Origin of the sequence: Mesorhizobium sp. M0189 (assembly GCF_040322135.1) — a bacterium.
Classification (GTDB): domain Bacteria; phylum Pseudomonadota; class Alphaproteobacteria; order Rhizobiales; family Rhizobiaceae; genus Mesorhizobium.
Genome location: NZ_JAMYSW010000004.1, coordinates 57,539 through 287,050 on the forward strand (window position 1 = coordinate 57,539; position 229,512 = coordinate 287,050).

Below are 229,512 nucleotides of genomic sequence, written 5' to 3' on the forward strand. Positions count from 1 at the left end.
GCTCCCACCCCGGTCAGGCGCGAGAGCCGGCTTTTGGGCAACGTGTATGGTTTTGGACGAAATGCATCAGGCGGCATGCTCCAGCGCGCCTTGCCTGGCGTTGTCGAGAACGCCGAGGAAGGTCGCGAACTGAATGTCTGGATTCATTTGCGGCCGCTCCGAAAACAGCTGCGCCGCCGCCGACAGCCTGTCGTACTCGGCCTTGTCGCTCCATAGCCGCCTGACCGCGGCGACCCAGTCGTCGAGCGGTGCGTCATAGTCAAGTACAACGCCGCCGGCGCCGATCGCTTCCGGCAGGCCGCCGCGGCGGGACCCGACGACCGGAATGCCGCTGCAATGGGCCTCGGATGCCACGCGCCCCCAGGCCTCTTCCCATTTGCTGGGCGCCAGCAGGATCTTGGTGCGGCCATAGACCGTCTTCATGTCGCTGGTACGGCTTTCCAGCCTGACGTTGCGCAGCGGCGCGATGGTCCGTTCGATCTGCGCCCGGTGGTCGTCGTCGAGCTTCCAGCTTTCGACGAACAGAAACGGGATTTCGGGGCATTGGCCGGCGATGCGCACGGCGAGTTCGAACCCTTTTTCATTGTAAGGGTTGATCAGCGTGACGAATTCGCCGGTCGTCGGGGTGCTGTAGAGCCCGGGATTGATGGTCGGCGGAATCACGGTCGAGTCGATGCCGAACCTTTCCTTATAGGTGCGCGCGGTGAATTCGGAGTTGGCGATATAAAGCGCCGAATGCAATTCGCGCAGGTCGCCGGCCAGCTCGTGGAATTCGACGTTCCGCAGATAGACCACCAGCGGCACGCCGAGCGCCTGCAGCGCCTTTCCGATCGGCACCGATTTGTGGCACTGCACGACGGCGACATCGGGATCGAGCCGTTCGACCGCGAAGCGCGCCGCCTCCCAGGGAAACCACGCCCGCACGACCGGATAGCCGGGATAGCTGTCGATGACCGCACGCTGGCGAAGCAGTTTCATCTTGGCGCGCGCCTTGAAGCCGAACATGCCATCACCGAACAGTGCCGCCAGGACCGAGGCGTCATGACCGTGCTCGCGCAGCTGCTCGACCAGATGGTGCGTGCTCGACTGAACGCCACCGCTGAACTGCGGCGTGTAGCCGTTGCCGCCTGCAAACAGAACTTTCATGGACCTGGCTCCTTGCTGGACCGCCCTATCGTCACGCCGCCATTCTGCCGATGCTGTGGTATTCGATGCCGTGGCGGGCGATGACCTTGGGGTCGTAGAGGTTGCGTCCGTCGAAGATGACGGGCGTGGTCAGCGCGTCCTTCAATGCATCGAAGGACGGCGCACTGAAGCTCTTCCACTCGGTCACGATCAAGAGCGCGTCGGCACCTCGCACAGCGGCCTCTTTGGTGCCGCACAGCTGCAGGTCGTCGCGCAACCCGTAGATCGCCTGGCATTCCTGCATCGCCTCGGGATCGTAGGCCTGCACATTGGCACCGGCGGCCCAGAGCGCCTCCATCAGCGTGCGGGCCGGGGCTTCGCGCATGTCGTCGGTATTGGGCTTGAAGGCCAGGCCCCACAGCGCAAAGGTCTTGCCCTTGAGATTGCCCTTGAAATAGCGGTCCACCTTCTCGAACAGGACCGACTTCTGCTGGTTGTTGCGCTCCTCGACGGCACGCAGCAGCTTGGCGTCGAACTTGATGGCTTCGGCGGTCTTGATCAGGGCGCGCACATCCTTCGGGAAGCACGAGCCGCCATAGCCGAGGCCCGGATAGATGAAGTGGTAGCCGATCCGCGGGTCGCTGCCGATGCCCTTGCGGACCTCCTCGATGTCGGCGCCCAGTTGCTCGGCCAAATTGGCCATTTCGTTCATGAAGCTGATCTTGGTCGCCAGCATGCAATTGGCCGCGTATTTGGTAAACTCGGCACTGCGCACGTCCATCACGATCATCTTTTCGTGGTTGCGGTTGAACGGCGCGTAGAGCTCGCGCATCACCGCCTCGGTGTCCTCGTTGCTGGTGCCGACGATGATGCGGTCGGGCTTCATGCAGTCGCTCACAGCGGACCCTTCCTTGAGGAATTCCGGATTGGAGGCGACGTCGAAAGCCAGATCCTCGCGCCCGCGCGCCCTCAGCGTCTCGGCAATCCTGGCCTTTATCCTTTCGCAGGTACCGACCGGCACGGTCGACTTGCCGACGACGATCTTGGGCGCGTCCATCTCACGACCGATGGCCTCGGCGACGGCCAGCACATATTTCAGGTCTGCCGAACCATCCTCGCCCGGAGGCGTGCCGACCGCGATCATCTGGATCTGGCCATGCTTGATCGCCGCGGCGGCGTCGGTGGTGAACTTGATGCGGCCGGCGGCATGGTTCTCCTTGACCATGTTTTCGAGCCCAGGCTCGAAGATCGGGACATGACCCTGGTTGAGCCGCTCGACCTTTTTTGCATCGATGTCGACGCAGACCACCTGATGGCCGACTTCGGCAAGCACCGCCGCCTGTACAAGACCGACATAGCCGATTCCAAAGACAGTCAAATTCATTCGGTTTCATTCCTGTTCAAGGCTTCGGGGCCTGTTCGAGCTTCGGGCTCGGACCACCTTCGGCCCGGCGGGTTCAGATGCGCTTCTAGTTCGTTTTGCATGCCAGCGATTCCGGGAATTGGCAGGGCTGGCCGAGTGCGGTGAATGCAACGCGGTCCACTTGCATGGCGAGCTTGCGGCCCGGATCCGAGAACGGCCCCATCCAGCCCTTCATCGTATCGCTGCCCCACAGGCTGAAATAGATTCTTTGCGAATGGGTGGGCAGCTTCGCCGGATCGGTGATCTCGTGGACAAGCTTGCCGTTGACGTACCAGCGCAGCCGGTCCTTTTCCCAGACGAAGGCGTAGTCGTTGAAGGCCTTGTCGGTGCCCCCGGCGACGTCGACCAGCTTCTCGTTCTTGCCCTTGCCGGCTATGTAGGCGTTGACCTGGACCTTGGACGTGTCCTTGGTCAGCACCTCGAAGTCGATTTCATCATGCGGCTGCTTGTCGGCATCGCCGACGAAGCTGAAGAATGCCGCGTTGACGCCGGAGCCCGTGTCGGTCTTCATCCGCGCCTCGTAGGTGCCGTAGCCGAAGCGCTGCTTGGTCTGGATCTCGGCGCAGGCGAATTCGCGATCCTTCAGCTTGCGCTTCTCGAAACCGAGCGTCAGCATGCCGTCGGAAAGGCCGATCAGGCTTTTGGACCAGGTGCAGTTCTGATGCTTGCCGTTCGTCCAGCCGTCGGAAATGTACCAGCGCGCGCGACTGAGGCTGGTGAAATCATCGACAAAGGACGGCGCGGTTGGGAGATCCTGGGCGCGGACGGGCACCAGGCCCGCAACCAGGCTGCCGAGAACGATCAGCAGAAACGCGCCGTCTGAACGGAGCCGCCGCAGCTTGCCTGGGATCGGGCGCGTGAACGGGGTGCCGCCGGTTGCCGGGGTGGACGTGCTTTTAGGATCTGCGTTCATATCAAACTCACCTTTGTGCTGTGCGCCCCCAAAGCGATCGTTCGAACCGTGACGAAACAAGCTAATCTTGACCTCTGTCGCTCCTAGGCTCCGTGTAGCGTGCCCAAAACCATTGCGCCGACTCCGGGATATTCGCTCAACCTGTGCCGGGACCGGCGGGTTTCACAAAATCGGTCCTTATGTCTGGGCCGTTCTGCCGATCCTCCTCGAAGATTTCATCCAGCGAATGACGGAGATCCTTCATCATCTGCTTCTGGCGCGAGAGCGCAGCGATGCGCCGCTCGCAATTCAGGATCGACCTGGTCAGTTCGCCAACTTCGGAAGACCTGCGGGAGGAGACCGCCCCGTTTTCCATGGCCTCGACCAGGAAGGCGGCATTGGTGGCCGTTGTCCTGTAGCGGTTCTCAAGTCCGTTCTTCTCCGCCTCGACCTCGGCCGCGATCTGGTCCAGCAGCTTCGCCAAGCGATCGAGTCGCGCGGTGTCGGTCTGCGTGTCGCGCGCCGGATCTCTCGATCGGAAGCGAAAGATCGAGGCCATGCAGTCAGCGCCCCATCATCGTCGAGATGATGACCGGCCTTGGCGCCCGTCCACGTTCAAAAGACATTTCTCGCATCGTCCAGCTCCTCTGACAGGGGATGTCTCGGGCCAGTTCGGTTGGCCGTCCAAAATTGCTGCACCGCAACATAGATTGCCATTCCCCGCGCGCATAGGCAACCACCTAGATCGTAAACTCATAAATCGCGTCGAAATGGTGCGAGCCGACCGAGGTAAGGCGATCGCCACGTTGACGAGCCTAGCTTTCGCCGGCTGTGCTGGTTCCGGCCATGAGGAAGCGCAGCGGCGGCACATGCTGACGCTTAGCGGCGAAGCCAGCGCGGCGAAACAGCGCATCCAGCTTGTCGGAGGCAACGCCGCGGACGACGGCCGTGAGGTTGGACGAGCCGGCCAAGGCATAGGCCACAGCCGGCGCCAGCCCGCGCTCAGTCTTCACGTCTAAGAACTTCCGCAACCGGTATTTGTCGCGAATGTGCCGCTCGTGCCTTCTCAGCGCAGCCTTCGATGCCTCCGGCAAACTGTCGATCGCAAGCAGTGCCAGGTCGGCATCGGCCAGATGCTTCAGATCCTGGGTGTTGTGCCGTCCGCTCAGCGAATCGGCGCGCACGATCGCGCCGTAGCCACAGGATTTGATGACCTTGAAGCGCGCGCCATGCGCAACCGCGCGCGCATAGAGTTCATAGTCTTCGCCAAGGCGCAGCTTCTCGTCGTAGCGCAGCTCATGCCGATCGAGGAAGGCGCGGCTGATCACGGGTTTGAGGAAGCCCAGTTCCCCTCGTTGCACACGGCGCCTGGAGATGTTGGCGTCGATGAAACCCTCGAAATCGAGGAATTCCGGCTCGGGCGAAAACGGTGGAGCGACGATTTTCGAGACGTCGGTTGCCGCGTCATCCCTGACAAGCATGATGTTGTCTGCCGCGAAATCCCAATCGGTGCTGGCGAACAGTCTGTGAAACCTGCCTTCGAAAAAGAAATCATCAGCGTCCAGGATGCTGATGAACGGCGACCTGGAACCGGCTATCGCGGCGTTGCGGGCAAAGGAGGGGCCGCGATTGACGTCGAAGCGGATGACGGAAAGGCGGCCCGTGCCGTCGTCGGCTGCATGGGCGACTTTCGCGGTATCGTCGGTGGACGCGTCGTCGACGACGACGACTTCCGCAACCTCCGGCTCGCGCAATGCCGATGCAATGGCAGCCGGGATTGTCCGCGCCGCGTTACGGGCAGCGATGATCACGCAGACTTGGGATGATGTCATGGACATGCCTCTCGATTGCAGAAATCGTTGCGGATTTCCTCGCCCTCCCCGCTCAATGCCTCACCGCCCGTCTGACATGCATCGGCCCAAATGCCTATGCTGCAAGTGCGAAGCAAGCATCGCCAAAATCATCGGCGCCGTCCAGTTTTTCATTTGGCTGGGTGTCATGACGCGGCTGGGCAGGCGGCGAGCCGCAATCGGGATAGCTCCCGAAAGGCGCCGCTTGGCAGAGCCGCTCCTGCACGGCCCGGATCAAGCCACTGGCGCGCTCAGTTGGCCAACCAGTCACTGCCGAGTAGGTCGTGGCGATGGAGAGCGGCCGCTTGGTGGAGGCCGGGAGCATCGAGGAATTGAAGAAACGGGATGCCGACTTGCGGCGTGTTGCTGGAGGCCAACGCCCGAAATCAGTGAAGGCCTCTCCTGGCGCTTAATTTCTCGCCTTCGGCCGCTTCGTTCGAACTCAGCTTTCGTTCTGCGTCGCGAATTTTGTCGGCCGAGGTCGGGGCATTTCTTGCGACCATGGCAAAGACCAGCAGAAAATAACCGAGTTGGATGACTATGGCGCAGCCGATGACGCGAAAAAGCGTCGTGCCGAGCGAGGCGCCGCCCAAATAGGACCAGACGACCACGATCGCCAGCGCAAAACACATTCCGATAATGAACTTTGGCAGTGACATACCCGATAGCCCATCAACCGGCTCGGGAAAAATGTCGACAAGCCCACCCCGAGCACCTCCCTTAAACTCTGCGAGCTTGTTTAGGTTGCCCGCTTCTGGCCGGTTGCTTCCGGCCTTGCCCAATCTGTCCATACTCCGACAGAAACAATTTGCAACTCTATTGAGGCGAGCAATAGGCGGCAAGGGCAGCTACGGAATAATTTTAAGCGAATCCTCAGGATCGCCTCTGCCATGGTGCAATGCACACGTCGGCATCACCACTGATTGACGGATATCGACTCGCTCCAGTAAGATTTATAATATTGACCAGTATCTTATCATAACATCAGTCGATATTTTGAACTTCTAAGTGACGGCAAAGCTCCACAACCGGGTATAAAGAGCGATTCGCCCAAAATCAGCCCCAAAATTGGACTAGATTTTCCAAAATTGCCCATAATCTGTCGCCTTTGCGACATAAAGGCAAAATTTTGTGCAGGACGAGTTCATTATTTAGTCAGTTCATGACGCGACTATTACAGCCGGCTGGGAAATTGTGTGTTGCGCTGCAGCATTTTTTTGGTATCGTGCGCTAAACCATCCGTTCAACGTATGGAGTTTACGCATGAGGGACGTAGCCAAGCCGGCCGACGCGGATTTTTCGCAGGCCGGCGTCGATTTTCCGCCGCCGATCGGCGGCCTGCTCAAACGCAGCTTCGATATTGCCGGTTCGCTGATCGGCCTGATCGCTCTCAGCCCGCTGTTCGTGATGATAGCGCTGCTTGTCAGGTTTTCCGATGGCGGGCCGATTTTCTATGGTCATAGCCGGATCGGCCGCGGAGGACGGATTTTTCCGTGCCTCAAGTTCCGCACTATGGTTCCAGACGGCGAGCGGGTGCTTGCTGCCTATCTCGCCGCGAATCCGGAGGCCAACGCCGAATGGATAGCGACCCGCAAGTTGAAGAACGACCCGCGGATCACGCGCGTCGGAGCGGTGCTGAGGAAGCTCAGCCTCGATGAGTTGCCGCAGATCATCAACATCCTGCAGGGGGATATGAGCCTGGTTGGGCCTCGTCCCGTGGTACGCGATGAGTTGGAGATCTATGGCAATTCGGCCGTCTATTACCTGAAATCGCGCCCCGGCCTGACCGGGCTCTGGCAGGTTAGCGGACGCAACGATGTTTCCTACGACAGCCGCGTCGCGTTCGATCGACACTATGTCGAGAACTGGTCGATGTTCGAAGACATTCGCATCATCATCAAGACCGTACCTGCGGTCTGGATGTCGCGAGGCTGCTACTGACGGCCGCTTGCTGGCCGTGCATCGAGGAGCGACTGTCCAGAATTCGAGCCCGGAACTCAGGCCCCGGGACTCAGGCATCGGGACTCAGGCATCGGGCGGGGCAAACCAGATCGGAAACGCTCAGTTGAAAGCAGATATAATCGATATCTTTTGCACCGGCATTCTCTCCAGACGCATGCGGCGAGTACGACTTTTGACGACTTGCCTCACGCTGGCGACCGGCCTGTCGCTGGCCCTGCCGCAGTTTGCCTTCGCCGATGACTATCGGCTTGGAGCACAAGACAAGCTAACCATCCGCGTAGCGGAATGGCAGACCGTCGAAGGCACGTTCCGTGACTGGTCGGCCATCAATGGAGAATACACGGTCGGGCCGGCAGGAACCTTGTCGGTGCCGTTCGTCGGCGAGATGCCCGCATCCGGCAAGACGACCTCGGAGATCGCGGCATCGCTCGGCGAGGCGCTACAGCGTAAGCTCGCCCTGGCTGACAAGCCCGAGGCCTCCGTCGAAATGGCGCAGTACCGGCCGTTCTATATTTCTGGCGAGGTGCAATCGCCCGGACAGTATCCTTGCGTGCCTGGGCTGACGGTGCTGAAAGCGATGAGCATTGCCGGCGGAACGCGGCGGAACTCGGAGAGCGGGCAGCGCTACGACCGCGACCTGATCAATGCCAAGGGCAATTTCGACGTACTTCAAGACCAACAGGTCAGGCTGATCGTCAAGCGCGCCCGCATCGAAGCGGAACTGGCGAACAAACCGTCATTCGAAGTGCCGAAAGAAGTGGCCGACGATCCGAAGCTGCCCAGCATCGTTGCCGATGAGACGGCGATCCTGGCGGCCGACCAGAAGAAACTCAACCTACGCTTGCAGGCGCTCGACGACTTGAAGGCGCTGCTGCAGAGCGAGATCGATTCGCTGCAGAAAAAGATCGTCAACCAGCAGAAGCAGGTCGATCTGGCGAAGGAGCAGCTCAACGGTATCGGCTCGCTGGCGCAAAAAGGCCTGGTCGTCAACACCCGGGTTTTGAATTCCCAGCAAACCATCGCCGACCTCGAAGGCCAGATACTGGATTACGAAACGGCGATTCTCACGGCCAAGCAGTCGATCAGCAAGGCCACTCAGGACGCTATCGATCTGGAGAACACCCAGAACTCCACCCTCGCGACCGACCGGCAACAGACGGAAGCCGACCTCAACGAAGCGACGCTGAAGCTGAATATGGAAAAAGGCTTGATGACCGAAGCCCTGTCGGGCAACCCCATGCCGCAATTCTATGGCAACAACGAACCAGCCGCCATGTCGTTTTCCCTGGTGCGGGTGGTCGACGGCAAGACCAGCGAAATCACCGCCGACGAAGACACGCCGGTACTGCCCGGGGACGTGATCAAGGTCAAACCGGCGCCCCTGGCCATCCAGTAGCTTCTTTCCACCGGAGCGAAGCACCCACCTCGCAGGCGGCGGCCTGCGGGGTTTTGGGCTTCGTATTTTATGGATCAGAAAACAAGGCGGCCTTTGGGCGACGAACAGCCCGGATCGGCCCGCTCTAGCCTCGCACGGCGTCCGGTTCCTCGAGATGGTTCGCGGCGCTCCACCGGGAACGGGCGACGGACGGCACCTTCACCAGCTTGAAGTAGCTGTAATACAGCAGGAACGATCCCATGATGTAGGGATTGAGGGTCTCGACCTCGACGAAGGAGCGGATGAACAAAAGCACCATGACGCCGGCGAGAATCACAGACTCGGCTTGCCATGTCCTGAATATCAGCGCCGAGACGTGCCCCCAGAGCGTGCGCAGGATGATCAGCGACAGCAGTGTCGCTCCGACGAAGCCGAGTTCCACCAAGGTCTCGATGTAGGTGTTGTGGAAGTGGAAGCCGCTTCGGGCGGCGATGTAGAATTCATTCCACAGCCGCTCGGCCTCGGAGAAGCCCTGCACCCAATACGCCGCGTAGCCGACGCCGAGGATGGGCGATTGCTGCGCGGCATTCCAGCCCTGCTGCCAGAGGTAGGTCCGTCCGGTGAGCGTCGAATCCTTGCCAAAGAGGCCAAGGACAAAGTCCATTAACCCGAGATTCAGCGCAACCACGGTGCAGGCGACCAGCCCGCCTGCACCGATCACGAAAATCACCCGGCGATGGCGGAGCGAAAGCAGCTTGCCCATGGAAAGCAGCGCGACCAGGGCGAGAACCGCCGGGGTCGATGCCATCGACGTGGCCGAATGCGACACGACCAGCAGATAGCCCGACAGCAGGACGATCGGTACAATCAACAAAAAACCTATGCGGCCGCGCCTGAGAAAGGCCAGGTAGACAACGCAGAAATAGATGCCAAGCGATGCGACAAAGCCGATCTGGTTCTTGGAGCTGAAGGCGCCGACGAAATTATATGTCCCGTCGAGAACGTCGTAGGAATAACTCGCGACCTTGAGCGAGTAGAGCAGGACGACGAAAATCCCTATTAGGGCGCCTATGGTCAAGGTCCGGACGCTGACCGTGCGCGCGGCAATGTAGGCGCATGCGATATGGGAACAATATTGCACGGCCGTCCTTGCCGTGGTGCCGGGAGCTGCCGACCAGAACACCGAGAAGCAGACATAGGCTGCAAACGCCAGCGGAAGCCAGGCGCTGGAAGCGTGCCTTAATATTTTCCGGTAGTCGACCAGGATGAGCGGCAGCCAGACTGCATAATAGGCCAGGATCATGGCCTGGCCGAAAATGGTCGAGTAGGAGAACGCCCAGATCGAGACTGCAACGGCAAAGCTGCCATAGACCGTGTTCTTGTCCGGATCGATCAACAGAGATTTTGGAATCTTCATCTCGGTATCGGTTTTCCGCCCTTGCAGCTCAATGCCGATTTCATGGGCCGCTCATGGGTCGATTCATTGGATCGATGGGAGCCTCGCCTGCAGGCGCTCGCATTGTGCAGTGCAATATAGCGCATCCGGCGCTGCATGTCACCCGGATGACAAACTGGGCGAAGTCGTTCCTGCAGTTCTCCCATGCCGGACGAGACGATTTGGCCAGGAGGCAGTGCCGTTCAATTGCCTGGTGCTGGCCCATCACGAAGCTGTTCGGAGGCTGCAAGTCCGCGCTTGAACTTGTCCGCCGTTGACTTCACATTCGCCGCCGATTGGGAGGAAGACCACATGCCGATGAGTTTCGCGGGACGATTTGCCGGACGATCTGCTGTTATCACCGGCGGCGCCTCAGGCATCGGCCTTGCCGTCGCGCAAAGGATCACTAAGGAAGGCGGGCGTGTTTCGGTCTGGGATCGCGATGCCGCCCAGATCGAGCAGGCCAAGGCCATTGTTCCAGGCCTGCACAGCGTCACCTTAGACGTCGCCGACCCCATAGCGGTCGAAGCCGCCGCCCGAGAGACGATCGAAGCGATTGGCGCAGTCGATGTCCTTGTCACCAGCGCTGCCATCACCGGACCGAACATGACGACCTGGGAGTATTCCGTAGAGGATTGGCGCCGGGTCATCGACATCAACATCAACGGCGTCTTCTTCTGCAACAAAGCGCTGGTCCCGCATATGCTCGAACGCAATTACGGCAGGATCGTCAACATCGCCTCGATTGCCGGCAAGGAAGGTAACCCGAACGCCTCGGCCTACAGCACCTCCAAGGCCGCGGTGATCGGCATGACCAAATCGCTTGGCAAGGAACTGGCCAAGACCAGGGTAACGGTGAACTGCGTCACGCCGGCGGCCGTGCGCACCGCGATCTTCCAGCAGATGAGCCAGCAGCACATCGACTTCATGCTGTCCAAAATACCAATGGCGCGGTTCGGCGAGGTCGAGGAGGTGGCGGCGCTGATTTGCTGGATCGCGTCCGAGGAATGCTCGTTCACGACGGCGGCCGTCTTCGACGTCTCCGGCGGCCGGGCGACCTACTGAGGCCGGCCGGACGCAAACCGCCCGACCGGATCGCGGCGCCTCAGTCGTGGAGCTGCCGCGAGATCGGCGGGCCGATCGAAAAGTCGCTGAATGTGACCTCGAAGCCCTCGCGCTGCGGCGAACAGCACATCATGCCGACATCGACCGTTTTCGAGGGTGGGAAATAGGCAAGCCGCACCGGCTTCCAATGCTTGTCGGACGCGTCCAGATACTGGACACGGATCGTCTCGGCATGACGCGTCAAGCGGATCCTGACGCCGTCCGGGTCGGCCGGAATATTGGCCAGCGACCAGTCGGAGGCATCGTTGGTGACGACGACGGAAAAATACATCAGCCCGTCGGTGTATTCGATGCCGGCCTTGATCCAATGGGTCTCGCTCAGGCGGACCATAAGCCCGGCTTGGTCGTAAAGCACCTCATAGTGCCCCTTGACCGTGACTTCGGCGCTGAAATCGCCCTCGACCTCACGATAGAGGAAATGGCCATTGTCACGCCAGAAGCCGTAGAACGTCTCTCGCCAGAAGTCGGTCTCCTTGCCGGTCCGCACATGCACCGTATTGTCGCCGAACTCGTGGTGCGGCGGCGGATTGAGCCAGGTCAGGTCCGTATTTTCAGATGCCATCGATTTGCTCGCCTGCCTGGCTGGTCCCGGATGAGTGCCGCCGTGATCAGCCAGCGAATGTATAGGCGGTCTTCACGGTCGTGTAGAACTCCGCGGCGTAGCGGCCCTGCTCGCGTGGGCCATAGCTCGACCCCTTGCGCCCGCCGAAGGGCACGTGGAAGTCGACGCCCGCCGTCGGCAGGTTGACCATGACCATGCCGGCTTCCGAATTGCGCTTGAAATGCGTGGCATGCTTGAGGCTCGAGGTGCAGATGCCGGACGTCAGCCCGAACGGCGTGTCGTTGGCCACCGCCAGCGCCTCATCATAATTCTTGACGCGGATGACGTTAGCGACAGGTCCGAAAATCTCCTCACGGGAAATGCGCATGGCGTTGGTGGTTTCGGTGAACAGCGCCGGTTGCAAATAGAAGCCGCGGGTTTCGCGATCGAGCCGCTCACCGCCGAAAGCGAGATCGGCACCTTCCCGACGTCCGATGGCGATATAGTCCTCGTCCTGTTTGAGCTGGCTCTGGTCGACCACCGGCCCGATCTGGGTCTTGGCATCGAGAGCGTCGCCGATGACCAGCTTGCCCAGGCGATCTTTCATCGCCTCGACGAAGCGGTCATGGATGCCGTCCGTCACCACCAGGCGGGACGACGCCGTGCAGCGCTGGCCGGTCGAGAAGTAGGCGCCGTTGACCGCGCAGTCGACGGCGACGGCAAGGTCGGCATCATCGAGCACGACAAGCGGGTTCTTGCCGCCCATTTCGAGCTGGAACTTGCGCATGTGCTCGACGCTGGCGGCGGCCACGCGCTTGCCGGTGCCGACCGAGCCGGTGAAGGTGATGGCGTTGAGATCAGGGCTGTCGAGCATGGCCTGGCCGACCACCGAACCTTTGCCCATCACCAGGTTGAGCACGCCGTTGGGCAGTCCGGCGCGGTGCAGGATGTCGACAATTGTCCAGGCGCTCTCCGGAACGAGTTCCGCCGGCTTGAAGACGATAGTGTTGCCGTAGGCCAGCGCCGGAGCGATTTTCCAGGCCGGAATGGCGATCGGGAAATTCCACGGCGTGATGATGCCGACGACGCCGACCGCTTCGCGGGTGATCTCGACGCCGACGCCGGGCCGCACGCTTGGCACCAGCTCGCCCGACAGGCGTAGCGTCTCGCCGGCGAAGAAGTCGAATATCTGGGCAGCCCGCACAGTCTCGCCAATGCCCTCGACCAGCGTCTTGCCTTCCTCGCGCGCCAAGGCCCGGCCGATTTCATCTTTCCGCGCGGTGATCTCGTCCGACGCCTTCCTCAGCACCGCGTGGCGTGCCAGCAGGCCCGATCGGGACCATGCCGGAAATGCCGCCTTCGCCGCCGCGATGGCCTGCCGGGCGTGCTCGGCGCCTCCCGATGCATATTCGCCGACCACGTCGTCGAGATTGGACGGGTTGATATTGCGGGAGCCGGCATCGCCCACCCACTCGCCATCGATGAGGTTCTTTCGAAACGGGATCATGTCGCTGTCTTCCTTGTCGTCCTTCGATCGCCGTCTATCTGGACCACCGACCGCCACACCGCAAGGCCGAAAGGCGGGCAAACTTCTCCTCCTCGACAGGCATGTGATAGGGGTCGGGCTGGAAAAGATGATTCCAGTATGGTGCGTCGTGGATCGCACGGGAGGAAAAGTATCATGTCCGACAACGCGTTGCCGCTGGTGATCAGCGCACCCCATCCACGCACGCTCGACCTGATCTTCACGCCGGCTGCGCTGACGAAATTTCGGTCGAAATACCGCATCGTCGAAACATCGCCCGAAGGTGTCGCGGCGCTGCCGGCCGATATCCTTGGCGAGGCGCGCTACATTGTCGGCCAGCCGCCGATCGCGCCAGAGACACTGGAAAAAATGAAGGCGCTGCGCTGCATCTTCAATGTCGAGAGCAACCTCATCAACAACATGCCATATGAGACGCTGTTTTCGCGCGGCATCCATGTCGTCACCACTGGGCTGGTCTTTGCCGAACCGGTGGCCGAGCTCGGCCTTGCCATGGCGCTCAACCTTGCCCGCGACATCGTCGATGCCGACCTCGCTTTTCGTCAAGGCAAGGAATTGTGGGGCGGCGACGGCAACCGGACGGCGCGGCTTCTTTCCGGCGCGGATGTCGGCATCATCGGCTTCGGCGATCTCGGCCGCGCGCTCAACCGGCTTTTGACGGGTTTTCGCACGCGGACAAAAGTCTTCGACCCGTGGCTGCCGCCGTCGATCCTGATCGAGAACGGCGTTGAGCCGGCCTCGCTCGATGAAGTCCTGTCGAGCAGCGATTTCGTCTTCGTCGTCACTTCGGTGACCAGCGAAAACCAGGGTTTCCTCGGCGCCGAAGCCTTTGCCAGGATGCGCGAGGGATCCGCTTTCATCCTACTCAGCCGGGCTGGCGTGGTCGATTTTCCGGCACTGATGGATGCTGTCCGCAGCGGCCACATCGTCGCCGCCAGTGATGTTTTTCCTGAGGAGCCGCTGGCCCAAGATCACCCGGTCCGCACATTGCCGGGGTTCCTGCGCTCCGCCCACCGGGCCGGCGCACTCGACATCGCTTTCAAGCGGATGGGCGACATGGTGCTGGAAGACATGGACCTGGTCGACCGCGGCCTGCCGCCGATGCGTTCGAAGCGGGCCGAGCGTGAGACCGTTTCGCGAATGCGCTCAAAGCCGGTCGACAAGAATTAAGCCGTCTGTCCCGACGGTCGCACATGCTCAGATCGTGAAGGACCAAAACAGGCAGGCCAGTGTCGCAGCGGCGAAGACGACGAAGAACAGGCTTCTCAACAGGATGTTGCGCCGCAGTTCGTTGATGAAGAGATGGCATCCGACGATGGCTGCGACAAACAGGAACCGCCAGTTCAGCAGTGCCGAGAGCACATCGTGCTGACCGAAAGCAAATCTGGCGGCGAGACATCCAACGATGACCGCGAACAACACGATGACCGTCCAGAAGATTGCATCGGCGGCATGCGTCAGGACGATGCCGGCGAGCCTGATCGGCAGAACCATCATCAGCAGTGCGCTGAGGAAGTAGACCGCCGCGAGCGGAATGAATGCCCCTGCATCGGCGACGTCACTCAAGCGCTTGGCGCCGATCGCGCCATAGGGATAGCCATGCCTGGCCACCGCCAGGCTGAGCGCCATCAGCAAAGCCGTCAGCACGGCCGCAAGCGCGAATGAGGTCAGGGCTTTACTCATGGGGCTCCCGTTCCGAACGAATCGAAGTCAGAACGGTGGTAGCCTATGGTTTGTAAATTGCTAGTAAGCATCATGCAGCGGCGCGGCAGAGTTCCTCGGCGCATTCACTCTGCAGCTTGCAGACGCCGCCCGTCGATAATGGTCTTGATCTCGGCGCGGCAGGAGCCGCAATTGGTGCCGGCGTGAAGGGCGGCGCCGATTGCCGCGACGCTGGTGCAGCCGCCGCGCACCGCTTCCGCGATCTGGTTGGCACCGACCCCGAAACAGGCGCAGACGGTGGCGCCGCGGTCGACGCTCTTGCCGCCAGGCCTGCCGGCGACGATCGCCAGCCGCGCCTGCCGATCGGCATGGTCGGCACCCAGTTGTTCGGCCGCCCAGCCGCGCGACACCGCTACCGGGGTAGGCGCAAGATAGAGCGCGCCGACCAGCCGACCGCCCGCGAAACGGGCGAAGCGATGGTGCCCGCCGGCGATGTCGTGATAGGCGAGCGCCTCGCCTTCCGGGCCGAACAGCGCGGCGGCAAACCCGGTCCAGTCGCGGCTGTCCTGCAGCGCAATTTCAAGGCGCCAGCCGGCGGGGCAGCGGGCGAGGCTCCAATAATCGGCGTCGATGGATGCGGGCCGTTCCGCAAGCACCGCGAAGCCGAAGGCCGTGGCGGCGAACCGCTCGATTCGGGCGGCAACGTTCTTTGAAGCCGGCTGGCCTGAAATCGCATCAGTCGTCGGCGCGACCAGGGCATCGACGCGCGCGCGCGCGGAAAACTGATCGGTCCAGTGCATCGGCACGAACACAGAGCCTTGGCGTTGGCGCCCTGTCACCAGCGCGCGGACCACGACCTCGCCATAAGCTGTCGAGACGCGCACAATATCGGCATCGCCGATGCCGTAGTGCTGCGCATCCGCCGGGTGGATTTCGACGAACGGTTCGGCCATGTGCTGCGACAGGCGCGGGCTCTTGCCGGTCCGCGTCATGGTGTGCCAATGGTCGCGGACGCGCCCGGTGTTGAGGACGAGCGGGTAGTCCGGGTTGGTGCGGGTTTGTGCGGCTGGGCGGATGGCAATGAAGCGCGCCTTGCCGTCGGGCGTGTAGAAATTGCCGTTGGCGAAGAAGCGGGTGCTGGCTGAGCTATGTCCAGCCTGAACACCCCCCTCTGGCCTGCCGGCCATCTCCCCCTCAAGGGGGGAGATTGGCGGCTTTGCCGGCACCGCCTTTTCAGCAATGGCAACGATTGGCGAAACCGGTGGCGACATCCAATCTCTCCCCTTGAGGGGGAGATGGCCGGCAGGCCAGAGGGGGGTGCCTTGGCTCGGCGCTGGCCATTGGAATGGCGCCAACTCCTCATACGTCCCTGCATCAATCCCGGCGTACGCGCCTATATCAAAATCGCGAACGCCATCATTCTCGAAGCCCGACAACGCGGCATGCTCGGCGAAGATGTCGGCCGGCGACACATGCGAAAAAGCCTCGCCGAAGCCCATCCGCTTGGCGACTTCAGCGATGATCCACCAATCTGGCCTTGCCTCGCCGGGCCTGGCCAAAAAAGCCCGCTGGCGCGAGATGCGGCGCTCCGAATTGGTGACGGTGCCATCCTTTTCGCCCCATGCGGTGGCCGGCAGCCGGACATGGGCGTGGCGGACCGTGTCGGTCTCGCCCAGCACGTCCGAGACCACAACAAACGGGCAGGCCTTGATCGCCGCTTCGACGGCATCGGCATCCGGCATCGAATCGACCGGGTTGGTGGCCATGATCCACAGCGCCTTGATGCGTCCGTCGGCCACCGCTTGGAACATCTCGACCGCTTTCAGGCCGGGTTTTTCGGCGACGGTTGGGGCATTCCAGAAGCGCTGCACGCGTTCGCGGTGCCCGGGGTTTTCGATCTCCATGTGGGCGGCCAGCATGTTGGCCATGCCGCCGACCTCACGGCCGCCCATGGCGTTGGGCTGGCCGGTCACCGAGAACGGCCCGGCGCCGGGCTTGCCTATGCGGCCGGTGCCTAGATGGCAGTTGATGATGGCGTTGACCTTGTCGGTGCCCGAAGACGACTGGTTCACGCCTTGGCTGTAGACGGTCACCGTCTTCGCCGTCGCGGCAAACAGGCTGTAGAAGCGGGCCAGTTCGTCCTCACTGAGACCCGTGGCAGCCGCGATGCCGGCAAGATCGAGCGCCGAGGCGGCGAAAAGCGCTTGCCCGAAGCCGGTCGTGTGCGCCGTGATATAGGTGCGGTCCAGCGCGTTGTGCTGGCCGAGATAGGCGAGCAGCCCGGTGAACAAAGCGACGTCGCCATCGGGCGCGATCGCCAGATGCATGTCGGCGATGTCTGAGGTCATGGTGCGGCGGGGGTCGATCAGCACCACCTTCATCTCGGGCCGCTTTTCCCGGGCGGCGGCAATGCGCTGGTAGAGTACCGGATGGCACCAGGCGAGATTGGAGCCGACCAGCACGATCAGGTCGGCAAGTTCCAGATCCTCGTAATTTCCCGGAACGGTGTCCGAGCCAAAGGCGCGGCGGTGGCCGGCGACCGACGAGGCCATGCACAGACGCGAATTGGTGTCGATATTGGCCGAGCCGATAAAGCCTTTCATCAGCTTGTTGGCGACGTAATAGTCCTCGGTCAGCAACTGGCCGGAAACATAAAAGGCGACCGAGCCGGGGCCGTGTTCGGCAATGGTTTGCGAGAAGGTCGAAGCGACAAGGTCGAGCGCTTCGTCCCAGTCGGTGCGGCGACCGTGGATCTCCGGGTGTAGCAACCTGCCGTCGAGGTCGATGGTCTCAGCTAGCGCCGAGCCTTTGGAGCAGAGCCGGCCGAAATTCGCCGGGTGGTCCGGGTCGCCGCGAACGGTTATTTCACCGTCCGCGGCGACCTTCGCCAGCACGCCGCAACCCACCCCGCAATAGGGGCAGGTGGTCCTCACCTCGCGCGCTTCATCAATCTGCATGGTTCACGCCGCGCGGCTGGCCAGCGCTTCCAGCGCAATGAACAGCCGCTCGCCGTCGATCCGCACGGCAATGGTGCGCACCGCGCCCTCGTCCGCGCCGAGCGCCTTGCCTGTCTCCAGCGAGATCACCCAATTGTGCAAGGGACAGGTCACCGCCGTGCCATGGACGATGCCCTGGCTGAGCGGCCCACCTTTGTGCGGGCAATGGTCGTCGATGGCGAAGACTTGATCGTCGGCCGTGCGGAAGACGGCGATCTTGCCTTCGGGCGTGGCGACGCAGCGCGCGCCGCGACGCGGAATGTCCGAGAGCGTGCCGATCGATACCCAATTCATGTGGCCATTCCTCTTTTGCGCGTGTTCTTGTCCGAAAACCGCATTCCACTTTTCGGGAACACGCGCCTACTCCGCCGCCTGGGCAAAGCCGACCGAAGCCATCGGCCGGAATTCATGCTTGTCCTTGCCGGAAGCACGTTCCGACCATGGGTCGACCTGGGCGAATTTCTGCGAAAAGACGAAGCGCTCGAAATAGGCTTTGCGCTTCTCGCCATCGTCCATGATCTGACGCTTGATCTCAGCTATGCCGACGCGCTTGGCCCATTTGTAGATACGCTCGAGATAGCGGCCCTGCTCGCGATACATCTGCGTCAACGCCACGATATGCTCCAGCGCCTCGTCCTCGGTCTTGACCAGGCCGAGCACTTCGGTGCCCTTGATGTCGAGACCGGCGGCGCCGGCGAAATGGATCTCGTAGCCGCTATCGACGCAGATCACGCCGACATCCTTGCAGGTCGCCTCAGCACAGTTTCGCGGACAGCCCGACACCGCCATCTTGACCTTGGCCGGGGTCCACGAGCCCCACATGAATTTTTCTATACGGATGCCCAAGCCGGTCGAATCCTGCGTGCCGAAGCGGCACCAGTCCGAGCCGACGCAGGTCTTCACCGTGCGCAGCCCTTTGGCATAGGCGTGGCCGGAGACGAAGCCGGCCTGGCCGAGATCGGCCCATACCGCCGGCAGGTCTTCCTTGCGGATGCCGAGCATGTCGATGCGCTGGCCGCCGGTGACCTTGACCATCGGAATCTCGAACTTGTCGACGACATCGGCGATGGCGCGCAATTCGGCGGCGTTGGTGACGCCGCCCCACATGCGCGGAACCACCGAATAGGTGCCGTCCTTCTGGATGTTGGCGTGGACGCGCTCGTTGATGAAGCGCGACTGGTAATCGTCGGCGTATTCGTCGGGCCAGTCGCAGACGAGATAATAGTTGAGCGCCGGCCGGCATTTGGCGCAGCCGCAGGAGGTCTTCCACTCCAGTTCCTGCATGACGGCGGGAATGGTCTTCAAGCCCTTGGCCTTGATCAGCCGGCGGACCTCGTCATGGCCAAGCGCGGTGCAGCTGCACATCGGCTGGACCGCCGCGGGGTTGTATTTGTCGCCGATGGTCAGCACCATCAGCTTTTCGACCAGCCCGGTGCAGGAGCCGCAGGAGGCCGACGCCTTGGTGTGGGCGCGCACGTCGTCGAGCGAGGTCAAGCCCCTGGCCGTGATCGCGCCGGTGATCTTTCCCTTGCATACGCCGTTGCAGCCGCAGATTTCCGCATCATCCGGCAAGGCTGCAACGGCCGCCATAGGGTCCAGGGGGGCGCCTCCCTGGTAGGACTGGCCGAAGATGAGCGTATCTCGCATCTCGGATATGTCGGTCTGCTTCTTCTTGAGGTCGTTGAACCATGCGCCGTCCGCCGTCTCGCCATAGAGCACGGTGCCGATGATGCGGTCGTCCTTGAGTACCAGGCGCTTGTAGACGCCGGCCGCGGCATCGCGCAGCACGATCTCCTGGCGGTCATCGCCCTCGGCGAAGTCGCCGAGCGAGAACAGCTCGATGCCGGTGACCTTGAGCTTGGTCGGCGTGTCCATGTGGACGAAAGCCGCCGCCTCATTGCCGGCCAGATGGCTGGCGGCGACGCGCGCCATCTCGTAGAGCGGCGCGACCAGCCCGTAGACCTGGCCGTTGACCTCGGCGCATTCGCCGATTGCGTAGATATCGGGATCGTTGCTGCGCATGCCGGCGTCGACGACGATGCCGCGATTGACCGCAATGCCGGCTTCCTTCGCCAGCGCCGCATTCGGCCTGATGCCCACCGCCATGACGACGAGCGTTGCGGGAATGACTGTGCCGTCGGCAAGCTCCACCCGCTCGACCTTGCCGTTGCCGGTGATCGCCTGGGTGTTGGCCTTGGTGATGACCTTGATGCCGCGCTGCTCGACGGCGCGCTGCAGGAGATATCCGGCGGCCGGATCGAGCTGACGCTCCATCAGCGTCGGCATGACGTGCAGCACGGTGACGTCCATCCCTTGCGCGTTCAGACCCGCAGCCGCTTCCAGGCCGAGCAGGCCGCCGCCGATGACCACCGCCTTGGCCCGCGACTGGGCGGCAAGCATCATCGCCCGGACGTCGTCGAGATCGCGATACGTGAGCACGCCGGGCAGATCATGGCCTGGCACCGGAATGATAAACGGCACCGAGCCGGTGGCGATGACGAGCTTGTCGTAGGGCTCGGTCACGCCATGATCGGAGGTGACGGTCTTTGCCTGCCGGTCGATGGCGACGATCTTGTGGCCCTTGTAGAGGGTGATGCCGTGCTTGATGTACCAGCCGTCGCCATGGATGATGATCTCCTCATAGGCCTTTTCGCCCGACAGAACCGGCGAGAGCATGATGCGGTCGTAGTTCACGCGCGGCTCGGCGTTGAAGATGGTGACCTGGTAGCGCCCAGGCGCCTTTTCCAGGAGGTGCTCCAGCATGCGCCCGGGGGCCATGCCGTTGCCAATGATAACGAGTTTCTCGGTCATGTCCTGATCCACTCCGGTCTCACTCAGCCGCGTAGGAAAGGCCTGAGGCTTCGTCAGACGCCGTGCGCTCCATCCGCCGGATGGAAAAATGCATCCAGGCAAAGCAGGTGGCGACGATGACGAAGAGCAGCATGAAGCAGCTCGACCAGACGCCGGTGAGGTCGTTGAGCGCTCCGAAGACGATTGGCAGGATGAAGCCGCCGAGCCCGCCAATCATGCCGACAACGCCGCCGACCGCGCCGACACTCTGCGGATAGTAAGCCGGGATGTGCTTGTAGACGGCAGCCTTGCCAAGGCTCATGAAGAAGCCGAGCACACAGGCAACGGCTATGAAGGCGAGCGGGCCGACCTCGAAATGGAAGGCGATCGGCCCGCTGAAACCGCGCACGACGTAGTCTGCCGAGGGGAGAGACAGAACGAGAGTCGCGGCGGCACTGACAGCGAAGGTCCAGTAGAGCACGGTGCGGGCGCCGATCCGGTCGGAAAGCACGCCGCCATAGGCGCGGAAAATACTTGCCGGAATTGAATAGGCCGCGCCGATCATACCGGCGGTCGCAAGCCCGAAGCCGTAGACGCCGATCAGGTAGCGGGGCAGCCATAGCGAGAGCGCCACGAATGCACCGAAGGCGAAGAAATAATAGAAGGCGAAGCGCCAGACCTGCAGGTTCTTGAGCGGCGCGAATTCCTGCCAGAAGCTTCTCGAGGGCGCGGCCTTGCCGGCGCGGCGCTCGCGGATGACCGGATCGTCGCCGGTCGTGAACCAGAAGACGGCGGCCATGACGACGAGTGCTGCCGCCCAGATCAGCGCGACCGACTGCCAGCCCCAGGAGAGAAGCACGAACGGTGCCAGGAACTTGGTGACCGCGGCGCCGACATTGCCGACACCGAAAATGCCAAGCGCCGTGCCCTGCTTGCCGGCCGGGAAGAAGCGCGAGACATAGGCGACACCGACGGCGAAGGAACCGCCAGCGAGCCCGACGCCCAGCGCAGCGACCAACATCTGCCCGTAGGTGTGCGCAAAAGCGAGCAGAAAGGTCGCGACCGCCGCCGCAAGCATGGTCGCGGTGTATACCAGCCGTCCGCCAAAACGGTCGGTCCAGACACCGAGCACCATACGCACGAGCGAGCCGGTGAGGATCGGCGTGCCGACGAGCAGGCCGAACTCCGTCTCGTTCAGCCCCAGCTCCTGCTTTATGCGCACGCCGATGATTGAAAAGATCGTCCACACCGCGAAGCAGACGGTGAAGGCGATGGTGGACATGACAAGCGCCTGCCGGGGAGCACTGTCCTGGCTGGGCGCGGCTGGGAGATTTACGGTCATTTTCTGGCTCCGGTTAGCGGCGTGGGAAGCACCGCCCTTGTGCTGTTCGTTCGCGACTGTCAGCGGCGCGGCATCGCCCGCAGCGCGCTGACGGCGAGAAAATCGCGGCGCGTGAAGTCCGCGAGGGACGCGCCAGTTCCGATCCGTTTCGTCATCGTCGTCTCCGGTTGGGCGCCGCTTGGGACCAGCGCCGTCGATTGCGTCAAAACAAAAAAGCCGCCGGCCAGGTCTTCGCGTCCGGAGTTCCGGGAGCGCGTGTGGACCTGAGCGGCAGCTTTGCCTGTAGCGCCCGCCATTGGACGCCGTGTCACTTGGCCCTTGCGGACCTACATTTTGAAAAGCAGGAAGCGTGCCAAGTCGACAGCGCTCTGAATTATCGAATGAAATCAATGTGAACTGCAGCCGCGCGACTCTTGACCAAGCTCGGCAGCGGATCAAAGATTAGTCAGAATGCCTTGCACAGCAGCATAATATTTGTGCAATGCGGCAGATTGCCCATTGCCGATGCAGATTGCCAATGATGATGACGAGTTTTCCGGTTATTGCCTTACTCCGCGGCTTCGACGAAGCGGTGGCGTTCGTAGAGGAATTTCAGCACCGCCTCGCGGCAGCGCAGGAAGGTGCGGTCAGAGGAAAGCTCGATCCGCCGACGCGGCCGGGCCAGCGGCACGGGAAGCACCTCGCCGATGGTGGCCGCCGGGCCGTTGGTCATCATGACGATGCGGTCGGACAACAGCACCGCCTCGTCGACATCGTGGGTGATCATGATCATCGTCGAGCCGAGCCTCGAATGGATATCCATCACCGCGTCCTGAAGATGGGCGCGCGTCAGCGCGTCGAGCGCGCCGAAGGGCTCGTCGAGCAGCAGGATCTTCGGCTCCATGGCCAGCGCCCGGGCGATGCCGACGCGCTGCTTCATGCCGCCCGATATCTCGGCCGGACGTTTATTCTTGGCATGCGCCATCTGCACGAGATCGAGATTGCGCATGATCCAGTCATGCCGTTCGGCCCGGCTCCTGCTCCGGCCAAAGACCTTTGATACTGCCAAATTGATGTTTTCGTAGACGGTCAGCCATGGCAGCAGGCTGTGGTTCTGGAACACCACGGCGCGTTCCGGGCCGGGACTATCGACCTCCTTGTCCTCGAGCAGAACGGCGCCGGCCGAGACCTTGGTCAGGCCGGCGATCAGGTTGAGCAAGGTCGACTTGCCGCAGCCTGAATGGCCGATGATCGAGACGAATTCACCTTTGTCGATGGTCAGCCGGATGTCCTTCAGCACGTCGCTGACCTGGCTGCCGCGGGCGAAGGATTTGTCGATGTGGTCGAGTTTCAGATAGGCCGTCATCGTCCCTCTCCTCACTTTGCCGTTGTGCCGCGGGTGACGAAGACGCCGACCGCCGCGACCAGGCGGTCGAGGCAGAAGCCGGTGACGCCGATATAGGCGAGCGCGACGATGATGTCGGGCAGCCGCGATGAGTTCCACGCGTCCCAGATGAAGAAGCCGATGCCGACGCCGCCGGTCAGCATTTCGGCGGCGACGATGGCGAGCCAGGACAGACCGATGCCGATGCGCAGGCCGGTGAAAATGTAAGGTGCAGCTGCCGGCACCATGATCTTCACGAAGAATTCGAACTGGTTGAGCCTGAGGATGCGGGAGACGTTGCGGTAGTCCTCAGGGATGTTGCGGACGCCGACCGCGGTGTTGATGATGATGGGCCAGATCGAGGTGATGAAGATGACGAAGATCGCCGACGGGCTGGAATCGCGGAACGCCGCCAGCGACAGCGGCAGCCAGGCGAGCGGCGGCACCGTGCGCAGGATCTGGAACACCGGATCGAGGCCGCGCATCGCCCAGATCGACTGACCGACAAGCGCGCCGAGCGCAACGCCGACGATCGCCGCAAGGCCGAAGCCGACGGCGACGCGCTGCAGCGAGATCAGCACCCGCCAGGCGAGCCCGATATCCTGCGGGCCGTTGTCGAAGAACGGATGGGCGATCAGGTCATAGGCCTCGTTCCACACCTGGCTTGGCGGTGGCAGGCTGGCTGTGGGCGACGAACAGGCGACCTGCCAGACGACGAGCATGATGGTGATGACAATGACCGGCGGTACCAGCGTGCTGGCCAGCTTGCCGGCGATCGCGGCCGGGTCGAAGCGGCGCCGCGCCCTGGCGGTGAAAGCGATGACCTCGGCGGGCTTGGCCGGCGCGGGGAACGGCTTCACCTTGCTGTCCTCGATGGCTTGGATAGACATTTCTCGAAAACTCCTTGGCAGCACATGCACAACGGGCGGCGTTGCCAACGCACTGTCGCGCATCTATGTCGGGCTCAGGCCGACGCCTTGATCTTCAGGCTGTCGAGATAGGCCGACGGTTTCTCCGGATCGAAGATCTTGCCGTCGAAGAAGGTTTCGGTGCCGCGCGACGAAGACGCCGGAATATCGGCCGCGGCGACACCAAGATCCTTGGCCGCCTCGCGCCACAGATCCTCACGGTTGACCTGGCCGACCAGTGCTTTGATGTCGGTGGTCGGCGCGAACTTGCCCCAGCGGATGTTCTCGGCGAGGAACCAGCTGTCGTGGCTCTTGAAGGGATAGGACACGCCGCCCTGCCAGAACTTCATGTAGAGATCGGTGCCGGTGGCCACGCGGCCATTGCCGTAGTTGATGTCGCCCTTGAGGCGGCCGATAATGTCGACTGCCGGCACGTTCATCCACTGCCGCTTGCCGATGATGGCGGCCATCTCGTCCTTGTTCTCCTTGGCCTCGCACCATTGCTGGGCTTCCATGACGGCCATCAGGATCGCCTTGGTGGCGTTCGGGTACTTGTCGATGAATTCGGCGCGCAGGCCGAGCGCCTTTTCCGGATGGCCCTTCCATAGCTCGCCAGTGGTGGCGGCGGTGAAGCCGACGCCCTGGTGCACGAGCTGCTCGTTCCACGGCTCGCCGACACAGAACACGTCCATGTTGCCGACCTTCATGTTGGCGACCATCTGCGGCGGCGGCACGACGATGGTGGATACATCCTTGTCGGGATCGATGCCGCCGGCAGCCAGCCAGTAGCGCAGCCAGAGGTCGTGCGTTCCGCCCGGGAAGGTCATGGCGGCCTTGACCTCCTTGCCCGCGGCCTTCTTGGCGGCGAAGGCTTCCTTCAGCTTTGAGGCATCGAGGCCGACGCCGGTGGCGGCATATTCCTGGGCGACGGAAATGCCCTGGCAGTCGTAGTTGAGCCGGGCCACGATCGCCATCGGCAGCGGCTGTTTGTTCTGCGTCACCTTGCCGGTGTGCATCAAATAGGGCATCGGCGTCAGGATATGGGCACCGTCAATGCCGTTGGCTTCGCCGCCGAGCACCAGATTGTCGCGCGTTGCGCCCCACGAGGCCTGCTTGAGCACCTCGACATCGGGCATGCCGAATTTCTCGAACAGGCCTTTTTCCTTGGCAATCATCAGCGGTGCCGCATCGGTCAGCGCAATGAAGCCGAGCTTGGCGCCGGTGACTTCCGGCGCGGCGGGTGCCGCATAGGCCCCGGAGGGCAGCAGCGCACGCGCCGCCGCCAGCGTTGCCGCGGTGGCCGCGCTGATCCTCAGGAAATCGCGGCGGCTGATCGCCGGTTGGGCGGAATGGCTATTGGTGCGTTTCGTCATCGTCATCTCCGGTTGGGCGCGGCTTGGGATCGGCGCCGTCGATTGCGTGTTCGACCAAAACAAAAAGCCGCCAGCCAGGCCGCGCGCGTCCGTCATCCGGGATCGCGTGTTGACCTGAGCGGCAGCTTTGCCTGTAGCGCCCGCCATTGGACGCGTATTCCGTGACCCCGAGAAGAGTCTGCCTATTGCAATGCAGGAACCGTGCCAGTTTCGGAATGGATGGCAAACATCAATTAGATCAATGACATACCACAATCGTCGGCGCGCCGGCCCGCTGGGCGCGCAAGCTAAGGATTGTTCATTAGCGCAGTTGCACGCACATTTTTTGTGCAGTGCACAAGAATGGCGCGGAAATGATCAGGCTTCGGCGCGCGCCAATTTCTGGCCGGCAATGTAGGCGTCGATCTCGTCGGGATCGAAGATCTGGCCATCGAAGAACCCGTCGGGACCGAGCACCAGGCTTGCCCCCGCCGAACCAACTGGAGTCGCGGCCTTCAGCGCGCCCTCGACCTTGGCATTAGCACCGGGAAGCGCCACGCCAAGCGGCTTCAACGCCGAGCGGTAGAGATCGGGGCGGTAGCAGTCGCGGGCAACAGCGAGGTTTTCCGGCGTGTGCGCGACATGCCCCCAGCGCACCATCTGCGTGTAGAACCACAGCGCATGGCTCTTCCACGGGAAGTTTGCCGCCTTGTCGAAGGGCAGAAAGAAGTCGCCGACGCTCAGTTCGGCGCCGCCGCCGAGCGCAAGATGACCGCTGAGGATTGGCATCTGCAGCGCTGGCGCCAGGCCGAGGAGGGCCGGCTGCGCCATCAGGGCCGTGAGTTCGCCGCGGTTTGCCGGATCCTGGCACCAGCGCGCCGCATGATGCAGCGCGCGCAGCAGGGCCGAAAGCGCGTCCGGCTGTCTTTCCGCCCATGCCTTGCGCACGCCGATGACTTTCTCCGGGCTGGTCTTCCAGATGGCCGCCTTGACCGTGGCGATATGGCCGGTGCCGGCGACGACAGAGGCGCTGTTCCAGGGTTCGCCGACGCAGTAGCCGTCGATCCTGCCGGCGGCGAGCGCGTCCGCCATGAAGGGGGGCGGCACGATGACGATTTCGATCTCATGCGACGGGTCGATGCCGCAGGCGGCGAGCCAGTAGCGCAGTTCGTAATTGTGCCCGGAGTGCGGATGGACGACGGCGAAGCGAAGCGGATCGCCGCCGGCATTCGCCCGTTTGCGGATCAGCGCCCCCAACGCCCTGCCGGCCCGCGCCGGATCGAGGTCGGGTCGGGCGCCGTGCGCGGCCATGCCCGCCCAGACCGCGTTCGAAACCGTGACGCAATTCCCGCCAAGGCCGAGCGAGAACGGCACGACCGTGTCGGAGGCGAGCGGCGTCAGCCCCAGATTGCAGGCGATCGGCATCGGCCCCAGCATATGCGCGAGATCGAAATGGCCGATGGCGATGCGGTCACGGATGTTGGCCCAGGATGTTTCCCGGTTGAGCGTCAGATCGATGCCTTCGCGCAGCGCGAAGCCGATTTCCTTTGCCGCAACGAGGACAGCGCTGTCGAAGAGCGGCATGAAGCCAGCATTGATCCGGTGCTCGGCCGCCATCGTCAACTCTCCTCGGGATCCAGAAGGCCTGCCGCCGTCACCAGGCTCTGGGCGATTTCGCCGATCTTGCGGTTCTGGTTCATGGCGGTCTTGCGCAGCAGCGTATAGGCCGCGTCCTCCGACAAGCCGCGCGACTTCATCAATATGCCCTTGGCGCGATCGATCACCTTGCGGCTTTCCAATTCGCTGCGGGCCTCCTCCAGTTCGCGCGCCATGCGCGAAAACGCGTTAAAGCGGCTGATCGCCATGTCGAGGATCGGCTTGACCCGCTCCTGGCGCAGGCCGTCGACGACATAGGCTGAGACCCCCGCCTCCACCGCTGCCTCGATCGAAGCCTGATCCGAGCGATCGACGAACATGGCGATCGGCCGCTTCACCACGCGCGACAGCTGGAACATGTTTTCGAGCATGTCGCGGTTGGGATTTTCGAGGTCGATGACGATCACGTCGGGTTCGATCTCGGCGATCCGCCGCGCTATGCCGGCGACATCATGGATGACCGTGACCTGCTGATGCCCGGCCTCCCGCAGTCCTGCCTCGATTATCGAAGCGCGGATGTGGTTTTCATCGATCACCAGGACAGTGAGGGATTTGCGGATCATGCCGCATTTTGCGCAGGCGAGGCGATTGTGCAATGCGGCATGGCGAGATTCACGCAAACAAAGCCAGCGTTCAGGCGCCGCCTGAGGCATTGGACGCGACGGCCGTGGCGACGAACTTGACGTCGCGGGCTCGGCACCGGCCTTCACCTTGAGCCGGACCGGCCTTGCCCTTCTGCTCGATGCCGTCGGCGACAACGAACGGGCAACGCGCCTGTCCGGCGTCCGCTATTGGCAGGCGATCACCGCTCTACGTCATCTCGGGCCTGCTCGCCGGCACTGCTCTACATCGGCCCGGTCAAGGCGCCGTCGCTTGCCGAACCGCTGGTGCTGCCTTCGGTGGCCGCCGCCGTGATCGGCGGAACCTCGATCTTCGGCGGCCGCGGCGGCTACATCGGCACAATCATCGGCGCGCTGATCCTCACCGTACTGACGACGCTGCTGACCTGCAGATGCCCCGGAAGGCACGCGGCGGATTTTGTTGGGCTGATCGTGCTGTTTGTGGCGGCGGCTTGTTTGCGGCTTGTGGAGGAGAGATAGGGGGCGCGACACCACCAGCTGCTTTTGACCCTAAGCCGACCGTCGCAGACCAAATCCTGAATGGCTGCTTTTCACGCAAGCGGACTGGCCGCTTTTAGGCCCTTGGACCATCGATCCGGCCTCAGTTCGGATCTGCCGACGTCGGTCCTGTGACCACCGCGGCTTCTACCGGATCGCCAGGGAAGCGAGGCAAGGCAGCGTCAAGTTCGAGCCAGAGATTAAGAAGAACGGAGCCATCGCCGCACAGGCGTCTGCCTCCGTGGGTATGGACGGATTCACTCATGCGCAATATGGATGGGGAGGCCTGCCGTGGCGCTCACATTTTCGCCGCGTCGCTGAGGCAGGTGACGTTCGTTCAATGACGCTGCGCAGGGCGGGTTGCCGCCTGCAGAAGTGTCGATATCAGGGGATCTGGTCGATGACCGACAACAAGCCAGACGTTACCAAGGATTGGCAAGCGACGCAGGGCCAGAAGTCCTCCGCCACGCGTCTTCGCCTTTTCGCCGCACTCTCGTGGATCGTCGCCATTGGCGGCGAGATCTACGGGATTATTCTGCTTCGCCAGAACAAGTTCGACCAGGGACACCTGCCGCTGATCATCGGCCTTCTGGTCGGCATCGCGATTTTCGCAATCGCCGGCAACTTGCTGTGGAAGGCGGCCAACAGGCACGATCCGGCCCGTGCATCCGACGCGGCCAGGTTCTTCTTCCAAAACCAGCTCGGCGCAATCATCACGCTGATTGCCTTCCTCCCGCTGGTTTTCCTGATCCTCACCGACAAAAACATGGATCCGCAGACCAAGAAGGTTGCCGGCGGCATCGGCGCTGCGCTGGCCGTGCTCGCGACGGTCATGGGGATCAGTTTCAAACCCCCATCGGTCGAACAGTACACCCAGGATATGAACGCATGCGCAGCTCAAATCAAGTCGGGGCAGCCCACCACCGCCTGTTCGCCCGACGTCGCCGCTCAGGCGCAGGCGATCGCGACGGACACCGCTGCGGTGGCGGCGGCGACGCGGGACGCGAGCCACCCCGCCGGTCAGGATGTCGTCTACTGGATCGCGCCCGAAAACGGAGCCGCGAAGTCCACCGAGCCGCATGTTTTCCACCTCTGCGCAGGCGTGAGTCCGCTGAAGGACAAGACCGTGAATAGTGGCTCCGTAACGGAGGCCTACGCACAGAACGCCGTCCGCATCACGAAGCAGATCGATATGGAACAGAAGCAGTGCGGGTTCACCGCCACAACCAGCACCAACTGAACCCGCCTGCGCTCGATCGCGTCCAGCCGTTGGTCTTGTCGAGAGGGATGACGCGTAAGCGCAGGCTCAGTATTGACTCGCCGAAGCAACGCTAAATACCGGGATCGCCCCGGCTGGCCATTATTGTCCAGCTGCAAACTTATCCGCGGCGGGCAACGACTGGGCGTCTTACGCACGGCAGCTTCCGGCCTGAGCGCTTCGAATGGAGAATGACGTTAATGCGGCGCAAAGCAGACTTCACCCCGGCCTGATCCAGCGGCGCTTTCTCAGTGCGCCTGCCCCGCCGCTTCACACCACCGCACTCCCCTGCTCCGCCTCCGCCGCATTCGGATCGCCCGGCGCGGTCGCCCAGGCGAGCTCCACCAGCGTCACCGTCCGCCGTCCAACCCCGTCGAGCTGACACACGATCAGCCCCTGCTCCTCGATGTAGGTCAGCAGGCGCGGCGTAGCGAGTGCGAGCCGTAGGCGCGGGCGATCGCGGCGTCGCTCGGGCAGGGCCAGCCCTCCTTAGCGGCGCGGGCGATCATCATGAACACGCCTTGCATGTCCTCGGGCAGCAGCGAGGCGCGCGCCGAGACGTCCTGCCAGGCGTCGTCGCCTGCCATGTCGGAGCCGAGGCCGGCGCGGGCGCGCGTCAGCATGCGGCGGAACTCCGGCACGTCCGGCACGACCGCGGCGAGGCCCTCGATGCGGCAGCGGACGACGAACTCCTGATAGAGCACGCCGATGACGCGGAAGCCGGCATCAGGCTGCGCCAAGAGGCGGCTGATGGTGTCGGGACTGCGAGCAGCGCGGCATTCGCGGTCGGCTACGAAAGCGGGATGCCGAAGAGGCGAGAGGCAGAACCTTGGCCGCAGCATGAGCAGGCCGTGAGCAGCGATGAAGCCGGCAAAGGTCATCCTCAGGAGGCTAAGCGGTCGGCCGGAAATAGCCGATGTCGCGCTTGCCTTGCCGGGAAATATGCCGTCCGTCAGGCCCCTCCATAGCGCCAATCATCACGCACGTCCTCCCGATCAGCGCGAAAATCAGCGTGGAGCGATCTCTGCGACGAGATCGTTCGTCGTCTTGACCCCAGCCATGAAGCCGGCGGCATTGAATTCGTTCATGACGAAGAAAGCGCCGACGCCGCGTGTCGGTGCAATCGCAACATAGAGAAACATCCCTTGCAGGCCGCCGCTCTTCTGGAGGATGAGCGGGCGATGCTCGTTAGGGAGCATGATGACCCATCCGAGACCCATGGCGTCCATCGGCCCACCGTCATCCAGCCCCATCACCGACGCGAGCCCGTCCCGGTACAAAAAAGCCGCGTGGTTCAAAAGGCGCAACTCGGCGTCGGCCGCGGAAGGCTTGTTGTCGACATGCCAGTTCATCCAGCGCAGCAGGTCGCCCGCGGTCGAGTACAATCCACCGGCGCACTCCATGGCTGTGCTCGTCGGCACGATTGGCATGGGGCTGCCGTCGAAGTTATGGCCCTGCATCAGGCGCGGCTCGTCCTCCGGTCTTGGGTTGAAAACCGTGTCTTTCATGCCGAGGGGATCGAGGACACGCTCTCGAAGGACCTCGGCATAAGGCTTTCCAGAGACATTCGCGAGCGCCGCTCCGAGGAGGTCGTATCCGAAGTTCGAATAGAGAACGGCGGTGCCCGGCGCGAACAGCAGCGGATTGTCCTTGAGGGCGGCAATCTGCGCCTCTTTGGTGTTCGTAGAGAAAGGGTCTGAGGGGGGCGCCTCGGCCACTGGCACCTCCCGCGGAAGGCCGGAAGCTTGCGCGACGAGATCGATCAGGCGGAGGGCGCGGCCGTCCTTCTCCGGGAGCGTGACGTCCCAGCCAAGGCGATCCTGCAGCCGGTCGGTGAGTTGTACCTTGCCGTCGATCGCCAGCGAGGAAAGCACACCGCCGCAGAACACTTTGCTCACGGACGCGATGCGGAACATTGTGTCGCCGTCGGGCACTTTTTCACTCCCGTCGGCAATCTTGCCGAAACCGGCCAAGGCCGTCTCGCCGTTGCGGACGGCGCCGAAGATCAGGCCAGGCACCTTGGTGGAGAGATACAGGATCGTACCGTTGAACTGCACCGCTTCCGTCAGCAGCTTGTCCTCGGCATGTCCATAAGAGGGAAGGGTGACGGCTGCGATTGCCGTCAAAGCGATGGCCATAAGTCGGCGCGATCGAGACAAACGCATTGCCAAAATCCTTTGATAAAGCTGCAGAATAAATCTTCGGAAAAAGGGCCGCCGCGTAGTATCTTACCATCTCTCCAGAAGCAGGAGTCAACAGAATGAACCGAAGGGGTAATCGGCGGAGGTAGCGTAGGTTCGGCGGATATTTGCGCTACAGTCCTGCCGTATTTCTTGTCTTCGTCAGTTGATCGCGGCTGATCTCTTCATTGACAAACCGACCCGCTGGTAATTTAGAAGATATGTAAAGCGCCGTCGGCAAGAGGGAGTGCTGTAGCGTCGAACAACTTACAATAGCGGATCTGCGTCGCGCCAATCGTCGTCGTATGATGAAGACCGCGCTCGGCCGCCGCCTCACCCCACCGCACTCCGCTGCTCCGCCTCCACCGCATTCGGATCGCCCGGCGCCGTCGCCCAGGCCAGCTCCACGAGCGTCACCGTCCGCCGTCCGCCCCCGTCAAGCTGACACACGATCAGCCTCTGCTCCTCGATATAGGTCAGCAGGCGCCGTGCGCGGCGTAGCGAGTGCGAGCCGTAGGCGCGGGCGATCGCGGCGTCGCTCGGGCAGGGCCAGCCTTCCTTCGCCGCGCGGGCGATCATCATGAAGACGCCTTGCATGTCCTCGGGCAGCAGCGAGGCGCGCGCCGAGACGTCCTGCCAGGCATCGTCGCCTATCATGTCGGAGCCGAGCCCGGCGCGGGCGCGCGTCAGCATGCGGCGGAACTCCGGCAGGTCCGGCACGACCGAGGCGAGGCCTTCTATGCGGCAGCGGACGACGAACTCCTGATAGAGCACGCCGATGACGCGGAAGCCGGCATCGGGCTGCGCCAGCACGGCGCGCAGCACCCGGTCGACGCGCTCGCGCCGCTCCGCCAGATCCTCGGCGCTGATCGGCGGCTCCACCGGTTCGGGGCGGATTTCCAGCGCCGCCGATTTCGCCGCCATCAGCTGATCGAGCAGGTCCGGCGAGGAGCGGCGCTGCGGCCGGACGGTTTCCGGCGGCGGGGCCGCCAGGATGATCGCGCGGGCATCCTCCAGCGCCGATTCCGGCAGCGGCATCAGGCGCGGGGTCGCGTTGCGCGGACTCGTATCGGTCGGGCCGATGCGCAGACCGAGCGGACGGCGCGACAGCGCCGGGCCGAGCGCCATGAACTGCCCGCGCTCGAGGTCGCGAAAAGCCTCCGCCTGGCGCCGCTCCATGCCGAGAAGATCGGCGGCGCGCGCCATGTCGATGTCCAGAAAAGTCCGGCCCATGAGGAAATTGGAAGCCTCGGCGGCGACGTTCTTGGCGAGCTTGGCCAGCCGCTGGGTGGCGATGATGCCGGCCAGCCCGCGCTTGCGGCCACGGCACATCAAATTGGTCATGGCGCCGAGCGAGAGTTTGCGCGCCTCGTCGGAAACCTCGCCGGCAACCGCCGGCGCGAACAGCTGCGCCTCGTCTACCACCACCAGCATCGGATACCAGTGGTCGCGGGCGACCTCGAACAGCCCGCCGAGAAAGGCGGCGGCGCGCCGCATCTGGTTCTCGGCGTCGAGCCCTTCGAGATTGAGCACCGTGGAGACGCGGTGGATGCGCGCCCGCTCGCCGGCGCTCTGCAGGCCGCGCTCGGTATGCTCCTCGGCATCGATCACCAGATGGCCGAAACGGTCGCCAAGCGTGACGAAGTCGCCTTCGGGATCGATGATGGTCTGCTGTACCCAGGGCGCACTCTGCTCCAAGAGCCGGCGCAGCAGATGGGATTTGCCGGAACCCGAATTGCCCTGCACCAGAAGCCGCGTCGCCAGCAGTTCCTCAAGATCCAGCGCCGCCGGGGCGCCCGCGCTCGTCTGGCCCATCTCGATCGCAACGGTCATGTCCGACTCTCCTTGGGGAGAGGGCTTATCAACCGCATCACAGCCCGTCGAGCGCGCCATGGCCGGCGCTCCGTGTTGCGCACAGGCTGGATGCTGCTAGGGTCAAAGATACGAAACGTACCGTTTCGATTCGAGACTGCCGCTAAGGGGTGGATTCCTGTCCTTGGCATCGGCAACCGGATCAAACCGATCGCCCAAAGCCTTCATTGACGCGATGGAGATCGAGCGGCCGAAGCCGGTTTTTTGCGGACATTTGCCCGCTCCTCCAGGTCTCGCCAGAAGCCAAGCACTGTCGCCACGATCGCTTCCGGCGCGTCCTCCTGCATAAGATGCTTCGCGTTCGGCACGACATGGAAGGAAGCACTCGAAATGCGGCGCGCGAGCTCGCGACCGTCATCGATGGGAATCCACTGGTCGTCCTCGCCCCACAGGATGGCAACGGGGCAACGAATCTCGCCGTAGCGCCACTCGACCTCTTGCGAGTATTTGTCATCCATCTGAGCGACCTGGCGCCAGAAAGCTTTTTGACCTTCGGCTCCCAGCCACGGCGCGAGGTAGAGCGCCATCTCTTCCTCGCGCAGCGCATTCGCTACGGCGGCGCCGATGTAGGCGCGCAGGATTGCTTCATGAATGTAGTGCGGAAGGCCGGAAAAGACCGCCTCGTGTTTCTTGGCGGCCTGAACAAGTGGTGAGCCTTGCGGGCTGATTGCGACCGGATCGATCAGCACCAGCGACCGATAGTCGAGCCCATTGAGCAAATGACCGCGTAACGCTGTTGAGCCGCCGAAATCATGCGCGACGACATCGGGGGCACGCAGGCCCCAATGATCGTAAAGGGCCGCGAAAAGCTCGTTCTGAATGCCACGAGACACGTCGCTATCGGGTTTATCAGATCGACCATAGCCGAGCATGTCAAAGCAATAGATTCGCCTCTGTTGGCCGAGCAAAGGCGCAATTCTACGCCATGCCGACGATGAGAAAGGCGTGCCATGCAGCAATACCGCGGGTGAGCCCTCGCCCATCGCGCCCCAGGCGATCGAGTTCCCTTGAAAGGTGAAGCGTTCAGGAAGAGGCCAGTCCGCTGTCGCCATCAGTCTCTCCTCCGATCCTAGCGCAGCCAGAGACCTACCCAACGGCAACCCATGGATCAGGTTCCAATGGTCCGCCTTTCGCCGGCTGGCCTGCTTGGCCCTCGGCGATCCGGCGCGCGCAGCCGCTGCAAGAATGCTCTCCATCAGGTCCTTTTCGCGCAGCGGTTTGCCGAGCAGCGGCACGTCGGGGGGCCGGTCGGCGATCGCGTCGGCGTCGGCATATCCGGTTATCATCACCGCCGGCCAATCGGACCGCAGATTGCGGGCGAACCGGATGACCTCGAGCCCCGAGACGAGCGGCATGGCAAAATCGGTGACGATGACATCGAAATCGTACGGCGCCCGCTCGATCATCGCCAGCGCTTCCGCACCGCCCCCGGCGCAGGTAACCGCAAAGCCATGTTGGCGAAGCGATTGCGCCGTCAGTTCCCGCAGTACATTGCTGTCGTCAATCAGCAGGACCGACGGATAGTCCTCGCCGGCATTCACGACGGTGTTGTCGGCATCGGACTTGTCGGCGATTTCCACCGGGCGCTCGATTGAACGCGGCAGCCAGAGCTGGACGGATGTTCCACTGCCGACGGTGCTCTCAATGCGGAGCGTGCCGCCCGATTGCTTGACGAAGCCATGCACCGTGCTCAGACCGAGGCCAGTGCCCTTGCCGACCGGTTTTGTGGTGAAGAACGGTTCGACGACCTTGGCGAGAATGTCGGCCGGTATGCCCGACCCCGTATCCTTGACGGTGACCACGACATAGTCGCCCGCCGAAATATCCTCGGCTGCACTGCCTAGCGTTCGATTTTGCGCCTCCACGATTATCGTGCCGCCGGACGGCATGGCATCGCGCGCGTTGAAAACCAGGTTCATCAGCGCCAGCTCCAGCTGGCCGGCATCGACATGCGCCGGCCACACCGTGTCGTCGACAAGCCAATCGAAACGGATCAGGCCGCCCAGAACCGGGGCCACCAACCCGTTCATGGTGCCGCCAAGCGCAGCGAGGCGCACGGCCTGCGGCCTCAGTGTCTGGCGGCGCGAGAACGCAAGCATGCGGTTGACGAGCTCGGCGCCTTGTTTTGCCGACCGGCGCGTCAGTTCCAGAACTTGCCTGGCCTGTCCATCGAACTCGGCGTGGCGCTCGAGCAATCCCAATCCGCTGAGAATTGCGGCAAGCAGATTGTTGAAATCATGCGCCAGGCCGCCGGTAAGCTTGCCAATCGCGTCGAGGCGCTGCGATTGCAGCAGCTGGTTCTCAAGCTCGCGCCGCTCGGTAACGTCCAGCAATGTGCCGAGGATCTCGGGCCTCTGGCCATCGGAACCGTTCGACAGGACGCCCTGGTCGAGGAAAATCCGGTAATTGCCGTCGGCGCATTGCCAGCGGAATTCGCAGGTGTAGGAGCCGATGGCCTTGGCTGCGAGCAGGGCTTGCCTCACTCTCGGCAGATCGTCGGGATGAACCCGGCTTAGGCCGAAGCCTGGATCGGAGGTCAGCCGTTCGGCAGGAAAGCCGGTCAAGCGTTCGACCCCTTCGGTCACAAAGCTGGCGCCGAACGGCGGCTCCGCCGCCCTTGCGTGGAAGCAGACCGGAAGAGAGCTCAAAATGGCATGCTGCCGCTCCTGGGCGCTACGCAGCGCCCGCTCGGCCTCGAGTTTTTCCTGCTGCGCCTGCAGTGCCTGGGCCAGCAGCCGTTGCTCGGCAGCCGCCTTTTGCTGGATTTCGAGCGTCTTCTCATGAAGTTCGACGAACACGGCTACCTTGGAACGCAGCATGGCCGGGTCGAAGGGCTTGAACACGTAATCCACCGCGCCGGCGTCATAGCCGCGCAGCATGTGGGCGTCTTCCTTGTTGATGGCGGTGAGAAAGATTATCGGCGTTCGCCTGGATTGCTCGCGCTGGCGAATCAATCCAGCGGTCTCGTAGCCGTCCAGCCGAGGCATCAGCACATCCAGCAGGATGACTGCGAAATCCTCTTTCAGCAGAGCGCGCAGCGCCTCTTCGCCCGACTGCACGCAGACGACTTCGCCGACAGGGGCCAGAACCTCGCCGATCGCCAGCAGATTGCGCTCGTCGTCATCCACGGCCAGGATGCGCGCCTTTGCCGGCCCTGTCGCCGGGGCCATAACCTCCAGCTTCCTCGCTCCGTTTCTCGACAGTTTCTGCATCGAGCGGCCGTCAGTTCACTGCCATGAGCGTCTTTTCCGGACGATGGACACGGGATCGCGAGCGGCCGATCCAGACACGCAGCAAGGCCAGCAGCAGGTCGAGGTCGACCGGCTTGGCGATATAGTCAGAGGCGCCGGCGTCGAGGCACTTCTGCCGGTCGCCCTTCATTGCCTTGGCGGTAACCGAGATCAACGGGATATGGGCGATTGCCGGCATGCCGCGGATCTGCCGCATCGTCTCGTAGCCGTCCATCTCCGGCATCATGATATCGATCAATGCGGCGTCGATATCCGGGCTCTGCTCCAGAAGCGCAATACCTTCCCTACCGCGCTCCGCGTGCAGCACCTGGATGTCATAGGTCTCAAGAACGCTGGTGAGCGAATAGATGTTGCGGATGTCGTCGTCGACGATGAGGACCTTTGCGCCGGCGAGGTCGAATTTATCCGGCTGTTCGGCTGCCGAACTGTCGTGGCCTCGCCCCGGGAGCGTTGCGGATATCAGGAGAGCCAGCTGCGCGAAATTCTCCGCCCGCGGAACGTCCGCCAATGCCGGATGCAAGGCGAGCGACTGTTGCAGCGCTTCCGGATGCGGCGCGAAGAACAACAGTCGCGACACGGACTGCCCGAACAGGACGGCAATCTCATCCAGCATCTGGGCGTTGTCCTTGGCCGAGCGGCCAAGGCCGAGCACAACGGCATCATAGCCGGCGATGCCGATGTCGTCGGCATTCGCCGCGACGCGGCCGATCGCGGTGACCGAGGTGACGCCGTCGCGGATCGCCTCGATCAACGAGAGACGGCGCTCGGGATCGGTATCGGCAATCAGAACGCGGCGCTGGACGCGGAGCTTTCTGGAGTGAATGTCCTGGAAGACCTTCATCAGTTCGTCCGCCGACACGGGCTTGGTTGAAATGGTGGATGCGCCCTTGCGGGCAAGCACCTCGATATCTTCGGCACCCGAGATGACATGGACGGGAATGTCCTTGGTTTTCGGGTCATGGCGAAGCAGATCGAACAACACCCAGCCGTCGATATCCGATAGTCCGAGATCCAGCGTGATCGCATCGGGAACCAGCTTGCGGGCCAAAGCCAGCGTGCCAGAGCCCGCGGTCGACAGGACGCCCTTCAGCCGGGCCGAACGCGCCAGGCCGAGCAGCAAACCGCCAAAGGTCGGGTCGTCCTCGACGATCAGCACGACCCTATCTTCCGGTGAGATCGTATCGCGGTCATCAAGCAATTCGGAGGATGGCGGGCTCGGCTGCGCCGTCGTCGCGACCACCTCCATCGCCGGCAGCAAGGCCGCTTGCGGGGCCAAGGCCATCCGAGGTCCGTCGAACGGGATGACCAGCGTGAACGTCGAACCCTTGCCCGGCGTGCTCTCGACCCGCAATTCGCCGCCGATCAGCCGGGCGATCTCCCGGCTGATCGAGAGCCCAAGCCCGGTGCCGCCATATTTGCGACTGGTGGTGCCGTCGGCCTGCTGGAAGGCCTCGAAAATCAGCTTCTGCTTGTCCTGCGGAATACCGATGCCCGTATCGGTGACCGCGATAGCGAGCGCTTCCATCGGTTGCACCGAGCCGTTGTGACGGCCAGTCTTTTCGGCCCGGAAATTCAAGCTGACTTCGCCCTCGGAGGTGAACTTGAACGCGTTCGACAAGAGGTTGAGCACAATCTGCTGCAAGCGCTTCTCGTCGGTGCGGACGGTCTCCGGAAGCTCGGGATCGACGTTGATGGCGAAGCCAAGCCCCTTGTCGGTCGCCAGCTGCCGGAAGGTTCGCTCCATATGCTGGCGAAGATGCACCACCGGCATGTCGTTGATATCGATCGAGACGGTACCCGATTCGATCTTCGACAGATCGAGGATATCGTTGATGAGGCTCAAAAGGTCGGTGCCGGCCGAGTTGATGGTGCGCGCGAACTCGACCTGCTTGTCGTTGAGATTGCCTTGCTGGTTGGTTGCGAGCAGGTTTGAAAGGATGAGCAGCGAGTTCAGCGGCGTACGCAGTTCGTGGCTCATATTGGCGAGGAATTCCGACTTGTATTTCGAGGTAAGCGCCAGCTGCTCGGCCTTCTCCTCCAGCGCACGGCGCGCCATCTCGATTTCGAGGTTCTTGTTCTCCACCTGCTTCTTTTCGTTCTCGAGCAGCTGCGCCTTTTCCTGCAGCTCCTCGTTGGTGGCGTGCAGCTCTTCCTGCTTTTTGGTCAGCTCGGTCTGACGCGCCTGCAGCTCCGAGGTCAGCAGCTGCGACTGCTTGAGCAGGCCTTCGGTGCGCATGGTGGCGGCGATGGTGTTGAGAACGATGCCGACGGATTCCATCAGCTGGTTGAGGAATGACTGGTGCGTGTCGCGGAATTCGCTGAACGAGGCGAGTTCGATGACGGCCTTCACCTCGTCCTCGAACAGAGCCGGAAGAATGATCACGTTGGCCGGCGCGGCATTGCCAAGGCCCGACGTGACGCGCAGGAAATTCGGCGCCACATTGTCCAGCATGATGGCGCGCTTGTCGGCGGCACTTTGCCCGACAAGGCCTTCGCGCAGATCGAGGCGTTGCTTGATCTCCGCCTTGCTTTCGGCGCCATAGGAGGCGGCGAGTTCCAGATAGAATTCATCCTCGTCGCGGTTGGTCACGTAGAACACGCCATATTGCGCATTCACCAGCGGCGCGAGTTCGGACATGATGAGACGCGAGACCGTGGCCAGGTCGCGCTCGCCCTGCAGCATGCGCGAGAACCGGGCGAGATTGGTCTTCAGCCAGTCCTGCTCGGCATTCTTCAGCGTCTGGTCCTTCAGATTGCGGATCATCTCGTTGATGTTGTCCTTCAGCGCCGCGACCTCGCCGGAGGCCTGGACGCTGATCGAGCGGGTCAAATCGCCCTTGGTCACCGCCGTCGACACCTCGGCAATCGCGCGCACCTGCGTGGTCAGATTGGCGGCGAGCTGATTGACGTTGTCGGTCAGGTCGCGCCAAAGGCCGGCAGCGCCGGGCACACGGGCTTGGCCGCCGAGCTTGCCTTCGATGCCCACTTCGCGGGCGACGTTGGTGACCTGGTCGGCGAAGGTCGCAAGCGTCTCGATCATGCCGTTGATGGTGTCGGCGAGCGAGGCGATCTCGCCCTTGGCATCGACCGTCAGCTTGCGCTTGAGATTGCCTTGCGCGACCGCGGTCACGACATCGGCGATGCCGCGCACCTGGTTGGTCAGGTTCGTCGCCATCAGATTGACGTTGTCGGTCAGGTCCTTCCAGGTGCCGGCGACGCCCTCCACCCGTGCCTGGCCGCCAAGTTTGCCCTCGGTGCCGACCTCGCGGGCGACACGCGTCACTTCGCCGGCAAAGGAGTTCAACTGGTCGACCATGGTGTTGATGGTCGATTTCAGCTCCAGGATCTCGCCCTTGACGTCGACGGTGATCTTCTTCGACAGGTCGCCGCGCGCCACTGCGGTGGTGACCTCGGCGATGTTGCGAACCTGGCCGGTCAGGTTCTCGGCCATCGAATTCACATTGTCGGTCAGATCTTTCCAGGTGCCGGCAACGCCGCGCACCTGCGCCTGGCCGCCGAGCTTGCCCTCGGTGCCGACCTCGCGCGCCACGCGCGTCACTTCCGAGGCAAAGGAATTCAGCTGGTCGACCATCGTATTGATGGTGTCCTTCAGCTCGAGGATCTCGCCGCGCACGTCGACCGTGATCTTCTTCGACAGATCGCCAAGCGCCACCGCAGTCGTCACCTCGGCGATGTTGCGCACCTGCCCGGTCAGGTTGGCGGCCATCGCATTGACGTTGTCGGTCAGGTCCTTCCAGGTGCCGGCAACGCCGCGCACCTGCGCCTGGCCGCCGAGCTTGCCGTCGGAACCGACTTCGCGCGCCACGCGCGTCACCTCGGAGGCGAAGGAATTCAGCTGGTCGACCATCGTGTTGATGACGTCCTTGATCTGCAGGATCTCGCCCAATGCATCGACCGTGATCTTCTGGGTGAGGTCGCCGGTCGCAATTGCCGTCGCCACCTTGGACACGTCGCGCAACTGCACGGTCAGATTGCCGGCCATGGCATTGACGTTGTCGGTCAAATCTTTCCAGGTGCCGCCGACACCCTCGACATGCGCCTGGCCGCCGAGCTTGCCTTCCGATCCCACTTCGCGCGCCACACGCGTCACTTCCGAGGCGAAGGAATTGAGCTGGTCGACCATCGTGTTGACGGTGTCCTTGAGCTCCAGGATTTCGCCCTTGACGTCGACGGTGATCTTCTTCGACAGGTCGCCGCGGGCCACGGCGGTCGTCACCTCGGCAATGTTGCGCACCTGGCCGGTCAGGTTGGCGGCCATCAGGTTGACGTTGTCGGTCAGATCCTTCCAGGTGCCGCCGACGCCCTTCACCTCGGCCTGGCCGCCGAGCTTGCCTTCGGTGCCGACCTCGCGCGCCACACGCGTCACTTCCGAGGCGAAGGAGTTCAATTGGTCGACCATCGTGTTGATGGTGTCCTTGAGCTCGAGGATTTCGCCCTGCACGGCGACAGTGATCTTCTTCGACAGGTCGCCTGAAGCGACGGCGGTCGTCACCTCGGCGATGTTGCGGACCTGGCCGGTCAGGTTCTCGGCCATCGAATTGACGTTGTCGGTCAAGTCCTTCCAGGTGCCGGCGACGCCACGCACCTGAGCCTGGCCGCCGAGCTTGCCCTCGGTGCCGACCTCGCGCGCCACGCGCGTCACTTCGCCGGCAAAGGAGTTCAGCTGGTCGACCATGGTGTTGATGGTCGATTTCAGCTCGAGGATCTCGCCCTTGACGTCGACTGTGATTTTTTTCGACAGGTCGCCAAGCGCCACAGCCGTGGTCACCTCGGCGATATTGCGCACCTGGCCTGTCAGGTTTTCGGCCATCAGGTTGACGTTGTCGGTCAGGTCCTTCCAGGTGCCGCCGACACCTTCGACGCGCGCCTGGCCGCCGAGCTTGCCTTCGGTACCGACCTCGCGCGCAACGCGCGTCACTTCCGAGGCGAAGGAATTGAGCTGGTCGACCATCGTGTTGATGGTGTTCTTGAGCTCGAGGATTTCGCCCTTCACATCGACGGTGATCTTCTTCGACAGGTCGCCGGAAGCGACGGCGGTCGTCACCTCGGCGATGTTGCGCACCTGCCCGGTCAGGTTCGTCGCCATGGCGTTGACGTTGTCGGTCAGGTCCTTCCAGGTCCCGGCCACACCTTTCACGCGGGCCTGGCCGCCGAGCTTGCCTTCGGTGCCGACCTCGCGCGCCACGCGCGTCACCTCCGAGGCGAAGGAGGCCAGTTGCCCGACCATGGTGTTGACGATCTTGCCGATGCGCAGGAATTCGCCGCGCAACTGCCGGCCGTCGATTTCGACCATCATCGTCTGCGACAGGTCGCCTTTGGCGACCGCGCCGATGACGCGCGCCACTTCGGCCGTCGGCTGAACCATGTCCTCGATCAGATCGTTGACGGAACGGACGCTCGATTCCCAACTGCCGGTAGCGTTGCGGACACGGCCGCGTTCGCCGATCCGGCCATCCTTGCCGACGACCTTGCTGAGGCGTTCGAACTCGCGCGTGACCTGATCGTTGAGTTCTACGATTTCGTTGAAGGTGTCGGCGATCTCGGAATCGAGGCCGGTGTAGACATTATCGATGCGAACGGAGAAATCACCGCTCCGAAAAGCCTTCAGCGCGTTCAGTATTTGACGGTGGTCCAATTGCCTTGTGGATGCAAGCACGCTCACAGCGCCCCTCCCAGCTCACGGATTTCTTGAATGTCTTGGTGAAACTGTCCCCTGCGGCCGACACAACTCCCCGCAAGCGCAATAACGCGGCATGCTCGATTTGGTTCCAGACGAAATTGCCGCTATGCGGCAGGAATTTCGCAGCCGCATTCACGAAACGACGAGCAACAAAGATCTATAATGGTTGTATCGATCACTATTTATGCCAAACGGAACATCTCGAAAAAACTCTCGTTGGGTATAGATCGCGATAGAGCGATGCAACTCGATGGAGACACTAAGATGATGAAAATTCTCTCTGCATTCCTACTTGCTATCGGCCTGGCCACATCTGCCATGGCACAATCGATGGGCTCCGGGACCGGTAGCGCCGATGGCAATACCGGCGTCAACACAGGCACTTCCGGCGGCAACATCGGGACCGGCAGCGCAACTACCCCGAACACGATCGATCCGAACGCAACGAACGCCACCACGCCGCAGACAAACGGTATGGAGGACCGCTGCAAGGATACGGCGGGCAGCGATACCGACAACAATACCCCCAGCGGCGCCATGACGTCGGATATGCAGAACTGCAACAAGTAACGGAGTTTTGCTCAGCGGTCATTTCAGCCCGCTGCCTGGTTCAGACCCGGCGCTCGCGGTTCAAACCACAGCCAGAAAAATGCACTGACCGGGCACGGGCTCACTACTTTTGGACCGGCGAGCCCAAGCCGGGCGGCCGACTACACTAGTCTCAGCTAGGTTCCGCGATAGGCGGCGGGCAGCCCGGTAGCGCAAAGAGTGGGGGAGTCATTTCCAAGCAGTTATATGCGACGATGGCTTAGTCCAATTTAATGGACGATTTCGGTTAAGCGCTGCAACTGATAAAACAGTTAGGAAACAGTTGGCACTCTCGCTGAAAACAGCGGCGGAACAGTGTCCGATGCGCACTGAAAACAGTGAAGGAACAGCGACCCGGGCAAGGGAATTTCATGCCTGAAAACAGACCGGAAACAGACGGGACGCGACCCTGGATTCTGGCGCACTATGTCCAGACTCCAATAGCGCGCGACGAATGGGATTCGCGACCAGTACGCGCGCCAGGGGGAGTTAGCTCAAAGAACCTGTATTAGGTGGCAGTTAGATAGTGTCTCAGTTTGAAATTTTGCCGCACGCCGCTCGCCTGTCGCACCGCGCACGGCGCACGACCGGCCGAACCAAAGAAGAGGCGCGCTCCCTTGTTTCGCGCCGTATCCCCATCTAGCCTGCACTACTTTCAGTTGTGGGGATCGGGTATGAAACAGAATCAGGTTGGCACTCGGCGATCATTCGCAGGCAACGCATTGGCCATCGGGCTTTTGATGTCGAGCATATCTCTGGCAGGGTGCACTACAGTTTCGACTAGCGGCGCGGATGGATGGCTTACGAAGCGAACTGCTTACGGGGTTTCCGACGCAATGGCTAAGAAGGGCATGATGCCCGTAGCCGTCGACTGCCGGTTCGATAGAACAGATCCGGACAATGCGGCCTTTGGATCCAAGGTTACGTGGAAACCTGCCCCACCAAACTTCCTCTGGCAGTGGCATGTCGGCTATCCCGATTACGTTGCGACGAAGGAAGCTAGATCACGCGCAATGGGCCTCCATCGCGTGTTTTCGAAAAGGGTTCGTGATCAGGCAACAGGTCAAGTGGTTCAGTGTTCGATCTGGACGAATTGAAGCCGCTCGGCCTCGGCCCAAAAGGGAATCGATTCCGGCTTGGGGGTGACTACCGATAAACGCGATTATCGCTGGCGTCCGTCACAGCTGAAGAGGGAACCGATGGCAGAAGCTCAGCACATCACGAAGATCGTCGACGGCGTGGCAGCCTACGACTCGGAGAAAGCGAAATGAGCCACCAAGCTGCAATAATGCGAGCACTTCTCGTTGGCATCCCTTTCCTGATTCTTATGGCGTTTCTGCTTTGGATGGCAAACCGCTCAAGGATCGTCATGGCAAACGCCGCGAAAGAGATCGCCAAAGAAATTCGGGAAAATACGGCAGCGGTGAAGGCTCTTAGCGAGCGTATCGACAAAATGAAGCGTTAGTCCAAAAGACCGATTTTCATGTGGCGATACCGGGCGCCGTCGAGCCACCGCATCCAATTGGCCGGTATAATTAGCGGTATCCCGGTCGACCGCTGCAGCTGAAAACAGTTGGGGAACAGTAGCTTCGGACCTCAGTCTTGGCTCGGCTTACCAGACATGCGGTTGTCGATATCAGTCAGCTTGGCCAAGATGCCTTCTTGCGCCTGCACCATCGCTTGCTGAACATGGATGAGTTTGAACGTGAGCCAGATAGAAACCCAAAGGCTTGCTGCGAGATAAATCAGCATCGGCATCCAGGAGATGAAGATCCCGAGCAGCGAGTTTTCCGATTCCATATTGCCCCCACATACGATGTTGCCGCGATATCCTTGCCGCCGGGCGTGCATGAACGCAAGCTACTGGCGCCAAGATCGATATCTTGTCCACCGCTGTCAGGCATTGCTGCTTCGGACCTGAAAAATGTTTTGTGCGGTGCGCTGGCGGTGCCCCGGACCTTTCCAAGGCAAGGGCCCCTGAGGGGGTGGAAACTAATTTTCTGAAAACGTGAAAGAACTTTTGGTGGAGCCAATCGGAATCGAACCGACGACCTCTTGAATGCCATTCAAGCGCTCTCCCAACTGAGCTATGGCCCCACTCCGGCAGTTCGCCGGCGCCGTTTCCGGCGAAGAGATCCGGCGCGGGTTGAGACCGCGTCGTTAGTGCAGGCGGCTTCTAACCCCGCCTTCAGTCAATATCAAGCCTTCAAGAACCGCTTTTTCTAGGCAGCGCCGCGAAAGCCGGCGAATGCGGTTCGCTCAGACTTCGTCGTCGTCTTCGCCGACGCCGATCATGTCGGCAACGTCGTCGTCTTCTTCCTCCTCGTCGGCAAGGAACGCGTCATCCTCGTCATCGCCAAGGTCAACGTCGTCCTCGTCATCGCCGAGATCGGGAAGCTCGTCGGCCTTCGCGTCCTCGTCCGCCTCTTCGAGAGAGACGACCTCGACGCCCTCTTCCTCCTCGGCGTCCACTTCCTTCTCGGCAACTTCCTCTTCCTCCTCGAGGGCGGCTATCTTGCCTTCCTCGAAATAGGAGCGCGGATAGCTCTTGCCCGTGTAAGGCGAGACGATCGGGTCCTTGTTCAAGTCATAGAATTTTCGACCCGTCTCCGGGTCGATGCGTTTGGTGCCAAGTTCGGGTTTTGCCACAGCAAGCCTCGTCGATGAAAGTTTGGTCCCCTTAACCAGAGTTTACGGCGCTGTCAAAGCGAAAAGCCGGCGTCCCAAAAAGCTTGAATTCGAAGGCCTTCGTACCAAGGGGATGACCATCTCGATCCGCCATGATAGGAGACCGCGCAAACCACAAGAAAATGGCCGGCCGCCGGCGTTTCCAGGAAAGAACCATGTCGCACACTGCCGCCCCGAAGCAGGCCACCGCCCGAAAATCATCTGGTCTTTCCGGCGCGGCACGGGTGCCGGGCGACAAGTCGATCTCGCACCGTTCCTTCATGTTTGGCGGGCTGGCCTCCGGCGAAACCCGCATCACCGGACTACTGGAAGGCGAGGACGTGATGCGTACGGGCGCTGCCATGAAGGCGATGGGCGCTCATATCGAGAAGCATGGCACTGAGTGGGTGATCCGCGGAACCGGCAATGGCGCGCTGCTGCAACCGGAGTGCCCGCTCGATTTCGGCAATGCCGGCACGGGCTCCCGCCTCACCATGGGCCTGGTCGGCACCTATGACATGGAAACCACCTTCATCGGCGACGCCTCGCTGTCCGGCCGGCCGATGGGCCGCGTGCTCGAACCGCTTCGCCAGATGGGCGTGCAGGTGCTGAAGGCGACACCCGGCGACCGCATGCCGATCACGCTGCGCGGGCCCAAGCACGCCGCGCCGATCACCTACCGCGTGCCGATGGCCTCGGCGCAGGTCAAGTCGGCGGTGCTGCTGGCCGGGCTGAACACGCCGGGCATCACCACGGTCATCGAGCCGGTGATGACGCGCGACCACACCGAAAAGATGCTCAAGGGATTCGGCGCCAATCTGTCGGTCGAGACCGACGAGCGCGGCGTGCGCCACATTTTCATCGAAGGCCAGGGCAAGCTCACCGGCCAGACCATCGCGGTGCCTGGCGACCCCTCCTCGGCCGGCTTTCCTCTGGTGGCCGCGCTGATCGTGCCGGGCTCGGACATCACCATCGAAAACGTGCTGATGAACCCGACGCGCACGGGCCTTCTTTTGACGCTGCAGGAAATGGGCGCCTGGATCGACATAATCGATCCGCGCAACGAAGGCGGCGAGGACGTCGCCGACCTGCGCGTACGCTATTCCGAACTGAAAGGCGTCACCGTGCCGCCCGAACGGGCGCCGACTATGATCGACGAGTATCCGGTGCTTGCCGTGGCGGCGAGCTTTGCCGAGGGCGAAACGCTCATGCTCGGGCTTGAAGAGCTGCGGGTGAAGGAATCCGACCGGCTGTCGGCGGTCGCCAACGGGCTGAAGCTCAACGGCGTCGATTGCAGCGAGGGCGAGGCCACGCTGGCCGTGCGCGGAAAACCTGGCGGCAAGGGCCTCGGCCAACACCCCAACGGACAGGGCACCATCGTCCAGACCCATCTCGACCACCGCATAGCCATGAGTTTTCTGGTTATGGGGCTGGCGACGGAAAAACCCGTGACCATCGATGATCAAGCGATGATCGCGACAAGTTTTCCGGAATTCATGGGCCTGATGAAGGGGCTCGGTGCGGCGATCGAGTGAGATACTTTTACGTTCATTGGAAACATAGCATACCGGAGGAGCCGTCCCATCTCTGGTATGAAGTTGCCGACGACAATTTCCAGAACCGGACTATAGAGTTCTATGCCGATGGCTCCGTGGGTTTTGCCATTCGCGGCGCTGCCCTCGACGGGTCGGAGGATATTGAGATCGGGGGCACCAGAAATTCCGTATAAGGCTTTCCCGATCTCACAGAAATCAACTCCGACAATCAGTTCGAGGCCTCGGAGGTCAACGCGGTTGACTTCGAGCGCCGATGGAGTGAGGCACTTGCATCGAGGTTTCGAATGACGACAGGCTTCACCATCGCCATCGACGGACCTGCAGGCGCTGGAAAGGGCACCCTTGCCCGACGGCTCGCCGATCACTACCGGCTGAACCTGCTCGACACCGGCCTTACCTATCGCGCGGTAGCGCATTCGCTGCTTCGGCTGGGCCTGCCGCTCGACAATGTCTCGGCCGCTGAAACCGCGGCTCGCCAGGTCGATCTGGCAAAACTCGACCGCGCCGTGCTTTCGGCACATGCCGTTGGCGAGGCGGCGTCGAAAGTGGCTGTCATCCCGTCAGTGCGGCGCATACTGGTCGACAAGCAGCGCGACTTTGCAAAAGCCCCGCCGGGCGCGGTGCTCGACGGTCGCGACATCGGCACTGTCGTCTGTCCCGATGCCGACGTAAAACTCTATGTCACGGCCAGTGCCGAGGTGCGGGCAAAGCGGCGGCTGGACGAAATCGAGAGCATCGGCGGCACTGCCAATTTCGATGAAATCCTTGCCGATATCGTGCGTCGCGACGAGCGCGACATGGGCCGCATGGACTCGCCCTTGAAACCGGCAGCCGATGCGCACTTGCTCGACACGTCGGAAATGGCTATAGAAGCCGCGTTTCTGGCAGCTCGGGCGATCATCGATGACGTCCTGGCCAAGAGAAACGAAGCCTGAGCCGGGTTTTCCTGCCGCCGCCGATTGCCGGCGACAAAAAGAATTCCCATATCGGGCATGAACCAGCCTGCCAGCATTCTTCATGCGCCGGAATTGCCGCCCAAAGGCGGCCAGGGCTTTTTGCCCGGAACGCCGGCAGGCCAACGCAACGCTAACCCACGGCGCCCGCCCCGCGATAGATTGCGGGGCATTCCAGGAGAAACTATGTCAGTTGCAAATCCCACTCGCGATGATTTCGCGAGCCTGCTCGAAGAATCATTTTCCGCCGGTCATTCCGGCGAAGGCCAGGTCGTCAAGGGCGTCATCACCGCCATTGAGAAGGACATGGCCATCATCGACGTCGGCCTTAAGGTCGAAGGCCGCGTCCCGCTGAAGGAATTCGGCGTCAAGGGCAAAGACACGACGCTCAAGGTCGGCGACACGGTCGAGGTCTATGTCGAGCGTATCGAGAACGCGCTGGGCGAAGCCATGCTGTCGCGTGAAAAGGCCCGCCGCGAAGAGAGCTGGGTCCGTCTCGAAGAGAAGTTCACCAAGGGCGAACGCGTCGAAGGCGTCATCTTCAACCAGGTCAAGGGCGGCTTCACCGTCGACCTCGACGGTGCCGTAGCCTTCCTGCCGCGCAGCCAGGTCGATATCCGCCCGATCCGCGACGTCTCGCCGCTGATGCATAACCCGCAGCCCTTCGAGATCCTCAAGATGGATCGCCGCCGCGGCAACATCGTGGTGTCGCGCCGCACCGTACTCGAGGAAAGCCGCGCCGAACAGCGTTCGGAAATCGTGCAGAACCTCGAAGAAGGCCAGGTGGTCGAAGGCGTCGTCAAGAACATCACCGACTATGGTGCGTTCGTCGACCTCGGCGGCATCGACGGCCTGCTGCACGTCACCGACATGGCATGGCGCCGCGTCAACCATCCGACCGAAATCCTCAATATCGGCCAGACGGTCAAGGTGCAGATCATCCGCATCAACCAGGAAACCCACCGCATCTCGCTCGGCATGAAGCAGCTCGAGAGCGATCCGTGGTCCGAGATCGGCACCAAGTTCCCGATCGGCAAGAAGATCAAGGGTACCGTTACCAACATCACCGACTACGGCGCATTCGTCGAGCTGGAGCCGGGCATCGAAGGCCTCATCCACGTTTCGGAAATGTCGTGGACCAAGAAGAACGTGCATCCCGGCAAGATCCTGTCGACGACGCAGGAAGTCGACGTGGTGGTGCTCGAAGTCGATCCGGCCAAGCGCCGCATCTCGCTCGGCCTCAAGCAAACGCTGGAGAACCCGTGGGAGGCCTTCGCGCGCAGCCATCCGGTCGGCAGCCAGGTTGAGGGCGAGGTCAAGAACAAGACCGAGTTCGGCCTGTTCATCGGCCTCGAAGGCGATGTCGACGGCATGGTCCACCTTTCCGACCTCGACTGGACCCGTCCGGGCGAGCAGGTGATCGAGGAGTACAATCGCGGCGACATGGTCAAGGCGCAGGTGCTCGACGTCGACATCGACAAGGAGCGCATCTCGCTCGGCATCAAGCAGCTGGCCAAGGACACGGTCGGCGAAGCGGCGACGTCAGGCGAACTGCGCAAGAACGCAGTCGTCACCTGCGAGGTTATCGGCGTGAAGGATGGCGGTCTGGAAGTGCGGCTGGTCGACAGCGGCATCGAGACCTTCATCAAGCGCTCCGACCTCAGCCGTGACCGCGACGAGCAGCGCCCCGAGCGCTTCACTGTCGGCCAGAAGGTCGACGCCCGCGTCATCGCCTTCGACAAGAAGACCCGCAAGCTGCAGGTCTCGATCAAGGCGCTGGAAATCGCCGAAGAGAAGGAAGCGGTCGCCCAGTACGGTTCGACTGACTCCGGCGCTTCGCTGGGCGACATCCTGGGTGCCGCGCTGAAGAAGCAGGGCAGCTAAGCCAACACTGCGCCTCGCGCAGGTTGTAAACGAAACAAAAAGCCCCGCCGGAGCGATCCGGCGGGGCCTTTTTTGCACCCGACCTGAATTTCAGGCCCTGCCGTAAAGCGGCACCAGCGTGCCGCTCATCGCCAGATTGGCCGGCGAAGCGAGGTAGGCAATGGCCTCCGCGGCTGCTTCCAAGCTGACCCATTTGCTGAAATCGGCGCCCGGCATGTCAGCCCGGGTGGCCGGCGTGTCTAGGGTCGAGGGCGCCACGGCGTTGACCAGTATGCCCTTGCCCTTCAGCTCTTCGGCCATCGCCACGGTCATCGCGGCGACCGCCGCCTTGGCGGCAGCGTAAGCCACCTTGCCGGAGCCGCGCCGCGGATCGAGCCCGGCTCGCGCGGTGACATTGACGATGCGGCCCGATACGGAAGATTCCAGCATCGAGCGTATCGCCGCGCGGCAGCACAGGAAGGTGGTGCGGGCGTTGGTGTCCATCATCTCGGCAAAGGAGGCGGGCTCGATCTTCTCGACCGGTGCGGCGGTGAAGCCGCCGGCCAGATGCACCGATGCCCACAAATCCGGAACGCTAGCATAGAAGGCATCGACCTTGGCAGCGTCGGCGAGGTCGACATTGTGCGCCAGCCTGACGCGGTCATGTGCCGGGAAGGGAAAATGGGCAGGCGCGGCAGCGTGGGCATTGGGCACATGGCAAATCGCGCCCTGCTCCAGCAGTTTCCCTACGACCGCGCCGCCAAGCGCCCCGGTGCCGCCGGTCACCACGATATGTCTGCCGTCCAGTGTTTCCGTCATATTCGACCGCTCCGTCGTTGCGCGCCGCCGATGCGGAAGGTCGCGCCTTTCGCGCAATCACTCAACCGAAATCTCGATGACGTAGGGTCGTCCAGCCGCCCGCGCGCGCCGTAGCGCGTCCGCCAAGCCGCCGGCGCCGGAAATCCGCTCGGCGGCAATGCCATAGGCTTCGGCCAATTTGCAGAAATCCGGCGGTGCCGGGGAGACGCCGACCGGCTCGACGCCGACATCGAGCATCGAGGTTTCGATCTCGCGGTAGCCGCGATTGTTCCAGACGGCGAAGATCACCGGCGCCGCCGCGTCGAGCGCGGCGCCCAGTTCCGGCAGGGTGAACTGGAAGCCGCCGTCGCCGGTGAGACAAACGACCGGCGCCTCAGGCCTGGCAAGGGCAGCACCGATCGCCGCCGGCGGGCCATAGCCGAGCGCGCCGAAGCCGGTAGCGGCGTTGAACCAGCCGCCCGGCCGGTCGTGATCGTAATAGAGGTTGGCGGCGTAGACCGGCTGGGTCGAATCGCCGACGATGATCGAGCCAGGCAGCGCATCACGGATCGTCTCGACGGCGCGCAATTGCGCCTGCATAGCTGGGCCAATCTCGGCAAAGGCCGCTTGCCGCGTCGCGGCCGCGAGAGCGGCGCCGTCGCCTGATTGCGCCTGGCCCATGCCGAGTTCGGCATGCAGCGCCTCGAGCGCTGCGCCACAATCGGCCTGGATCGAAATCCGGGCCGGCCGCCTGGTAAGTTGGTCGGCGCCGATGTCGATGCGGATCAGATTGGCGGGCAGGACAAAACCGCCGTCGCCATAGCCGTCATAATCGGTCGGACCGAATTCGGTACCGGCGGCGATGACCAGGTCGGCATCGGCCATCAGCGCACGCACCGCCTTCAGGCTGGGGCTGGCCGGCACGCCAAGCGGATGGCGATAGAGCAGGCCGCGCGCATTGGCGGTCTGGACGACCGGCGCTCCCAACCTCTCGGCCAGGCGCTGCAACGGCGCTTCGGCAGCTTTGGCGCCGCCGCCGGCCAGGATAAGCGGCCGGCGGGCGGCAGCGCAAAGCCTGGCTGCCTCAGCGATCACCGCGGCGCCCGGCTCGGGCGGGGCCGAATTCCGCAGCAGCGCCACGATGCCGGTGGCGGGCATGGTCATGACATCGGTCGGGATCTCGATATGCACTGGCCCCGGACGCGAGGATGAAAAAAGTGCAAAAGCGCGGGCGAGCACGCCGGGCAATTCGCCGGCCTCGGTGACACGGTGCGAAAACAGCGCCACCTTCTCCATCATGCCGCGCTGGTCCGGCAGTTCATGCAGATGGCCAAGGCCCTTGCCCAGCGTCGGCGTGGCGTTGACGCCCGAGATTACCAGCATCGGCACCGAATCGGCGCGCGCCTGGCCCATGGCGGTGATGGTGTTGGTCAGCCCCGGCCCGGTGATGACGAAGGCGACACCCGGCTTGCCGCTGGCGCGCGCATAGCCGTCAGCCATGAAGCCGGCGCCCTGCTCGTGGCGCGGCGTGACGTGACGGATCTTCGACCGCGCAAGCCCGCGGTAGAGCTCGACCGTGTGCACGCCGGGAATGCCGAAGACGGTGTCGACGCCGTGCGCTTCCAGCAAGGTGATGAGCGCTTCGCCGATCGTCGTCATTGTCTTAGCACCGGGCGCGTGAGGCAGGTTGGGCCGCCCTCGCAGGCAATGCACAGCGCATCGGCCTCGAATGTCGAGACCGTACAGCCGGCGGCCTGCATGGCAGCCGCCGTCTTCGGAAAACCGGCAACGGCGATAACCTGGCGCGGCGCGGTCGGCAGGACGTTCAGGCTGAGCCCGCTCGAGGCGAAGAATTCGTCGGCGTCGCCCTCGACCAGGCGAATGCCATGCGCACGCAGCATCTGGTGGAAGGCGACCGGCAGGAGCGGCCCATAGACCAGCGCCAGATCGTCGGCGAGCGGGCTGATCACCGACATCAGATGCAGGCAGGCGTCCTCGCCTTGCCAGAGCGGCAGGTCGAAGCCATAGACCTGGATGCCTTTGGGTGAAAGCAGGTTGGAGAGCTGCTGGATGCCGTGCTGATTGGTGCGTACGCCGCGGCCGACCGCCAGTGTGTTTGCATCCATCCACACGCAGTCGCCGCCCTCGACCTGGCCGGGAGTCTCGATACGGCCGAGGACAGGTATGCCCATGCGCCCATAAGCTGCCTCGTGCAGGCCGGGCTCGGGCCGGCGCAGCGCCTTGCCCATGGCAAGGATGACCGCGCCATGGTCGGTCATCAGCGAGGGATCGTGGGTAAAGACAGAATCGGCAAGCCCGTCATCGGCGTCGCTCAGCCATTCGATCTCGGCGCCTGAGCCGGAAATCAGCCCGGCCAGCGCTTCATGCTGGGCCGCCGCTTTTTGCGGATCGAAGCCGGGACCGTAGTGCCATTCCAGTGCTTCGGCCCGATGCATGGCGCTGGCGGCGGAGCGCATCAGCACGCGCTGCAGCGGCCCGGCCATCGACTGCGACCCGTATGCTTTGCCCACTAAATTCTCCTGAAACGCGCTCCCTCCTGCCAATAGCCACTCGGCAGGCCGTGATCAATGGTCCAAAAACTGCGGTTGACGGAGGCAAGCGGAACGGTCCATCTTGAGAATCGGAACGCTGTCCAGTGACGGGTAATGGGTAATAAATTCCAGCAAGGACTGCCTCGGCTGCTCCGCGGGGCACCGCGACGATGACAGCGCCGGCCACCGCCCTGAAGCATACGGTGCAGAACGGCGCCGCCGAAGCCATCCACGTCGAGAACCTGCACAAGAATTTCGGCAAGCTGCACGTATTGAAGGGCGTTTCGCTGTCGGCGCGCGATGGCGAGGTGATCGCCATCATCGGCGGCAGCGGCTCGGGCAAGTCGACGCTGCTGCGCTGCATCAATTGCCTGGAGAACCCGACCAGCGGCATCATCCGCGTCAATGGCGAAGAGATAAAGCTGAAGGCCGACAGCCACGGCCACACCGTGCCCGCCGACCGCAAGCAGATCGAACGCATCCGCTCCAAGCTCGGCATGGTCTTCCAGAACTTCAATCTTTGGAGCCACATGACGTTGATCGAGAACGTCATCGAGGTTCCCGTGCATGTGCTCGGCGTCAAGCGCGATGTAGCGATCGGCGAGGCGGAAAAGCTGCTCGCCCGCGTCGGCCTGGCCGAAAAACGCGACGTCTACCCCGCCTATCTGTCGGGTGGCCAACAGCAGCGCGCAGCGATAGCCAGGGCGCTGGCCATCAATCCGCGCGTCATGCTGTTCGATGAGCCGACCTCGGCGCTCGACCCGGAGTTGGTCGGCGAAGTGCTGAAGGTGATCGGCGACCTGGCGCGCGAAGGCCGCACCATGGTGCTGGTCACGCATGAGATGAAGTTTGCCCGCGAGGTGGCGACGCATGTCGTCTATCTCCATAACGGGCTGGTCGAGGAAGAAGGGCCGCCGGAACAGATCTTCGGCGCACCAAAATCCGAAAGGCTGAAGCAGTTTCTGCGCAATGTTGGATGACTTGCGAGAAAAGCAGACGGGAACGTCAAAACCAAAAAACGGGAGAACTGAAAAATGAAACCTTTTCTCAAAACGGCGCTCGCGGCCACGCTGATCGCATTGTCGGGCGCATTTTCGGCAAGCGCCGAACAGATCAAGGTGGGTTTTTCGCCGGAAGCCTATCCGCCGTTTTACTCGCAGGATGCTTCCGGCAAGTGGGGTGGCTGGGAAGTCGACATCGTCAACGCCATTTGCGGCGAAGCCAAGCTGGATTGCGCATTGACGCCAGTCCCGTGGGACGGCCTCATCCCGGCGCTTAAAACCAAGAAGATCGATGCGATCATGAATTCGATGTCCATTACCGACGAGCGCAAGAAGGAAATCGACTTCTCCGACAAATACTATAACACGCCGACTGCGGTGATCGGCGCCAAGGATCAGAAATTCGATGCGACGCCAGAGGGGCTGAAAGCCAAGATAGTCGGCGTTCAGGCGTCTACGGTGCACGCCGCCTACGCCAAGAAGCACTTCACCGACGCTGCGGAAATCAAGGAATACCAGACGCAGGACGAGGCAAATCAGGATCTCGCCGCCGGCCGGATCGATGCCACTCAGGCCGATTCGATCGCGCTCGACGCGTTTTTGAAGTCGGACCAAGGCAAGGCGTGCTGCGACCTCAAGGGTTATGTCGCGCCGGACCTTGAAGTGCTCGGGCCGGGCGTCGGCGCCGGCATGCGCCAAGGCGACACCGAGCTCAAGGACAAGATCAATGCTGCCATCAAGGCCATTCGGGCCAATGGCAAATATGCCGAAATCACCAAGAAGTACTTCGATTTCGACATCTACGGCGAAGCGTCGCAGTCCAACTGACGGCAACGGCGTCAAGCCGGGCATGCCTAGCCGCCGTCGTCGCGGTGGGCATGTCCGGCTTGACGCATCATTGGCGCCTCAACCCGCAAGTCCAGGGGGACATAAGCTGAGCGACGTTCTCGCCACCATGTTCGGAGCCAGTTCGCTGGAATTGCTGTCCTTCGAACCGCCGAACGGCAGGGGTCTCAGCCTTCTGCATGGGCTGGCAAACTCCGTCGGAATTGCTTTCGGTTCCTTTGGGGTTGGTCTTTTGATCGGCGTCGGCGGCGCCTATGGCAAGCTCTATGGCGGGCCGGTGGTCCGTGACCTGCTGGAAGTTTACACCACAGTGGTCCGCGCCGTGCCCGAGTTGGTGCTGATCCTGCTGCTTTATTTCGCTGGTACCGACCTCATCAACCAGTTGCTTACTGCGCTCGGCTATGCCGCGATCGACATCAACGGGGTTGTCGCCGGCATAGGCGTGCTCGGGGTCGTGCAGGGCGCCTACTCCACCGAAGTCTTGCGCGGCGCAATCCGCGCCGTTCCGCAAGGCCAGATCGAAGCCGCGCGGGCCTATGGAATGCCTCCCGGCCTGCTTCTCAGGCGTATAACGCTGCCGGCGATGCTGCCCTTCGCCATTCCGGGGCTGGCAAATTTGTGGCTGATCGCCACCAAGGACACCGCGCTTCTCGCGATCGTCGGCGTCAATGAACTGACCCAAACCACACGGACGGCAGCCGGCGCGACGAAGGCTTATTTCACCTTCTTCATGGCGGCGGGCGCGCTTTATCTCGTTCTGACCCTCGTCTCCAACGTCGTCATCGGGCGGGTTGAGCGCTGGGCGCGACGCGGCATGCCGTCGATCGCGGGATCGCACTGATGGCGACCGAAACCCCGGTCATTGACGCCGTCGCACGAGCCTCGCTCTGGATGCAGCCACACCGCATAGCTCTGATCCTGATCGCGCTGGTTGTCGTACTGGCATCGATTTTCCTCATGCGCTGGGATTGGCTTCCCACCTATCTGCCGCTGGCTTTGCAAGGCATATGGCGGACCATCTGGCTGCTTGTGGTAACGTCGGCTCTGGGCATCGCGCTCGCCATCCCCCTCGGCCTGGCGCAGGTGATCGGCCCGCCGATCTTGAGCGTGCCGGCCAAGGTGTTCTGCACGATTGTTCGCGGCACGCCGCTGCTGCTCCAGCTCTGGCTGCTCTACTACGGACTGGGTTCGCTGTTTCCGCAATTTCCGTGGATACGCGAGTCGTTCCTCTGGCCCATTCTAAGGCAGGCATGGCCCTACGCCGTTCTTTCTCTGACGATCGCGTATGCCGGCTATGAAGTTGAAGTGATGCGTGGCGCCTTCGCCGGTGTACCGCACGGCCAACTCGAGGCGGCCCGCGCTTTCGGCATGAGCCGTTGGAAAATCTTCGGGCGAATATGGCTCCCGCAGGCGATCAGCCGGGCGCTGCCGACGCTGGCGGGTGAAACCGTTCTCCAGCTGAAAGCAACACCGCTGGTGGCAACGATAACCATGGTCGACATCTATGCCGTAGCCTCGCGGGTGCGCCAGGATCTCTTCGTCACCTACGAACCCTTGCTGCTTCTGGCGTTGGTCTATATGTCCATCACCGGTATCCTGGTGTTCGGCTTCCGCCGGCTCGAGGCACGGATCCCGAGCAAGCTAGGCTAAAGCTGTTAAAGTCGCGAATTCAGGGCAGCTACCATGCAACTCAGTCTCGACCAGGCGACAGGGCTGTGCCGGATGGCCGCACTTGGCGCCGGCGCCAACGAAGAGGCGGCGCAGTCGCTGGCTGCCTCGATCGTCGCGGCCGAGGCTGAAGGACTATCGACCGTCGGGCTGTCGCATTTCATTGATTATCTCGAAGCGCTGGAAGCCGGCCGTATCGACGGCAATGCCGATCCTGTCATCACCAGGCCAGCGCTCGCGGTTTATCTCTCCGATGCCCGCGGCGGACTGGCGCATACCGGTTTCGACCGCACGATCGATGACCTCGCCAAGGCGGCGCGGCTGTTCGGCGTTGCCATCTTTTCGCAGAAGAATGCCTATACGTGCGGCGCGCTCGGCTATTTCACCGGACGGCTGGCCTCGCAGGGATTGGTATCGTTCGCCGCGACCAACGGCCCGGCCGTGCTTGCCGGCTCGGGCTCGGTCAAGCCGGTCTACTGCACCAACCCGATGTCCTTTGCCGCACCGGCCGCGGACGGGGCGCCGCTGGTCATCGACCAGTCGTCGAGCGCCACCGCCTTCGTCAACATCCGCAAGGCGGCCGAGGACGGCAAGAAGATCCCCGAAGGCTGGGCACTGGACGCCAGCGGCAATCCAACCACGGACCCGGCAGCCGCCATGAAAGGCGCCATGCTTGCCTTCGGCGGCCAGCGCGGCGCCAACATCGCGCTGATGGTCGAGGTGCTGGCTGCCGGCCTGTCGGGCGCCAACTGGTCGCTCGATGCGCCATGGTTCGACGGCGGGCAGGACAGTCCGGGGACCGGCCTGTTCGTGCTCGCCGTCGAGCCCAAGCTGCTCGATCCGGACTTCGACAAACGGATGAAGGACCAGCTCGACCGGTTGCGGCGGCGCTATGGCGTGCATGTGCCGGGGCGTGCCCGGGCCGAGGCCGCGGAGAAGTCGGCGGCGCGCGGCCTAAGCGCGCCGAAAGCTGTGGTGCAACGCATTTCCGAATTCGCCGCGCGCTATTCGTCCTGAAGAAATTCGTTTGTCCGATGAGCGGCTGAGGAGGCCGGCCGATCCGGCAGCGCGAGCCTACTTCCCGCAATAATGATCGTTGATGACGTTCGCCGCATTCGCGTCCGGTCCTACCCTGTTGTAGGAGCAGGGTTCGGCGGCTGTCGTGAACAGGTGGTTGTCATAGTAGCGCGGGCCACCGAACAGGAACTCGATGATGTCGCCGTTGGCGGGAACATAGCGTTCGGGTTGAGCTTGGGGTGATGCCGGTTTCCGGCGAATGCCGAGGCGCCAATGCTGCAGCCTGCTGCTAATGCCAGAGCGAAGATCGCAACGCGTTTTGTCATTGGCAATATCCTTCATTCGGAATCAAACCATACATCTAAAATCGCCGACCGAACAAAGGTTCCTGTTTCGAATGGAGTTACCGCAAAGCCGGGCCTCGGCGGAGTTTTCTGCCGTTTCGAGCGGATCCGGAAAATCATGCTTCAACAATGCCGGGCGACCTATGGTCGCCCTTTGCCTTTGGCGCGAAACGGACTATGAAACGGCTTCAACCAAGCCATCTGGATAGCCCGCCGGAGCCAGCCATGACCGAAATCCTGCAGACCCCAAAGCTCGTCGTCGTGTTCGGCGGCTCCGGCTTTGTCGGTCGTCATGTCGTGCGGGCGCTGGCCAGGCGCGGCTACCGCATCCGGGTCGCCTGCCGTCGGCCCGATCTCGCCGGCCACCTGCAGCCGCTCGGCAATGTCGGGCAGATCCAGCCGGTGCAGGCCAATGTCCGGGTGCGCTGGTCGGTCGACCGCGCCGTGCAAGGCGCGGACCATGTCGTCAATCTGGTGGCGATCGCGCATGAGGCCGGCCGGCAGAAATTCACTGCCGTCCACGAGTTCGGCGCGCGCGCTGTCGCTGAAGCGGCGCGCGCCGTCGGCGCCGGCCTCACCCACATCTCGGCTCTGGGCGCGGATCTCCACGCACAATCGGACTATGCGCGCACCAAGGCGCTTGGCGAAAAGGCCGTTCTTGAGACGGTCCAGGACGCTGTGATCCTGCGGCCATCGATCAATTTCGGGCCGGAGGACGGTTTCTTCAACCGCTTTGCCAACATGGCCCGCTTTTCCCCAGTCCTGCCGCTGATCGGCGGCGGTCAGGCGAAATTCCAGCCGGTCTATGTCGGCGACGTCGCCGAAGCGGTGGCGCACTCGGTCGACGGCAAGGTCCAGGGCGGCCATATCTATGAGCTCGGCGGGCCGCAGGTGCTCACTTTCAAGGAATGCATGCAAGAATTGCTTGTTATCATCGAACGCAAGCGGTTTTTGCTGCCTATGCCGTGGTGGCTGGCGAACCTCCAGGCATCAATTCTCGGGCTGATGCCCAATCCGTTGTTGACCAAGGACCAGGTCCTGCTGTTGCGCCAGCACAATGTCGTGTCGGATGCCGCCGTCAAGGACAACAGGACGCTCGCCGGCCTCGGAATCCAGCCACGGTCGATCGGAACCATCCTGCCCAGCTATCTCTGGCGCTACCGCGCCGCGGGCCAGTTCCAACGCAAGTCCGCCGCATAATACCGGCGCGAATGGACGTTCAGCCGCTTACGAGGCGCGCCGGGTGACTTGCATCGGCAGCCCGCCTTGCGGTTGCGTCGTCAGCTTCTGCACCGGCCAGGGGCGGGTCTCCGCGGTGGTGTCGAAACGGTAGCGCGACAGCATGATCGCCAACGCAATGATCGCCTCCTGCATGGCGAAGCTGGCACCGATGCAGACGCGGGGGCCGGCGCCGAACGGCAAATACTGGAAACGGTCGATCTTTTCGCGATTCCCCGGATGAAAGCGCTCCGGCATGAAAGCGTCCGGCCGGTCCCATAATTTCCTGTGGCGATGGACGACCCACGGCATCACCAGCACCGCGGCGCGTCGCGGTATATAGAGGCCGTTCCAGGTTTCGGGTTCGATCGGTTCGCGGTTGATCGAGGGCGCCGGCGGATAGAGCCTGAGCGCCTCGTCGAAGGCGGCACGGGTCAGCGGCATGGCGTCGAGCCATTTCGTCGGGTCGGGCTCACGCGCCAGCACAGCATCGATCTCGTGCTCGATCTTTTCGCGCTCCGATGGCGCTTCGGCGAGACAGTAGAGCGTCCAGCCGAGCGCCCTGGCTGTAGTCTCGTGGCCGGCGCCGATGAAGGTGATGATGTTGTCCTCGACCTCGGCCCGGGTCAGCCCGCCCGGTCCTTCCGCCTTCAACAGCAGCGTGAGAAAATCCTGCGGCACCGTGTCCGGAGCGCGCCTCAGCCGCGCCTCGCGCATCTGCACCGTGTCGGTGACGATCTTGCGGAAGTAGGCCATGGTCTTGCGGCCGCGGATGCGGGTCAGGCGCGGCAGCCAATCGGGCGCACGCAAAAGGTCGAGCGGATCGACCCGGCCCATCGTCTCGAACAGGCGGTCGATCTCCTTGGCGAAGCTGCCCGGCTCGCCCGATATCTCGCCCGAAAACAGCGTCTCAGCCAGGATGTCGAAGGTGAGCAGCGTCATGTCGTGGGCGATATCCGACGTGCCACCTTGCTCGTAACGGGTGACGAATTCGAGCGTGCGTTTCAGCATCGGCTCGGCGAAGCCGAAAATGTGACGCGGCGTGAATACCGGCGCCATCGCCTTGCGCGAACGCCGCCACACCTCGCCTTCGGCGGTCAGCAGCCCGTCGCGCAGGATCGGCCGCAGGATCTTCTGGCGCACCGTCGCCATCTTGTAGTTCTTGGCGTTGTCGACCAGCACATGGCGGATGAGGCCGGGATCGTTGGCGATGACCAGCGGCCCACCGACGCCGTTCACCGAAATCCAGGGCTCGTTGTAGGTCGCCTCGCCCCACAGTTCGAGCGGATTGCGATAGACGATGCGGATCATCTCCAGCGTCGAAGGCGGCGCGGTGCGCGGCTTCGGCGCCGGCGGGACGAAGGGGACGGGCTGACTGTCCATGGCTTGCTCCGCTGACCCCTCAATGTAGTGGCTGGCAAGGCAAGCGTCCATGTGGCCGGACGACAAGGCGAAGCATCCGCTCTCTGGAATGTGACCGGGGCACCGGAAAGTGCCTGCTTGCTGTGTCCGGCTGTGTGTCTTAGGTGGCAGCACCACAGATGCCACTAACCGGCGGGAGCCTGCCTTGAAGCACCAGTTGAACGTCATCATCGGCAGCACGCGGCCGGGCCGCGCCGGACCCGTTTTCGCAAGGTGGTTGGAAAGTTTTGCGCGCGAACACGGCAAATTCGAGCCATTGCTCACCGATATCGCCGCCTTCAACCTGCCGGTGCTGGACGAGCCGCATCATCCTAGACTCGGCAGATACGAAAACAGCCACACGAAAGCCTGGTCGAAAGCAATCGACGCCGCCGACGCGTTCGTCTTCGTAGCGCCGGAATACAATTATTTCGCAGCCCCCGCGATCGTCAACGCGGTCGACTACCTGCTCAGGGAATGGCGATACAAGCCGGCCGCCATCCTCAGCTACGGCGGTGTCTCCGGTGGCTTACGAGCGGCGCAGGCGGTCAAACCGTTGCTGACCGCGGTCGGCGTCATGCCGATTCCGGAAGGCGTGGCGCTCCCGATGTACCAGAAGCTGCTCGACGAGACCGGCGCCTTCCTGCCCAGCGAGCAGGTGCTCGGCGGAGCCAAGACCATGCTGGACGAGCTGTCCCGCTGGAGCGAAGCGCTGAGGCCGATGCGCGCCAGCTAACAACGCGAACGGCCGGGCTTGCCGATGCCATAACTTGCTCATGCCATAAAGAGATGGAATGCTCCGGGAAATGACCGGGCCGGGGCGGTTCGATTTGCGTCTTCTGTTTGCTTTGCTGCTGATCCTCTCGACGGCCTCCGGTGCCATGGCGGAGCGGCGCGTTGCGCTGGTCATCGCCGAGAACGACTACCGGCTGATCCGGCCGCTCGCCAATCCCGTCAATGACGGCGAGGTCATGGAAACGGTGCTGAGGAAGCTCGGTTTCGAGGTCTTCCTCGAAACCAACCGCGACCTGCGGCGCATGCGCCGGGCGCTCGACGATTTCCGCGAGGATGCTAAAGGCGCCGACGTGGCACTGGTGTTCTTCTCCGGCCACGGCGTCGAGATCGCCGGCGAGAATCGGCTCCTGCCGGTGGATGCAGACGCGTCGTCGCTCGCTACGCTGGAAGGGACCAGCCTGCCGCTGGAGGAGATCCGCGCGGCCGTCGCCGCCACCAGCAAGGTCGGACTGATCGTGCTCGATGCCTGCCGCAGCGATCTGTTTGCTGCCACGGGCGGCGAAGGCCGCGGCGCAACGGCGCTGGTAAAAGAGGTCAGCGACAAGGTCCGGCCGGGTCTTGGCCGCATCGGGCGGGCAGAAAACATCCTGTTTGCCTTCTCGGCGGCGCCCGGCGAGACCGCCTCGGATGGGACCGGCCAGAATTCGCCGTTCACCGCGGCGCTGACGAAATACCTCGGCACCGAGGGTCTTGAGATCCGCTCCGTGCTGACGCTCGTGCAGCAGGAGGTCTACGATCTCTCGCGCGGCAGGCAATTGCCCTATGTCGAGAGCGGCCTGCCGCAGTTGTTCTTTGCCACGACAGCCAAGGAGAAACTGCCGGAGCGCGAACGCTTGTTGCTGGCCATGGCCGAGGTGACGCCCGCGATGCGTGGCGAGGTGGAAAAGATCGCCAGCGACGCCGACATGCCGCTGGCACCGCTCTATGGCGCGTTGATCAGTTCCGATGCCGGCCGCCTCTCCGCGGACAGTCTGAACGCCAGGCTGCGTGAGGCAGCCGACGCCTTCGTCAAGGTGCGGAGCGAAATGCGGACGCTTTCCTCCGACGATCTCAGAGTGGCAGCGTTGCGCCGGCAGGCGGAAGAGCAGCTTTCGCTGGGAGCGTTCGATGCCGCGCGGAAAAAGCTTGCCGAAGCAGCCGAGATCGACAATATCTCGCGCAACGCGCTGAAGGCCAATTTCGTCAGTCGCACGCTTTCCGAAGCCGCGACGCGCTATTTGTCCGGCGGGGCAGCGCGCGCCGACCTCGACTACGCCACAGCCATCAAGGATTATGAATCCGTGCTCACGCTTTATGGCGAAGCCGGACAGGTGGTGCTGTCGCTCGACGACGCCGACCGCTTGATCCGCACGCTGGACGAGCTCGGCAAGCTCTATACCACGGTCGGCAACATCGATGCTGCTGGCCGCGCCTTCGAGGCGCTGCAAGCCGATCTCGAGCGGCGGTCGCGCCACGAAACCGATCCCAACGTGAAGCGCGACTTCGCCGTCAGCCACGTCAAGCTCGGCAACGTGCGGATGGCGCAAGGCAATCTGCCGGCAGCGCTGCAAAACTATGAAACGGCCAAGACCATTCTGCAGGACCTGACCGAGGCAGAGCCGGACAATCTGGAGTGGTTCGGCGACCTCGCTATGACCGACGACAAGATCGGTAACGTGCTGGCGACGCAAGGTGATCTGGCCGGCGCCGCACAGGTCTATCAGGAAAGCCTGTCGATCAAGAAACAGCTCGCTGCCGGCGAGCCCGACCGTGCCGAACTGCAGCGCGACCTGACCATCACCTATGATGAGATCGGCCACCTTGCCCATGTCGCAGGTCAACTGGACAACGCACAGGCGGCCTATCAAGAGAGCCTGAAGGTGCGGCTGGCGCTGGCGGCGGACAGACCGGGAGACGCCGATCGGCAGCGTGACGTCTCGGTCAGCCACGATACGATAGGCGACCTGCTGCGCGAACGCGGCGACGCCGCTGGGGCGCTGACGGCCTACAAGGAAGGCCTGGCGATCGTCAAGCAACTGGCGAAACGCGATCCGGACGACACCGAGCTGAAACGCGACCTGTCCGTCGGCAACGCCAAGGTCGGCAACGCGCTGAGCGACCAGCAGAATTGGCCGGCGGCACTTTCGGCTTATCGTCAGGCATTCTCGCAAGCCAGCGCGCTCGCCGCCGGCGACCCGAACAACACCGATTGGCAGCGCGACCTGTCCGTGTGCCTCGAGAAGGTCGCCGGCGTCCTGGCGATACAGGGCGACCACAAAGGCGCACTGAAAGCCTATCTGGACAGCTACGCGATTGCGGAGAGGCTGGCGAAGCTCGATTCCGCCAATTCCGACTGGCAGCGGGACTTGTCGATAACGCTGTCCGAAGTCGCCACGCTCCGCCTCAGGCAGCGCGACGTCAGGGGAGCCCGGCAAGCCCTTCAGGACAGCCTTGCCATTCGCGAGAAACTTGCCCAGTCAGATCCGGACAACGCCACCTGGCAGCGCGACCTGGTGGTTGCCTATATCGACTACGCCCAAGTCGCAAAGGACCCGAAAGCCGTCCTTTCCAAGGCACTCGACATGACGCTGGAGCTCGACCGGACCGGTCGGCTGGCGCCGCGATACAAGTTCATGATCAAGTTTTTGCGTGAGCGGCTGGCCAGGATCGAAGCCAGGCGCCGGTAGCGGGTTCACGCGACGGTCATTCCGTTCGGAAATGCCTGCAAACCTTGGAAAAACCGCCTTTTGCGCCTATATCTACGACATTAGGAATGCGCGATTCGACGCCGATTTTTCGCGCTCTGCACACGGCACCAATCAGACAGGTTTTCATGAGCGACCACACCGACATCGCCAACGGCGTTGAAGCCGAATACGGCGCCGATTCCATCAAGGTTTTGAAGGGCTTGGACGCCGTTCGCAAGCGGCCGGGCATGTATATCGGCGACACCGACGACGGCTCGGGCCTGCACCACATGGTTTATGAGGTGGTCGACAACGCCATCGACGAAGCACTGGCGGGCCATGCCGACCTGGTGACGGTGACGCTCAATCCGGACGGCTCGGTGACGGTCATCGACAATGGCCGCGGCATTCCGACCGATATCCACACCGGCGAAGGCATTTCGGCGGCCGAAGTGATCATGACGCAGCTGCATGCCGGCGGCAAGTTCGACCAGAACTCCTACAAGGTGTCGGGCGGCCTGCACGGCGTCGGCGTGTCGGTCGTCAACGCACTGTCGGCCTGGCTGAAACTGAAGATCCGTCGCAACGGCCAGATCTACGAGATGAGCTTCACGCATGGCGATGCCGACGCGCCGCTGCGCATCACCGGCAGTTATGAACAAGACAAGGTCCCCGGCACCTATGAAGGGCGCAGCGGCAGCGAAATCACGTTCTTGCCGTCGTCCGAGACCTTCACCATGGTCGAGTTCGACTATGGTACGCTGGAGCACCGGCTGCGCGAGCTCGCCTTCCTGAACTCCGGCGTGCGCATCGTTTTGACCGATGCCCGCCATGCCGACATCGTGCGCCATGAACTGCACTATGATGGCGGGCTGGAAGAGTTCGTCCGATATCTCGACCGAACGAAGAAGCCGTTGCTCGACAAGCCGATTTCGATCCGCGCCGAGCGCGACGGCATCACCGTCGAAGTCGCCATGTGGTGGAACGACAGCTACCACGAGAACGTGCTGGCCTTCACCAACAACATCCCGCAACGTGACGGCGGCACGCATCTCGCCGGTTTCCGGGGTGCGCTGACACGCCAGATAACCGGCTATGGCGACTCCTCGGGCCTGACCAAGAAGGAAAAAGTGGCGCTGATCGGCGACGATTGCCGCGAAGGCCTGACCGCGGTGCTGTCGGTCAAGGTTCCCGACCCGAAATTCTCCTCGCAGACCAAGGACAAGCTGGTGTCGTCCGAGGTTCGCCCGGTGGTCGAAGGGCTCGTCAACGAGGCGCTCGGCACCTGGCTCGAGGAGCACCCGACCGAGGGCAAGGCGGTCATCGAGAAGGTCATCCAGGCCGCTGCCGCGCGTGAAGCCGCGCGCAAGGCACGCGACATCACCCGCAAGAGCTCGCTCGGCGTCACCTCGCTGCCCGGCAAGCTGGCCGATTGCCAGGAGCGCGATCCGGCGAAATCCGAGATCTTCATCGTCGAGGGCGACAGCGCCGGCGGCTCGGCCAAGGGCGGCCGTTCGCGCCAGAACCAGGCCATTCTTCCGCTGCGCGGCAAGATCCTCAATGTCGAGCGCGCCCGCTTCGACCGCATGCTCGGCTCCGACATGATCGGCACGCTGATCACTGCGCTCGGCACCTCGATCGGCAAGGACGAGTTCAATGCCGACAAGCTGCGCTACCACAAGATTATCCTGATGACCGACGCCGATGTCGATGGCGCCCATATCCGCACCTTGCTGCTGACCTTCTTCTTCCGCCAGATGCCGGAACTGATCGAACGCGGTCATCTCTATATCGCGCAGCCGCCGCTCTATAAGGTGACACGAGGGAAGAGCTCGCAATATATCAAGGATGAAGCCGCCTTCGAGGAATTCCTGATCGGCTCGGGGCTGGAAGAAGCGTCGCTTGCGCTCAGCACGGGCGAGGTGCGGGCCGGACAGGATCTGCGCAGCGCCATCGACGATGCCCTGGCTGTCCGCCAACTCATCAACGGATTGCATACGCGCTATAACAGAGGCGTGGTGGAGCAGGCAGCGATTGCCGGCGCGCTCAACCCCGAAATCTTCACCGACCTCGGTCGCGCCAACGAGATGGCCGAGCGCGTTGCCCGCCGTCTCGACATTATCGCCGAGGACACCGAGCGCGGCTGGACAGGCCGCATGTCGACCTCCAACGAGGGCGTCGGCGGCTATGTATTCGAGCGCACGGTGCGCAGCGTCAAGGAGTTCGCGCATCTCGACCTGGCGCTGATCAATTCCGCCGACGCACGCCAGCTCGACCGCTATGCGCCGCGCCTGGCAGAAATCTATGGCGAGCCGCCGGTGCTGCGCCGCAAGGATGTCTCCGAAACAATTTCGGGGCCGCTGGCACTGCTCAATGCCGTGTTTGCCACCGGCCGCAAGGGTCTGACCATGCAGCGCTACAAGGGCCTTGGCGAAATGAACGCCGAGCAGCTCTGGGAAACGACGCTCGACCCGAATGTGCGCTCGCTCTTACAGGTCAAGGTCAATGACGCGTCTGACGCGGACTCACTGTTTTCGCGACTGATGGGCGACGAGGTTGAGCCAAGGCGCGAATTCATCCAGGAAAACGCGCTGTCGGTCGCCAATCTGGACATCTGAGCCGCCATCCAGAATACCCAGCCTGCAGGCATGAAGTGCATTGGTGCATCTTGGCGCACCGACGCCGACTGCTGCACCGCAACAAAGATCACCGAGGATCTCCCGGAACGGAAAGTCTTTCAAGGCATTGTAGTTGATCACAATCGCCGCAGGAGGCATTCATGGGACGTGGCATTTTGCTCTGGCTTCTCGGAGTCCCGATTCCGATCATTATTCTGATTCTGCTTTTTGCAAGGTAGGAGGCTTCCATGCCGTCCACCCTAACGACTACCGAGGTTTCCGCACCGACGGAATCCTCATCCCCCGCCGTCAGTTGGGGACCAATCGTCGCCGGCGCCTTTGCTGCGTCGACGCTTACCTTCATCTTGATGCTGCTCGGCTCCGGGCTTGGACTTAGCATGGTGTCGCCATGGTCCGGCTCGGGTGCGTCAGTCACAACTTTCGCCGTTTCCACCGCCGTCTGGCTGATCGTCGTGCAGTGGCTGTCGTCGGCCCTCGGCGGCTACCTCGCCGGACGCCTGCGCACCAAATGGGTCGGCATCCACACCGATGAAGTCTTCTTCCGCGATACCGCTCACGGCTTCCTGGCCTGGGCGCTGGCGACGCTGCTCGTCGCCGGCGTGCTCGGCACGGCGCTTTCGGCCGCGATAGGTACCGGTGTCCAGGCCGCTTCGACTGTGGCATCCGGCGCGGCAATGGGCGCTTCGGCAGGTGCTGCTGCAAACGCTGGTGGCGCCTCGACTGACAACGCCACATCGTATTTCGTCGATACGCTGTTCCGCCCGGCCGATCCGGCAAGGCTCGCTGCCGCCAATCCGGAGAGCGACGCCGCGGCAACGGCGCAGGCATCGCGCATTCTGATCGCGAGTGCCGCAGCAGGCGAAATATCGGCCGACGACAAGACCTATCTGTCGCGGCTGGTGGCCGCCCGCACAGGCCTGTCCGAAGCCGATGCCACCGCTCGCGTCGATGCGGTAATCGCCAAAGCGCAGGAGGCCAAGGTCAAGGCCCAGCAGGCGGCCGACACCGCCAGAAAGGCAGGCGCCACCTTCTCACTGATTGGCGCGCTGTCGCTGGTCGTCGGGGCTTTCATTGCCAGTGCGGCTGCAGCACTTGGCGGCAGGCAGCGCGACGACGAGGAAGCGATTTTCCTGACCAATCGTTGATCGGCGCCTAAGCGAACTCGGTCCGCTTCGAAGATTACCCCGAAGCGGACCTTGCTTTGAGCTGTCGGCGCAGCATTGTCGTGCGTTGCTCGCCACCGACAGCTCAGTCCCCCAGCTTGCGGCCGAGATCGACCGCATCGCGCAGCACGGCAAGGTGCGAGCGCGGCACGCCGGACGGTGCGTTGGCCTCGACGCCGCTCGCCGTCAACGACCAGTAGAGCGTGTGTGTGAAGACGCGGCCGAGCGAGCCGCGCAGCTCGACCTGGATGTTTTCCACGCCCGGACCAAAGTTCTCCGTCATCGGCCCGGAGATCGGGTCGCCGGTCAACCAGCCATTGCCTCTGTCGAAAATGTTGGTCCAGCGCATCGCGGCAAACATCGCGCCATGATGCACCGCCCGCTGTGGCTTGCCCGAATGGCTGCGGCCTTCCTGATAGAGCATAGTCCCGCCCGCCGCCCTGTCGGCGATCGGCGGGCATGCCGAGAACAGCCGCTCGGCGATGCCGCGCCTGAACTCGGCAAGATTGTAGGTCACCAGAAACTCGCTGTGGGTCAGCGGACTGCCGAGCGTGACGAAATCGCTGATCTTCCACGGCAGCGGATGATCGGCGTCACTGTCGCGAAGCTGCCGGTAGAGTTCCCATTGGCCGCGCCGGAATGTGGGGAGGTCATCGAGGCGGTCGGGCCAGGCGGAAGCATCGGTGGCCAGCATCGCCTTATCGACGGCGTGGATCGCCTTCAGCCTCGCTCTGTCGCGAATGGCTTCCAGCTTTCGAGGCCTGAAATCGGCCCATAATATCTGCAACAGATCATAGGCTATGATCGACCCCAGGCTGTGCGAGACCAGCACGATGCGGTCGTAGGCGTCGTCCACCATAAGGCGCTTCAGCAGCTTGAGGCCACGCTCGCGGACCAGCGCGCGCTTCTCGACCGTCGCCGCTTCGGCCCGCACATAGGCGGCGGCATCGCCGAAATAGGGCAGGCCAAACTGGTCCACCGACCAGATAACGAACGACGCCAGGACGGTGACAAGCACGCCGGTCGTCCAGGAGATATAGCCTTGCCAGGCCGACGTTGCGAGCGCCAGCGCCGCGCCAAGGACGACGATGGTGGCCAAAAGCGTGACGACATAGAGTTTGCGCACATCGCGCGGAATATCGGCGGGCTTGCGCCAGAGCAGGGTCGTCACCCAGGCAGCAAGGCGGCTCCGGGTCGTGCCCTGGGTGATGTCGGCCCAGTAAAGCTCGTAGAAATCGGTGCGGCGGCCATCGACATCATACGGTGTGGTGATCCGGCGAAGCTCGTGCGAATTGGTCCGGCTGTCGGGCGTGATCCAGCTCTGGTTGATCTTCGCACCCATTGGGTCGGCCGGATCAGCGACATGGGCATAGAACGGAGCACGGGCCGGATCGTGGCTCCAAACGGCCTGGACAAATCCCCTCAACGTGTCCATGGGCCGCTGTTCGCCCATACCGTGCACGACCACCACCGCCTGGCTGCGCTTGCGCGGCACCTTCTCTGCTGCGGTCAGATCGGCGGCCGGCGACGCGGCAGAACCAGGGTCGGGCACAGCACCTCCACCGATGACGCCGTTAGACAAGACGACGGGTCGCTATCGTAGCTTCAGAACCGGTAACAGCCAAGAAAAAGCCCGGCGCGGAGCCAGGGCTGTATTTCGACGACCGGCAGTGAGTTGGCAACGACGCCGTTTCAGTGATCAATCGCCTTGACGATCTCCTCGGTCATCTTCTTGGCGTCGCCGAGCAGCATCATGGTGCCGTCCTTGTAGAACAGCGTGTTGTCGATGCCGGCATAGCCGGACCCGAGCGAGCGCTTGACGAACAGGCAGGTGCGCGCCTTGTCGACGTCGAGGATCGGCATGCCATAGATCGGCGACGATTTGTCGTCGCGGGCGGACGGATTGGTGACGTCGTTGGCGCCGATGACATAGGCGACATCGGCCTGCGCGAACTCAGAGTTGATGTCCTCCAGCTCGAACACTTCGTCGTAAGGCACGTTGGCTTCCGCCAAGAGCACATTCATGTGGCCGGGCATGCGGCCGGCCACCGGATGGATGGCGTATTTGACGTCGACGCCGTTGGCCTTGAGCTTGTCGGCCATTTCGCGCAGCGCGTGCTGCGCCTGGGCGACGGCCATGCCGTAACCCGGCACGATGATGACCTTTTGCGCATTCATCATCAGATAGGCGGCATCCTCGGCAGAGCCCTGCTTGACGGTGCGCTCGATGCCGTCGTCGGCAGCGGCTGATGTCTCGCCGCCGAAGCCGCCGAGGATGACCGAGATGAAGCTTCGGTTCATGCCTTTGCACATGATGTAGGACAGGATGGCGCCCGATGAGCCGACCAGCGCGCCGGTGATGATCAGCGCCAGATTGCCGAGCGTGAAACCGAGTGCCGCCGCTGCCCAGCCCGAATAGGAATTGAGCATCGATACGACCACCGGCATGTCGGCGCCGCCGATCGGGATGATGAGAAGGACGCCGAGCACGAGCGAGGCGGCAACGATCAGCCAGAACACCAGCTTGGACTCGGTGGTGACGAGCAGCATGATCAGCACAATGAGCGCTATGCCCAGGGCTGCGTTGATGAAGTGACGGCCGCCGATCATGATCGGCTTGCCCGACATGCGGCCGTCGAGCTTCAAGAAGGCGATGACCGAGCCGGTGAAGGTGATGGCGCCGATGGCAACGCCGAGGCTCATCTCGATCAGCGCCTGGGCATGGATATCGGCGACGGTGCCGATGCCGAAACTTTCCGGCGCATAGATGGCGGCGGCCGCCACCATGACCGCGGCAAGACCGACCAGCGAGTGGAAGGCGGCGACCAGCTGCGGCATCGAGGTCATGGCAATGCGCCGTGCCGTGACCGCACCGACCGAGCCGCCGATGGCGAGGCCGAGCACGATCAGCGCAAAGCGGCCGGCGGAAGGGGTGGCCAGCGCCAGCGTCGTGACAATGGCGATGCCCATGCCGATCATGCCGTACATGTTGCCCTGGCGGCTGGTGGTCGGATGCGACAGGCCGCGCAATGCCAGGATGAACAGGATGCCGGAGACCAGATAGAGGAAGGAGGCGAAGTTGGCGTTCATAGCGGCCTACTTTTCCTTCTTCTTGTACATGGCCAGCATGCGCTGGGTGACGAGGAAGCCGCCGAAGATGTTGACCGATACCAGCATCAGCGCAACAAAGCCGAAGCCGGTGGCGATGCCCGAGGCCGAGATGCCGACGGCAAGCAACGCGCCGACGACGATGACGGAGGAAATGGCGTTGGTGACCGCCATTAATGGCGTGTGCAGCGCCGGCGTGACCGACCAGACGACGTAGTAGCCGACGAAGATCGCCAGCACGAAGATGGCGAAGCGGAAGACGAAGGGATCGATCGCGCCGCCGGACAGCGCGTGCGCGGCGTCACCAGCGGCCTCGGTGCCGGGCGCGGTGGCCAGGTTCTGTACCGCAAGGCGGACGGCAGCTGTGGCCTGGTCGAGCTGGTCGAGGGCTTTCTGCAGGGTCTGATCCATCACGCGATCCCTCCGGTGGTCTTGGGCTTCCTCGAAGCGGCCGGCCTCTTCGCAGCCGGCTTCGCCGAAGCCTCGGCAACCATCGTCTTGGCCGGAATGGCCGGCGGTTCGACATGTTGGCCCTTTGGCGGCTCCTGCTCAGCCCTGACGAAGGCGGGATGCACGACCTTGCCGGCATCGGTCAGCATGGTTGCCTTGACCAGCTCGTCGTCGCGGTTGATGGCAAGCGTCTTCGTCGCCTTGTCAACCAGCGTCTCGAGGAAGGCATAGAGGTTTCTCGCATAGAGCAGCGAGGCGGAGGCGGCGACGCGACCGGGAACGTTGAGATGGCCGACGATCTTTACCCCGTTGGCGGTGGTCACCACCTGCCCCGGAACGGCGCCCTCGACGTTGCCGCCACGCTCGACCGCAAGGTCGACGATCACCGAGCCGGGTTTCATCGAGGCGACCATCGCCGCCGAAACCAGCTTCGGCGCTGGCCGGCCGGGGATGAGCGCCGTGGTGATGACGATGTCCTGCTTGGCGATGTGCTCGGCGGTCAGCGCCGCCTGCTTGGCCTGATACTCCTTCGACATTTCCTTGGCGTAGCCGCCGGCCGTCTCGGCCGCCTTGAATTCCTCGTCCTCGACCGCCAGGAACTTTGCGCCGAGCGAAGCAACCTGCTCCTTGGCAGCCGGGCGCACATCGGTGGCGGTGACCACGGCGCCGAGGCGGCGCGCGGTGGCGATGGCCTGCAGACCGGCGACGCCGACGCCCATGATGAAGGCCTTCGCCGCCGGTACCGTGCCAGCCGCCGTCATCATCATCGGCAACGCCCGGTCATATTCGGCAGCCGCGTCGATCACCGCCTGATAGCCGGCGAGGTTCGCCTGGCTGGATAGAACGTCCATCGACTGGGCGCGGGTGATGCGCGGCATGAACTCCATGGAAAAAGCAGTAGCACCGGCCCTGGCCAACGCGGCGACGCCGGCATCGTTGCCATAGGGATCCATGATGGCGATCACGGCAGTGCCCGGCCGATAGACTTTCAGCTCGGCATCGCTCGGCCGGCGCACCTTCAGCACGACATCAGCCCTGGAAACATCGCCGGCCTTGCCGATCGCGGCGCCGGCCTTGGCAAACTCCTCGTCGGGAATGCGCGACGCCGCGCCGGCGCCAGCTTCGACGACCACGTCGAAACCCAGCGCCGCCAGCCGCTTCACCGTGTCGGGCGAGGCCGCGACGCGCGGCTCGTTCGCGTCGAGCTCACGAGGGATGAAAACCGTCTGTCCCACCGCATGATCCTTTCGGCCGCAACCCGTTACCGCAAGACGCCGGCCGGCCCCCGGCGGCGTCCTCGACAAAAATTGGAGGAGTTATCGGAGAATAAAGGCGCCGACGGCCAGGATCAGAACGAACAGGATGGTCCCCGAGAAGAAGCCGCCCACAAAGAAGCCGAACGCCATGGCCAGAAGCACTGCGGCGCAAAACAGCGACCCGTATTTGGCCAGCATCAGGAAGCCGGCATAGGTGCGGTCGTGCTCGGCATAGTCCATCTTCGCGCCCAGTTCGACAGGACCGGTCGGCGTGTGTTCAGCCATAGGAATACCCCTTCGAAGACATCTTTCAGGCACATAGCGAAAAGCCGCGTTAAGGGCAATGGCGCTATTGCCGCATCGCCGCAGCGTCGCAGCCAACAGTCTCAAGCGAAACTTGAAATCGCTGCGTCAATGATGTGCCGCAACGTGCGCAGCGGCTATGACTGACCCAACCCCTGAAACGAGGCGGGTCGGAGCGCGGCGATACCAATCACAATGGATGGCAGGTCCGCTATTGCCGATGTCGTTAGCTGGCGAGATGCGGGAACAGCCCGAGCAGGCCGACAACGATCAGATAAAGGGCGACGATATAATTGAGCAGCCGCGGCATCACCAGGATCAGCACGCCTGCAATCAGCGAGATAAGCGGGGTAAGGGCGAGTGTCGAAATGGTCATATCGGTTCCTTGGATCGGATCGCTATCGAAGCGATGCTTGGCGGATGCCAGCCTACCACCAGCACCTTGCCCAGAACGCCGAAGCTACCGGAAGGCTCCATGGGCTCGTTCAGGCGGCTTCGCGAAAATACTTGGCGGTAGGCAGGATGGTCAGCGGAGCGAGTTCGCCGGCACCGGGCGCATTGAATAACATACGCTGCTCCATTGGCGTCGAACGGAAGAATGGAAAGCGCGACAGCGACCGTTCGCGAATAGCGCCAACATCAGCACGGTAGAGCACGACCTTGTTATAGACGCCAGGATAGGCACGAGGCTCACTGATCTTCTCGGCGTAGTAGATCCGCTTGTAGAAGCCGGCGTGATCCTCGCGGATGGTCGAAAGGCAATAGGGCGCGTTGAAGTGAAAACATGCCATGCCGGCGAGCCGCAGCGTGAGATAGGGTATCTGCGGATAGACGCGCGACCATTCCGGGTCGGAGGCGAACCGACTGGGGCAGACGAAGCTCATGCCCTCCTCGAGCATCGGCATGACGATGTCACCGAAAGCTTTGGTGGAAGGCGATCTTGGCGTCGACAGCGTTACGTGATGAATACGCAGTGTGCTGACGAGTTCCTGGTCGATGTAGACACCGAACCGGAAGACGTTAGGCACCTCGTCGAGTTCGTCGTGAATGGTGTGGTTCTCGTTATCGGGAACCATATCGTTGGAACGGTACGACTTGTAGCGCAGGCGATAGATGTCCTCGAGATCCTCGCCCTTGTCGCAACGGCGGTATTCCGTCCGCTCCAGCATCGCCGAAACATTCCTGGCGAAACTAGACATAGTTTCGGACGAATTTTCACCGCCCGCGCTCGCCGCATGGCCGAGCGAACTCAACTGGGCACACATGAACTCTATTCCCCGCGATTACCGCCACCAGCCGACACTACGGACGGGTCATGAGATGTAAAGATGAAAATAAGTACGAGCTCGTTTACCGCTCGTTAAGGTTAACAATTAATAAAATTATACTAAAATACGCGGTTTTCAGCGCAAATCAGCGCCGCGGCGCCTTCCTTGCGGTCTGGATGTCTTTGGCGAATGGCCAGACGGTGCTTGACATCGTCTCGATGCCGGACGCGCTGAGTGCCGACCCGAACAGAAAGCCCTGGACCAGGTCCGGCTTGACCTGCAATGCTAGGATCTTGAGCTGTTCGAAGGTCTCGACACCTTCGACGGTAACCGAAAGTCCCAGCGGCCGTGACAGGTTGACGATGCCCTTGAGCAATTCGAGCGACCGGCTGTTCTGGGTAACGTCGATCAGGAACGAGCGATCGATCTTGATCTTGTCGAGCGGCAGTTTGTGGAGATAGCTGAGGCTCGAATAACCGGTACCGAAATCGTCGAGCGCGATGCGAACGCCGAGCCGCTTCAATTCCTCGATATATTGGCGTGTCAGCGACTTGTCATCGAGCAGCGCCGTCTCGGTGACCTCGATCTCGAGGCGGTCGGCCGGCAGACCGGAACCGGCCAGCGCATCGCGAACCTTCTGGATGACATCACGATTGCGGAAATCCTTGGCCGAGAGATTGACCGACACGCTGGTCTGGGCCGGCCATTTGGCGCATTCCGTGCAGGCCGCATGCAGGACGAAAGTGCTGATGTCGGAAATGATGCCCATTTCCTCCGCAAGAGGAATGAAGATACCGGGGGAGATCGGCCCGAGGTCGGGATGATCCCAGCGGCACAGCGCCTCGCAACTGGCGATCCGCATCGTGTTCATCGCGACGATCGGCTGGTAGACGACTCGCAGCTCCTTGTTTTCCACCGCACTGCGCAGATCCGCCTTCATCAGCTGGCGGCTGCGGAAGGCAGCGTCCATGGAGGCCTCGAACAGCCGCCAGCCGTTCTTGCCAAGCTCCTTTGCCTTGTAGAGTGCAAGGTCGGCCTTGACGATCATGGCATCGACGTCGGTATCCCTGACCCGCGAGAGCGCCGCACCTCCGCTGGCCTGGATGCGCAATCCGTGGCCGGCGACATCGACCTCGCCCTGTAGATTGACAAAGATCTCATCAACCTGGCCGGTCAGATGGCTTTCATCTTCGATGCGTTCGAAGAAGATCATGAACTCGTCGCCGCCGAAGCGGCTGACGGTGATACCTGGCCCGGCGATCGCGGCCAGCCGCTCAGCGACGGCGTAGATCAAACCGTCACCGACCGGATGGCCGAGCGTATCATTTACGCTCTTGAAATCGTCGAGGTCGAGCACGACCAGCCCGCAGAGACGGTCCGGATCGCCCGAGGCCATGGCCTCCACGACCAGCTCATGGAAATAGGCGCGATTGGGCAGACCGGTGAGACTGTCGTAGCGCGCCATGAAGCGGATCTTGTCCTCCGCCTCGACGCGGGCGGTCACATCCTCGAAAGTGATGACGCCCAGTTCCTGGCTGCCTTCCCGGGCAGAAAATTCATAGTGCTGGCCGTTGGCGAGCGAGACCAGAACCTTGCGGTCGCGGCCCTCGCGCAGGGCGCGCGTCAGTTGGGCTTCGATGTAGCGGCAATCCTTCGGCGCCAGCATGCCGCCGGCAACGCCGCGCATCAGCAGACCGTGGATCGACCGTCCGAGCAAGGCATCCGGCGATTTGAGCGACATCAGGTGCGCGGCTTCGGCATTGGCCACCGCTACCCGGCCGTCCGGACCGAGCATGACAAGACCATGCGACATGGTGTTGAGGGCGCGGTTGAAACGCTGTGCGATGCGGTTCGCCTTTTTTTCCTCCGAGACGGCGGCAAAAAGCACGTCGCGGACCGTGTCGGCGAATTTGCGAATAGCAAACAGGAATGGGGCGGACAGGAGCCCGAGAAGGATGTGGTAGATATCGCCACGTAAAAGGAACCCCAACGAGATCGGCCACGTCAAGGCAAGCGTCAGGATGGTGACCATGCGCGGGGAGCCATAGTTGCGCCCGGCAATGGAGGTGGCCGTGGCCAGCGTCAGGCAGACGGAGGCGATCTCAGCGAAATTGTCGCGCGCAAAATAGATGCCAAGCAGGCAGAAGGCGCCAAGCGTGAGCCCGTGCAAGGAGCCATAGAGGATGTAGTCGTTCTCGCGCTTGTGCGCCTCTTCCCAGGTCGCCGGCGGGGGCAAGCTGTTGTATTTGCGGAAGTTTCTCATACGGAAGATGCCGACGAGAACCATCGCGATCGCGACAAGCAGATAAAGCGGGTCGCCGCTTTTCCACCAGACAAGGCCGATCAGGAAGGTCTGCGCGACAATGCCGATCGAAAGCGTAACGCCGTCGCGAAACAGAGTTTCCACGAACGGAATGTAAACGTCGACCGGAATCTCGTTTTGTCTTTTCAGATTCACGCCTGGATCCCAACCCTTGGGAACCCAGCAGTGTCACATTGGCCTTAAGAAAGGTTTAGAGAGGCGGTTAGAGACCTGCCGGGATCCCCCGCTGACGCTGCGGAAACAGGGAAACTACCGTTCAGGTAAACAAGGCGTATCACGGTGCGGAATCATTCGGCGGCTTGAAGCTGCGGCCGCAGTGGCGCCGTCGAAAGGCGGTCGAGCAGACGCTGGCGTTCGCCGGCGGCTTTTTCGGCACTGGCCCGCTTGACGTGGCCATAGCCGCGGATGAGCGCCGGCACCGAGACAAGCGCGGCAGCGGCCTCGATCTTGCCCGGTGCCAGCGCGCCGGCGACAAGCTCCAGGTCGGCTTCATAGATGGCAAGAAGCTGCCGCTCCATACGCCTCTCGGCGCTGTAGCCGAACAGGTCGAAAGCGGTGCCGCGCAGGCCCTTCATCGCCGCCAGCAGGCGGAACCCGTTCATCATCCACGGACCAAAGCTCGATTTCTTCGGCTTGCCGTCACTGCCGCGCCTGCCCATGATCGGCGGTGCGAGATGGAATTCGAGCCTGTCGTAACTCTGGAACTGCTTTGCGAGACCTGCGGCAAAGGAGCCGTCGGTATAGAGCCGCGCCACCTCGTATTCGTCCTTGATAGCCATCAGCTTGAACAGGTTCTTTGCGGCAGCTTCGGTCACCACGGTCGAACCGGGCACGAGCTTGGTTTCGGCCTTACGCAGCGCTGCCAGTCTGTCGGCATAGCGCTTACCATAGGCGGCGTTCTGATAGGCGGTCAGGAAGGCGACGCGGCGGGCAATGATGTCGTCCAGCGTCTCGGCAATCGCGGCAGGCTGCGTGGCCTTGCCCGGCTGGGTGAGAAGGCCGCGCACGAAATCCGGCTGGTGGGCGGCGCGGCGACCCCAGCGAAATGCCGCGATATTCATCGCCACCGCCTCGCCGTTGAGCTCGATTGCCTTCTCGACCGCCTCGTCCGACAGCGGCAAGCCGCCGTGCTGGAAGGCGAAGCCGAGCATAAACATGTTGGCGCCGAGCGAACTGCCGAACAGCGCGGTGGCGGTGTGGGTCGCGTCGAAGAAATGCGCCTTGTCGTCGCCCGCGGCAGTTCTTATCGCTTTCTTCAGCCGCTCGATAGGCAGCGAGAAATCGGCCGAACGGGCGAACTCGCCCGGCATGATCTCGGCGGTGTTGGCGAGGAAGATGGTATGGCCTTCGCGCACCGCGGCCAGCACCTTCTTTGCACCCGAAACGACGAGATCGCAGCCAAGCACGAGATCGGCCTTGCCGGCCGATACGCGAATGGCGTGGATGTCGTCCGGCGTGCGGGCAATACGGACATGGGTGAACACGGAGCCGCCCTTCTGGGCGAGGCCGGCCATGTCGATCATGCCGCAGCCCTTGCCTTCGAGGTGGGCTGCCATGCCGAGCACCGCGCCTATGGTGACGACGCCGGTGCCGCCGACACCGTCTATGATCGCCGCCCAGCCTTGTTCACCGAGTGTAAATTGCGCCGGCGCCGGCACCCCAGCGAGCGGGTCGGCCGTGCCGGCTATGCCTTCGGCTTTCCTGATTTTGGCGCCGTGGACGGTGACGAAGGACGGGCAGAAACCATTGACGCAAGAGAAGTCCTTGTTGCAGCTCGACTGGTCGATCTTGCGCTTGCGGCCGAATTCGGTCTCGACCGGCTGGATCGAGACGCAATTCGACTGCACGCCGCAATCGCCGCAACCTTCGCAGACCAGCTCGTTGATGAAGATGCGCTTGTCGGGATCGGGGAAGGTGCCGCGTTTGCGGCGGCGGCGCTTCTCGGCGGCGCAGGTCTGGTCGTAGAGCAGCACCGAGACGCCCTTGACCGAACGCAACTCGCGCTGGACGAGATCGAGGTCGTCGCGGTGGTGGATGGTGGCGCCGGCGGGAAATTCCACCTTGCCGGTATATTTGTCCGGCTCGTCGGTGACGATGGCGATGCGCTCGACGCCCTCGGCGCGCACCTGCCTGGCGATCATGTCCACCGTCAGGCCGCCCTCGTGCGGCTGCCCGCCGGTCATCGCGACGGCGTCATTGTAGAGGATTTTGTAGGTGATGTTGGCGTCGGTCGACAGCGCGAAGCGGATCGCCAGCACACCCGAGTGGTTGTAGGTCCCATCGCCCAGATTCTGGAAGATGTGCTCGCGCTTCGAGAACGGCGCCTGGCCGACCCACTGCGCGCCCTCGCCGCCCATGGCAGTGAAGCCGACGGTGTTGCGGTCCATCCACAGCGCCATGAAATGACACCCGATTCCGGCGGCGGCGAGCGAGCCGTCCGGCACCTTGGTCGAGGAATTGTGTGGGCAGCCGGAGCAGAAGAAGGGCGTGCGCGAGGCGATGTCTGACGTGTCGGCCAGCATCGCCTGGAACTGGCGCAATTTCGCCACCCGCGCGGCAATTTCTTCCGACGGGCCGATCGTTAGCAAGATCCTCTCGCCGAGTGCGATGGCAATGTCGTTGGGGTCGAGCGCGCCCTTGGCCGGGAACAGCCAGTCGCCGCGTTCGTTTTTCTTGCCGACGATGACCGGCTGCGTGGCGGTGCCGTAAAGGTTCTCGCGCAGTTGCACCTCGATCAGCGAGCGTTTCTCCTCGACGACAACGATGGTGTCTAGGCCGCGAGCAAAGTCGGCGATGTGCTGCAGGTCGAGCGGCCACGGGCAGCCGACCTTGAACAGCCTGATACCGATACGATTGGCGGCCACTTCGTCGATGCCTATGTCTTCGAGCGCCTGCCGAACGTCGAGATAACTCTTGCCGATGGTGACGATGCCAAGCTTCGGGCTGCTGCCGCCTGAATAGACGATCCGGTTCAGCCCGTTGGCGTGGATGAAGGCCGAAGCAGCGGCGCGCTTGTATTCATGCAACCGCTCCTCCTGGCCGAGCATGTCGATCTCGTTACGGATGTTGAGGCCGCCGGGCGGCATGTCGAAGTCCGGGATGACGATATCTAGCCGGTCGAGCGCGGCATCGACCGAGGCCGTCGATTCGATGTTGTCCTTGACGCATTTGATCGCCGCCCAGGTGCCGGCAAAACGCGACATGGCAAAGCCGTAGAGGCCGTAGTCGATGATCTCCTGGACACCGGCCGGATTGAGGATCGGCACCATGGTGTCGACAAACAGGAACTCGGTGGCATGCGCGTTGGTCGAGGATTCGGCCATGTGGTCGTCACCCATCAGGGCCAGCACGCCGCCATGTTTCGACGAGCCGGCGAGATTGGCGTGACGGAACACGTCGCCGGAGCGGTCGACGCCCGGACCCTTGCCGTACCAGACCGAAAAAACGCCGTCACGAGTGCCCTCGCCCAGCAATTCGGCCTGCTGCGAGCCCCAGCAGGCGGTGGCGGCGAGCTCCTCGTTGAGACCGGGCTGGAAGACGATGTCCGACTGCGCGAGCTGGTCCCGGGCCTTCCACAGCTGCATGTCGAGGCCGCCGAGCGGCGAGCCGCGATAGCCGGAGACGAAACCGGCGGTGTTCAGGCCAGCCCGGCGGTCGCGCTCGCGTTGCATCAGAAGCATGCGGATGACTGCTTGGGCACCCGACAGGAAGATGCGCTCCTTTGCCAGGTCGAACTTGTCGTCGAGCGCGACATTGTGCAGCGTCATCAGGCATTTCCTGTGCGGAAGCCGCACCTGGAGGGTGCGCGGCCAACGTCGGAGTCAAGTACCTATAGTCTTTCTTCCCTTGCCGGGGAGGTCAAACAAAATCGAAGCCGCCAGGCGGTCCGCAACAAATCATCAACGCCGCGCCCGCCGGCGTAAGAAACCGCGCGTCGGCTGTTTTCGACAGCAATAAAATTCCGCGCCATCCGATGCCGTCGAAAAATGCGTCAGAGACCTTTCGAACAGTCGGGCTTAGGTTCGTTCGGCAACTTGCCGTCCGGGTGGCCGGCAAGGTCCGGATTGGGCGTATAAAGCTGATCGATGACCAGCGGCCGGTCGGGCAGGACGGACTGGTCCTCCGTCGACATCAGAGTGGTGTCGATCTTCTGGAGGATCGTGCCGTCAGCGTCCTTGATGCTGATCGCGATCGCGTAAGGCTTGTCCTTGACGACGCATTGAAGCGCCGGACTCTCCAGCGTCACCTTGTCGAGCTTCGGCCAGATTTTCTGCTCGACTGCCAGCGGCTCGCCGCCGGCCGGGTTTTGGAAGCTGGCGACCGCGACCTGCCCCTCCCCCATCGGCCGCAACGGCCGCAGCGTAACGAGGTAGGTCGCCCTGGCGAGGCGATAGTTGAACACGAATATCTTGCCTGAAATCTCGAACAATTTGCCATCGCCGTTGTCGTCCGTGCCCGTCTCGCGACAGGCGCCGAGCGCTGCAGCCACAATCAGCGCAACCCCGACAACGATCGAGCGCGAAAACAGCCTAGCCATTCTGGACCTCGCCATTGTGGACCTCGTTCGCCGCCGTCCGGCGGCGATAGTGACGGTTTGCCTTCTGGCGGTTGCCGCATACCGCCATGTCGCACCAAAGGCGGCTGGAATTGCGGCTTCGGTCGACAAACAGCCAGCTGCAGTTGGGACAAATCCTCAGCCTGGCGATGGTGTCGCCGCGCAGCAGCGACAGCGCCGAGACCGCCAATGCCGCCTCAAAGGCGATCGGCGTCGCCGGGTCGCCGAACGGTTTTCCAAGCGTCCCGATTTCGGTGCGGCCATGGGCGAGGCCGTCGGCGCAGGCTTCCAGGAATTCAGGCATGTCGGCGGTGGCGATCGCACCTTTCGACACCGCGCGGCGAAACAGCCGATCGGTGGTTTCGCGGATCGACAGTACCACCGGCGCGATCTTGTCCGGCGACGGGGCCTCCAGCCGCCTGCCGCCGCGCTCGGCGGCGCGAAAGCCGCTGGCGGCTTCGGCAAAGCGGGCAATCTCGGCGGGATCGTCGAAACGGTCGAAGGTCTTCTCCGGATGGTGCCGCAGCACAACGGTGTTCGCCGTGTCGAGCGCAAGCATGCCGCCGGTGAAGCGGTGCGGAGTCCAGGATACCGTCATGCGATGAAATCTAACCGATAAATCGCATTTGACAAGTTAGATTCCGAGTGCAACGCTCTTCACGGCTGCGAGCGCCGCGGCTTGTAGCACTTTGATTTTGTGCATGATCCCAGCGAAAGTCGATTTCCGATTATTCGGAGCCATGCACCGAGGATTTTGCATGCTCTATTTCTTCCAGCAGGTTCTGAACGGGCTGCATTCGGGCGCGCTCTACGCACTGCTTGCCTTCGGCTATGTGCTGACTAACGGCATCCTGCACCGCACCAATCTTGCCTATGGCGCGCTGTTCGCCTTTTGCGGGCAAACGATGATCCTCACCGCGGCATTCGGCTATCAGGCACTGTGGCTGACGCTGCTTGCATCGGTCGCGCTCGGCATAGTTGCGGCGTTTCTCTACGCGGCGCTGATCAGCCACGTTCTGTCACGAAGCATCTTCGAACCCTTGGCCGACCGCTCGCCCAATGCGATCGTGGTGACAACGCTCGGTATATTGCTGGTCTTGTCGGAAGCCAGCCGCATCGCCGCCAACACCCACGATCTGTGGTTGCCACCGATGCTGGCCCAGACCATCGTCTTCGCGCAGAGTGCCAGCTTCAAGGCGACGTTGACGCTGATCCAGTTGCTCGATTGCGCTGCCGTGCTGGCGGCCATTGCGCTGGCTGCGTGGGGCTTCACACATTCGAGCTTCGGCCGCAGTTGGCGCGCCGTTTCCGACGATCCCAAGGCTGCTGCGATGTGCGGTGTCGATGTCCGCGCGGTGTTTCGGCGTGCGGTGCTTTTCGGCGGCCTTTGCGCTGCGCTGGCCGGCGTGCTCGCCGGCTTCTACTACGGCAACATCAGCTTCGGCACCGGCCTGGTCTACGGGTTGAAGATCCTGTTCGTGACGGCAGTAGGCGGCTATCTTTCGCCGCTGCGGGCGGCACTGGGCGCCGCCGCTTTCGGCATGGCCGAATCGCTATGGGCCGGCTATTTCCCGCTCGAATGGCGCGATGGCTGGATGTACCTGTTCCTCGTCGCCATGCTTGTGCTGATCGGCGCCGGCCGCGACCAACAGAAGATCGCCTGAGCCGCACCCGACTTTGGTTGGTGAAAGAGCCGCATGTCCTTGGACATGCAAAGGACGCGGCAGCTTTTTTGCCGGTCGTCACCTCACAACTGTGTTTATGCGGGCAGGCCCGTGTTGACCCGCCGAACCACGCACTGCATACCGTTGGTCCACAGCGGCGCAACGGACAGGGAACCGCCGCGCTCTGACACAAGGGAGGAATGCATGGCAGGGCTTCTCGCTCTTTCCAGAACCATTGACCGTTTGAACGAATTCATCGGCAAATGGGTATCGTGGCTGATCCTGCTCGCAATTCTGGTAAGCGCCGCTAACGCCGTCATCCGCAAGCTGTTCGACATGTCCTCGAACGCCTGGCTGGAATTGCAGTGGTATCTGTTCGGCGCCGCCTTCATGCTGGCCGCCGCCTACACGCTGAAGCAGAACGACCATATCCGCATCGACATCGTCTACGGCATGTTCTCGCGCCGCGTGCAGCACTGGATCGACCTTTTCGGTCACGTCTTCTTCCTGATGCCGTTCGTGACATTGATGGTGGTCTATTTCGTTCCCTATGTGTCGCTGTCGTATCGCAGCGGCGAGATGTCGAACAATTCCGGCGGGCTGATCATCTGGCCGGCGAAGGCGATCCTGCTGGTCGGCTTTTTCCTGCTTGCGCTGCAGGGCATTTCCGAAATCATCAAGAAAATCGCCATCATGCGCGGTCATATGGACGATCCCACTCCATTCATATCGGTGCATGAACAGGCCGAGCTAGAAGCCAAGGCGCTCGTCGAAGAGGTGCGCTCGTGATCGAGTTCATCGCCCAGAACATGGCGCCGATCATGTTCGCCTCGCTGATCTTCTTCCTGCTGATCGGCTACCCCGTCGCCTTCTCGCTTGCCGCCAACGGCCTGATGTTCTTCTTCATCGGCGTGCTGCTGTCGCCATATTCGGGCGGCTCGATCAACCTCGCCTGGCCGTTGCTGCACGCGTTGCCGGACAATTTCTACGGCAGCCGGGTGATGTCGAACGACACGCTGCTGGCGATCCCGTTCTTCACCTTCATGGGCATCGTGCTCGAACGATCCGGCATGGCCGAAGACCTGCTCGACACGATCGGCCAGTTGTTCGGACCGGTTCGTGGTGGCCTGGCCTATGCCGTGATTTTCGTCGGCGCGCTGCTGGCCGCGACGACCGGCGTGGTGGCGGCTTCCGTCATTGCCATGGGGCTGATTTCGCTGCCGATCATGCTGCGCTACGGCTACGACCGGCGGCTGGCATCCGGCGTCATCGCAGCATCGGGCACGCTCGCCCAGATCATCCCGCCGTCACTGGTGCTGATCGTGCTGGCCGACCAGCTCGGCCGCTCGGTCGGCGATATGTACAAGGGGGCGCTGATCCCCGGGCTCATTTTGACCGGCATCTACATGCTCTACATCCTGCTCATGTCGATCGTCCGGCCGAAGTCGATGCCGGCACTGCCGCTGGAGGCCCGCACGCTCGGCCACGGTGTGCTGTCGCTGCTGGCGGCGCTCCTGGCGGCGGTGGTGGTTTCCTATGCCGCGTATCGCTACCTCGCGCCAAACCATGGCGGCAATGCCGATATCCTCGGCGCCACCATCGGCGTGATCTTCATCTATGTCGTGGCGATCATCGACCAGCGCCTGAAGATCAACCTGATGTCGAGGTTGGCACAGCAGGTGATCATCGTGCTGATCCCGCCACTGGCGCTGATCTTCCTGGTGCTGGGTACCATTTTCCTCGGCATCGCCACGCCGACGGAAGGCGGCGCCATGGGCGCCGTCGGCGCGCTGGCGATGGCGGCGATGAAGGGGCGGCTGTCGCTCGACGTGGTCAAGCAGGCGCTGGCCTCAACGACGCGGCTGTCGTCCTTCGTGCTGTTCATCCTGATCGGCGCGCGGGTGTTCTCGCTGACCTTCTACGGCGTCAATGGCCACATCTGGGTCGAGCACCTGTTGACGTCGCTGCCGGGCGGTGAAGTCGGTTTCCTGATTGGCGTCAACATCCTCGTCTTCGTGCTCGCCTTCTTCCTCGATTTCTTCGAGCTCGCCTTCATCATCGTGCCGCTTTTGGCGCCGGCGGCCGACAAGCTCGGCATCGACCTGATCTGGTTCGGCGTGCTGCTCGGGGTTAACATGCAGACCAGCTTCATGCATCCACCGTTCGGCTTCGCGCTGTTTTATCTGCGCTCGGTCGCCGCACGCGTGCCCTATCTCGACCGGCTCACCGGCAAACAGATCGCGCCCGTCACCACCGGGCAGATCTATTGGGGCGCAGTGCCGTTCGTCTGTATCCAGGTGATCATGATCGGCCTGACCATCGCCTTCCCGCAGATGGTGATGCACTACAAAGGCGCCGTCGTCGATCCAGCGACGATCGACATCAAGGTGCCGGAGATGCCCAGCCTGTCGCCGCTCGGCACGCCGCCGGCCGGTGGCAGCACGGCACCCGCTGCGCCCGGCGCGCAGGACCTGTCGCAGCCGCCAAGCTTCGACGAAAAGCCGCCCGCGAAACCGGCGGCACCGGCAACCGATCTGTCGCAACCACCGAGTTTCAATTGACGAAGGCCCGGCAGCCATGAAGGCGGTGCGACTGGAGCGAGTGGGCGGCCTCGCCGTGTGCGAGGTCGAGAAACCGACTGCCGGACCGGACGAGCTGCTGGTGCGGATCGAGGCGTGCGGCGTCTGCGGCACCGACCGGCATCTTTTCCATGGCGAATTCCCGTGCACGCCGCCGGTGACTCTCGGCCATGAATTCTCCGGCATCGTCGAGGCGATCGGACCTGCCGTATCCGGCTTTGCCGTCGGCGACCGCGTCACCGGCGATCCCAACATCGCCTGCGGCCGGTGCGCGCATTGCCAGGCCGGCCGGGTCAACCTCTGCGGCAATCTGCGTGCCATCGGCATCCATCGCGATGGCGGCTTTGCCGAATATCTTGCCCTGCCGCAGAAACAGGCTTTCGTCCTGCCAGGCGATCTGGCGCCGACGCATGGTGCGTTCTGCGAGCCGCTCGGCTGCTGCCTGCATGGCGTGGACCTTGCCGCGATCAGACCAGGTTCGTCGGTTGCCGTGCTCGGCGGCGGCGTGATCGGCCTGCTCACCGTTCAACTGGCAAAGCTCGCCGGTGCGACGACCATCATCCTGTCGACGCGCCAGGCCTCGCGGCGCGCCCTTGCCGAGGAACTTGGCGCAACGGCGACGGTCGATCCCAGCGCTTCCGACATCACCGACGCGATCGTCGGCCGGTCGGGTTTGATGCCGGGCGGCGTCGACGTGGTGTTCGAATGCGCCGGCGTGAAAGACACCGTCGAGCAGGCGATGCGGCTGGCCAAGGCGGGCGGCACAATTGTCGTCGTCGGCGTCATGCCGCAAGGCATGAAAGCGGCGTTCGAACCGTTCGACCTGCTGTTCCGCGAGTTGAAGGTCCTGGGCTCCTTCCTCAATCCCTTTACCCATCGCCGGGCCGCCGATCTCATCGCCTCGGGTGCGATCGAGGTAGACCGGCTGATATCGCGACAAGTCGACCTCGACGAGGCGGTGGCGATCATTGCCAACCCGTCGGCACCAGGTGAGGTCAAGGTCCTGGTAGTGCCTCAGGGCTGATCGATCGGGCCAGTTGCCACCGGCGGGGCGACCGGTTACAGAAACTACGCCGAAAAAGACATTGCCGGTTCGGTAGTCCGGCTCTTCCCGTCCTGAGCACGATGCTCGGGGAAGCCTGTTCGCCACATTACTTGTGGGAGAACCCGCGGCCGGCAAGCGAGGCGAAACTCGCGAGCCGGTCGGGTCACGTCCGGATTTTCGGATGTAGCGGTCCCGCCGGTTTGCGCTCTTCGGTCGAAGCCTGTCCGCATTCAACCCGTGGCAGGAGACGCATCATGAAACTGAACCACATAAATCTCGTCACCACCGAAGTTGCCGGCCTTGCCCGCTTCTTCACCAGCCATTTCGGCTTTGAATTTGTCGCCGTGCGCGGCAAGGACGCCTTCGCGGTTCTGCGTGGCATCGATGGCTTCATCCTCAATCTGATGAAGCCGGGGAAAGGCGAGCCCGCCAGCTATCCGGACGGCTTTCACGTTGGCTTCTTCGTCGGCAAGCCGGAGTTTGTGCATGCAAAGCGAGCCGGGCTTGCCGATGCCGGCCTGCAACCGGGCGAGGTCCAGCAGCTAATGCGCGGCCGCATCCAGTCGACGACGTTCTATTGCCATGCGCCGGGTGGAGTACTGGTCGAAGTCAGTGCGTCCGAAGGCTGACAGGGAAGGACCGCGGGGCGTGGCTCGCGGTCCTTTGACGAGATCCATCAAACGCCTGGAGCGGAATGCATTCAAACCAAACGGGACATCCGCTTTGTTTTAGCCCTTTTCTGCGACGCCGAGTGGAGCCACTCGGCGTCGCAGAATATTCTAGAGCTTGCCGTTGCGCTGCTGGACCATCATGAAGGTGTCGTAATTGTACTCGGCCACCTGCGCCCAGAGATAATGCTCCTTGCGGAACGCCTTGATCGAGTCCCAGATCTTCTTGAACGGCGCGTTCGAGGCTTCCATCTCGGCATAGACTTCGTTGGCCTTTTCGAAACAGGCGGCCATGATCTCCTGGCTGAACGGGCTCAACTTGGCGCCGCCGGCAACCAGCCGCTTCACCGCCGCCGGGTTGAGGTAGTCGTATTTCTGCAGCATGTTGGCGTCGGCCGCTTGGGCGGCAGTGTGCACCAGCGACTTGTAAGCCGGCGAAAGTTCGTCGTATTTCGCCTTGTTGAACATCAGATGGACGGTCGGTCCACCTTCCCACCAGCCGGGATAGTAGTAATAGGGCGCAACCTTGTAGAAGCCGAGCTTCTCGTCGTCGTAGGGGCCAACCCATTCGGCGGCGTCGATCGTGCCTTTTTCCAGCGCCGGATAAATGTCGCCACCGGCGATCTGCTGCGGAACTACGCCGAGCCTTTGCACCACTTTGCCGGCAAAACCACCGATACGCATCTTGAGGCCGGAAAGGTCGGCGACCGTTTTGATCTCCTTGCGGAACCAGCCGCCCATCTGCACGCCGGTATTGCCGCCCGGCAGCCCGAACAGACCCTGCGTCGCCAGGAACTCGTTGAACAGATCGATGCCGCCGCCATGATAGTGCCAGGCGTTTATGCCGCGCGCGTTGAGCGAAAACGGAACCGCCGCCCCCAGCGCCCAAGTCGGGTCCTTGCCCCAGTAATAGTATGCCACCGTATGGCAGGCCTCGACGGTGCCGGCAGTGGTGGCGTCGGCGGCCTGCAGGCCGGGAACGAGTTCGCCGGCGGCGAAGACCTGGACCTGGAAGTTGCCGTCGGTCGCCTCCGACAGCATCTTGGAAAACACTTCGGCGCCACCATAGATCGTATCGAGCGACTTCGGGAAGGACGACGCCAGCCGCCAGGTCACTTTCGGGTTGGACTGGGCGATGGCCGGCGCAGCAAGTGTCGCGGCAGCGGCCGCGGCGCCGAAACCGGTGGTGCCGGCCTTGCGGATGAACGAACGACGATCCATGAAGTTCCTCCCTTTTGGATCAACTGACCGACATTCAGGACGCTTCGGGGCCCGGATCGGCTTCGAGCCCGACAATACACAGGCAAGGAGTCGAGTCCAGCGTGGCAGCCCGGTTTGAGTGGCGCATTTCGGGGAAATTCACGGCGTTGGGGCAGATCTTGCAACTATAGTCTAAGGTCGATTAACTGGCCTACGCGACACGCCGAAACTTGCCATGGAAATGCGCCTTCGGATCGCCTATTTTGCAGGCAGATAATTCGTTGCACCCGATGGGATCCGGACCAAATGCACCAGCCGCTCGTCGCCATATCGACCGACGTCCGCCAGTTCGACAATTACATCTGGCATGCCGCGCCACAGCAATATCTTGAAGCGGCGCTTTCGGGTGCAGGCGTGTTCCCGCTGCTGGTACCGTCCTTCGGCGACCGGCTCGACTTCGATGAACTGCTTTCCGCCGTCGACGGCGTCATGGTCACCGGTTCGAAGTCCAACGTTCATCCCTCGCTCTATGGCGGTGACGCCAGCGAAGCCAATGGTCCTTACGACTCCGCCCGCGACGCGACGACGTTGCCACTGATCCGCCGGGCGGTGGAGCGCGGGGTACCGCTGCTCGCCATCTGCCGCGGAATCCAGGAGATGAATGTGGCACTGGGCGGCACGCTGGCGACCGAAATCCAGGAACGCGTCGGTTCGCTCGACCATCGTGCGCCGGCAAGCGACAATCAGGACGAACGCTTCGCCATCCGCCAGAGCGTGTCGATAAAACCCGGCAGCTGCCTGGCCGGGGTCTTCGGCGCCGGCGACATCCTGGTCAATTCGGTGCATCGCCAGGCCATCGATCGGCTTGGCCCGAAGCTGCAGGTCGAAGCGGTCGCCGCCGACGGCACTGTCGAGGCGGTTTCGGTCAAGGACGCCCGCGCCTTCGCTGTTGGCGTGCAGTGGCATCCAGAGTACTGGGTCGAATCTGACAACATCTCGGCAAAGATTTTCCGCGCCTTCGGCGACGCTGTACGTCTGCATCAGGCGGCGAAATCGGGCGCGCGCGCAGCGGCAGAATAGCGCTCGTCAGTTGCCGGCCGACGCCAGCGATAGCAGCGGCAGCGCCGGCGCGTAGGATTCGTAACCGTCGCCATCGGCGACTGAGAACATGACGATTGGATCGGTGCCGTTGGCGCTGAATGTGACCGTGCCGTCATTCTGCTCTCGCCAGAACTTCGCCTGCTCGACACCGGGCAACACCCGGCGGCAATTCGCGGCGACCGTCAACAGCGACAAGCCTTGCGAAATCTCGGCGCCACGGCTGACCGCACAAGACGCCTCGTCACCATGGGCTACCAGCCGGTAGTTGCCGGATGAAGGTGGTGACTCACTGGCTGCACGGCTTTCACCGCTACCGGCATAAAACAGCTGGACGCTGCCGAACAGCACAGCAACCGCCATCAATGCAGGAAGCGTTTTCATCCTGTTTCTCCGCGCATTTCAAGCGCGCCGCGTTCGAAGAGATCAGGAGGCGCGCTTCATCTTGCTGTCATGTGCTGTCAGGCGGACAGACACTAGGAAGGGACCAGAATGATTCCGAAGGGTTAAGCTGAAGTTAATAGATATGGCAGCCCGCTTACGGCCTTGCCTTGACATTTGCCGTCTCCGGCACCGGCGTCAGTGCCTTGCGCTGCGAAAACCACGAGACCAGATTGTCGACGCATAGGTCCGCCATGGCGCGGCGGGTGTGCTGCGAGGCGGAGCCGACATGTGGCAAAAGCGAGGTGTTGGGCGCGGCAAGCAACGCCGCTGGCACATTCGGCTCGTCGGCAAAGACGTCTAGCCCGGCAGCGGCGATGCTGCCGCTGGCAAGTGCGGCGGCAAGGGCTGGCTCGTCGACCGTGCTGCCCCGGCCGATATTGACGAAGACGCCGTTCGGCCCAAGAGCCGAGAGGATTTCGGCATTGACTGCCCTTTCCGTCGCGGCCCCGCCGGGCGCCACCGAGATCAGTGTGTCGACCGCCTCGGCGAGACCTTTCAGCGTCGGGTGATAGTCATAGGACAGGCCTTCGACGCGGCGCCGGTTGTGGTAGGCGATGGGCAGCCCGAAAGCGTCGAGCCGGCGGGCAATGGCGAGGCCGATGCGGCCCATGCCAAAGATACCGACATGGCGCCCGCGCAGGGTCAGCCGGCTCAGCGGATAGTTGCCTTTGCGCAGCCAACTTCCGTCGCGCAGCCAGGCCTCGGCGCGCGGCAGTTCGCGGATGGTGTTGATCAGCAAGCCGAGCGCCGTATCGGCGACCTCTTCGGTCAGCACATCCGGGGTGTTGGTGACCATGATGCCGCGCTGTACGGCGTGGCGGACATCGACAGAATCATAGCCGACGCCGAAATTGGCGATGATCTCGAGCTTTGGCAGCGCGTCCATCAACGCGGCGCTTATGCCGCCGAAGGCGGCTATGCCGCGCACCGTACGGCGCATGTCGTCGGTGACCAGCGACGGATCGGCGCCTTCGATCTGGACGCGGCTGAACGCCCCGTCGATGCGGCCGACCGCATGGTCGTTGAACTGGCCCGGCACCAGAATGGCGACAGCTTGCTGTTCGGTTTTTGTCATGCACGTTCCACCGGTTTGCCGGTCGACTGGCGCACATGCAGTTCCGGCTTGATCAGTTCCTGCGACGGCCGCACCGTCTGTCCGTTGAGTTTGTCGAGCAGCGCGCTGGCGGCGCGGCGGCCAACCTCGCGCTGGCCGTTCCAGACCGTGGTCAGTGCCGGCGTCGCGATCGCCGCTTCCTCGAGGTCGTCATAGCCGGTAACGGAGATGTCGATGCCCGGCACCAGCCCCGCGCGCGCAATGCCGTTCATCAGGCCGATGGCGACGAGGTCGTTCCAGCAGCAGGCCGCGGTAGGCCTGTCTTTCAGCGCCAAGAACTGCCCGGCAGCCTCGAAGCCGGCCTGCTTGGTGCGCGGGCCGGCGATACGCCATGACGGCCTGACCTCGAGCCCTGCCGCCTCCATGGCGTTGACATATCCCTGATAACGGTCGCGGCCGGTCGACGTCTGGTCGGTACCGCCGATCATGGCGATGCGCTTGTGGCCAAGCGAGATCAGATGATTGGTAGCAAGCCCGGTGCCATAGGCATCGTCGCCGCGAAACACCGGCACGTCGGCACCTTCGACGGTGCGTGCAATCAGCACTGCCGGGAGACCGTTCTCCTCGGCCATGATTATGTCTTCGGGCGGTGTGCCGATGGCCGGCGACATGATGACGCCGTCAGCGCCGAGCTGCAGAAGCGTGTCGATGAAGGTGCGCTGTTTCTCGAGTTGGTCGTAGTGGTTCGACAGGATGAAGGTCTGCCGGCTGCGGTCGAGTTCGCTCTCGATCGAACGCAGTATCTCGGCAAAGAACGGGTTCATGATGTCGTGGACGACGACGCCGACAATGCCCGAGCGTGAGGTGCGAAGGCTGGCGGCGCGGCGGTTGTAGATATAGCCGATGGCGCGTGCATGTTCCTTGATACGGTCGCGGGTGCCGCCGGCGACCAGCGGGCTGTCGCGCAAGGCCAGCGAGACCGTGGCCGTGGACACGCCGAGCGCATCCGCGATGGTCGAAAGCTTGATCTTCTGTGCCAGCGCCCTGCGCTCCCGAAGCAATTTAAACTGTTTAAAGGCCGGCTCTTATGCCATCGATCCCGAGCAAATCAAAGTTTTTTTGCCAGCGCTTCCGCCTCCGCGTCCAGCGTCGCGCGGTTGTGCAAGCGAAGCCGGTGCTCGCGGTGGACGATGTAGAGGCCGCTGGCGACGATGACGGTGGCACCGACCAGCGTCCAGCGGTCGGGAAACTGGTTGAAGACGATCAGGCCGGAGATGATCATCCAGATCATCTGCGAATAGGGATAGGGAGCCAGGGCCGTGGTGGTGGCAAGGCGATAGGCCTGCACAAGAAGCCAATGGCCGATGGCGCCGAAGACGCCAAGCATCAGCAATATGAACCAGTGCCAGCCATCCTGCGGCAGCGAAAGCGAAAACGGCAGTGTCGGCAGCAGCAGCACGGCCGGCGCCAGCGCCGAAAACAGGATGAGACTTTCCGAGGTTTCCGTCGCCGACATACGGCGCGTCATGATGACGTAGAAACTGTTCGATAGCATCGAGCCGAGCGCAAAGAGATGGCCGACGCCAAAAACCCCGATGCCCGGCCGGGTGATGATGAGGACGCCGACAAAGCCGCTCATGATCGCCAGCCAGCGCCGCCAGCCGGCCCATTCGCCGAGCAACGGACCGGCAAGCGCGGTGATCACCATCGGGCCGAAGAAGTAGATCGAGGTGGTTTCCGCCAGCTGCAGCGTCCGCAGCGCCAGAATGTTGAACATGGTCGATCCGAACAGGAGCAGACCGCGCGTGAGATGCGCCGGCAGGTTGGCGGGACGAAAACGCAACGGCTCACGCCATCCGCGCAGAAAGACGCCGACAAGCAGGACATGGACCGCGAAGCGGGTCCAGGCGACGATCAGCGCCGAGACGCCAGCCAGCACAAGGTACTTGCTGCTGGTGTCGAGGAAGGTGAAAAACACATAGACGGAAAGCATGCACAGGATCGCCGCCGGCGACGTCGCGCTTTCGTCTTGTCTTGGGGGAGCATTCAATTTCAGGCCGGACGGGAAGCAAGGCAGTCCCTCACCAATGCGGGAATTGTCGCCAGCGGGCAAGCCAAAAGAGGCTGGCACACCGACAGGCGACGACAGGCTCAGTTTTGTTCCTGGTGGCCGGAGAGTCAGGTGTGCATGCGGGCACCCTTGGTGATCTTGTCGACGAGCTTCTTTTCGGCGCGAAGCGCGATGCCGACCACCTTGGCATCCTCCGGCGCAAATTCGGCAAAGACGGCACGGTTGGCCAGATCGTACCCAGTCGAAAACATTTCCTCGACATAGAGCGAAACCGTCACACCACGCTCCAGCGCCCGCCGCTGGATCGTTCCGAGCGCCTGGCCGTCTGCCGAAAGCACGATGACCGGCTGGATCGATAGCGGGTTGTAGATATTGCCGGCGCGGTCACGGTAGGGCTCGCCGATGAGGTCGGGAAACTGCGCGACGATGCCGCTGGTCAGAAAGGCGGTGACGTTGAGCTTCTGCCAGACGGGAAGATCGTCCCTGAGCACGATTGCAAATTTCGTATCGAACATGCGACAGTTTCCAATCCGAAAGGGGGCCAATCCGAGGCTGCGAGTGAAGCGATGCCGCACGGTCTAGACGGGGAAGCCTTTCAGGGTCTTGGACGTTTGTGCGTGGATGCAGCCGAGAACTGCATCGTATCGGCACCCGGTACTGCCGGCATGGAACGCATCGAGGCCCGGTTCCACGGCAACGCCTTCGATCTCCATCGCCACGACACCTATGCAATCGGGGTGACGCTTTATGGCATACAGAGCTTCCGCTATCGCGGCGCGACGCATCAGAGCCTGCCTGGCCAGATCATTATCCTTCATCCCGACGAAATGCACGATGGCGGCGCCGGCACAGAAGACGGATTGCGTTACAGAATGCTGTATTTGGAGCCGTCCCTGATGCTCGATTGCCTCGGCGGCGGGTCACTGCCGTTTGTCGGGGATGCCGTGATGACAGACCGCGATTTCCGCGCGACGCTGCTTTCGGCGCTCGGGCCGCTGGATCAGGAACTGGACGAGCTGTTTGTGGTCGATTTCATGACGCAGCTGATGCAAAGCCTGGCCCGGCACGCCGGTCAGCCGGCGAAACCGATAGCGAAAACTGCGTGGCGTGCCGCCAGTCTGGCGCGCGACTATCTGGAGGAAAATGTCGCGCGGATTGTACGTTCGGATGAATTGGAGGCGATCACCGGATTGGACCGTTATGCCCTGTCGCGGCATTTCCGCGCCACCTTCTCCACCAGCCCGCACCGGTTCCTGTTGATGCGCCGGCTTCAACGAGCCCGTCGGATGATCGAATGCGACGAGCCGCTGGCGCAAATCGCCATCGCAGCCGGCTTCAGTGACCAAAGCCATTTCAATCGGCATTTCAAGAAGGCGTTCGGCGTCACACCCGGACGCTGGTCGGCACTGACGCGGCGGCCGTCAGCGGCGAACGCGTGACCTATTCAAGGATCTTGTCCTCGATATCCAGTTCGTCATCGGGGAGCACCATTTCGCCGTTCGAAAGATTCGCTTCGACACGGGCAAGCAGCTTGAACAGCGATTTCTGATCCTTCTTGTCGAGACCCTTCAATGCCTGCTTTTCGGTCTTCTTCACCGATTTCTCGATGGCGTGGATAATTTCGCGGCCGGTGTCGGTGAGGAAAATATGCGCCTGGCGGGCATCGGCGGAGGAGGCCCGCTTTTCCAGAAAACCCTGCGCCTGCAGCCGGTTGATGGTCTTGGTGATGGTCGGCGGACGCACGCCGAGGCGGCCGGCAAGATTGCCGGGCGTCTGCCCGTCCTCGCGGTCGAGCGCCAGCATGATCTGGTCCTGACCGGCATAGAAGCCATGCGCCAGAAGCCGGGCGGCGAGCGCCGTGCGCGCCAGCCGCGCCGCCGAATGCAGCCGGCTCATTGTTGCAGTCTTGTCCGCCTTGGCCATGCTCATCCCTCCTCGGCCGAACCGGTGCGGACAGCATAGAAGCAGGCCGCCGATTGGCAATGACGATCGAAAACATTCCGGCTCGGAAAATAGCTTTGCCGGCAAGCATCGCGGTGTTCGCCGTGGCTAATGCCAGATGTTTATTTCAGTTAGATGACAAACGACTTTCCGCGACGGCTGGATGGCGACGTGACGAGGTGTCCTCAACCGGCCCTCACCGCGACCACCATCAAGGCCTGATAGGCGTCCGCCATTTCCCGCAGCGCTGCCTGCGACGGCGGCCCGGCCTGCCGCGCAATGCCGTCCCGCATGTTCGATGTATCGCGTTTGCCGGGGCGATCGTTATAGGGCGCGACGGTGGCGAATATATGCTCGCTCAAGCTGTCGGGGAAGAACATCTGGCCGGTCATTGCCGAGCGGTCGTCGGGGAAGATCTTGAAATGGATGTGGGTGGTGCGGCCGCGATACCAGCCGGGATAGATGGTGGCGAAAGAAGCGATGCCGCTTCCATCGCTTCTCTGCCAGCCGCGCAGAAAGCTCTGGCCGGACGTGTCGATATCCTGCCCGTCGCCCTGTCCGGGATAGCCGGAATAGGCGCCCTGGGCGTCGCAATGCCAGATATCGACGCGTGCGCCGGGAAGCGGCCGGCAGGCGGCGTCGACGATTTGCAGCCGCACATTGAGGGCGACGCCCTTCTTGCCCTCGGTGATATCGGCGCGTTCGAGCTTCGGGTCGAAATAGAACGGTCCTTCGGTGACCTCGAGCGTCATGGTGCAGACGCCGGCACCGGCTTCGAACAAAGCAAGCCCGGCATAGGGCGAGACCTGCCCGGCCCTTGCGCCGGCGGGCAGGAATATGCCGCCCGTGGTGACCGCTACAAGACCGAGAGCCTGCCGCCGGCTTAATGGCAAGGACTTGTCGGACATCTGGCGCCTCCTCAGTGCGAACAACCACCGCGCCAATGAACGTTCGGCAATGTGAGGAAAGTTCGGCAATACCGGCCTCTTTGGCCCATCGGTTTGCCTCGTGCAAAAGCCGAGCACACATCCTATATGGAGCCGACAATCCCTATTCGAGGCACAATATGAGCGACGCACAGACGCAGATCCCCGTTACCGTCCTTACCGGCTATCTCGGCGCCGGCAAGACGACACTGCTCAACCGCATCCTTTCGGAAAACCATGGCAAGCGCTACGCCGTCATCGTCAATGAGTTCGGCGAGATCGGCATCGACAACGAGTTGATCGTGGAATCCGACGAGGAAATCTACGAGATGAACAATGGCTGCATCTGCTGCACCGTGCGCGGCGACCTGATCCGCGTCGTCGAAGGTCTGATGCGCAGGCCCGGCCGCTTCGACGCCATCGTCGTCGAGACCACAGGCCTCGCCGATCCCGTGCCGGTAGCGCAAACCTTCTTCATGGACGACGATGTGCGTTCCAAGACCAGGCTCGATGCGGTGGTGGCGCTGGTCGACGCCAAGCACCTGCCGCTGCGCCTCAAGGATTCCCGCGAGGCCGAGGACCAGATCGCCTTTGCCGATGTCGTCGTGCTCAACAAGACCGACCTGGTCACCCCCGAAGAGCTGAGCAAGGTGGAGGCGACGATCCGCGCCATCAACCCGGCGGCACGCATCCATCGCACCACACGCGCCGGCGTGGCGCTGTCCGAGGTGCTCGATCGCGGTGCGTTCGACCTGTCCCGGGCGCTGGAGAACGATCCGCACTTCCTCGAGGCGCATGACGATCACGACCATCATGATCATGATCACCATGATCACGAGGGCCATGATCATCACGATCATGACGGGCATGACCATCATCACGCGCACCCTTCCGACATCCATGATGTGACGGTGCAGTCGGTGTCGCTGCGCGGCGGCGAGATGGACCCGAAAAAGTTCTTCCCGTGGATCGAGAAGGTCACCCAAATGGAAGGCCCGAACATCCTGCGGCTGAAAGGTATCATCGCGCTGAAAGGCGATGACGAGCGCTATGTCATCCAGGGCGTGCACATGATCATCGAAGGCGACCACCAACGCGCCTGGAAGGACGGCGAGAAGCACGAGAGCCGGCTGGTGTTCATCGGCCGCGAACTCGACGCCGAGCGGCTGAAGACAAGCTTCCAGGCCTGCCACGCCGCTTGATTTAGCTGCCCTTTCCCCCTTCTCCCCTTGTGGGAGAAGGGGCGCCCGCAACGCTGGCGCTCTCTCCTCACGACGATCCGAAGCACGGGTTGAGACCCGCAGCTCAACCCCTTAAGGGTGGGGCAGCAGAAATCTCGAACGGAATGGTCTCTCATGCCGACAGTCGCCCCGCTCGATCTCGAAGGCCACTGCCTCGCCGCCGTGTTCCTTGGCGACGTGCCGCATTTCGCGCTGGCCGACGGCACAATCCATCGGCTCGACCATGGCCACAAGACGGTGCAGGCCAATGACGGGCTGCTCGCCGCCCTTCACGATGGCGCAAACGACCGGCTGATCACCGGCGGTGAGGACGGCAAGATCTTTGCCGTGACCGCAGGCGGCAATACTGCGGAATTGGCGACCGCAGGCAAAAAATGGATCACCAGCGTCGCCGCCGGGCCGCAAGGCGCTGTTGCGTATGCTTCGGGCAAAATTGCCTATGTGCGTTTTGCTGACGGCAAGACCAGGGAATTCTCGCATCCGCGCTCGGTCGAGGGGCTGGCCTTCTCGCCCAAGGGCATGCGCTTCGGCGTTGCCCGCTACAATGGCGCGACGCTGCATTTCCCGGCCGCCGACGGCAAGCCGGTCGAGCTCGAATGGGCCGGCGCCCACACCGGCATCACGTTTTCGCCGGACGGCGGCTTCGTCGTCACCACAATGCAGGAAAACGCGCTGCATGGCTGGAAACTCGCCGACGGCAAGCACATGCGGATGTCCGGCTATCCCGGCAAGGTCAAAAGCCTGTCGTGGAGCGCCAAGGGCAAATGGCTGGCGAGTTCGGGCGCTCCGGCGGCGATCGTCTGGCCGTTTTCGGGCAAGGATGGGCCGATGGGCAAGGCGCCGCTGGAACTCGGCACGCGCGGCAATGCGATGGTCACCTCCGTCGCCTGCCATCCGAGCCAAGATGTAGTGGCGATAGGGTATGATGACGGCATGGTGATGGCGGTGCGCTTCGCCGACGCCAGGGAAGTGCTGTTGCGCCGGCCAGGCAAGGGCGCCATCACATCGATGATGTGGGACAAGGAAGAGCGCCGCGTCGCGTTCGGCAGCGCCGCCGGCGATTGCGGCGTCATCGACATTTCCGCCTAGCCCGTTAGTCGGCTCCGCAAGATACTTTGCCGGTCAATTCAGCCGGCTTGCCATCCTTTTCGGCATCGTCCGTTACATCATAGATTGAGAGCAAATAGCGGCCGTCATAGACGCCTTCGTCGCTGGCCTTGGTCAGGATCGCCAGTTCGACATAGTCGTAGGCGTTTTCGACCTGCCGTTCGCGATAGACGAGCAGCCGCAATTCCTTGTTGTCGAGCCAATATTGCGTGAGGTTCTGATCCTCGAACACAGTCTTGCGCAGACTGTCGCCGACTGGCCTGCCCAGAATTTCGAGCTCGCCGCGAAAATTGAAGGTCGGCCCGCCCATGCCTCTGGTGACCCCGGCATCGACCTCAAATTTGACGGCTGCATCCTCGGCGGAACACCAGATGCCGCCGGATGCCAAAGCCGCACCAACCGACGACAGCAGCGTTGCCGCGCAGATGATCGCCCGCACCATCGTGTCCCCTCCAGCCGAAGTGCCATTGGCGCCCGAAGGCGGCTCGCGGTCAAGCGCCTGTTCCATTCAAATGACCGCTGACCCAACACAGGGCAGCCGCCCGCCAATTGCGGTGGCGGATGCCGATTGTCTAAAGTGCGGCGGAGAGGGCCGCCATGAACGTCATCGACCATTCAAAGACCTCCATCGGCGGCATCGGCCCGGCCCGGATTGCCGAGTTGCGCGAGACCGAGGCAGAAGCCTTCCGCCAGGCGCGGCCGAAATCGATGGCGAAAATCGGCAATGGCCTGCCCGGCTTCTTCGGCGGCGTGCCGATGCACTGGATGAACGACTGGCCGACGCCGTTCCCGATCCTCGTTGATAAGGCCAAAGGCACCGCCATCAGAGATATCGACGGCAACCGGCTCGACGATTTCTGCCTCGGCGACACCGGCTCGATGTTCGGTCATTCGCCGCCGCCGGTCGCCCGCGCCATCCGCCGGCAGGCCGGACGCGGTCTGACCTACATGCTGCCTGCCGAGGACGCGCTCGCCATCGGCCCGCTGCTGCAACAGCGCTTCGGTCTGCCGTTGTGGCAGATCGCGACGACGGCAACCGACGCCAACCGCTTCGCGCTGCGGGTTGCCCGTGCCGTTACCGGCCGGGAGAAGATCCTGGTCTTCAACGGCTGCTATCATGGCTCGGTCGACGAGACGATGGTCCGGCTGGTCGACGGCAAAGCGGTGAACCGACCGGGACTGGCCGGCGAATTCCGCGACCTGACGCGGGCAACTGATATCGTCGAGTTCAACGATCTGCCGGCGCTTGAGGCCGCACTTCAGGGCAACGATGTCGCCTGCGTCATCGCCGAGCCGGTGCTGACCAATTCCTGCATGGTGCTGCCCGAAGCCGGCTTTCATGACGGCTTGCGGCGTCTCACCCGTGCGACCGGCACGCTGCTTCTAATCGACGAGACGCATACGATCTCGACCGGTCCCGGCGGCTATACAAGCAAATACGGGCTGGAGCCGGACCTGTTCGTGCTCGGCAAGCCGATTGCCGGCGGCATACCGGCGAGTGTGTGGGGCATGAGCGAAGGCGTTGCGGCGCGCTATGCCGCTTATATCAGCCGGAAAGAGCCCGGCTATTCCGGCATGGGGACAACGCTGTCGGCCAATCCGCTGCAATTCGCGGCGATGCGTGCCACGCTCGAAGACGTCATGACCGACGAGAACTACAGCCATATGGACCATCTGGCGCGGCGGCTCGACGCCGGGCTGACTGCCGTTATCGATCGCTATCGCCTGCCCTGGCATGTTGCTCGGGTCGGCGCCCGCGTCGAGTTCATCTGCGCGCCAGGCCCGCTGAGGAATGGCGGCGAAGCCGAGAGGGCGCATGCGCCGGAGCTCGAAGCGGCGATGCATGTCGCGCTGGTCAATCGCGGCGTGCTGATCGCACCGTTCCACAATATGATGCTGATCTCGCCGGCAACTCGCGCCGCCCAGGTGAACCGGCTGATCACCGCCTTCGGCGCGGTTGCGGCAAAGCTTACGGCATGAGACAAGCTGGCAGCATGAAACAAGCGCCCAAGCAAAGTTTGAACCTGGTCACGGCATCCCCTTCGGGCTCGACGCCCGCCGAGGCGCAGGCCTTTCTCGACGCCCATCCGGAGATCGAAGCGTTCGACATCGTGCTGACCGACGCCAATGGCGTGGGGCGCGGCAAGATCGTGCGCCGACATGAGTTGATGAGCATCTTCGAGGGCGGCCGGCACATGCCGATCTCGATCCTCGGCCTCGACATCACCGGCGAGGATGTTCACGAGACCGGGCTGATCTGGACGACCGGCGACGGCGACCTGCGGGCGTGGCCGATCCCCGGCACGCTGGTGCCGCTGTTCGGCACCCAGCCGCCGCGCGGCCAGGTGTTGATGGCGATGTACCATCTCGATGGCCAGCCGATGTCGTCCGACCCGCGGCTGGCGCTCGCCCGCCAGGTAGATATCCTCGCGGCCAAGGGCCTGCATCCGGCCGGCGCCTTCGAGCTCGAGTTCTTCCTGCTCGCCAATGAGCGCGATGCCGAAGGCAAGGTGCAGCCGGCGCATGCGGTGCTCGACGGCCGCCGCTCGGCCAAGACAGAGGTCTATTCCGTCGACCATCTGCACGGCATGGAGCCGCTGTTTTCCGACATCTATGCCGCGGCCAAGGTGCAAGGCATCCCGGCCGAGACGGTCATCTCGGAATATGCGCCCGGCCAGTACGAACTGACGCTCAATTACCGCAGGGACGTGATGCGGGCGGCCGACGATCTCGTCATGCTCAAGCGGCTGGTGCGGGCGCAGGCACGCCGTCATGGTGTCACCGCTTGCTTCATGGCCAAGCCGATCGAGAAGTATGCCGGCTCTGGCATGCATTTTCATGTCTCGCTGCTGGATGATGCCGGCAAGAACGTCTTTGCCGAAGCCGGCGGCGAAAGCTGGTCGCTTCCGCTGCTGCGCGGTCTCGGCGGACTGATCCAGACGATGGCGGAATCGATGCTGGTGTTCGCGCCGCACGCCAATTCATGGCGGCGCTTCGTATCGCAATCCTATGCGCCGGTGGCGCCGACCTGGGGCGTCAACAACCGTTCGGTGGCGCTGCGTGTGCCGGCCGGCGATGCCAAGAACCGCCGCATCGAGCACCGGCCATCGGGCGTCGACGCCAACCCTTATCTAGTCGCGGCAACGGTGCTGGCCGGCATCACTAGGGGTCTCGACGAAGGTCTTGACCCCGGCCCTGAAACCACCGGCAATGGCTACGAATCCGCCGTCACGCGCACGACGATGCCGGTCGACTGGCGTGCCGCGATCGAGGCGGCAAGGGCGTCGACCTTCCTCAAGGGCGCATTGGGCGAAGACCTGCACCGGACATTCGTGGCGATCAAGCAGTCGGAATATCTGCGCGTGGCGCGCACGGTCAGCGAACTGGATTATCACCTCTATCTGCACGAGGTTTAGGGCTTCACATCGTCGGCCATCTGCCGGTGAAGGCCCATGCGAAATAATTTCAGCGGAACCTTCGGCGGGCTTTGCTCATTGCGTGTCTGATTGCAGGAGCGAACAAGGCCGCCTTAGTCATGATCGCCAGGATGCAGACAACCCCGACGCCGCACCATGCCAAGGTGCAGTCGAGAGGCTTGCCTGCAAGCAAGTCCCCGGACATGACAGAAATCGACGCCAGGACGATTCCTGAACTGCGCGAAACGGCCAAGATCTGCCGCCGCTGTCCGCTATGGCGCGATGCCACGCAGACCGTGTTCGGTGAGGGTCCTGATAAAGCCAAGGTGATCTTCGTCGGCGAACAGCCGGGCGACCAAGAGGACCTGGCGGGCAAGCCTTTCGTCGGTCCGGCCGGCAAGGTGTTCGACGCGATCCTGGATGATGCCGGCGTCGATCGGCTGAAAGTCTACGTCACCAACGCGGTTAAGCATTTCAAGTTCGAGCCGCGCGGCAAGCGGCGCATCCACTCCAAGCCGAATGCCGGCGAGGTGCAGGCTTGCCGCTGGTGGCTGGACAAAGAGATCGATCTGATCAAGCCCAACCTGGCGGTGGCACTCGGCGCCACTGCAGCGCAGGCGCTGCTCGGCAAGGTGGTGCCGATCATGAAGATGCGCGGGGCGGTAGTGGAGCGCGACGATGGCTTGCGTGTCTTCGTCACCATCCACCCGTCCTTCATTCTGCGCATTCGCGAGCCGGCGGACAAGCGGGCCGAACGCGAGCGGTTCCTGCAGGATATGAGAGCGGTGAAAAGGCTGATGGCGGCCTGAGCTATTTGATCAATATCGCCCGGAGATCGTTGATGTTTGTGCCGGTCGGACCGGGTACGAAAAGGTCATCTACGGCATTGAATGCCGTCCAGGCGTTGTTGCCGGCAAGCATGGCCTTGGCATCGACGCCCGCCGCGCGCATCCGCGAAACTGTCGAGCCGTCGGCGAAGGCGCCGGCATTGTCTTCCGAACCGTCAATGCCGTCGGTGTCGGCGGCCAGTGCGTGCACGCCCGCCATGCCGGTGATGCCGATGGCGAAGGCGAGCAGGAATTCCGAGTTACGGCCGCCTTTGCCTTTCGCGCGCAGGGTCACCGTCGTCTCGCCGCCCGACAGGATCAGCACCGGCTTTGCAAATGGCCGGCTGCGCGTCGCCACCTCGCGCGCGATTGCGGCGTGGATGCCACCGACCTCGCGTGCCTCGCCCTCGATGGAATCGGAGAGAATGACGGCCTGAATACCTCGGCGCTTCGCTTCGGCCGCTGCTGCTTCCAGCGAGACGCCGGCCGAAGCGATCAGATGCACCTCGTTGCGGATAAAACGCGGATCGTCCGGACGTGGCGCATCGGCCGCCGGCGACTTGATATGCGCCATGACCGAAGCCGGCAGCTTCATGCCATAGGCAGCGATCGACGCCAGTGCGTCCTCACGGCTGCCTATGTCCGGCACGGTCGGACCAGAAGCGACCAGAGCCGGATTGTCGCCCGGAATGTCTGATACCACCAGCGAGACCACCTTGGCCGGATATGCGGCGGCCGCCAGCCTGCCGCCCTTGATGGTGGAAAGGTGCTTACGGATCGTGTTCATCGCGGCGATCGGCGCGCCGGAGGCGAGCAGCGCCTCGTTGACGGCGATCTCATCGGCCAGCGTCAGACCTTCGGCGGGTGACGGCAGCAGCGCCGAGCCACCGCCGGAAATGAGCGCTACGACCAGGTCGTCCGCAGTCAGTCCCTGGACTTTTTCGAGCAGCCGTCGCGAAGCTTCCAGCCCGGCGGCATCCGGCACCGGATGCGCCGCCTCGATGATCTCGATGCGCCGGCAGGCCGCGCCATAGCCGTAGCGGGTGACGACCAAACCTTCGATCGGCCGGTCCCACACTTTCTCGAAAGCCGCCGCCATCTGCGCCGAGCCTTTTCCTGCACCGATGACGATCGTGCGGCCCTTCGGCCTTGCGGGCAAATGATTCTTGATCGTCCTCTGGGGATCGGCGGCGGCAACGGCGGCGTTGAAGATGGATATAAGGAAGGATTTCGGGTCGAGAATGGTCATACTGAGCTGCCACCGACGTTCTGCGAACTTCTGCGGCGTTTGCGCTGCCCCTCACCCTTACCCTCTCCCCGTCTAGAGACGGGGAGAGGGGGTAGCCAGCGTTGGAGCGCTTCCCTTCTCCCAGTCGCTAGACGGGGAGAAGGTGCCGGCAGGCGGATGAGGGGCGGCGCCAACGTCACGATGTTGCTTCCGGCGGCAGGACCAACTCCTGGTTATCCACGCCCAAATAGGCACAGAGCGCATCGACGACCACACCATGGTCCTCACGCTCCGGCAGGCCCGAGACGGCGATCACGCCGATGACACCGGCGCCCTTGACAGTGATGGGAAAGCCGCCGCCGGCCAGCACGTAGTCGACAATGTCCAGCCCCTCGCCAGGCTTGAAGCTGCGGTCGGGGCGCTGCTGCTCCAGCACCATGCGGTAGGTGCTTTTCAGGAATCGCCGCACGACGTTGATCTTGCGCCGCGCCCAGTCCGGATTGGAAGCGTTCGAGCCGGGCATTGCCGCATAGAACAGCGGCCGATCGAAGGTTCTGATATCGATGATGATCGGCAGGTTCTCGGTCAAAGCCCGGTCGCGGATCGCCGAGCCGATCTCGAAAGCGACAGCCTCGTCGAAGGCGGAGAAAACAAGCGCGGCTTCCTGTTTCTTGATCAGAGCGATGTCGTCCGCAACGGCCATGTCGTTCCCCTGTCAATCTCGCCGCACGCTTTGGCCGATGGCTGCCGTTCGGTCAAGCCGGGACGCCGGGACCAGCTAGGTCGCCATGTCCGCCTTAGGCTGCCCGACCGGCGACATAGACCTCGTGCACGGCGCGGTCGTCGCCGAGCGTCTGCAGCAGAAACAATTCCTCGGCGAGCGTGTCCGCCGTCTCCACCCGCAGCCGCATCGCCGGCGTGGCGCGGGCGTCGAGCACGACGATATCGGCGTCGCTGCCTTCCTCCAGAGTGCCGATCTTTTCCACAAGCGACAGCGCCTCAGCATTGCCGCGGGTCAGTTGCCAGAATGACTGAAACGGATTGAGCTTCTCGCCATTCAGCGCGATCACCTTGTAGCCCTCGTCCATGGTGCGCAGCATCGAATAGTTGGTGCCACCGCCGACATCGGTGGCGGCGGCGATGCGGAGCGGCTTCTCGCGGCGGCGATAGCGCTGATAATCGAACAGGCCCGAGCCGAGAAACAGGTTGGAGGTCGGGCAGAACACCGCCACCGAGCCGCTATCGGAAAGCGCATCCGCCTCGCGTTCCGACAGATGGATGCAATGGCCGAACAGGCTTCTGCGCCCGAGCAGCCCGTAATGCTCATAAACATCGGTATAGTCGCGCGCCTGCGGATGAAGCTGCTGCGTGAAGGCGATCTCGGCGTGGTTTTCCGACAGATGCGTCTGCATATGCAATTGCGGATATTCGCGGCAGAGCGCGCCCGCCGTTTCCAATTGCTCGGGTGACGAGGTGATGGCGAAGCGCGGGGTGATGGCATAGTGCTGGCGCCCCTTGCCGTGCCACTCCTCGATCAGCGCCTTGCTGTCGTCATAACCCGATTGCGGCGTGTCGAGCACGCCGTCCGGCGCGTTGCGGTCCATCATCACCTTGCCGGCGATGTTGAGCATGTTGCGGTCATGCGACTCGGCAAAGAACGCCTCGGCCGATTCCTTGTGTACCGAGCAATAGGCGGCGACAGTCGTCGTGCCATGACGCAATACTTCATCCAGGAACAGCCTGGCGATACGGCGGCCATGCTGAGCGTTCCCGAATTTTGTCTCTTCCGGAAAAGTGTAGGTGTTCAGCCAGTCGAGCAGCTCGGCGCCGAAGGAAGCGATGACCTGCATCTGCGGAAAATGCGCGTGCGCATCGATGAACCCGGGCAGCAGCAGATGCGGCCGATGGTCGACCTTTCTTGTTCCCTCGCCCGCCTTTTTCTCGACCTCGGCATAGGCGCCGGCGGCAATGATCCTACCATCGCGGAGCAGCAGGCCGCCATCTTGCTCGTAGCGCCAGGCGGAATGGTCGTCGACGGTTTCGGGCCAGCGCAAAAACGACAGCGTGCGGCCGCGCAGGAGCGTGCTGGTCATTTCCTTGCGCCTTCGAACCATGCCACCAGCAGCGCCCGTTCCTTGTCGGTGATCTGGGTGACGTTGGCGGGCGGCATGGCGTGGCTGCGGCCGGCCTGCAGGTAGATCTCGCCGGCGTGCTCGGCGATGCCGGCATCGGTGTCGAGCATCACGCCCTTCGGCGCGTGGTAGATGCCCTCGTAGGACGGCTCCGCGGCGTGGCACATCGAACAGCGGCCAAGCACCGTATCGCGCACGGCAGGGAAATGCGCCGAGGCAACGTAGACCTGGGCCGCCGCCGACGCCTTCGCCTCGCCGGTCAGCAACTTCGGCACCGTCGACAGCCAGATGATGACCAAGAACAGCACGGCCGCCGCCAGCCAGGTCCAGGTCGGATTGCCTTTGCGCGCATGCCTGGTGTTGAAATAGTGCCGGATCAGCACGCCGATGATGAACACAAGCGAGGCGATGACCCAGTTGAACTCTGTCCCGAACGCCAGCGGATAATGGTTCGACAGCATCAGGAACAAAACGGGCAGCGTCAGGTAGTTGTTGTGCAGCGAGCGCTGCTTGGCGATCTTGCCGTATTTCGGATCGGGCTTACGGCCGGCGATCAGGTCGGCGACGACGATCTTCTGGTTGGGGATGATGACCATGAAGACGTTGGCCGACATGATCGTCGCGGTGATGGCGCCAAGATGCAGGAACGCGGCGCGGCCGGTGAACAGGTGGGTCAGTCCCCAGGCCATGAATACCAGCACCCCATACAGCACCAGCATCAGGCCGGTGTCGCTGTTGCCGAGCGGCGAACGGCACAGGAGATCGTAGACCACCCAGCCGACGCCGATCGTCGCCAGCGACAGCAAGATGCCTGTAGGCACCGACATGGCAAGCACATTCGGATCGATCAGGAACAGGTCCGCCCCGGCATAATAGACCACGCACAGCATCGCGAAGCCTGACAGCCAGGTGGCGTAGGATTCCCACTTGAACCAGGTCAGGTGCTCGGGCATTTCGGCCGGTGCCACCAGATATTTCTGCACGTGGTAGAAGCCGCCGCCATGCACCTGCCATTCCTCGCCGAAAGCGCCTGCAGGCATGCCCGGGCGTTGGCGCAGGCCGAGGTCGAGCGCGACGAAATAAAAGGACGAGCCGATCCAGGCGATGCCGGTGACGACGTGCAGCCAGCGCACGGCGAAACTCAGCCAATCCCAGAATATCGCGAAATCCATCATGAAAAATCGTCCCTGCCGATCGACTGACTTTACGGACTGGAGCGCAAACGGAAAGGGCTGAGGTGCACGATGACTTTCAAAAAAAATTGGAAAATACTAGGCTGATCATACGCAGCCACATGAGAGCCCCGAAAGCCGCATGGCCTATCTCGATAACATCGCCGTTTTTGTTCGCGTCGTCGAACTCGGCAATTTGTCGGCGGCTGGGCGCGACATGCGCATTTCGCCGGCGGTCGCTTCCAACCGGATCAAGGAGCTCGAGAAGCATCTCGGTGTCAGGCTGTTCAACCGCACGACGCGGCAGTTGATGCCGACCGAGCACGGCACGGTGTTCTATTCCGGCGCCAAGCAGGTGCTCGAGGCGGTCACCGAGGCCGAAGCTGCGGTCAGCGCGTTATCCGGCCAGCCGCGCGGCACCATAAAGGTGACAGCGCCGCTCGGCCTCGGGCGGAGACTGGTGGCATCCGGCATCCCGGATTTCCACGACAGATACCCAGATATCGAGGTGCGGCTCCGGCTTTCCGACCACAATGTCGATATCATGAAGGAAGGCATCGACGTTGCGTTCCGGCTGGGCATCATCGAGGATTCCAGCCTCAGGATGCGCGGCATCATGGACTGCGAGCGAGTGCTGGTGGCGGCTCCGCAATATCTGGAGGCGCGCGGCGAGCCGAGCGAGCCGAGCGAGTTGATCGGCAAGAAGCACGATTGCCTGATGCTGCGCTATTCCGGCGCGCGCGAATATGTCTGGACCCTGCAGACGCGGAACGGGCCGCAAAAGTTCGAAGTGCACGGCCCCTACGATACCGATGACGGCGACGTGCTGACCGGCTGGGCGCTGTCCGGCCGCGGCATCATCAACAAGCCGCGCTTCGAGGTCGAGCCGTTTATCCGCGACCAGCGGCTGAAGGTGATCCTGAGCAAAACGCCGCCGACGCCGGTGCAATTCGCCGCCGTCTACCCGCATAAGAAGCTGCAGGATCCGAAGGTGCGGCTGCTGCTCGACTTCATGGCCGAGCGCTGCCAGCGGCTGATCAGGGATATTCTGGCCGGCAAATGATCGCCGGCTGGCCGGTTGCTTTCCGTCCAGCCGGCGAAGATATTTCTTATGGAATCTCACTCACCAGGGAAGACCGATGGCCAGCGGCGCCACAATGCATCTAGCCGTTTCACTAGCTCCGGAAACTGCTCCCTCCTCTCCGTCCGACGTCGTTCCGGATTTCAGTCTGCTGACGCGGTCCGTGCAAAAAGCCGAAGCGGCCGGCCTGGATATGGTGTTGCTCGCCGATTCCGCGCCGGTTGCAGGCGGACCGAACCGGCAAATGCGCTTCGAAGCAACGACCTTGCTGGCAGCGCTGGCGACGGTGACAAGCAGGATCGGTCTCATCGCCGCGGCGTCAATGGTCGCCCACCAGCCCTATAATCTCGCGCGCCGTTTCGCTTCGCTCGACATTATCAGCCATGGCCGCGCCGGCTGGAACGCCAGCATGATGCCCGACCCGCGCGAGGCGGCCAATTTCAGCCGACCGGAAGGGTTTTCCGGCGACGCATTCCGCCTGCGCGCCGAGGAATTCGTCGGCATCGTGCAAGGCTTGTGGAAAGGCTGGGACGCAGACGCGCTTCTGTTCGACAAAAGTGGCGGCCGCTTCTTCGATCCCGAGAAGATGCACCTTCTCGACCACAGGGGCGAATATTTTTCTGTGCGCGGGCCGCTCAACGTGGCGCGGTCGCCGCAGGACACGCCGGTGCTGGTCATGTCGGGCCTGTCCGAGCCCGACATGGATATCGCCGCCCGCACCGCCGATGTTGTCCTGCTAGACCAGCGATCGATCGACTGGGCTGACGATCTGAAGCGCCGTGCGCTTGCCTTCGGGCGCAGGCCGGAGGGGCTGAAGGTGCTGATGAATGTTGTCACGGATGGCGAGATGGCCGCCATGCCGGATATGTTTGCGGATAGGCTCGAAGAGTGCTTTCGCTCGAAAGCCTGCGACGGTTTCAACATCGCCGTGCCGCTCACGTCGGCGCTCGACGATTTCATCGGTCTCGTGCTGCCGGAGCTTCGCCGCCGCGGCCTTGTCCGGTCCGGCTACAGCGCGGCGACACTGCGGGCCCATCTCGGGCTTGCAGGGGAGAATCGGCAATGAGCGCCGGTCGAGGCCAGATGAAGCTCGGCGCCTTCCTATGGGCGACAGGCCACCACATCGCCGCCTGGCGCCATCCGCAGGCGCATGTCACGGCTGGCATCGACATCGATCATTACATCCAGCTGGCGCGGACGGCGGAAGCGGCGAAGTTCGACATGATCTTCTGCGAGGACGCCGCCGGTGTGCGCGAGGCCAATGTCGACATCGCCAGCCAAACGTCGCGCTCGATTGGCTTCGAGCCGATCAGCCTGCTTGCGGCGCTCGCGGTGCAGACGGAGCGCATCGGCCTCGTCTCCACGGCATCGACGAGTTACAACGAGCCTTACGGGCTGGCGCGGACCTTCCTGTCGCTCGACCATCTGAGCGGCGGGCGTGCCGGCTGGAACCTTGTCACTTCGGCCAGCCAGATCGAGGCCGCCAATTTCGGCTCGACCGGTCTGCGCCCGCATGCGGACCGTTACGAGCGCGCGCGAATTCGCTGCCGTGGTTGCCGGCCTTTGGCGAGGCCAGGGTGGACACGAAGGCAGAAGTTTTTCGGTGCGTGACCCGCTCGATCTGCCGCGCTCGCCACAAGGTGCACCGGTCATGGTGCAAGCGGGAGCGTCGGACGAGGGTCGTGACCTCGCCGCCCGGACCGCCGACGTGGTCTTTACGGCGGCGCAGACATTCGAGGAAGCGAAGGCCTTCTACGACGACCTCAAGGGACGGCTGGCTGCCTATGGGCGCAAGCCGGACGACCTCAAGATCATGCCTGGGGTGGCGCCGGTCGTCGCGGCAAGCGAAGCGGAAGCCCGGGCAAAACATGATGAACTGCAGGAGCTGATACCGGACGATGTCGGCGTTGCGCTGCTTTCCAGCTATCTCAGCATATCCGATCTCTCGCGCTATCCCATCGACGGACCGCTGCCGCAGCTGCCGGCCAGCGAAGGCATGCAGAGCCGGCAGGCGCTCGTCATCGAGCAATCGCGCCGCGACAACCTGTCCATTCGCCAGCTTGCCCGTCATTTCGCCGGCGCGCGCGGCCATTGGCGCGTCGTCGGAACTCCGGCCCAGATCGCCGACCAGCTCGCAGCACGCTTCGAGGGCGGCGCGGCAGACGGTTTCAACCTGATGCCATCCTATTTTCCCGGCGAACTCGATGCCTTTGCCACGCTTGTCGTGCCGGAGCTGCAGCGGCGCGGTCTGTTCCGTACGGATTATGACGGCAGCACGCTGCGCGACCATCTGGGCTTGAAAAGGCCAGCGTAAACGACGAGCGGAACGAAAGTCGGAGATCGCCGTTTTGGGATGCTGTGCCGCGGCGATGAGGGCGTCTGCGCGCATGTTCGATTGACCTTCCACAACCTTCGCCCTCTTCAAACCACGCGGACGCAACCGCCACAGGAGCCGATCATGGATGCCATCGCCACCCGCAACGACCTGCAATCCAATGCCAAGAAAGAGTGTATCGATCTTCTCAACGCCCGCCTCGCCGACGCCATAGATCTGGCCTTGATCACCAAGCAGGCGCACTGGAACGTCAAGGGGCCGCAATTCATCGCCATCCATGAGATGCTCGACACGTTCCGCGAGGAGATCGACGGACATGTCGACACCATTGCCGAGCGCGCCGTACAGCTCGGCGGCACGGCGCTCGGCACATCGCAGGAGGTGTCGAAGGCGACTATGCTCGAGGCCTATCCGACCGACATCCACAAGACCCGAGATCATCTGGCGGCGCTGATCGACCGCTATGCCGCGACCGCCAAGCGGGCACGCGCGGCGATCGACGAAGCGGCGGGAGCGGGCGACGCCGACACCGCCGACATCTTCACCGCCTATTCACGCTCGCTCGACAAATTGCTGTGGTTCCTCGAGGCACACACGCAGGAACAGGAATAGAAGGAAACGTCAGCCCGCCATCGCCTTGCCACGACGTGCTTTGGACGGAGCTGCCGGTTCTATCGCGTGGGCGGCCAACGCCGTCATGATCTCGGCTGCGGCGAGTGCGGCGATCACTTGCGGGCGCTTGTCCTTGACGGCATCGCCGCCGATCGGCGAGACGAGGCGGTCAAATTCCGCCTCGCTTCCGTCCGCCGACTTAAGGAACCAGTTCCGAAACGTCGCCTTCTTGGTTCTGGAGCCTATCATGCCGACATAGGCGGCATCCCGGCGTTTCAGCGCCTCGGCGACGATCAGGAAATCCAGCGCGTGGTCATGGGTAAGGACGACGAAGGCGGATCCAGCCGGGGCTTCGCGCACCATCGCCTCAGGCATCGGCGTCAAACAGGTTTCGACCGTGTCTGGCATGCCCTCCAGCGCTTCGGCTCGCGTCTCGGCAATGATGACATGCACCGGCAGCAAAGCCACCGCCGAGGCCAACGCATGGCCGACATGGCCGCCGCCGAAGATGTAGACATGCGGCAGCTGCGCCTCCTCGGCTTCCGCCGCCGCGACCAACTTGGCCTCAAGCGCGGCGTCAACCAGCCGGATCAGCACCTCGACCCTGCCGCCGCAGCACTGCCCGATCTCCGGGCCGAGCGCGACGTCGAGCGTCGCGACAGCGTTGCGGCCAGCCCCCTTCTCCCCGTAACTATACGGGGAGAAGGGGCCGGCAGGCGGATGAGGGGCGGCGCCAGCCTCGACAGATTCGCCAGAACCTGAGGCCGATCGACCAAGCATCTGCCGCGCTTTGTCGATCGCCATATATTCGAGCTGGCCGCCGCCGACCGTGCCGAAAGTGGCCGATCCTGAGACGAGCATGAAGGCACCCCTCTCGCGCGGCGTCGAGCCTTTTGTCCCGGCCACCTCAACCAAGGCGACCCGGCAGGCACCGGCAAGAAAGGCTTTCAGGCTCTGCATTTTCGCGTTCATCATTCGCGTTCCCTGTTGGGAAATATAGAGTTTTTCGGCCTGAATTGCACGTTTTCCGGGATTCAAGTGCCGGTCCTGGCTTCTCGCTTCAGCCGTTCGATCGCCATCAGCACCCGTTCCGGCGTGGCAGGCGGGTCAAGGCGCGGGCAGATCTTGTGGCCAGCAACGCTCGCCACCGCATCCGACAGCGCATGCAGCACCGACATTGCGAGCGGAAAGGGCGGCTCGCCGACCGCCTTGGAGCGGTGCACCGTCGGCTCGCCTGCTTCCGCCCAGTCGGCCAACGTGATGTTGAAAATCTTCGGCCGGTCCGAAGCGAGCGGGATCTTGTAGGTCGACGGCGCATGGGTGCGCAGCCGCCCCTTGTCGTCCCACCACAGTTCCTCCGTGGTCAGCCAGCCCATGCCCTGGATGAAGCCGCCCTCGATCTGGCCGAGGTCGATGGCGCGGTTCAGCGAACGCCCGGTTTCGTGCAGAATATCGGTGCGCTCGACGACATATTCGCCGGTCAGCGTGTCGACCGAAACTTCCGAGCAAGCCGCGCCATAGGCGAAATAATAGAAGGGGCGACCCTCGCCCTTGTCGCGGTCCCAATGGATTTTCGGCGTCTTGTAAAAGCCAGCCGCCGAAAGCTGGATGCGCGCCATATAGGCCTGCCTGACGAGATCGGCGAAGGCGATCTCCTGATTACCGATGCGCACCCGGTTTGGCAGGAATAGCACCTGGTCGCGCGGCACCTGGAATTTCTCGGCGGCGAAATTGGTCAGCCGGTCCTTGATCTGGCGGGCGGCGTTCTGCGCCGCCATGCCGTTGAGGTCGGAGCCGGAAGACGCGGCAGTGGCCGAGGTGTTCGGCACCTTGCCGGTCGTCGTCGCGGTGATCTTGACCTGATCGAGGTCGATCTGGAACTCTTCCGCCACAACCTGCGCCACCTTGACATAGAGGCCCTGCCCCATCTCGGTGCCGCCGTGGTTCAGGTGCACTGAACCATCGGTATAGACATGCACCAGCGCGCCGGCCTGGTTGTAATGGGTGGCGGTGAACGAGATGCCAAACTTGACCGGCGTCAGCGCCAGTCCCCGCTTGATGAAGCGGCTGTTGGCGTTGAAAGCATCGATGGTGCGGCGGCGCCTTGCATAGTCGGAACTCGCCTCCAGCTCGGCGACGATGCGGTGGATGATGTTGTCCTCGACCGTCTGGTGGTAGGGCGTGATGTTGCGGTCGCTGGTGCCGTAGAAATTCTTCTTGCGGATTTGGAGCGGGTCCTTGCCGACGGCAAACGCGACTTCGTCGATGACGCGCTCGGCGCCGACCATGCCTTGCGGGCCGCCGAAGCCGCGAAAGGCGGTGTTCGATACCGTATTGGTGTAGAGCGGCGCCGATTGCGCGTGCACCGCCGGCCAGAAATAGGTGTTGTCGCAATGGAACAGCGCGCGGTCGGTGACCGGGCCGGAGAGGTCGGCCGAGAAGCCGCAGCGCGCCGCGAACATGAAATCTACGCCGAGAATATTGCCCTCATCGTCGAAGCCGACCTCGTAGTCGACGAGGAAATCGTGGCGTTTGCCGGTGGCGATCATGTCGTCGTCGCGGTCGGGCCGGATTTTCACGGCCCGATGATGTTTCTTCGCGGCGATAGCGGCCAATGCCGCAAACTGATTGCCTTGCGTTTCCTTGCCGCCGAAAGCGCCCCCCATCCGGCGGATTTCCACCGTCACCGCGTGGCTCGGAACACCGAGCGCATGGCTGACCATGTGCTGGATTTCGCTCGGGTGCTGGGTCGAGGAATAGATGGTGACGTCGTGGTCCTCGCCAGGGATGGCCAAGGCGATATGACCCTCGAGATAGAAATGCTCCTGGCCGCCGATGCGCATCTGCCCTTTCAGCCGGCGTGGCGCTGCCTTGATCGCAGCCGCTGCATCACCGCGCTTCAGGGTCAGCGGCGGCGTGACCAGCTTGTCTTTCCGGGGATCGAGCTCGCCAATATCGGCGACGAACGGCAATTCCTTGTATTCGACCTTGGCCAGCCTCGTCGCCCGGCGCGCCTGCTCGCGGGTTTCGGCGATGACGCAGAAGATCGGCTGGCCGAAGAATTGCACCTTGCCGTCGGCAAGCACCGGCTCGTCGTGGCGGCCGGTCGGCGAAATATCGTTTTCGCCGGGCACGTCGCTCGCCGTCAGCACGTCGATGACGCCGGGTGCGGCGCGGACCCCCGACAGGTCCATGCTGGTGACGGTGGCATGCGTCGCCGCCGAAAGCCCAAGACAGCCGTGCAGCGTGCCGGCCGGTTCCGGCATGTCGTCGATATAGACGGCCGTGCCACTGACATGCTTGTGCGCGGAATCATGGCGCTGATCGGTGGCGACGCCGCCGGCGATTTTTTGCGCCTTCAAGTTCGGAGTGGCGTGCTTGTTCATCATGCCGCCTCGTGCCGTGATACCTGGATCGGCGCCCGGGTGCCCATGGTTTCGGCAAAGAAGCGCAGCAGCAGGTTGCGCGCCGCCAGCGCCCGGTATTCGGCGCTTGCCCGCATGTCGGTCAGCGGGGTGAAATCGCCGGCGTACGCGGCCATCGCCGCCTCGACCGTCGCTTCCGTCCAGGGCTTGCCAAGCAATGCCTTTTCTACGCCAAAGGCGCGCTTCGGCGTTGCCGCCATGCCGCCATAGGCGATGCGTATCTCCGCCACCGTGCCGTCCGCGGCCAGCGTCAGGAAAAACGCGCCTAGCGCTGCGGTGATGTCTTCGTCGCGGCGCTTGGTGATCTTGTAGACGGCAAATTTCGTCTCGCTGCCCGGCAGCGGAACATGCACGGCCTCGACGAATTCGCCGGGCTGCCGGTCCTGTCGGCCATAGGCGATGAAAAAATCTTCGAGTGGGATCGTCCGCCGCTTGTGGCCGCGACGCAGCGTCATGCGGGCACCGAGTGCGATCAGCGGCGGCGGCGTGTCGCCAATCGGCGAACCGTTAGCGATATTGCCGCCGATGGTGCCCATGTTGCGCACCTGATCGCCGCCGATGCGGTCGAACAGCGGGCCTAGCGCCGGGATGCATTTTGCCAGCGTCGAGAAGGCTTCGCTATAGGTGACACCGGCGCCGATCGAGATGACGCCCTTGTCCTCGGACATCCCGCACAGACCATCGAGATTGCCGATGAAAACCGCCGGCGAAATATCGCGCATGTGCTTGGTCACCCAAAGGCCGACATCGGTCGAACCGGCGACGATAGTGGCGCCCGGCTCCTCGACCAGCACGCTGGCGAGATCGTCGGCATTGGCCGGCACGATCAGCCGCTTGTTGCCGGAGCCGATCTCAATGCGCGAACCGTCCTTCATCGCGTCGAGCTTGGCCGTGACTGCCTTGCGCTCGGCCGCCAACGGATCCTTTGCCGCCTTGCCGTAGCTGGAGATGGCACGTGCGGCGCGCATGATCGCCTCGTAGCCGGTGCAGCGGCAGAGATTGCCTTGCAGTGCCTTTTCGATGGCGGCGTCCGACGGCTCCGGCGACCGCATCCACAGCGCATAAAGCGACATGACGAAACCCGGCGTGCAGAAGCCGCATTGCGAGCCGTGGAAATCGATCATCGCCTGCTGCACGGGGTGCAGTTTTCCTGCGTCGCCGCGCAGATGCTCGATGGTCACGACATGCGTGCCGTCTAGCGAGCCAAGGAAGCGGATACAGGCATTGACGCTTTCATAGACCAGTGTTCCACCGGAGAGCCTGCCGACCAGCACCGTGCAGGCGCCGCAGTCGCCCTCGGCGCAACCTTCCTTGGTGCCGCGCAGCGAGCGGTCGAGCCGCAGCCAGTCGAGCAGTGTCTGGTCGGGTGCAACCGTGCCGAGCGCGACGTCCTCGCCATTGAGGATGAACCGGATTTCGTTGCGTGTCTTGATCCCGGCCATCTCAGCTTCCCCGGTAGGTCGAATAGCCGTACGGCGACAGAAGCAGCGGCACATGATAGTGCATCGGCTCGGCCATACCGAAGCGGATGGGCACATGGTCGAGGAAGGCCGGTTCCGGCAGTTTTGTCCCCTGCCGGCGCAGATAATCGCCGGCCGCAAAGACCAATTCGTATTCGCCGGTACGGAACTCCGCGCCGGCAAGCAACGGAGCATCGCAACGGCCGTCATCATTGGTGACGACCGTTTTCAGATGCGTCCGGGCCTGGCCGTCAAGATGATAGAGCTCAATCGACAGACCGGCCGCCGGTTTGCCGGCCGCGGTGTCGAGGACATGGGTCGTCAGGCGCCCGCCTTCGGCTTTCGACGTTTCCGCCACTGGCTGCTCCATTCCCTGCACAGTCGAACACTATTCATGAATTGTGCGCCAATTAAAGGCGATGCATAAGTCCCGGTCGAGCGGAGCGCGACAAAAACACTTTCAAAAATTTCGGGGGAATGCGCAGGCACTCCTTTCGACTATCCTGATCACAATTTCCGGCAGGAGCGAGAATGCGTTACGAACGAGACATGCGCGGCTACGGAGCCAATCCGCCGGATCCAAAATGGCCCGGCGGGGCGCATGTCGCGGTCCAGTTCGTCGTCAATTACGAAGAGGGCGGCGAGAATTGCGTCCTGCACGGCGACAAGGCCTCGGAGGCTTTCCTGTCGGAGATCGTCGGCGCCGCGCCCTGGCCCGGCCAGCGCCACTGGAACATGGAATCGATCTACGAATACGGCGCCCGCGCCGGCTTCTGGCGATTGCTGCGCCTGTTCAGCGCGGCACAGGTGCCGGTCACCTGCTACGGCGTCGCCACGGCCCTGGCGCGCTCGCCCGACCAGGTCGCAGCGATGCAGGAGGCCGGCTGGGAGATCGCCTCGCACGGGCTGAAATGGATCGACTACCGCGACCACGCGCCAGAAGACGAGCGCCGCGACATGGAAGCGGCGATACGGCTGCATTATGAGGTGACAGGCGCGCGGCCGACCGGCTGGTACACCGGCCGCACGTCGATCAACACGGTGCGTCTGGCGGCGGAAGAAGGCGGCTTCGACTATGTGTCGGACACCTATGACGACGAACTGCCCTACTGGTTCGAGCATGTGACACCGAACGGGTCGGCGAAGCCGCAGCTGGTCATCCCCTATACGCTCGACGCCAACGACATGCGCTTTGCCACGCCGCAGGGCTTCAACTCCGGCGACCAGTTCTTTGCCTATCTCAGGGATAGTTTCGACACGCTCTATGCCGAGGGCAAGGCAGGGCGGCCGCGCATGATGAATATCGGCCTGCACTGCCGCCTGGTTGGGCGGCCGGGCCGGGTCGCGGCACTGAAGCGCTTCATCGACTACGTCAAATCACACGACAAGGTCTGGCTGGCACGGCGCATCGACATTGCAAAACATTGGCAGGAGACGCATCCGTTCCGGTTGCCGGCATTGCGCCCGTCGAAAATGGAATTCGAGGCCTTCGTCCACGCATTCGGCGGCGTCTTCGAACATTCGCCGTGGATTGCCGAGCGCGCCTACGAGTTGGAACTCGGCCCGGCGCATGACAGTGCCGGCGGCCTGCACAACGCGCTCTGCCGCGTCTTTCGCGCGGCCAGCGAGGCCGAGCGGCTTTCCGTGCTCAATGCCCACCCCGACCTTGCCGGAAAACTGGCGCAGGCCAAGCGGCTAACCGCGGAATCCTCCAGGGAACAGGCTTCGGCCGGGCTAGACGCGCTGACCGACAACGAGCGCGAGCTGTTCGCAAAGCTCAATGCCGCCTACGTCACCGGTTTCGGTTTCCCGTTCATCATTGCGGTGAAGGGCAAGACCAAGGAGGACATCCTGGCCGAGTTCGAAACGCGTATCGGCAACAGCCGCGATGTCGAATTCGAAACCGCCTGCAGACAGGTCGAGCGCATCGCGCTGCTTCGTCTCAAGGACATGCTTCCACAATAGGCTTTGGCTGCCGCGATGGGCCCTGGCTTCCGCAACAGGCTTGAATTTATGGATATGATGAAAATGGCCGAGCGAACCTATTATGCGCCGCAGGGCGGACATCCCGGCCAGAGTGAATTGCTGACCGGACGCGCCGTGTTCACACAGGCCTATGCCGTAATCCCCAAAGGCGTGATGCAGGACATCGTCACCAGCGCCTTGCCGTTCTGGGATGGGACACGGGTCTGGGTGCTGTCGCGGCCGCTGTCGGGTTTTGCCGAGACGTTTTCGCAATACATCGTCGAGCTCGCGCCCGGCGGCGGCAGCGACCGGCCAGAACCGGATGATGATGCCGAGGGCGCGATATTCGTGGTTGAAGGCGAGCTGAGCGTGTCGCTAGCCGGAAAGAAGCATGTGCTCAGGCCGGGCGGGTTCGCGTTTCTGCCGCCAGCGAGCGGGTGGACGGTGCGCAACGAAAGCGGCGCTGCCGTCCGCTTCCACTGGATCCGAAAGGCTTACGATGCGGTCGACGGCATCGAGCTGCCGCAAGCGTTCTTCGCCAACGAACAGGATATCGTACCGACGCCGATGCCAGGTACCGAAGGCCGCTGGGCAACAACGCGCTTCGTCGATCCTGAAGACATCCGCCACGACATGCATGTCACCATCGTGACGCTCGAGCCGGGCGCGGTCATTCCCTTCGCCGAGACGCATGTCATGGAGCACGGGCTTTATGTGCTGGAGGGCAAGGCGGTCTACCGTCTCAACCAGGACTGGGTCGAAGTCGAGGCCGGCGACTATATGTGGCTGCGCGCCTTCTGCCCGCAGGCTTGTTATGCCGGCGGGCCAGGCAAATTCCGCTACCTCCTCTACAAGGACGTGAACCGCCACGCCAAGCTCGGCGGTGTGGGCATCGAGGGTCGCGCGCGGTGATCCGCATCGTCGCGCGGCCGCTGACCCGCGAGAATTTCGCCGAATTCGGCGACGTCATCGATATGGGCGGCGACAACCATTATCCGATCAATGGCGGCAAGGCCGAGCGCTATCACGATCTCGCCACCGCTGAAGCACGAGGGCCGAATGCGCACGTGCTGATCTCGATGGTACGTGGCACGCCCTATGAGCTGCCGTTGAAGCTTACCATGGTCGAGCGCCATCCGTTTGGCAGCCAGGCCTTCATTCCGCTGTCACCACGGCCGTTCCTGGTCATCGTCTGCCATGACGGCGAGGAAGGCCCGGGCGAGCCGCATGCGTTCATCACCGCGCCCGGGCAAGGCGTCAACTATCCGCGCAATTTGTGGCACGGCGTGCTGACGCCGATCGGCGAGCCCCAGGACTTCCTGGTCGTCGACCGGGGCGGCGACGGCTCCAACCTCGAAGAGTGCCACTTCTCGCACGCTTATGAGATTCATCTTCCCGATGGGAGCCGGTGATGGCTGACATTTCGCTGATCGACCGCCTGCTCGACGTCATAGAGCACGACATCGTGCCGAAGACGGCGAAGGGTGTCGCGCATGGCAACAAGTTGTTCGGCGCGGCGATCCTGCGCAAGGACGACAGCTCGCTGGTGCTTGCCGAAACCAACAATGAGACGGAAAACCCGCTGTGGCACGGCGAGGTGCATTGCCTGAAGCGCTTCTACGAAATGCCGAAGGCCGAGCGCGTCGACACCGCGGATGCCATCTTTCTCGCCACGCACGAACCTTGCTCGCTCTGCCTGTCGGCGATCACCTGGACCGGCTTCGACAATTTCTACTATCTGTTCAGCCACGAGGATTCGCGCGACAGTTTCGCTATCCCGCACGATTTGAAGATCCTGAAAGAGGTCTTCACCCTCGATCCCGGCGGCTACAATGCCGAGAATGCCTATTGGAAGAGCTTTTCGATCCGCAGACTGGTACGATCGCTGTCGGGGCCTGAGCGCGAGCGGCTGGAGGCGCGGATCAGCGCCATCTCTGCAATCTACGACGAACTGTCCGGCGCTTACCAGGCGAGCAAGGCCGAAAACGACATCCCGTTGAATTGACGCGGATTGACCAGCCGAATTCGTTGGCTGGCCCACGACGACATCCTGCGGACTCCATCATCTGGCGCTCCTGGAGTCTGCCGGCATGAAAATCGTCACTGAATTCCCACGAAAGATCGTCGAATTTCCGGATATGGGGATCGTCATGCCGGACGGCTGCCGGCTGTCGGCGCGGGTGTGGATGCCGGCCGATGCCGCCGACGATCCGGTGCCGGCAATCCTCGAACATCTGCCCTATCGCAAGCGCGACGGCACGATCTATCGTGATCAGCTGACGCATCCCTATTTCGCAGGCCACGGCTACGCCTCGATCCGCGTCGACATGCGCGGCAACGGCGATTCCGAAGGGCTGATGGACGATGAATATTCCGAGCAGGAATTGCAGGACGCTTGCGACGTCATAGCCTGGGCGGCGGCGCAGCCCTGGTGCAACGGCAATGTCGGCATGATGGGCATTTCGTGGGGCGGCTTCAACTGCCTGCAGGTAGCAGCCAAGCAGCCGGCGGCGCTGAAGGCGGTTATCAGTCTCTGTTCGACAGTCGACCGCTACGCCGACGACATCCACTACAAGGGCGGCTGCCTGCTGATCGAGAATTTCGGCTGGGCTTCGACCATGCTGTCCTATTCGTCGCGGCCGCCGGATCCGTTGCTGGCCGGCGACAACAGATGGCGCGAGCTGTGGCTGACCCGGCTGGAGAACCAGCCCTTCCTGGCGCCGCTGTGGTTGAAGCACCAGCATCGCGACGCCTATTGGAAGCGCGGCTCGATCTGCGAGGACTATTCCGCCATTCATGCCGCGGTGCTGTCGATCGGCGGCTGGCATGACGGTTATCGCAATACGATTTCCCATCTCGCCGCCAATATCGAGGCGCCGGTCAAGGGCATCGTCGGCCCGTGGATCCACAAATACCCGCATTACGCCGCGCCCGAACCGCGCATCGGCTTCCTGCAGGAGGCGTTGCGCTGGTGGGACCGCTGGCTGAAGGACCTCGACACCGGCGTAGAGGCCGACCCGGCCTACCGCGCCTATGTGATGGACAGCGTGCGTCCGGCGCGCTGGCATCCCGAGCGGCCGGGCCGCTGGGTCGCTGAAACGGAATGGCCGTCACCCAACATCAAGACGCAAGAGGTTGAGCTTATCGCTGAAGGCAACCACGCTATCGTCACTTCGCCGCAAAGCTGCGGCCTTGCCGGTGGCGAATATTTCCCCTTCACCTTTGGACCGGAACTGCCGGGTGACCAGCGCCCCGACGATGCGCTGTCGGTGTGTTTCGGCCAGCCGGTGCTGAACGAAGCGATCGACATCGTCGGTGCTCCCGAAGTTGCGGTCAGGGGCTCGGCGGACCGGCGCCAGGCGAACATCGCGGTTCGGCTGTGCGACGTCCATCCGGACGGAGCGTCGGAGCTGATCTCCTACGGCGTGCTCAACCTGACGCATCGCAACTCGCACGAATTTCCCGAAGCGCTGGTGCCCGGCGAAATCGTCAACGCCCGGGTGGTGCTCGACCAATGCGCCTATCGCGTGCCGGCCGGTCACCGCTTGCGTGTGGCCATTTCCAACAGCTATTGGCCGATGATCTGGCCGTCGCCGGAGCCGGTCCGGCTGGAATTGTCGGCCGCGACATTGATGCTGCCGCTGCGCCCGCCGGCGACAGGCGACGAGGTCACCTTCCCCGCCCCCGAAGGCGCCACGCCCTGGGCAACCGAAACGGTCCGCGCCGCCAATTCCGAGCGTCATGTCGATCGCGACGAAAAGACCGGAATGATCACGCTTTCCATCGTCGACGATTTCGGTGAGGTGCGCGACCTGGAACACAGCCTTGCCAATGGCAGCATCGCGAGAGAGACGTGGGCGATCCATCCTGACGATCCGCTGTCAGCCTTGGGCAAGACGCATTGGACCCAGACGCTGTCGCGAAATGAATGGTCGGTGCGCACCGAAACCTTCGCCGAAATGCGCTCCGACGCGCAAAGCTTCATGGTTAGCGCCAGAATTGAAGCCTATGAAGGCGAGAAACTGGTCTTCGAGCGCGACTTCGAGGAGAATATCCCGCGGGTACTGCTTTGAGCACTTATAGCGATTGGTCCAATTGCGACGCACGATTTACGCCACGGCATGTCGCATTCGGTCTTGCTTACCCCTTTCCCTTACGGTCATTATTCTCCCGATTGAAATGAGAAAAAACGACCATAAGGTCGGACCAACAGAGTGAGGAACTCAACATGTCGAACGAACTGGAATATCTGAGCCGGCGCGTTGCGTCCGGCAAGCTGAGCCGTCGCGATTTTCTCGGCCGGGCGGCAGCGCTCGGCGTCACCGCAACCTTCGCCAATTCGCTGCTTTCCAGCGCTTCCCGCGCGGCGGGTCCGGTCAAGGGCGGCACGCTCAAGGCCGGCCTCGTCGGTGGCGAATCCACCAACAGCCTCGATCCGGCGCTGTTCATGACGCAGGTGCCGTTCGCCTTCGGCAAGATGTGGGGCGAACTGATCGTCGAGCTGTCTCCCGAAGGCAAGCTCGAGAACCGCATTGCCGAGGAGATCGGCTCGTCGGACGACGCCAAGACCTGGACGCTGAAGATCCGCGACGGCGTCGAGTTCCACAACGGCAAGAAAGTGACTGCAGAGGACGTGGCCGCCACCCTCGAACGCCATTCGGACGAGAAGTCGAAATCCGGCGCGCTCGGCTATATGAAAGGCATCGAGAGCATCAAGGCCAGCGGCAAGGAAGTGGTGTTGACGCTGAAGGAGCCGAATGCCGATCTTCCCTATCTGCTTAGCGACTATCACCTGATCATCCAGCCGAACGGCGGCAAGGACAAGGCCGATGCCGGCATCTCGGCGGGTCCTTACAAGGTCACCACCAACGAGCCCGGCGTGCGCCATGGCGGCGAGCGCTTCGCCAACTACTGGCAGGGCGACAAGATGGGCCATGCCGACCAGATCGAGATCATCGTCATCAACGACGCCACGGCGCGTACGGCGGCCCTGCAGGGCGGCCAGGTCCACATGATCAACCGCGTCGAGCCGAAGATCGTTGACCTGATCAAGCGTGTGCCCGGCGTCACCATCCGCAACCATTCGGGACCCGGCCACTACGTCTTCATCATGCACTGCAACACCGCGCCGTTCGACAACAACGATTTGCGCATGGCGCTGAAGCTGGCGATCGACCGCGAGGAGATGCTGAACAAGGTGCTGCGTGGCTATGGCTCGCTCGGCAACGACTTCCCGATCAATGCATCGTACCCGCTATTCACCGAGATCGAGCAGCGCAAATACGATCCCGACAAGGCCAAGTTCCACTACAAGAAGTCGGGCCATGACGGTGCCGTCCTGCTCCGGACGTCGGACGTCGCCTTCCCCGGTGCCGTCGATGCCGCACAGCTGTTCCAGCAAAGCGCGGCCAAGGCCGGCATCAAGCTGGAGATCAAGCGCGAACCGGGCGACGGCTACTGGTCGGAAGTCTGGAACAAGCAGCCCTTCTGCGCCTCCTACTGGGGCGGCCGGTCGACGCAGGACCAGATGTACTCGACTGCCTATCTGTCGACGGCCGACTGGAACGACACACGGTTCAAGCGTCCGGATTTCGACAAGATGGTGCTGGCGGCTCGCGCCGAGCTCGACGAGGCCAAGCGCAAGGCAATGTACCACGACATGGCTGTGATGGTGCGCGACGAGGGCGGCCTGATCCTGCCGATGTTCAATCAGTTCATCGACGCGACGGGCGCCAAGGTTACCGGCTGGGTGGATGATCCGCATCAGGAGTTGATGAACGGATATGCTCTCGCGAAGTGCTGGCTCGAAGCCTGAGCCCGGCCTTGCGGATATGTCCTCACCCATCGTGAAACTGGTGGCCCAGCGCATTGCGCTGGGCATCATCCTTCTATTGGCCGTTTCGGTCCTGATCTTCGCCGGCACCCAGATCCTGCCCGGCGATGTTGCGCAAGCCATTCTCGGGCAGTCGGCGACACCGGAGTCGCTCGCCAATCTGCGCGAACAGCTCGGGCTCAACGATCCGGCTTACATCCGTTATTTTCGCTGGCTCGGCGGCATTCTGACCGGTGATCTCGGCACGGCTATGTCGAGCGGTCAGGATATCGCAACCTCTATCAAGGGAAGGCTGTGGAACACACTGTTCCTCGCCTTCTGGGCGGCGGTCGTCGCGGTGCCGCTGGCGATCATCCTCGGGCTGATCGCGGTGCGCTACCGCAATGGCTGGGTCGACAAGCTGATCTCGGGACTGGCGCTGGCCTCGACGTCCTTCCCGGAATTCTTCGTCGGCTATGTGCTCGTCTTTTTCTTCGCGGTGCAACATCAATGGTTTCCCGCCATTTCCACCGTCTATGACGGAATGCCGTTCGGCGAGCGCATCCAGGCCATAGCACTGCCGGCGGCGGCGCTGACCTTGGTGGTGCTCGCCCATATGATGCGCATGACGCGCGCCGCGATCCTCAATGTCATGCAGTCGGCCTATGTCGAAACCGCCGAACTCAAGGGGCTTTCCGCCTTCGCGGTCATCCGCAGGCATGCCTTCCCCAATGCTATTGCGCCGATCATCAACGTCGTAATGCTCAACCTGGCCTATCTCATAGTCGGCGTCGTCGTTGTCGAGGTGATCTTCGTCTATCCGGGTATGGGCCAATATCTCGTCGACCACGTCACCAAGCGTGACGTGCCTGTGGTGCAGGCGGTCGGGCTGATCTTCGCCGCCGTCTACATCAGCCTGAACATCATCGCGGACATAGCGGCAATCGTCGCCAATCCGCGCCTTAGACATCCGAAATGAAGGGGTCGGGTATGCTCGTCATCAAACGCATCCCCATCCCGGCATTGATCGGCATCGTGCTGACGGCGCTGTTCGTTCTGGCGGCGATTTTTGCGCCGTGGATCGCGCCGCATGGCAATGCCGAGATCGTCAGCGACGTCCCTTGGGAACCGATGTCGGCGGCGCATTGGCTGGGCACCGACAATCTGGGCCGCGATCTGTTGTCGCGCATGATCTATGGCGCCCGCATCACCCTGTTCATCGCGGTGCTGGCGACCGCGCTATCGTTCTCGCTCGGCGCCATACTCGGCTTCTCGGCGGCGGTTTTCGGCGGCTGGTTCGACACGCTTCTGTCGCGTCTCGTCGATCTCCTGATGTCGATCCCGACGCTGATCATGGCCCTTGTCGTGCTTTCGGTGCTGCCATCCAATCTGGTGACGCTGATCCTGGTCATGGGCGTTCTGGATTCGACCCGCGTCTACCGCCTGTCGAGGGCGGTCGCCGTCGACATCAACGTCATGGATTACGTCGAGGCGGCCAAATTGCGCGGCGAAGGCAGCGGCTGGATCATCTTCCGCGAAATCCTGCCCAATGCGCTGTCGCCGCTGGTTTCGGAACTCGGCCTGCGCTTCATCTATGCCGTGCTGTTCCTGTCGACGCTGTCCTTCCTTGGGCTTGGCGTACAGCCGCCGGACGCCGATTGGGGCGGTATGGTCAAGGAAAACAAGGATGGTATCGTCTTCGGCATAGGCGCCGCCCTCATTCCGGCGGCGGCGATCGCAGCGCTGGCGATTTCCGTCAATCTCGTCGCCGACTGGGTGCTCAACCGCACGACAAGCCTGAAGGGAGGACGCGGGTAATGGCTGACAAGCAACCGAAGCCCGGGCAACCGAAGCCCGGGCAACCGAGGTCCGGCGTGCTGCTCGACATCCGCAATCTGCGCATCGAGGCCACGGTATATCCGCCGGGCGAGGCGCCGAAGAACATCGTGCTGGTGCACGATGTCTCGCTGACGCTCGAAAAGGGCAAGGTGCTCGGATTGATCGGCGAGTCCGGCGCCGGCAAATCGACCATCGGCCTGTCGTCGATGGGCTACGGCCGCGGCGGCGTGCGCATCACCGGCGGTGAGGTCATCCTCAATGGCCGCGACATCCTGAAGGGCGGCAACGAAGGGTTCCGCAAATTGCGCGGCCGCGAGGTCTGCTATGTCGCGCAATCGGCGGCAGCTGCCTTCAACCCGGCGCACAGGCTGATGGACCAGGTGGTCGAGGCAGCACTGCTGCACGGCACGGCGACGCGGGCCGAAGCCGAAAAGCGCGCCGTGGCGCTGTTCAAGAAGCTCAGCCTGCCGAACCCCGAAAGCATCGGCGAGCGCTTCCCCCACCAGGTGTCGGGCGGTCAGCTGCAGCGCGTGATGACGGCAATGGCGCTGTGCTCGGAGCCCGACCTGATCGTCTTCGACGAGCCGACCACGGCGCTCGACGTGACGACGCAGATCGACGTCTTGGCGGCGATCAAGGATGCCATCCGCGACACGCATGTCGCGGCGCTCTACATCACCCACGATCTTGCCGTCGTCGCCCAGGTATCGGACGAGATCATGGTGCTGCGCCACGGCCGGCTGGTCGAATGGGGCGGCACGCGCCAGATCATCAAGGAGCCGCGCCAGGAATACACCAACGCGCTGGTTTCAGTGCATGAGATCGAACATCAGGAGCAGAAGCCCGGCACGAGCCCGTTCCTGTCGGTCAAGAACATCACCGCCGCCTATGGCCGCAGCCACATCAAGGTGTTGAAGAACGTCTCGGTCGATATTTTCCCGGGCCAGACGCTGGCGGTGGTCGGCGAGTCCGGCTCCGGCAAATCGACGCTGGCGCGCGCCATCACCGGCCTCTTGCCGCCCGAACAAGGCACCGTCACCTTCGACGGGCGGCCGCTCGCCAACCGGCTTGCCGACCGGCCGAAAGAGGATCTGCGCCAATTGCAGATGATCTACCAGATGGCCGATGTGGCGATGAACCCGCGCCAGACGGTCGGCACCATCATCGGCCGGCCGCTGGAATTCTATTTTGGGATGCGCGGGCGCGAGCGCGACAAACGCGTCGCCGAACTGCTCGACAAGATTGAAATGGGCAAAGGCTATATCGACCGCTATCCGGCCGAGCTTTCGGGCGGCCAGAAGCAGCGCGTCTGCATCGCCCGCTCGCTCGCCGCCAAGCCGAAGCTGATCATCTGCGACGAGGTGACCTCGGCGCTCGACCCGCTGGTCGCCCATGGCATACTGGAGCTGCTGCTCGGGCTGCAGAAAGAGGAAAACGTCGCCTATCTGTTCATCACCCACGACCTGGCCACGGTCAAGTCGATCGCCGATTCAATCGCGGTGATGTATCGCGGCGAGGTGGTGCGCTACGGCGCCAAGAGCACCGTGCTGACGCCACCCTTCGATGCCTACACCGATCTTTTGCTGTCGTCGGTGCCCGAAATGGAGATCGGCTGGCTGGAAAAGGCGATCAAGGGACGGCGCATGGCCAGCGCGGGAAATTAGACACTCCCGTGGCGCTCAAGACAAAACTTTTGGTCATCATCCTCGACGGCGTGCCTTACCGGAACTGGCGGCGGCTGATGGGCAATCTCGAAGGCTGGGTGCAATCAGGCGAAGCCCGCGTATGGAAAATGCGCTCCGTCCTGCCGTCGACCTCGGCATCCTGCTACGCCTCGATCCACACCGGCGTGCCGCCCCAAGTGCACGGTATCCTGTCGAACGAGAACCGGTTTCGCGTCGAACAGCCTGATATTTTTTCCGAAGTCAGCAGGGCCGGCGGCAAGACGGGTGCGGTCACCCATTCCTACTGGTCCGAATTCTTCCGGGCCTATCCGTTCGACCTGGTCGAGGACATGGAGTTCGACGAGCCGGGCGGGCCGATCGGCCACGGCCGGTTCCACACCATGACCGGCTATAATGCCAGGAACCAGATGACGCCGAGCGACGTCGACCTGTTCGCTACCTTGACCATGCTGACCAGGCGCTACGGCATCGACTACGGCATCCTGCACAGCTGCACGCTGGACTCGATGGGCCACCGCTTCGGCCATGACTGCCATGAGATGGATCATGCCGTCTATGCAATGGACGCCATGCTCGCCGGCTTCCTGCCGCGCTGGCGGGAGGCCGGCTACGAGGTGATCGTCACCGCCGATCATGGCCAGACCGATCGCGGCCATCATGGCGGCCACGACGAGGAGATGCAGGATTTCGCACTTTACTACTTCGGATCCGGCGAGGGTCCGGAAGCCAAGACGCTGCTCGATCAGCTGCAGCTCGCGCCAACGGTGCTTGCGCGCCTCGGCGTGCCGGTGCCGGCGACGATGAAGGCAAAGCCATTTCTCGACTGATTGGTGCCTGGCCTGCTTTGCTTGCGGAGAACATAAAGCCGGTCGAAATGCGCGACGCCAAATGGAGGCCAGATACAGGAGTCAAAGTTCGAGACAGACCTTGCCAAAATGCTTTTGGGACTCGTAGTGCTTGAAGGCATTGGCGATCTCCTGCAGGGGAAAACCGCGGTCGATCGCAGGCTTCAAACGGTTGGCCTCTATGGCACGGATCATGTCGTTCTGGTCTGCCCTGCTGCCAATCGAGATTCCGCTGATCCTGATCTGATTGGAAAACAGGGCCGGGATCGAAACTTGCCCGGCAAAACCAGTCAAGACACCGATCAGTGCGATGTGGCCGCCCATCCTGCAAGCTGTTATCGACTGCGCCAATGTGCCGGGCCCGCCAACCTCGATCACATGATCGACGCCGCGTCCGTCCGTCAATACCCTTGCCTTCTGGCCCCAATCCGGCACCGCCTTGTAATTGACGACAATGTCGGCTCCAAATCGCTTTAACTTTTCCAGCTTCTCCTCCGATGAGGAGGTGGCAATAACCCGAGCGCCTGCAATTTTTGCGAATTGCAGCGCGAACAGCGATACACTTCCCGTGCCAAGGACCAGCACCGTATCACCAGGCTTCACCTGGCCGCACACCATCAGGGCTTTCCAGGCGGTGACGCCGGCACAAGTAAGCGTTGCCGCCTCCACATGCGTGAAGTCTGCCGGTGCCCTTGTGAAGGCATGCCAGGGCATGCACACATACTCGCGGGCATAGCCGTCAACATCATCTCCCAATTCGCCCTTCTTATTGGCTGGCGTCGGTTCGCCTGCCAGCCAATGGGGCCAATAGGTGCTGACGACGGCATCTCCGACCTTGAATTCTTGGACATCGTCTGAGACCGCAACCACCTCTCCGGCGCCATCGGACAGCGGGATACGGCCATCGGCGCACGGTTTCTTTCCCAGCGCCACCATACTGTCGTGGAAATTCAACGAACACGCTCGTATCCTGACAAGCAACTCACCCGGCCCTGGTTCTGGGCAATCTTCCTCGACCAGCTTGAGATTTTCCAAGCCTCCCGGCGCTTTCAGCCTAATCAATCTCATGGAAAGCTCCTTCCGACCGCGCAAGGCTTCATGCGCCCCACCACTCGCGTGGACGCTTGACCGCGGCGAACACCGCCATGGGCGACTGATCCACGAGAATCGCGGCCGCAAAGCTGTTGTTGGTCATAACATTTCGTTTCTTCAGGCTGGATTGCCATTTGCGATCGGGACCTTAGTCGCCCGGCAGCGGACTGTTGAGTTACAAAACTGTCGGGAATCCCTGCACGGCGATGGCGTCCAATTACGCCTCGCCCGAGGCTGAACGACTGCACCTTACCCGATGGTTATGAGCCGCCTTGTGGCCGCCGTCATTGCGAGCCTGACGGCCGAGACAGTATCGCTAAAAAGGGGGAGAACGGTACACTCTGGCAACCTCTCCGCTCTTCGGTTAGCCTCCGCAAATATCCGGCGGAGGCGGTGAACCCTTTTTGGGCCGATCAGCGACAGATGCCCGAAGTGGAGATCGGCGGGCTGGAGAAGGCGAATCAAGGGACGGCGGATGGCAAGCGCGGGAAATTGAGCACCTAGGGATTCCCTCGCGTCACGGGAAATGCCGAGGATCGGTGCGCGGATCACGTGCGAGAACGGGTACTTTCGGGAGGTCACGTCGCGGCGAGCTTTGCGAGCCGGCGATAATCGCAATCCACCAGATTGGGGAGGCGCTGAAGTTCCTCGACATCAAACCACCGGATCTCGGTGTGTTCCTCGCAAATGTTGCTTGGATCCCCGCCTTCCCAGCCGATGACCTTGAAAACGTGGTGCAACGCCTTCCCATAGAGCTCGGGATGGCGCTCTCCAATGCACCGCATCCAACCGAAATCTGTTGGCGTCACTCCAATTTCTTCCTGAATCTCGCGAACGAGTGCCTCTTCCAGCGTCTCTCCGGCTTCAACGCGGCCGCCGATCGTGTCCCAATGCCCAGGCCACGCGCTCTTCCAGGCAGCGCGAAGACCCATCAAGACCTTCCGGTCGTGGTTCACCAGCAATGCACCGACCGTAACTGTGGGATTCCTGATCATTTGCGGAGCGTATTCGCTGCAGCGATGTTTGCAAAGGCGGCGTCTTCCCTCCCCCGCAGGGAGAAGGAGAAAGCGCACCTCTGGCAACCTCTCCGCTCTTCGGTTAGCCTCCGCAAATATCCGGCGGAGGCGGTGAACCTTTTTGGGCCGATCAGCGACAGAGCAGGCAGGAGCCAGGCGGCTCGACCGGCGATGACAGCCGCGGAGACCGATCGCGCGCTCGTCGAGCGGGTCGCGAAGGGCGACCGTGCAGCCGTGCGGCTCCTGTTCATGCGCCACCACGCGCGGGTCTACCGCTTCGTGGCACGCCAGACGGGATCGGAACTGATGGCCGACGATATCGCGAACGAGGTGTTCCTCGAGCTCTGGCGGCAGGCGCCGGCCTTCGAGGGGCGCTCGGAGGTCTCGACATGGCTGCTCGGCATTGCCCGCTTCAAGGCGCTGTCCCTGCTACGCAGGAAGAAGGAAGACTGGATCGACGACGATGACGCGGCCCAGGTCGCCGACGGTGCCGACACGCCGGAAGTCGTGACGATGAAGGAAGACAAGGCCGCTGCCTTGCGACGCTTCATCGATGCCATGCCGGAAGAGCATCGCACGGTGATCGACCTTGCCTATTATCACGGGCAATCGGTGAGCGAGATCGGCGAGGTGCTCGGTATTCCGGTCGCCACGGTCAAGACCAGGATGTTCTACGCCCGCAAGAAACTCGGCGAAGCTCTCAAGGCCGCCGGTTACGACAGGGGGTGGCCATGAGCGCCGCTGAAAAAATGTCACGCCGCGACGAAATGGAAATGCTGCTGCCGTTTTATCTGAACGGCTCGCTGGAAGGCGCCGAGCTGGAAGCCATCGAGGAATGGCTGGAGAGCGATCCGGCGGCGATGGCCGCGCTTGGCGAGGCCGAGGCCGAATTCTCCGGCACTGCTGCCGCAAACGAGGCAATCCGCCCGCCGGCCGATGCGCTCAGCCGCTTTGCCAAGGCGCTCGACGCCGAGGCCGGCCCGGCCCGCGCGCCGGCGGCGTCGCCCTGGCTGGCGCAGGCCTGGAGCCGCTTCATGGCGGTGCCGGCCGGCGTCGCCTGGGCCGCGGCCGCGGTGCTGCTGGCCCTGGTCGTCGCGCAATCCTTTGTCCAGACCGGCAGCAGAGGTGGCGACTTCAAGATTGCCGGATCGGCAGACGATCTGGCCAAAATGCCGTTTGCACTGGTGAAGTTCAAACCGGATGCGAAGCTGTCCGATATCGTCGCTTTTCTCGACCAGAACCAGTTGAAGATCGCCGGCGGGCCGACCGCCGACGGTGTCTTCCGCCTCGGCGTTCCGGCCAAGACCGCCGCCGACTATCAGAAGCTGCTTGGCCTTATTGCCGCCCAGCCTTTCACCGAAGCTGCCCTGGAGGGAAGGAAACCGGCTGATGGCGGCTAAGGCGGTCATTCGATTGACGGCGGCGATGACAATCTTCGCCACGTCCGCGATGGCGCAGACCAACGACCCGAACCTCACCCAGGCGGAGATCGACTGCCTGAACCGGGCAAGTGCCGCCGGCACCGACTGCGCCAAGGACGGCGACGACGGGAAGGATAGCGGCGGCAAAACGCCGGCTAAGGCTTCAACGGTGAGTGCCGTGTTTCTTCCCGCGCTGATCGTCGACTTGTTCCCCAATCCTACCCTAGTCACCGAGGCGCCGATACCTCCCGGCAATACCGCGGCCCCGCCGACCGCTCCGCCTTCGGGCCTGCCGGCAATACCGGCGGCCGCGCCGGGCGGTCCGATCGTAGCACCCACCGATCTTGTCGCAACCGAGCCGCCGCGCGCCGTGATCGGCGATTTCGTGCCCGACGAGGTGCTGGTCACGGTCAATGGCGATGCCGGCGCGGTCCAGCAGATCGCCGCCTCGTTCGGCCTCGAAATACGCTCGCAGCGGCAGTCGCGGCTGCTCGGCAACACGCTGGTGCGCTTCGGCATTCCCGATGGCCGCCCAGTCGGCGTCGTGCTGGCGCAGCTTGCCGCCGACGGCCGCACTTTGCGGCGTGAGGCCAACCACGTCTATTCGCTGCAGCAGGCGGCCAGCATCGTCAATTATGCGTTCGAGCGCATCGCGCTCGACGCCAAGGAAGCCAGCGGCGAGAATGTCCGCGTCGGCGTCATCGACACCGGCATCGACGACAGCAATCCCGCGCTCTCCGGTGTCATCGCCGAGCAGTTCGATGCCATGCCCGACGTGCCGATCAAGGCACGCGACCACGGTACTTCGGTCGATGGACTGATCGCCGGCACCGGCGCGTTCAAAGGCATGGCGCCGGGCGCCAGGATCTATCACGCCCGCGCCTTCGAGGGCGGCAAGTCGACCATGGACGTCATCCTTTCGGCGCTCGACTGGGCGGCGGAGCAGGATGTCCGTATCATCAATATGAGCTTCGTCGGCCCGAAGAACGACCTGCTCGGCATCGCCTGCCGCAATGCGCGCGCGCTCGGCATCGTGCTGGTCGCCGCCGCCGGCAATAACGGGCCGAAGGCGCCCTATGGTTATCCGGCCGCCTTCGACGGCGTGATCGCGGTGACGGCCACCGATGCCAAGGACGGGCTGATGCCGCAGGCCAATCGCGGCGCCTACGTCTTCATCTCCGCTCCCGGCGTCGAGATGGTGGCGCCAAGCGGCGCCGGCTCGGATGTGGTGACCGGGACGTCCTTTGCAGCGGCGATCGTGACCGGCGCGGTCGCCAACCTGTTGCATGCCGCGCCCGACCGTTCGGCCGACTGGGTCGAGAAAGCACTGGCCGCCACGGCAAAGGATCTCGGCCCCAAGGGGCGGGACAATGATTTCGGCTTTGGGCTGCTGGACACCAAGGCGGCCGAGGCGGCCAAGGACTAAGTCTCGTGTTTGAACCGAGCCGTCTCATAACGCTGTCGCGAAACTTGTCTCACGCCGTGCTATAATGACCAAGCCAACCTGCACTACGCCGCCGTAGGGAAAATGCTTCACCGCTGCGGGCGCACAGAATGTAGACCTGTGGTCGCCAGTCCGGATCAGAAATAAAAACGACAGGGAGGATGACGTGTCCCTCGACGCCAGTGGCTTCGATCAAGCAGTTGAAGAATACCACCTGGCTCTGGATGAGTTCATGAAAGGAAACCCCGCGCCAGCGAAGAAGCTCTTTTCCCAACGAGACGATGTAACACTGGGCAATCCCTTTGGCCCTTTCGCTCATGGATGGAAGCAGGTCGTTGAGACGATGGAGCAGGCGGCATCGAACTACAGGGACGGCGACGCTAGCGGCTTCGAGAACATAGCGAAGTGTGTGACGTCTGAGCTGGCATACATCGTCGAAGTGGAGCGGCTCAGGTCCAAGGTTGGCGGTCGGAGCGATGTCACGCCTCTTGCGTTACGCGCGACGAGCGTCTTTCGCCCAGAAGATGGTCTGTGGAAGATTGTGCATCGTCATGCCGATCCGATAACGACGGCTCAGCCGGCCGATTCGGTACTCCGATAGCGGTTGTGGTATTGGGGAAGCGATCGATCTCCTTTGCTGCTGCAGCGCGGCTATTCTTCAGTCCGTTTTCTGCTAAGGGTTGGCCAGCGTCATCGGGCTCGCAGGGTCGGACGGCCGCTCTGGGTCGAACTCGGTCGCCGGGAGTGATCGAGTTTTGACCTTTACATCGGCGCGCCGGCCCTGGATGCCCTGACCACTGGTCGAACGGCCAGACCTCGCCGCGCGCGGCCTGCTCCGGCCGGAGATTCGCGACGCCAGCCGTTCGGCAATGCGCGCCGGCCAGGCGGATCGACTACGATGGCTTAAGTCGCGTTTTGCCGAGGACGCGCCAGAAAATAGAATGCGGCGATGTGCGTTATCATCAGCAGCGGTACGTAGATGATCGGGATCGCGTAGGTTGCGCCCAGTTCCCCCGCGCGTGCAGGAAGGCCGATCTGAATGGCGTGGTAATAGTCGACGATGAGGTCGACCGTCCCGACGACGTTGAAGGCGACGACCAACGGCCAGAAGAGCGGGCGTATCCTCACCGTGAGCAGCGCCAGCATGGCCAGCACGCCAGTCGCGAAATCGCCGTAGGCGGCAAACACGGCGAAATCGGCGGGCAGATTGGGGCTTACGACGCCCGGAACGATGAAGACGAGCCCGAAGAAGCGGAAGCTGTGCAGCGTAGCGATAGAACGTTGCGCTGCGACCCGGTCCATCGACCTGAGCCACGGCAAACCGTATGCGCCGAAGCAAAGCAGCCACGCGACATAGCCGAGAACAAGATGGGTTTGGAACACTATTTCCGTGGACATTTGGCCTTCTCTCAACAGTTGATTCACGCGGCTTTAAGCCCGCTACCGCAATTCGACTATCCGGTGTAATCACAACAACCTATGAAGCAGAACTACACAGTCCGACATGGTGCGCTGGAGGGCGTCGAGGCGTTCCTGGCCGTCGCCAGGCGCCGCAACTTCCGCCGTGCTGCCGCCGATCTCGGCGTGACGCCGTCCGCTGTGAGCCAAGCGGTGCGCGCGCTGGAAGCTCGCCTGGGTACGGCGCTGTTCGTCCGCACGACGCGGAGCGTCGGTTTAACCGAACCTGGCCAGCGGTTCCTCGACCGTGCCGGCCCTGCATTCGAAGAGCTCGTCGCGGCCGGCGAGGCTGCCCGCGATATCGGCCAACGGCCGACCGGTCTGCTGCGTCTGTCTGTGCCCCGCGCCATCGTGCCATTGATGTTGGAGCCGGTGCTCGCGTCGTTCTGCCAAGCCTATCCTGAGATCGAACTGGAGATCGCCGTGAGCGACCAGATGGTTGATCTGGCGACCGGCGGGTTCGATGCCGGCATCCGCCTCGGCCAGCTCATCGCCGCCGACATGGTCGCGGTGCGGCTGACTCCGCCGTTCTCGTTCGTGGTCGTCGGCAGCCCTGATTATCTCGAGCGCCACGGCCGTCCCGAGCGTGTCGAGGACTTGCGCCGCCACGCCTGCTTACGCTTGCGCCGCTCGAATGGCGCGATCGCGCCCTGGTCCTTCGTCGACGGCAATGGCGCGATCGAAGCGATCGTCTCAGGCCCGCTGATCGCGCACGACTATTCGACATTGGTCGGGGCTGCGACGCGGGGCGTTGGGCTGGCGCAGACACCACGACCACTCGCCGAAGGTCTGATAGAAGAAGGAAAACTCAAGTCGGTGCTGGACAGCATCGCCACGACGACGCCGGGTGTCTTCCTCTATCATCCAGGCAAGCGCCAAGTCCTGCCGAAGCTGCGCGCCTTCATCGATCACCTCAAATCTGCGGCCTGACACCAGGACGCACTCGCTGGTGCTGGCCAACAGCCGCCAAGAGTCGACCTCGGCCGTTCAGAGTGATTGCCTCTAGGCCGGTGCGCCGGCGACCGATCCCCTGACCACCAGGTCGACCGGCCAGACCTCGCCGCGAGCCCCCTCCTCCAGGCCGGAAATCCGCGCCGCCAGCCGTTCGGCGATGCGCGCGCCGGCCAGGCGGATCGACGAACGCGTCGTCGACAGCGGCACCGAAAAATTCTCCGGCTTCAGCCAGGGAAAGACGTCGTCATGGGCGATCAGCGACAGGTCGCCCGGAATGGTCAGGCCGAGATCGCGCACCGCGCGCACCACGCCGAGCGCCATGATCAGGCTGGAGCAGGCGATCGCCGTCGGCGCGTCGCTTTGTTCCAGCAAGCGCCGGGCAGCGCGGTAGCCATTCTCCTCGGTCATGGTGAGGGAACAGACATGCTGATCACCAAGCACCAGGCCGCTTGCCGCTAGCGCGCGCCGAACGCCGCGCTCGCGGTGGATGGCGAAGGTCTCGCGATCGTCGCCATTGATCAGCGCCAGACGCCTGTGACCGAGCTGGACGAGAAGCCGCGCCGCCTCGTGGAAGGCGCCCTCATTGTCGATGTCGGTGAAGGGATAGTCGAAATCGAAGCCTTCGCTGCGGCCATGGACGATGAAAGGAATGCCGAGCGTATTGACCAGCGCCACCCGGCGGTCGGCCGGCCTCGGCGACGAGATATAGACCGCGTCGACCTGCCGGTTGGCGACAATACGGCGGTAGGTCGTCTCCTGGTCGTCGGCATCGGCCGGTGACAGCACCAGGTCGAGCTCGTGCGAACGCGCATAGTCGCCGAGGCCGGACAGGAACTCGACGAAATGCGGGTCGATGTCGACGGTCGTCCCCGTCGGCAGCACATAGCCGATCATGCCGGTCTTGCCGGTCGCCAGCCGGCGCGCGCTCGGATTGGGGCGATAGCCGTGACGCTTGGCGGCATCGACCACCCGCCGGCGCGTTTCCTCGTTGACTTCCGGGTAGCCGTTCAATGCGCGGCTGACCGTGGTCTGCGAAAGCGCCAGCATGTGGGAGAGCTGCTTGAGGTTCACCGGAGGCCTCCAAAACCTCAAAGCGCTTTTAATCTGAATCGAGCTGGCCGCTACGAACCGCCTTGCCGAGCGCAATGACCATACGCACGGTTCAGACCGGTTTGAAGCCGAATTTGCTGCTGCACCGCCAGAAAACTGTGCTGCAGCGCACTTTCGCTGGCACTCGGCCGCAGAAATCAAATCGATTAGCGTGGCTTTCTCTTGACTCCGGATCAATTCAGTGGCGTGATCAAAATCACCAAAGCGCTTTGGAAGACTCTACGAAAGGTTGCAGTTCCTTTCCGACTGAGTCACAGTCCTGCAGCGCCGCCGGACGGAATGGAGGTTTCGTTCGGTGTTTGTCACCACTGGGAGGGAATACCGATGAAGAAAATGCTTCTGCTGGGCGCTGCGTTTGCCACGCTCGCCCTGGCCATGCCGGCGCAAGCCGAACTGAAGTTCAAGCCGGGCGAAGATCCCCGTTTCAACTGGGCCAACTACGAGGAGCTCAAGAAGGTCGACCTCAAGGGCGAGACGCTGACGATCTTCGGACCGTGGCGCGGCGAGGACGAAGGGCTTGTCCGCACCGTTCTCGATTATTTCTCCGAAGCCACCGGCGCCGAGATCAAGTACTCCTCGTCGGAGAATTACGAGCAGCAGATCGTCATCGACACGCAGGCCGGCAGCCCGCCCAACATCGCCGTGCTGCCGCAGCCGGGTCTGATCCAGGATCTGGCATCGAAGGGGCTTTTGACGCCGCTCGGCGACGACACCGCCACCTGGGTCAAGGACAATTACGGCGCCGGCCAATCCTGGGTCGACCTCGGCACCTTCAAGGACAAGGACGGCAAGCCCGGTTTCTTCGCGTTCCCCTACAAGGCCGACGTGAAATCGCTAGTCTGGTACTCGCCGGATAATTTCGAGGAAGCCGGCTACAAGGTGCCGAAGACGCAGGAAGAGCTTGCCGAGCTCGAAAAGAAGATCATCGCCGACGGCGGCACGCCATGGTGCATCGGGCTTGGTTCGGGCGGCGCCACCGGCTGGCCTGCGACCGACTGGGTCGAAGACATCATGCTGCGCACCCAGACGCCCGAGACCTACGACAAATGGGTGAAGAACGAAATTCCGTTCAACGATCCGGCCGTGGTCAACGCCATCGACATTTTCGGCAAGATCGCGACCGACGACAAAATGGTCGAGGGCGGTGCAAACGCGGTTGCGGCGACCGATTTCCGCGACAGCCCGAAGGGCCTCTTCTCGGTGCCGCCAAAATGCTATCTGCACCACCAGGCATCATTCATCCCGACCTTCTTCCCGCAAGGCACCAAGATCGGCGAGGATGCCGACTTCTTCTATTACCCGCCCTACGCCTCCAAGCCCGATCTCGGCACTCCGGTGCTGGGCGCCGGCACGCTCGCCATGATCACCAAGGATAGCAAGAGTGCCCGCGCGTTCATCGAATTCCTGAAGCTGCCGCTCGCTCATGAGATCTGGATGGCGCAGGGTGGCTTCGTGACGCCGTTCAAGTCGGTCAACAAGGACGCCTATGCCAGCGACGCGCTGAAGAAGCAGGGCGAAATCCTGGCCAACGCCTCGACCTTCCGCTTCGATGGGTCCGACCTGATGCCGGGCAAGATCGGCGCCGGCGCCTTCTGGACCGGCATGATCGACCTGGTCGGCGGCAAGTCCGCCCAGGACGTCGCCACCGATATCCAGAAAAGCTGGGACGCGATCAAGTAAGCGGCCGGCTTGCGTTCCCAATGTGATGCGGTCCGGGCCTCAAACGGCCCGGACCTTATCCGGTGCTTGGCGTCGCGTCGATTGTCGTGAGCACAACGCATTCCGGCATGATGCGCGCCCAGTGACCTGCTTTTCGGCTGGTCGCGCTCCAGACAACTGAATCGGCGCATGATCCCGTCGCCAAAGCCATTCTCGACTGGCGGATCCGTGCGCAGGGGGAGGGACCCATGGCGGCTCAGATTTTTTCGGCGATATTCGTCATCATCATTGGCGTGGGCGGCTGCGTCGCCTATTTCTGGGGCGCCAACAAGGCACTCGATACGATCTTTCCGGCACGCGGCGTTTCCGGCAAGGCGGCGATTAACAATCTGCGGCGGCAGGGGGTGATCCGGCCGTGGCTGTTCGTCGGGCCGGCGATGATCATCCTCACCATCTACCTGATCTACCCGGTGGTGGAGACGCTGAGGCTGTCGTTCCTCGATCGCGGCGGTGGCCATTTCGTCGGCTTGGCCAACTATCAATGGGCGTTCGGCGACCGCGAGTTCCGCAACTCGATCCTCAACAACATCATCTGGCTGGCAGTGGTGCCGGCCGCCTGCACCTTCCTCGGGCTGATCATCGCCGTGCTCACCGACAAGATCTGGTGGGGCACCATCGCCAAGAGCCTGATCTTCCTGCCGCTGGCCATCTCCTTCGTCGGCGCCAGCGTCATCTGGAAATTCATCTACGAGTACCGCGGCGACGGCCAGACGCAGATCGGCCTGCTCAACGCCATCATCCAGTATTTCGGCGGCCAGCCGCAGGTCTGGATATCGCTGCCGTTCTGGAACAACTTCTTCCTGATGATCATCCTGATCTGGATCCAGACCGGCTTTGCCATGGTCATCCTGTCGTCGGCCTTGCGCGGCATTCCGGAAGAGACGCTGGAAGCCGCCGTCATCGACGGCGCCAATCCTTTCCAGATCTTCTGGAAGATCATGGTGCCGCAGATCTGGGGCACCATCGCCGTCGTCTGGACCACCATCACCATCCTGGTGCTGAAGGTTTTCGACATCGTGCTGACCATGACCAACGGCCAGTGGAACAGCCAGGTGCTGGCCAATCTGATGTTCGACTGGATGTTCCGCGGCGGCGGCGATTTCGGCCGCGGCGCCACCATCGCCATCATCATCATGATCGCGGTCATTCCGATCATGGTCTGGAACATCCGCCAGGCGAACAAAGAGACGGAGGGACATTGAGATGGCCGTGGCGACCGGAAAGTCCTTTGTCAGCCGTTTCGGCGTCCATATCGCCGTCTTCATCTTCGTTGCGATCTGGACGATCCCGACGCTCGGCATCCTGGTCTCGTCGCTGCGCGACAAGGACCAGATCATCGCTTCGGGCTGGTGGAACTCGTTCACCAGTTCCAGCCAGACGGAAGCCGGACGGCTGCCGCCCGCTTCGGCGCAGGTCGAGAAGGACGGCAAGTTCGTCCTGCAAGGCAATATCTTCGGCGACGGTCCTGCCCGCAACATCAGCGCCTTCGGCGTCAAGTCGGCCGCACCGACGCAATATCCCGCCGGCACGACAGCCGATCTCGGCGACGGCGTGACCCTGCAGCTCAATGCCGACGGCAGTTTCGTCATGACCTCGCCGAAGGCTTTCGAAAGCGAACGCGGCCAGCGCGTCTATTACGCCTCGTCGGCGCCGCCGAAATTCACCACCGACAACTACGACACGGTGCTGTTTTCGGAAGGCATCGGCCGCTCCTTCATGAATTCGCTGACCGTCACCATTCCGGCGACCGTGATCCCGATCCTGATCGCCGCGTTCGCCGCCTACGCTTTGGCGTGGATGCGCTTTCCCGGCCGGGCGCTGCTCATCGCCGTCATCATCGGCCTCCTGGTCGTGCCGCTGCAGATGTCGCTGATCCCGCTGTTGAAGCTCTACAACGGCGTCGGCAGTTTCTTCGGCGTGCCGTCGAAAACCTATCTCGGCATCTGGCTGGCACATACCGGCTTCGGCCTGCCCTTCGCCATCTATCTGTTGAGGAGCTATATCGCCGGCCTGCCACGCGAGATCATGGAATCGGCGCGCATCGATGGCGCCAGCGATTTCGAGATCTTCGTCAAGATCGTGCTGCCATTGTCGTTCCCGGTGCTGGCCTCGTTCGCCATCTTCCAGTTTCTCTGGGTGTGGAACGATCTGCTGGTGGCGATGGTTTTCCTCGGTACCGAGGGCGACCAGATCGTGCTGACCGCCAAGCTCAATGCGTTGCTCGGTTCGCGCGGCGGCGACTGGGAGATCCTGACGACATCGGCCTTCGTCACCATCATCGTGCCGCTGATCGTGTTCTTCTCGCTGCAGCGTTATTTCGTCCGCGGGCTGCTTGCCGGCTCGGTGAAAGGAGGTTGAGATCATGCAATCCGCTTTGAAGGCGACCCCGAAGCCCGATCTCGCGATCGATCGCGACTGGTGGCGAGGTGCCGTGATCTACCAGATCTACCCGCGCAGCTACCAGGATTCGAACGGCGACGGCATCGGCGACCTCAGGGGCATCATCGGCCGGCTGCCCTATATCGCCTCGCTCGGTGTCGACGCCATCTGGATCTCGCCATTCTTCAAATCGCCGATGAAGGATTTTGGCTACGACGTGTCGGATTATTGCGACGTCGATCCGATGTTCGGGACGCTCGCCGACTTCGACGCGCTGACCGCCGAGGCGCATCGGCTTGGCCTCAAGGTGATGATCGACGAGGTGCTGTCGCACACCGCCGACATCCATCCATGGTTCAAGGAAAGCCGTTCGAGCCGCAGCAATCCAAAAGCCGACTGGTATGTCTGGGCGGATGCCAAACCGGACGGCACGCCGCCCAACAACTGGCTGTCGATCTTCGGCGGCTCGGCCTGGCAGTGGGACACCAGCCGCCAGCAATATTACCTGCATAATTTCCTGGCCGAGCAGCCCGACCTCAATTTCCACAACCGCGCGGTCCAGGACGCGCTGCTCGATGTCACCCGCTTCTGGCTGGAGCGCGGCGTCGATGGCTTTCGCCTCGATACCATCAATTTCTACTTCCACAGCCAAGGGCTGGAAGACAATCCGCCGCTGCCGCCCGAGCAGCGCAACGACCAGACGGCGCCGGCCGTCAACCCCTACAACTACCAGGACCATCTCTACGACAAGAGCCGGCCTGAAAACCTCGGCTTCCTCGAACGCTTCCGCGCCCTGCTCGACGAATATCCGGCGACGGCCGCGGTTGGCGAAGTCGGCGATTCGCAGCGTGGGCTGGAAGTAGTGGCGGCCTATACGGCCGGCGGCAAGCGCGTGCACATGTGCTACTCCTTCGACTTCCTGGCGCCGGAGAAGATCAGCGCGGCAAAGGTACGCTCGGTGCTGGAAACCTTCGGCAAGGTGGCCAGCGACGGCTGGTCGTGCTGGGCCTTCTCCAACCATGACGTGATGCGCCCTGCCTCGCGCTGGGCTGCCGGCGAGCCCGACCCGACCGCCTACCTCAAGGTCATCTCGGCGCTGCTGATGTCGTTGCGTGGCTCGGTCTGCATCTATCAGGGCGAGGAGCTCGGGCTTAGCGAGGCCGAGCTCAGCTTTGAATATCTGCAGGACCCATACGGCATCCGCTTCTGGCCGGAATTCAAGGGCCGCGATGGCTGCCGCACGCCGATGGTTTGGGACGGCGCTGCCCGCAATGGCGGCTTCTCGACGGCAAAGCCCTGGCTGCCGGTGCCCCGCAAGCATCTTGCGCAAGCGGTCAATGTGCAGCAGGGCGACGACGGCTCGCTGCTCGAGCACTACCGGCGCTTCCTGGCTTTCCGCCGCGCTCATCCGGCACTGGCCAAGGGTGATATCGAGTTCATCGAAAGCGACGACGACACCGTCGCCTTCACGCGCCGCGAAGGCAACGAGCAGATCGTCTGCGCCTTCAATCTCGGCGCAAAGCCGGCCGAGGTCGATCTTGGCGGCCGCTCACTGCAGCCCTTGCCGGGGCACGGGTTTTCGGGACAGACTGACGCCGGCACTATCCGCCTGGGCGGCTACGGCGCCTGGTTCGGGCGTATCGACTGAATTCAAGGAAGAACTGGAGGGTACCATGGCCGATGTCACGCTAAGGCAAGTGAAGAAATCATACGGCAATCTCAACATTCTGCACGGCGTCGACCTCGACATAAAGTCGGGCGAATTCATCGTCTTCGTCGGTCCGTCTGGTTGCGGCAAGTCGACCTTGCTGCGCTGCATCGCCGGGCTGGAGGAGATCACCTCGGGCGAGCTCAAGATAGACGGCGAAATCGTCAACGACGTGCCGCCGTCGAAGCGCGGCATCGCCATGGTGTTCCAGTCCTATGCGCTCTATCCGCACATGACCGTCTACGACAACATGGCGTTCTCGATGAAGATCGGCAAGGAAAGCAAGGCCGAGATCGACAAGCGGGTGCGCCAGGCGGCCGAGATCCTGCAGCTGACCAAATATCTCGACCGTCTGCCCAAGGCGATGTCGGGCGGCCAGCGCCAGCGCGTCGCTATCGGCCGCGCCATCGTGCGCAATCCCAAGGTCTTCCTGTTCGACGAGCCGCTGTCCAACCTCGACGCGGCGCTGCGCGTCGCTACCCGCATCGAGATCGCCAAGCTCAAGGAATCGATGCCGGCCACAACGATGATCTACGTCACCCACGACCAGGTCGAGGCGATGACGCTGGCCGACCGCATCGTGGTTCTGAAGGAAGGCCATATCGAACAGGTCGGCACGCCGATGGAGCTCTACAAGCGGCCCGGCAATCTGTTCGTCGCCCAGTTCATCGGCTCGCCGGCGATGAACATCTTGCCGGCAACGATCGACAAGACCGGCAACCCGACGCTCGTCAGCCATGTCGGCGGCCGCAAGGCAACGGTGCCGATCGCAACGCCTGCCTCGGCGAAAGGCGCTGCGGTGAGCTTCGGGGTGCGGCCGGAGGATCTGATGATTGCCACCGGCGCCGACTATTTGTTCGAAGGGACGGTCGATTATGTCGAGCAGCTCGGCGAGGTCCAACTCGTCTATGTCGACATCGGCCGCGCCGACCTGCCGCTGGTGACCAAGCTGCCGGGCAATGTCGAGGTCAAGCGCGGAGCGACGCTGCGGCTGACGGCGGACGCAGGCGACCTGCATATTTTCGACGCCGACGGGCGCTCTTTCGCGCTCCATGAAGCAGAAGCAAAGGCGGCTTGAAGCAGGCGTTTTTCCGCCATACAAAGACAAGAGCGGCGGGCATGGCCCGCCGCTCTTGTTTGGAATTCCAGTTCGGCTGTTAGTTGTTACCGAAGAGGTTGCGGTCGGCGCCCTGAGGCGCGGACTTGGGCACATCGCCAGACGAATTCAGCAGTTTGTAGATCGGCGAATTGGTGTCACGTACCGAAAACGTCTGCGTCTTGTCGACGTTGACGGTCGACTGCTTGTTGATGTCGGTCCCGCCAACATTGTCGTTGCGGGCATAGGCGCTGCCGGCGGCAATCAAGAGAGCGGCGGCAGTAAGAACAATCTTTTTCATTTGGGTACTCCTGGATTTTCGAATCAAGCGGCGGGCTCACCCGCCGCTTTGATGCTGGGATCGGCTATTAGTTGTTGCCGAAGAGGTTGCGGTCGGCGCCCTGGACGACCGGCTGCTTTTCAGCATGGTCCGACGTCTTGACGGAAGCCGTGTACGAGCTATCGACGAAAGGCGCAGGCTGGTTGGCACCGTTGGAACCATAATTGTCGCTAGCGGCGAAAGCGCTGCCGGTGATGGCCAGAACGGCGGCGGCAGCAAGAACGATCTTTTTCATTTTAATACTCCTGAATTTCTCGGGTCCCAGGCGGCGGATAATGCCCGCCGCCCTGATGCTGGGATCGGCTGTTAGTTGTTGCCGAAGAGGTTACGGTCGGCGCCCTGGACAGGCTGCTCGTCAGCATGAGCCGGCTTCTGAATGGAAGCCGTGTACGAGCTGTCGACCGAAGCGGCAGGCTGGTTCGCACCCTTGGAACCAAAGTTGTCGCTGCCAGCGAAGGCGCTGCCGGTGATGGCCAAAACGGCGACGGCGGCAAGAGCGATCTTTTTCATTTTAGTACTCCAGTATCTCAGTTTTTCCGTCCGGCGAGCGGCGTGTCTTGGGAGGAATTCGCGTCGTCCGGACAGCCCGATGTGGGAAAGCCAATGGCCAGTTTCCAATCACGAAGTTGTTTGGTGTGGACCAAGAATCTACACCTTGAAATTGTGCCAGAGATTCCCTCCGCCACAATTTTATTGCTAAATATCAAGTAGATAGCCCATAGCATCGGTCTGGCTGCAAGGTGGCTTGGAGAGGCAGCGTTCACAGCGTCCTGCACGCATTGTCAACAGAAACGAACCGTTCGGTTCGATTTTTTAAACCGATAAAAGTAGCAGCAGGGGTTGTTTGTCGAATCGTTAACCATTTCAGCCAAACGCGACCTTGCCGTTCTACCTGTTTTCGGCCTGTTTATGCCGGGCAGCGAAGACTGCAACGGGCAAGCAGAACCGGGTCAGACCCCGTAGCGTTCGGTGCGGATGAGTGCCGCCGGGACGCCGGCATCGATCAGTGCCTCGGCGGCGGCCGTCACGAATGCGTTCGAGCCGCAGACGAAGGCCAGCTTCGGCGGCGCGGGCAGCCTCGTCATGGCTTGCACCATCATCGCGGCGTCGATCCGCCGCGCATAATCCGCCGGACGGCGGGCCGGCTCGCGCGTCAGCGTCAGCACCAGGTCGAAGCCATCCCGGCGCTCGGCGAGGTCGATCAACTCGTCGCGAAAGATCACCTCGTCCCAGACCCGCGCGGAAAACACCAGCGCGGCGGCGACCAGCGACTCCCGCATCGCCCGGTGACGGACCATTGACATCAGCGGCACCACGCCCGACCCGCCGCCGACGAGCAAGAGCGGTCCGCCATCGCTGTCGGACCAGACGAAATGGCCGCCGAGCGGCCCGCGCAATTCGACGTCGTCGCCCACCGCCGCGATCTCGTGAAAGAACGGCGAGACCTCGCCGTCCTCGAGTTTTTCAATCGCCAGCTCGATGGTCTCGCCGGTCTCCGGTGCCGAGGCGATGGAATAGGAGCGGCGCGCCTGATAGCCGTCAGGCGCTGTCAGCCTGACGTCGACATGCTGTCCGGCACGGTAAGCGAAGGGCCGCGATGGCTGTAGGAAAAAGCTGGTGACGCGCGGCGTGCGCTTTTGGATGCGGGTGATGGTGACTGTCTGCCAGGGCGACTGCGCCGCCGGTGCGTCGCTCATAGATCGTTCGTGTAGCGCTGTTCGCGCCACGGGTCGCCATAGATATGATAGCCTCGCAGCTCCCAGAAACCCGGCTCGTCACGCTCGGTGAACTGCAGCCCGTTCAGCCATTTGGCCGATTTCCAGAAATAGAGATGTGGAACGAGCAGCCGCGCCGGCCCGCCATGATCGGGGGTGATCGGCTTGCCCTCGTAAAGCAGTGCCACCATCGCCTTGCCGCCGGTGAGATCCTTCGTCGGCACGTTGGTGGAATAGCCGTCGAAACCCAGCGCCAGCGTGAAGGCGGTGGGCGGCTCGATGCCGGCGTCGGCAAGGATGTCATCGACCAGCACGCCCTGCCACGCGGTGTCGAACTTGGTCCATGCGGTCACGCAATGGATGTCGCGCGTCATCTTGGTCAAGGACAGCGCATTGAACTCGGCCCAGTTCCACTTCTTGATCGGCCGCGGCCCGTGCTTAAGCGTGAACGACCAATCCTCGGTGCGCACATGCGGCGTCGGGCCGGCCGACAGGACCGGGAAACCTTGCTCGAGATACTGCCCCGGCGGGATACGTGCATTCGTATCCGTCGGGGGCTTTCGTCCGGAAGAGAAGCCTCGGGTAACCATCGAGAATATCCATTTGCGCAAGGTCCAATCGACCCTTGTCAGTTTTCTCGAAGACGCGCCCGCGGGCAACCGAAATCTTGGCTCGGCCTGGCGGCAGTGCTCTACGTCGATCTTGGCAGCGCGGCGCGTGCCTCAGCCACTGGCAAAGGGCACGGCGACAAACATCTGGGCGTCGCCGCGCTCGACAAGCAGCAGCACCGATTTCTTGCCGGATTTGGCAGCCTGAGAAATCGCCTGGTTAGCCTGCCTGGCGCTCCTCACCGGATGCTGGTCGACGGCGACGATGATGTCGCCGGGCTGAATGCCGGAAGCCGATGCCGCCTTGTTCGGGTCGACGCGCTCGACCAGTGCGCCGTGCTGGTTGCCTGCCAGGTTCATTGCCTGGCGCACATCCGGGGTGACGTCCATCAGGCCGAGACCGAGCGTCGGTGCGCGAAGGCCCTGCCCCGTCGACGGCTGACCCTGATCGCCGGCCACCGATCCCGTCGCCATATCGTCTTCGTTGCGCCCGATCTCGACGGAGATCTGCAGGCCCTTCCCCTTGCGCCAGACATTGAGCGCTTCCCTCGTGCCGGGCGCAATGTCGGCGACGGCGCGTGACAGGTCCCTTGGATCCTTTATGTCCTGGCCGGCGAAGCTGGTAATGACATCGCCGGTCTCGATGCCGGCCTTGGCGGCCGGCGATCCGTCGCTGACCTGCGCGACCAGCACGCCGGCGGGGTGATCGAGGCCGATGGCGCTCGCCATATCAGGCGTCACCGGCTGGATCTGGACGCCGAGATAGCCGTACTGGATGGAGCCGCCCTTCATCAGCTTGGCGACGACCTTTTGCGCCTGGTCCGAGGGGATGGCGAAGCCGACGCCGACGCTGCCGCCATTCGGCGAAAAGATCGCCGTGTTGATGCCGACGACATTGCCGTTCACATCCGTCAGCGGGCCGCCGGAATTGCCCCGGTTGATCGGTGCGTCGATCTGGATGAAATCGTCAAACGGCCCGCTGTGCAGGTCGCGGCCGCGCGCCGAGACGATGCCGGCCGTGACGGTGGTGCCAAGGCCGAAAGGATTGCCGAAGGCGAGCACCTGATCGCCCGGCATGAGCTTGTCGGAATCGCCCCATTTGACGGTCGGCAAGGGCTTGCCGGCTTTGACCTCGAGCACGGCAAGATCGTTCTTGGCGTCATGGCCGATCAATTTGGCGGGAAGCTCGGTGCCGTCGTCGAGCGTCACCTTGATCGACTGGGCGCCGTCGACGACGTGATTGTTGGTGACGATGGTGCCGTTGGCGCCGACGATGAAGCCTGAGCCGAGGGCCTCGGTGCGCGGCGCCTGTTCCGGCGGCGTCTTGGGGGCGGGCTGTCCCTGGTCATCGAAGAAATGGCGGAAATAATCGTCGAAAGGCGAGGTTCCGCCAAAGGGAGAGCCATCGCTCGTGGTGTCCGGCTGTTGGGCTTTCATGACCGTCGTGATGGTCACCACTGCCGGTTTGTCGGCCGCCACGACCGGAGCGAACGAACCGCTGGGAGCGGTCATGCCGGTGACAGGTGGCGTCACTGTTGCCGCCAGGACATCATTCAGCCTGGGAGCGAGAGGCAGGGCGAAGGGGCTGACGATCAGCGCGGCGCCCAGCAAAGCGGCGACGCGATGTCTGCGAAGGGTCTGGATTGGTGACATGGCCGTTGTCCGGGCGAGAGATTGATCGGGCGCCGCAGCGTTCCGTCACCGGAACGCTCCATCGGCGTGTCGGCCTTGCCTGTCTCGCCTGGCACGGCGGCCGACCGAATCGACAGCCCCGCATCTAGGGCGCCGATCGTGGTTTCCAGATAATATTACGAAGATTTAATTTCCGGCTGGCAGCCGCCTTGCCGGGCTGGCGCCGAAAGCCGAAAACAAAAACCCGCCTTGCGGCGGGTCGTTGGGGCAAATCAGCACCATACCCAAATTACTAGCATAGCTGCCGGCACAAAGCAAGAACAAAATAGCTACCCAAGAAAAATCGCCTCAGGTTGTGCCGCCCCTCACCGCCCCTGCCGAGGCTTCCTATGCCGCTGTCCCGTCCGTTCGCCTGAGATACGCCGAGGCGATCTCGCGCATCCGCCTGCCGTCGAAGCTCGGTCCATGACCGCCATGGCCGATGCGGATCGGCAGATCGAGCAGCCGCTGCATCGTGTGGCGGTAGGCGGCACGATCCGAATCCGGCAGGTCGTCGATCAGCGTGGCGTCGTAGATGGCGTCGCCGGCGAAGAACAGGCCGTCGGCCTCGTCGAACAGCGCGATCGAATCAGGAGAGTGGCCGGGCAGATGCAGGACGCGGAATTGGCGGTCGCCGAGGTCGACCCTATCGCCCTCGTCCAGGGTCCTAGTCAGCGGCGCCGGCGGAATCCTGTAATCGGCGGCTTTCCAGCCCTCCGCCGGCAGCCTGGAGACAGCCCCTTCCAGGTCATGGAACATGTAGGCGTAGGTAATCGCTTCATCCATGCTGCCGAACTGCGCGGCGCTGTGGCGCGGCCCTGCCCGCAACGGAAACTCGTGCAGCGAGCCGACATGATCGAGATGGATATGCGTGGCGACGACGAGCAGCGGCTTGCCGGCCGGCGTGTCGATCTGCGGCGCCAGTGGGCAGATCCCCATGCCGGTGTCGACCAGCAGGTCGACGTCGCGGCCGCGCAAATGCCAGATGTTGGCGCGCACGAATTCATGCACGAAGGGCTCGGTCAGCATGGTCGTCTCTGCGTCGACGATGGTTTTGCTGAACCAGTTGTCCATCAGATCAAGGCCGGCATCAGACGAACGGCTTGCCGACCTTGTATTTTTGCGGGACCAGCCGCTTCAGATAGGCCATCCCCGCATCGGACAGCCGGTTGACATCGGGCAGCATGAAATCATCCGGCATATGGCGCGTCTTGCCGGCGACGTTCTTCAGCGGCACCTTCTTCAGCACGGTTTTCTTGCCGTCATATTGCAGCGCCACCGAACCGCCGCCCTCGTCGGCGACCGTGACCGCGAAGGCGCCGGCGTCGAAGGCCTCCTGCGCGTCCACCGCGCTGATGGCGCCGACATAGCCGCGCGGCATGTAGCCGAGCGCATCGACGCGCGCCCGCTTGCCCGGCAATCCCTCGGCCAGCGCGCGCTCCAAGGCTGCCGGCAGGTCGCTGCCCGACAGCTTGACGTTGCCGTGCTGGTCGCGCTCCAGCCTTTCCGGCGGCACCAGGCTTTCGACCAGTGCCTTGCCGTCGGCGGTGCTGACGCCTTCGGAGACGGCAACGATGCAGCGCTTGTGGCGGTCGAGCGTGGCGCGCACGTCGTCGATGAAACCGGCCGCCGAGAACGGCCGCTCCGGCACGTAGACGAGATGCGGGCCGCTGTCCTGATCGAGCTGCCATGCCGCGGACGCGGCCGTCAGGAAACCGGCGTGCCGCCCCATGACGATGCCGACATAAATGCCCGGCAAAGCGCGGAAATCGAGATCGACCGAAAGAAACGCGCCGGCGACGAACTCGGCCGCCGACATGAAGCCGGGCGTATGGTCGTTCTCCTCGAGATCGTTGTCGATGGTTTTTGGCGCATGCACGAAGGCCATCTTGCCGCCGGCGGCGTCGGTCAGGATCTGCTGCGTGCCCGAGGTGTCGTTGCCGCCGATATAGATGAAGGCGTCGGCACCGGCTTTCTTCAAGCCGTTGAGGACGAGGTCGCAATAGGCGGCATCCGGCTTGTCGCGCGTCGAACCAAGCGCGGCGCTCGGCGTCGCTGCGATCAGCCGCAAACGGTCCTCGGGGATGGCGGAAAGATCGACGTAATTGCCGTCACGAATGCCGCGCACGCCGTGGATGGAACCAAGGACCTTGGCGCCGGGACGCCGCTTGCGGATTTCGAGCGCAGCGCCCACCACCGTTTGGTTGATGACGGCGGTCGGGCCGCCGCCTTGCGCGATCACAAAAGTTCCGGCCATTGTTCACGTCTCCCGGGCGATGAAAATCGCAGGCACATTCGCCTGTCTTGTGGCATCGCGCAACGGCAGAGGCAGTGGGTCAGTTTGAAATCGCGCCACTCTTCGCTTGCAGCGCGATAGGATCCGTTTCGATGAGCCGAAGTGACCTGACCATACTCGCCGTCTGCGCCTTGTATTTGAGAAAGTGCGGCGTGGTCAGGTGGGCCTCATAGGCCGCCCGATCGGCGTAGCATTCGATCACGCGCACCTTTTCAGGCGTGCCTTTTACTGCCACCGCATGAAGGAAAAGCACGCCCGGCTCGACGCGTACAGAAGCCTCAATCTCTTCAGCAAGCAGGGCCCTGTAGCTGCCGATCTGCTTAGGATCGATTTCCAGTTCAGCTATCCTGACAAGCGGCATCAATTGCTTTCTTGCTTCTTGCAAGGGACCACGCATGGTCGGCTTCTCCGCTTCGCTCGCCTCGATCAGCGCAACGATGTCGCGATCTCCCAAAACTTGTCAGTCACACGAGCGGACATGGCTGGGCAAGGCGAAGCGTCGCATGAATTCGCACAAAATTGTAGTACATGGGTGTGCAGTGCTAGCCGGCAGAGTAATCGCTCGAGCCTTGGCCGCCGGTCAGACGACGACCACCGGATTCTTCTTGGAGACGCGGCTGTAGAGATCGATGATGTCCTGGTTGATCAGGCGCACGCAGCCCGACGACATCGCCTGGCCGATGCTCCACCATTCGGGCGAGCCGTGGATGCGATAGCCGGTGTCGCTGCCGTTCTGATAGATGTAGAGGGCGCGCGCGCCGAGCGGATTGTCGAGGCCGCCCGGCTGTCCGCTCTGCCATTTCACCAGCTCCGGCTTGCGGGCGATCATCTCGGGCGGTGGGGTCCAGACCGGCCATTCCTTGCCGTACTGGATGTTGGCGCGGCCCGACCAGCGGAATCCGTCCTTGCCGATGCCGACGCCGTAACGGATCGCTTCGCCGCCGGGCTGCACCAGATAGAGCAGCCGCTCCTGCGAGTGAACGACGATCGTGCCGGGTTGCTCGCCGGTCGGATCGACGACAATCTGGCGGCGGAACTCCGGCTTGACCTTGAGGTAGGGCACCTCCGGTACATTGAAGCCACCGTCGGTGAGCGAAGCGTACATCACGTCGGGGCTGGTGATGTTCTTGTCGACGCTGATGCTCGGACGCACGGGCCGGATCGAGCCGGTGGTGACGTCGTCGAGCTGGAGCGACGGCAGATCCAGCGTCTGGCTGCAGCCGGCGACGCCGAGCAGCGCCAGCGCACCGGCGCCGGACAGCACCGTGCGGCGGGAAAGCTGTATTTCGGTTTCGATTGCGTCGCCATTATGCGGCAGCGACAGACCGTGCGGCAACTCACGCATTTACCCAAACCCTACACTATCGGCGGGAAACACGGTCCGGCCGGATAGCAGGCATTTTCACCAATCATGGTTGAAAAAGCGTGAAGGCCAGCCATCTGCCGTTAACGAGGGGCTTTTTCGGTTTTTGCCTCTTTACATCTTCGCGAGGCCAAGGATTTATCCTCTTCTTTGAGCTCAAGGAGAAGAAAATGTCCTTCGAAAACTGGGCCGCATTTGCCGCCGCCTCGGCAGTCCTTCTGGTCATTCCGGGCCCGACCATCCTGCTGGTGGTGTCCTATGCGCTCGGCCAGGGCTGGCGCACCGCGCTGCCGATGGCAGTCGGCGTGGCGCTCGGCGACTTCACCGCAATGACACTGTCGATGCTGGGCATCGGCGCGCTGCTGGCGGCGTCGGCGACCGTATTCACCGTGCTGAAGGTGATCGGCGCCGGCTATCTGATATATCTCGGCATAAAGCTGTTTCGCGCCGGCGGCGCGCTGCGGGCCGAACCGCGCACCGATGCGGTGTCATCGGCCAAGATGACGGCACATGCCTGGCTGGTTACCGCGCTCAATCCGAAAAGCATCACCTTTTTCGTCGCCTTCCTGCCGCAGTTCCTCGACCGGCATGCGGATTTCTGGACACAGATGCTGATCTTCGAGACGACCTTCCTGGCGCTCGCCTTCGCCAACGCCTTCGGTTATGCGCTGATCGCCGCAAGGGCGCGCAACGTCGTGCGCAATCCAAAGGCGATCCGCATCTTCAACCGCACCGGCGGCACGCTGCTGGTCGGCGCCGGCATCGCGACAGTGGCGATGCGATCGGGCAACTGAGGACAAGCCATGGCGGTCAGGGATGCATTTGGCCTAGCGCTGTCTGGCGCGACGGAGGCCGGGTTCTCGTCCTACAGCCGGGCTGTGCGCGAATTGCAGTGCTTCATCGGCGATCCTGTCGGTTCCGTTGACCGGGCAATCGCCGAAAATCCCGGCTTCGTCATGGCGCATGTATTCAAGGGTTATCTGTTTGGCCTCGCCACCGAGCGAGAGGCGACGGCGGTGGCCAAGGCATGTCACGAGGCAGCGCTGCCGCTTGCCGCGACGACGCGCGAGCAGGCGCATGTCGCCGCCCTTGGCCACCTTGCGGAGGGCCGCTGGCACGCCGCCGCCCGCATGCTGGAGGATATCGCCATCGAGTTTCCGCTCGATGCGCTGGCTCTGCAGACCGGCCACCAGATCGACTTCTTCACCGGCAATGCCCGCATGCTGCGCGACCGCATCGGCAGCGCGCTGCCATCCTGGCAGAGCGGCATGCCTGGCTACCACGCCATACTCGGCATGCAGGCCTTTGGACTGGAGGAAATGGGCGACTATGCGCGCGCCGAAAGGCTTGGCCGCATGGCTGTCGATCTCGAGCCGCGCGACGGCTGGGCCCAGCATGCCGTCGCCCATGTCATGGAGATGCAGAGCCGGCAGAAGGACGGCATTCTGTGGATGCGCGCCAATCCCGAAGCGTGGACGCGGGAGAGCTTCCTGCAGGTGCACAATTGGTGGCATCTGGCGCTGTTCCACTACGACCTCGGCGAGACCGACGAGGTGCTGACGCTCTACGACGGGCCGATCTATGGCGAACGCTCGACGCTGGCGCTCAACATGGTCGATGCCTCGGCGATCCTGTGGCGGCTGCATCTCGGCGGCGTCGATGTCGGCGACCGCTGGACGGCGCTGGCCGCCAACTGGTTGCCCAAGGCCAGCGCCGGCAACTATGCCTTCAACGACGCCCACGCGATGATGGCGTTTGTCGGCGCCGGCCTCGAAGCGCCGGCCCGCGGCTTGCTCGAGGCGCAGCGCGAGGCGATGCAGGGCAAAGACGACAACGCTGGTTTCACCAGGGATGTCGGCCATCCCCTGACGCTCGCCATCAAGGCATTCGGCGACGGTAATTATGCCGAGACGATACGCCTGATCCGGCCGATCCGGGCGATCGCCCATCGCTTCGGCGGCAGCCACGCCCAACGCGACGTCATCGACCTGACGCTGATCGAAGCGGCATTGCGTTCCGGTGATGGCGCGCTGGCGCGGGCGCTTGCGGCGGAACGTGCACTGGCACGGCCGGACAGCCCGTTGTCGGCACTGTTTTCACGGCGTGCAACCGCTCTCGCGGCGAATTGACCAAGGCCACATCTTGCCTTAAAAACTGCCCCGACCAGATTTTTTCGAGCGTCGAAAAAATCTTCGCGTGTTGACCGGGGTGCGTTTCCGGCGGCACGATTGCCGGGATATCTTCGCCGCCTCTGTCGCAGGCAGAGGCGGGGAGCAAGAAAGACCGTCGCCGCCAGGCCTGACGGACATGGGAGGAAACATGTATCTCGGCCTCGATCTCGGCACGTCGGGCGTCAAGGCGCTGCTGATCGATGCAAGGCAGAGCATCGTCGGTTCCGGCCATGCGCCGCTCGACGTGTCGCGCCCGCATCCCGGCTGGTCCGAGCAGAACCCGGCTGAGTGGATCCGCGCCTGCGAAGCGGCGATCGCCGAGCTGCGATCCGCGCATGCGAAGGAGCTCGCGGCGGTCAAAGGCATCGGCCTTTCCGGCCATATGCATGGCGCCACCCTGCTCGACGCCGCCGACCAGGTGCTGCGCCCCTGCATCCTGTGGAACGACACACGCAGCCACGCCGAGGCGGCCGCACTCGACGCCGACCCGCGCTTTCGCAAGCTGACCGGCAACATCGTCTTTCCCGGCTTCACCGCGCCAAAGCTCGCCTGGGTGAAAAACAACGAACCGGCTGTTTTCGCCAAGGTGGCAAAGGTCCTGCTGCCGAAGGACTTTTTGCGGCTCTGGCTCGCCGGCGAGCATATTTCGGAAATGTCGGATTCGGCTGGCACGTCGTGGCTCGACGTCGGCAGACGAGCCTGGTCCGCCGAACTGCTCGCCGCCACGTCGCTCGACGAAAGGCAGATGCCGTCATTGGTCGAAGGCACGGCAAAGGCCGGTGCCTTGCGCAGCGAACTGGCTGCGAAATGGGGCATGCAGGCGGGCATCCCGATCGCCGGCGGCGCCGGCGACAACGCGGCCTCGGCCTGCGGCATGGGCACGGTCGGTGCCGGCCAGGCTTTCGTCTCGCTCGGCACGTCAGGCGTGCTTTTTACCGCCAATGCGTCCTATCTGCCCAACCCGGAAAGCGCCGTGCATACATTCTGCCATGCCCTGCCCGGCACCTGGCATCAGATGGGCGTCATCCTGTCGGCAACCGATTCGCTCAACTGGCTATCGGCAATCGCGGGCAAAGGTGCTGGCGAGTTGACCGCCGAACTCGGCGATGCGCTGCAGGCGCCGACCGGTGTCTCCTTCCTGCCCTATCTCTCAGGCGAACGGACGCCGCACAATGATTCCGCCATTCGCGGCGCGTTTACGGGGCTTGCACACGAATCCGGCCGCGCGGCGCTGACCCAGGCCGTGCTCGAAGGCGTCGCTTTCGCTTTCCGCGACAGCCTGGAAGCTCTGGCCAAGGCCGGCACGACGCTGACCCGGGTGACGGCGATCGGCGGCGGCTCGCGTTCGCGCTACTGGTTGAAGGCCATCGCCACCGCGCTTGGCCTGCCCATCGATATTCCCGCCGAGGGCGATTTCGGCGCCGCGTTCGGTGCGGCCCGGCTTGGCCTGATCGCGGCGACCGCTGCCGATCCGCGCGCCGTGTGCACGGCGCCGGCGACGGACGCCACGGTCGAGCCGGTCGCCGCCCTCGGCGACGCCTATGCGCAGGCCTATCAGCGCTACCGCCAGCTTTACCCGGCGATCAGGGCTGTAACCGCGTGAGCTGGCGCTTACCCCCCTCTGGCCTGCCCTCTTTGCCACCACTTGGCATCTCCCCCTCAAGGGGGGAGATCGGCAGCGTCGACGGCTATGCCAGTCTTGCAAGATCGGTGATTGGCGAAGGCGGAAAGGCCAGCCAATCTCCCCCCTTGAGGGGGAGATGCCCGGTAGGGCAGAGGGGGGTGCTTGGCCCCCACTTTGCCGAGATTTCCTCACTGCGCCGGCACCTTGTCGAGAAAGCCGGTGACGCTTTTCAGCCGGCCATTTTCGATGATGCCGATATCGGTGCCTTCGATGACGGGCTCGGTGCCGTCCGGCCCAAGGTTCCACGAAAAGCGGATGGCGTCAGCGAAGCCGTCCGGCTCGCCTTTCAGCGAGAACCTGAAGCCGGCAAAGCGCTGCTGCACGCCTTCGATCAGCGCGGCGATGCCGTCATGGCCGTCGCCCTGCATGATCGGATCGCGGTAGCCGACATCCTCGGTGAAGGTCGTCTTGAGCAAGGCTTTCCTGCGCGCGGCGTCACTCTCGTTCCAGGCGGCGATGTAGTTTTCGGCAATGGTGTTGAGGTCGGTCATGGTCTGTCTCCTTCGTTGGATGCTCTTGACATGAGCCTTTTCGACCAACGCCAGCGCGAAACCAATTACGCTTGAGGTAATCAGGCCGAACCATGCGAGAGGAAAAGAACATGACCAGCGGTTTTTTCGGCGACATCCAACAGATCAAATATGAGGGACCGGATTCGACCAATCCGCTGGCCTACCGGTTCTACAATCCCGACGAGATCGTCGCCGGCAAGCGGCTGGAAGACCATCTGCGCTTTGCCGTCGCCTACTGGCATTCCTTTGCCTGGCCAGGCGGCGATCCGTTCGGCGGCCAGACGTTTGACCGGCCGTGGTTCCCCAAGGCCGGCGGTACCGACACGATGGAGCTGGCCAAGCTCAAGGCCGACGTCGCCTTCGAGATGTTTTCGCTGCTGGGCGCGCCTTATTTCTGCTTCCACGATGCCGATGTGCGGCCGGAGGGCCGGGACTTTTCCGAAAGTGCGGCGCGGCTCGACGAGATCGCCGATTATTTCTCGGGAAAGATGAAGCAGACTGGCGTCAAGCTGTTGTGGGGCACGGCCAACCTGTTCTCCAACCGCCGCTTCATGTCGGGCGCCGCCACCAATCCCGATCCGGACGTCTTTGCCTATTCGGCCGCGACGGTGAAACACTGCATCGACATCACCAAGCGGCTGAACGGCGAGAACTACGTGCTGTGGGGCGGCCGCGAGGGCTATGAGACGCTGCTCAACACCGACCTTGCCCGCGAGCAGGAACAGGCCGGCCGCTTTCTCAATCTGGTCGTCGACTACAAGCACAGGATCGGCTTCGAAGGCACCATCCTGATCGAGCCGAAGCCTCAGGAACCGACCAAGCACCAGTATGATTACGACGTCGCCACCGTCTATGGCTTCCTCAAGCGTTTCGGACTGGAGAACGAGGTCAAGCTCAACATCGAGCAAGGCCACGCCATCCTGGCCGGCCATTCGTTCGAGCATGAACTGGCGCTGGCCAATGCGCTCGGCATTTTCGGCTCGATCGACATGAACCGCAACGACTACCAATCGGGCTGGGACACCGACCAGTTCCCAAACAATGTACCGGAGATGGCGCTCGCCTATTATCACGTACTGCAGGCGGGCGGCTTCAAGACCGGCGGCACCAATTTCGACGCCAAGCTCAGGCGCCAGTCGCTCGATCCGCAGGATCTGCTGATCGGTCATATCGGCGGCATGGATTGCTGCGCTCGAGGCCTCAAGGCAGCGGCACGCATGGTCGAGGACAAGGCGCTGTCGGCGCCGCTCGCCGAGCGCTATGCCGGCTGGGATTCGGCCGAGGCCAAGGCGATGCTTGCCGGCAAGCGCACGCTGGAGGAAATTGCTGATCGCGTCGTCAAGGAGAAGATCGAGCCGCAGCCCCGATCCGGCCGCCAGGAACTGCTCGAGAACATCGTCAACCGGTACGTCTGAGGCGTACCGATTCGCGGCCGCATTGTTCAGCGGCCGCCGGCTGACGACTTTCCGCGGGGCCGAAACCGACAAGGTTTGCCCCCTTGCGAAACTTTCGGTCTGCTTGCTGACCGGGCCTGGCATTTGCCCTAGCCGTGATCGAGGCCTCTCAAATAGGCGCAGAACATGTCGGCCATGGCGTCGGCGTAGGCTTCAATCTCCGTGGCGGTTCGAGGCGCCTCCGAGAACTGCTTCCCCACCGTGCTCAGCGTCGTCATGACGAGGTCGCCGGCCAATTCGCGGGTCACTTGCGCGGCGTTGGGCAACGCCTCCTGCATGAAGAGCTGGATGGTGCGGTCTCCGGACGCCCTTGCCGCCCGCGCCTCAGGCGCGTCGCGGTAAAGCGGTGCGGCGTCGTCGAGCGCCACACGCACCGCGGCCTCGTCACACTCCGAGCGGAGGAAGGCGTGGACCAGGCCGCGCAGCCTTTCAAGCGGCGGTTTCCTGATATCCTCGAGGATGTCGCGCAGCAAATCGGTCGTCTGCCGCCATTCGTCACTCTGGAGCCGGAACAGGATCGCCGCCTTGTTCGGAAAATACTGATACAGCGATCCGACGCTGACACCGGCCTTCTCGGCCACCCGCGCCGTGGTGAAGCGCTGCGCGCCTTCCCTCGCCAAAACCTGAACAGCAGCCTCCAAAATCGCAGCAACGAGCTCCGCCGAGCGGGCCTGCTTGGGCTGTTTTCGCGAGGAAATCCGCGGACTTCGGTGATCGCTCATTGAGAGGCGCGCCAATGCGATTATTGAATGCGAATGATTAGTCGTATTTTGAATGCCGCACAAGAACGCATTCAATTTTGACTGGAGACCAATATGACCACACTGACGACAACGCCGCTGGCGCCCCTGCTGGACCGCCTGTTCGAGGAAGCCGCTGCGGCAACGAGCCCTGCCGTGGCGGAGCTCTCCGCCGAGGAGCGGAGCCGCTTCATTCGGAGCAAGACCGAATACCTCGATTTCTACGGGCGGCTAAAGGATCTCTGGCTTCCCGTTTCGCGAGAGACCGGCACGCTGCTCTACATGCTGGCACGGAGCAGCGGCGCCCGGACGATCGTCGAATTTGGAACCTCGTTCGGCATCTCGACCCTGCACCTTGCCGCAGCCTTGCGGGACAATGGCGGCGGCCGCCTGATCACCAGCGAGTTCGAGCCATCCAAGGTGGCGCGCGCCAGGAGCAACCTCACAGCAGGCGGTCTCATCGACATGGTGGAAATCCGAGAGGGAGACGCGCTGCAAACATTAAGCGTCGATCTTCCCGAAACGGTCGACCTGCTGCTGCTCGATGGCGCCAAAGCGCTCTATCCCGAGGTCTTGACCCTAGTTGAAAGTCGCCTCAGGCCGGGCGCCTTGGTCGTTGCCGACAATGCCGATCTTTGCCCCGAATACCTCTCGCGGGTGCGCTCGACCGGAAGCGGCTACATGTCCACGCCGTTCGGCGAGGATGTCGAACTGTCCATGCGGCTCGGCTGACGCACCGCCTGATCTGTCGGAAAGATCGTGCCCAAGATGGGCGGCGGCGGACAAAACTTTGCCCGGCATCGCCCATCAATCGCCTCGCTCTTGCCTTCAAACAGCCGTCACGGAGTTCCTATAGTGTGGTTCGTGGCGGGAATCAGAAAGAAGGAGGCGAAACGATATGCAGCACGAACGCGAAATCGACGCCCTGCTCTCATCTGGCGAGGCCGGATCGATCATCGACCGGCTGATGGCGCTGCCGCACCCCAAGCATGGTGCGCTGAGTGCAAACGAATGGGATCGCGCGGTCGCCAGCCGCTTCGAGACCCATCTGGCGAGACAGATGCGCTCGCAGATCGACGGCAACAGCGTCCGCCAAGACGCTGCCTGATCCACCTTTGTCTGTGCATGTCGTTATCCCAAAACCGCTACGCACTTTTGGGCGACATGCATTATCCTCGACGCAGCCTGACCGGCGCTTCGCCGAACGCTCTTGAAAACGCTCTGGAAAATGCCGCGGCGGACGAAAACCCCGTTCGCCCGGCAATGTCCGCCATGGCGATGCGCGTATCGACCACCAGCCGGCGCGCGGCGCCGAGGCGCAGCCTGAGATAATAGGCGCCCGGCGTTTCGCCGATCGACTTGCGAAAGATACTTTCCAGCGTCCGCGCCGTCACCCCGGCGCGCTTGGCCACGGCGGCGACAGTCAGGGGCTGGTCGACATGCGCTTCCATCAGCCGGATGGCTTGCGCCAGCCTGGGATCGTAGCCGTCAAGACGGCCGAGCGAGACCAGCGGCTGCGCGTCCGTCGCGGCGCGCGCCTGGTCGTAGATGAAGACGCTCGCGACATCGAGCGCCACGGCCATGCCGAGCCGCGTGCGGATCAGATGCAGCATCAGGTCGAAGGTCGGCGAGGCGCCGCCAGAGGTGAATACGGGACCGTCGATGACGTAGCGGTCGGGGCGCACGTCGACGCCGGGAAAGGCCGAAGAAAAATCCTCCATATCCTCCCAGTGGGTGGTGGCGCTGCGCCCCTCCAGCAAGCCCGCGCGCGCCACCAGCCAGGTGCCGGCCTCGACGCCGCCGCAGGCGCGTGCCGCGCGCGCCGCCCGGCGCAGTCCGGAAAGCAAGGCTGAAGTGGCGTAGTTCTGCGTGCCGAAGCCGGCGACGACGACCAGCATGTCGGTTGTGTCAGCCGCATCGAAGCGGCCGCTGACCGCCACCGGCAGGCCGCATGTGGTGACCGGCGCCTCGCCTGTGACCGAGACCAGCCTGAAATCGAACAGCGTCTCGCCGGCAATACGGTTGGCGGCGCGCAACGGGTCGACGGCCGACGCGACGCACATGATCGACGAGCCGGAGAATACCAGCAGCGTCACCTTGAGCGGCAGACGTTCGGCACGAAAGATCGTCGGTTTTTCGGTTTTGGTCACATGATCTTCGTAAAACGCAAAACAGTTTCCGGCAAGTCAGGCATTCTTGCCCTACGTTCTATTGGGAGAGAGTCCGATGCCGTTAGCGATGAACCGTGAGGTCTTCATTACCTGTGCCGTGACCGGGTCCGGCAGTTCGCAGGACCGCAGCCCGCACGTGCCGCGCTCGCCCAAGCAGATCGCCGATTCGGCCATTGAGGCGGCAAAGGCAGGGGCTGCGATCGTGCACTGCCATGTGCGCGATCCCGAGACCGGCAAGCCTAGGCGCGACGTGCACCTCTACCGCGAGGTGACCGAGCGCATCCGCGCGGCTGACGTCGACGTGGTTTTGAACCTGACCGCCGGCATGGGCGGCGACATGGTGTTCGGCCCACCGGAAAAGCCGCTGCCGCTGAACGAAAAAGGCACGGATATGGGCGGTGCGACCAACCGCGTGGAACATGTTCGCCAGTGCTTGCCGGAAATCTGTACGCTCGACTGCGGCACCATGAATTTCGCCGAAGCCGACTATGTCATGACCAACACGCCCGGCATGCTGCGCGCCATGGGCGGCATGATGACGACGCTCGGCGTCAAGCCGGAGATCGAGGCCTTCGACACCGGGCATCTGTGGTTTGCCAAGCAATTGGTCGAGGAACAAGTGCTGAAGCCGGACGCGCTGGTGCAATTGTGCATGGGTGTGCCGTGGGGGGCGCCGGACGACCTCAACACCTTCATGGCCATGGTCAACAATGTACCGTCGACCTGGAACTGGTCGGCGTTCGCCATTGGCCGAAACCAGATGGCCTATGTCGCTGCCGCGGCGCTGGCCGGCGGCAATGTCCGTGTCGGGCTGGAGGATAATCTCTGGCTCGATAAGGGGGTGCTGGCGACCAATGCGCAGCTGGTCGAGCGGGCGGTCAGTATCGTGTCGAATATGGGCGCCAGGGTCATCGGCCCGGATGAGGTGCGAAAGAAGCTGAACCTGACGAAGCGCGCACCGCTTTGAGCAAGGGCGGGAAGAACCCGGTTGGGAGGAGCCGCCGATGAAGACCGTGAAGTTCACCGCCATGAAGGACGGCGACCGCGAGGATTATGCCTTCCTCACCGAGCATGAGATCGACCATGCGGCAAAGACCGGCGAGCGTCTGCTCGACGCGCTTGTCCAGCTCGACGAAGGGCTGTCGGGCTACAAGATCACCCGGCTCGGCCATTCGCTGCAGGCGGCGACGCGGGCCTGGCGCGACGGCGCCGACACCGACTGGATTGCCTGCGCCTTGCTGCACGACATCGGCGACATCTACGCGCCCTATAATCACGACGAGTATGCGGCGTCGATCCTGAAGCCCTTTGTACGCGAGCAATGCACCTGGGTGGTGGAAAAGCACGGCGACTTCCAGCGCCTCTATTACGCACATCACCTCGGCGGCAACCCGCACGCCCGCGACCGTTTCGCCGGGCACATCTACTTCGACGATTGCGATGAGTTTTGCGAGCGCTGGGACCAGTCGAGCTTCGACCCGGATTACGAGACATTGCCGATCGATTTCTTCCGGCCCTTCGCGCTCGAAGTGTTCGCGCGCAAGGCCTATGACGCGTCCGTGATCCGTGCCGGCGAGCGTGTCGCCCTCACCGACCCCGCAACAGCCAGCACAAGAACCGGAGCCTCCGCATGAGCATCATCAACAAGGCGGCAGCCATCGGCGGCGGCGTCATCGGCGCCGGCTGGGTCGCGCGGCTGCTGCTCAACGGAATCGACGTGTCGATCTTCGATCCCGACCCCGAGGCGTCACGCAAGGTCGGCGAGGTGATGAAGGGAGCGCGACGCGCCTACAAGCAGATGCTGCCCGGCGGCCTGCCGAAAGCGGGCAAGCTCACTTTCGCCAAGACGATCGCCGAGGCGGTCGCCGATGCCGACTTCATCCAGGAAAGCGTGCCGGAGCGGCTCGACCTCAAGCACCGCGTGCTGGCCGAGATCGACCTTTATGCGCCGGCCAACGCCATTGTCGGCTCCTCCACCTCCGGCATCAAGCCGACCGACATGCAGGTGGCGATGAAGAAGCATCCGGAGCGGTTGGTGGTCGGCCATCCGTTCAACCCCGTCTATCTCTTGCCACTGGTCGAAATCGTCGGCGGCGAACAGACCTTTCCCGAGGCGATCGAAGTCGCCAAGGAGATGTATGCCTCGATCGGCATGAAGCCGGTGGTGATCCGCAAGGAGATCGAAGCCTTTGTCGGCGACCGCCTGCTCGAAGCGGCCTGGCGCGAGGCGCTGTGGCTGGTCAAGGACGGCATCTGCACGGTCGAGGAGCTTGACGACATCATGCGCTATGGCTTCGGCCTGCGCTGGGCGCAGATGGGCATGTTCCAGGTCTATCGTGTCGCCGGCGGCGAGGCCGGCATGCGCCACTTCATGGCGCAGTTCGGCCCGTGCCTGAAATGGCCATGGACCAAGCTGATGGATGTGCCGGAGTTCAACGACGAATTGGTCGAGCTGATCGCGACCCAGTCGGACGACCAGGCGCACGGTCTGTCGATCCGCGAACTCGAAAAGATCCGCGACGACAATCTGGTCGCGATCATGGAGGCACTGTCGAAGCAGAACAAAGGCAAAGGCTGGGGCGCCGGCGCCCTGCATAAGGACTATACCAGGCAGCTGGCCAAGCTTGCGGCGAAGAAGCCCACCGCCTCCAAGGCTGCCGAGAAGGCCAAGGCTGAAAAGCCGAAGAAAAAGAAGAAAGGCTGAGACCATGGATTTTGGTCTTTCGGAGGAACAGAAGCTCATCGTCGAGACGACGCGGGCCTTCGTCGAGAACGAGCTTTACCCGCATGAGCGCGAAGTGGAGCGCACCGGCGTGCTGCGCCGTGAGCTGATCGAGGAGATCAAGGCCAAGGCGATCGAAGCTGGTCTCTATGCCGCCAACATGCCGGCCGATGTCGGCGGCGCCGGGCTCGATACGGTGACCTGGCTGCTCTATGAAAAGGAGCTCGGCCGCGCCAATTACGCGCTGCACTGGACCTGCGTGGCGCGGCCTTCCAACATCCTCCTTGCCGGCACGCCGGAGCAGCGCGAGAAGTATCTGTTCCCGTGCATTCGCGGCGAAAAATGGGATTGCCTGGCAATGACCGAGCCGGGCGCCGGCTCCGATTTGCGCGGCATGAATGCAACCGCCGTGCAGGACGGCGACGACTGGGTGCTGAACGGCACCAAGCATTTCATAAGCCACGCCGACCTCGCCGATTTCGCCATCGTCTTCATGGCCTCGGGTGAAGAGGATTCTGCGCGCGGCAAGCGTAAGAAGATCACCGCCTTCTTCGTCGACAAGGGCACCAAGGGCTTTACCGTGCGCGACGGCTACCGCAACGTCTCGCATCGCGGCTACACCAATGCCATCCTCGAATTCGACGATTGCCGTCTGCCGGCCACTCAGGTTCTGGGCGAGGTGCACAAGGGCTTCGACGTCGCCAATTCATGGCTTGGCGCGACGCGCCTGCAGGTCGGCGCCACCTGCCTCGGCCGCGCCGAACGGGCGCTTGGCCACGCCATCGAATACGCCGCGCAGCGCCAGCAATTCGGCCAGCCGATCGGCAAGTTCCAGGGCGTGTCGTTCAAGCTCGCCGACATGGCGACCGAGCTGAAGGCCGCCGACCTGATGGTGTTCGAAGCCGGCTGGAAGTACGATCAGGGCACCGTTACCGACCAGGACATGGCCATGGCCAAGCTGAAGGCCACCGAGATGCTCGCCTTCGTCGCCGACGAGGCGATCCAGATCCATGGCGGCATGGGGCTGATGGACGATCTGCCGCTGGAACGCATCTGGCGCGACGCCCGCGTCGAGCGCATCTGGGAAGGCACCTCGGAAATCCAGCGCCACATCATCTCGCGGGCGCTGCTGCGCCCGTTCGGGGGCTAGAGCATGATCCCAAAAAGTGGAATCCGGTTTTTGGAAAAGATCATGCTCAAACGAAAAGATGACGATGCACAAACTTGAGCGGCTTTTGCGCCCACGAACGATCGCAGTCTTCGGTGGCGTGCAGGCTGCTGCCGTCGTCGCGCAGTCGATCAAGATGGGCTTTGCCGGCGAGATCTGGCCCGTGCATCCGAGCAAGGACGAGGTCGCCGGCCGCAAGGCGTATCGCTCGGTGGCCGAATTGCCCGGTGCGCCGGATGCCGCTTTCATCGGCGTCAACCGGCACTTGACCATCGAAGTGGTCAAGGCGCTGGCCGAGCGCGGCGCCGGCGGTGCGGTCTGCTTCGCCGCCGGCTTCCTCGAAACCGAGGCCTATGACGAGGACGGCGAGCGGCTGCAGGCCGAGCTGGTCGCGGCGGCGGGTCCCATGCCGATCATCGGGCCGAACTGCTATGGGCTGATCAATTACGCCGACGGCGCGCTTTTGTGGCCCGACCAGCATGGCGGCATCAGGCTGCCTGAAGGCGGTCGCGGCGTTGCCATCATCACCCAGTCGTCGAACATCGCCATCAACATGACGATGCAGAAGCGCGGCCTGCCGATCGCCTTTCTGATGACCGCCGGCAACCAGGCGCAGACCGGGCTTTCCGAAATGGCGCTCGGCCTGATCGAGGACGACCGCGTCACCGCGCTCGGCCTGCATATCGAGGCCTTCGACTCGGTAGCCGGCTTCGAAAGGCTGGCGGCACGGGCACGAGAGCTGAAGAAGCCTGTTATCGCCATGAAGGTCGGCCGCTCCGAGCAGGCGCGGCAGGCGACCGTCTCGCATACCGCGTCGCTGGCCGGCTCGGACGCAGCGTCCGGCGCGTTCCTGAAGCGGCTCGGCATCGCCCGCATCGATTCGATCCCGGCCTTCATCGAGGCGCTGAAGCTGCTGCACGTCACCGGTCCCCTGCCCGGCTACCGGCTGTCGTCGATGAGCTGTTCGGGCGGCGAGGCGTCCGTCATGGCCGACAGCGCCGAAGGCCGCTGGGTGACCTTTCCGCCTCTCACCGCCGAGCATCGCATTCAGGTCAAATCGACGCTCGGCCCGCTGGTCGCGGTGGCCAACCCGCTCGACTACCATACCTTCATCTGGAACAACGAGCCGGCGATGACCGCCACCTTCACCGCCATGGTGTCTGGCGGCTTCGACCTCAACATGCTGGTGCTCGACTTTCCGCGCCCCGACCGCTGCTCCGACACCGACTGGTGGGCGACGCTGCGCGCCTTCGAAGCGGCGCTGAAGACCAACAGCGCGCAAGGCGCGATCGTCTCCTCGCTGCCGGAGAACCTGCCCGAGGAATACACTGCAGGGCTGATGGCGCGGGGCATGGTGCCGCTGTTCGGCATTTCCGAGGCCATGGACGCCGCCCAGGCGGCAGCCTTCATCGGCTGGGCGTGGCGCGAGCCGCTGGCGCAGCCGATCGACACCTCGGCGTCTGGCGCGCCGGCCGGCGACCATGTCACCCCGGACGAGGCGGAGGCGAAAGCGCGGCTCATCGAGGCCGGGCTCCCGGTGCCGAAGGGCGAGCGCGCCGGCAACGCGGTCGAGGCTGTGATCTCCTCGATGGCGCTCGGCTTCCCGGTAGCGCTGAAGGCTCTTGGCGTCATCCACAAATCCGAGCTCGACGCGGTCCGGCTCAATTTGAGGGATGCCGAATCCGTCAGCACCGCCGCCCATGATCTCGGCCCGCTCGGCACCGGCCTTTATGTCGAGCGCATGGTGCGCGATGGCGTCGCCGAGCTGCTGGTCGGCTTCACCCGCGACCCGATGTTCGGCGCGGTGATGACGCTCGGCACCGGTGGCGTGCTGGTCGAGCTGTTGCGCGACAGCGTCACGCTGATGCTGCCGGCGACCCGTGACGACATCGAGGCCGCTTTGCGCGGGCTGAAACTGTTCCCGCTGCTCGACGGCTATCGCGGCCGGCCGAAGGCCGATGTCACGGCGGCAATAGAGGCGATATCGGGCATTGCCGGCTTCGTGCAGCAAAATGCCGGCGAGATCGAGGAACTCGACATCAATCCGCTGATCGTCTGCGCCGAGGGCAAGGGCGCCTGGATCGCCGATGCGCTGCTGGTGCTGGGAGGCAAGAAGAATGGCTGAAATCATCACCACCCGCCGCGAGGGCACGATCCTCGAAGTCACGCTCGACCGGCCCAAGGCCAACGCCATCGACCTGAAGACGTCGCGGCTGATGGGCGAGACGTTCAAGGCGTTCCGCGACGATCCCGAGCTGCGCGTCGCCATCGTCAAGACCGCCGGCGACAAGTTCTTCTGCGCCGGCTGGGACCTGAAGGCCGCGGCCGGCGGCGACGCGGTCGACGGCGACTATGGCGTCGGCGGCTTCGGCGGGCTGCAGGAACTGCGCGACCTCAACAAGCCGGTGATAGCCTGCGTCAACGGCATGGCGGTCGGCGGCGGCTTCGAGCTGGCGCTGTCCTGCGACCTCATCTATGCGTCGGACCACTCCTCCTTCGCGCTGCCCGAAATCCGCGCCGGCACGCTGGCCGATGCGGCGACGATCAAGCTGCCGAAGCGCATCCCTTATCATGTCGCAATGGACCTTCTGCTCACCGGCCGCTGGATGGATGTCGCCGAGGCGCATCGCTGGGGCCTGGTCAACGAGGTGCTGCCCAAGGAAAGACTGGAGGACCACGTCTGGGAGATCGCGCGGCTGCTCGCCAGCGGCCCGCCGCTGGTCTTCGCCGCGATCAAGGAGACGGCTCGGGTCGCTGAATCGCTGACGTTCCAGGACGCGATGAACCGGGTGACGCGCCGGCAGCTGCCAACGGTTGACGCACTCTACGGCTCGGAGGACAATCTCGAGGGTTTTCGCGCCTTCGCCGAGAAGCGCGACCCGGTGTGGAAGGGGAAGTGACGCTGCGGAGATGATGGCGATCCTTCACACCCCCCTCTGCCCTGCCGGGCATCTCCCCCGCAAGTGGGGAGATCGGATGTCGCATCGGATTTCGCCAATTTCCAGCGTTGCAGGACAAGCGGCAAGGCCAAAGCTGCCGATCTCCCCCCTTGCGGGGGAGATGGCCGGCAGGCCAGAGGGGGGTGTCCAAGCTCAACCTTGGCGGCCCATTCGGCGCCCATGACCAACTACAAAACCCTCATCGACGCCGAGACCTGGGCCTTCATCGAGCGGACCAATTCCTATTATCCACCCGATACGATCGACTACACCATCGCCGAGCAGCGCGAGATCTATAACCGGATGTGCCGCGAGTTCTTTGCCGGCTATCCCCAAGGCGTCACCGCGGAAACCACAGCCATTGCCACACCCTGGCACATCCCGACCCGCGTCTACCGCGCCCCGGCGCCGGAAACGGCGGCGATGGTGCTGTATTTCCATGGCGGCGGTTTTATCCTCGGCGGGCTCGACAGCCATGACGACCTATGCGCCGAGCTTTGCAGCCGCACCGGCTACGAAGTGGTTTCGGTCGACTACCGGCTGGCGCCGGAACACCTTCATCCGGCCGCCTTCGACGATGCCATCAGCGCCTTCGAATGGGCGTCGACCACCTACGAACGGCCTATCCTGCTCTGCGGCGACAGTGCCGGCGGCAATCTCGCCGCGTCCGTCAGCCACGCGACCCGCGGCCATGCGCGCAAGCCGATCGGCCAGATTCTGGTCTATCCCGGCCTTGGCGGCGACAGCTCCGCCGGTTCCTACGTCACCCACGCGGAAGCGCCGATGCTGACGGCGCGTGACCTCGTTTTCTACAGGGACATCAGGACCGGGGGCGAGGACCGCACCGGCGATCTCACCTTGTCGCCGCTCGCCGACGCCGACTTTGCCAATCTGCCGCCCACCGTCGTGATCACCGCCGAATGCGACCCGCTGTCGTCGGACGGCGAAGCCTATCGCGACCGCATCGTTGCCGCGGGCGGACGTGCCTGGTGGCTCGAGGAGCCGGGGCTGGTGCATGGCTATTTGCGCGCCAGGCACACGGTCGGCCGCGCCCGCTCGAGCTTTACCCGGATTGTCGATGCAGTGACGGTTCTGGGGAAGGGCGAATGGATCTGGTGAGGGATGTCCTCCTCACCCCGACGGGCTTTTATCCGCCGGGATAGCTCTACTTGCGGCTGCGTCGCCGCCCGGAAACCCGCCTCAGCCAAGGCCCCAAATGAAAGGCGCTCATCAGCAGGTACATCGGGACCATGCCGCCCAGCGGTGAGGTCTCTTGCCCGGTCGAGCACATCATATCCGGCGCGCCGCCGAGCAGTGTCAACAACGCCATGGTTGCGAAGGTCGGCGCGGCGGCGAAGGACAGCCAGTCGGCTGCGCCAAGGGCGGCCGGGCTCGCATCGCCGCCGGATCCGCCTGCATGAATCTCGCTCATGTCCGTTGTCCCTGGTAGTGAGCGGGATGCGTTCGAATGAACAGCGCATCCCGCTCCTCCATTTGTCTTAGCCGCATTTCTGCGACGCCAAAGATGTTCTATTCGGTGCGATTCCGGAACGCGGCCTCTCCGGCGTCCGATATCTCGACCCATTTTTTGTCGGGGACGGCTTCGGCGCCGTAATTGTCGTGCCAGTTCCACCACTTGTATGTCGGCGTCTGCGGATAGCCCTCGGGCGAATCCTCCCAAACCTCCTGGCGGCCGAGCGGCGTCAGGTCGAGGTAGCTCCATACGGTCCCCATCGCCTCGTCGCCGCGGTTGTTGATGAAGTAGGTGCGGAACACGCGATCGCCGTCGCGGATGAACACGTTGTGGCCGTGCCACTCGTCAACGCCGAAATCAGCATCGAAGCTGTCGGTGATGGTGTACCAGGGCATCTTCCAGTCCATCCGCGCCTTTAGCCGCGCAATGTCGGCCTGCGGTGCGCGCGAGGCGTAGGCAAGCGTGGTGTCGCGCGCGTTCAAATGGGCGAGATTGCCGACCTGATCCGCCCCCAGCGAACAGCCGCGGCAGGCGTGATCGGGCCAGCCAAATACGCCGGGCTCGAAGAAGGCACGGTAGACGACCAGCTGGCGGCGGCCCTCGAACAGGTCGAGCAGGCTCACCTTTCCGTCAGGCCCTTCGAACATATAGGACTTCTCCACCGCCACCCATGGCATCCGCCGGCGCTCGGCGGCCAGTGCGTCGCGAGCCCGGGTCATGGTCTTCTCCTTCACGAGCAGCTGCTGGCGCGCGGCCTCCCATGCGTCAGGCGAAACGACCGGTGGTGTCTTCATCGCGAGCCGCGTCGCCTGCTCGCCTGTGCCATTCTGATGTGCCGTCATTGTGCATCTCCCTTGCTGGTTTGTCGCCGCACCGGCGCGACGTGTTGGGTCGTGAGATAGGATAGGGGTGATAGCGGATTGGCGAGAGTGACAAGTGTGACGCGATTCCGACGGGTTCGCTGATCACGGCCAATTTCGCCGCCCGCGACGCCTCTGCGCTCATTCGCGCCCGGACTGCTGAATGGGCCGTGCGCCGGCCAGGTAGCGGTCATTGTCAAACGGCTCGGCCTGGTTGCTTTCCGGGCTCCACAGCTGCCGGTGGGTTCGTGTGAGATCGCCGAGGTAGACATGCAGCGCACCCGATCGCGCGCTGCCGGTATTCGCAACCGCATGCACGGTATTTGAGGCCATGTGCACCACGGCAGGCGCTGCGATGTCCTGCCTTTCCGGGACATCGAGTTCGCTGCCGGCAACAGGATAGATGAAGTTCGTCTCGCTGCCCTTGTAGATGCCGATCAAGGCATCCATCAGGTGGTTATGAGGCGGGTACTGCAGGCCGGGCGACAGCGTGATGTGATAGATCGTCAGGTTAGGGCTCGCATGCAGAAGCACCTCGTCGTCGTCTTCTTCGTGAGCGAGTGTTCCCGATGCGTGAAAACGGTTCGTGTAGTCGCCCAGGACCGTCCTTACCGCTTCGAGGGGATCTGGGCCTCTCGCGGCATTGACGATATCATCGGCAACGGCGTAGAGAGGTGAGTTGGCGGCTAAAGGCATATCAGTTATCCTCCCTGAGATGCTCAGATTATCAATCTGATGTGCTCACGCTAGCGAATGCTGAGGCCAGCGTCAACGGGACAGCCAGACGGACAGAATATGAAAACGACGAAGTTGACCGCCGAACCGGCAGGGCCGGCCACGGCCGAGGCGACAGCACTGTCAGCCGCCGACGTCCTTCGCAGGGAACAGGCATATGAGCAGCTGAGGAACGACATCATAGCCTGTGTGCTGCGCCCCGGCGAAGCGCTCACCGAGAAACAGATCGGCGATCGATACCTGATCAAAAAGGCTACCATCCGCGCGGCGTTGGCCCGCCTGATGCAGGAAGGGCTGGTCAGGAGCGAGCCGCGCCGCGGCTACGTCGTTGCGACGCTCAGCCTGCGCGACGTCAACGAGATCTTCGATGTCCGCAGCTTGATCGAACCGGAAGTGTTCAGGGTGGCGGCATCGAACATGACCGAGCGCGGGCTCGAGGATATCAGGCTGGCAGCGCAAAAAGTGCTGAAGCCGGAGACGCTACGCAGCCACATTGCCTTCCTTGCGGCCGATCGTGCTTTTCGCCTGGCCCTTGCGGAGCTCTCGGGAAATTTGCGGCTGGCGCATCTCCTGGACCAGATACTCGACCAGTCGGCGCGGGTTCTCCACCTCGGCTTCAAGTCGCGCGACTTCACCCAGTTGATCATCGCCCAGCAAAAGGAACTGGTTCTTGCCTGCGAGGCAGGCGACGTTTCCGCCATCGTGAAACTTGCCCGTGCGCAGTGCCTGTTCCTCAAGAAGCAGGTGCTCGAGGCTTTGCTTGCCGGTTCCAAGCTTCAAGACGTCAATTTGCAACCCTTCGCCTAAAGCGCCTTGTTTCACCCCACCGCTCGCGCCGCTGCCCGTCCGGCACTGCGGCCGGAAAAGATGCAGCCGCCGAGAAACGTACCTTCGAGCGCTGCATAGCCGTGCATGCCGCCGCCGCCGAAACCGGCTGCCTCGCCCACCGCGTACAGCCCTTCGACCGGTTGGCCGCCGGCGCCCAGCACGCGGCTGTCGAGGTCCGTCTCAAGCCCGCCGAGCGTCTTGCGGGTCAGGATGCCGAGCCTGACCGCGATCAGCGGGCCATTGGCGGGATCGAGCAGCTTGTGCGGCCTTGCGGTACGGATCAGCCGGTCGCCGAGATAGGCGCGCGCGCCGCGCAGCGCGGTAATCTGCATGTCCTTGGAGAACGGATTGTCGAGCTGCCGGTCGCGAGCGCGGATTTCGCGCTCGACCTGCGCCAGTTCGAGCAGCGGCTCGCCGCCGGCCAGTGCGTTCATGCGGGCGACCAGCGCCGGCAGTTCGGGCTCGACGATGAAATCCTCACCCTTCTCCATGAACGCCTTGACCGGCGCGGGCACGCCGCTGGTGGCACGGCCAAGCACCTGGCGCCAGCTTTTCCCCGTCAGATCGGGGTTCTGCTCGGAGCCGGACAGCGCGACCTCCTTCTGGATGATCTTTTTGGTCAGGATGAACCAGGAATAGTCGAAGCCCGTGCTCATGATGTGGCTGAGCGTGGCCAACGTGTCGAAGCCGGGATAGAGCGGCACCGGCAGGCGTTTGCCGCGCGCATCGAGCCACAGCGATGACGGGCCGGGCAGAATGCGGATCGCATGATCGGTCCAGATCGGTGCCCAGTTCCTGACGCCCTCAACATAGTGCCACATGCGGTCGCGGTTGATGAGCCTGCCGCCGGCAGCCTCGGCGATCGCCAGCATGCGGCCGTCGACATGGTCGGGAACGCCGGTGATCATGCGTTTCGGCGGCGCACCCAGCCGCTGCGGCCAATTCTCCCGGACCAGCTGGTGATTGGCGCCGATGCCGCCGGAGGCGACGATGACGGCCTGCGCCTTCAACTCGAAATCGGCTGTGATCTCGCGCGAGCTCTTGCGGCCGCGCTCGGCATCACTCGCCGCCAATATGTCGCCGCGCACGCCGTCGACGGCAGCACCCGTCCGGCTCAATTCGTTGACCCGGTGACGGAACCTGAAGCTGATCAGCCCGCGCTTCTCGGCCTCGCGCACGCGCTGCACGAACGGTTCGAGCACACCAGGCCCGGTGCCCCAGGTGACATGGAAGCGCGGCACCGAATTGCCGTGGCCGACGGCATTGCCGCCGCCGCGTTCGGCCCAGCCGACCACCGGAAAGAATTTCAGGCCGCGCTGCATGAGCCAGGAGCGCTTCTCGCCGGCGGCGAAGCCGAGATAGGCCTCGGCCCAGCGGCGCGGCCAGAGATCTTCCGTGCGGTCGAAGGCTGCAGTGCCCAGCCAATCCTCGAGCGCCAGCTCATACGAATCGCGGATGCGCATGCGCCGCTGTTCGGGCGAATCGACAAGGAAGATGCCGCCGAGCGACCAGAACGCCTGGCCGCCAAGCGACTGCTCCGGCTCCTGCTCGACGATGATGGTCTTCTTGCCGGCCTCAGTCAGTTCGGCCGCCGCGACAAGACCGGCAAGGCCGGCGCCGACAATGATCACATCCGCGTCGTTTGGCATCTATTTGGCCATGATCTCGTCCAAAAACCGGTCCCTCATTTTTTGGGATCATGGCCGGCCTAGACTGTCTCCCAGCCTTCCTTCTCGCCGGCGCGGAAGATGGCATCGATGACCTTCTGGTTGAGCACCGATTCTTCCAGGGTGAAAACGCGGTCCTTGCCGCCCTGTGCCGCCCGCGCGAAGGCCTCGACTTCCAGCCGGTATTGCTGCGTGCCGGGAAAGCGGAATACCTGCGCCTCGCTGTGGTTCTGGTTGTGCAGCTCGACGCGGTGATGGTCATAGAGCCCGGCGTTGAACGGTGAGAACACCTCGATGAATCCCTTCTCGCCGTGGAACACCATCACCTGGCGTGCCGCCATCTGCGTCGACAGGTAGAATGACAGCTCGAAATCGCCGAAATCGGCGCGGATCGAGGAATAGATGTCGGTGCCGAACGTCTTGTCGCGCTCGATCGTCGCCTGGACGCGCAGCGGCTCCTTGCCCGTCGAAAAGCGTGTCGACACCGTCGGGTAGACACCGATGTCGGGCAGCGCGCCGCCGCCGAGATCGAGCTTGTTGCGCATGTTGTTGGGGTCGACATTGTAATAGGAGAACGCGCCCTGGACATGGCGCAGCCGGCCGATGGCGCCGTTGGCGATCAGCTCGCGCACCTTGATCCATTGCGGATGGTAGACGACCATGAAGGCTTCGCAGACCAGCACCTTCTTGGCATCGCGCAGCTTGATCAGCGGCGGAATGTCCTTGGCATCGAGCGCCAGCGGCTTTTCGACCAGAACATGCTTGCCGGCCTCGATCGCCTTGGCCGTCCATTCGACATGCTGCGAGGTCGGCAGCGGAATGTAGACGCCGTCGATGTCGCTGGAGGCGAGCAGCTCCTCATAGGAGCCGAAAGCGTGGCGCGCGCCGAAGCGTTCGCCCAGTGCCCGGGCTTTCGACAGATCGCGGCTGGCGATCGCCGACAGCACGCCGTTCTCCGCCTCGACGATTGCCGGCAAAAGCTGCTCGCGGCCGATCTTGGCCGTCGACAAAACACCCCATCGGAACATCAGATTTCTCCTCTCGATTGCAGGCCTGGAGGTTTGCCCTAATTCAAGAGAAAAGCCAATTGGACACTTGGACTGGTCCTTCGAACCGGGCTTTCGTCATCCTCGGGCTTGACGATGCGAGACGTGTCTCTGCCAATCGCGAAGTCAAGCTATCCCCGCTTGCCGGTCAGCGTCATGTCGAAGTCGACGACGTTGGAATAGATCGGCGTGCCGACATCCATGCCGTAGCGCGACCGCAGCACCTTGCCGGTGACATGGAATTTTATCGTGCCCGCCCTGAGGCCGCGGAGCTCGGCCGTGAATTTTTCCTGAAAGGTCTTGCCGCGCGCCGTCAGCCGGCCGGTGACAAGGGCTGACGTGGCGCCGGTGCGTTTGACGCTGGTCGAACGGAACTGGATCTCCGGATTGTTGGCCGCGTCGAAAACCGCGTCCGAGCGGAGAAATGCGTCGATGCGGCTTTGGTCGGTACCGACGCTTTCGGGGAAGATGGTGAAATTGACCTGGGACCGGCCGATATCGCTGTTGTCGATGAGGATACTGCCCTTGAAGCGGGCAAAGGCACCGTCGAGCCCGCCGCCGCCGAGCTTGGCGATGGAGAAGTGGATGCTGGAACTCCCCGGGCTGATGGTGTAGCTGCCGGCCGCGTCGCCAAGGGCGACGGCGGCGAAAACAGGCATGGCAAAACAAGCGACGGCTGCCGCAAATCCGAAGATGCGCGCGTACATGGGACTGGTCCTCTTGGGAGGCAACGCTTTCTTGCGTCCTCGCCCCATGAACGAATGAGCCGCCCGCTCTATTCCGTGTCGCGATGTGACGAAGCCGTGATCATGCGCGTCAGCACGGTATCCCTCAGCCAGAAATGATGACGCAGCGCCGCGGCCAGATGCAAAGCGACAAGCCCGATGCCGGCATAGGCGAGATACCAGTGCGTCGCCGCCCAGAAGCTTTCTGCCATGTCCGATTCACCAAGCGGCAGATTGGGCATGACGAACAGATTGAACGGCACGCTCGGGATCTCCAGCACCGAGACCGAGACCAGCGCCCAGCCGGACAGCGGCAGAGCGAGCTGAAACGCATAAAGCGCAAGATGGACAAGCGGCGCGATGCGGCGCTCGAACGGGCCGACCGAGCGCGGCAGCGATGGGGCCGGTCTGGCAAGGCGCCAGGCGATGCGCAGGATGACCAGCCCAAGCAGCAGGAAGCCGAAGGATTTATGCAGCTGGATCAGCTCGAAGGCGGTGCGCTGGCTGGACAGTCTCACCATGACGAAGCCGAGCACGAACTGGCCGATAAAGAGCGCCGCGATCAGCCAGTGAAGGATGAGCGCCGTCCAGCCGTAGCCGGTGGCCTGGTTTTTGGGCAGTGCTGACATGGTCGGTGAACGAATGCCAGGTCGGCTTTCTTCCACCTCTCTCTTGTGGGGAGGGTTGGCTTACTCGCCGACCTTGAAGAAATCAACAAAGGCCCTGAGCGCCGGCCGCATCTGGCGGCGGCTTGGGTAATAGACGAAGAAGCCGTCGAAAGGCGGGCACCAGTCCTCCAGCACGCGAACAAGCTTGCCAGCGGCGAGCGCGTCGCGGACATAGTCCTCGAACACGAAGGCGAGCCCGGCGCCGTCGACTGCGGCGTTGGCAATCAAATGGTCCTCGTCGAGGATCAGCGGCCCTTGCACCGGGATTTCGATCTCCTCGCCGTTCTTCTCGAATTCCCAGCGATAGAGAATGCCGCTGGAGAAGCGGAAGCGGATGCAGCGGTGACCGGCAAGATCGCGCGGATGCTGCGGCTTGGGCATGGTCTCGAAATAGGATGGCGCGCCGACGACTGCGCCGCGAAGGTCCGGCCCGATGCGCACGGCGATCATGTCGCGCTGCAGGCTCTCGCCCAGCCGCACGCCGGCATCGAAGCCGCCCTCGACCACATCGGTGAAGCGGTCCTCGATGACGATCTCCAGCACGATGTCGGGATAGGCAGCGGCAAAGGCGCCGAGTCTTGGCGTCAGCGTCAGGTGGGCCGCGGTGCGCGGCACGGTCAGCCTGAGATTGCCGGCCGGCCGGTCGCGCGCCTCGATCGCCGATTCCAGCGCCAGATCGATCTCCGATAGCGCCGGCCTGAGGCGCTCGAGCAGCTGCGCGCCCTCCTCGGTCGGAGCGACGCTGCGCGTGCTGCGCGCCAGAAGGCGCACGCCGAGGCGCGCTTCGAGGCTGGAAACCGCGTGGCTGACCGCCGATGGCGCGATTGCCAGTTCCTTGGCCGCGCCGCGAAAACTGCCGCATTGGGCGACCGTTGCCAGTACAGCGAGCTGTGAAAGATGGGTTCGCTTCATTGATCTATTTTTTGGAACAGCCTGTGCAAATGAGAGCCGATTATCGAACGCAGCGCAAGACGCTATCTCTGCGGCATCACAACCATCACAACAAGGAGATACGTGATGCAAACCCGCAAGCTCGGCAATGAACTTGACGTCTACCCGGTCGGCCTCGGCTGCATGGGGATGAGCTTTGCCTATGGTGGCCAGCCGGAGGCGGACGCGATCGCCACGCTGCGCCACGCTGTCGACATCGGCGTCAATTTCTTCGACACGGCCGAAGTCTATGGCCCCTACGAGAACGAAATCCTGGTTGGCAAGGCGCTGAAGCCGGTGCGTGACAAGGTGACGATTGCGACGAAATTCGGCTTCAAAATCCTGGAAGAAGGCAGCGGCATGGAGCGCATGGCCGGCGTCGACAGCCGCCCGGAACACGTCAAGGCGGTTGCCGAAGCGTCGTTGAAGCGGCTGGATACGGAGGTCATCGACCTCTATTACCAGCACCGCGTCGATCCCAACGTGCCGATCGAGGATACGGTCGGCGCCATGGCCGAGCTGGTGCGCGAGGGCAAGGTGCGGGCGCTCGGCCTGTCGGAGGCGAGTGCGGCGACCATCCGCCGGGCGCATGCGGTGCATCCGATCGCCGCGGTGCAGAGCGAATATTCGCTGTGGAGCCGCGATCCGGAGGAGGAGGTGTTTGCCGTCTGTCGCGAGCTCGGCATCGGCTTTGTCCCCTATAGCCCGCTCGGCCGCGGCCTGCTCACCGGCACGATCGCCAAGCCCGATGTTCTCGGCGCCGACGACTGGCGCCGCGGGTTGCCGCGCTTCCAGGCCGACGCCATGGCGGCCAATGCGGCGGTCGTCGCCGTGCTGGAAAAGATGGCCGCCGAGAAGGGCGTGACGCGGGCGCAGCTGGCGCTCGCCTGGGTGCTGCATCAGGGCGACTTCATTGTCCCGATCCCCGGCGCGCGAAAAATCCGCCATCTGGAGCAGAATACGGCGGCAGCCGATATTGTGCTGAGCCAGGCCGAAGTGGCGTCCATCGGCGACGCGCTGTCGCCGGAAAAGGTGGTCGGCAAGCGCTATACCGAGGAGCTGCTGGCCCTGGTCAACGGTTGAACGGCGATCGACGGCGTAATCGAACGGGGCGTTTCGGCGCCCCGTTTTCGGTCGCACCGCAATGCAAATAATTGCGAGATATTGGCGCGAGGCACCCCCCTCTGTCCTGCCGGACATCTCCCCCTCAAGGGGGAGATTGGACGTCACCTCGGCTTTCGCCAATCACGGACGTTGCAGGAGCGAGCGGATCGCCGAAGCTGCCGATCTCCCCCCTTGAGGGGGAGATGTCCGGCAGGACAGAGGGGGGTGCTGTCCCGCCGACATTTCCTACCAAGGCACGACACTGATCTCCGGCCAGTTCTCCCTCGCACGCGCGCCCTTCATCTCGTGCGTCTGCTGATTATCTAGTGCACGGTTCGGGGTAACGCGAAACGAGAAGATGTCGTCGAGCCCGAACGGCGCCACGAGCGCGAGTTGCCCATCGGTGCCGAATCTAACGCCGACCGCATGGGTTTTCGAAGCGAAATAGGACAGCGCCTCGGCGGACGACGACAGTCTGGGATAGGAACCGCCAAAGCGCGCCTCAAACCACAGATGCACCCGCGCCTGGTTGCGCACTTCGACCGGCAGCGTCAGTCCTTCGAACTGCTTCGCCGCCCGGCGGATGACCGTGTCCTCGGCCTCGTAAGACAGATCGCTCTCATCGAAATAGAACAGATCGACATCACGAATGCCATATCCCGAAGGCTTCGCCGTCAGATGATTCCAGACGCTGTTGTAAAGCGCGCCGGACACGACCAGCCAGTCGGGGAGGTCGAGCGCCCGTACCCGCGACAGCGTCTCGCCGACCAGCGGATCGGCCGAGACGATATCGAGAAAGGCTGCACGCTGTTCCTCGAAGGGCAGCCCTGAATAGCGCAAATGGTTCATCGCCCTTTGGAGGGCGATTCGCCATGCGTCCGCAATCCCTCAGCCGCGCAGCACGCCGCCGGTCTGTTTGCCGACATTCTCGACGATGCGCTTGGCCAGCGCCTCGAAATCCTCGTCGGTCAGCGTCTTTTCGACCGGCTGGATCGAAACTTCGATGGCGATCGACTTCTTCGCCGCGCCGAGCGCTGCACCCTCGAAAACATCGAACACCGAGACGCCGGAAATCAGCTTCCGGTCTGCGGCAAGGGCGGCGCGAACGAGTGTGCCGGCTTCGACCGCCTTGTCGACGACGAAGGCGAAATCGCGCTTGACCGCCTGGAAGGCGGACAGATCGAGCCTCGGCTTTGTCCGCGTCGGCTTGGCCTTCGGCTCGGGCACGGCATCGATGAACACCTCAAACCCGCAAAGCGGACCGGAGACGTCAAGCCCCTCCAGCGTCTTCGGGTGGAACTCGCCGAACGTGCCAAGGATTACCTTCGGCCCGAGCTTGATCGTGCCGGAGCGGCCGGGGTGATACCAGGCCGGGCTGCCGGCCTCGATCTGCAGCCGCTCGACTGGCGCGCCGCAGGCTTCGAGTGCTGCGATCGCATCGGCTTTGGCGTCGAAGACGCCGACGGCGCCGGCGTTGCCGGCCCAATGACGGCCGGAGCCCTCGAGCTTGGCGGTGCCGCGCCGAACGCCGGCGGCAACACGCCGCTGCTGGTCGGCGCCGTCGCCCTCGTAAGTGCCCGACACTTCGAACAGCGCGACATCGCCGATGCCCTTGGCGGCGTTGCGCTGCGCGGCTGCGATCAGGCCCGGCAGCAGCGACGGCCGCATGTCCGACATATCGGCGGCGATCGGGTTGGCAAGCTTCAGCGCCTGCTGGCCGCCGCCGAACAAATCGGCGTGTTTTGCCGGAATGAACGACCAGGTGACGGCCTCCATCATGCCGCGCACGGCAAGTGCCCGCTTGGCGGCGCGGGTGCGGATCTGCAGCACAGTCAGGATCTTGGCGTTGACCGCGTCGTGGCTGCCGAGCGGCTGCGGCGCGATATTGTCGACGCCGTGGATGCGCATGACCTCCTCGACCAGGTCGGCCTTGCCGTCGACATCCGGCCGCCAGGACGGGACCGCCACATTGACGACATCGCCCGTGCCCTCCGGCTTGAAGCCGAGGCGGGCAAGAATGTCGAGGCTCGTCGAGCGCGGCACTTCGATGCCGGTCAGCCGCTTCACGTCCGACAATGGGAACGAGACGATCTTCGGCCGATGGCCGGCATAGCCGACGACTTCGGTTTGCGTCGGCGTACCGCCGCAGAAATCGAGCACCAGCCTCGTCGCCAGCTCCACACCGGGAATCATCATTTCCGGGTCGACGCCACGCTCGAAGCGGTAGCGTGCATCGGTGATGATGCCGAGCGTGCGGCCGGTGCGGGCGGTGGCGATCGGGTCCCAAAGTGCCGACTCGATCAGCACGTCGGTGGTGTTCTCGTCGCAGCCGGAATGCTCGCCACCCATGATGCCGGCGATCGACTCGATACCATCCTGGTCGGCGATGACGCACATCTCCGGCGTCAGCGTGTATTCGCGGCCGTCGAGCGCCAGCACCTTTTCGCCGTCGCGTGCCCGGCGCACGGTGAGATTGCCGGTGACCTTCGCAGCGTCGAAGACATGCAGCGGCCGGCCGCGATCGAAGGTGACATAATTGGTGATGTCGACCAGCGCACTGATCGGCCTCAAGCCGATGGCGAGAAGCCTTTGCTGCAACCATTTCGGCGACGGTCCGTTCTTGACGCCGCGCACCAGGCGCAGCGCAAAGCCGGGACAGAGCTCCGGCGCTTCGATCGTCACCTTGACCGGCGTCTCGCCCTTGCCGGGGATCGGCTCTATCGGCGCGCTCTTCAGCGTGCCGAGCCCGCTCGCCGCCAGATCGCGGGCGATGCCATAAACGCTGGTCGCATCCGGCCGGTTCGGCGTCAGATTGATTTCGATCAGCGGATCGTCGAGATGGGCATAGGCGGCGAAACTGGTGCCGACCGGCGCATCGGCCGGCAGGTCGATGATGCCGTCATGCTCCTCGGACAGTTCGAGCTCGCGCTCGGAGCACATCATGCCGTGGCTTTCGACGCCGCGGATCTTGCCGACGGTCAGCGTCACGTCGATGCCGGGAATATAGGTGCCGGGTGCTGCAAAGGCGCCGATCAGGCCCGCGCGGGCGTTCGGCGCGCCGCAGACAACCTGCACCGGCGCCCTGCCGTCGCCGGTGTCGACGGTCAGCACGCGCAGCCGGTCGGCGTCGGGATGCTGGACTGCCGTCAGCACCTTGGCGATGACGAAAGGTTTCAAGCTCGCCCGGTCGTCGACATGCTCGACCTCGAGGCCGATCGAGGTGAGACGTTCGACGATTTCCGCCAGCGAGGCATCGGTCTCGAGATGATCCTTGAGCCAGGAGAGGGTAAGTTTCATGACTGTGTTCCGTCTGGTCTGGGCACGCTGGGCTTGAAGCTATGCGGCCGCGCGTCGGACATGTGCAGGAAGGCTAGCTGCCCGCGGATTTGCGGCGGCCCGGTTGTCACGCGCTTAGCCCGCCAAACAGCGTCGGCATGTCGAGCGGCCTAAAACCGTAATGCGACAGCCAGCGCACATCGGCGTCGAAGAAGGCGCGCAGGTCGGGCATGCCGTATTTCAGCATGGCGATGCGGTCGATGCCCATGCCCCAGGCGAAGCCCTGGTATTCGTCGGGATCGAGGCCGCCGTAGCGGAGCACGTTGGGGTGGACCATGCCGCAGCCTAGGATCTCCAGCCAGTCTGAGCCTTCACCGAAGCGCACCTCGCCAGGCCGCGAACGGTCGCACTGGATATCGACCTCGAGGCTGGGCTCGGTGAACGGGAAGAAGGACGGCCGGAAGCGCATCTTGACGCTCGGCACCTCGAAGAAGGCCTTGCAGAACTCCTCCAGTACCCACTTCATGTTGGCGACGTTGGCCGATTTGTCGATCACCAATCCCTCGACCTGATGGAACATCGGTGAGTGGGTGGCATCGGAATCCTGCCGGTAGGTCTTGCCAGGAATGACGATGCGGATCGGCGGCTTCTGCATCTCCATGGTGCGGATCTGCACCGGCGAGGTGTGGGTGCGCAAAAGCTTGCGTTCGCCCTGCTCGTCCGGCTGGAAGAAGAAGGTGTCGTGCATCTCGCGCGCCGGGTGGCCTTCCGGGAAGTTCAGCGAGGTGAAATTGTAATAGTCGGTCTCGATGTCGGGACCTTCGGCGATGGCAAAGCCGAGATCGCCGAAGATCGCCGCGATCTCGTCGATAACCTGGCTGATCGGATGGATGCGGCCGCGCTCGGCCGGCGATTGTCGCACCGGCAAGGTGACGTCGACCTTCTCGGCGGCAAGCCGTGCCGTGATCGCCACATCTTTCAGCTCGGCGCGACGGGCCGAAAGTGCCTCGGTGACGCGGTTCTTGAGGCCGTTGATTGCCGGGCCTTTGACCTGGCGCTCCTCGGCGCTCATCGAGCCGAGTGTCTTCAGTATCTCGGAGACCGAACCCTTCTTGCCGAGGGCAGAGACACGCACCGCCTCGATTGCTTGCTCGTCGGCGGCAGAGGCGATCTCGGCCATCAGGGAATTTTCGAGAGTTTCCATGTCACTCATGTTCCAGACCCGATTGGAAGCAAAGAAAAACCCGCGCCAGCCCTGCCAGCGCGGGTTTCCCAAATCAAGTGTCGAATAGCTTGGGAAGCGCTGGTCTTAAGCGACAGCGCTTTCAAAAGCGTTCGGCGTGGTGTTCTTGAGGTATTCGAGCGCGACCTTGGCCTTGGCCACGAGTGCGGCAAAAGCCTGCGGCTCGTGGATGGCCATGTCCGACAGGATCTTGCGATCGATCTCGATGCCGGCCTTGTTGAGACCGTCGATGAAACGGCCATAGGTCAAGCCATGCTCATGCGTCGCCGCATTGATGCGCTGGATCCACAGCGCGCGGAACGAACGCTTGCGATTCTTGCGGTCGCGATAGGCGTACTGCAGCGACTTTTCCACCGCCTGCTTGGCGATGCGAATGGTGTTCTTGCGGCGGCCGTAAAAACCCTTGGCGGCTTTCAGGACCTTCTTGTGCTTGGCGTGCGAGGTGACGCCTCTCTTTACGCGTGCCATGTCATGATCTCCTTAAAAGCAATTCCAGGAAAAGTGCCTAGCGGTTTTCCGTTCGGAATTGCGTAAAACAAATGCGTGTCCAGACCGAATGCCCTTATTTGGCGCATGATGTTTTCCAAAAAGTTTGCAACTTTTTGGCATCATGCCCTAGAGGCCGTTCGGCAGAAAATTCTTGATGACCTTCTTGCCATCCGGTTCAGCCAGAACCATCGTGCCGCGGGCATTTCGAATGAACTTGTTGGAACGCTTGATCATGCCGTGACGCTTGCCGGCCGCAGCCGACAGAACTTTACCCGTACCTGTGATCTTGAACCGCTTCTTGGCGGCCGATTTGGTCTTCATCTTGGGCATTTTGCTACTCCGTTTATATGCGCACCAATGCGCTTTTTGTTCGCTTCAGGCCGACCAAAGCCCGAAAAGCAAATGAAACCGCCACGGCATGCCCTGCCGGGCGGTTTTTTTGGAACGCGGTCATATACGTCAAAGCGAGGGCGCGCGCAACACCCAGCGCTCAGCAACCTTGTAGTGCTCAGGGGAAACGGAACAGCACCGGTAATATGCCCGACTGCTGGGCGCCGTCGATCAGTTCGAAAGCCGGCAAGGCAAGGAGGAACACCAGCCCGTCCAGTAACGTGGTTCGCAGCAGGCGCGGCTTGAAGCTGCCGGTGTCGCCTTCCTGATACAGTGACAGTTTCGGGAAGAAGCGCGGCACTTTCGCCAGATAGGCCTGGTATGGCGCGCCGAGAACCTCCTTGAGGAATTTCTCCTCGCGCAGGATAACGATGTAAAAGGCACCCGCGCAGAGCGCTCCAAAGCCGATCGTGGCCGCGATGGAGCCGATCTGTGCGCCGACACCAGCGGCAGCTAAAGTGGAGAAAAGGTAGAGTGGGTTGCGCGTGATCGAATAGGGTCCGCCGGTCACCACTTCGGAGGATTTGCGTCCGCCGATGTAAAGCGTCGACCACAAGCGCCCGACGATGCCGAGAAAGATCAGCACGACGCCGACCATTTCGATCGTTTCATGCACTGGCGTATCGGGAGGGAAAACCGACTGGCCGAACAGCAGCGCCGCGAACATCACCATGATGAGAACGGCAAGTACCATCCTGCGCATATGCTGGTAGCTGCCAAGCCCGTGCTTAACTTGCGCGTATCTGACTTCATTGACCATGTCGGGAATCCGATCGTCGAGGGAACCAGAGCGTCGTTGCTCTCGCCGGCGATCGCAGCGTCTGGCCAAGAAAACAGGCGCCCCGCCGATCGCCGGGACGCCTTGCAACATGATTCAGGCGGATTTAATGCATGTCGCCCAAAAGTGCGCAGCGGTTTTGGGACAACGACATGCACAAAACAGAACTAAAGCGCAACGCGCTTTAGCGGGGCGCCAGCACCATCATCATCTGGCGGCCTTCGAGCTTCGGTTCGGCTTCGACCTTGGCGATGGGCGCCACTTCCTCGCGAACCTTATTCAGAAGCTGCATGCCGAGTTCCATGTGCGCCATCTCGCGACCGCGGAAGCGCAATGTCAGCTTGACCTTATCGCCTTCCTCGAAAAAGCGCCGGACGGCCTTCATCTTGGTCTCATAGTCGTGGCTGTCGATGTTCGGGCGCATCTTGATCTCCTTGATCTCGATGACCTTCTGGTTCTTGCGCGCCTCGGCCGCCTTCTTCTGGTTGGCGTATTTCAGCTTCCCGAGATCGAGGATCTTTACGACGGGCGGCACTGCATTGGGCGATATCTCGACCAGATCGAGCCCAGCCTCTTCGGCGAGCAGCAATGCGTCGTTGATGGAGACATCGCCCCGGTTCTGGCCTTCGGCGTCGATTAGCTGGACCCGGGGAACCCGGATATCACGGTTGGAGCGCGGGCCTTCCTTGGTGGGCGCCGCTGCTTTGAAAGGTCTGCGAATGGTCGTGGTCTCCTTGAGCCGTTTCGTTAAGGGGTTCTTCAGTTCAGAATTGCGAACGCGCAATGTGGTGAGCGCGCGGCCGGAGTCAATAGCACAGCATTCTCAGGAAATCACCTGCTCGATGAATGCTCCTCTGCACCAAGCGAAGAAAGTAACAGAGCACTTTTCGTTGAACCCCCGCTTGTGCCAAAAGACCGGCGCGAGGGAATACACCATGAGCACCACCACCCCGATCTTCCTAGACGTCGACGGGACGAGCATCGCCGTCAGGCATGCGGCAGGTGCCGAGCCCGGCATCGTCTGGCTTGGCGGCTACAAATCCGACATGCTGGGCACCAAGGCCGAAACCCTGTCGGAATGGACGCGCAAAGAAAGCCGGGCCTTCCTGCGCCACGATTATTCCGGCCATGGCGAATCGGGTGGCGCCTTTGCCGACGGCACCATCTCGAAATGGCTAGGCGAGAGCCTGGCGGTTTTCCGCCGCTTCACCCAGGGCAGGCAAATCCTGGTTGGTTCGTCGATGGGCGCGTGGATCGCGCTGCGCATGGTGCAGGAATTGCGTAAGGCGGGCGAGAACAGCGTCGCCGGCCTTGTGCTGCTGGCCCCGGCGCCCGATTTCACGTTCGAACTGGTGGAGCCGGTGCTGACCGGAGCGCAGAAGCGCGACCTCAGGAAAAAGGGTTTTTTCGAAGAGCCGTCGGATTATTCAGCCGAGCCTTACATCTACACGCGCGCTCTGATCGAGGACGGCCGCAGCAACCGGGTGATGACCGGGCCGGTCGACACGCACTGTCCGGTCCATATCCTGCAAGGCCTGGCCGATCCCGACGTGCCGTCGAGCCATGCGCTCAAGCTGGTCGGCCTGCTGCCGGCCGACGACGTCACGCTGTCGCTCATTCCGGACGGCGACCACCGCCTGTCGCGACCTCAGGATCTCGATATGCTGGTGCGGGCGGTGGACGCGATGGTGCGGCAGGCGGGATAGAGACATGCGCATTTCCATTCCGGTGTCCGCCTTTGTGGCGGCGATCGTCGGCTTCGGCGGTACGCTGGCCATCGTCATTGCCGCCGCCAAGGCGGTCGGCGCAACGCAGGTCGAGACCGCAAGCTGGGTGACGGCACTCTGCCTGGCGATGGCCATCGAGAGCCTGTGGCTGTCGTGGCGCACGAAAATGCCGGTCATCACCGCATGGTCGACGCCGGGCGTCGCGCTGATCGCCGCATCGACCGGCTTTTCGATGGGCGAGGCGGTTGGCGCCTTCATCGTCACCGGGGTCCTGCTGGTCGCCACCGGCCTGTTCGGGCCATTGACCAAGCTGATCGCCAGAATACCGGCTTCGGTCGCGTCCGGAATGCTGGCCGGCATCGTCGTAACCTTCGCCATCAATGCGGTGAAGACCGTGCCCGTCGACCCCTGGCTGATCCTGCCGCTGGTTGCGGTCTTCTTCGTCATCCGCCTGTTCAACCCGGCGCTGTCGGTGCTGTTGGTGCTGATCGGCGGCGGTCTCGCGGCCTTTCTTACCGACCGGGTCGGCGGTCTGCCGGCACCGGAACTCTCGAGCTTGACGCTGGTAATGCCGCAGTTCACCGCCGCTTCGATCATCGGCCTGGCATTGCCGCTCTATCTGGTCACCATGGCCTCGCAGAACCTATCCGGCCTCGCCGTGCTGAGGGCAGCCGGCTATCATCCCGAACCCGGGCCGCTGATCGGCGTCACCGGCCTGTTTTCGCTGCTGACGGCGCCGTTCGGCGCCTCGACGACCAATCTGGCGGCGATCTCGGCGGCGATCTGCACCGGACCCGACGTGCATCCTGATCCGGCCGAGCGCTGGAAGACCGGCCCGTTCTACGCGCTGGCCTATCTTGTCTTTGCCCTGTTCGGCGCCTCGCTGGTGGCGATCTTCGCCGTATTGCCGCAGAGCCTGATCGCGCTGGTCGCCGGCCTGGCGCTGATGGCACCGCTCGCCAATGCGCTGTCGATCGCCTTGAAAGACGAGGACGAGCGGATGGCCGCTACCGTCACCTTCGCCGTCACCGCATCAGGGCTGACGCTGTTCGGCGTCGGCGCGGCGTTCTGGGGCCTGATCGCCGGATTGGTCGTGCTTTTCCTTGAAATGCTCAAAAAGCGATAATCATTTCAGCCGCTTGTCCGGTTTTGGCGGTTGCTGTCTTGAATCGCCGTTTTCTCCATCCCATTTCGATTCCACGCAGCCGGATTTGGCTGTCTCCAACTGAAGGATTGGGAGAAATGAACACATCTGCATTGATCCGTCCGGCCTGGACGCCGGCGACCATCGCGCTGATGGTGATCGGGTTCATGGTGTTCTGGCCGCTCGGCTTCGCCATGCTCGCCTACATCATCTGGGGCGACCGGCTCGACGGCTTCAAGCGCGACGTCAACCGCGCCACCGACGGCATCTTCGCCGGCTGCCGCCGCGGTTCCGACAAGGCCGCGCGCTGGGGGCATGGCTCCGCCCGCACCGGCAACGTCGCTTTCGACGACTGGCGCGAAAAGGAACTCGAGCGGCTTGCCGAGGAACGCCGCAAGCTCGACGAGATGCTGAGCGAGTTCGACGAATATGCCCGCGAATTGCGCCGCGCCAAGGACCAGGAAGAGTTCGATCGTTTCATGGCCAACCGCAACAAGTCGACGTCTCCCACGACCGGGTCGACGACGAACAACAAAACCACCGGCAAGTCCACGCCAGGCCTGCTCGACGAGTAAGGGTCCCGTGCCCAGATAGATAATCCAACGGCGTCGCGTCAGCGGCGCCGTTTCTTTTTTGTTCTAGTCGTTTCCCTCGAATCACGTATCGTCCCGGAATGTCCTTCGGCTTCTTTCGCACCCCGACGAAACCCAAGCCCACGCCCGTCGTGGAGCGCGAGCATTGCGTTGCCGGCCGCACGCTGCCGCTCAAGATCGTCGAGAACGACAGGGCGCGGCGCCTGACGCTGCGCATCGATTCCGGCGGCCGCGGCCTGCGCATCACCGTGCCGCCGGGGCTGCGGCGCGGCGAGGTGGAAAGATTCCTCGACCGTCATCAGGACTGGCTGGAGCAAAGGCTGGCCAAGGTGCCCAACCGGCCGCAGGTGCGGCCCGGCATCAAGATACCGGTGCGCGGTGTGCCGCATCGCATCGTCCATGAACCGTCGAAACGCGGTACAGTCACGCTGTCGCGCGACGAGCGCGGTCCGCTGATGATCGTGCATGGTGAGCGCCTGCATCTGCCGCGCCGCATCGCCGATTTCCTCAAGCGCGAAGCCAAGCGCGAGATCGAGGCGCTGGTGACCAAGCACAGTGCTGCGGTCGGCAAGCGCGCCAAGGCGATCCGCTTCAAGGATACGTCGAGCCGCTGGGGGTCCTGCACGTCGGACGGCAATCTGTCGTTTTCCTGGCGCATCATGATGGCGCCGCGGCCGGTGATAAACTACCTCGTGGCGCACGAGGTGGCGCATCTCAAGGAGATGAACCACGGCCCGAAATTCTGGAAATTATGCGAGCAGCTGTGCCCGGACACCGAGCGCTGCAAGGATTGGCTCAAGCGCAATGGCGGCGCGCTGCAGGCGATCACGTTCGAGTAGTTGTCCGATTCAATCGTCGTTGGCGGCGTTCAACTCCTCCGGCCGCAATCCCTCGTCGACATGGCGCGGCCAGGGCAGGAAATTCTTCTCGAAGCCATCGTTGCTGAAATAAGCCAGCGCCCGATGCGCCTCCGCGCCGTTGAAGGCTGCCTTGTCCATCAAATGAGCGATGACCTCATGGGCCTGCGCCAGCTTTTGCCTGAGTTCCGCGACGGTCTTTTCCGGCATGGTCTTTGTTCTCCCGCCTTTGTGCCTGAGCAAGGTAGCGCGTTGCGCTCTTATATTAGCAAGGTGGCGCGTTCCGCTCTTACATTAGCAAGGTAGCGCGTTCCGCGCCGGCGGCAAACAGGATGCTTTTTCTCGACTCTTTGGTCGTTTCGTGCCAATCCCGCGCCATGGCGCTGGACATCAAGATATGCGGATTGAAGACTGACAAGGCACTGGCCGCGGCATTGGCCGGCGGCGCCAGCCATGTCGGCTTCAATTTCTTTGCCAAAAGCCCGCGCTATGTCGAGCCGGTGGAAGCCGGCCGCCTGCGCGAAGCGGCGCGCGGCAAGACCAAGGCGGTTGCGGTGACGGTCGACGCCAGCGACGCGTTCCTGGACGAGATCGTCGAAAAAATGCAGCCCGACATGCTGCAGCTTCACGGCGCCGAAACGCCCGACCGGGTGGCTGAGGTGAAGGCGCGCTACGGCTTGCCGGTGATGAAGGCACTGCCGGTCAGCGAGGCTGCCGATCTCGAGTGGGTTAAACCCTTCATCGGCATTGCCGACCGCTTTCTGTTCGATGCCAAGCCGCCTAAGGGTTCGGAACTGCCGGGCGGCAACGGTCTTGCCTTCGACTGGCGCATTCTGGCCGGCCTTGACGCCGGCGTCGATTACATGCTTTCCGGTGGGCTCAATGCCGGCAATATCGGCGACGCCCTTCGGCTGGCGAACCCGCGCGGAATAGATCTTTCCTCGGGCGTGGAAAGCGCGCCGGGCGTCAAGGAACCGGCGCTGATCGAACAATTTTTCCGGGCCGTCGGGGCAGCACGCGACAACCGCGCCGCCTGACCACGCTTCAAACCACAGACCAGGAGATCGGCGATGGATAAGCCGGCGATACCGAATTCCTTCCGCACCGGCCCCGACGAGCAGGGCATGTTCGGCATTTTTGGCGGTCGTTTCGTTGCCGAAACGCTGATGCCGCTGATCCTTGAGCTGGAGCGGCACTGGAACGAGGTCAAGAACGATCCGGACTTCAAGGCCGAACTGACCGATCTCTCGACGCATTACGCCGGGCGGCCGTCGAAGCTCTATTTCGCCGAAGGCTTGACCAGGCATCTTCGCGAGGTTTCCGCAGCGAAGGGCCTCGGCGGGGGCGCAAAGGTCTATTTCAAGCGCGAGGATCTGAACCACACCGGCTCGCACAAGATCAACAACTGCCTCGGCCAGATCCTGCTCGCCAAGCGCATGGGCAAGACGAGGATCATCGCCGAGACCGGAGCCGGCCAGCATGGCGTCGCTTCCGCTACAGTGGCGGCGCGCTTTGGGCTTCCCTGTATCGTCTATATGGGCGCGACCGATGTCGCCCGGCAAAGCCCCAACGTCTTTCGCATGAAGCTTCTGGGCGCGGAAGTGCGGCCGGTGACCGCCGGCCACGGCACGCTGAAGGACGCCATGAACGAGGCGTTGCGCGACTGGGTGACCAATGTCGAGGACACCTATTACCTGATCGGCACCGCCGCCGGCCCCCACCCCTATCCAGAGCTGGTGCGCGACTTCCAATCGGTGATCGGCACCGAGGCGCGCGCCCAGATCCTCGAGCAGGAAGGCCGGCTGCCGGACACCATCATCGCTTGTGTCGGCGGCGGTTCCAACGCCATCGGCCTGTTCCATCCCTTCCTCGACGACAAAGAGGTTCGCATCATCGGCGTCGAAGCCGGCGGCCGCGGCCTCGATGGCATCGAGCATTGCGCTTCGATGAGTGCCGGCGCGCCCGGCGTGCTGCATGGCAACCGTACCTACCTCCTGCAGAACGCCGACGGCCAGATCATGGACGGCCACTCGATCTCGGCCGGGCTCGACTATCCCGGCGTCGGGCCGGAGCACTCGTGGCTGCGCGATTCCGGCCGCGTCGACTATGTGCCGATCCTCGACGACGAGGCGCTCGAGGCGTTTCAGCTGACGACGCGCGTCGAGGGCATCATTCCGGCGCTGGAATCCGCCCACGCTATCGCGCAGGCGGTGAAGATCGTGCCTGATATGGACAAGGACCAGATCGTCATCGTCAATCTGTCCGGCCGCGGCGACAAGGACGTGCATACGGTGGCCAATATGCTGGGCATGGAGATCTGATCATGACCACCCGTATCGACCGCCGCATGGCGACGCTGAAGGCCGAAGGCCGACCGGCACTCGTCACCTATTTCATGGGCGGCGACCCCGACTACGACACGTCGCTGTCGATCATGAAGGCGCTGCCTGGCGCCGGCAGCGACATCATCGAGCTCGGCATGCCGTTTTCTGATCCAATGGCCGACGGCCCGGCGATCCAGGCGGCCGGCCTGCGGGCGCTGAAGGGCGGCCAGACACTGGTCAAGACGCTGAAGATGGCCTCGGAATTCCGCGCCGGCGACAATGAAACGCCGATTGTCTTGATGGGCTACTACAATCCGATCTACATCTACGGCGTCAAGCGCTTCCTGAGCGACGCGCTGGCCAGCGGCATAGACGGGCTGATCGTCGTCGACCTGCCACCGGAGATGGACGAGGAGCTTTGCATCCCGGCACTCAAGGCCGGCATCAACTTCATCCGGCTGGCGACCCCGACCACCGACGACAAGCGCCTGCGCAAGGTGCTGCAGAACACGTCGGGCTTCGTCTACTATGTCTCGATGACCGGCATTACCGGCTCGGCGCTGGCCGACACCGGCAAGGTGGCGGCAGCGGTCAAGCGCATCAAGAGCCATACCGACCTGCCCGTCTGCGTCGGCTTCGGCGTCAAGACCGCCGAGCAGGCGCGCACCATCGGTGCCTCGGCCGACGGCGTCGTCGTCGGCACGGCGATCGTCAATGCGGTCGCCAACGTGCTCGGGCCGAAGGGCGAAAAGACCGCCGATCCGGCAGAAGCTGTCGCCACGCTGGTCAGCGGGCTGTCGCAAGGGGTTCGCGCGGCTCGCCTTGCTGCCGCCGAATAGTCTTGATCATCTGGTTGACCATGATCTTTGCCGAAAACCGGTTTCCACTTTTCGGGATCATGGTCTAACTCTTCGTAAGGACAGGAGCCGAAGCGATGAACTGGATCACCAATTACGTCCGCCCGAAGATCAATTCGATGCTCGGCCGCCGCACCGACATGCCGGAAAACCTGTGGATCAAGGATCCCGAGACCGGCGAAATGGTGTTCCACAAGGATCTGGAGCAGAACCAGTTCGTCATCCCGTCCTCCGGCCACCATATGAAGATATCGGCCAAGGAACGGCTGAAGTTCTTCCTCGACGACGGCAAATACGAAACGCTGGAAAACCCCAAGGTGGTGCAGGATCCACTCAAGTTCCGCGACGAGAAGCGCTATGTAGACCGGCTGAAGGATGCCAAGGCCAAGACCGGCATGGAAGACGCCATCATCAATGCGCTGGGTACCGTCGAAGGCCTGCCGGTGGTGGTGACGGTGCAGGATTTTGCCTTCATGGGCGGCTCGCTCGGCATGGCGGCCGGTGACGCCATCGTGCATGGCTTTGAGGTCGCCCTGCAGCGCAAGCGGCCGCTGATCCTGTTTGCGGCCTCCGGCGGCGCCCGTATGCAGGAAGGCATCCTGTCGCTGATGCAGTTGCCGCGGACCACGGTCGGCGTCGACAGACTGAAGGAGGCCGGCCTTCCCTACATCGTCGTCCTGACCAACCCGACGACCGGCGGCGTCACCGCCTCCTACGCCATGCTGGGTGACGTGCACATTGCGGAGCCCGGCGCCCTGATCGGCTTTGCCGGCCCGCGCGTCATCGAGCAGACCATCAGGGAAAAGCTGCCCGACGGCTTCCAGCGCGCCGAATATCTGATGGAACACGGCATGGTCGACATGGTGGTGTCACGGCTGGAGATGCGCCAGACGATTGCGCGGCTGCTGAGAATGCTGCTCAAGCTGCCGGAAGAGCAAAAATCGCAGGAGCCGGAAATCCTGCCGCCGTCGGTGATCCCGGTCGAGGCCAGGCCGCAAGCCTGACACGACATCATGCGGCGCGGGCGGCTGTTGTGTGCCGTTGTGCGCACGCTTAGGATTCCTTCATGACCACGCTTGCCGCCGACCGCGAAATCGAAAGCCTGATGGCGCTTCACCCGAAGGGCTTCGACCTTTCGCTTGACCGCATTTCGCGGCTACTCGAGCGCCTCGGCAACCCGCAGGACCAGCTGCCGCCGGTCATCCACATCGCCGGCACCAACGGCAAGGGCTCCTGTGCCGCCTTTTCACGGGCGCTGCTCGAAGCCGCCGGCTACCGCGTCCATGTCCACACATCGCCACATCTGGTGAACTGGCATGAGCGCTACCGACTGGCCGCCGATGGCGGCGGCAGGCTGGTGGACGACAAGGTCTTCGCCGAAGCCATCGCCCGCGTCGCCAAGGCCAATCAAGGCCAGAAGATCACCGTGTTCGAAATCCTCACCGCAGTCACCTTCGTGCTGTTTTCCGAATATCCGGCCGATGCCGTCATCCTCGAGGTCGGCCTTGGCGGCCGATTCGACGCAACCAATGTCATCGCCGAGCCGGCCGTGTCGGTGATCATGCCGGTCTCGCTCGACCACGAAGCCTATCTCGGCGACCGCGTTGAACTGATCGCCGCCGAAAAGGCCGGCATCATCAAGCGTGGATGCCCGGTCGTCATCGGCGCGCAGGAAAGCGAGACGGCGCAGCAGGTGCTCATCGAAACCGCCGAACGGCTCGACTGCCCCGCCTTCGTCTATGGCCAGGATTTCCTTGCCTATGAGGAAAACGGGCGCATGGTCTATCAGGACGAAGACGGATTGATGGACCTGGCGCCGCCGCGCCTGCCGGGGCGCCACCAATTCGCCAATGCGGCAGCGGCGATCGCGGCGGTCAAAGCGGCGGGCTTCGAGATCAGCCACCGCGCTGCCGAGAAGGCGATGGCGAATGTCGCCTGGCCGGGCCGCATGCAAAAGCTGCCGCTGGGCCGGCTGACCGAACTGGCGCCGAAGGGCGCCGACATCTGGCTCGACGGCGGCCATAATCCCGGCGCCGGCGTGGTCGTCGCCGAGGCGCTGGCCGAGCAGGAGGAAAAGAACCCGCGGCCGCTGTTCCTGATCTCGGGCATGATCAACACCAAGGACCAGAGCGGCTATTTCCGCGCCTTCAAAGGGCTGGTGCGGCATGTCTACACCGTGCCGGTGAGCACGAGCGACGCCGGCGTGCCGAACGACGAACTGGCGACGCGCGCCATCGAGGCCGGCCTGTCGGCCGAACCCGTCAGTTCCGTCGCCAATGCACTGATGCTGCTGCGCGATACATGGGACGGACCGCCGCCGCGCATCCTGATCGGCGGATCGCTTTACCTGGCCGGTGCGGTATTGGCCGAAAACGGCACGCCGCCGGTTTGAGGCGTGCCTCCCCCATGCCACGATAACGCCAGACTCATCAGATCACCGCGAGGAGCCAGTCATGATCAAGGTAAAGCAGCTCGCTCACGTTTGCATTTTCGCGAATGACCTAGAGAAGACGCGAAGCTTCTATCGGGACGTCCTCGGCATGGATACGCAGTTCAATTTCCTGCGCGACGGCAAGATTTTCGGCTTCTATCTCAATTGCGGCAGCCGTAGCCATGTCGAGGTGTTCCAGAAAGACGGCGCGAGCTATAGCGACTTGAACCAGATCAACCACTTCTGCCTCGAAGTGGAAAACATCGACGCCGCGATCCCCCACCTGAGGTCAAAGGGGGTTGATGTCACCTCAAAGAAACGCGCGTGCGATGACACCTACCAGGCTTGGATCCGCGACCCCAACGGCGTGAAGATCGAACTGTTCGAATACACTGAGAAAAGCGCACAATTCGTCGGCGGCGATCGTATCGCGGATTGGTGATCGCGCGTCGCCGGACAATGTGGCGGCGCAGCCGATGCTTGGTGGATTACTTCAGCTCGACCTCGATAAAGGCGAATTCGCCGTCGTTCGCGCTGATGACGTCATGTTCGACGCCCTCGTTGCGGAAATAGGGCGCGCCCTTCTTCATTTCGGCGAAGGATTCGCCATCCTTGGTCAGGAGCTTCACCTTGCCGTCGGTCAACGGCACGATCACATAGTCGTGGCCATGGCGGTGCCAGCCGGTGTTGTCGCCCGGGGCGAAGCGGTATTCGGTGACGATGACGCGCTCATTGTCGATGAAGACGGTGGCCTTGGCGGATCCGGTCATATCGCTTCTCCTTTGTATTCAGAAGAGAAGAATACGGGGCGGCAAGCCGCGAGTGCCAGAGCGGCCCACCAATGACGCCAGCAAAAAGAAAGCCCGGCACGAGGCCGGGCTTTTCTGCAAAACTTTGATCGGATCAGGCGAGACTGCCGTTGATCCAGTGCGACAATGCCGTTTTCGGCGCAGCACCGACCTTCATATCGGCGACTTCGCCGCCCTTGAAGATCATCAGTGTCGGGATCGAGCGCACGCCGAACTGCGCAGCCAGCTCAGGATTCTCGTCGATGTTGAGCTTGGCGATCTTTATCTTGCTACCGAGTTCGATGGCGATATCCTCAAGCGCCGGGGCGATCATCTTGCACGGGCCGCACCATTCCGCCCAGAAATCGACCACGACCGGCTCCTTGGCGTTGAGCACGTCGGCCTGGAAATTGCTCTTGTCGACCTTGACGGTGGCCATGCTGAGATCCTTTCGATTTGTTCGTCGCACCAAATGTGGTGGTGATCGTGTCCGTCTTCAAGCAAGTGTTGTGTCACGCTCCCGTGAGTCTAGCAAGCGCGTCGTCCATTGCGGCCGCCGGCAGTTCGATCAGCCGCGGCGCCTCGGTGAACAGCAGCGCCGCCGAGACCTCGCGTCCCGGATAGAGCGGCTGAAGCAGCGCGCGATAAAGTGCGAGTTGCAGAACATAGGCTTGCGGCACTTCGGCGAGCGTCGCCGGCGCAGGCCGGTTGGTCTTGTAGTCGACGATCGACACCTTGTCCGGCGCTACCGCCAGCCGGTCGATCTTGCCGGAGATCGAGCGCAGTTTGCCCCTCACCTCCAGGCTGCCCATGATGGCGACTTCAGCGCGCGAGTTTGGTGCAAACAGCGGCGCGAAGCGGCTGTCGGCAAGAATTCTGGAAACGCCAGCCAAGGCTTTGTCGCGCTCGTCTTCAGGCCATTGAGCTCCGGCGCGCGCCAAATAGCGCTCGGCGGCATCCTGGCGTTTTCCCTCGGCGATGCCGGGCAGCATCTGCAGCAATTTGTGCAGCGCCAACCCGCGAATCACGGCAAAGCCGGGCTCGGCGTCGGCATCCAATACCGGCGAACGCGTGTCGGCCACCGCTTGCCGCGCCTCGTCGATCAGCACCGAGGCGCCGGACGGCGAGAGCGGCCGCGGCAGTTCCTCGAAAGGCGGCAAAGGCTGGAACAGGGTTTCCGGCAGTGGCGCAAAGCGTTCCGCCTGCCGTGCCTCATCCACTGCCGCCAGTGGCATGGGCGGCAGCTTCGTCACCTGGAAACGATGCACGGTCTCGCCAGTGGCGGGATGCCGGCGTTCCGCGCTTTCAGCGGCGCCGACCAGCGCGCGGCTGACGACCGAATGCCAGGTGCCGGTATTCTGCGCCCGCTTGCCATGGTAGCCGCAGACGATCAGCCGATCCTCGGCGCGAGTCATGCCGACATAGAGCAGCCGGCGGTATTCGTCGTCGGCGAGCTCGCGGGCGCGGGCCGATGCGGCGCGTGAAAATCCATTGGCGACATCGCTGGCCGACCGCCAGAGATAGCCCTTGCCCTCCCAGCAGTCGCCCGACCCTTCGAACGGCATCAATCTCGGCAGGTGCTGGTCGCTGAACGGCGCGGAGCCGCCATCGACCAGGAATACCACCGGCGCTTCCAGGCCCTTGGCGGCATGCACGGTCATGACGCGAACCTCGTCGCGGGTCTGGTCCATTTCGCGCTTGATCTCGGGGCCGGCGTTTTCCAATGTCGACAGGAAGGATTCCAGTCCCGGCAGGCCGGTCCGCTCCTCGGCCAGGCAGAAATTCAGGAATTCGTCGAGGATGTCGCCGGCCTCCGGACCGAGCCGCGCGATCATCTTCTTGCGCAGGCCGTCGCGGGCGAGAGCTCCGGCGTAAAATTCGAACACCGGCTTGAATGCGACTTCGTTCGACCATGTGTCGAGCCGGCTGACGACGGCGGCCAACGCCTCGCTTTCGCCGGCATGCCGGCGCAGCGAGGCGAACAGCGAGACGCCCGACGGCCTCTCGGCAGCAAGCGCGAAAAGCTGCTCTTCCGAGACATCGAAGATCGGGCTGCGCAGCACGGCGGCCAGCGACAGATCGTCCTGCGGCTGGATGAGAAAATGGCCGAGTGCGATCAGGTCCTTCACCGCGATGTGGCCGGGCAGGCTGAGCCGGTCGGCGCCGGCCACCGGAATGTCGCGGCGCTTCAGCGCCCGCGTCAGCGCATGGACGAAGCGATCGCGCTTGCGCACCAGCACCAGCACGTCGCCGGGCCGCAGTTTCTTGCCGCGGCCTTCGATAGTCTCGCCGCCGCCGATCCAGCCGGCAATGGTTGCCGCGACGTTTTCAGCGACGCGTACTGCCGGCGCATGGGCATGGTCGACCGCTTGCGTCCAATCGTCTGGTTCGTCGACGACATCGGCGCCGATCGACGGCCAGACCTCGACATAACCCGGCGCATCGGTGCGGATCGCCTTGTGGTCGAGCGGATCGGGATCGTGGCTGATGCCGCGCCGCACGTTCGGGTCGGCAAAGACCCGATCCACCGCCGCAAGCACGTCGTCGGTCGAGCGGAACGACCAGGTCAGCTTGAGATCGGCGAAGGCGGCGGCGGCGCTTCTAACTTTGCCGGCAAACAAAAGCCGGCTGTCAGCAAAGGAATCCGGGGCGGCCCCCTGAAAGGAATAGATCGACTGCTTTTCGTCACCGACCGCAAAGATGGTGCGGTGGACGGCGTCGCGGGCGCCGAGCCCGGCAAAGAACTCCTCCGCCAGCCGCTTGACCACGTCCCACTGGTTGGGACTGGTGTCCTGCGCCTCGTCGAGGAGGATGTGGTCGATGCCCTGGTCGAGCTTGTATTGCACCCATGGGCCGGCGTCGGGCCGCGCCAATAGATTGACAGTGCGGGTGATCAGGTCGTTGAAGTCGAGGAAGCCGCGGGCGCGCTTCAATTGCTCGTAGCGGGCGATCAGCCAGTCGGCGATGGTCAGCGCGGCACGCGTGCCTTCCAACATCCTGAACAAGGCCAGGCGGTCGGAGATTTCGAGAATGGCGTCGACCGCCACGAGATAACGTTCGGCAAGATCGGGCAGCCGGTCGAGCAGCGCCTTCTTGAACGTCTTTGCCGGATCATAAGGCTCGCCATCGGCCCTCAGGAGAGCCTTGGCAAGCAGATTCAGGCGTCGGACCGGATCCTGCTCGGCGAAGGCAAGACGGGCGTATGGCAGCAGATTGTTCAGCACGATGCGTGCATCGGCGGCCTCGGCCGCCCGTGAAAAGGTGACGAGATAATCCGGCAGGAAGCCGGGCAGCGGCCAGACCGAGTCGGCTATGCCTTCGGCGGTCTGGCCGGCTCGGAATTGGAACTCGTCGAACAGCGCCTGAAAACCATTGCCGCCGGCCATGGCGATGAAGGCGCGCAGACCGTCGCGCTTGCGCACGATTTCGGCCAGCAATGCGTCGAGCCCATGTTCGCCGCCGCGCTCCAGCACGGTGGCAAAAGCTTCGGCCAGTGCCGCATCGCCTGCAACACCGCCGGAGATCATGTCGCGGCGGGCGGCGGCAAACAGCGAAGCCTCCATTTGCGGATCAAGCATTTCGAAATGCGCCGGGATGTTGGCTTCCAGCGGGAACTGATGCAGCACCGATTCGCAGAAGGCGTGAATGGTCTGGATCTTCAGCCCGCCCGGTGTTTCCAGCGCCTCGGCAAACAGCCGCCGCGCCCGGCGCATGGTTTCGCGGTCGGGCTGGCGGCTGTCCAGCGCCTCTATCCGTGTCGAGAGCTCGGCATCACCAAGCGCCGTCCATTGCGACAGGGTCGAAAACACCCGGTTCGACATGTTGGCGGCGGCGGCGCGCGTATAGGTCAAGCACAGGATCTTGGACGGATCGGTGCCGCGCAGCAAAAGCCGGATGACGCGCTGGGCGAGCACATGGGTCTTGCCCGATCCGGCGTTTGCCGACACCCATGCGGAGTTATGCGGGTCGGAGGCGCTCGCTTGGCTGGCGGCGGTGTCGCTCGGGATGGGATAGGCCTTCTTCACGCCTCCCCTCCCTCCTCGTCGGCGTCGCCGCCGGCGGACCATTCCAGCACGCGGGCGAGATGGTCGTAGTCGCCGTCGGTCTCACCTTCGCGGAACGGCAGCGCCCGCGACAGATAGCCGGTCGCCGGGTCGGCGTAGTGGATCAGCAGTTTTTCCAGCCGCGCCCAAGCCTCTTCGGCGAGATCGGCGGCGGTTCGCGGCTTGCGGTTGTATTCGAGGATCGATTCCTCGAACACCTCTCCGTTCGGCTTCAGCCGCACGAAGGCCAATTGCGACGGCTCGCATGCGCCAAGCTCCTTGAAGGCGCCGCGACGCAGCAGCGCGCCCTCCAGCGCCAGTTGCGGCGCGAGCAGCGTGTGCGCCTGCGCTTTGGATGGCGAGGAGCCGGTCTTGTAATCGAGGATGTCGGCCATGCCGCCGGCCAGCAGATCGATGCGATCGGCATAGCCGGACAGGGTCACGCCGGATCGGCCGACGCCGGTCTTTTCGGCGCGTTCCTCGGCGTGCCGCCGTACCACGGCGGCGGCCCGGCCGCGCTCCCATTCGATAATGCCGGCGGCAAGCTTTTCGAAGCGCGGCCACCACACCGCCTCGACATCGGCGGGCAGGGCAGCATCGGCAAAGCAGGACCGGCCGGCGGCGATGAGCCCGTCCAGCGCCTCCGGCGCGCGCGGGTCGGCCACCCTCGCTGAGAAGAGGTGCAGAATGGCGTGAAACAGCGTGCCGCGCTCGGCAGCGCCCGGATCACGAACGACCGGATCGAGTGGCATCAGGCCGAGTATCCTTCTGGCATAGACCGCATACGGGTCGCGACGTAGCGTCTCGATCTCGGTGACCGAGAAGTGGTGCGGCCGCAGGGCGAGCGGCGGTTTCGGCTGCGGCCTCGGCGCAAAGTCCTGCTTTTCGCCGGCATCAAGCGCACGCGCCCAGGCAAGCAGTTCATCGCCGCGCCGGCGAAGTGCCACAGCATGGTCCTCGCCGACGAAGGTAAGGATACGCTGCAGCCAGCGCGACGGCACCGACGGAGCGTCGCCGGAACGGGCGGAGCGAGCCAGCACCACTTTTTTGGCGCCCATGGCCATCTGGAAATCATGGGCGGCAAGGCCGATGCGCCGCTCCGGCGGTTCAAGATCGATGCCGGTCTTCATCAGCCGCGACATAAAGCGGTCACTCTCCGGCTTGCGCGGCCACACGCCTTCGTTGAGTCCGCCGACGACCAGCGTGTCGATATCCTGAAGCCGCGCTTCCAGCACGCCCCAGATGGCGATGCTCCTGTCGGTGCCCTGCGCCGGCTTGACCATTTCGGGCGCAATCAGCGCCTCCATCACATCGGGCCATTCGTCCGCGGCGAAGGAGAACGACACCGAGGCCGCGACCAGACCGCGCAAGAGCTCGGCAAGCTTTTCACCGGCATCGCCGGCATAGAGTTCGCTGAGGCTTCCGTCAGCAGCGCGGCCGAGGCTTTCGAGCACGCCGACACTGGCGCGCACAAGCGTGGCAAGATCGGCATTCTCCTCGCCGCGAAAGGCAACCAGCGGCGCCAGCGCAGCCGTTAGCCGGATCAGCAGATCGCGCGCCTGTTCGATGCGCCTGACCGAGAGGCGCGATCGCCAGAAAGGCGGGCGGCGATTGCCGCCGTCGTCGAATTCGGCAAGCCGGGCACCGAAGAGTTGCGGCAGCGACGCGACGTCCGGGCGACCGGTGCCGCCGCGCAGCGCCACGAGTTCGACGATTTCGGCCGCATGGCGGACGCTTGCCCGCTCCAGGCCGAGGCCAAGCAAGGGATGCTTGAGCAGTGACAGCAGGGCGACCGGATCGCCCGGGCGGAACGCCGCCTGAAGCGCCAGCCGGAGCAGGCTGGCGGCTGGCGTGTTGATGAGCGGCGTGCCGCCGGAATCGTCGGCGGCGACGCCGAAGCGCAACAGCTCGACCGAGACGCGTCGCGCCAGCGCGCGGTCGCCGGTGACCAGTGCGGCGCGCTGGCCGGGCCGTTCGACGGCCTGTTTGAGCGCAACGGCGATCGCCACGGCTTCGTCGCGTTCGCTGGCGGCCTCGAGAAGCGTCACACCAGCGAAGGCCTCGGCACTATCGCCAGCGGTGAAGCGCGCGCGCGTCTCGGCCCAGAGCTCGGTGGTCTCCGCCGGCCGCAGCGCCTCGCCGACAAGTGCGGCGCGCAGCGCAAGTGGCCGCGGCGCAACAGCAAGCTCCCCGACATCGGCCCGAAGCACCCCGATCTTGCCGATCAACTTTGCCAGGCCGTATTGCGGATGGCCAAGCACAGCCGGCCGCGCACCAGGTGCACTGACGGCGGCAAAGGACGGCTCGTCCAGCGTCCGGTCGAGGCCGGGCAGCACAACAGCGCCATTGGGCAGACCGGCGATTACGGCAAGCAGCTCGGCCGTGGCGGGGATGGAGCCGGTAGAGCCGGCGGCGATCACCGGCCCGGCGGGTGGATTGCGCTTCAGCCGCGCCGCTTCCAGCCTTATCAGGGCATTGCGATGCGCTGCCGGATTGGAGCGACGGCGTTCCTCGAGCAGCTTCGGCCAGTTCTCAGTCACGATGGTCAGGAAATCGAGCGTCACCTGCCACCAGCCTGCAAGGTTGCCGGTTACGAGGTCGGCGAGCCTCGCCCAATCCGTGCCTTCCGTCTCGATCTCATCCATCAGCCGTGCAAGGTCGCGCGCCAGCCAGATGGCGTCGGCGGCGGAGGCCGGGATGACGATCTCCTCGTCGAACAATGCCGCGACATGTGCGGGCAGGCGGCGTTTCCACGCCCGCACCAGCGGCGCAAGCAGCAGAAGACGCTCGACCGCGGCGATCGGCGGCGCAAAGTCGATGACGGCCGACGCTTCCGTCTCGAAGGCGGCTTCATCTTCATCAAACTCACCAAGTGGGCGGATGACCGGCAGGATCGCCGAACGGCTTCCCGAGCGCGAGAGAGCATCGACGAAGACGCCGCGGAGCGCCCGCGCTGCACGGCGCGTCGGCACGTAGATGGTGAGATCGGCCAGCACCAGCGGATCGCCATCATAGGCAAAGCCGGGAACCAGGCGCCCTGCAAGCAGCGCCTCGGCTAGCGTCGGCAGGAACGGCGCTCCGGGCGGGATCGAGAAAACGCGGCGGGAGCCGCTCATTTCGACTCGGCAAGAGCGCCGGGTGCCTCAGCAAGAGCATCGGGCGTGCCGGCAAGCGCGGCAGCGACCACTGCTTCCGCCCGCGGGATCGCGTCGGGTGTGCCGACAGTGATCCAATGGCCACGCATCGTCATGCCGAACAGGCGGCCGGCGGCGATTGCCGCATGGAAATAGGCGTTGAGCGACAGCGGGCCGGCCGGCGCGTCCTTGAAGATGCGCGGATGGACGATTGCGGCGCCGGCATAGATCAGGCCGGCCGGATCGTTGTTCGCACGCCGCAACGCGCCGTCCGGCGCCATCAGGAAATCGGTGCCGCCGCTATGTCCGGTTGCCGACTGGAGATCCGCAAGCATCAGCAGAATGTCCATTGTCGCGCCCTCCCATGCAAGGGCAAGTCGCCTGAGATTGGAAACGCCGCTGTCGATCCAGAAGGTGTCGGCGTTGAGCACATAGAAGGGTGCCCCTAACCTGGGCAATGCCTTGACGATGCCGCCGGCAGAGTCGAGCAGGCCGCTGCTCTCATCCGAGATGACGATTCTCGGCGCACTGCGGCGGGCTACATGGTCCACGATCTGTTGCGGCAGGTAATGGACGTTGACGACGGCCTTGGCGACACCGGCTTCGGCTAGGCTGTCCAGCCCCCAGTCGAGCAATGTCTTGCCGGCGACCTTGACCAGCGGCTTCGGCATGGTCTCGGTGATCGGCCGCATGCGCTTGCCGAGCCCGGCGGCAAGCACCATGGCGGTCGTCGGCATCGGTCCCGACGCTTTCAGGCCCAAATCCTTAGCCTTCAAATCGAGCGTTCCTCCAGCAAGCCGTGGGCGATGTAGAAATCCTGCAGCCCGGCCAGCGCCGGATGCGCCAGCGCCCGGCGAAGATAATCGCGGATGCGCGGCAGATGCTTCAGATAATAAGGCTTGCTGTCGCGTTTTTCGAGCCGCACGAAAATGCCGAGGATCTTGGAATTGCGCTGTGCAGCCATGATTGCATAGGTTTCGCGGAATTCGTCTTCATCGAAGACGCCGGCGTCGCGTCGCGCGGCGATATAGGCGGCGAGCGTGTGCTTTTCGATTTCAGGTGAAATGGTGACGCGCGCGTCCATGGCGAGCGAGGCGACGTCGTAGGCTGACGGACCGATGAGCGCATCCTGGACATCGACGACGCCGAGACGATCGTGACCGGAACGGTCACCGCGCCAGATCAGGTTGGGCGAATGGAAGTCGCGCAGCATTAGCGTGTATTCGCGCCCCTCGAGCCGATCGAGCACCGCATTCCATTCGCTGCGATAACCGGCGCGCAACGCCTCGCTTGGCGGAGCGCCTGATATCGCAGAGACATACCAGTCGACCAGCAATTCGGCCTCGATCATCATGGCGTCGCGATCGAAAGGCGGCACCTCGTGGAAGACGCCGGGGCCGGCCTGCATGCTGGCCGGCCATGTTTTGCCGTGCATCATGGCAAGCAGTTCGGCCGCCGCCGCGTAGCGCTCGGCCACCGGCTGGCCGCGCTTGTCCAGGAACCCTTGGGACCCGAGATGCTCCAGCAGCAGAAAACCCTGGTCGAGATCCTGGGCATGGATTTCCGGGACGCTGACGCCGCCGGCCCGCAAGGCACGGTCAATGGCGACGAACGCCGAAACGGATTGCGCGGTGTGGGCGATCTCGGCATAGGGTTTGCCGTCGCGGACTGGCGGTCCGAGCACCAGCCTTGGCGAGTTCATCAGCACGCGCGGCGGAAATCCGGCGAGCGTGACGATCTCGTAGGAGCGAGCCGAGGCATCACCGATGAAATATCGCCGCTGCGCTTCGCCCCAACCGGCCTGGCCGAGAAAATCGCGCATGGCCAGCGATCGCGCCGCGCGCTCGAAGGCGGCGCCCCCTCCCGATAGTCTCGCCAATCGGCCGTCGCCCTGCTGGAGAAGTTCGACCAGCACCGAGGTTTTCGGCAAATATGCCTCTGCCCGTTCCGGCCATTCGACCAGTGCGGCCCCTTGCGTCAGCGCCTCGTCGAAACCCAGCTCGTCCAACTCGGATGCCGCGCCCAAGCGGTAGAGATCGAAATGATGGACCGGCACACGCGTGTCGTAACTCTGGACCAGCGTAAAGGTCGGGCTCGGCACGTCGAGGCCGGCATCGTCGGCCAGTGCCTTGACCAGCGCCCGCGCCAAGGTCGACTTGCCGGCGCCGAGATCGCCCTTGAGAGCGAGCACGTCGCCAATGCGCAGCGACATGGCGAGGTCCTCACCAAGCCTTGCCGTCGCAGCCTCGTCGGCGAGAAAACGCTCGAGCACCAATACCGCCATCGAACGCGCTACTCGGCCGCCGCGCGGATGCCGGACGGCGTGTCGGGAAAGGCGCAAACAACCGTCGTGCCCTTGTCCCTGCCGGTCTCGATGCGGACGCTGCCGCCATGCAGTTCGACAAAGCTCTTGACGATCGACAGGCCGAGCCCGGCGCCGCGGCGGCGGCCGCCATTGGTGCGCGGCTCGAAGCGCCGGAACACTGAGTCAAGCAGGTCCGGCGGCATGCCGGGACCGTCATCGTGAACGGAAAATTCCACGCCGTCGGCAAGTTGGCGGCAGGCGAGCGTTATGGTGCTCGCCTCCGGCGCGTAATTGGCGGCATTGCTGAGCAGATTGTAGAGGATCTGGCGGACGCGGATTTCGTCGCCGTGGAAGGTTTTCGGCGCGGCCGCCGCGTCGATCCTAAGCTTGATCGCATGTTCCTCCAGTCGGTCGGCGACCAGTTCGGCGGCGGCTGTAATGGTTCGATCGATGTGAACTTCGGAAATGTCGAGTTCCATGATGCCGGCATCCACCGTCGCCAGATCGAGGATGTCGTTGACGATGGTGAGCAGGACCGAGGAGGACGAGCCGACATGCCCGATATATTCGCGTTGCTTCTGGTTCAACGGACCAGTCGACGGCAGTGAAAGAAGCTCGGTAAAGCCGATGATGTTGGTGAGTGGCGAGCGCAGCTCATAGGAGACGTGCTGCACGAATTCGTTCTTGATCTGGTCGGACTTTTGCAGCGCCTCATTCTTGTCCTTCAGCGCCCGCTCGACATTGACGCTGTCGGTAACGTCGACGAAGGTCATCATCACCTGGCCGTTGGGCAAGGGGATGACGGCGTAGCGCAAAACGGTGCCGTTGTTCAATTCGGTCTGGCCGTGGCGGTCGCGGCGCTCGTCGTCGAAGCCGGTGATGGCGGCAACGAACCCGCCCCACGGACTGTCGACGGCACGGCGGTCGCAAAGGTCGCGGATTGTCGAGACATGGACGTTGGGTTTTGAGGCATCGGCATCCAGCCCCCACAGTGCTGCGAAGGCCGGGTTGGACAATCTCAGCCTGCCGTCGGGACCGAATACAGCGACGCCTTCGGCAAGGTTGTCGAGCGTCTCGCCCTGAACCCGGACGGCGGTCTGGTAGCGGCTTTCAAGGTCCATCTTCTCGGTCAGGTTCTCGAACACCCAGGTGACGCCGCCCTTGGGCTGCGGGTTGGCGACGACGCGAATGGTCTTGCCGTCCGGCAGATGCCACCAATGCTCCTGCGATTCAACCGCGCGATAAGCGCCGAGCAAGCTCTCTTTCCAGCGCCGCCATTCGGGCTGCTCGGCAATCTTGCCTTCGCTGCGCAGGCGGTCGAGCAGCAAGGCGTTGTCCGGCGCGCTGTGCAGGAAGCCGCTGTCGAGGCCCCATAGTTTCTGGAACGCCTGATTGAAAAACCGCAATTTCTCGTCGGTATCGAAAATCGCCACGGCAGTGTTGAGCTGATCGAGCGTATCGGCGTGGCTCTGCACGGTCCGCTCATACTCGGCGCGAATGGCCTCGATGGCGCTGATGTCGCAGGCAAGACCAGCCGAACCATCCGCCCCGGCAAAGTCGGTCACGGCAAACATACGGCGGTCGCCTTCGATCACAGTGGAGAGCGTCTGTTCGAAGACGGGGTGCGACTTGTGCTGCGCAGCAATCGTGTCGCGCGCCTGGCCGCCGAGGAATTCCTTGCTGTCACGAACCGCCGATTCGGCATTCTCGGCCTCGACCGCTTCGGCATAGGCCCGGTTGACCCATTTCAGCCGCCCGTCGACGGTGCGTAGCCATGACGGCATCTTGAGCGCATCGAGAAGTCCGATCAGCGTCTCATGGTCGGCGGCCAAGCGCTGGTTCTCGATCTTCAGCCTGGCCTGGCTTCGCTGTGTCTCCGAAAGCGAGACGAAGCGAACCAATACATGCGCCGCACTCTTGCGGCCGTGAACCTCGAGCGGCTGGCCGGCCTGCGATTCGATGACCAGATCGAAGGGCTTTGCCTTGTCCCGCAGCGCCGCCACGGCATGTTCCAACGCGGCCGCCGAACGCGGCATCAGCCAGCGGCCGAAAGCCAGGAAGGCCGCCCGGTCCTCCGGCGCGCCGCTCTCGATCGGCAATGTTCCGACAAGCTCGGGTTTCTTGTTTTCGGCGGCCCATACGACCACGCGCTGGTCGCGGGAATGGAGCAGCGCCTCGGAGCGCTGCAGCGCGGCATTGACGTCGGCGATGCGGGTCCTGAGCTCGGCATTTTCCGCCGCGGTGCGCGCCCTTTCGCGGATCAGAAAGATGGCCGACAGCAATGCCGCCCCCATGACGCCGACAAACATGGCGAGTTGCATGACCTCGACCGTGCTGACCGACAGCCCGGCCTTTTGCGCCACGCGGGTTTGGGCATGTGCGGCAAAGCCAAGCAGCGGACCAACCAGCGCGGAAGAAGCAAGCAGCACCCCGACACGGCTGCCGGCACGGCATAAAAGGCTGCCGCCTCTGGCAGCGGAGCCCGTGATCGAATCGTTATGGCCGCCGGAAACGGCCTGTCCCGCGCAAGGCGGGTTATCCCCCGGCATGTCTTGGTCCTCTTCGCCGCCTGAATGCAAGACCGCCCTGATGCGTGCGCCCGGGCCTCGTCCCCGGACCGCGAATCAGCACCATAGCGCTTGCGCGAATCGGCGTGAAGAATCAATCAGCGCAAAAATAAAGCCGGGCGAAAAGTCAATCGCCCGGCTTCAATATCTAGTGGCAAGTTTCGTCGTGGTTAATAGCGGTAGTGTTCCGGCTTGAACGGTCCCTGCGGGGTGACGCCGATATAGGCGGCCTGTTCGCCGGACAGTTCGGTCAGGCGGGCACCGAGCTTATCGAGATGCAGGCGCGCGACCTTTTCGTCGAGATGCTTCGGCAGGACATAGACCTGGTTCTCGTACTGACCGGGCTTGGTGTACAGCTCGATCTGGGCCAACACCTGGTTGGTGAAGGACGCCGACATGACGAAGCTCGGGTGGCCGGTGGCGTTGCCGAGGTTGAGCAGACGGCCTTCCGACAAAAGGATCATCCGCTTGCCGTCCGGGAAGGTGATCATATCGACCTGCGGCTTGATGTTGGTCCATTTCAGGTTGCGCAGCGACGCCACCTGGATCTCGTTGTCGAAGTGACCGATGTTGCCGACGATCACCATGTCCTTCATCAGGCGCATGTGGTCGAGGGTAACGACGTCCTTGTTGCCGGTGGTGGTGATGACGATGTCTGCCGTCGGTGCCGCGTCTTCGAGCGTGACCACCTCGAAACCGTCCATCGCTGCCTGCAGCGCGCAGATCGGATCGACCTCGGTGACCTTGACGCGGGCACCGGCACCCTTGAGCGAAGCCGACGAGCCCTTGCCGACGTCGCCATAGCCGCAGACGACCGCGACCTTGCCGGCCATCATCGTGTCGGTGCCGCGGCGAATGCCGTCGACAAGCGATTCCTTGCAGCCATATTTGTTGTCGAATTTCGACTTGGTGACGGAATCATTGACGTTGATCGCCGGGAACGGCAGCAGGCCTTTTTTCTGCAACTGATAGAGCCGGTTGACGCCGGTCGTCGTCTCTTCGGTGACGCCGCGGATCGCTTCCTTCTGCTTGGTGAAGAAGCCGGGCGATGCCTGCATGCGTTTCTTGATCTGGGCAAACAGGATCTCTTCCTCTTCGCTGCCCGGATTGGACAGCACATCCTCGCCGGCCTCGGCGCGGGCGCCGATCAGGATGTACATGGTGGCATCGCCACCGTCGTCGAGGATCATGTTGGAGGTGCCGCCATCGGCCCACTGGAAGATCTTGTCGGTGTAGACCCAATAATCCTCCAGCGTCTCGCCCTTGACGGCAAACACCGGAATTCCGGCCTCGGCAATGGCCGCGGCAGCGTGGTCCTGGGTCGAGAAGATGTTGCAGGAAGCCCAGCGGATATCGGCGCCGAGCGCCTTAAGCGTTTCGATCAGCACCGCGGTCTGGATGGTCATGTGCAGCGAGCCGGTGATGCGCGCGCCCCTGAGCGGCTTCTTGTCGCCGAATTCCTCGCGGCAGGCCATCAGGCCCGGCATTTCGGTTTCGGCGATCTCGATCTCCTTGCGGCCCCAGCCGGCAAGCGCGATGTCGGCGACCACATAATCCTTGCTACCCGTCATGGCAGTGCTCCGATGCGAATTGATTGCGGGACGCGCCCCGCCCCGAAGGCGTGTCGGAGGGCGCGAGTTGCCGGCCTGACTAGCAGATCGGGAGTCGGACGACAATGGGATATAAAGAAATCTTTATCCGTGCATGTCTTCAGCGGCGACCAACACGAGAGAGCGCCGTCAGCATTCCTCGCCAAAACGGGAAGCAACCAGTTGCTCCAGCGCATCGATGACCTCTTCGGCCTGCGGGCCGCTGGCGGTGACGCGGATCGAATAGCCGGGGCTCGCCGCCAGCATCATCAGGCCCATGATCGAGGTGCCGCCGACCTTGACGCCGTCCTTCTCGACCTGGACCGTGGCATTGAAGCCGCTGGCAATTTGAACGAACTTGGCCGAGGCGCGCGCGTGCAGGCCGCGCTGGTTGACGATCGGAAAGTCGCGAACGATCTTGTCCTTTTCCGGCAACAGCGCGCTCATTTGCTGCTCAGGAGCTGACTGGCGACGTTGATGTATTTGCGGCCGGCAGCCTGCGCCTCATCCAGCGCGGCCGCCATGTTGTCGCCTTTGCGAACGCTGGACAGCTTGATCAGCATCGGCAGGTTCATGCCGGCAATGACCTCGATGCGGCCGGATTCCATCACGGAAATGGCGAGGTTGGAGGGCGTGCCGCCGAACATGTCGGTCAAAACGATGACGCCTGATCCGGTATCGACGCGGCCGACTGCGTCGATAATGTCGCGGCGGCGTTGTTCCATATCATCGTCGGCACCGATCGCCACGGTCTCGAAATTGTCTTGTGGCCCTACGACATGTTCCACGGCATTGCGGAACTCGGCGGCCAGTTGACCGTGCGTTACAAGCACGAGTCCGATCATTCTTTGGTGGCTCCCGTCATCGCCGCTTCACAGGCGCATTTTATGCTCGCCGACCGTTCCAGGTGGCGGGAGCGCTATCTTGTCGACGCAAGGCCCGTTGACAAGCCCAAAATTGCGCCGGCCCAGACCAATTTGACGCATTGCAGCAAAAAATCCAAATCGGATCACAGGAAAGGCGCAATCGACAGGCGCGACATCACTGCCGGCAAGGCCGCCGCGACATTGCGCCCGGCAAGATCGATGCGCGGCACTGGTACGCCGAAAACGAGTTCGCTGCAGTCTTCTTGGAAGCGGGCCATTTTGCCGGCTGGCACCAGCCGGATAATGAGGTCGATCACGCAGCTTGGCTCGAATGGTATCGGCTTGGGGCCGAATCCCGGCACCTCGACGAGGCCGGCTATGCTGACTGGTGCGCGGCAGACCAGCCGCCCCTCGCAATCGGCAGCAAAGAGCTGGTCATCGCCGATCAGCCGCGAAAACAGCCCGCGCTGGCTGCAATGATCGATCAAGGCGAGCGCCAGCGTCGTCTTGCCCAAGCCGGACGGTCCGGTGATGAGAATGCCGCAATCACCTATCAGGATGGCGGTGCCGTGAATGTTTTCAGGCTGCACAATAGGACCAGGCGTGATTGGAATTCATCCGTCAGCCTTCGGCCGGCAGCGTCACCACGAAGCGGGCGCCCTTGATCTCGCCAGGCTTGGTGCCCGGGATGTTCTCGGCGCTCAACGTGCCGCCATGGGCTTCGACGATCTGCCGGGATATCGACAGGCCAAGGCCCGAGTTCTGGCCGAACGCCTCGCCGGCCGGCCGGTCGGTATAGAACCGCTCGAAAATGCGATCGATGTTGTCGGCCCGGATGCCGGGGCCATTGTCGTCGACGGTGACGATGTTGAACTTGCCGGCGCGCGCCAGCGATATGGTGATGTGGCCACGTTCTTCGGGAACGAACGAGCGGGCATTCTCGATCAGGTTGGTGATCACCTGGCCGATCCTCAGATCATGGCCGACGACGAAGTAGCCTTTCACGCCCTGCGGCAGTTTGGCGACCTTGAATTCGATCTCGACCGCCTTCTTGTTGCGTGTGGCCTCGCGCGAGACGGCGACCAGATCGGTGATGAACTTCTTCAGGTCGACAGTTCCCGCGTCTTCCCGCGCCAGTTCGGCATCGAGACGGGAGGCATCGGAAATATCGGTGATCAGGCGGTCCAGGCGCCTCACATCGTGCTGGATGATATCCATCAGCCGGCTGCGCGAATTGTCGTTCTTGGCCAGCGGCAATGTCTCCACCGCGCTGCGCAGCGAGGTGAGTGGGTTCTTCAATTCATGCGAGACATCCGCGGCAAAACTTTCGATCGCCTCAATGCGGGCGTAGAGCGCATTGGTCATGTCGCGCACGGCGATCGACAAATTGCCGATCTCGTCCTGGCGGTCGGAGAAGTCGGGAATTTCCTCGCGGTTCTTGACACCGCGGCGAACCCTGACCGCCGCCGCGGAAAGCCGGCGCAGCGGGTTGGCGATGGTGGAGGCCAGCAGCATCGACAGGATAGCGGTAACCAGCGCGGCGATGCCGAACACGCGCAGGATCGCCTTGCGCTCGGCCGCGACGATCTTGTCGATGTCGCCACCTTCGGTCGACAGCATCAGTACGCCGAGAACGGCACGGAAGCGCTGGATCGGCACCGCCACGGAAACGATCTGCTCGCCCTGCTCCGAGATCCGCACGATCGTCGACGGACTGCCGGTAAGCGCCTTGACCACTTCGGGAAACGCGGCACCGTTGCCGCCCGGCTGCTCGCGATAGACGGGCAGCTGCTTATTGCGGAAGAAATCGAAGACGAATTTCTGGATGCGCTCCAGAAGAACCGGCTGCTCCTCTTCGACCGGCGGCAGATCGTAGCGAAGGATCTGACCGCGCGAATAGAGATGGCGGGAATCGAGCAGCAGGTTGGCGTCGCGGTCGTAAATGCGGGCGCGCGTGCGCGTCGGCGAGATCAACCGCCTGAGCACCGGCGCCACGCGCTCCGGATTGATCGGGAAATCGAGATTGTCGAGCTGATCGGAGCCCGGGCCGAGGCTTTCGCCAGCCTGCAACTCAAGCAGCTTTTCCGGATCGATGCTGATCGAATCGGTCTCGACCGTCGCCGATGCGGCAATCGCGCCGGCAATGATCTCGCCCTGGGTCATCAGGCTCTCGACACGGGCGTCGATCAGCCCGTCTCGAAAGGTGTTGAGGTAGAGAATGCCGGTGACCAGGACGGCCAGGCCGGCAAGATTGAGAAAGAGAATACGCCGCGTCAGGCTGGAAAAGATGTGATGGCCGAGAAACCGGCGCATCGGCACCGTGATTTTCGACACGAAGGCGGGCAGAATCCGCGGCGGGCGCCTGGCGGCGCCCGATCGTCTCACTCGCTCTACTTCCACTGCCATCGAATAGCAGCTCCCGCTCGACTCAAGCTTCGCGGAACCGATATCCGACTCCGTAAAGGGTTTCGATCATTTCGAAGTCATCATCGACGGCCTTGAACTTTTTGCGCAGCCGCTTGATGTGACTGTCGATGGTGCGGTCATCGACATAGACCTGCTCATCATAAGCCGAATCCATCAGCGCATCACGGCTTTTTACGACGCCTGGACGCTGGGCCAGCGAATGCAGGATGAGGAACTCGGTGACGGTAAGCGTCACCGGCTCGCCCTTCCAGGTGCAGGTGTGGCGCTCCTGGTCCATGACAAGCTGGCCGCGCTCAAGCGACCGAGCCTGCTGGTTGGGCGCCTTGGCGGCCGCCTCGCGGGTACTGGCGCGGCGCAGCACGGCGCGGACGCGCTCGACCAGAAGACGCTGCGAGAAGGGTTTGCGGATGAAGTCGTCGGCGCCCATCTTGAGGCCGAACAGTTCATCGATCTCGTCGTCCTTGGAGGTCAGGAAGATCACCGGCAGGTCGGATTTCTGGCGCATCCGGCGCAGCAGCTCCATGCCGTCCATGCGCGGCATCTTGATGTCGAGGATGGCGAGGTTCGGCGGGCGCGCCGCCAGTCCCTCCAGCGCCGACGCCCCATCCGTGTAGGTTTCAACCCGATAACCCTCGGATTCGAGGGCGATCGAAACCGAAGTCAGAATGTTGCGATCGTCGTCGACAAGCGCGATTGTTGCCATTTCAAGCGGCTCCCTCATGAGCTGTCCCTTCTTTCGTCGAGAAGGGGCTTTTGCAGGACAAATTAGGTACAAAATGTGGCATAGGCTCTATCCGCTGTCACGCGCGGCATGCCGGCGGCCACAATTGTACCTCGATATGGATTGGACGAATGAACATCGCCAATCCTTTGGGCAACCATCAGTGTTTTTGCACATATAAACGATTTAAACAACTTTCAAAATATTTAAATCGATTAATGATTTGATATCATTCGCCTTTTCTGGTTTTGACGTTTTTAGCTCCTGCAATGGGGGTTCCGGAATTCGCCGGTAAAGACGCGGTAAATCGAAGAAGGGACACCCATGTCGGAAGCCGGCAAACGCAATCCTGCATGTACAATCGATCGGATCGGCCTGAGAACCACGGGCGTGGTGCGCTATAATTTCGGCGCGGCCGCGCTCTACGAGGAGGCAATCCGCCGTGGCGAGGCCCGACTCACCGCGCATGGCGCGCTTGCCGCCGAAACCGGGCAGCACACCGGCCGCTCGCCCAGGGACAAATTCGTGGTGCGCGACGAAAGCACCGCGCCGCATGTATGGTGGGACAACAACAAAGCGATTTCGCCGGGGCAGTTCGATACGCTGCTTGCCGATTTTCGCGCCCATGCGGCTGGAAAGGACCTTTATGTGCAGGACCTGGTCGGCGGCGCCGACGAGGAGCTGAAGCTGCCGACCCGGGTGATCACGGAGCTTGCCTGGCACTCCTTGTTCATCCGCAATCTGCTCATCCGGCCGGCAGCCGCCGAACTCGAGCATTTCGTGCCCGATTTGACGATCATCGACCTGCCGTCGTTCCGCGCCGATCCCGCCCGCCACGGCACGCGCGGCGAAACGGTGATCGCCGTCGATCTTTCGCGCATGATCGTGTTGATCGGCGGTACCTCCTATGCCGGCGAGATGAAGAAGTCGGTATTCACCGTGCTCAACTATCTGCTGCCGGCAAAAGGCGTGATGCCGATGCATTGCTCTGCCAATGAAGGACTCGCCGGCGACGCGGCCGTCTTCTTCGGCCTTTCCGGGACCGGCAAGACGACGTTGTCGGCCGACCCGTCGCGCACGCTGGTCGGCGATGACGAGCATGGCTGGGGACCGCACGGCATCTTCAATTTCGAAGGCGGCTGCTATGCCAAGACGATCAAGCTTTCGGCCGAAGCCGAGCCGGAGATCTTCGCCACCACCCAGCGCTTCGGCACGGTGCTGGAGAATGTCGCGCTCGACGCCGGTCGCGTGCCGGATTTCGACGATGGCGGGCTGACCGAAAACACACGCTGCGCCTACCCGCTCCACTTCATTCCGAACGCCAGCAAGACGGGGCGCGCCAACCACCCGAAGAATATCATCATGCTGACCGCCGACGCGTTCGGCGTGATGCCGCCGATCGCGCGGCTGACCCCGGCGCAGGCGATGTACCATTTCCTCTCCGGCTATACCGCCAAGGTGGCGGGGACCGAGAAAGGCGTTACTGAACCCGAAGCGACATTTTCGACATGCTTCGGCGCACCGTTCATGCCGCGGCATCCGTCGGAATACGGCAATCTGCTGCGCGAGCTCATCGCCCGCCACGGCGTCGATTGCTGGCTGGTCAACACCGGCTGGACCGGCGGCGCTTACGGCACCGGCAAGCGGATGCCGATCAAGGCAACGCGGGCGCTGCTTGCGGCAGCACTCGACGGCTCGCTGAAAGCGGCCGACTTCCGGACCGACGCCAATTTCGGTTTCGACGTGCCGGTGACGGTTACCGGCGTCGACCGCGCCATTCTCGACCCGAGATCGACCTGGATCGACAAGCCCGCCTATGACCGGCAGGCGGCAAGGCTGGTTGGCATGTTCGTCGACAATTTCGAAAAGTTCGAGGCCCATGTCGACGCAACCGTGCTCGGCGCTGCACCACGCATGCAGGTAGCGGCTGAATAGCCGTCGCGCTTCAAGGCCCGGCTTCGATCGGGCCTTTTCTTTTTTCGCCTGCCGCGCCATGACTGCGGCATGAACGCCGACGAAAAAATCATCATCACCGACGATGCGGTGATTAATCCGGGTGACCTGCACGAGGACTTCATCCGTTCGTCCGGCCCGGGCGGCCAGAACGTCAACAAGGTGGCGACGGCGGTGCAATTGCGCTTCGATGCTGCCAATGCACCGGGCCTGTCGGAGCGTGTGCGCGAACGGACCATCAAGCTTGCCGGCCAGCGCGCCACCAAGGACGGCGTCATCGTCATCGAAGCCGGACGCTTCCGCACGCAGGAGCAGAACCGGGCGGACGCCCGGGCGCGGCTGACGGCACTGGTCGCCAAGGCCGCCGAACCGCCGCCACCGCCGCGCAAGAAGACAAGGCCGTCCAAGGGCGCGGTCGAAAGACGGCTGAAGAGCAAAGCCGGGCGCGGCTCGATCAAGAAAATGCGTGGCCGGGTCGAGGATGACTGACAGCCGAATCGGCTTCGGATCCCAGATCGCCGGTGTGAAATGTGCAGCCACTGCCGGAGGCGGCTTTCGGGTCGCCGTTTTCGTTTGACGGTGGCATTCTGATTTTCCAGACCAACGGATCAAGCGACCCGATGCTCGTGCTGCCCAAAGGCGTCCGCCATATGCCTGGTTACCTGTCGCGCGCCATGCAGGAAGTGCTGGTGGAAGATATCAGGGAGGTCGTGCAGGAAGCCCCCCTGTTCGTGCCGGCGATGCCGCGTACCGGCAAGGAGATGAGCGTGCGCATGACCAATTGCGGCCCGCTGGGCTGGGTCACCGACAAGGAGCACGGCTATCGCTACCAGCCGACTCACCCGGTGACCGGAAGGCCATGGCCGCCGATCCCGGAGATGCTGCTCGAACTGTGGCGGGACGTATCTGCCTATGCGCACCCGCCGGAGGCCTGCCTGGTCAATTTCTATTCCCAGGATGCCAAGATGGGTCTTCACCAGGATCGCGACGAGAGCGATTTCTCCGCGCCTGTCGTCTCGGCCTCACTCGGCGACGATTGCCTGTTCCGGGTCGGCCAGACCATGCGCGACGGCGCCACCAAATCGTTCAGATTGAAGAGCGGCGACGTCGTCGTGCTCGGCGGCGAAGGCCGCCTCTGCTTTCACGGCGTTGACCGCATCTACCCCTCGACCTCGGCATTGCTCAAGAACGGCGGCCGCATCAATCTGACGCTGCGTCGGGTGACGATGCCGAAATAGGCTGTTCGGGTGGCCGGTCGCCCGGCCGGACATAATCGTCGCGCAGATAGATGCGCTCGGTCTCGTCCTCGACGAGAATGCGATAGTGCGCCAGGATCGCGTCAAAGCCAAAACGCTCCATCAGTTGGCTTGTCCAAGGGCCATCATCTTTCCTGATAACTTTCGTAGAGATAATAATATCAGGGCGCAGACGCTCAAATTCTTGGCGTTTGCTTTCAGCGTAACGCTCCATGATCATCTCGTAATGCGTGGCTTGGGCGACGTCACGCGAAAGCGTGGCTTGCCGGGACAGGGCCATTGCAAACGCTCCAAGCCAGTCATTGGGATCGGCCGAAACGAACTGGCCGCCGATCATGCGGCTTAGTGGATGTCCAGTGTCTATATCTGGACTGATCAAGGCGACGTTTGGTCGATCGGTCGCGGCGCGTATCACGGCGACCAACACCGCGCCTGGCTTCTGAGTGCCCCAGTTCGGTAAGAAGGCAGCCACAATCGCCAGCGACACCAAGGCTCGCGGGGGAGCCGCCAGGCGGGAGAGCAGCCCTGCCGATTGCCGCTCGCTTCTCGGCAAGGCCAGCAAGCAAAGACTAGCCGCTACAGCGTAAAAAATCGATGGGTAGGCATGATACGTCCAGCCTTTGTCCTGGTAGAACAGCGGGAACAAGCCGGCAATAGATGCTGCCAGCGCTACGGCAGCCAGCTCTGGGAAATGGCCGACCGGCCACGACCACCAGCCGCGTCATGGTTTTTCCGAGGCCTTGCTCAATTCGGGTGGCCGGTCGCCCGACCGGACATAATCGTCGCGCAGATAGATGCGCTCGGTCTCGTCCTCGACGAGAATGCGGTAGTGCGCCAGGATGGCGTCAAAGCCAAAACGCTCTGTCAGTTGGCTTGTCCACATCGCGTTGTTTTTCTTGAAGACAATGATATCCGGGCGCAGACGCGCGAATTCTTTGCGTTTGCTTTCGACGTAACGCGCCATGATGGCCTGGTAACGCGTGGCTTCAGCGGTATCACCGGAAAGGGCTGCCTGCCGGGACAGGGAAAGCGCGAACACTCCGAGCCAATCGCTGACATGGGTCGAAACGAACTGCCCATCGATCATGCGGGTCAACGGATGTCCCGAGGACATATCCGAACTGATCAACGCAATAGTAGGCCGATCGGTCGCGGCGCGAATGGCGGCAACCAGCGCCGGCCCCGGTTTCTGGGTGCTCCAGTATGGCAAGAAAGCGATTGCCACCCCCGCCAGTGCCCAAGCTCGCGAAGGCGCCGTCACGAACGCCAACAGCTTCGACGGCTGCCGCACGATCCTGGGCACTGCCAGCAGGCACAAAATGGCTGCCACGGCGCAAAAGATCGCGGGATAGGCATGATAAGACCAGCCTTTCGCTTGGTAGAACAGGGGAAACATGCCGGCGATCGATGCAGCCAGCGCTACCGCCGCCAGCTCTGGAAACCGCCCGGCCGGCCACAGCCACCAAATCAGGAAGACGAGGAAACACCACGCGAAACCGTGGCCGATCACGATGGGCCAAAAGATGCCGAGCTTTCCATAAACATCCGCCAAGAGGGGATAGATGTCGCGCAGGAATTCCGGATGGATCAGCGTGACCGCGCCGAGATAGACAATGCAGATGCCGCCAATGACCCAGTGTTCCAGGGCGAAGATCGATTTCAGGCTGCGCCGGCGCACTGCAACGACCAGCGCTGGCGCCAACACCATGATCGCATAGTAGGGCTTGACCAGCAGCAAAATGCAGCCCGACAGGCCGGCGAGTACGGCGATCCCCGGGCCTGGTTGGGCGGCTGCATCTCTGCGCGCACGCCAGGCGTGAAGCGCAAGCAGCGGCATGAAAAGCGCCATGCCGATATGCTCTCGCTCGCTGAAGGCGTTGCCGGGGAAGATCACCAGCATTGCGCAAAACGCTGGCCCCAGTGCAAACAGTGATGCAGTTTCGGTGAAACCCCCGCGCTTGACGATCACGCCCGAGAGCGAAAGTCCGATAAGCACGGCAAGGTATGTCCAGGCCTCAACCAGGATTTCCGGGGCGGCGCCCAGCAATCTGGCCACAGCCACTGGCGGCAGATAGAGCCATACGCTGAATGGAGGGTTGGTCTCGTGGATCTGCGAGTAAAGCCGCTCACCGGAGAGCATCCGCTCGCATACCGTGATCAGCCAGCTAGTATCGGGAACAGTCCCCCAACGCCGCTGCCAGACGATGGAGAACACGGTGACTGCGGCAATGGCCAGGACATTGCGGCTAGGAAGCAGCGCCGCCGCGATATTCCGGCCGCGCCACCGGCTCAAGCCGTCAATGTCGTTCGAGACGCTCATGATGTTGCACCGAGGCTCTCGAGCTCGAGCCATACGTCGTCCAGCGGAGCGATTGGATCCAGCCGTGCCATGGTCTTCCGGGAGCCTCTGCTCAATTGGTTTGGAGCGGCGCAGGCGCCGTGTAACGCAGATAGACAGTGATTTCCGGCTCGTGGTGCAGCAGACGATAGTCGGCCAAGGCGGCTCCGATCCGCTTGTCCTGCAGCATCAGGGCTGTCCGCGCGGGCGAGCCTGACAGCACGACATCGGGCTTCTTCGCTGATATCTCGGCGGCGTATTCGCCGATCACCCGATCGCGGATGCTTTCAAGTTCCCGTCTCCGTTCGAGATCGCCGGTGGCGCGGGCGAGCGTGTCAGCGTTGGAGACCGCCCAGGCGCTCGGATGGCGTGATATGAACCTGCCGTCGACCAGCCTGGCGAGGGGATGGGCAACCTGCATCCGGTCGGCGATCGACATGATGGTCGGGGTTTCGACCGTTGCGCGGATCGCGGCGACAGAGCGCCCGATCGGGCCGTTGTCCGTCGTCAGCGCCGCGTACTGTGCCCTGACCGCTAGTTGCAGCACCAGCACGCAGCCGAAGATCAGGGCGGCCTTGCGAATGAAGCCTGCACTGCGGAATGTGCCGAACCGCAGAAGCTGGATGCCAAATGCAAGTGTTGCAACAACGACCATCGCCAGGGCGTGATTGGGCCAACCCTTGCCCATGACGATGAAGGCCGGAATGAACCCCAGTGCGGTCAGAAGCGGAATCCTGACGTCCCAGTTCGTCTGCCTCAGGCCGCCGGCCGCAAGCACGGTAGCGGCGGCCAGAAGCAGCACCACTTTCGGCCAGTTCGCCAGCATATCGGCGGTAGAGGCCCTCAACGGAAGATAGACCTCGCTGACCAAGGGCAGGACTTCGCTTAAATAAGCACGGTCGAAGAGCGCGATGGACGCGACATAGGCGGCCACGATCGTAGCGCCAAGCAGGTTCTCCACGACGAAGAGCGGTTTCAGCGACCGCCTTTCAACCGCAAGACAGAGTGACGGCAACATGAAGGCCAGCGCAAAATAGGGCGGCTTGACCATGACCACGATCGCCGCGCCGAAGCCCGCGACCATGTGCTCCAGGCGCGAGCCGGCGCTGAAATCCGGGTTCCGCTGACGTGTGCATTGCAACGCCACCCAAGGCAGAATGGCAATCAACGCGAAGTGCTCGCGTTGGCCGAATTGATCCGGCATGAAACAGAGAACCCAGCCCAGGGCCGCCGCTGCTGCCCGGAACGCATGGGGCTGCCGGTAAACCGGTTCATCGCGCGCGAGAATGCGGACAGAAACGAAAAGACTGGCCAGGCTCAGGCAAACGACACCAAGCGTCAGCCAGAATTCCGCACGTATGCCGGTGAGCTTTTCCAGGAGCATGAACGGCATGTAGAGCCAGATCGAGAAAGGTGGGTTGGTCTCCATGATGTCGGTGTTGAGCCGCTCTCCGCCAAGCAGCCGATCACAGACGACCAGAAGCCATGACACGTCGACATTGGTCGGTATCGCAATTGTTGTCAGCCAGACGGCGTATATGACGACCAGGCAGGCCAGCAGCAACGGGGCGCCCGCCACGCCCGCAAACGGCGAGAAACGGTTGGCACCGGGCAGCAGTTCACTGAGGGATCGCGCGCTAGAGACCACGAAACACCCAGCGTCCGAGGACGACATAGTTGATGACCGGCACGGCAATGCAGGTAAGCAGGATCGGGACTGCGGCAGGGACGCCGAGCATCTGGGTCAAAAGCCCCGGCAGGGCGATTGCGACAGCGAGGCCGGAAGCGGTGAGCAGGAGAAAGCGGGGCAGTTCCATCGCGTGGCTGCCGCCCGAGGTGAAGGTGAAATATTTATGCCCGGTGTAAGAAAACAGCGCGGCAACGGCGTAGGCCGCAAACGATGTGAGCGCCGCCGGCAGGGCCGCCGTCGCCTGCCCACGCGACAGCAGGAGAGCACAAACGGCATAGATCAGCGTCGACGCAATGCCAATTAGCGCAAAGCGCGATAGTCGACGATACGAACCGGTGCCCATTGCGCGGTCAAGCTGCCAATTTCTCGTCGAGGCGACCGGTTTCGACGGCGTCGTCCTTGCGGAATACCGCCAGCAGCGAAACACCGAAGGGCAGGCTTGCATTTGGTATGATGCGGCCTTCCGCCGAAAACACTGCCTTCATCGCCGCATTCAGTGGTTTCGACGGCGTTGCATGGCCGGCTGGCAAGGCGGGCTTGCGCAACCTATCCACCAGCCGTGCCAGTGCCGCTACAGGAAAGAGTGCGGCATTTGTGTAGCTCAGCCGGTCGATCCTGAAACCAGCCCTTTCAATTCGTTCACGCAGCAGATTGCGTGAATAGCGCCGCATATGATGCAGCCCCACATCATGCGTGCTCCACAACCATTGGTGTGCGGGCACCGTAAGGATGACGCTGCCGGCTGGTTTCAGCATCTGGCGGATCGCGGCAAGCGATGCCTCGTCTTCGGCGACATGTTCCAGCACGTCGAACAGGCAAACCAGGTCGCAGCTTTGCGGCGTGACAGGAATGTTGTCCGGCAGATGTCCGGCAAGGAAGTCGCGGCCGGTCTTTTCCCAGGCAATCCTGCGTGCGAGATCGCTCATCTCGACTGCCGTCACGGTGCCGAACTGCTCCAGCATCCGGATGTTGCCGCCGGTGCCGGCGCCGATCTCGACGATGCGCGCCTTTTCGGGCAGGTCGATGCTGCGAATGACCGCCTCTGCGATGGCGCGACGCCCGCAGAACCACCAATGCTCGTCTTCGGTGGCGGCCATCTGTCGGTAGGCGTCGAGCTCCATTAGCTCATTCCCTCATATTTGCGGCGCACAATGTAGATCGGACGCTGCTTGATCTCGGCGTAGACCCTGCCGAGGTATTGTCCGATGATGCCGATGCCGAGCAACTGGATGCCGCCAAGAAAAAGAACGCTGACCAGCAGCGAGGCGTAGCCGGGCACATCAACGCCAAAGATCATTGTCTTGGCGACGATCAGCAGGCCGTAGAGGAACGACAGCGCGGAAATCGTCGCGCCGACATAGGTCCAGATTTCAAGCGGAGCGGTGGAGAAGCTGGTGATGCCTTCGAGCGCGAAGTTCCACAGCTTCCAGCCGGAGAATTTCGACTGGCCGGCGATCCGCTGATCGCGGACATATTCGACGCTTGCGGTGCGGAACCCGACCCAGGCGAACAGGCCCTTCATGAAACGACGGCGTTCGGGCAAAGACCGCAGCGCCTGGATGACCTGACGGTCGATCAAACGGAAGTCGCCGACATCGTGCGGGATCTTCTGCTGCGCGATCCAGTTGTGAACGCGGTAGAACATCGAGGCGGAGCGCTGCTTGAGAAAGCTGTCGCTCGACCGGTTGGCTCGCTTGGCAAGAACAACCTCGAACCCCTCGCGCCACTTTTCCACAAGCAAGGGGATGACATGCGGCGGATCCTGCATATCGACGTCCATCGGGATCGCGGCATCGGCATCGCAGCTGTCGAGGCCCGCGGTCATCGCGGCTTCCTTGCCGAAATTGCGTGAAAGGTCGATTATGTGGATGCGAGGGTCTGCTTGTTGGGCTTCGATCAGCTTTTCGAGCGTCGTATCGCTGCTGCCGTCGTTGACGAAGATGAACTCGAGGGCAACGCCATTGTCCTTCAGCGGAGCGGTGCTTTCGCACACCGCCTTCAGGAACGGGGCAATCGCGCCTTCCTCATTGTGGACCGGCACGATCAGGGCAATCGTGGCGGCGCCGCTGCCCGGATGTGCGACGCGGTCCGCTGCCGGCCGATCAATATTTAGGAATGGCGCATTCATTGTTTGCCGAGCCCGCAGATCAGGCCTGACAATAGGAAGACGGGGTTAAGATGACTTTAAGGAATGAATCGGGATTTCACAGTTTTCGGAGCGCCACTTCCTCGACCAGATGATTGGCGCCCTTGCGCAGGATGAGATCGGCGCGGGCGCGGGTCGGCAATATATTCTCGCGCAAGTTCTTCAGGTTGATGTTGGTCCACAGGCCCTCGGCGATGGCGCGGGCCGCATCCTCGGAAAGTTGCGAATAGCGGTGGAAGAAGGAGGCTGGGTCGCGGAAGGCGGTTTCGCGCAGCCGCATGAAGCGGGCGATATACCAGTGATGGATAAGCGCCTCCTCGGCATCGATATAGATGGCGAAGTCGAAGAAATCTGACAGGAAAGGCACGATCTTGCCGTCCTTCGGCAGCTTGCCAGGTTGCAGGACATTGATGCCCTCGAAGATCAGGATGTCCGGCCTGTCGATGGTCTGGAACTCGCCCGGGATAACGTCATAGGTCAGGTGCGAATAGACCGGCGCGCGGACGTTGCGCTGCGCCGATTTGATGCCGGACAGGAAACGCAGCAGCGCGCCGACGTCGTAGCTGTCGGGAAAGCCCTTGCGCTCCATCAGATTGTTGCGGCGCAGGACTTCGTTCGGCAGCAGGAAACCGTCGGTGGTGACCAGATCGACCTTGGGACTCGACGGCCAGCGCGCCAGCAGCTCCTTTAGCACGCGCGCCGTGGTCGATTTGCCAACCGCCACGGAACCGGCAATGCCGATGATGAACGGTGTCTTGGCCACGTCCAGCGCGTTGAAAAAAACCTGGCGTTGCCTGAACAGGAGTTGACTGGCTTCGACATGGGCCGACAACAGCCGCGACATCGAAAGGTAGATGCGCTCGACCTCGTGGAGATCGACCGGATCGTTCAGCGACCGCAGACGACGGACCTCGTCCTCGGTGAGCGTCATCGGCGTATCGGCGCGGAACCGCGACCATTGCTCCGCCGAGAAGAACCGATAGGGTGAATACTTCTCGGTAGGAGCGAGCTGGTCCATCGAGTTCCTCCGCAGCGATCAGCCCCGGTCCAGCCGAGACGCCTTTTCGGCGATGCCCGAACGACCGGTGCGGCGTTCAAGCTCGTTGAGCACATCGCTCAGCGGAATGTCCGCTATGCCGAGAACGACAAGCCAATGATAGATGAGATCGGCGCTTTCCGAAACAAGCGCGTCCCGGTCGGCGCTGACGGCTGCGATCACCGTTTCGACCGCCTCTTCGCCGAGTTTCTGCGCTGCCTTGCTCATGCCGCGCTGAAAGAGCTTGGCCGTCCACGAATCCGGATCGCCGGAACGTGCGCGTTCGCCAATGATCTTCTCCAGATCGGAGAGTGAGAACTCGGTCATAACGGCGTTTACAGCCTCTTCTTAGCCGGAAAGGCTCTAGGACCGATTACCCGGCGAGTCCAGCCGCATCGGCAGTCCGGCCTGAGCCATATGCATCTTGGCTTCGGCGATGCTGTAGGTGCCGAAATGGAAGATCGAGGCTGCCAGCACCGCGCCCGCATGGCCGTCGCGAATGCCTTCGACCATGTGATCGAGCGTGCCGACGCCACCGGAAGCGATGACCGGCACGCGTACGGCGTCGGCGACCGCGCGGGTAAGCGCTATGTCGTAGCCGGCCTTGGTGCCGTCGCGGTCCATCGACGTCAACAGGATCTCGCCGGCGCCGAGATCGACGATCCGCCGAGCGAACTCGACGGCATCGATGCCGGTCTTCTCGCGGCCGCCATGGGTGAAGATCTCCCAGCGATCAGCCTCGCCCGCAGCGGACACTTTCTTGGCGTCGATGGCGACGACGATGCACTGGTTGCCAAACTTGTCGGCAGCCTCGGCGACAAAATTTGGGGTTTTCACCGCCGCCGTATTGATCGACACCTTGTCGGCGCCGGCCAGAAGCAGCTTTCTGATGTCGGCGACCTGGCGGACGCCACCACCGACAGTCAGCGGCATGAAACATTGTTCGGCCGTTCGGGTAATGACATCGAAGATGGTCTCGCGGTTTTCCGACGAGGCAGTGATGTCGAGAAAGCAGAGCTCGTCGGCGCCGGCCGCGTCATAGGCTTTTGCCGCTTCGACGGGATCGCCGGCATCGACCAGGTCGACGAAATTGACGCCCTTGACGACGCGACCGTTCTTGACGTCGAGACAGGGGATGACGCGGGCTTTCAGCATCAGATCCTCTCGATCGCCGCAAGAAGGTCGACAAGCAGCTGGCCGACGACGGACGGAACCTCGGACTGGGAATCAAAGGCCGGATCGTAGGCCGAGAGCGTCACGCCCACGATCGGGATGGATCTGGCCAGCCCGCAGGCAAGCTGCCGCAGCTGTTCCGGACTCGGACCGCCCGGATGCGTGTAGCGGTTCACCTGCAGCACATCCGGATCGAGGACATCCAGGTCCAGATGCAGATGTCCCCGAACAGCCCCTGCCGCTGTGAGCTTTCCCACCATATCGAGCGCACCGGCACATTCGGCGCGCACGATCGGCAAAGTTTCCAGCAGGCGCTTTTCGTCGGGATCGAGGTCGCGGGCATCGACCAGCATGCAGTGCGCCGGGTCCATCGGCCGGAATCCCGGAATTGCTGCCGCCATCGGACGCCAGCAGAGCCCGAGTGTCGCCGCCAGCGCCATGCCGTCGAGAAAGCCGTAGGCGGACGTCTCTGGCGTGTTGAGATCGCCATGCTGATCGATCCAGATAATCGAATCCGCGTCTTCACCGGCAACCGCACCGGCGGCGGTCAGGCAATTTCCAGCAAGGACAATGGGGAAGCCTCCTCCGTCGCGGGCGAGGCCGACCTTGGCCGCGACGGCGTTGCAGACGGCGAAGCCGGTTGCGATTTCGCGCCCCTGCTCGTCTCCCACCTTGCCGATATCTTCGACGGCGACGTCATGGCCGGCCACGGTCAGAGCTTCGACGAGCCCACCGCCGATGATGGCGTCCGGCCCCTGGCCGCACCCTTCATGATGGTGCCCGCTGTCATAGGGGGCGAGGATAATCGAGACTTTCATGATGACGCCCCTGCCATCGGTTTGCCACGCAGGATCGCCAGTGCCTCGGCCGGGTCGATGCGGCCGTCGTAGAGCGCGCGGCCGGAGATCGCGCCTTCGAGCTTCCGCGCATCGGGCATGGTCATGCGCACAATGTCGGCGATCGAGGCGAGCCCGCCCGAGGCGATGACCGGGATCGAAACCGCCTCGGCGAGATCGATGGTGGCGTCCCAGTTGATGCCGGTCAGCACCCCGTCTCGATCAATGTCGGTGTAGATGATGGCAGCAACGCCGGCGCCCTCGAATTTCCTCGCCAGTTCGATGACGCCGAGGCTCGAGGCCTCCGCCCAGCCTTCGACCGCGACCTTGCCGCCCTTGGCGTCGATGCCGACGGCGATCTTGCCCGGGAATGCCTTGCAAGCCTGCCTGACCAGATCCGGATCGCGCACCGCCACAGTGCCAAGAATGACGCGGGCCAGCCCACGGTCGAGCCAGTCCTCGATCTGCGCCAGAGTGCGGATGCCGCCGCCGAGTTGCACCGGGTTGTTCGTCGCCTTGAGGATGGCGCCGACTGCCGCGCTGTTGACGCTCTGGCCCTTGAAGGCGCCGTTGAGGTCGACGACGTGCAGCCATTCGAAGCCCTGCTCTTCGAAGGCGCGCGCCTGAGCGGCGGGATCGTCATTGTAGACCGTCGCGGTCGCCATGTCGCCATGCTTGAGGCGCACGCATTTGCCGTCCTTGAGGTCTATCGCCGGAAACAGGATCACCTTCAGGCGCCTTCGACGATGACAAAGTGGCCGGTCGAGCCGGCGAGCCTGTACTTCAAGGCCTCCTGGTATTCAGGCGAGCCGTAGCAGGCGATCGCCGTCTCGTAGGATTCGAATTCCACCAGCACGTGGCGATTGCCTGTCGGCCCTTCCGGGCTGGTATACCGTCCGGCGCGCACGGGAAACTTCGCGCCGTATTTCGCAAAAGCCGCGGCATTGGCCTCGATGTACTGCTTGTAGACCTCGGGGTCGCGGACATCGACCATCGCCATCCAATAGCCCTTCTTGCTCATGACCTAGGGCCTCCATTGCAGGAAGTTGGTGATCAAAGCGAGGCCGAGCGCCTGGCTCTTCTCGGGGTGGAATTGCGTTCCGGCGAGATTGCCGCGGGCGACAGCGGCCGTCACCGGGCCACCGTAGTCGGCGACCGCCAGCACCTCGTCCTCCTTCCGTGCATCGAGATGGTAGGAGTGGACGAAGTAGGCGTGCAGCCCCTTCCCGCCCGTCGCAATGCCGGAAAACAGCGGATGCTTGCGCTTCAGGTCAATCGTGTTCCAGCCGATCTGCGGGATCTTCAGTGTCGGATCGGCCGGCGTGATCTCCTTGACGTCGCCGGCGATCCAGCCAAACCCTTTCGTAACCGTTTTCTCCAAGCCTCGCTCCGACATCAGCTGCATGCCGACGCAGATGCCTAGGAACGGCCGTCCCTTGACGATCGCGACCTCCTCGACCGCTTCCCACATGCCGGCCACAGCGCGCAGTCCAGCGGCGCAATCGGCATAGGCGCCAACGCCGGGCAGGACGATGCGGTCGGCGGTCCTGACCCGCTCGGCATCGGCTGTGAGTTCAATCGCGGCGGCAATGCCGGCTTCATGAGCGGCACGCTCGAAGGCCTTGGTGGCCGAGCGCAGATTGCCCGACCCGTAATCGATGATCGCGACCCGCATCTCAGCGCTTTCCCGGAATATGGGTCAGCCCCAGTGCCATGCCCATCGGCGTCGGCCGGGCAAGTGCTGCGTCCGGGACGATGCGCTGTGCGGGGGACCGTGCATTCGAATCCGCATCGGTTTCCAACGCGTAGCGAATGTCGGCATCGTCGAGCCTGTCGGCCTCGACGACACCCCATTCACGCCAGCCACGGCGGCGCAGTGCTGCGATCCGCAGGGCCTGCCCTTCCAGTCCGACAAAGAGCATGACAAGGAGGGACAAAAGCGAGCCTGCGCTTTCCAGGCCCAGGCTTTCGCCCAGCATCGAAAGCAGGCCCATGGCGACAAAGGCCAATGCCGCCTCGACCCACAGCCGGTGCCAGGCCAGCCACAGCGGCGGCAATAGGAGGCCGAGCCAGGCAAAGCCGTCACGGACAAAGGTGGTGTCCACCCTTTCGCTGCGGCCTGGCGGTTCCATCGCGACATAGATGGCCATGGCGCTACCCTTTCAGGGATCCCTTGGTGGAGGGAACCGCGTCCGGCTGGCGCGGGTCGCGCTCGAGCGCCGAACGCAGCGCACGCGCCACGGCCTTGAAGCAGGTCTCGGCAATGTGGTGGTTGTTGGCGCCGTAATGATTGGTGACATGCAGCGTGATGCCGGCATTCTGCGCCAGCGCGTGGAAGAATTCGCGCACCAGCTCGGTGTCGAACGTACCGATCTTCGGCGATGAGAACGAAACATTCCAGACCAGAAAAGGCCGGCCGGAGACGTCGATCGCCGCCCGCGTCAGCGTCTCGTCCATGGCGAGATCGATCGAAGCATAGCGCATGATGCCGCGCCGCTCGCCCAATGCCTTGGCCAGCGCCTGCCCAAGCGCGATACCAGTATCCTCGACCGTGTGGTGGTCGTCTATGTGCAGGTCGCCCTTGGCCTTCACCGTCATGTCGATCAGCGAATGGCGCGATAACTGGTCCAGCATATGGTCGAAGAAGCCGACGCCCGTCGAAATGTCGGATTTGCCCGAGCCGTCGACCTGAACCGACACGGAGATGTCGGTTTCCTTGGTCTTGCGGCTTATCTCGGCGGAACGGGGCACCATGACCTCATCCTTGTCTCAGATTTGCACGATTCAGGCGTTCACATGCCTGAAAACGAAAGCCTTCTAGCAGCATGATCCGGCGATTGCCAGTTACCGCTGCGGAGCACTATCCGGCCCGGTGGATGGCCGGTTTGCAATCGTCTGGCCTATGCATACATATGGCCGATCAAGTCACTCGTAACGCGCCAATCGCCTTGATGGGATCGGTGCTGACCGGAGCAGAAAATGTCTAATGAACTGACCATGCATGCCACGACCATCCTAACCGTACGCAAGGGCGGCAAAGTGGTGATCGCCGGCGACGGCCAGGTCAGCCTCGGCCAGACCATCATGAAGGGCAACGCCAAGAAGGTGCGCCGCATCGGCAAGGGCGGCAACGTCATTGCCGGCTTCGCCGGCGCCACCGCCGATGCCTTCACGCTGCTGGAGCGGCTCGAAGCCAAGCTCGAACAATATCCCGACCAGCTGACACGCGCCTGCGTCGAGCTCGCCAAGGACTGGCGCACCGACCGCTATTTGCGCCGGCTGGAAGCAATGATGCTGGTGGCCGACAGGTCGGTGTCGCTGGCGCTGACCGGCACCGGCGACGTGCTGGAGCCCGAATTTGGCGTGATGGCCATCGGCTCCGGCGGCAACTACGCGCTGGCCGCGGCCCGCGCCCTGATGGATACCGATAAGGACGCCGAGGAGATCGCCCGCAAGGCGATGCAGATCGCGTCCGACATTTGCGTCTACACCAACAACAGCTTCGTCGTCGAAACCCTCGATGCCGCCTGAGCGGAGCCTCCGCTACGGTTTTCGGCCGGTGACCGAGAGGGACCTGCCGATGATCGCCGGCTGGCTTGCCGAGCCGCATGTCACCGAATGGTGGAACGACCCAGAGACCGAGATCGCGGAGATCCGCGAGCATATCGACAGCATTTCGGTCGAGCCGCTGATTATCGAGCTCGACGGCAAACCCATCGGCTATTTGCAGAGCTACGATCCGCATCTGGAGGACGGTCATCCCTATAGCGACCAGCCGTTCGGCACGCTCGGCATCGATCTGTCGATCGGCGTGCCGGAGCTTGTCGGGACCGGCCACGGCTCGGCGATCGTCCGGCAGTTCGTCGAGCAGCTTTTCGAGGAAGGTGCGCCGCGCGTCATCATCGACCCGGACCCGGCCAATGCACGGGCTATCCGTGCCTATGAAAAAGCCGGTTTCAGGGCTATCGATCGCAGGAAGTCGGAATATGGCGATGCCGTGCTGATGGCGATTGATGCCCCAGAGGGTGATGCCGAACAGGGTGACGCAGAAGAGGGGCAATAGCAGCATGAGCGTATCCAGCGACAAAACCGTCTCGGCCTACGAAGACAGTTGGCGAATGGGGCTTCTGTTGGTTCTCGGTCTGGTCATATTCCAGGCAGGGGTCCTCTACGGCATGGGGCGGACGCCGATTTGCACCTGCGGCTACGTCAAGCTGTGGCACGGCATCGTGCAGAGCTCCGAGAATTCCCAGCATATCTCCGACTGGTACAGCTTCTCGCACATCATTCACGGCTTCCTGTTCTATGCGCTGGCGTGGTTTCTTTTCCCGCGCTCGCCGCTCGGGCTCAGGCTGGCCTTTGCGGTGGTGATAGAGGGCGGCTGGGAGCTGCTCGAGAACAGCCCTTTCATCATCGATCGCTATCGCGCCGGCACGATCTCGCTCGACTATTATGGCGACAGCGTCATCAATTCGGTGTCGGACACGCTGGCCATGGTGCTGGGGTTTGTCATGGCGCGAAGGCTTCCTATATGGGTGATCGTAACCCTCGCCCTCATCTTCGAATTCGGTGTCGGCTATCTCATCCGGGACAATCTGACACTCAACGTGATCATGCTGCTGCATCCGTTCGAGTCCATTCGGCAGTGGCAAAGTGGAATTTAGTGACATGAGCACCTTCTCTCCCCGCGAAATCGTTTCGGAACTCGACCGCTTCATCATCGGCCAGAAAGACGCCAAGCGTGCCGTGGCGATTGCCTTGCGCAACCGCTGGCGCCGCCAGCAGCTCGAGGGCCAGATGCGCGAAGAGGTGATGCCGAAGAACATCCTGATGATCGGCCCGACCGGTGTCGGCAAGACCGAGATTTCTCGCCGCTTGGCGCGCCTTGCCGGTGCGCCTTTCGTCAAGGTCGAAGCCACCAAGTTTACGGAGGTCGGCTATGTCGGCCGCGATGTCG

207 protein-coding genes, 1 tRNA gene and 3 pseudogenes (1 of these 211 running past the window's edge) are annotated in these 229,512 nt (G+C 63.1%); 90 read left to right on the plus strand and 121 right to left on the minus strand.

Annotation, left to right across the window (positions count from 1 at the left end):
* Positions 1-66: 66 nt before the first annotated feature.
* The 6 genes from NKJ09_RS08720 to NKJ09_RS08745 form a co-directional block, all read right to left on the minus strand.
* Complete coding sequence (locus NKJ09_RS08720) at positions 67-1,146, minus strand: glycosyltransferase (protein ID WP_023717986.1); 1,080 nt, start codon at positions 1,144-1,146, stop codon at positions 67-69.
* A gap of 31 nt (positions 1,147-1,177) precedes the next feature.
* Positions 1,178-2,509, minus strand: a complete 1,332-nt coding sequence (locus tag NKJ09_RS08725) for a UDP-glucose dehydrogenase family protein (RefSeq protein ID WP_023717987.1) — start codon at positions 2,507-2,509, stop codon at positions 1,178-1,180.
* Between the two features lie 85 nt (positions 2,510-2,594).
* On the minus strand, positions 2,595-3,461 hold the full coding sequence (gene exoK, locus NKJ09_RS08730; protein WP_352483971.1) for an endo-1,3-1,4-beta-glycanase ExoK: 867 nt from the start codon (positions 3,459-3,461) through the stop codon (positions 2,595-2,597).
* 136 nt (positions 3,462-3,597) lie between these two features.
* A complete protein-coding gene (locus tag NKJ09_RS08735) occupies positions 3,598-3,999 on the minus strand; it encodes a hypothetical protein (protein WP_023717989.1) in 402 nt (133 codons plus the stop codon).
* A gap of 256 nt (positions 4,000-4,255) precedes the next feature.
* Positions 4,256-5,278, minus strand: coding sequence for a glycosyltransferase family 2 protein (locus NKJ09_RS08740; protein ID WP_352483969.1), 1,023 nt, complete (start codon positions 5,276-5,278; stop codon positions 4,256-4,258).
* Positions 5,279-5,676: 398 nt separating this feature from the next.
* The gene (locus NKJ09_RS08745) at positions 5,677-6,072 is read right to left on the minus strand and encodes an exopolysaccharide production repressor protein (protein ID WP_352495741.1); all 396 of its coding nucleotides are present in this window, start codon (positions 6,070-6,072) and stop codon (positions 5,677-5,679) included.
* Between the two features lie 481 nt (positions 6,073-6,553).
* On the opposite strand from NKJ09_RS08745, the gene NKJ09_RS08750 reads away from it, so the two are divergent.
* Both NKJ09_RS08750 and NKJ09_RS08755 read left to right on the plus strand, forming a co-directional pair.
* A complete protein-coding gene (locus NKJ09_RS08750; protein ID WP_292659405.1) occupies positions 6,554-7,231 on the plus strand; it encodes a sugar transferase in 678 nt (225 codons plus the stop codon).
* Between the two features lie 193 nt (positions 7,232-7,424).
* The gene (locus NKJ09_RS08755) at positions 7,425-8,648 is read left to right on the plus strand and encodes a polysaccharide biosynthesis/export family protein (protein ID WP_084642532.1); all 1,224 of its coding nucleotides are present in this window, start codon (positions 7,425-7,427) and stop codon (positions 8,646-8,648) included.
* Between the two features lie 124 nt (positions 8,649-8,772).
* Here the strand turns inward: NKJ09_RS08755 and NKJ09_RS08760 are convergent, their stop codons facing one another.
* Positions 8,773-10,044, minus strand: coding sequence for an O-antigen ligase family protein (locus tag NKJ09_RS08760; RefSeq protein WP_352483968.1), 1,272 nt, complete (start codon positions 10,042-10,044; stop codon positions 8,773-8,775).
* A gap of 330 nt (positions 10,045-10,374) precedes the next feature.
* Between NKJ09_RS08760 and NKJ09_RS08765 the strand changes: the two genes are divergently transcribed.
* Complete coding sequence (locus NKJ09_RS08765; protein ID WP_352483967.1) at positions 10,375-11,127, plus strand: SDR family NAD(P)-dependent oxidoreductase; 753 nt, start codon at positions 10,375-10,377, stop codon at positions 11,125-11,127.
* Between the two features lie 40 nt (positions 11,128-11,167).
* Here the strand turns inward: NKJ09_RS08765 and NKJ09_RS08770 are convergent, their stop codons facing one another.
* Together NKJ09_RS08770 and NKJ09_RS08775 are read right to left on the minus strand one after the other, a co-directional pair.
* A complete protein-coding gene (locus NKJ09_RS08770; RefSeq protein WP_352495740.1) occupies positions 11,168-11,749 on the minus strand; it encodes a DUF1349 domain-containing protein in 582 nt (193 codons plus the stop codon).
* Between the two features lie 46 nt (positions 11,750-11,795).
* Positions 11,796-13,232: an aldehyde dehydrogenase family protein gene (locus NKJ09_RS08775; RefSeq protein ID WP_352483998.1), complete on the minus strand. Its 1,437-nt coding sequence runs from the start codon at positions 13,230-13,232 to the stop codon at positions 11,796-11,798.
* Between the two features lie 177 nt (positions 13,233-13,409).
* On the opposite strand from NKJ09_RS08775, the gene NKJ09_RS08780 reads away from it, so the two are divergent.
* On the plus strand, positions 13,410-14,441 hold the full coding sequence (locus NKJ09_RS08780; RefSeq protein ID WP_352483965.1) for a hydroxyacid dehydrogenase: 1,032 nt from the start codon (positions 13,410-13,412) through the stop codon (positions 14,439-14,441).
* A gap of 27 nt (positions 14,442-14,468) precedes the next feature.
* Here the strand turns inward: NKJ09_RS08780 and NKJ09_RS08785 are convergent, their stop codons facing one another.
* From NKJ09_RS08785 to NKJ09_RS08830, 10 genes are all read right to left on the minus strand, one after another.
* The gene (locus NKJ09_RS08785; protein ID WP_023717999.1) at positions 14,469-14,954 is read right to left on the minus strand and encodes a hypothetical protein; all 486 of its coding nucleotides are present in this window, start codon (positions 14,952-14,954) and stop codon (positions 14,469-14,471) included.
* Positions 14,955-15,058: 104 nt separating this feature from the next.
* Entirely contained in the window at positions 15,059-17,890 is a 2,832-nt protein-coding gene (locus tag NKJ09_RS08790) for a nitrate reductase (protein WP_352495739.1), read from the minus strand.
* Positions 17,891-17,893: 3 nt separating this feature from the next.
* Positions 17,894-18,223, minus strand: a complete 330-nt coding sequence (gene nirD / locus NKJ09_RS08795) for a nitrite reductase small subunit NirD (protein WP_023676297.1) — start codon at positions 18,221-18,223, stop codon at positions 17,894-17,896.
* A 66-nt stretch (positions 18,224-18,289) separates the two neighbouring features.
* A complete protein-coding gene (gene nirB, locus NKJ09_RS08800) occupies positions 18,290-20,740 on the minus strand; it encodes a nitrite reductase large subunit NirB (protein ID WP_352495738.1) in 2,451 nt (816 codons plus the stop codon).
* A 19-nt stretch (positions 20,741-20,759) separates the two neighbouring features.
* Positions 20,760-22,061: an MFS transporter gene (locus NKJ09_RS08805; protein WP_352762623.1), complete on the minus strand. Its 1,302-nt coding sequence runs from the start codon at positions 22,059-22,061 to the stop codon at positions 20,760-20,762.
* A gap of 547 nt (positions 22,062-22,608) precedes the next feature.
* The gene (locus tag NKJ09_RS08810; RefSeq protein ID WP_352516001.1) at positions 22,609-23,406 is read right to left on the minus strand and encodes an ABC transporter ATP-binding protein; all 798 of its coding nucleotides are present in this window, start codon (positions 23,404-23,406) and stop codon (positions 22,609-22,611) included.
* Positions 23,407-23,417: 11 nt separating this feature from the next.
* The gene (ntrB, locus tag NKJ09_RS08815) at positions 23,418-24,314 is read right to left on the minus strand and encodes a nitrate ABC transporter permease (RefSeq protein WP_352483959.1); all 897 of its coding nucleotides are present in this window, start codon (positions 24,312-24,314) and stop codon (positions 23,418-23,420) included.
* A 74-nt stretch (positions 24,315-24,388) separates the two neighbouring features.
* The gene (locus tag NKJ09_RS08820; RefSeq protein WP_352495735.1) at positions 24,389-25,705 is read right to left on the minus strand and encodes a CmpA/NrtA family ABC transporter substrate-binding protein; all 1,317 of its coding nucleotides are present in this window, start codon (positions 25,703-25,705) and stop codon (positions 24,389-24,391) included.
* 357 nt (positions 25,706-26,062) lie between these two features.
* A complete protein-coding gene (locus NKJ09_RS08825) occupies positions 26,063-27,301 on the minus strand; it encodes a CmpA/NrtA family ABC transporter substrate-binding protein (protein ID WP_352495734.1) in 1,239 nt (412 codons plus the stop codon).
* A gap of 2 nt (positions 27,302-27,303) precedes the next feature.
* Positions 27,304-27,903 carry an ANTAR domain-containing response regulator gene (locus tag NKJ09_RS08830; RefSeq protein ID WP_352483956.1) on the minus strand — a complete coding sequence of 200 codons (600 nt, stop codon included), beginning with the start codon at positions 27,901-27,903 and terminating at the stop codon, positions 27,304-27,306.
* Between the two features lie 142 nt (positions 27,904-28,045).
* On the opposite strand from NKJ09_RS08830, the pseudogene NKJ09_RS08835 reads away from it, so the two are divergent.
* Positions 28,046-28,440 (plus strand): annotated as a pseudogene (locus tag NKJ09_RS08835) (ABC transporter permease subunit); the annotation flags it as partial.
* Positions 28,441-28,858: 418 nt separating this feature from the next.
* Positions 28,859-29,698: a hypothetical protein gene (locus tag NKJ09_RS08840; protein ID WP_352495733.1), complete on the plus strand. Its 840-nt coding sequence runs from the start codon at positions 28,859-28,861 to the stop codon at positions 29,696-29,698.
* Positions 29,699-29,986: 288 nt separating this feature from the next.
* On the opposite strand, the pseudogene NKJ09_RS08845 reads toward NKJ09_RS08840, so the two are convergent.
* The 5 genes and pseudogenes from NKJ09_RS08845 to NKJ09_RS08865 all read right to left on the minus strand — a co-directional run.
* Positions 29,987-30,456, minus strand: a pseudogene (locus tag NKJ09_RS08845) (ATP-binding protein); the annotation flags it as partial.
* 267 nt (positions 30,457-30,723) lie between these two features.
* The gene (gene ampH, locus NKJ09_RS08850; RefSeq protein ID WP_352515999.1) at positions 30,724-31,854 is read right to left on the minus strand and encodes a D-alanyl-D-alanine-carboxypeptidase/endopeptidase AmpH; all 1,131 of its coding nucleotides are present in this window, start codon (positions 31,852-31,854) and stop codon (positions 30,724-30,726) included.
* Between the two features lie 375 nt (positions 31,855-32,229).
* Positions 32,230-33,729: a helicase HerA domain-containing protein gene (locus NKJ09_RS08855; protein WP_352495732.1), complete on the minus strand. Its 1,500-nt coding sequence runs from the start codon at positions 33,727-33,729 to the stop codon at positions 32,230-32,232.
* A 203-nt stretch (positions 33,730-33,932) separates the two neighbouring features.
* Positions 33,933-36,938, minus strand: a complete 3,006-nt coding sequence (locus NKJ09_RS08860) for an alpha/beta fold hydrolase (protein ID WP_352495731.1) — start codon at positions 36,936-36,938, stop codon at positions 33,933-33,935.
* Positions 36,939-36,990: 52 nt separating this feature from the next.
* Positions 36,991-42,696, minus strand: a complete 5,706-nt coding sequence (locus tag NKJ09_RS08865) for a HAMP domain-containing protein (RefSeq protein ID WP_352495766.1) — start codon at positions 42,694-42,696, stop codon at positions 36,991-36,993.
* Between the two features lie 288 nt (positions 42,697-42,984).
* Here NKJ09_RS08865 and NKJ09_RS08870 point away from each other — a divergent pair, with 288 nt between their 5' ends.
* Complete coding sequence (locus NKJ09_RS08870; protein WP_031193686.1) at positions 42,985-43,290, plus strand: hypothetical protein; 306 nt, start codon at positions 42,985-42,987, stop codon at positions 43,288-43,290.
* A gap of 1,285 nt (positions 43,291-44,575) precedes the next feature.
* Positions 44,576-44,773: a hypothetical protein gene (locus NKJ09_RS08875; protein WP_031193688.1), complete on the plus strand. Its 198-nt coding sequence runs from the start codon at positions 44,576-44,578 to the stop codon at positions 44,771-44,773.
* Positions 44,774-44,904: 131 nt separating this feature from the next.
* On the opposite strand, the gene NKJ09_RS08880 is transcribed toward NKJ09_RS08875, so the two are convergent.
* From NKJ09_RS08880 to NKJ09_RS08890, 3 genes are all read right to left on the minus strand, one after another.
* Positions 44,905-45,108, minus strand: a complete 204-nt coding sequence (locus tag NKJ09_RS08880) for a hypothetical protein (RefSeq protein ID WP_023718019.1) — start codon at positions 45,106-45,108, stop codon at positions 44,905-44,907.
* Between the two features lie 221 nt (positions 45,109-45,329).
* A tRNA-Ala gene (locus NKJ09_RS08885) sits at positions 45,330-45,405 on the minus strand.
* Between the two features lie 162 nt (positions 45,406-45,567).
* Positions 45,568-45,957, minus strand: a complete 390-nt coding sequence (locus tag NKJ09_RS08890; protein ID WP_023718020.1) for a TIGR02300 family protein — start codon at positions 45,955-45,957, stop codon at positions 45,568-45,570.
* Between the two features lie 194 nt (positions 45,958-46,151).
* On the opposite strand from NKJ09_RS08890, the gene aroA reads away from it, so the two are divergent.
* The 4 genes from aroA to rpsA all read left to right on the plus strand — a co-directional run bounded on the left by aroA (position 46,152) and on the right by rpsA (position 50,368).
* On the plus strand, positions 46,152-47,510 hold the full coding sequence (gene aroA / locus NKJ09_RS08895) for a 3-phosphoshikimate 1-carboxyvinyltransferase (RefSeq protein ID WP_352483949.1): 1,359 nt from the start codon (positions 46,152-46,154) through the stop codon (positions 47,508-47,510).
* Positions 47,507-47,704 carry a DUF6881 domain-containing protein gene (locus NKJ09_RS08900; RefSeq protein WP_352495730.1) on the plus strand — a complete coding sequence of 66 codons (198 nt, stop codon included), beginning with the start codon at positions 47,507-47,509 and terminating at the stop codon, positions 47,702-47,704. Before aroA ends, NKJ09_RS08900 begins: the two co-directional genes overlap by 4 nt.
* A 111-nt stretch (positions 47,705-47,815) precedes the next feature.
* Entirely contained in the window at positions 47,816-48,466 is a 651-nt protein-coding gene (gene cmk, locus NKJ09_RS08905; RefSeq protein WP_352495729.1) for a (d)CMP kinase, read from the plus strand.
* Between the two features lie 204 nt (positions 48,467-48,670).
* Positions 48,671-50,368 carry a 30S ribosomal protein S1 gene (gene rpsA / locus NKJ09_RS08910; protein ID WP_352495728.1) on the plus strand — a complete coding sequence of 566 codons (1,698 nt, stop codon included), beginning with the start codon at positions 48,671-48,673 and terminating at the stop codon, positions 50,366-50,368.
* A 90-nt stretch (positions 50,369-50,458) separates the two neighbouring features.
* Here the strand turns inward: rpsA and NKJ09_RS08915 are convergent, their stop codons facing one another.
* The 3 genes from NKJ09_RS08915 to NKJ09_RS08925 are packed head-to-tail and all read right to left on the minus strand — an operon-like array spanning position 50,459 to position 53,649.
* A complete protein-coding gene (locus tag NKJ09_RS08915) occupies positions 50,459-51,166 on the minus strand; it encodes an SDR family NAD(P)-dependent oxidoreductase (RefSeq protein ID WP_023718023.1) in 708 nt (235 codons plus the stop codon).
* Between the two features lie 57 nt (positions 51,167-51,223).
* Entirely contained in the window at positions 51,224-52,804 is a 1,581-nt protein-coding gene (locus NKJ09_RS08920; RefSeq protein WP_352495727.1) for a 5-guanidino-2-oxopentanoate decarboxylase, read from the minus strand.
* Positions 52,801-53,649, minus strand: a complete 849-nt coding sequence (locus NKJ09_RS08925) for a dimethylarginine dimethylaminohydrolase family protein (RefSeq protein WP_031193690.1) — start codon at positions 53,647-53,649, stop codon at positions 52,801-52,803. The genes NKJ09_RS08920 and NKJ09_RS08925 overlap by 4 nt, the downstream gene beginning before the upstream one ends.
* Positions 53,650-53,867: 218 nt before the next feature.
* On the opposite strand from NKJ09_RS08925, the gene NKJ09_RS08930 reads away from it, so the two are divergent.
* From NKJ09_RS08930 to NKJ09_RS08950, 5 genes are all read left to right on the plus strand, one after another.
* A complete protein-coding gene (locus NKJ09_RS08930; protein ID WP_023718026.1) occupies positions 53,868-54,677 on the plus strand; it encodes an ABC transporter ATP-binding protein in 810 nt (269 codons plus the stop codon).
* 54 nt (positions 54,678-54,731) lie between these two features.
* Positions 54,732-55,526, plus strand: coding sequence for a transporter substrate-binding domain-containing protein (locus NKJ09_RS08935; RefSeq protein ID WP_352483947.1), 795 nt, complete (start codon positions 54,732-54,734; stop codon positions 55,524-55,526).
* Between the two features lie 127 nt (positions 55,527-55,653).
* On the plus strand, positions 55,654-56,385 hold the full coding sequence (locus tag NKJ09_RS08940; RefSeq protein ID WP_036244431.1) for an ABC transporter permease: 732 nt from the start codon (positions 55,654-55,656) through the stop codon (positions 56,383-56,385).
* Complete coding sequence (locus NKJ09_RS08945) at positions 56,385-57,194, plus strand: ABC transporter permease (protein ID WP_352762629.1); 810 nt, start codon at positions 56,385-56,387, stop codon at positions 57,192-57,194. Before NKJ09_RS08940 ends, NKJ09_RS08945 begins: the two co-directional genes overlap by 1 nt.
* Positions 57,195-57,227: 33 nt before the next feature.
* Positions 57,228-58,229, plus strand: a complete 1,002-nt coding sequence (locus NKJ09_RS08950) for an Ldh family oxidoreductase (protein ID WP_352495201.1) — start codon at positions 57,228-57,230, stop codon at positions 58,227-58,229.
* 57 nt (positions 58,230-58,286) lie between these two features.
* Here the strand turns inward: NKJ09_RS08950 and NKJ09_RS08955 are convergent, their stop codons facing one another.
* Positions 58,287-58,571, minus strand: a complete 285-nt coding sequence (locus NKJ09_RS08955) for a hypothetical protein (protein ID WP_352495202.1) — start codon at positions 58,569-58,571, stop codon at positions 58,287-58,289.
* Between the two features lie 227 nt (positions 58,572-58,798).
* Here NKJ09_RS08955 and NKJ09_RS08960 point away from each other — a divergent pair, with 227 nt between their 5' ends.
* The gene (locus NKJ09_RS08960; RefSeq protein ID WP_352762633.1) at positions 58,799-59,773 is read left to right on the plus strand and encodes a complex I NDUFA9 subunit family protein; all 975 of its coding nucleotides are present in this window, start codon (positions 58,799-58,801) and stop codon (positions 59,771-59,773) included.
* 27 nt (positions 59,774-59,800) lie between these two features.
* Here the strand turns inward: NKJ09_RS08960 and NKJ09_RS08965 are convergent, their stop codons facing one another.
* A complete protein-coding gene (locus NKJ09_RS08965) occupies positions 59,801-61,174 on the minus strand; it encodes a cytochrome P450 (protein ID WP_352495204.1) in 1,374 nt (457 codons plus the stop codon).
* A 184-nt stretch (positions 61,175-61,358) separates the two neighbouring features.
* Between NKJ09_RS08965 and NKJ09_RS08970 the strand changes: the two genes are divergently transcribed.
* From NKJ09_RS08970 to NKJ09_RS08985, 4 genes are all read left to right on the plus strand, one after another.
* Entirely contained in the window at positions 61,359-61,928 is a 570-nt protein-coding gene (locus NKJ09_RS08970) for an NADPH-dependent FMN reductase (RefSeq protein WP_023718034.1), read from the plus strand.
* Positions 61,929-61,986: 58 nt separating this feature from the next.
* Complete coding sequence (locus tag NKJ09_RS08975; protein ID WP_352495205.1) at positions 61,987-64,653, plus strand: caspase family protein; 2,667 nt, start codon at positions 61,987-61,989, stop codon at positions 64,651-64,653.
* A gap of 146 nt (positions 64,654-64,799) precedes the next feature.
* The gene (gene gyrB / locus NKJ09_RS08980; RefSeq protein ID WP_352762636.1) at positions 64,800-67,271 is read left to right on the plus strand and encodes a DNA topoisomerase (ATP-hydrolyzing) subunit B; all 2,472 of its coding nucleotides are present in this window, start codon (positions 64,800-64,802) and stop codon (positions 67,269-67,271) included.
* A gap of 248 nt (positions 67,272-67,519) precedes the next feature.
* Positions 67,520-68,437 (plus strand): hypothetical protein, encoded by a 918-nt coding sequence (locus NKJ09_RS08985; protein WP_023718037.1) that lies wholly within the window; start codon positions 67,520-67,522, stop codon positions 68,435-68,437.
* A gap of 103 nt (positions 68,438-68,540) precedes the next feature.
* Here the strand turns inward: NKJ09_RS08985 and NKJ09_RS08990 are convergent, their stop codons facing one another.
* From NKJ09_RS08990 to NKJ09_RS09040, 11 genes are all read right to left on the minus strand, one after another.
* Entirely contained in the window at positions 68,541-70,007 is a 1,467-nt protein-coding gene (locus NKJ09_RS08990; RefSeq protein WP_352484386.1) for a hypothetical protein, read from the minus strand.
* A gap of 140 nt (positions 70,008-70,147) precedes the next feature.
* Positions 70,148-71,545, minus strand: coding sequence for an NAD(P)(+) transhydrogenase (Re/Si-specific) subunit beta (locus NKJ09_RS08995; RefSeq protein WP_023718039.1), 1,398 nt, complete (start codon positions 71,543-71,545; stop codon positions 70,148-70,150).
* A gap of 6 nt (positions 71,546-71,551) precedes the next feature.
* Positions 71,552-71,974, minus strand: coding sequence for an NAD(P) transhydrogenase subunit alpha part 2 (locus NKJ09_RS09000; RefSeq protein WP_036244434.1), 423 nt, complete (start codon positions 71,972-71,974; stop codon positions 71,552-71,554).
* Positions 71,974-73,248 carry a Re/Si-specific NAD(P)(+) transhydrogenase subunit alpha gene (locus NKJ09_RS09005; RefSeq protein WP_023718041.1) on the minus strand — a complete coding sequence of 425 codons (1,275 nt, stop codon included), beginning with the start codon at positions 73,246-73,248 and terminating at the stop codon, positions 71,974-71,976. The genes NKJ09_RS09000 and NKJ09_RS09005 overlap by 1 nt, the downstream gene beginning before the upstream one ends.
* Before the next feature lie 81 nt (positions 73,249-73,329).
* Positions 73,330-73,554 (minus strand): aa3-type cytochrome c oxidase subunit IV, encoded by a 225-nt coding sequence (locus NKJ09_RS09010; protein WP_023718042.1) that lies wholly within the window; start codon positions 73,552-73,554, stop codon positions 73,330-73,332.
* Between the two features lie 244 nt (positions 73,555-73,798).
* On the minus strand, positions 73,799-73,948 hold the full coding sequence (locus NKJ09_RS09015) for a DUF3096 domain-containing protein (protein WP_023718043.1): 150 nt from the start codon (positions 73,946-73,948) through the stop codon (positions 73,799-73,801).
* Between the two features lie 109 nt (positions 73,949-74,057).
* Complete coding sequence (locus NKJ09_RS09020; RefSeq protein WP_245278538.1) at positions 74,058-74,741, minus strand: N-acyl amino acid synthase FeeM domain-containing protein; 684 nt, start codon at positions 74,739-74,741, stop codon at positions 74,058-74,060.
* Positions 74,742-74,985: 244 nt separating this feature from the next.
* Positions 74,986-77,298 (minus strand): putative bifunctional diguanylate cyclase/phosphodiesterase, encoded by a 2,313-nt coding sequence (locus NKJ09_RS09025; protein WP_023718046.1) that lies wholly within the window; start codon positions 77,296-77,298, stop codon positions 74,986-74,988.
* 152 nt (positions 77,299-77,450) lie between these two features.
* Entirely contained in the window at positions 77,451-80,930 is a 3,480-nt protein-coding gene (locus tag NKJ09_RS09030; protein WP_352495207.1) for an indolepyruvate ferredoxin oxidoreductase family protein, read from the minus strand.
* Between the two features lie 224 nt (positions 80,931-81,154).
* Entirely contained in the window at positions 81,155-81,700 is a 546-nt protein-coding gene (locus NKJ09_RS09035; protein WP_023718048.1) for a hypothetical protein, read from the minus strand.
* On the minus strand, positions 81,693-82,316 hold the full coding sequence (locus tag NKJ09_RS09040) for a CGNR zinc finger domain-containing protein (RefSeq protein WP_352762639.1): 624 nt from the start codon (positions 82,314-82,316) through the stop codon (positions 81,693-81,695). Before NKJ09_RS09040 ends, NKJ09_RS09035 begins: the two co-directional genes overlap by 8 nt.
* Before the next feature lie 160 nt (positions 82,317-82,476).
* Here NKJ09_RS09040 and NKJ09_RS09045 point away from each other — a divergent pair, with 160 nt between their 5' ends.
* From NKJ09_RS09045 to NKJ09_RS09065, 5 genes are all read left to right on the plus strand, one after another.
* Positions 82,477-83,382, plus strand: a complete 906-nt coding sequence (locus NKJ09_RS09045) for a branched-chain amino acid ABC transporter permease (protein WP_352495208.1) — start codon at positions 82,477-82,479, stop codon at positions 83,380-83,382.
* A gap of 204 nt (positions 83,383-83,586) precedes the next feature.
* Positions 83,587-84,171 carry a TRAP transporter small permease subunit gene (locus NKJ09_RS09050; protein ID WP_023718051.1) on the plus strand — a complete coding sequence of 195 codons (585 nt, stop codon included), beginning with the start codon at positions 83,587-83,589 and terminating at the stop codon, positions 84,169-84,171.
* Positions 84,171-85,943: a TRAP transporter large permease gene (locus NKJ09_RS09055; RefSeq protein WP_031193698.1), complete on the plus strand. Its 1,773-nt coding sequence runs from the start codon at positions 84,171-84,173 to the stop codon at positions 85,941-85,943. Before NKJ09_RS09050 ends, NKJ09_RS09055 begins: the two co-directional genes overlap by 1 nt.
* A gap of 16 nt (positions 85,944-85,959) precedes the next feature.
* Entirely contained in the window at positions 85,960-86,985 is a 1,026-nt protein-coding gene (locus NKJ09_RS09060) for a zinc-dependent alcohol dehydrogenase family protein (protein WP_352495209.1), read from the plus strand.
* A gap of 275 nt (positions 86,986-87,260) precedes the next feature.
* Positions 87,261-87,635, plus strand: coding sequence for a VOC family protein (locus tag NKJ09_RS09065; RefSeq protein ID WP_352484380.1), 375 nt, complete (start codon positions 87,261-87,263; stop codon positions 87,633-87,635).
* A gap of 150 nt (positions 87,636-87,785) precedes the next feature.
* Here NKJ09_RS09065 and NKJ09_RS09070 read toward each other — a convergent pair whose 3' ends face one another.
* Positions 87,786-88,895, minus strand: a complete 1,110-nt coding sequence (locus tag NKJ09_RS09070) for a TRAP transporter substrate-binding protein (protein WP_023718055.1) — start codon at positions 88,893-88,895, stop codon at positions 87,786-87,788.
* A 285-nt stretch (positions 88,896-89,180) separates the two neighbouring features.
* Between NKJ09_RS09070 and NKJ09_RS09075 the strand changes: the two genes are divergently transcribed.
* A complete protein-coding gene (locus NKJ09_RS09075; RefSeq protein ID WP_352484379.1) occupies positions 89,181-89,954 on the plus strand; it encodes a gamma-glutamyl-gamma-aminobutyrate hydrolase family protein in 774 nt (257 codons plus the stop codon).
* A 6-nt stretch (positions 89,955-89,960) separates the two neighbouring features.
* Here the strand turns inward: NKJ09_RS09075 and NKJ09_RS09080 are convergent, their stop codons facing one another.
* The 5 genes from NKJ09_RS09080 to NKJ09_RS09100 all read right to left on the minus strand — a co-directional run bounded on the left by NKJ09_RS09080 (position 89,961) and on the right by NKJ09_RS09100 (position 94,056).
* Positions 89,961-90,356 carry a hypothetical protein gene (locus tag NKJ09_RS09080; protein ID WP_352484378.1) on the minus strand — a complete coding sequence of 132 codons (396 nt, stop codon included), beginning with the start codon at positions 90,354-90,356 and terminating at the stop codon, positions 89,961-89,963.
* Between the two features lie 154 nt (positions 90,357-90,510).
* The gene (locus tag NKJ09_RS09085; RefSeq protein WP_352495210.1) at positions 90,511-91,491 is read right to left on the minus strand and encodes a 2-hydroxyacid dehydrogenase; all 981 of its coding nucleotides are present in this window, start codon (positions 91,489-91,491) and stop codon (positions 90,511-90,513) included.
* Positions 91,488-92,510, minus strand: coding sequence for a LacI family DNA-binding transcriptional regulator (locus tag NKJ09_RS09090; RefSeq protein WP_023676245.1), 1,023 nt, complete (start codon positions 92,508-92,510; stop codon positions 91,488-91,490). The genes NKJ09_RS09085 and NKJ09_RS09090 overlap by 4 nt, the downstream gene beginning before the upstream one ends.
* 68 nt (positions 92,511-92,578) lie before the next feature.
* Positions 92,579-93,463 (minus strand): DMT family transporter, encoded by an 885-nt coding sequence (locus tag NKJ09_RS09095; RefSeq protein ID WP_352484377.1) that lies wholly within the window; start codon positions 93,461-93,463, stop codon positions 92,579-92,581.
* Between the two features lie 185 nt (positions 93,464-93,648).
* Positions 93,649-94,056 carry a DUF2000 family protein gene (locus NKJ09_RS09100; protein WP_023718059.1) on the minus strand — a complete coding sequence of 136 codons (408 nt, stop codon included), beginning with the start codon at positions 94,054-94,056 and terminating at the stop codon, positions 93,649-93,651.
* A gap of 51 nt (positions 94,057-94,107) precedes the next feature.
* Between NKJ09_RS09100 and NKJ09_RS09105 the strand changes: the two genes are divergently transcribed.
* Positions 94,108-94,980 (plus strand): AraC family transcriptional regulator, encoded by an 873-nt coding sequence (locus NKJ09_RS09105; protein ID WP_023718060.1) that lies wholly within the window; start codon positions 94,108-94,110, stop codon positions 94,978-94,980.
* A gap of 1 nt (position 94,981) precedes the next feature.
* On the opposite strand, the gene NKJ09_RS09110 is transcribed toward NKJ09_RS09105, so the two are convergent.
* Positions 94,982-95,464, minus strand: a complete 483-nt coding sequence (locus NKJ09_RS09110; protein WP_023718061.1) for a MarR family winged helix-turn-helix transcriptional regulator — start codon at positions 95,462-95,464, stop codon at positions 94,982-94,984.
* Positions 95,465-95,667: 203 nt separating this feature from the next.
* On the minus strand, positions 95,668-96,390 hold the full coding sequence (locus NKJ09_RS09115; protein ID WP_352495211.1) for an intradiol ring-cleavage dioxygenase: 723 nt from the start codon (positions 96,388-96,390) through the stop codon (positions 95,668-95,670).
* A gap of 158 nt (positions 96,391-96,548) precedes the next feature.
* Here NKJ09_RS09115 and NKJ09_RS09120 point away from each other — a divergent pair, with 158 nt between their 5' ends.
* Positions 96,549-97,610 carry a CobW family GTP-binding protein gene (locus tag NKJ09_RS09120; protein ID WP_023718063.1) on the plus strand — a complete coding sequence of 354 codons (1,062 nt, stop codon included), beginning with the start codon at positions 96,549-96,551 and terminating at the stop codon, positions 97,608-97,610.
* Between the two features lie 153 nt (positions 97,611-97,763).
* Complete coding sequence (locus NKJ09_RS09125) at positions 97,764-98,738, plus strand: WD40 repeat domain-containing protein (protein ID WP_352495212.1); 975 nt, start codon at positions 97,764-97,766, stop codon at positions 98,736-98,738.
* Positions 98,739-98,742: 4 nt separating this feature from the next.
* On the opposite strand, the gene NKJ09_RS09130 is transcribed toward NKJ09_RS09125, so the two are convergent.
* A complete protein-coding gene (locus NKJ09_RS09130; protein ID WP_348633211.1) occupies positions 98,743-99,264 on the minus strand; it encodes a hypothetical protein in 522 nt (173 codons plus the stop codon).
* 89 nt (positions 99,265-99,353) lie between these two features.
* Here NKJ09_RS09130 and NKJ09_RS09135 point away from each other — a divergent pair, with 89 nt between their 5' ends.
* From NKJ09_RS09135 to NKJ09_RS09145, 3 genes are all read left to right on the plus strand, one after another.
* Complete coding sequence (locus tag NKJ09_RS09135) at positions 99,354-100,736, plus strand: aspartate aminotransferase family protein (RefSeq protein ID WP_023718066.1); 1,383 nt, start codon at positions 99,354-99,356, stop codon at positions 100,734-100,736.
* 14 nt (positions 100,737-100,750) lie between these two features.
* The gene (locus NKJ09_RS09140) at positions 100,751-102,172 is read left to right on the plus strand and encodes a glutamine synthetase family protein (RefSeq protein ID WP_352495213.1); all 1,422 of its coding nucleotides are present in this window, start codon (positions 100,751-100,753) and stop codon (positions 102,170-102,172) included.
* Positions 102,173-102,258: 86 nt separating this feature from the next.
* Complete coding sequence (locus NKJ09_RS09145; protein ID WP_352762737.1) at positions 102,259-102,981, plus strand: UdgX family uracil-DNA binding protein; 723 nt, start codon at positions 102,259-102,261, stop codon at positions 102,979-102,981.
* A gap of 1 nt (position 102,982) precedes the next feature.
* Here the strand turns inward: NKJ09_RS09145 and NKJ09_RS09150 are convergent, their stop codons facing one another.
* The 4 genes from NKJ09_RS09150 to NKJ09_RS09165 form a co-directional block, all read right to left on the minus strand.
* Complete coding sequence (locus NKJ09_RS09150; RefSeq protein ID WP_023718069.1) at positions 102,983-104,248, minus strand: glycerate kinase type-2 family protein; 1,266 nt, start codon at positions 104,246-104,248, stop codon at positions 102,983-102,985.
* 175 nt (positions 104,249-104,423) lie between these two features.
* Positions 104,424-104,930, minus strand: coding sequence for a heme-degrading domain-containing protein (locus NKJ09_RS09155; RefSeq protein ID WP_352484371.1), 507 nt, complete (start codon positions 104,928-104,930; stop codon positions 104,424-104,426).
* A 94-nt stretch (positions 104,931-105,024) separates the two neighbouring features.
* On the minus strand, positions 105,025-106,320 hold the full coding sequence (gene guaD / locus NKJ09_RS09160) for a guanine deaminase (RefSeq protein ID WP_352762643.1): 1,296 nt from the start codon (positions 106,318-106,320) through the stop codon (positions 105,025-105,027).
* Positions 106,317-107,534: a urate hydroxylase PuuD gene (locus NKJ09_RS09165; protein WP_023718072.1), complete on the minus strand. Its 1,218-nt coding sequence runs from the start codon at positions 107,532-107,534 to the stop codon at positions 106,317-106,319. The genes guaD and NKJ09_RS09165 overlap by 4 nt, the downstream gene beginning before the upstream one ends.
* 139 nt (positions 107,535-107,673) lie before the next feature.
* On the opposite strand from NKJ09_RS09165, the gene NKJ09_RS09170 reads away from it, so the two are divergent.
* The 4 genes and pseudogenes from NKJ09_RS09170 (at position 107,674) to dps (ending at position 111,559) form a co-directional block, all read left to right on the plus strand.
* On the plus strand, positions 107,674-108,594 hold the full coding sequence (locus NKJ09_RS09170; RefSeq protein WP_023718073.1) for a LysR family transcriptional regulator: 921 nt from the start codon (positions 107,674-107,676) through the stop codon (positions 108,592-108,594).
* Positions 108,595-108,670: 76 nt separating this feature from the next.
* Positions 108,671-109,678: an LLM class flavin-dependent oxidoreductase gene (locus tag NKJ09_RS09175; RefSeq protein WP_352495214.1), complete on the plus strand. Its 1,008-nt coding sequence runs from the start codon at positions 108,671-108,673 to the stop codon at positions 109,676-109,678.
* Positions 109,675-110,926: pseudogene (locus tag NKJ09_RS09180) on the plus strand (LLM class flavin-dependent oxidoreductase). The gene NKJ09_RS09175 and the pseudogene NKJ09_RS09180 overlap by 4 nt, the downstream one beginning before the upstream one ends.
* Positions 110,927-111,070: 144 nt before the next feature.
* Positions 111,071-111,559, plus strand: a complete 489-nt coding sequence (gene dps, locus NKJ09_RS09185; RefSeq protein ID WP_023718076.1) for a DNA starvation/stationary phase protection protein Dps — start codon at positions 111,071-111,073, stop codon at positions 111,557-111,559.
* Positions 111,560-111,568: 9 nt separating this feature from the next.
* Here dps and xdhC read toward each other — a convergent pair whose 3' ends face one another.
* The 4 genes from xdhC to uraH all read right to left on the minus strand — a co-directional run bounded on the left by xdhC (position 111,569) and on the right by uraH (position 116,802).
* Positions 111,569-112,531: a xanthine dehydrogenase accessory protein XdhC gene (gene xdhC, locus NKJ09_RS09190; RefSeq protein WP_352495261.1), complete on the minus strand. Its 963-nt coding sequence runs from the start codon at positions 112,529-112,531 to the stop codon at positions 111,569-111,571.
* 62 nt (positions 112,532-112,593) lie between these two features.
* Positions 112,594-114,945, minus strand: coding sequence for a xanthine dehydrogenase molybdopterin binding subunit (xdhB, locus tag NKJ09_RS09195; protein ID WP_023718078.1), 2,352 nt, complete (start codon positions 114,943-114,945; stop codon positions 112,594-112,596).
* On the minus strand, positions 114,945-116,426 hold the full coding sequence (gene xdhA, locus NKJ09_RS09200) for a xanthine dehydrogenase small subunit (RefSeq protein ID WP_352484368.1): 1,482 nt from the start codon (positions 116,424-116,426) through the stop codon (positions 114,945-114,947). Before xdhA ends, xdhB begins: the two co-directional genes overlap by 1 nt.
* 1 nt (position 116,427) lies before the next feature.
* A complete protein-coding gene (uraH, locus tag NKJ09_RS09205) occupies positions 116,428-116,802 on the minus strand; it encodes a hydroxyisourate hydrolase (RefSeq protein ID WP_023676223.1) in 375 nt (124 codons plus the stop codon).
* 173 nt (positions 116,803-116,975) lie between these two features.
* Here uraH and puuE point away from each other — a divergent pair, with 173 nt between their 5' ends.
* The 10 genes from puuE to NKJ09_RS09255 all read left to right on the plus strand — a co-directional run bounded on the left by puuE (position 116,976) and on the right by NKJ09_RS09255 (position 128,572).
* Entirely contained in the window at positions 116,976-118,409 is a 1,434-nt protein-coding gene (puuE, locus tag NKJ09_RS09210; RefSeq protein ID WP_023718080.1) for an allantoinase PuuE, read from the plus strand.
* Between the two features lie 63 nt (positions 118,410-118,472).
* Entirely contained in the window at positions 118,473-119,321 is an 849-nt protein-coding gene (locus tag NKJ09_RS09215) for a bifunctional allantoicase/(S)-ureidoglycine aminohydrolase (protein WP_023718081.1), read from the plus strand.
* Positions 119,318-119,821, plus strand: a complete 504-nt coding sequence (locus NKJ09_RS09220; protein WP_023718082.1) for an ureidoglycolate lyase — start codon at positions 119,318-119,320, stop codon at positions 119,819-119,821. The genes NKJ09_RS09215 and NKJ09_RS09220 overlap by 4 nt, the downstream gene beginning before the upstream one ends.
* Positions 119,821-120,414 (plus strand): nucleoside deaminase, encoded by a 594-nt coding sequence (locus tag NKJ09_RS09225; protein ID WP_023718083.1) that lies wholly within the window; start codon positions 119,821-119,823, stop codon positions 120,412-120,414. The genes NKJ09_RS09220 and NKJ09_RS09225 overlap by 1 nt, the downstream gene beginning before the upstream one ends.
* An 85-nt stretch (positions 120,415-120,499) precedes the next feature.
* Positions 120,500-122,482: a CocE/NonD family hydrolase gene (locus tag NKJ09_RS09230; RefSeq protein ID WP_352495216.1), complete on the plus strand. Its 1,983-nt coding sequence runs from the start codon at positions 120,500-120,502 to the stop codon at positions 122,480-122,482.
* 155 nt (positions 122,483-122,637) lie between these two features.
* Complete coding sequence (locus NKJ09_RS09235) at positions 122,638-124,224, plus strand: ABC transporter substrate-binding protein (RefSeq protein ID WP_352484366.1); 1,587 nt, start codon at positions 122,638-122,640, stop codon at positions 124,222-124,224.
* A gap of 16 nt (positions 124,225-124,240) precedes the next feature.
* Positions 124,241-125,200: an ABC transporter permease gene (locus NKJ09_RS09240; protein WP_023718086.1), complete on the plus strand. Its 960-nt coding sequence runs from the start codon at positions 124,241-124,243 to the stop codon at positions 125,198-125,200.
* Positions 125,201-125,211: 11 nt separating this feature from the next.
* A complete protein-coding gene (locus tag NKJ09_RS09245) occupies positions 125,212-126,039 on the plus strand; it encodes an ABC transporter permease (RefSeq protein WP_023718087.1) in 828 nt (275 codons plus the stop codon).
* Positions 126,039-127,724, plus strand: a complete 1,686-nt coding sequence (locus tag NKJ09_RS09250; protein ID WP_023718088.1) for an ABC transporter ATP-binding protein — start codon at positions 126,039-126,041, stop codon at positions 127,722-127,724. Before NKJ09_RS09245 ends, NKJ09_RS09250 begins: the two co-directional genes overlap by 1 nt.
* 8 nt (positions 127,725-127,732) lie before the next feature.
* The gene (locus tag NKJ09_RS09255) at positions 127,733-128,572 is read left to right on the plus strand and encodes an alkaline phosphatase family protein (RefSeq protein WP_023718089.1); all 840 of its coding nucleotides are present in this window, start codon (positions 127,733-127,735) and stop codon (positions 128,570-128,572) included.
* Between the two features lie 81 nt (positions 128,573-128,653).
* Here NKJ09_RS09255 and NKJ09_RS09260 read toward each other — a convergent pair whose 3' ends face one another.
* Together NKJ09_RS09260 and NKJ09_RS09265 are read right to left on the minus strand one after the other, a co-directional pair.
* The gene (locus NKJ09_RS09260) at positions 128,654-129,658 is read right to left on the minus strand and encodes a zinc-dependent alcohol dehydrogenase family protein (protein ID WP_352547952.1); all 1,005 of its coding nucleotides are present in this window, start codon (positions 129,656-129,658) and stop codon (positions 128,654-128,656) included.
* A 602-nt stretch (positions 129,659-130,260) separates the two neighbouring features.
* Positions 130,261-130,677, minus strand: a complete 417-nt coding sequence (locus NKJ09_RS09265; protein WP_031193706.1) for an NUDIX hydrolase — start codon at positions 130,675-130,677, stop codon at positions 130,261-130,263.
* 192 nt (positions 130,678-130,869) lie between these two features.
* On the opposite strand from NKJ09_RS09265, the gene NKJ09_RS09270 reads away from it, so the two are divergent.
* From NKJ09_RS09270 to NKJ09_RS09285, 4 genes are all read left to right on the plus strand, one after another.
* Positions 130,870-131,433, plus strand: a complete 564-nt coding sequence (locus NKJ09_RS09270; RefSeq protein WP_352484364.1) for a sigma-70 family RNA polymerase sigma factor — start codon at positions 130,870-130,872, stop codon at positions 131,431-131,433.
* Entirely contained in the window at positions 131,430-132,098 is a 669-nt protein-coding gene (locus tag NKJ09_RS09275; RefSeq protein WP_352484363.1) for an anti-sigma factor, read from the plus strand. Before NKJ09_RS09270 ends, NKJ09_RS09275 begins: the two co-directional genes overlap by 4 nt.
* Positions 132,088-133,545: a S8 family serine peptidase gene (locus NKJ09_RS09280; RefSeq protein ID WP_023718346.1), complete on the plus strand. Its 1,458-nt coding sequence runs from the start codon at positions 132,088-132,090 to the stop codon at positions 133,543-133,545. The genes NKJ09_RS09275 and NKJ09_RS09280 overlap by 11 nt, the downstream gene beginning before the upstream one ends.
* 184 nt (positions 133,546-133,729) lie before the next feature.
* A complete protein-coding gene (locus tag NKJ09_RS09285; RefSeq protein ID WP_023718345.1) occupies positions 133,730-134,164 on the plus strand; it encodes a YybH family protein in 435 nt (144 codons plus the stop codon).
* 302 nt (positions 134,165-134,466) lie between these two features.
* Here the strand turns inward: NKJ09_RS09285 and NKJ09_RS09290 are convergent, their stop codons facing one another.
* Complete coding sequence (locus tag NKJ09_RS09290) at positions 134,467-134,961, minus strand: DUF8737 domain-containing protein (RefSeq protein WP_352495217.1); 495 nt, start codon at positions 134,959-134,961, stop codon at positions 134,467-134,469.
* A gap of 81 nt (positions 134,962-135,042) precedes the next feature.
* On the opposite strand from NKJ09_RS09290, the gene NKJ09_RS09295 reads away from it, so the two are divergent.
* Positions 135,043-135,951 carry a LysR family transcriptional regulator gene (locus NKJ09_RS09295; RefSeq protein ID WP_352495218.1) on the plus strand — a complete coding sequence of 303 codons (909 nt, stop codon included), beginning with the start codon at positions 135,043-135,045 and terminating at the stop codon, positions 135,949-135,951.
* Between the two features lie 72 nt (positions 135,952-136,023).
* On the opposite strand, the gene NKJ09_RS09300 is transcribed toward NKJ09_RS09295, so the two are convergent.
* Entirely contained in the window at positions 136,024-137,046 is a 1,023-nt protein-coding gene (locus NKJ09_RS09300) for a substrate-binding domain-containing protein (protein WP_352495219.1), read from the minus strand.
* 363 nt (positions 137,047-137,409) lie between these two features.
* Here NKJ09_RS09300 and NKJ09_RS09305 point away from each other — a divergent pair, with 363 nt between their 5' ends.
* The 5 genes from NKJ09_RS09305 (at position 137,410) to NKJ09_RS09325 (ending at position 143,969) form a co-directional block, all read left to right on the plus strand.
* On the plus strand, positions 137,410-138,765 hold the full coding sequence (locus tag NKJ09_RS09305; RefSeq protein WP_352762649.1) for an ABC transporter substrate-binding protein: 1,356 nt from the start codon (positions 137,410-137,412) through the stop codon (positions 138,763-138,765).
* A gap of 227 nt (positions 138,766-138,992) precedes the next feature.
* Positions 138,993-140,006 (plus strand): carbohydrate ABC transporter permease, encoded by a 1,014-nt coding sequence (locus NKJ09_RS09310; RefSeq protein WP_023718341.1) that lies wholly within the window; start codon positions 138,993-138,995, stop codon positions 140,004-140,006.
* Position 140,007: 1 nt separating this feature from the next.
* Complete coding sequence (locus NKJ09_RS09315; protein ID WP_023718340.1) at positions 140,008-141,162, plus strand: carbohydrate ABC transporter permease; 1,155 nt, start codon at positions 140,008-140,010, stop codon at positions 141,160-141,162.
* Positions 141,163-141,166: 4 nt separating this feature from the next.
* Positions 141,167-142,831 (plus strand): beta-galactosidase BglA, encoded by a 1,665-nt coding sequence (bglA, locus tag NKJ09_RS09320; protein ID WP_352515901.1) that lies wholly within the window; start codon positions 141,167-141,169, stop codon positions 142,829-142,831.
* Between the two features lie 25 nt (positions 142,832-142,856).
* Positions 142,857-143,969 (plus strand): ABC transporter ATP-binding protein, encoded by a 1,113-nt coding sequence (locus NKJ09_RS09325; protein WP_023718338.1) that lies wholly within the window; start codon positions 142,857-142,859, stop codon positions 143,967-143,969.
* A gap of 79 nt (positions 143,970-144,048) precedes the next feature.
* Here NKJ09_RS09325 and NKJ09_RS09330 read toward each other — a convergent pair whose 3' ends face one another.
* From NKJ09_RS09330 to NKJ09_RS09375, 10 genes are all read right to left on the minus strand, one after another.
* Positions 144,049-144,288, minus strand: a complete 240-nt coding sequence (locus NKJ09_RS09330; RefSeq protein WP_352495222.1) for a DUF680 domain-containing protein — start codon at positions 144,286-144,288, stop codon at positions 144,049-144,051.
* A gap of 67 nt (positions 144,289-144,355) precedes the next feature.
* Complete coding sequence (locus NKJ09_RS09335; protein ID WP_352495223.1) at positions 144,356-144,562, minus strand: DUF680 domain-containing protein; 207 nt, start codon at positions 144,560-144,562, stop codon at positions 144,356-144,358.
* A gap of 71 nt (positions 144,563-144,633) precedes the next feature.
* Complete coding sequence (locus NKJ09_RS09340) at positions 144,634-144,837, minus strand: DUF680 domain-containing protein (protein ID WP_023718335.1); 204 nt, start codon at positions 144,835-144,837, stop codon at positions 144,634-144,636.
* A gap of 440 nt (positions 144,838-145,277) precedes the next feature.
* Positions 145,278-146,024 carry an FAD-binding oxidoreductase gene (locus NKJ09_RS09345; RefSeq protein ID WP_352495224.1) on the minus strand — a complete coding sequence of 249 codons (747 nt, stop codon included), beginning with the start codon at positions 146,022-146,024 and terminating at the stop codon, positions 145,278-145,280.
* Positions 146,021-146,632, minus strand: coding sequence for a molybdopterin-dependent oxidoreductase (locus tag NKJ09_RS09350; protein ID WP_352495225.1), 612 nt, complete (start codon positions 146,630-146,632; stop codon positions 146,021-146,023). The genes NKJ09_RS09345 and NKJ09_RS09350 overlap by 4 nt, the downstream gene beginning before the upstream one ends.
* Positions 146,633-146,764: 132 nt before the next feature.
* Positions 146,765-148,303 (minus strand): DegQ family serine endoprotease, encoded by a 1,539-nt coding sequence (locus NKJ09_RS09355; protein WP_023718332.1) that lies wholly within the window; start codon positions 148,301-148,303, stop codon positions 146,765-146,767.
* 366 nt (positions 148,304-148,669) lie between these two features.
* On the minus strand, positions 148,670-149,395 hold the full coding sequence (locus NKJ09_RS09360) for an MBL fold metallo-hydrolase (protein WP_352495226.1): 726 nt from the start codon (positions 149,393-149,395) through the stop codon (positions 148,670-148,672).
* Positions 149,396-149,411: 16 nt separating this feature from the next.
* Entirely contained in the window at positions 149,412-150,578 is a 1,167-nt protein-coding gene (locus NKJ09_RS09365; protein WP_352762653.1) for a diphosphate--fructose-6-phosphate 1-phosphotransferase, read from the minus strand.
* Positions 150,579-150,657: 79 nt separating this feature from the next.
* Positions 150,658-150,978: a putative quinol monooxygenase gene (locus tag NKJ09_RS09370; protein WP_031193766.1), complete on the minus strand. Its 321-nt coding sequence runs from the start codon at positions 150,976-150,978 to the stop codon at positions 150,658-150,660.
* 219 nt (positions 150,979-151,197) lie between these two features.
* Positions 151,198-151,962, minus strand: coding sequence for a L,D-transpeptidase (locus NKJ09_RS09375; protein ID WP_352495227.1), 765 nt, complete (start codon positions 151,960-151,962; stop codon positions 151,198-151,200).
* Between the two features lie 188 nt (positions 151,963-152,150).
* Here NKJ09_RS09375 and NKJ09_RS09380 point away from each other — a divergent pair, with 188 nt between their 5' ends.
* The 3 genes from NKJ09_RS09380 (at position 152,151) to xylB (ending at position 155,754) form a co-directional block, all read left to right on the plus strand.
* A complete protein-coding gene (locus NKJ09_RS09380) occupies positions 152,151-152,774 on the plus strand; it encodes a LysE family translocator (RefSeq protein ID WP_023718327.1) in 624 nt (207 codons plus the stop codon).
* A gap of 9 nt (positions 152,775-152,783) precedes the next feature.
* Positions 152,784-154,109, plus strand: coding sequence for a tetratricopeptide repeat protein (locus NKJ09_RS09385; RefSeq protein ID WP_352495228.1), 1,326 nt, complete (start codon positions 152,784-152,786; stop codon positions 154,107-154,109).
* A gap of 190 nt (positions 154,110-154,299) precedes the next feature.
* Positions 154,300-155,754, plus strand: a complete 1,455-nt coding sequence (gene xylB, locus NKJ09_RS09390; protein WP_352495229.1) for a xylulokinase — start codon at positions 154,300-154,302, stop codon at positions 155,752-155,754.
* A 209-nt stretch (positions 155,755-155,963) separates the two neighbouring features.
* Here the strand turns inward: xylB and NKJ09_RS09395 are convergent, their stop codons facing one another.
* A complete protein-coding gene (locus tag NKJ09_RS09395; RefSeq protein WP_352484709.1) occupies positions 155,964-156,326 on the minus strand; it encodes a nuclear transport factor 2 family protein in 363 nt (120 codons plus the stop codon).
* 110 nt (positions 156,327-156,436) lie between these two features.
* Here NKJ09_RS09395 and xylA point away from each other — a divergent pair, with 110 nt between their 5' ends.
* On the plus strand, positions 156,437-157,762 hold the full coding sequence (gene xylA / locus NKJ09_RS09400) for a xylose isomerase (RefSeq protein WP_023718323.1): 1,326 nt from the start codon (positions 156,437-156,439) through the stop codon (positions 157,760-157,762).
* Positions 157,763-157,890: 128 nt separating this feature from the next.
* On the opposite strand, the gene NKJ09_RS09405 is transcribed toward xylA, so the two are convergent.
* Complete coding sequence (locus NKJ09_RS09405) at positions 157,891-158,523, minus strand: TetR/AcrR family transcriptional regulator (protein WP_352484707.1); 633 nt, start codon at positions 158,521-158,523, stop codon at positions 157,891-157,893.
* A 93-nt stretch (positions 158,524-158,616) separates the two neighbouring features.
* On the opposite strand from NKJ09_RS09405, the gene NKJ09_RS09410 reads away from it, so the two are divergent.
* Together NKJ09_RS09410 and NKJ09_RS09415 are read left to right on the plus strand one after the other, a co-directional pair.
* Positions 158,617-159,273 (plus strand): O-methyltransferase, encoded by a 657-nt coding sequence (locus tag NKJ09_RS09410; protein WP_023718321.1) that lies wholly within the window; start codon positions 158,617-158,619, stop codon positions 159,271-159,273.
* A gap of 166 nt (positions 159,274-159,439) precedes the next feature.
* Positions 159,440-159,649 (plus strand): hypothetical protein, encoded by a 210-nt coding sequence (locus NKJ09_RS09415; protein ID WP_023718320.1) that lies wholly within the window; start codon positions 159,440-159,442, stop codon positions 159,647-159,649.
* A gap of 61 nt (positions 159,650-159,710) precedes the next feature.
* Here NKJ09_RS09415 and NKJ09_RS09420 read toward each other — a convergent pair whose 3' ends face one another.
* Positions 159,711-160,691 carry a GlxA family transcriptional regulator gene (locus tag NKJ09_RS09420; RefSeq protein WP_023718319.1) on the minus strand — a complete coding sequence of 327 codons (981 nt, stop codon included), beginning with the start codon at positions 160,689-160,691 and terminating at the stop codon, positions 159,711-159,713.
* 76 nt (positions 160,692-160,767) lie between these two features.
* Between NKJ09_RS09420 and bcoG the strand changes: the two genes are divergently transcribed.
* The 7 genes from bcoG to NKJ09_RS09455 all read left to right on the plus strand — a co-directional run bounded on the left by bcoG (position 160,768) and on the right by NKJ09_RS09455 (position 168,660).
* Positions 160,768-161,679, plus strand: coding sequence for a 3-dehydrocarnitine:acetyl-CoA trimethylamine transferase BcoG (bcoG, locus tag NKJ09_RS09425; protein ID WP_352762657.1), 912 nt, complete (start codon positions 160,768-160,770; stop codon positions 161,677-161,679).
* Positions 161,680-161,716: 37 nt separating this feature from the next.
* Positions 161,717-162,346, plus strand: coding sequence for an HD domain-containing protein (locus tag NKJ09_RS09430; protein WP_352762660.1), 630 nt, complete (start codon positions 161,717-161,719; stop codon positions 162,344-162,346).
* Complete coding sequence (locus NKJ09_RS09435; protein ID WP_023718316.1) at positions 162,343-163,416, plus strand: 3-hydroxyacyl-CoA dehydrogenase NAD-binding domain-containing protein; 1,074 nt, start codon at positions 162,343-162,345, stop codon at positions 163,414-163,416. Before NKJ09_RS09430 ends, NKJ09_RS09435 begins: the two co-directional genes overlap by 4 nt.
* A gap of 4 nt (positions 163,417-163,420) precedes the next feature.
* Positions 163,421-164,584, plus strand: a complete 1,164-nt coding sequence (locus NKJ09_RS09440; RefSeq protein ID WP_352495231.1) for an acyl-CoA dehydrogenase family protein — start codon at positions 163,421-163,423, stop codon at positions 164,582-164,584.
* Between the two features lie 64 nt (positions 164,585-164,648).
* Positions 164,649-166,727: an acetate--CoA ligase family protein gene (locus NKJ09_RS09445; protein WP_352484700.1), complete on the plus strand. Its 2,079-nt coding sequence runs from the start codon at positions 164,649-164,651 to the stop codon at positions 166,725-166,727.
* On the plus strand, positions 166,720-167,502 hold the full coding sequence (locus NKJ09_RS09450; protein ID WP_352484699.1) for a carnitinyl-CoA dehydratase: 783 nt from the start codon (positions 166,720-166,722) through the stop codon (positions 167,500-167,502). The genes NKJ09_RS09445 and NKJ09_RS09450 overlap by 8 nt, the downstream gene beginning before the upstream one ends.
* A gap of 219 nt (positions 167,503-167,721) precedes the next feature.
* A complete protein-coding gene (locus NKJ09_RS09455; protein WP_352495232.1) occupies positions 167,722-168,660 on the plus strand; it encodes an alpha/beta hydrolase in 939 nt (312 codons plus the stop codon).
* A 46-nt stretch (positions 168,661-168,706) separates the two neighbouring features.
* Here the strand turns inward: NKJ09_RS09455 and NKJ09_RS09460 are convergent, their stop codons facing one another.
* The 3 genes from NKJ09_RS09460 to NKJ09_RS09470 form a co-directional block, all read right to left on the minus strand.
* On the minus strand, positions 168,707-168,973 hold the full coding sequence (locus tag NKJ09_RS09460) for a hypothetical protein (RefSeq protein ID WP_352495233.1): 267 nt from the start codon (positions 168,971-168,973) through the stop codon (positions 168,707-168,709).
* A 98-nt stretch (positions 168,974-169,071) separates the two neighbouring features.
* On the minus strand, positions 169,072-169,857 hold the full coding sequence (locus NKJ09_RS09465) for a DUF899 domain-containing protein (RefSeq protein WP_352484694.1): 786 nt from the start codon (positions 169,855-169,857) through the stop codon (positions 169,072-169,074).
* A gap of 159 nt (positions 169,858-170,016) precedes the next feature.
* Entirely contained in the window at positions 170,017-170,571 is a 555-nt protein-coding gene (locus NKJ09_RS09470) for an autotransporter (RefSeq protein ID WP_023718309.1), read from the minus strand.
* Positions 170,572-170,670: 99 nt separating this feature from the next.
* Between NKJ09_RS09470 and NKJ09_RS09475 the strand changes: the two genes are divergently transcribed.
* Positions 170,671-171,417, plus strand: a complete 747-nt coding sequence (locus NKJ09_RS09475; RefSeq protein WP_352495234.1) for a GntR family transcriptional regulator — start codon at positions 170,671-170,673, stop codon at positions 171,415-171,417.
* An 11-nt stretch (positions 171,418-171,428) separates the two neighbouring features.
* Here the strand turns inward: NKJ09_RS09475 and NKJ09_RS09480 are convergent, their stop codons facing one another.
* From NKJ09_RS09480 to NKJ09_RS09500, 5 genes are all read right to left on the minus strand, one after another.
* Positions 171,429-173,087, minus strand: a complete 1,659-nt coding sequence (locus NKJ09_RS09480) for an FAD-binding dehydrogenase (protein ID WP_352495235.1) — start codon at positions 173,085-173,087, stop codon at positions 171,429-171,431.
* A gap of 59 nt (positions 173,088-173,146) precedes the next feature.
* Positions 173,147-174,133, minus strand: a complete 987-nt coding sequence (locus tag NKJ09_RS09485) for a Gfo/Idh/MocA family protein (protein ID WP_023718306.1) — start codon at positions 174,131-174,133, stop codon at positions 173,147-173,149.
* A gap of 149 nt (positions 174,134-174,282) precedes the next feature.
* Positions 174,283-174,858: a YceI family protein gene (locus NKJ09_RS09490; RefSeq protein ID WP_023718305.1), complete on the minus strand. Its 576-nt coding sequence runs from the start codon at positions 174,856-174,858 to the stop codon at positions 174,283-174,285.
* A 68-nt stretch (positions 174,859-174,926) separates the two neighbouring features.
* Positions 174,927-175,505 (minus strand): cytochrome b, encoded by a 579-nt coding sequence (locus NKJ09_RS09495; RefSeq protein ID WP_352495236.1) that lies wholly within the window; start codon positions 175,503-175,505, stop codon positions 174,927-174,929.
* Between the two features lie 60 nt (positions 175,506-175,565).
* Positions 175,566-176,456: a LysR family transcriptional regulator gene (locus tag NKJ09_RS09500; protein ID WP_023718303.1), complete on the minus strand. Its 891-nt coding sequence runs from the start codon at positions 176,454-176,456 to the stop codon at positions 175,566-175,568.
* A gap of 105 nt (positions 176,457-176,561) precedes the next feature.
* Between NKJ09_RS09500 and NKJ09_RS09505 the strand changes: the two genes are divergently transcribed.
* Entirely contained in the window at positions 176,562-177,557 is a 996-nt protein-coding gene (locus NKJ09_RS09505; RefSeq protein WP_352762665.1) for an aldo/keto reductase, read from the plus strand.
* 267 nt (positions 177,558-177,824) lie between these two features.
* Here NKJ09_RS09505 and NKJ09_RS09510 read toward each other — a convergent pair whose 3' ends face one another.
* The 7 genes from NKJ09_RS09510 to infC all read right to left on the minus strand — a co-directional run bounded on the left by NKJ09_RS09510 (position 177,825) and on the right by infC (position 184,475).
* The gene (locus tag NKJ09_RS09510; protein WP_352484467.1) at positions 177,825-178,427 is read right to left on the minus strand and encodes a nucleotidyltransferase family protein; all 603 of its coding nucleotides are present in this window, start codon (positions 178,425-178,427) and stop codon (positions 177,825-177,827) included.
* A 39-nt stretch (positions 178,428-178,466) separates the two neighbouring features.
* Positions 178,467-180,875 (minus strand): phenylalanine--tRNA ligase subunit beta, encoded by a 2,409-nt coding sequence (gene pheT / locus NKJ09_RS09515; protein ID WP_352495237.1) that lies wholly within the window; start codon positions 180,873-180,875, stop codon positions 178,467-178,469.
* Between the two features lie 106 nt (positions 180,876-180,981).
* Entirely contained in the window at positions 180,982-182,067 is a 1,086-nt protein-coding gene (gene pheS, locus NKJ09_RS09520; protein WP_023718300.1) for a phenylalanine--tRNA ligase subunit alpha, read from the minus strand.
* A gap of 96 nt (positions 182,068-182,163) precedes the next feature.
* Positions 182,164-182,565 carry a 50S ribosomal protein L20 gene (gene rplT, locus NKJ09_RS09525; RefSeq protein ID WP_006201247.1) on the minus strand — a complete coding sequence of 134 codons (402 nt, stop codon included), beginning with the start codon at positions 182,563-182,565 and terminating at the stop codon, positions 182,164-182,166.
* Positions 182,566-182,712: 147 nt separating this feature from the next.
* Entirely contained in the window at positions 182,713-182,916 is a 204-nt protein-coding gene (gene rpmI / locus NKJ09_RS09530; protein ID WP_006201248.1) for a 50S ribosomal protein L35, read from the minus strand.
* 178 nt (positions 182,917-183,094) lie between these two features.
* Positions 183,095-183,736 (minus strand): methyltransferase family protein, encoded by a 642-nt coding sequence (locus NKJ09_RS09535; RefSeq protein WP_023718299.1) that lies wholly within the window; start codon positions 183,734-183,736, stop codon positions 183,095-183,097.
* A gap of 202 nt (positions 183,737-183,938) precedes the next feature.
* Complete coding sequence (gene infC / locus NKJ09_RS09540; RefSeq protein WP_023677573.1) at positions 183,939-184,475, minus strand: translation initiation factor IF-3; 537 nt, start codon at positions 184,473-184,475, stop codon at positions 183,939-183,941.
* A 214-nt stretch (positions 184,476-184,689) separates the two neighbouring features.
* Here infC and NKJ09_RS09545 point away from each other — a divergent pair, with 214 nt between their 5' ends.
* The 4 genes from NKJ09_RS09545 to NKJ09_RS09560 all read left to right on the plus strand — a co-directional run bounded on the left by NKJ09_RS09545 (position 184,690) and on the right by NKJ09_RS09560 (position 188,057).
* Positions 184,690-185,460: an alpha/beta hydrolase gene (locus NKJ09_RS09545; RefSeq protein ID WP_352484469.1), complete on the plus strand. Its 771-nt coding sequence runs from the start codon at positions 184,690-184,692 to the stop codon at positions 185,458-185,460.
* 4 nt (positions 185,461-185,464) lie between these two features.
* Entirely contained in the window at positions 185,465-186,607 is a 1,143-nt protein-coding gene (locus NKJ09_RS09550) for a benzoate/H(+) symporter BenE family transporter (protein WP_352484470.1), read from the plus strand.
* A 116-nt stretch (positions 186,608-186,723) separates the two neighbouring features.
* Positions 186,724-187,200, plus strand: a complete 477-nt coding sequence (locus NKJ09_RS09555) for a DUF2852 domain-containing protein (RefSeq protein WP_352495238.1) — start codon at positions 186,724-186,726, stop codon at positions 187,198-187,200.
* Positions 187,201-187,298: 98 nt separating this feature from the next.
* Positions 187,299-188,057 (plus strand): M48 family metallopeptidase, encoded by a 759-nt coding sequence (locus NKJ09_RS09560; protein ID WP_023718295.1) that lies wholly within the window; start codon positions 187,299-187,301, stop codon positions 188,055-188,057.
* 9 nt (positions 188,058-188,066) lie between these two features.
* Here NKJ09_RS09560 and NKJ09_RS09565 read toward each other — a convergent pair whose 3' ends face one another.
* Positions 188,067-188,285, minus strand: a complete 219-nt coding sequence (locus NKJ09_RS09565) for a hypothetical protein (RefSeq protein ID WP_352495239.1) — start codon at positions 188,283-188,285, stop codon at positions 188,067-188,069.
* 167 nt (positions 188,286-188,452) lie between these two features.
* Between NKJ09_RS09565 and NKJ09_RS09570 the strand changes: the two genes are divergently transcribed.
* From NKJ09_RS09570 to NKJ09_RS09595, 6 genes are all read left to right on the plus strand, one after another.
* The gene (locus NKJ09_RS09570) at positions 188,453-189,112 is read left to right on the plus strand and encodes a phosphoribosylanthranilate isomerase (protein WP_352495262.1); all 660 of its coding nucleotides are present in this window, start codon (positions 188,453-188,455) and stop codon (positions 189,110-189,112) included.
* Between the two features lie 33 nt (positions 189,113-189,145).
* Positions 189,146-190,396, plus strand: coding sequence for a tryptophan synthase subunit beta (gene trpB, locus NKJ09_RS09575; protein ID WP_023718292.1), 1,251 nt, complete (start codon positions 189,146-189,148; stop codon positions 190,394-190,396).
* Between the two features lie 2 nt (positions 190,397-190,398).
* Entirely contained in the window at positions 190,399-191,238 is an 840-nt protein-coding gene (trpA, locus tag NKJ09_RS09580) for a tryptophan synthase subunit alpha (RefSeq protein WP_352495240.1), read from the plus strand.
* Positions 191,239-191,333: 95 nt separating this feature from the next.
* The gene (gene accD, locus NKJ09_RS09585; protein WP_023718290.1) at positions 191,334-192,260 is read left to right on the plus strand and encodes an acetyl-CoA carboxylase, carboxyltransferase subunit beta; all 927 of its coding nucleotides are present in this window, start codon (positions 191,334-191,336) and stop codon (positions 192,258-192,260) included.
* A 62-nt stretch (positions 192,261-192,322) separates the two neighbouring features.
* On the plus strand, positions 192,323-193,648 hold the full coding sequence (locus NKJ09_RS09590; RefSeq protein ID WP_352495241.1) for a bifunctional folylpolyglutamate synthase/dihydrofolate synthase: 1,326 nt from the start codon (positions 192,323-192,325) through the stop codon (positions 193,646-193,648).
* 61 nt (positions 193,649-193,709) lie between these two features.
* Positions 193,710-194,129, plus strand: coding sequence for a VOC family protein (locus NKJ09_RS09595; RefSeq protein WP_352495242.1), 420 nt, complete (start codon positions 193,710-193,712; stop codon positions 194,127-194,129).
* Between the two features lie 46 nt (positions 194,130-194,175).
* On the opposite strand, the gene NKJ09_RS09600 is transcribed toward NKJ09_RS09595, so the two are convergent.
* From NKJ09_RS09600 to NKJ09_RS09660, 13 genes are all read right to left on the minus strand, one after another.
* Positions 194,176-194,457, minus strand: a complete 282-nt coding sequence (locus NKJ09_RS09600) for a cupin domain-containing protein (RefSeq protein ID WP_023718287.1) — start codon at positions 194,455-194,457, stop codon at positions 194,176-194,178.
* Positions 194,458-194,590: 133 nt separating this feature from the next.
* Positions 194,591-194,914, minus strand: coding sequence for a thioredoxin (trxA, locus tag NKJ09_RS09605; protein WP_023677558.1), 324 nt, complete (start codon positions 194,912-194,914; stop codon positions 194,591-194,593).
* Between the two features lie 73 nt (positions 194,915-194,987).
* The gene (addA, locus tag NKJ09_RS09610) at positions 194,988-198,500 is read right to left on the minus strand and encodes a double-strand break repair helicase AddA (RefSeq protein ID WP_352495243.1); all 3,513 of its coding nucleotides are present in this window, start codon (positions 198,498-198,500) and stop codon (positions 194,988-194,990) included.
* Positions 198,497-201,634 (minus strand): double-strand break repair protein AddB, encoded by a 3,138-nt coding sequence (addB, locus tag NKJ09_RS09615; protein WP_352495244.1) that lies wholly within the window; start codon positions 201,632-201,634, stop codon positions 198,497-198,499. Before addB ends, addA begins: the two co-directional genes overlap by 4 nt.
* Positions 201,631-202,374: a nucleotidyltransferase family protein gene (locus NKJ09_RS09620; protein WP_352516067.1), complete on the minus strand. Its 744-nt coding sequence runs from the start codon at positions 202,372-202,374 to the stop codon at positions 201,631-201,633. The genes addB and NKJ09_RS09620 overlap by 4 nt, the downstream gene beginning before the upstream one ends.
* A 50-nt stretch (positions 202,375-202,424) precedes the next feature.
* Positions 202,425-203,936 (minus strand): tRNA (adenosine(37)-N6)-threonylcarbamoyltransferase complex ATPase subunit type 1 TsaE, encoded by a 1,512-nt coding sequence (gene tsaE / locus NKJ09_RS09625; RefSeq protein ID WP_352495246.1) that lies wholly within the window; start codon positions 203,934-203,936, stop codon positions 202,425-202,427.
* A gap of 8 nt (positions 203,937-203,944) precedes the next feature.
* Positions 203,945-206,506, minus strand: coding sequence for a sensor histidine kinase (locus NKJ09_RS09630; RefSeq protein WP_352484479.1), 2,562 nt, complete (start codon positions 206,504-206,506; stop codon positions 203,945-203,947).
* A gap of 188 nt (positions 206,507-206,694) precedes the next feature.
* The gene (gene ahcY / locus NKJ09_RS09635; RefSeq protein ID WP_352495247.1) at positions 206,695-208,095 is read right to left on the minus strand and encodes an adenosylhomocysteinase; all 1,401 of its coding nucleotides are present in this window, start codon (positions 208,093-208,095) and stop codon (positions 206,695-206,697) included.
* Between the two features lie 168 nt (positions 208,096-208,263).
* Positions 208,264-208,560, minus strand: coding sequence for an HPr family phosphocarrier protein (locus tag NKJ09_RS09640; protein ID WP_023718281.1), 297 nt, complete (start codon positions 208,558-208,560; stop codon positions 208,264-208,266).
* Positions 208,557-208,958, minus strand: a complete 402-nt coding sequence (locus tag NKJ09_RS09645; protein ID WP_023718280.1) for a PTS sugar transporter subunit IIA — start codon at positions 208,956-208,958, stop codon at positions 208,557-208,559. Before NKJ09_RS09645 ends, NKJ09_RS09640 begins: the two co-directional genes overlap by 4 nt.
* 164 nt (positions 208,959-209,122) lie before the next feature.
* Entirely contained in the window at positions 209,123-209,569 is a 447-nt protein-coding gene (locus NKJ09_RS09650) for an HPr kinase/phosphorylase (protein WP_352516065.1), read from the minus strand.
* Between the two features lie 31 nt (positions 209,570-209,600).
* Entirely contained in the window at positions 209,601-211,385 is a 1,785-nt protein-coding gene (locus NKJ09_RS09655) for a sensor histidine kinase (RefSeq protein ID WP_352495249.1), read from the minus strand.
* A gap of 22 nt (positions 211,386-211,407) precedes the next feature.
* Positions 211,408-212,109: a response regulator transcription factor gene (locus NKJ09_RS09660; RefSeq protein WP_023677547.1), complete on the minus strand. Its 702-nt coding sequence runs from the start codon at positions 212,107-212,109 to the stop codon at positions 211,408-211,410.
* Between the two features lie 342 nt (positions 212,110-212,451).
* Here NKJ09_RS09660 and NKJ09_RS09665 point away from each other — a divergent pair, with 342 nt between their 5' ends.
* From NKJ09_RS09665 to NKJ09_RS09675, 3 genes are all read left to right on the plus strand, one after another.
* Positions 212,452-214,062: a phosphoenolpyruvate carboxykinase gene (locus NKJ09_RS09665; protein WP_352484483.1), complete on the plus strand. Its 1,611-nt coding sequence runs from the start codon at positions 212,452-212,454 to the stop codon at positions 214,060-214,062.
* A gap of 69 nt (positions 214,063-214,131) precedes the next feature.
* A complete protein-coding gene (arfB, locus tag NKJ09_RS09670; RefSeq protein WP_023718277.1) occupies positions 214,132-214,569 on the plus strand; it encodes an alternative ribosome rescue aminoacyl-tRNA hydrolase ArfB in 438 nt (145 codons plus the stop codon).
* 131 nt (positions 214,570-214,700) lie between these two features.
* On the plus strand, positions 214,701-215,318 hold the full coding sequence (locus NKJ09_RS09675; RefSeq protein WP_352484500.1) for an alpha-ketoglutarate-dependent dioxygenase AlkB: 618 nt from the start codon (positions 214,701-214,703) through the stop codon (positions 215,316-215,318).
* Here the strand turns inward: NKJ09_RS09675 and NKJ09_RS09680 are convergent.
* The 15 genes from NKJ09_RS09680 to hisB form a co-directional block, all read right to left on the minus strand.
* A complete protein-coding gene (locus NKJ09_RS09680; RefSeq protein WP_352484484.1) occupies positions 215,281-215,982 on the minus strand; it encodes a hypothetical protein in 702 nt (233 codons plus the stop codon). The two genes, NKJ09_RS09675 and NKJ09_RS09680, sit on opposite strands and share 38 nt — an antisense overlap.
* A gap of 75 nt (positions 215,983-216,057) precedes the next feature.
* Positions 216,058-217,656, minus strand: a complete 1,599-nt coding sequence (locus tag NKJ09_RS09685) for a hypothetical protein (protein ID WP_352484485.1) — start codon at positions 217,654-217,656, stop codon at positions 216,058-216,060.
* Between the two features lie 91 nt (positions 217,657-217,747).
* Positions 217,748-219,322, minus strand: coding sequence for a hypothetical protein (locus tag NKJ09_RS09690; RefSeq protein ID WP_352484486.1), 1,575 nt, complete (start codon positions 219,320-219,322; stop codon positions 217,748-217,750).
* Positions 219,312-219,707, minus strand: coding sequence for a GtrA family protein (locus NKJ09_RS09695; protein WP_023718272.1), 396 nt, complete (start codon positions 219,705-219,707; stop codon positions 219,312-219,314). Before NKJ09_RS09695 ends, NKJ09_RS09690 begins: the two co-directional genes overlap by 11 nt.
* Before the next feature lie 7 nt (positions 219,708-219,714).
* Positions 219,715-220,485: a class I SAM-dependent methyltransferase gene (locus NKJ09_RS09700; protein ID WP_023718271.1), complete on the minus strand. Its 771-nt coding sequence runs from the start codon at positions 220,483-220,485 to the stop codon at positions 219,715-219,717.
* The gene (locus NKJ09_RS09705) at positions 220,485-221,492 is read right to left on the minus strand and encodes a glycosyltransferase family 2 protein (protein WP_031193759.1); all 1,008 of its coding nucleotides are present in this window, start codon (positions 221,490-221,492) and stop codon (positions 220,485-220,487) included. Before NKJ09_RS09705 ends, NKJ09_RS09700 begins: the two co-directional genes overlap by 1 nt.
* 76 nt (positions 221,493-221,568) lie before the next feature.
* Positions 221,569-222,528, minus strand: a complete 960-nt coding sequence (gene coaA / locus NKJ09_RS09710) for a type I pantothenate kinase (protein WP_023718269.1) — start codon at positions 222,526-222,528, stop codon at positions 221,569-221,571.
* An 18-nt stretch (positions 222,529-222,546) separates the two neighbouring features.
* The gene (locus NKJ09_RS09715; RefSeq protein ID WP_254815934.1) at positions 222,547-222,873 is read right to left on the minus strand and encodes a phosphoribosyl-ATP diphosphatase; all 327 of its coding nucleotides are present in this window, start codon (positions 222,871-222,873) and stop codon (positions 222,547-222,549) included.
* A gap of 36 nt (positions 222,874-222,909) precedes the next feature.
* Complete coding sequence (gene hisF / locus NKJ09_RS09720; protein WP_023718267.1) at positions 222,910-223,704, minus strand: imidazole glycerol phosphate synthase subunit HisF; 795 nt, start codon at positions 223,702-223,704, stop codon at positions 222,910-222,912.
* Positions 223,701-224,537: an arginase family protein gene (locus NKJ09_RS09725; RefSeq protein WP_352495251.1), complete on the minus strand. Its 837-nt coding sequence runs from the start codon at positions 224,535-224,537 to the stop codon at positions 223,701-223,703. Before NKJ09_RS09725 ends, hisF begins: the two co-directional genes overlap by 4 nt.
* Positions 224,534-225,283, minus strand: a complete 750-nt coding sequence (gene hisA, locus NKJ09_RS09730; protein WP_023718265.1) for a 1-(5-phosphoribosyl)-5-[(5-phosphoribosylamino)methylideneamino]imidazole-4-carboxamide isomerase — start codon at positions 225,281-225,283, stop codon at positions 224,534-224,536. Before hisA ends, NKJ09_RS09725 begins: the two co-directional genes overlap by 4 nt.
* 2 nt (positions 225,284-225,285) lie before the next feature.
* Positions 225,286-225,576, minus strand: coding sequence for a DUF1330 domain-containing protein (locus NKJ09_RS09735; protein WP_352484487.1), 291 nt, complete (start codon positions 225,574-225,576; stop codon positions 225,286-225,288).
* 3 nt (positions 225,577-225,579) lie between these two features.
* Positions 225,580-226,230 carry an imidazole glycerol phosphate synthase subunit HisH gene (gene hisH / locus NKJ09_RS09740; protein WP_352484488.1) on the minus strand — a complete coding sequence of 217 codons (651 nt, stop codon included), beginning with the start codon at positions 226,228-226,230 and terminating at the stop codon, positions 225,580-225,582.
* A gap of 1 nt (position 226,231) precedes the next feature.
* Positions 226,232-226,705 (minus strand): DUF2628 domain-containing protein, encoded by a 474-nt coding sequence (locus tag NKJ09_RS09745; RefSeq protein ID WP_352495252.1) that lies wholly within the window; start codon positions 226,703-226,705, stop codon positions 226,232-226,234.
* Between the two features lie 4 nt (positions 226,706-226,709).
* The gene (gene hisB, locus NKJ09_RS09750) at positions 226,710-227,309 is read right to left on the minus strand and encodes an imidazoleglycerol-phosphate dehydratase HisB (RefSeq protein WP_023718261.1); all 600 of its coding nucleotides are present in this window, start codon (positions 227,307-227,309) and stop codon (positions 226,710-226,712) included.
* A gap of 225 nt (positions 227,310-227,534) precedes the next feature.
* Between hisB and hslV the strand changes: the two genes are divergently transcribed.
* The 4 genes in view from hslV to hslU are tightly spaced (at most 4 nt apart) and all read left to right on the plus strand, a layout consistent with a single transcriptional unit that may run on beyond the window.
* On the plus strand, positions 227,535-228,086 hold the full coding sequence (gene hslV / locus NKJ09_RS09755) for an ATP-dependent protease subunit HslV (RefSeq protein WP_023718260.1): 552 nt from the start codon (positions 227,535-227,537) through the stop codon (positions 228,084-228,086).
* Positions 228,076-228,618 (plus strand): GNAT family N-acetyltransferase, encoded by a 543-nt coding sequence (locus NKJ09_RS09760; RefSeq protein WP_352495253.1) that lies wholly within the window; start codon positions 228,076-228,078, stop codon positions 228,616-228,618. Before hslV ends, NKJ09_RS09760 begins: the two co-directional genes overlap by 11 nt.
* A gap of 4 nt (positions 228,619-228,622) precedes the next feature.
* On the plus strand, positions 228,623-229,219 hold the full coding sequence (locus tag NKJ09_RS09765; RefSeq protein ID WP_352495254.1) for a DUF2585 domain-containing protein: 597 nt from the start codon (positions 228,623-228,625) through the stop codon (positions 229,217-229,219).
* Positions 229,220-229,223: 4 nt separating this feature from the next.
* On the plus strand, positions 229,224-229,512 hold the beginning of the coding sequence (hslU, locus tag NKJ09_RS09770) for an ATP-dependent protease ATPase subunit HslU (protein ID WP_023718257.1). The gene runs 1,025 nt beyond the window's last position; 289 of the gene's 1,314 nt are visible here — the first part of the coding sequence; the start codon lies at positions 229,224-229,226; its stop codon lies beyond the right edge, outside the window.

Bases quoted from the DNA above. Each gene is read 5' to 3' on its own strand.
- NKJ09_RS08720 (WP_023717986.1), bottom strand. From the start codon at position 1,146: ATGAAAGTTCTGTTTGCAGGCGGCAACGGCTACACGCCGCAGTTCAGC.
- NKJ09_RS08725 (WP_023717987.1), bottom strand. From the start codon at position 2,509: ATGAATTTGACTGTCTTTGGAATCGGCTATGTCGGTCTTGTACAGGCG.
- exoK (WP_352483971.1), bottom strand. From the start codon at position 3,461: ATGAACGCAGATCCTAAAAGCACGTCCACCCCGGCAACCGGCGGCACC.
- NKJ09_RS08735 (WP_023717989.1), bottom strand. From the start codon at position 3,999: ATGGCCTCGATCTTTCGCTTCCGATCGAGAGATCCGGCGCGCGACACG.
- NKJ09_RS08740 (WP_352483969.1), bottom strand. From the start codon at position 5,278: ATGTCCATGACATCATCCCAAGTCTGCGTGATCATCGCTGCCCGTAAC.
- NKJ09_RS08750 (WP_292659405.1), top strand. From the start codon at position 6,554: ATGAGGGACGTAGCCAAGCCGGCCGACGCGGATTTTTCGCAGGCCGGC.
- NKJ09_RS08760 (WP_352483968.1), bottom strand. From the start codon at position 10,044: ATGAAGATTCCAAAATCTCTGTTGATCGATCCGGACAAGAACACGGTC.
- NKJ09_RS08765 (WP_352483967.1), top strand. From the start codon at position 10,375: ATGCCGATGAGTTTCGCGGGACGATTTGCCGGACGATCTGCTGTTATC.
- NKJ09_RS08770 (WP_352495740.1), bottom strand. From the start codon at position 11,749: ATGGCATCTGAAAATACGGACCTGACCTGGCTCAATCCGCCGCCGCAC.
- NKJ09_RS08780 (WP_352483965.1), top strand. From the start codon at position 13,410: ATGTCCGACAACGCGTTGCCGCTGGTGATCAGCGCACCCCATCCACGC.
- NKJ09_RS08785 (WP_023717999.1), bottom strand. From the start codon at position 14,954: ATGAGTAAAGCCCTGACCTCATTCGCGCTTGCGGCCGTGCTGACGGCT.
- NKJ09_RS08790 (WP_352495739.1), bottom strand. From the start codon at position 17,890: ATGCAGATTGATGAAGCGCGCGAGGTGAGGACCACCTGCCCCTATTGC.
- nirD (WP_023676297.1), bottom strand. From the start codon at position 18,223: ATGAATTGGGTATCGATCGGCACGCTCTCGGACATTCCGCGTCGCGGC.
- nirB (WP_352495738.1), bottom strand. From the start codon at position 20,740: ATGACCGAGAAACTCGTTATCATTGGCAACGGCATGGCCCCCGGGCGC.
- NKJ09_RS08805 (WP_352762623.1), bottom strand. From the start codon at position 22,061: ATGACCGTAAATCTCCCAGCCGCGCCCAGCCAGGACAGTGCTCCCCGG.
- NKJ09_RS08810 (WP_352516001.1), bottom strand. From the start codon at position 23,406: ATGACGGCCTATCTGAAACTCGACCACATCGACAAATCCTTCGCCCGC.
- ntrB (WP_352483959.1), bottom strand. From the start codon at position 24,314: ATGTCTATCCAAGCCATCGAGGACAGCAAGGTGAAGCCGTTCCCCGCG.
- NKJ09_RS08820 (WP_352495735.1), bottom strand. From the start codon at position 25,705: ATGACGAAACGCACCAATAGCCATTCCGCCCAACCGGCGATCAGCCGC.
- NKJ09_RS08825 (WP_352495734.1), bottom strand. From the start codon at position 27,301: ATGGCGGCCGAGCACCGGATCAATGCTGGCTTCATGCCGCTCTTCGAC.
- NKJ09_RS08830 (WP_352483956.1), bottom strand. From the start codon at position 27,903: ATGATCCGCAAATCCCTCACTGTCCTGGTGATCGATGAAAACCACATC.
- NKJ09_RS08840 (WP_352495733.1), top strand. From the start codon at position 28,859: ATGACCGACAACAAGCCAGACGTTACCAAGGATTGGCAAGCGACGCAG.
- ampH (WP_352515999.1), bottom strand. From the start codon at position 31,854: ATGGCCATCGCTTTGACGGCAATCGCAGCCGTCACCCTTCCCTCTTAT.
- NKJ09_RS08855 (WP_352495732.1), bottom strand. From the start codon at position 33,729: ATGACCGTTGCGATCGAGATGGGCCAGACGAGCGCGGGCGCCCCGGCG.
- NKJ09_RS08860 (WP_352495731.1), bottom strand. From the start codon at position 36,938: ATGGCCCCGGCGACAGGGCCGGCAAAGGCGCGCATCCTGGCCGTGGAT.
- NKJ09_RS08870 (WP_031193686.1), top strand. From the start codon at position 42,985: ATGATGAAAATTCTCTCTGCATTCCTACTTGCTATCGGCCTGGCCACA.
- NKJ09_RS08875 (WP_031193688.1), top strand. From the start codon at position 44,576: ATGAGCCACCAAGCTGCAATAATGCGAGCACTTCTCGTTGGCATCCCT.
- NKJ09_RS08880 (WP_023718019.1), bottom strand. From the start codon at position 45,108: ATGGAATCGGAAAACTCGCTGCTCGGGATCTTCATCTCCTGGATGCCG.
- aroA (WP_352483949.1), top strand. From the start codon at position 46,152: ATGTCGCACACTGCCGCCCCGAAGCAGGCCACCGCCCGAAAATCATCT.
- cmk (WP_352495729.1), top strand. From the start codon at position 47,816: ATGACGACAGGCTTCACCATCGCCATCGACGGACCTGCAGGCGCTGGA.
- rpsA (WP_352495728.1), top strand. From the start codon at position 48,671: ATGTCAGTTGCAAATCCCACTCGCGATGATTTCGCGAGCCTGCTCGAA.
- NKJ09_RS08915 (WP_023718023.1), bottom strand. From the start codon at position 51,166: ATGACGGAAACACTGGACGGCAGACATATCGTGGTGACCGGCGGCACC.
- NKJ09_RS08920 (WP_352495727.1), bottom strand. From the start codon at position 52,804: ATGACGACGATCGGCGAAGCGCTCATCACCTTGCTGGAAGCGCACGGC.
- NKJ09_RS08925 (WP_031193690.1), bottom strand. From the start codon at position 53,649: ATGGCCGGGCCGCTGCAGCGCGTGCTGATGCGCTCCGCCGCCAGCGCC.
- NKJ09_RS08930 (WP_023718026.1), top strand. From the start codon at position 53,868: ATGACAGCGCCGGCCACCGCCCTGAAGCATACGGTGCAGAACGGCGCC.
- NKJ09_RS08935 (WP_352483947.1), top strand. From the start codon at position 54,732: ATGAAACCTTTTCTCAAAACGGCGCTCGCGGCCACGCTGATCGCATTG.
- NKJ09_RS08940 (WP_036244431.1), top strand. From the start codon at position 55,654: ATGTTCGGAGCCAGTTCGCTGGAATTGCTGTCCTTCGAACCGCCGAAC.
- NKJ09_RS08945 (WP_352762629.1), top strand. From the start codon at position 56,385: ATGGCGACCGAAACCCCGGTCATTGACGCCGTCGCACGAGCCTCGCTC.
- NKJ09_RS08950 (WP_352495201.1), top strand. From the start codon at position 57,228: ATGCAACTCAGTCTCGACCAGGCGACAGGGCTGTGCCGGATGGCCGCA.
- NKJ09_RS08955 (WP_352495202.1), bottom strand. From the start codon at position 58,571: ATGAAGGATATTGCCAATGACAAAACGCGTTGCGATCTTCGCTCTGGC.
- NKJ09_RS08960 (WP_352762633.1), top strand. From the start codon at position 58,799: ATGACCGAAATCCTGCAGACCCCAAAGCTCGTCGTCGTGTTCGGCGGC.
- NKJ09_RS08965 (WP_352495204.1), bottom strand. From the start codon at position 61,174: ATGGACAGTCAGCCCGTCCCCTTCGTCCCGCCGGCGCCGAAGCCGCGC.
- NKJ09_RS08975 (WP_352495205.1), top strand. From the start codon at position 61,987: ATGCTCCGGGAAATGACCGGGCCGGGGCGGTTCGATTTGCGTCTTCTG.
- gyrB (WP_352762636.1), top strand. From the start codon at position 64,800: ATGAGCGACCACACCGACATCGCCAACGGCGTTGAAGCCGAATACGGC.
- NKJ09_RS08985 (WP_023718037.1), top strand. From the start codon at position 67,520: ATGCCGTCCACCCTAACGACTACCGAGGTTTCCGCACCGACGGAATCC.
- NKJ09_RS08995 (WP_023718039.1), bottom strand. From the start codon at position 71,545: ATGAACGCCAACTTCGCCTCCTTCCTCTATCTGGTCTCCGGCATCCTG.
- NKJ09_RS09000 (WP_036244434.1), bottom strand. From the start codon at position 71,974: ATGGATCAGACCCTGCAGAAAGCCCTCGACCAGCTCGACCAGGCCACA.
- NKJ09_RS09010 (WP_023718042.1), bottom strand. From the start codon at position 73,554: ATGGCTGAACACACGCCGACCGGTCCTGTCGAACTGGGCGCGAAGATG.
- NKJ09_RS09015 (WP_023718043.1), bottom strand. From the start codon at position 73,948: ATGACCATTTCGACACTCGCCCTTACCCCGCTTATCTCGCTGATTGCA.
- NKJ09_RS09020 (WP_245278538.1), bottom strand. From the start codon at position 74,741: ATGCTGGAGCGGACGGAATACCGCCGTTGCGACAAGGGCGAGGATCTC.
- NKJ09_RS09030 (WP_352495207.1), bottom strand. From the start codon at position 80,930: ATGACGCTGCACAATGTCGCGCTCGACGACAAGTTCGACCTGGCAAAG.
- NKJ09_RS09035 (WP_023718048.1), bottom strand. From the start codon at position 81,700: ATGGCTAGGCTGTTTTCGCGCTCGATCGTTGTCGGGGTTGCGCTGATT.
- NKJ09_RS09040 (WP_352762639.1), bottom strand. From the start codon at position 82,316: ATGACGGTATCCTGGACTCCGCACCGCTTCACCGGCGGCATGCTTGCG.
- NKJ09_RS09045 (WP_352495208.1), top strand. From the start codon at position 82,477: ATGCTCTATTTCTTCCAGCAGGTTCTGAACGGGCTGCATTCGGGCGCG.
- NKJ09_RS09050 (WP_023718051.1), top strand. From the start codon at position 83,587: ATGGCAGGGCTTCTCGCTCTTTCCAGAACCATTGACCGTTTGAACGAA.
- NKJ09_RS09060 (WP_352495209.1), top strand. From the start codon at position 85,960: ATGAAGGCGGTGCGACTGGAGCGAGTGGGCGGCCTCGCCGTGTGCGAG.
- NKJ09_RS09065 (WP_352484380.1), top strand. From the start codon at position 87,261: ATGAAACTGAACCACATAAATCTCGTCACCACCGAAGTTGCCGGCCTT.
- NKJ09_RS09070 (WP_023718055.1), bottom strand. From the start codon at position 88,895: ATGGATCGTCGTTCGTTCATCCGCAAGGCCGGCACCACCGGTTTCGGC.
- NKJ09_RS09075 (WP_352484379.1), top strand. From the start codon at position 89,181: ATGCACCAGCCGCTCGTCGCCATATCGACCGACGTCCGCCAGTTCGAC.
- NKJ09_RS09080 (WP_352484378.1), bottom strand. From the start codon at position 90,356: ATGAAAACGCTTCCTGCATTGATGGCGGTTGCTGTGCTGTTCGGCAGC.
- NKJ09_RS09085 (WP_352495210.1), bottom strand. From the start codon at position 91,491: ATGACAAAAACCGAACAGCAAGCTGTCGCCATTCTGGTGCCGGGCCAG.
- NKJ09_RS09095 (WP_352484377.1), bottom strand. From the start codon at position 93,463: ATGCTTTCCGTCTATGTGTTTTTCACCTTCCTCGACACCAGCAGCAAG.
- NKJ09_RS09100 (WP_023718059.1), bottom strand. From the start codon at position 94,056: ATGTTCGATACGAAATTTGCAATCGTGCTCAGGGACGATCTTCCCGTC.
- NKJ09_RS09105 (WP_023718060.1), top strand. From the start codon at position 94,108: ATGCCGCACGGTCTAGACGGGGAAGCCTTTCAGGGTCTTGGACGTTTG.
- NKJ09_RS09110 (WP_023718061.1), bottom strand. From the start codon at position 95,464: ATGGCCAAGGCGGACAAGACTGCAACAATGAGCCGGCTGCATTCGGCG.
- NKJ09_RS09115 (WP_352495211.1), bottom strand. From the start codon at position 96,390: ATGTCCGACAAGTCCTTGCCATTAAGCCGGCGGCAGGCTCTCGGTCTT.
- NKJ09_RS09120 (WP_023718063.1), top strand. From the start codon at position 96,549: ATGAGCGACGCACAGACGCAGATCCCCGTTACCGTCCTTACCGGCTAT.
- NKJ09_RS09125 (WP_352495212.1), top strand. From the start codon at position 97,764: ATGCCGACAGTCGCCCCGCTCGATCTCGAAGGCCACTGCCTCGCCGCC.
- NKJ09_RS09130 (WP_348633211.1), bottom strand. From the start codon at position 99,264: ATGGAACAGGCGCTTGACCGCGAGCCGCCTTCGGGCGCCAATGGCACT.
- NKJ09_RS09135 (WP_023718066.1), top strand. From the start codon at position 99,354: ATGAACGTCATCGACCATTCAAAGACCTCCATCGGCGGCATCGGCCCG.
- NKJ09_RS09140 (WP_352495213.1), top strand. From the start codon at position 100,751: ATGAAACAAGCGCCCAAGCAAAGTTTGAACCTGGTCACGGCATCCCCT.
- NKJ09_RS09150 (WP_023718069.1), bottom strand. From the start codon at position 104,248: ATGACCATTCTCGACCCGAAATCCTTCCTTATATCCATCTTCAACGCC.
- NKJ09_RS09155 (WP_352484371.1), bottom strand. From the start codon at position 104,930: ATGGCCGTTGCGGACGACATCGCTCTGATCAAGAAACAGGAAGCCGCG.
- guaD (WP_352762643.1), bottom strand. From the start codon at position 106,320: ATGACCAGCACGCTCCTGCGCGGCCGCACGCTGTCGTTTTTGCGCTGG.
- NKJ09_RS09165 (WP_023718072.1), bottom strand. From the start codon at position 107,534: ATGATGGATTTCGCGATATTCTGGGATTGGCTGAGTTTCGCCGTGCGC.
- NKJ09_RS09170 (WP_023718073.1), top strand. From the start codon at position 107,674: ATGGCCTATCTCGATAACATCGCCGTTTTTGTTCGCGTCGTCGAACTC.
- NKJ09_RS09175 (WP_352495214.1), top strand. From the start codon at position 108,671: ATGGCCAGCGGCGCCACAATGCATCTAGCCGTTTCACTAGCTCCGGAA.
- dps (WP_023718076.1), top strand. From the start codon at position 111,071: ATGGATGCCATCGCCACCCGCAACGACCTGCAATCCAATGCCAAGAAA.
- xdhC (WP_352495261.1), bottom strand. From the start codon at position 112,531: ATGAACGCGAAAATGCAGAGCCTGAAAGCCTTTCTTGCCGGTGCCTGC.
- xdhB (WP_023718078.1), bottom strand. From the start codon at position 114,945: ATGAACAAGCACGCCACTCCGAACTTGAAGGCGCAAAAAATCGCCGGC.
- xdhA (WP_352484368.1), bottom strand. From the start codon at position 116,426: ATGGCCGGGATCAAGACACGCAACGAAATCCGGTTCATCCTCAATGGC.
- puuE (WP_023718080.1), top strand. From the start codon at position 116,976: ATGCGTTACGAACGAGACATGCGCGGCTACGGAGCCAATCCGCCGGAT.
- NKJ09_RS09215 (WP_023718081.1), top strand. From the start codon at position 118,473: ATGGCCGAGCGAACCTATTATGCGCCGCAGGGCGGACATCCCGGCCAG.
- NKJ09_RS09225 (WP_023718083.1), top strand. From the start codon at position 119,821: ATGGCTGACATTTCGCTGATCGACCGCCTGCTCGACGTCATAGAGCAC.
- NKJ09_RS09230 (WP_352495216.1), top strand. From the start codon at position 120,500: ATGAAAATCGTCACTGAATTCCCACGAAAGATCGTCGAATTTCCGGAT.
- NKJ09_RS09235 (WP_352484366.1), top strand. From the start codon at position 122,638: ATGTCGAACGAACTGGAATATCTGAGCCGGCGCGTTGCGTCCGGCAAG.
- NKJ09_RS09240 (WP_023718086.1), top strand. From the start codon at position 124,241: ATGTCCTCACCCATCGTGAAACTGGTGGCCCAGCGCATTGCGCTGGGC.
- NKJ09_RS09245 (WP_023718087.1), top strand. From the start codon at position 125,212: ATGCTCGTCATCAAACGCATCCCCATCCCGGCATTGATCGGCATCGTG.
- NKJ09_RS09250 (WP_023718088.1), top strand. From the start codon at position 126,039: ATGGCTGACAAGCAACCGAAGCCCGGGCAACCGAAGCCCGGGCAACCG.
- NKJ09_RS09260 (WP_352547952.1), bottom strand. From the start codon at position 129,658: ATGAGATTGATTAGGCTGAAAGCGCCGGGAGGCTTGGAAAATCTCAAG.
- NKJ09_RS09265 (WP_031193706.1), bottom strand. From the start codon at position 130,677: ATGATCAGGAATCCCACAGTTACGGTCGGTGCATTGCTGGTGAACCAC.
- NKJ09_RS09270 (WP_352484364.1), top strand. From the start codon at position 130,870: ATGACAGCCGCGGAGACCGATCGCGCGCTCGTCGAGCGGGTCGCGAAG.
- NKJ09_RS09275 (WP_352484363.1), top strand. From the start codon at position 131,430: ATGAGCGCCGCTGAAAAAATGTCACGCCGCGACGAAATGGAAATGCTG.
- NKJ09_RS09280 (WP_023718346.1), top strand. From the start codon at position 132,088: ATGGCGGCTAAGGCGGTCATTCGATTGACGGCGGCGATGACAATCTTC.
- NKJ09_RS09290 (WP_352495217.1), bottom strand. From the start codon at position 134,961: ATGTCCACGGAAATAGTGTTCCAAACCCATCTTGTTCTCGGCTATGTC.
- NKJ09_RS09295 (WP_352495218.1), top strand. From the start codon at position 135,043: ATGAAGCAGAACTACACAGTCCGACATGGTGCGCTGGAGGGCGTCGAG.
- NKJ09_RS09305 (WP_352762649.1), top strand. From the start codon at position 137,410: ATGAAGAAAATGCTTCTGCTGGGCGCTGCGTTTGCCACGCTCGCCCTG.
- NKJ09_RS09310 (WP_023718341.1), top strand. From the start codon at position 138,993: ATGGCGGCTCAGATTTTTTCGGCGATATTCGTCATCATCATTGGCGTG.
- NKJ09_RS09315 (WP_023718340.1), top strand. From the start codon at position 140,008: ATGGCCGTGGCGACCGGAAAGTCCTTTGTCAGCCGTTTCGGCGTCCAT.
- bglA (WP_352515901.1), top strand. From the start codon at position 141,167: ATGCAATCCGCTTTGAAGGCGACCCCGAAGCCCGATCTCGCGATCGAT.
- NKJ09_RS09325 (WP_023718338.1), top strand. From the start codon at position 142,857: ATGGCCGATGTCACGCTAAGGCAAGTGAAGAAATCATACGGCAATCTC.
- NKJ09_RS09330 (WP_352495222.1), bottom strand. From the start codon at position 144,288: ATGAAAAAGATTGTTCTTACTGCCGCCGCTCTCTTGATTGCCGCCGGC.
- NKJ09_RS09335 (WP_352495223.1), bottom strand. From the start codon at position 144,562: ATGAAAAAGATCGTTCTTGCTGCCGCCGCCGTTCTGGCCATCACCGGC.
- NKJ09_RS09340 (WP_023718335.1), bottom strand. From the start codon at position 144,837: ATGAAAAAGATCGCTCTTGCCGCCGTCGCCGTTTTGGCCATCACCGGC.
- NKJ09_RS09345 (WP_352495224.1), bottom strand. From the start codon at position 146,024: ATGAGCGACGCACCGGCGGCGCAGTCGCCCTGGCAGACAGTCACCATC.
- NKJ09_RS09350 (WP_352495225.1), bottom strand. From the start codon at position 146,632: ATGGTTACCCGAGGCTTCTCTTCCGGACGAAAGCCCCCGACGGATACG.
- NKJ09_RS09355 (WP_023718332.1), bottom strand. From the start codon at position 148,303: ATGTCACCAATCCAGACCCTTCGCAGACATCGCGTCGCCGCTTTGCTG.
- NKJ09_RS09360 (WP_352495226.1), bottom strand. From the start codon at position 149,395: ATGGACAACTGGTTCAGCAAAACCATCGTCGACGCAGAGACGACCATG.
- NKJ09_RS09365 (WP_352762653.1), bottom strand. From the start codon at position 150,578: ATGGCCGGAACTTTTGTGATCGCGCAAGGCGGCGGCCCGACCGCCGTC.
- NKJ09_RS09370 (WP_031193766.1), bottom strand. From the start codon at position 150,978: ATGCCGCTTGTCAGGATAGCTGAACTGGAAATCGATCCTAAGCAGATC.
- NKJ09_RS09375 (WP_352495227.1), bottom strand. From the start codon at position 151,962: ATGCGTGAGTTGCCGCACGGTCTGTCGCTGCCGCATAATGGCGACGCA.
- NKJ09_RS09380 (WP_023718327.1), top strand. From the start codon at position 152,151: ATGTCCTTCGAAAACTGGGCCGCATTTGCCGCCGCCTCGGCAGTCCTT.
- NKJ09_RS09385 (WP_352495228.1), top strand. From the start codon at position 152,784: ATGGCGGTCAGGGATGCATTTGGCCTAGCGCTGTCTGGCGCGACGGAG.
- xylB (WP_352495229.1), top strand. From the start codon at position 154,300: ATGTATCTCGGCCTCGATCTCGGCACGTCGGGCGTCAAGGCGCTGCTG.
- NKJ09_RS09395 (WP_352484709.1), bottom strand. From the start codon at position 156,326: ATGACCGACCTCAACACCATTGCCGAAAACTACATCGCCGCCTGGAAC.
- xylA (WP_023718323.1), top strand. From the start codon at position 156,437: ATGACCAGCGGTTTTTTCGGCGACATCCAACAGATCAAATATGAGGGA.
- NKJ09_RS09405 (WP_352484707.1), bottom strand. From the start codon at position 158,523: ATGAGCGATCACCGAAGTCCGCGGATTTCCTCGCGAAAACAGCCCAAG.
- NKJ09_RS09410 (WP_023718321.1), top strand. From the start codon at position 158,617: ATGACCACACTGACGACAACGCCGCTGGCGCCCCTGCTGGACCGCCTG.
- NKJ09_RS09415 (WP_023718320.1), top strand. From the start codon at position 159,440: ATGCAGCACGAACGCGAAATCGACGCCCTGCTCTCATCTGGCGAGGCC.
- bcoG (WP_352762657.1), top strand. From the start codon at position 160,768: ATGCCGTTAGCGATGAACCGTGAGGTCTTCATTACCTGTGCCGTGACC.
- NKJ09_RS09430 (WP_352762660.1), top strand. From the start codon at position 161,717: ATGAAGACCGTGAAGTTCACCGCCATGAAGGACGGCGACCGCGAGGAT.
- NKJ09_RS09435 (WP_023718316.1), top strand. From the start codon at position 162,343: ATGAGCATCATCAACAAGGCGGCAGCCATCGGCGGCGGCGTCATCGGC.
- NKJ09_RS09440 (WP_352495231.1), top strand. From the start codon at position 163,421: ATGGATTTTGGTCTTTCGGAGGAACAGAAGCTCATCGTCGAGACGACG.
- NKJ09_RS09445 (WP_352484700.1), top strand. From the start codon at position 164,649: ATGCACAAACTTGAGCGGCTTTTGCGCCCACGAACGATCGCAGTCTTC.
- NKJ09_RS09450 (WP_352484699.1), top strand. From the start codon at position 166,720: ATGGCTGAAATCATCACCACCCGCCGCGAGGGCACGATCCTCGAAGTC.
- NKJ09_RS09455 (WP_352495232.1), top strand. From the start codon at position 167,722: ATGACCAACTACAAAACCCTCATCGACGCCGAGACCTGGGCCTTCATC.
- NKJ09_RS09460 (WP_352495233.1), bottom strand. From the start codon at position 168,973: ATGAGCGAGATTCATGCAGGCGGATCCGGCGGCGATGCGAGCCCGGCC.
- NKJ09_RS09465 (WP_352484694.1), bottom strand. From the start codon at position 169,857: ATGACGGCACATCAGAATGGCACAGGCGAGCAGGCGACGCGGCTCGCG.
- NKJ09_RS09470 (WP_023718309.1), bottom strand. From the start codon at position 170,571: ATGCCTTTAGCCGCCAACTCACCTCTCTACGCCGTTGCCGATGATATC.
- NKJ09_RS09475 (WP_352495234.1), top strand. From the start codon at position 170,671: ATGAAAACGACGAAGTTGACCGCCGAACCGGCAGGGCCGGCCACGGCC.
- NKJ09_RS09480 (WP_352495235.1), bottom strand. From the start codon at position 173,087: ATGCCAAACGACGCGGATGTGATCATTGTCGGCGCCGGCCTTGCCGGT.
- NKJ09_RS09485 (WP_023718306.1), bottom strand. From the start codon at position 174,133: ATGTTCCGATGGGGTGTTTTGTCGACGGCCAAGATCGGCCGCGAGCAG.
- NKJ09_RS09490 (WP_023718305.1), bottom strand. From the start codon at position 174,858: ATGTACGCGCGCATCTTCGGATTTGCGGCAGCCGTCGCTTGTTTTGCC.
- NKJ09_RS09495 (WP_352495236.1), bottom strand. From the start codon at position 175,505: ATGTCAGCACTGCCCAAAAACCAGGCCACCGGCTACGGCTGGACGGCG.
- NKJ09_RS09500 (WP_023718303.1), bottom strand. From the start codon at position 176,456: ATGAAGCGAACCCATCTTTCACAGCTCGCTGTACTGGCAACGGTCGCC.
- NKJ09_RS09505 (WP_352762665.1), top strand. From the start codon at position 176,562: ATGCAAACCCGCAAGCTCGGCAATGAACTTGACGTCTACCCGGTCGGC.
- NKJ09_RS09510 (WP_352484467.1), bottom strand. From the start codon at position 178,427: ATGAACCATTTGCGCTATTCAGGGCTGCCCTTCGAGGAACAGCGTGCA.
- pheT (WP_352495237.1), bottom strand. From the start codon at position 180,875: ATGAAACTTACCCTCTCCTGGCTCAAGGATCATCTCGAGACCGATGCC.
- pheS (WP_023718300.1), bottom strand. From the start codon at position 182,067: ATGAGTGACATGGAAACTCTCGAAAATTCCCTGATGGCCGAGATCGCC.
- rplT (WP_006201247.1), bottom strand. From the start codon at position 182,565: ATGGCACGCGTAAAGAGAGGCGTCACCTCGCACGCCAAGCACAAGAAG.
- rpmI (WP_006201248.1), bottom strand. From the start codon at position 182,916: ATGCCCAAGATGAAGACCAAATCGGCCGCCAAGAAGCGGTTCAAGATC.
- NKJ09_RS09535 (WP_023718299.1), bottom strand. From the start codon at position 183,736: ATGGTCAATGAAGTCAGATACGCGCAAGTTAAGCACGGGCTTGGCAGC.
- NKJ09_RS09545 (WP_352484469.1), top strand. From the start codon at position 184,690: ATGAGCACCACCACCCCGATCTTCCTAGACGTCGACGGGACGAGCATC.
- NKJ09_RS09550 (WP_352484470.1), top strand. From the start codon at position 185,465: ATGCGCATTTCCATTCCGGTGTCCGCCTTTGTGGCGGCGATCGTCGGC.
- NKJ09_RS09555 (WP_352495238.1), top strand. From the start codon at position 186,724: ATGAACACATCTGCATTGATCCGTCCGGCCTGGACGCCGGCGACCATC.
- NKJ09_RS09560 (WP_023718295.1), top strand. From the start codon at position 187,299: ATGTCCTTCGGCTTCTTTCGCACCCCGACGAAACCCAAGCCCACGCCC.
- NKJ09_RS09565 (WP_352495239.1), bottom strand. From the start codon at position 188,285: ATGCCGGAAAAGACCGTCGCGGAACTCAGGCAAAAGCTGGCGCAGGCC.
- NKJ09_RS09570 (WP_352495262.1), top strand. From the start codon at position 188,453: ATGGCGCTGGACATCAAGATATGCGGATTGAAGACTGACAAGGCACTG.
- trpB (WP_023718292.1), top strand. From the start codon at position 189,146: ATGGATAAGCCGGCGATACCGAATTCCTTCCGCACCGGCCCCGACGAG.
- trpA (WP_352495240.1), top strand. From the start codon at position 190,399: ATGACCACCCGTATCGACCGCCGCATGGCGACGCTGAAGGCCGAAGGC.
- accD (WP_023718290.1), top strand. From the start codon at position 191,334: ATGAACTGGATCACCAATTACGTCCGCCCGAAGATCAATTCGATGCTC.
- NKJ09_RS09590 (WP_352495241.1), top strand. From the start codon at position 192,323: ATGACCACGCTTGCCGCCGACCGCGAAATCGAAAGCCTGATGGCGCTT.
- NKJ09_RS09595 (WP_352495242.1), top strand. From the start codon at position 193,710: ATGATCAAGGTAAAGCAGCTCGCTCACGTTTGCATTTTCGCGAATGAC.
- NKJ09_RS09600 (WP_023718287.1), bottom strand. From the start codon at position 194,457: ATGACCGGATCCGCCAAGGCCACCGTCTTCATCGACAATGAGCGCGTC.
- trxA (WP_023677558.1), bottom strand. From the start codon at position 194,914: ATGGCCACCGTCAAGGTCGACAAGAGCAATTTCCAGGCCGACGTGCTC.
- addB (WP_352495244.1), bottom strand. From the start codon at position 201,634: ATGAGCGGCTCCCGCCGCGTTTTCTCGATCCCGCCCGGAGCGCCGTTC.
- NKJ09_RS09620 (WP_352516067.1), bottom strand. From the start codon at position 202,374: ATGGTGCTTGCCGCCGGGCTCGGCAAGCGCATGCGGCCGATCACCGAG.
- tsaE (WP_352495246.1), bottom strand. From the start codon at position 203,936: ATGGCGGTATTGGTGCTCGAGCGTTTTCTCGCCGACGAGGCTGCGACG.
- NKJ09_RS09630 (WP_352484479.1), bottom strand. From the start codon at position 206,506: ATGCCGGGGGATAACCCGCCTTGCGCGGGACAGGCCGTTTCCGGCGGC.
- ahcY (WP_352495247.1), bottom strand. From the start codon at position 208,095: ATGACGGGTAGCAAGGATTATGTGGTCGCCGACATCGCGCTTGCCGGC.
- NKJ09_RS09640 (WP_023718281.1), bottom strand. From the start codon at position 208,560: ATGAGCGCGCTGTTGCCGGAAAAGGACAAGATCGTTCGCGACTTTCCG.
- NKJ09_RS09645 (WP_023718280.1), bottom strand. From the start codon at position 208,958: ATGATCGGACTCGTGCTTGTAACGCACGGTCAACTGGCCGCCGAGTTC.
- NKJ09_RS09655 (WP_352495249.1), bottom strand. From the start codon at position 211,385: ATGGCAGTGGAAGTAGAGCGAGTGAGACGATCGGGCGCCGCCAGGCGC.
- NKJ09_RS09660 (WP_023677547.1), bottom strand. From the start codon at position 212,109: ATGGCAACAATCGCGCTTGTCGACGACGATCGCAACATTCTGACTTCG.
- NKJ09_RS09665 (WP_352484483.1), top strand. From the start codon at position 212,452: ATGTCGGAAGCCGGCAAACGCAATCCTGCATGTACAATCGATCGGATC.
- arfB (WP_023718277.1), top strand. From the start codon at position 214,132: ATGAACGCCGACGAAAAAATCATCATCACCGACGATGCGGTGATTAAT.
- NKJ09_RS09675 (WP_352484500.1), top strand. From the start codon at position 214,701: ATGCTCGTGCTGCCCAAAGGCGTCCGCCATATGCCTGGTTACCTGTCG.
- NKJ09_RS09685 (WP_352484485.1), bottom strand. From the start codon at position 217,656: ATGAGCGTCTCGAACGACATTGACGGCTTGAGCCGGTGGCGCGGCCGG.
- NKJ09_RS09695 (WP_023718272.1), bottom strand. From the start codon at position 219,707: ATGGGCACCGGTTCGTATCGTCGACTATCGCGCTTTGCGCTAATTGGC.
- NKJ09_RS09700 (WP_023718271.1), bottom strand. From the start codon at position 220,485: ATGGAGCTCGACGCCTACCGACAGATGGCCGCCACCGAAGACGAGCAT.
- NKJ09_RS09705 (WP_031193759.1), bottom strand. From the start codon at position 221,492: ATGAATGCGCCATTCCTAAATATTGATCGGCCGGCAGCGGACCGCGTC.
- coaA (WP_023718269.1), bottom strand. From the start codon at position 222,528: ATGGACCAGCTCGCTCCTACCGAGAAGTATTCACCCTATCGGTTCTTC.
- NKJ09_RS09715 (WP_254815934.1), bottom strand. From the start codon at position 222,873: ATGACCGAGTTCTCACTCTCCGATCTGGAGAAGATCATTGGCGAACGC.
- NKJ09_RS09725 (WP_352495251.1), bottom strand. From the start codon at position 224,537: ATGAAAGTCTCGATTATCCTCGCCCCCTATGACAGCGGGCACCATCAT.
- NKJ09_RS09735 (WP_352484487.1), bottom strand. From the start codon at position 225,576: ATGAGCAAGAAGGGCTATTGGATGGCGATGGTCGATGTCCGCGACCCC.
- hisH (WP_352484488.1), bottom strand. From the start codon at position 226,230: ATGCGGGTCGCGATCATCGATTACGGGTCGGGCAATCTGCGCTCGGCC.
- NKJ09_RS09745 (WP_352495252.1), bottom strand. From the start codon at position 226,705: ATGGCCATCTATGTCGCGATGGAACCGCCAGGCCGCAGCGAAAGGGTG.
- hisB (WP_023718261.1), bottom strand. From the start codon at position 227,309: ATGGTGCCCCGTTCCGCCGAGATAAGCCGCAAGACCAAGGAAACCGAC.
- hslV (WP_023718260.1), top strand. From the start codon at position 227,535: ATGTCTAATGAACTGACCATGCATGCCACGACCATCCTAACCGTACGC.
- NKJ09_RS09760 (WP_352495253.1), top strand. From the start codon at position 228,076: ATGCCGCCTGAGCGGAGCCTCCGCTACGGTTTTCGGCCGGTGACCGAG.
- NKJ09_RS09765 (WP_352495254.1), top strand. From the start codon at position 228,623: ATGAGCGTATCCAGCGACAAAACCGTCTCGGCCTACGAAGACAGTTGG.